Annotated in this window: 188 protein-coding genes, 7 tRNA genes and 3 pseudogenes (2 of these 198 only partly in view); 123 read left to right on the top strand and 75 right to left on the bottom strand. The window is 48.4% G+C overall.

Going from position 1 to position 230,686, the window contains the following annotated elements; translation table 11 throughout:
• The 6 genes from OIM59_RS08515 to OIM59_RS08490 all read left to right on the top strand — a co-directional run.
• Positions 1–1,568, top strand: partial view of a glycoside hydrolase gene (locus OIM59_RS08515; protein WP_303896165.1) — the 3' portion only. The gene continues 10 nt to the left of window position 1, outside the view; only the last 1,568 of its 1,578 coding nucleotides appear in the window; its start codon lies off the left edge, out of view; it ends in the stop codon at positions 1,566–1,568.
• Positions 1,569–1,684: 116 nt separating this feature from the next.
• Entirely contained in the window at positions 1,685–5,050 is a 3,366-nt protein-coding gene (locus OIM59_RS08510) for a DUF5107 domain-containing protein (RefSeq protein WP_303896162.1), read from the top strand.
• Positions 5,051–5,441: 391 nt separating this feature from the next.
• Positions 5,442–8,519, top strand: coding sequence for a TonB-dependent receptor (locus tag OIM59_RS08505; RefSeq protein ID WP_299171688.1), 3,078 nt, complete (start codon positions 5,442–5,444; stop codon positions 8,517–8,519).
• A 3-nt stretch (positions 8,520–8,522) separates the two neighbouring features.
• Positions 8,523–10,265 (top strand): RagB/SusD family nutrient uptake outer membrane protein, encoded by a 1,743-nt coding sequence (locus tag OIM59_RS08500; RefSeq protein WP_299171685.1) that lies wholly within the window; start codon positions 8,523–8,525, stop codon positions 10,263–10,265.
• A gap of 16 nt (positions 10,266–10,281) precedes the next feature.
• Positions 10,282–10,743: a hypothetical protein gene (locus tag OIM59_RS08495; protein WP_303896159.1), complete on the top strand. Its 462-nt coding sequence runs from the start codon at positions 10,282–10,284 to the stop codon at positions 10,741–10,743.
• A 79-nt stretch (positions 10,744–10,822) separates the two neighbouring features.
• A complete protein-coding gene (locus OIM59_RS08490) occupies positions 10,823–13,219 on the top strand; it encodes a glycoside hydrolase family 95 protein (protein ID WP_303896156.1) in 2,397 nt (798 codons plus the stop codon).
• A gap of 21 nt (positions 13,220–13,240) precedes the next feature.
• Here OIM59_RS08490 and OIM59_RS08485 read toward each other — a convergent pair whose 3' ends face one another.
• Positions 13,241–14,122, bottom strand: a complete 882-nt coding sequence (locus tag OIM59_RS08485; RefSeq protein WP_303896154.1) for an AraC family transcriptional regulator — start codon at positions 14,120–14,122, stop codon at positions 13,241–13,243.
• Positions 14,123–14,323: 201 nt separating this feature from the next.
• Between OIM59_RS08485 and OIM59_RS08480 the strand changes: the two genes are divergently transcribed.
• The 4 genes from OIM59_RS08480 (at position 14,324) to OIM59_RS08465 (ending at position 22,519) form a co-directional block, all read left to right on the top strand.
• Complete coding sequence (locus OIM59_RS08480; protein WP_299171677.1) at positions 14,324–17,125, top strand: sugar-binding domain-containing protein; 2,802 nt, start codon at positions 14,324–14,326, stop codon at positions 17,123–17,125.
• An 80-nt stretch (positions 17,126–17,205) separates the two neighbouring features.
• Entirely contained in the window at positions 17,206–18,612 is a 1,407-nt protein-coding gene (locus OIM59_RS08475) for a sialate O-acetylesterase (RefSeq protein WP_299171675.1), read from the top strand.
• Between the two features lie 32 nt (positions 18,613–18,644).
• A complete protein-coding gene (locus OIM59_RS08470; protein WP_299171673.1) occupies positions 18,645–20,723 on the top strand; it encodes a beta-galactosidase in 2,079 nt (692 codons plus the stop codon).
• Positions 20,724–21,013: 290 nt separating this feature from the next.
• Entirely contained in the window at positions 21,014–22,519 is a 1,506-nt protein-coding gene (locus tag OIM59_RS08465; RefSeq protein WP_299171671.1) for a TrkH family potassium uptake protein, read from the top strand.
• Between the two features lie 78 nt (positions 22,520–22,597).
• On the opposite strand, the gene OIM59_RS08460 is transcribed toward OIM59_RS08465, so the two are convergent.
• Genes OIM59_RS08460 through OIM59_RS08450 form a run of 3 tightly spaced genes read right to left on the bottom strand, consistent with a single transcriptional unit; the run spans position 22,598 to position 29,096 of the window.
• The gene (locus OIM59_RS08460) at positions 22,598–23,485 is read right to left on the bottom strand and encodes a carbon-nitrogen hydrolase (protein WP_299171669.1); all 888 of its coding nucleotides are present in this window, start codon (positions 23,483–23,485) and stop codon (positions 22,598–22,600) included.
• Entirely contained in the window at positions 23,482–24,519 is a 1,038-nt protein-coding gene (locus OIM59_RS08455) for an agmatine deiminase family protein (RefSeq protein WP_299171667.1), read from the bottom strand. The genes OIM59_RS08460 and OIM59_RS08455 overlap by 4 nt, the downstream gene beginning before the upstream one ends.
• Before the next feature lie 11 nt (positions 24,520–24,530).
• Positions 24,531–29,096, bottom strand: a complete 4,566-nt coding sequence (locus OIM59_RS08450) for a translocation/assembly module TamB (protein WP_299171664.1) — start codon at positions 29,094–29,096, stop codon at positions 24,531–24,533.
• A 258-nt stretch (positions 29,097–29,354) separates the two neighbouring features.
• On the opposite strand from OIM59_RS08450, the gene OIM59_RS08445 reads away from it, so the two are divergent.
• The 12 genes from OIM59_RS08445 (at position 29,355) to OIM59_RS08390 (ending at position 44,514) form a co-directional block, all read left to right on the top strand.
• Positions 29,355–30,800 (top strand): Na+/H+ antiporter NhaC family protein, encoded by a 1,446-nt coding sequence (locus tag OIM59_RS08445; protein WP_299171661.1) that lies wholly within the window; start codon positions 29,355–29,357, stop codon positions 30,798–30,800.
• A 28-nt stretch (positions 30,801–30,828) separates the two neighbouring features.
• Positions 30,829–32,223, top strand: a complete 1,395-nt coding sequence (locus OIM59_RS08440) for a C1 family peptidase (RefSeq protein ID WP_299171658.1) — start codon at positions 30,829–30,831, stop codon at positions 32,221–32,223.
• Between the two features lie 141 nt (positions 32,224–32,364).
• Positions 32,365–35,112, top strand: a complete 2,748-nt coding sequence (locus OIM59_RS08435; protein ID WP_299171655.1) for a SusC/RagA family TonB-linked outer membrane protein — start codon at positions 32,365–32,367, stop codon at positions 35,110–35,112.
• A gap of 10 nt (positions 35,113–35,122) precedes the next feature.
• Positions 35,123–36,754, top strand: coding sequence for a RagB/SusD family nutrient uptake outer membrane protein (locus OIM59_RS08430; protein WP_303896148.1), 1,632 nt, complete (start codon positions 35,123–35,125; stop codon positions 36,752–36,754).
• Between the two features lie 173 nt (positions 36,755–36,927).
• The gene (locus tag OIM59_RS08425) at positions 36,928–38,280 is read left to right on the top strand and encodes a Na(+)-translocating NADH-quinone reductase subunit A (protein WP_299171650.1); all 1,353 of its coding nucleotides are present in this window, start codon (positions 36,928–36,930) and stop codon (positions 38,278–38,280) included.
• Between the two features lie 25 nt (positions 38,281–38,305).
• Positions 38,306–39,481 carry an NADH:ubiquinone reductase (Na(+)-transporting) subunit B gene (locus OIM59_RS08420; RefSeq protein ID WP_299171647.1) on the top strand — a complete coding sequence of 392 codons (1,176 nt, stop codon included), beginning with the start codon at positions 38,306–38,308 and terminating at the stop codon, positions 39,479–39,481.
• A gap of 14 nt (positions 39,482–39,495) precedes the next feature.
• Positions 39,496–40,176, top strand: a complete 681-nt coding sequence (locus tag OIM59_RS08415; RefSeq protein WP_303896144.1) for a Na(+)-translocating NADH-quinone reductase subunit C — start codon at positions 39,496–39,498, stop codon at positions 40,174–40,176.
• A 14-nt stretch (positions 40,177–40,190) separates the two neighbouring features.
• Positions 40,191–40,829 (top strand): NADH:ubiquinone reductase (Na(+)-transporting) subunit D, encoded by a 639-nt coding sequence (locus tag OIM59_RS08410; protein WP_022354364.1) that lies wholly within the window; start codon positions 40,191–40,193, stop codon positions 40,827–40,829.
• A gap of 36 nt (positions 40,830–40,865) precedes the next feature.
• The gene (gene nqrE / locus OIM59_RS08405; protein WP_022354363.1) at positions 40,866–41,489 is read left to right on the top strand and encodes an NADH:ubiquinone reductase (Na(+)-transporting) subunit E; all 624 of its coding nucleotides are present in this window, start codon (positions 40,866–40,868) and stop codon (positions 41,487–41,489) included.
• An 18-nt stretch (positions 41,490–41,507) separates the two neighbouring features.
• Positions 41,508–42,776 (top strand): NADH:ubiquinone reductase (Na(+)-transporting) subunit F, encoded by a 1,269-nt coding sequence (nqrF, locus tag OIM59_RS08400; RefSeq protein ID WP_299171641.1) that lies wholly within the window; start codon positions 41,508–41,510, stop codon positions 42,774–42,776.
• Between the two features lie 137 nt (positions 42,777–42,913).
• Complete coding sequence (locus tag OIM59_RS08395) at positions 42,914–43,813, top strand: AraC family transcriptional regulator (RefSeq protein WP_303896139.1); 900 nt, start codon at positions 42,914–42,916, stop codon at positions 43,811–43,813.
• Positions 43,814–44,145: 332 nt separating this feature from the next.
• Positions 44,146–44,514: a hypothetical protein gene (locus tag OIM59_RS08390; protein ID WP_299171635.1), complete on the top strand. Its 369-nt coding sequence runs from the start codon at positions 44,146–44,148 to the stop codon at positions 44,512–44,514.
• A 314-nt stretch (positions 44,515–44,828) separates the two neighbouring features.
• Here OIM59_RS08390 and OIM59_RS08385 read toward each other — a convergent pair whose 3' ends face one another.
• Together OIM59_RS08385 and uvrB are read right to left on the bottom strand one after the other, a co-directional pair.
• The gene (locus tag OIM59_RS08385; protein WP_299171632.1) at positions 44,829–46,184 is read right to left on the bottom strand and encodes a sodium:alanine symporter family protein; all 1,356 of its coding nucleotides are present in this window, start codon (positions 46,182–46,184) and stop codon (positions 44,829–44,831) included.
• 82 nt (positions 46,185–46,266) lie between these two features.
• Positions 46,267–48,306, bottom strand: coding sequence for an excinuclease ABC subunit UvrB (gene uvrB, locus OIM59_RS08380; protein WP_299171629.1), 2,040 nt, complete (start codon positions 48,304–48,306; stop codon positions 46,267–46,269).
• A gap of 150 nt (positions 48,307–48,456) precedes the next feature.
• Here uvrB and OIM59_RS08375 point away from each other — a divergent pair, with 150 nt between their 5' ends.
• The 3 genes from OIM59_RS08375 to OIM59_RS08365 all read left to right on the top strand — a co-directional run bounded on the left by OIM59_RS08375 (position 48,457) and on the right by OIM59_RS08365 (position 50,245).
• Entirely contained in the window at positions 48,457–49,296 is an 840-nt protein-coding gene (locus OIM59_RS08375) for an outer membrane protein assembly factor BamD (RefSeq protein ID WP_299171626.1), read from the top strand.
• A 29-nt stretch (positions 49,297–49,325) separates the two neighbouring features.
• Positions 49,326–49,661, top strand: a complete 336-nt coding sequence (locus OIM59_RS08370) for a DNA-directed RNA polymerase subunit omega (RefSeq protein WP_022353325.1) — start codon at positions 49,326–49,328, stop codon at positions 49,659–49,661.
• Between the two features lie 128 nt (positions 49,662–49,789).
• Complete coding sequence (locus tag OIM59_RS08365; RefSeq protein ID WP_177865267.1) at positions 49,790–50,245, top strand: DUF4293 domain-containing protein; 456 nt, start codon at positions 49,790–49,792, stop codon at positions 50,243–50,245.
• A gap of 99 nt (positions 50,246–50,344) precedes the next feature.
• Here OIM59_RS08365 and OIM59_RS08360 read toward each other — a convergent pair whose 3' ends face one another.
• Together OIM59_RS08360 and uxaC are read right to left on the bottom strand one after the other, a co-directional pair.
• Positions 50,345–51,151, bottom strand: a complete 807-nt coding sequence (locus OIM59_RS08360) for an MBL fold metallo-hydrolase (RefSeq protein ID WP_299171622.1) — start codon at positions 51,149–51,151, stop codon at positions 50,345–50,347.
• Between the two features lie 123 nt (positions 51,152–51,274).
• Entirely contained in the window at positions 51,275–52,678 is a 1,404-nt protein-coding gene (gene uxaC / locus OIM59_RS08355; RefSeq protein ID WP_299171620.1) for a glucuronate isomerase, read from the bottom strand.
• A 298-nt stretch (positions 52,679–52,976) separates the two neighbouring features.
• On the opposite strand from uxaC, the gene OIM59_RS08350 reads away from it, so the two are divergent.
• Positions 52,977–54,416, top strand: a complete 1,440-nt coding sequence (locus OIM59_RS08350; protein WP_299171617.1) for a tagaturonate reductase — start codon at positions 52,977–52,979, stop codon at positions 54,414–54,416.
• A 136-nt stretch (positions 54,417–54,552) separates the two neighbouring features.
• Positions 54,553–55,341, top strand: a complete 789-nt coding sequence (locus OIM59_RS08345) for a hypothetical protein (protein ID WP_299171614.1) — start codon at positions 54,553–54,555, stop codon at positions 55,339–55,341.
• Here the strand turns inward: OIM59_RS08345 and OIM59_RS08340 are convergent.
• From OIM59_RS08340 to OIM59_RS08330, 3 genes are all read right to left on the bottom strand, one after another.
• Positions 55,308–55,715: a 2-amino-4-hydroxy-6-hydroxymethyldihydropteridine diphosphokinase gene (locus tag OIM59_RS08340; protein WP_299171611.1), complete on the bottom strand. Its 408-nt coding sequence runs from the start codon at positions 55,713–55,715 to the stop codon at positions 55,308–55,310. The two genes, OIM59_RS08345 and OIM59_RS08340, sit on opposite strands and share 34 nt — an antisense overlap.
• Entirely contained in the window at positions 55,702–56,535 is an 834-nt protein-coding gene (gene lgt, locus OIM59_RS08335) for a prolipoprotein diacylglyceryl transferase (protein ID WP_072542700.1), read from the bottom strand. Before lgt ends, OIM59_RS08340 begins: the two co-directional genes overlap by 14 nt.
• A gap of 67 nt (positions 56,536–56,602) precedes the next feature.
• Entirely contained in the window at positions 56,603–57,556 is a 954-nt protein-coding gene (locus tag OIM59_RS08330; RefSeq protein ID WP_299171607.1) for a DMT family transporter, read from the bottom strand.
• Positions 57,557–57,641: 85 nt separating this feature from the next.
• Between OIM59_RS08330 and OIM59_RS08325 the strand changes: the two genes are divergently transcribed.
• Entirely contained in the window at positions 57,642–58,508 is an 867-nt protein-coding gene (locus OIM59_RS08325; protein ID WP_303896128.1) for an AraC family transcriptional regulator, read from the top strand.
• Here the strand turns inward: OIM59_RS08325 and OIM59_RS08320 are convergent.
• The 5 genes from OIM59_RS08320 to OIM59_RS08300 all read right to left on the bottom strand — a co-directional run bounded on the left by OIM59_RS08320 (position 58,495) and on the right by OIM59_RS08300 (position 63,730).
• Positions 58,495–59,859, bottom strand: a complete 1,365-nt coding sequence (locus OIM59_RS08320; protein ID WP_303896126.1) for a BACON domain-containing protein — start codon at positions 59,857–59,859, stop codon at positions 58,495–58,497. The genes OIM59_RS08325 and OIM59_RS08320 overlap by 14 nt on opposite strands.
• A 268-nt stretch (positions 59,860–60,127) precedes the next feature.
• Positions 60,128–61,780, bottom strand: a complete 1,653-nt coding sequence (locus tag OIM59_RS08315; protein WP_299171596.1) for an AMP-binding protein — start codon at positions 61,778–61,780, stop codon at positions 60,128–60,130.
• Positions 61,781–62,014: 234 nt separating this feature from the next.
• Positions 62,015–62,653, bottom strand: coding sequence for a DedA family protein (locus tag OIM59_RS08310; RefSeq protein ID WP_299171594.1), 639 nt, complete (start codon positions 62,651–62,653; stop codon positions 62,015–62,017).
• On the bottom strand, positions 62,637–63,158 hold the full coding sequence (locus OIM59_RS08305; protein WP_303896121.1) for a hypothetical protein: 522 nt from the start codon (positions 63,156–63,158) through the stop codon (positions 62,637–62,639). The genes OIM59_RS08310 and OIM59_RS08305 overlap by 17 nt, the downstream gene beginning before the upstream one ends.
• Before the next feature lie 152 nt (positions 63,159–63,310).
• Positions 63,311–63,730 carry a hypothetical protein gene (locus OIM59_RS08300; RefSeq protein ID WP_299171588.1) on the bottom strand — a complete coding sequence of 140 codons (420 nt, stop codon included), beginning with the start codon at positions 63,728–63,730 and terminating at the stop codon, positions 63,311–63,313.
• Between the two features lie 236 nt (positions 63,731–63,966).
• On the opposite strand from OIM59_RS08300, the gene OIM59_RS08295 reads away from it, so the two are divergent.
• The 5 genes from OIM59_RS08295 to OIM59_RS08275 are packed head-to-tail and all read left to right on the top strand — an operon-like array spanning position 63,967 to position 69,778.
• Complete coding sequence (locus OIM59_RS08295) at positions 63,967–65,271, top strand: Na+/H+ antiporter NhaC family protein (protein WP_299171585.1); 1,305 nt, start codon at positions 63,967–63,969, stop codon at positions 65,269–65,271.
• Between the two features lie 60 nt (positions 65,272–65,331).
• Positions 65,332–65,637, top strand: coding sequence for a DUF4286 family protein (locus tag OIM59_RS08290; protein ID WP_299171582.1), 306 nt, complete (start codon positions 65,332–65,334; stop codon positions 65,635–65,637).
• Positions 65,634–66,203, top strand: a complete 570-nt coding sequence (ruvC, locus tag OIM59_RS08285) for a crossover junction endodeoxyribonuclease RuvC (protein ID WP_303896116.1) — start codon at positions 65,634–65,636, stop codon at positions 66,201–66,203. The genes OIM59_RS08290 and ruvC overlap by 4 nt, the downstream gene beginning before the upstream one ends.
• A 12-nt stretch (positions 66,204–66,215) precedes the next feature.
• A complete protein-coding gene (pulA, locus tag OIM59_RS08280) occupies positions 66,216–68,285 on the top strand; it encodes a type I pullulanase (RefSeq protein ID WP_303896114.1) in 2,070 nt (689 codons plus the stop codon).
• Between the two features lie 41 nt (positions 68,286–68,326).
• Positions 68,327–69,778 (top strand): ATP-binding cassette domain-containing protein, encoded by a 1,452-nt coding sequence (locus OIM59_RS08275; RefSeq protein ID WP_303896111.1) that lies wholly within the window; start codon positions 68,327–68,329, stop codon positions 69,776–69,778.
• Positions 69,779–70,158: 380 nt separating this feature from the next.
• Here the strand turns inward: OIM59_RS08275 and OIM59_RS08270 are convergent, their stop codons facing one another.
• From OIM59_RS08270 to dnaN, 7 genes are read right to left on the bottom strand one after another with little or no spacing between them, the layout of a single operon-like run.
• Complete coding sequence (locus OIM59_RS08270) at positions 70,159–71,109, bottom strand: nitronate monooxygenase family protein (RefSeq protein WP_303896108.1); 951 nt, start codon at positions 71,107–71,109, stop codon at positions 70,159–70,161.
• 5 nt (positions 71,110–71,114) lie between these two features.
• Positions 71,115–72,824: a tetratricopeptide repeat protein gene (locus OIM59_RS08265; RefSeq protein WP_303896105.1), complete on the bottom strand. Its 1,710-nt coding sequence runs from the start codon at positions 72,822–72,824 to the stop codon at positions 71,115–71,117.
• A 22-nt stretch (positions 72,825–72,846) separates the two neighbouring features.
• Positions 72,847–73,596, bottom strand: a complete 750-nt coding sequence (gene rlmB / locus OIM59_RS08260) for a 23S rRNA (guanosine(2251)-2'-O)-methyltransferase RlmB (protein WP_072542681.1) — start codon at positions 73,594–73,596, stop codon at positions 72,847–72,849.
• A gap of 17 nt (positions 73,597–73,613) precedes the next feature.
• Positions 73,614–75,281 carry a DNA repair protein RecN gene (gene recN / locus OIM59_RS08255; protein ID WP_299171559.1) on the bottom strand — a complete coding sequence of 556 codons (1,668 nt, stop codon included), beginning with the start codon at positions 75,279–75,281 and terminating at the stop codon, positions 73,614–73,616.
• A 6-nt stretch (positions 75,282–75,287) separates the two neighbouring features.
• Positions 75,288–76,493 carry a bifunctional phosphopantothenoylcysteine decarboxylase/phosphopantothenate--cysteine ligase CoaBC gene (coaBC, locus tag OIM59_RS08250; RefSeq protein ID WP_299171556.1) on the bottom strand — a complete coding sequence of 402 codons (1,206 nt, stop codon included), beginning with the start codon at positions 76,491–76,493 and terminating at the stop codon, positions 75,288–75,290.
• A 12-nt stretch (positions 76,494–76,505) separates the two neighbouring features.
• Positions 76,506–77,282: a 3'-5' exonuclease gene (locus OIM59_RS08245; RefSeq protein ID WP_072542678.1), complete on the bottom strand. Its 777-nt coding sequence runs from the start codon at positions 77,280–77,282 to the stop codon at positions 76,506–76,508.
• 27 nt (positions 77,283–77,309) lie between these two features.
• Positions 77,310–78,434, bottom strand: coding sequence for a DNA polymerase III subunit beta (gene dnaN / locus OIM59_RS08240; protein ID WP_299171551.1), 1,125 nt, complete (start codon positions 78,432–78,434; stop codon positions 77,310–77,312).
• A 176-nt stretch (positions 78,435–78,610) separates the two neighbouring features.
• Here dnaN and OIM59_RS08235 point away from each other — a divergent pair, with 176 nt between their 5' ends.
• Positions 78,611–78,982, top strand: coding sequence for a DUF3127 domain-containing protein (locus OIM59_RS08235; RefSeq protein ID WP_299171548.1), 372 nt, complete (start codon positions 78,611–78,613; stop codon positions 78,980–78,982).
• A 77-nt stretch (positions 78,983–79,059) separates the two neighbouring features.
• On the opposite strand, the gene rho is transcribed toward OIM59_RS08235, so the two are convergent.
• Entirely contained in the window at positions 79,060–81,072 is a 2,013-nt protein-coding gene (gene rho / locus OIM59_RS08230; protein ID WP_299171545.1) for a transcription termination factor Rho, read from the bottom strand.
• 307 nt (positions 81,073–81,379) lie between these two features.
• On the opposite strand from rho, the gene OIM59_RS08225 reads away from it, so the two are divergent.
• The 7 genes from OIM59_RS08225 (at position 81,380) to OIM59_RS08195 (ending at position 87,173) form a co-directional block, all read left to right on the top strand.
• Complete coding sequence (locus OIM59_RS08225) at positions 81,380–81,757, top strand: RidA family protein (protein ID WP_072542674.1); 378 nt, start codon at positions 81,380–81,382, stop codon at positions 81,755–81,757.
• Positions 81,758–81,856: 99 nt separating this feature from the next.
• Positions 81,857–83,044, top strand: coding sequence for a hypothetical protein (locus OIM59_RS08220; RefSeq protein WP_299171813.1), 1,188 nt, complete (start codon positions 81,857–81,859; stop codon positions 83,042–83,044).
• 5 nt (positions 83,045–83,049) lie between these two features.
• Positions 83,050–83,775: an MBL fold metallo-hydrolase gene (locus tag OIM59_RS08215; protein WP_299171540.1), complete on the top strand. Its 726-nt coding sequence runs from the start codon at positions 83,050–83,052 to the stop codon at positions 83,773–83,775.
• 31 nt (positions 83,776–83,806) lie between these two features.
• Positions 83,807–84,184: a VOC family protein gene (locus OIM59_RS08210; RefSeq protein WP_299171538.1), complete on the top strand. Its 378-nt coding sequence runs from the start codon at positions 83,807–83,809 to the stop codon at positions 84,182–84,184.
• Positions 84,185–84,223: 39 nt separating this feature from the next.
• Positions 84,224–85,048: a DUF3805 domain-containing protein gene (locus OIM59_RS08205; RefSeq protein ID WP_299171535.1), complete on the top strand. Its 825-nt coding sequence runs from the start codon at positions 84,224–84,226 to the stop codon at positions 85,046–85,048.
• 33 nt (positions 85,049–85,081) lie between these two features.
• A complete protein-coding gene (locus tag OIM59_RS08200) occupies positions 85,082–86,947 on the top strand; it encodes an ABC-F family ATP-binding cassette domain-containing protein (protein ID WP_299171532.1) in 1,866 nt (621 codons plus the stop codon).
• Positions 86,948–86,963: 16 nt separating this feature from the next.
• Positions 86,964–87,173, top strand: a complete 210-nt coding sequence (locus OIM59_RS08195) for a hypothetical protein (RefSeq protein ID WP_299171530.1) — start codon at positions 86,964–86,966, stop codon at positions 87,171–87,173.
• Between the two features lie 201 nt (positions 87,174–87,374).
• On the opposite strand, the gene OIM59_RS08190 is transcribed toward OIM59_RS08195, so the two are convergent.
• The 3 genes from OIM59_RS08190 to rlmD all read right to left on the bottom strand — a co-directional run bounded on the left by OIM59_RS08190 (position 87,375) and on the right by rlmD (position 90,420).
• Positions 87,375–88,010 (bottom strand): HAD family phosphatase, encoded by a 636-nt coding sequence (locus OIM59_RS08190; protein WP_299171527.1) that lies wholly within the window; start codon positions 88,008–88,010, stop codon positions 87,375–87,377.
• 10 nt (positions 88,011–88,020) lie between these two features.
• Positions 88,021–88,932, bottom strand: coding sequence for an RluA family pseudouridine synthase (locus OIM59_RS08185; RefSeq protein ID WP_299171524.1), 912 nt, complete (start codon positions 88,930–88,932; stop codon positions 88,021–88,023).
• 69 nt (positions 88,933–89,001) lie between these two features.
• A complete protein-coding gene (rlmD, locus tag OIM59_RS08180) occupies positions 89,002–90,420 on the bottom strand; it encodes a 23S rRNA (uracil(1939)-C(5))-methyltransferase RlmD (RefSeq protein ID WP_299171522.1) in 1,419 nt (472 codons plus the stop codon).
• A 232-nt stretch (positions 90,421–90,652) separates the two neighbouring features.
• Between rlmD and ppdK the strand changes: the two genes are divergently transcribed.
• The 8 genes from ppdK (at position 90,653) to OIM59_RS08140 (ending at position 99,309) form a co-directional block, all read left to right on the top strand.
• Positions 90,653–93,379, top strand: a complete 2,727-nt coding sequence (ppdK, locus tag OIM59_RS08175) for a pyruvate, phosphate dikinase (protein WP_303896096.1) — start codon at positions 90,653–90,655, stop codon at positions 93,377–93,379.
• A 159-nt stretch (positions 93,380–93,538) separates the two neighbouring features.
• On the top strand, positions 93,539–94,477 hold the full coding sequence (locus tag OIM59_RS08170; RefSeq protein ID WP_299173606.1) for a CsgG/HfaB family protein: 939 nt from the start codon (positions 93,539–93,541) through the stop codon (positions 94,475–94,477).
• A gap of 2 nt (positions 94,478–94,479) precedes the next feature.
• The gene (locus tag OIM59_RS08165) at positions 94,480–94,818 is read left to right on the top strand and encodes a hypothetical protein (protein ID WP_072542427.1); all 339 of its coding nucleotides are present in this window, start codon (positions 94,480–94,482) and stop codon (positions 94,816–94,818) included.
• Positions 94,815–95,162 carry a DUF4810 domain-containing protein gene (locus OIM59_RS08160; RefSeq protein ID WP_299173600.1) on the top strand — a complete coding sequence of 116 codons (348 nt, stop codon included), beginning with the start codon at positions 94,815–94,817 and terminating at the stop codon, positions 95,160–95,162. The genes OIM59_RS08165 and OIM59_RS08160 overlap by 4 nt, the downstream gene beginning before the upstream one ends.
• Positions 95,159–95,830, top strand: coding sequence for a GNA1162 family protein (locus OIM59_RS08155; protein WP_072542428.1), 672 nt, complete (start codon positions 95,159–95,161; stop codon positions 95,828–95,830). The genes OIM59_RS08160 and OIM59_RS08155 overlap by 4 nt, the downstream gene beginning before the upstream one ends.
• Before the next feature lie 256 nt (positions 95,831–96,086).
• The gene (locus OIM59_RS08150) at positions 96,087–96,788 is read left to right on the top strand and encodes a hypothetical protein (protein ID WP_299173597.1); all 702 of its coding nucleotides are present in this window, start codon (positions 96,087–96,089) and stop codon (positions 96,786–96,788) included.
• A gap of 73 nt (positions 96,789–96,861) precedes the next feature.
• Positions 96,862–97,440, top strand: coding sequence for a hypothetical protein (locus OIM59_RS08145; RefSeq protein ID WP_235816655.1), 579 nt, complete (start codon positions 96,862–96,864; stop codon positions 97,438–97,440).
• A 600-nt stretch (positions 97,441–98,040) separates the two neighbouring features.
• The gene (locus OIM59_RS08140) at positions 98,041–99,309 is read left to right on the top strand and encodes a FimB/Mfa2 family fimbrial subunit (protein WP_299173592.1); all 1,269 of its coding nucleotides are present in this window, start codon (positions 98,041–98,043) and stop codon (positions 99,307–99,309) included.
• On the opposite strand, the gene OIM59_RS08135 is transcribed toward OIM59_RS08140, so the two are convergent.
• Positions 99,288–100,085 carry an ADP-ribosylglycohydrolase family protein gene (locus OIM59_RS08135; protein WP_299173590.1) on the bottom strand — a complete coding sequence of 266 codons (798 nt, stop codon included), beginning with the start codon at positions 100,083–100,085 and terminating at the stop codon, positions 99,288–99,290. The two genes, OIM59_RS08140 and OIM59_RS08135, sit on opposite strands and share 22 nt — an antisense overlap.
• 197 nt (positions 100,086–100,282) lie before the next feature.
• Between OIM59_RS08135 and OIM59_RS08130 the strand changes: the two genes are divergently transcribed.
• The 8 genes from OIM59_RS08130 to OIM59_RS08095 are packed head-to-tail and all read left to right on the top strand — an operon-like array spanning position 100,283 to position 109,863.
• A complete protein-coding gene (locus tag OIM59_RS08130; protein WP_299173587.1) occupies positions 100,283–100,861 on the top strand; it encodes a hypothetical protein in 579 nt (192 codons plus the stop codon).
• A 24-nt stretch (positions 100,862–100,885) separates the two neighbouring features.
• Positions 100,886–103,993, top strand: coding sequence for a tubulin-like doman-containing protein (locus tag OIM59_RS08125; protein ID WP_299173584.1), 3,108 nt, complete (start codon positions 100,886–100,888; stop codon positions 103,991–103,993).
• Positions 103,994–104,007: 14 nt separating this feature from the next.
• Entirely contained in the window at positions 104,008–104,613 is a 606-nt protein-coding gene (locus tag OIM59_RS08120) for a hypothetical protein (RefSeq protein ID WP_299173581.1), read from the top strand.
• Positions 104,610–105,737, top strand: a complete 1,128-nt coding sequence (locus OIM59_RS08115) for a hypothetical protein (protein WP_299173578.1) — start codon at positions 104,610–104,612, stop codon at positions 105,735–105,737. The genes OIM59_RS08120 and OIM59_RS08115 overlap by 4 nt, the downstream gene beginning before the upstream one ends.
• Complete coding sequence (locus OIM59_RS08110) at positions 105,734–106,417, top strand: hypothetical protein (protein WP_299173576.1); 684 nt, start codon at positions 105,734–105,736, stop codon at positions 106,415–106,417. Before OIM59_RS08115 ends, OIM59_RS08110 begins: the two co-directional genes overlap by 4 nt.
• 22 nt (positions 106,418–106,439) lie before the next feature.
• A complete protein-coding gene (locus OIM59_RS08105; protein ID WP_299173573.1) occupies positions 106,440–107,459 on the top strand; it encodes a hypothetical protein in 1,020 nt (339 codons plus the stop codon).
• Between the two features lie 24 nt (positions 107,460–107,483).
• Positions 107,484–109,058, top strand: a complete 1,575-nt coding sequence (locus OIM59_RS08100) for a hypothetical protein (RefSeq protein WP_299173570.1) — start codon at positions 107,484–107,486, stop codon at positions 109,056–109,058.
• Between the two features lie 31 nt (positions 109,059–109,089).
• Complete coding sequence (locus OIM59_RS08095; protein ID WP_299173567.1) at positions 109,090–109,863, top strand: hypothetical protein; 774 nt, start codon at positions 109,090–109,092, stop codon at positions 109,861–109,863.
• A 216-nt stretch (positions 109,864–110,079) separates the two neighbouring features.
• On the opposite strand, the gene OIM59_RS08090 is transcribed toward OIM59_RS08095, so the two are convergent.
• Both OIM59_RS08090 and OIM59_RS08085 read right to left on the bottom strand, forming a co-directional pair.
• Positions 110,080–110,571, bottom strand: a complete 492-nt coding sequence (locus tag OIM59_RS08090; protein WP_303896088.1) for an exonuclease domain-containing protein — start codon at positions 110,569–110,571, stop codon at positions 110,080–110,082.
• Positions 110,572–110,579: 8 nt separating this feature from the next.
• Complete coding sequence (locus tag OIM59_RS08085) at positions 110,580–112,136, bottom strand: ATP-binding protein (protein ID WP_303896085.1); 1,557 nt, start codon at positions 112,134–112,136, stop codon at positions 110,580–110,582.
• Between the two features lie 363 nt (positions 112,137–112,499).
• Here OIM59_RS08085 and OIM59_RS08080 point away from each other — a divergent pair, with 363 nt between their 5' ends.
• On the top strand, positions 112,500–113,735 hold the full coding sequence (locus OIM59_RS08080; protein WP_303896083.1) for a DUF4377 domain-containing protein: 1,236 nt from the start codon (positions 112,500–112,502) through the stop codon (positions 113,733–113,735).
• A 277-nt stretch (positions 113,736–114,012) separates the two neighbouring features.
• Positions 114,013–115,377, top strand: coding sequence for a retropepsin-like aspartic protease (locus tag OIM59_RS08075; RefSeq protein ID WP_303896081.1), 1,365 nt, complete (start codon positions 114,013–114,015; stop codon positions 115,375–115,377).
• A gap of 360 nt (positions 115,378–115,737) precedes the next feature.
• Here OIM59_RS08075 and OIM59_RS08070 read toward each other — a convergent pair.
• Positions 115,738–116,139 (bottom strand): annotated as a pseudogene (locus tag OIM59_RS08070) (PD-(D/E)XK nuclease domain-containing protein); the annotation flags it as partial.
• A 525-nt stretch (positions 116,140–116,664) separates the two neighbouring features.
• On the opposite strand from OIM59_RS08070, the gene OIM59_RS08065 reads away from it, so the two are divergent.
• The 9 genes from OIM59_RS08065 to OIM59_RS08025 all read left to right on the top strand — a co-directional run bounded on the left by OIM59_RS08065 (position 116,665) and on the right by OIM59_RS08025 (position 126,935).
• A complete protein-coding gene (locus OIM59_RS08065) occupies positions 116,665–118,362 on the top strand; it encodes a S41 family peptidase (RefSeq protein WP_303896080.1) in 1,698 nt (565 codons plus the stop codon).
• A gap of 17 nt (positions 118,363–118,379) precedes the next feature.
• Positions 118,380–119,072: a DUF6624 domain-containing protein gene (locus tag OIM59_RS08060; RefSeq protein ID WP_303896078.1), complete on the top strand. Its 693-nt coding sequence runs from the start codon at positions 118,380–118,382 to the stop codon at positions 119,070–119,072.
• Between the two features lie 8 nt (positions 119,073–119,080).
• Entirely contained in the window at positions 119,081–119,839 is a 759-nt protein-coding gene (locus tag OIM59_RS08055) for a hypothetical protein (RefSeq protein ID WP_303896077.1), read from the top strand.
• A 93-nt stretch (positions 119,840–119,932) separates the two neighbouring features.
• Positions 119,933–121,291 (top strand): retropepsin-like aspartic protease, encoded by a 1,359-nt coding sequence (locus tag OIM59_RS08050; protein WP_303896075.1) that lies wholly within the window; start codon positions 119,933–119,935, stop codon positions 121,289–121,291.
• Between the two features lie 271 nt (positions 121,292–121,562).
• Entirely contained in the window at positions 121,563–123,875 is a 2,313-nt protein-coding gene (locus OIM59_RS08045) for an outer membrane beta-barrel protein (RefSeq protein ID WP_303896073.1), read from the top strand.
• Positions 123,876–124,140: 265 nt separating this feature from the next.
• Positions 124,141–124,938: a DUF4377 domain-containing protein gene (locus OIM59_RS08040; protein WP_303896071.1), complete on the top strand. Its 798-nt coding sequence runs from the start codon at positions 124,141–124,143 to the stop codon at positions 124,936–124,938.
• Positions 124,939–125,102: 164 nt separating this feature from the next.
• Positions 125,103–125,477, top strand: coding sequence for a hypothetical protein (locus OIM59_RS08035; RefSeq protein ID WP_303896070.1), 375 nt, complete (start codon positions 125,103–125,105; stop codon positions 125,475–125,477).
• 233 nt (positions 125,478–125,710) lie between these two features.
• Positions 125,711–126,187: a hypothetical protein gene (locus OIM59_RS08030; protein WP_303896068.1), complete on the top strand. Its 477-nt coding sequence runs from the start codon at positions 125,711–125,713 to the stop codon at positions 126,185–126,187.
• A 307-nt stretch (positions 126,188–126,494) separates the two neighbouring features.
• On the top strand, positions 126,495–126,935 hold the full coding sequence (locus tag OIM59_RS08025; protein ID WP_303896066.1) for a hypothetical protein: 441 nt from the start codon (positions 126,495–126,497) through the stop codon (positions 126,933–126,935).
• On the opposite strand, the gene OIM59_RS08020 is transcribed toward OIM59_RS08025, so the two are convergent.
• Positions 126,886–128,439 (bottom strand): ATP-binding protein, encoded by a 1,554-nt coding sequence (locus OIM59_RS08020; protein ID WP_303896064.1) that lies wholly within the window; start codon positions 128,437–128,439, stop codon positions 126,886–126,888. The two genes, OIM59_RS08025 and OIM59_RS08020, sit on opposite strands and share 50 nt — an antisense overlap.
• A gap of 282 nt (positions 128,440–128,721) precedes the next feature.
• On the opposite strand from OIM59_RS08020, the gene OIM59_RS08015 reads away from it, so the two are divergent.
• From OIM59_RS08015 to OIM59_RS07995, 5 genes are all read left to right on the top strand, one after another.
• The gene (locus OIM59_RS08015) at positions 128,722–130,803 is read left to right on the top strand and encodes a hypothetical protein (RefSeq protein WP_303896063.1); all 2,082 of its coding nucleotides are present in this window, start codon (positions 128,722–128,724) and stop codon (positions 130,801–130,803) included.
• Positions 130,804–130,825: 22 nt separating this feature from the next.
• Entirely contained in the window at positions 130,826–132,100 is a 1,275-nt protein-coding gene (locus OIM59_RS08010; RefSeq protein ID WP_299172114.1) for a S41 family peptidase, read from the top strand.
• Positions 132,101–132,115: 15 nt separating this feature from the next.
• Complete coding sequence (locus OIM59_RS08005) at positions 132,116–133,213, top strand: DUF4932 domain-containing protein (RefSeq protein WP_299172116.1); 1,098 nt, start codon at positions 132,116–132,118, stop codon at positions 133,211–133,213.
• A 41-nt stretch (positions 133,214–133,254) separates the two neighbouring features.
• Complete coding sequence (locus OIM59_RS08000) at positions 133,255–134,481, top strand: hypothetical protein (protein WP_299172119.1); 1,227 nt, start codon at positions 133,255–133,257, stop codon at positions 134,479–134,481.
• 120 nt (positions 134,482–134,601) lie between these two features.
• The gene (locus OIM59_RS07995) at positions 134,602–135,906 is read left to right on the top strand and encodes a hypothetical protein (RefSeq protein WP_299172121.1); all 1,305 of its coding nucleotides are present in this window, start codon (positions 134,602–134,604) and stop codon (positions 135,904–135,906) included.
• A 118-nt stretch (positions 135,907–136,024) separates the two neighbouring features.
• On the opposite strand, the gene OIM59_RS07990 is transcribed toward OIM59_RS07995, so the two are convergent.
• Together OIM59_RS07990 and OIM59_RS07985 are read right to left on the bottom strand one after the other, a co-directional pair.
• Positions 136,025–137,662, bottom strand: a complete 1,638-nt coding sequence (locus OIM59_RS07990) for a DUF3857 domain-containing protein (protein ID WP_299172124.1) — start codon at positions 137,660–137,662, stop codon at positions 136,025–136,027.
• 36 nt (positions 137,663–137,698) lie between these two features.
• The gene (locus OIM59_RS07985; RefSeq protein WP_299172126.1) at positions 137,699–139,669 is read right to left on the bottom strand and encodes a DUF3857 domain-containing protein; all 1,971 of its coding nucleotides are present in this window, start codon (positions 139,667–139,669) and stop codon (positions 137,699–137,701) included.
• 349 nt (positions 139,670–140,018) lie between these two features.
• On the opposite strand from OIM59_RS07985, the gene OIM59_RS07980 reads away from it, so the two are divergent.
• Positions 140,019–140,528, top strand: coding sequence for a lipocalin family protein (locus OIM59_RS07980; protein WP_299172128.1), 510 nt, complete (start codon positions 140,019–140,021; stop codon positions 140,526–140,528).
• A 120-nt stretch (positions 140,529–140,648) separates the two neighbouring features.
• Here OIM59_RS07980 and OIM59_RS07975 read toward each other — a convergent pair whose 3' ends face one another.
• Positions 140,649–142,583: an AAA family ATPase gene (locus tag OIM59_RS07975; RefSeq protein ID WP_299172130.1), complete on the bottom strand. Its 1,935-nt coding sequence runs from the start codon at positions 142,581–142,583 to the stop codon at positions 140,649–140,651.
• 533 nt (positions 142,584–143,116) lie between these two features.
• Between OIM59_RS07975 and OIM59_RS07970 the strand changes: the two genes are divergently transcribed.
• The 6 genes and pseudogenes from OIM59_RS07970 to OIM59_RS07950 all read left to right on the top strand — a co-directional run bounded on the left by OIM59_RS07970 (position 143,117) and on the right by OIM59_RS07950 (position 148,105).
• Entirely contained in the window at positions 143,117–143,512 is a 396-nt protein-coding gene (locus tag OIM59_RS07970) for a DUF1810 domain-containing protein (protein WP_299172132.1), read from the top strand.
• Between the two features lie 13 nt (positions 143,513–143,525).
• Positions 143,526–143,828, top strand: a complete 303-nt coding sequence (locus tag OIM59_RS07965; RefSeq protein WP_072542471.1) for a TIGR04076 family protein — start codon at positions 143,526–143,528, stop codon at positions 143,826–143,828.
• Positions 143,829–143,839: 11 nt separating this feature from the next.
• Positions 143,840–144,874, top strand: a pseudogene (locus tag OIM59_RS07960) (alcohol dehydrogenase); the annotation flags it as partial.
• A complete protein-coding gene (locus tag OIM59_RS18710; RefSeq protein WP_369695928.1) occupies positions 144,848–145,828 on the top strand; it encodes a hypothetical protein in 981 nt (326 codons plus the stop codon). The pseudogene OIM59_RS07960 and the gene OIM59_RS18710, both read left to right, overlap by 27 nt.
• A gap of 36 nt (positions 145,829–145,864) precedes the next feature.
• Entirely contained in the window at positions 145,865–146,425 is a 561-nt protein-coding gene (locus OIM59_RS07955) for a flavin reductase family protein (RefSeq protein ID WP_299172135.1), read from the top strand.
• Positions 146,426–146,557: 132 nt separating this feature from the next.
• On the top strand, positions 146,558–148,105 hold the full coding sequence (locus tag OIM59_RS07950) for an ATP-binding protein (protein ID WP_299172138.1): 1,548 nt from the start codon (positions 146,558–146,560) through the stop codon (positions 148,103–148,105).
• Between the two features lie 248 nt (positions 148,106–148,353).
• Here the strand turns inward: OIM59_RS07950 and OIM59_RS07945 are convergent, their stop codons facing one another.
• A complete protein-coding gene (locus tag OIM59_RS07945) occupies positions 148,354–148,992 on the bottom strand; it encodes a DUF1847 domain-containing protein (RefSeq protein WP_177866084.1) in 639 nt (212 codons plus the stop codon).
• 153 nt (positions 148,993–149,145) lie between these two features.
• Between OIM59_RS07945 and OIM59_RS07940 the strand changes: the two genes are divergently transcribed.
• The 3 genes from OIM59_RS07940 to OIM59_RS07930 all read left to right on the top strand — a co-directional run bounded on the left by OIM59_RS07940 (position 149,146) and on the right by OIM59_RS07930 (position 151,601).
• Complete coding sequence (locus tag OIM59_RS07940) at positions 149,146–149,754, top strand: hypothetical protein (RefSeq protein WP_299172145.1); 609 nt, start codon at positions 149,146–149,148, stop codon at positions 149,752–149,754.
• 385 nt (positions 149,755–150,139) lie between these two features.
• Positions 150,140–150,712 (top strand): flavodoxin, encoded by a 573-nt coding sequence (locus tag OIM59_RS07935; protein ID WP_299172148.1) that lies wholly within the window; start codon positions 150,140–150,142, stop codon positions 150,710–150,712.
• Between the two features lie 88 nt (positions 150,713–150,800).
• A complete protein-coding gene (locus OIM59_RS07930; protein WP_299172151.1) occupies positions 150,801–151,601 on the top strand; it encodes an RNA methyltransferase in 801 nt (266 codons plus the stop codon).
• Positions 151,602–151,930: 329 nt separating this feature from the next.
• On the opposite strand, the gene OIM59_RS07925 is transcribed toward OIM59_RS07930, so the two are convergent.
• The 4 genes from OIM59_RS07925 to OIM59_RS07910 all read right to left on the bottom strand — a co-directional run bounded on the left by OIM59_RS07925 (position 151,931) and on the right by OIM59_RS07910 (position 159,312).
• Entirely contained in the window at positions 151,931–153,208 is a 1,278-nt protein-coding gene (locus tag OIM59_RS07925; RefSeq protein ID WP_299172153.1) for a DEAD/DEAH box helicase, read from the bottom strand.
• A 21-nt stretch (positions 153,209–153,229) separates the two neighbouring features.
• Positions 153,230–154,462, bottom strand: coding sequence for a phosphoserine phosphatase SerB (serB, locus tag OIM59_RS07920; protein WP_299172156.1), 1,233 nt, complete (start codon positions 154,460–154,462; stop codon positions 153,230–153,232).
• 125 nt (positions 154,463–154,587) lie between these two features.
• Positions 154,588–156,639: a molecular chaperone HtpG gene (gene htpG, locus OIM59_RS07915; protein ID WP_303896055.1), complete on the bottom strand. Its 2,052-nt coding sequence runs from the start codon at positions 156,637–156,639 to the stop codon at positions 154,588–154,590.
• Between the two features lie 123 nt (positions 156,640–156,762).
• On the bottom strand, positions 156,763–159,312 hold the full coding sequence (locus OIM59_RS07910) for an ATP-dependent Clp protease ATP-binding subunit (protein ID WP_303898193.1): 2,550 nt from the start codon (positions 159,310–159,312) through the stop codon (positions 156,763–156,765).
• Positions 159,313–159,556: 244 nt separating this feature from the next.
• Between OIM59_RS07910 and gyrA the strand changes: the two genes are divergently transcribed.
• The 5 genes from gyrA to OIM59_RS07885 all read left to right on the top strand — a co-directional run bounded on the left by gyrA (position 159,557) and on the right by OIM59_RS07885 (position 166,656).
• Positions 159,557–162,121 carry a DNA gyrase subunit A gene (gyrA, locus tag OIM59_RS07905; protein ID WP_299172164.1) on the top strand — a complete coding sequence of 855 codons (2,565 nt, stop codon included), beginning with the start codon at positions 159,557–159,559 and terminating at the stop codon, positions 162,119–162,121.
• 32 nt (positions 162,122–162,153) lie between these two features.
• Positions 162,154–163,371, top strand: a complete 1,218-nt coding sequence (locus OIM59_RS07900) for a tetratricopeptide repeat protein (RefSeq protein ID WP_299172166.1) — start codon at positions 162,154–162,156, stop codon at positions 163,369–163,371.
• Between the two features lie 169 nt (positions 163,372–163,540).
• The gene (locus OIM59_RS07895) at positions 163,541–164,368 is read left to right on the top strand and encodes an AraC family transcriptional regulator (protein WP_299172217.1); all 828 of its coding nucleotides are present in this window, start codon (positions 163,541–163,543) and stop codon (positions 164,366–164,368) included.
• 105 nt (positions 164,369–164,473) lie between these two features.
• A complete protein-coding gene (locus OIM59_RS07890; protein WP_303896052.1) occupies positions 164,474–165,541 on the top strand; it encodes an alpha/beta hydrolase in 1,068 nt (355 codons plus the stop codon).
• Between the two features lie 542 nt (positions 165,542–166,083).
• On the top strand, positions 166,084–166,656 hold the full coding sequence (locus OIM59_RS07885; RefSeq protein ID WP_303896050.1) for a DUF2007 domain-containing protein: 573 nt from the start codon (positions 166,084–166,086) through the stop codon (positions 166,654–166,656).
• Between the two features lie 331 nt (positions 166,657–166,987).
• Here OIM59_RS07885 and OIM59_RS07880 read toward each other — a convergent pair whose 3' ends face one another.
• The 3 genes from OIM59_RS07880 to lon are packed head-to-tail and all read right to left on the bottom strand — an operon-like array spanning position 166,988 to position 171,795.
• The gene (locus OIM59_RS07880; protein WP_299172171.1) at positions 166,988–168,163 is read right to left on the bottom strand and encodes an LptF/LptG family permease; all 1,176 of its coding nucleotides are present in this window, start codon (positions 168,161–168,163) and stop codon (positions 166,988–166,990) included.
• A 12-nt stretch (positions 168,164–168,175) separates the two neighbouring features.
• On the bottom strand, positions 168,176–169,306 hold the full coding sequence (tgt, locus tag OIM59_RS07875; RefSeq protein ID WP_072542664.1) for a tRNA guanosine(34) transglycosylase Tgt: 1,131 nt from the start codon (positions 169,304–169,306) through the stop codon (positions 168,176–168,178).
• Positions 169,303–171,795 carry an endopeptidase La gene (gene lon, locus OIM59_RS07870; RefSeq protein ID WP_303896047.1) on the bottom strand — a complete coding sequence of 831 codons (2,493 nt, stop codon included), beginning with the start codon at positions 171,793–171,795 and terminating at the stop codon, positions 169,303–169,305. Before lon ends, tgt begins: the two co-directional genes overlap by 4 nt.
• Before the next feature lie 185 nt (positions 171,796–171,980).
• Here lon and OIM59_RS07865 point away from each other — a divergent pair, with 185 nt between their 5' ends.
• Positions 171,981–172,697, top strand: coding sequence for a tRNA1(Val) (adenine(37)-N6)-methyltransferase (locus tag OIM59_RS07865; protein WP_303896045.1), 717 nt, complete (start codon positions 171,981–171,983; stop codon positions 172,695–172,697).
• 11 nt (positions 172,698–172,708) lie between these two features.
• Here OIM59_RS07865 and OIM59_RS07860 read toward each other — a convergent pair whose 3' ends face one another.
• Entirely contained in the window at positions 172,709–173,743 is a 1,035-nt protein-coding gene (locus OIM59_RS07860; RefSeq protein ID WP_299172178.1) for a diacylglycerol kinase family protein, read from the bottom strand.
• A gap of 222 nt (positions 173,744–173,965) precedes the next feature.
• On the opposite strand from OIM59_RS07860, the gene OIM59_RS07855 reads away from it, so the two are divergent.
• The 3 genes from OIM59_RS07855 to OIM59_RS07845 all read left to right on the top strand — a co-directional run bounded on the left by OIM59_RS07855 (position 173,966) and on the right by OIM59_RS07845 (position 175,964).
• The gene (locus tag OIM59_RS07855; RefSeq protein WP_303896043.1) at positions 173,966–175,153 is read left to right on the top strand and encodes an aminotransferase class I/II-fold pyridoxal phosphate-dependent enzyme; all 1,188 of its coding nucleotides are present in this window, start codon (positions 173,966–173,968) and stop codon (positions 175,151–175,153) included.
• A 50-nt stretch (positions 175,154–175,203) separates the two neighbouring features.
• Positions 175,204–175,317 carry a hypothetical protein gene (locus tag OIM59_RS07850; protein ID WP_022053955.1) on the top strand — a complete coding sequence of 38 codons (114 nt, stop codon included), beginning with the start codon at positions 175,204–175,206 and terminating at the stop codon, positions 175,315–175,317.
• A gap of 113 nt (positions 175,318–175,430) precedes the next feature.
• On the top strand, positions 175,431–175,964 hold the full coding sequence (locus tag OIM59_RS07845; protein ID WP_148329107.1) for a ferredoxin domain-containing protein: 534 nt from the start codon (positions 175,431–175,433) through the stop codon (positions 175,962–175,964).
• On the opposite strand, the gene OIM59_RS07840 is transcribed toward OIM59_RS07845, so the two are convergent.
• The gene (locus tag OIM59_RS07840) at positions 175,951–176,760 is read right to left on the bottom strand and encodes a Cof-type HAD-IIB family hydrolase (RefSeq protein WP_303896040.1); all 810 of its coding nucleotides are present in this window, start codon (positions 176,758–176,760) and stop codon (positions 175,951–175,953) included. The two genes, OIM59_RS07845 and OIM59_RS07840, sit on opposite strands and share 14 nt — an antisense overlap.
• A 524-nt stretch (positions 176,761–177,284) precedes the next feature.
• Here OIM59_RS07840 and OIM59_RS07835 point away from each other — a divergent pair.
• The 3 genes from OIM59_RS07835 (at position 177,285) to OIM59_RS07825 (ending at position 181,067) form a co-directional block, all read left to right on the top strand.
• A complete protein-coding gene (locus OIM59_RS07835) occupies positions 177,285–178,709 on the top strand; it encodes a toll/interleukin-1 receptor domain-containing protein (protein WP_303896038.1) in 1,425 nt (474 codons plus the stop codon).
• 174 nt (positions 178,710–178,883) lie between these two features.
• Entirely contained in the window at positions 178,884–180,251 is a 1,368-nt protein-coding gene (locus OIM59_RS07830; RefSeq protein WP_303896036.1) for a Fic family protein, read from the top strand.
• A 144-nt stretch (positions 180,252–180,395) separates the two neighbouring features.
• Entirely contained in the window at positions 180,396–181,067 is a 672-nt protein-coding gene (locus OIM59_RS07825; protein ID WP_303896034.1) for an MgtC/SapB family protein, read from the top strand.
• Between the two features lie 64 nt (positions 181,068–181,131).
• Here OIM59_RS07825 and OIM59_RS07820 read toward each other — a convergent pair whose 3' ends face one another.
• Complete coding sequence (locus OIM59_RS07820; protein WP_072543973.1) at positions 181,132–181,350, bottom strand: winged helix-turn-helix domain-containing protein; 219 nt, start codon at positions 181,348–181,350, stop codon at positions 181,132–181,134.
• A gap of 253 nt (positions 181,351–181,603) precedes the next feature.
• Here OIM59_RS07820 and map point away from each other — a divergent pair, with 253 nt between their 5' ends.
• The 22 genes and pseudogenes from map to OIM59_RS07710 form a co-directional block, all read left to right on the top strand.
• Positions 181,604–182,458 (top strand): type I methionyl aminopeptidase, encoded by an 855-nt coding sequence (map, locus tag OIM59_RS07815; protein ID WP_072543972.1) that lies wholly within the window; start codon positions 181,604–181,606, stop codon positions 182,456–182,458.
• 25 nt (positions 182,459–182,483) lie between these two features.
• Positions 182,484–183,506, top strand: a complete 1,023-nt coding sequence (tsaD, locus tag OIM59_RS07810) for a tRNA (adenosine(37)-N6)-threonylcarbamoyltransferase complex transferase subunit TsaD (protein ID WP_072542647.1) — start codon at positions 182,484–182,486, stop codon at positions 183,504–183,506.
• Between the two features lie 20 nt (positions 183,507–183,526).
• Positions 183,527–184,027, top strand: coding sequence for a CinA family protein (locus tag OIM59_RS07805; protein ID WP_299172214.1), 501 nt, complete (start codon positions 183,527–183,529; stop codon positions 184,025–184,027).
• 104 nt (positions 184,028–184,131) lie between these two features.
• Complete coding sequence (gene rpmB, locus OIM59_RS07800) at positions 184,132–184,392, top strand: 50S ribosomal protein L28 (RefSeq protein WP_007558239.1); 261 nt, start codon at positions 184,132–184,134, stop codon at positions 184,390–184,392.
• A gap of 19 nt (positions 184,393–184,411) precedes the next feature.
• Positions 184,412–184,600: a 50S ribosomal protein L33 gene (rpmG, locus tag OIM59_RS07795; RefSeq protein WP_005841291.1), complete on the top strand. Its 189-nt coding sequence runs from the start codon at positions 184,412–184,414 to the stop codon at positions 184,598–184,600.
• A gap of 9 nt (positions 184,601–184,609) precedes the next feature.
• On the top strand, positions 184,610–184,765 hold the full coding sequence (locus OIM59_RS07790) for a DUF4295 domain-containing protein (protein WP_007558249.1): 156 nt from the start codon (positions 184,610–184,612) through the stop codon (positions 184,763–184,765).
• A gap of 126 nt (positions 184,766–184,891) precedes the next feature.
• A complete protein-coding gene (ftsY, locus tag OIM59_RS07785) occupies positions 184,892–185,857 on the top strand; it encodes a signal recognition particle-docking protein FtsY (RefSeq protein WP_299172099.1) in 966 nt (321 codons plus the stop codon).
• Complete coding sequence (gene rimO, locus OIM59_RS07780) at positions 185,854–187,155, top strand: 30S ribosomal protein S12 methylthiotransferase RimO (protein ID WP_072542644.1); 1,302 nt, start codon at positions 185,854–185,856, stop codon at positions 187,153–187,155. Before ftsY ends, rimO begins: the two co-directional genes overlap by 4 nt.
• A 1-nt stretch (position 187,156) precedes the next feature.
• The gene (locus tag OIM59_RS07775) at positions 187,157–187,447 is read left to right on the top strand and encodes an HU family DNA-binding protein (RefSeq protein ID WP_299172094.1); all 291 of its coding nucleotides are present in this window, start codon (positions 187,157–187,159) and stop codon (positions 187,445–187,447) included.
• Positions 187,440–188,777 (top strand): HU family DNA-binding protein, encoded by a 1,338-nt coding sequence (locus tag OIM59_RS07770; RefSeq protein ID WP_303896030.1) that lies wholly within the window; start codon positions 187,440–187,442, stop codon positions 188,775–188,777. Before OIM59_RS07775 ends, OIM59_RS07770 begins: the two co-directional genes overlap by 8 nt.
• Positions 188,778–188,983: 206 nt before the next feature.
• The gene (locus OIM59_RS07765) at positions 188,984–189,979 is read left to right on the top strand and encodes a MoxR family ATPase (RefSeq protein WP_072542641.1); all 996 of its coding nucleotides are present in this window, start codon (positions 188,984–188,986) and stop codon (positions 189,977–189,979) included.
• A gap of 144 nt (positions 189,980–190,123) precedes the next feature.
• Positions 190,124–190,993: a DUF58 domain-containing protein gene (locus OIM59_RS07760; protein ID WP_299172089.1), complete on the top strand. Its 870-nt coding sequence runs from the start codon at positions 190,124–190,126 to the stop codon at positions 190,991–190,993.
• A gap of 38 nt (positions 190,994–191,031) precedes the next feature.
• The gene (locus tag OIM59_RS07755; protein WP_303896029.1) at positions 191,032–192,105 is read left to right on the top strand and encodes a hypothetical protein; all 1,074 of its coding nucleotides are present in this window, start codon (positions 191,032–191,034) and stop codon (positions 192,103–192,105) included.
• 20 nt (positions 192,106–192,125) lie between these two features.
• Positions 192,126–193,124 (top strand): VWA domain-containing protein, encoded by a 999-nt coding sequence (locus tag OIM59_RS07750; RefSeq protein WP_072542639.1) that lies wholly within the window; start codon positions 192,126–192,128, stop codon positions 193,122–193,124.
• A gap of 11 nt (positions 193,125–193,135) precedes the next feature.
• Positions 193,136–194,155 (top strand): VWA domain-containing protein, encoded by a 1,020-nt coding sequence (locus OIM59_RS07745; RefSeq protein ID WP_299172083.1) that lies wholly within the window; start codon positions 193,136–193,138, stop codon positions 194,153–194,155.
• Positions 194,156–194,163: 8 nt separating this feature from the next.
• A complete protein-coding gene (locus OIM59_RS07740; protein ID WP_299172081.1) occupies positions 194,164–194,862 on the top strand; it encodes a tetratricopeptide repeat protein in 699 nt (232 codons plus the stop codon).
• A gap of 46 nt (positions 194,863–194,908) precedes the next feature.
• Positions 194,909–196,732 carry a BatD family protein gene (locus OIM59_RS07735; RefSeq protein ID WP_299172079.1) on the top strand — a complete coding sequence of 608 codons (1,824 nt, stop codon included), beginning with the start codon at positions 194,909–194,911 and terminating at the stop codon, positions 196,730–196,732.
• A gap of 24 nt (positions 196,733–196,756) precedes the next feature.
• Complete coding sequence (locus OIM59_RS07730; RefSeq protein ID WP_072542636.1) at positions 196,757–197,509, top strand: tetratricopeptide repeat protein; 753 nt, start codon at positions 196,757–196,759, stop codon at positions 197,507–197,509.
• Positions 197,510–197,525: 16 nt separating this feature from the next.
• The gene (locus tag OIM59_RS07725; protein WP_299172075.1) at positions 197,526–198,236 is read left to right on the top strand and encodes a phosphatase PAP2 family protein; all 711 of its coding nucleotides are present in this window, start codon (positions 197,526–197,528) and stop codon (positions 198,234–198,236) included.
• A gap of 119 nt (positions 198,237–198,355) precedes the next feature.
• On the top strand, positions 198,356–198,613 hold the full coding sequence (locus OIM59_RS07720) for a DNA-binding protein (RefSeq protein ID WP_072542634.1): 258 nt from the start codon (positions 198,356–198,358) through the stop codon (positions 198,611–198,613).
• 98 nt (positions 198,614–198,711) lie between these two features.
• The gene (locus OIM59_RS07715) at positions 198,712–199,836 is read left to right on the top strand and encodes a universal stress protein (protein WP_299172071.1); all 1,125 of its coding nucleotides are present in this window, start codon (positions 198,712–198,714) and stop codon (positions 199,834–199,836) included.
• A 399-nt stretch (positions 199,837–200,235) separates the two neighbouring features.
• Positions 200,236–200,397, top strand: a pseudogene (locus OIM59_RS07710) (transposase); the annotation flags it as partial.
• Between the two features lie 40 nt (positions 200,398–200,437).
• Here OIM59_RS07710 and OIM59_RS07705 read toward each other — a convergent pair.
• The 7 genes from OIM59_RS07705 to OIM59_RS07675 all read right to left on the bottom strand — a co-directional run bounded on the left by OIM59_RS07705 (position 200,438) and on the right by OIM59_RS07675 (position 203,414).
• A tRNA-Arg gene (locus OIM59_RS07705) sits at positions 200,438–200,511 on the bottom strand.
• Positions 200,512–200,537: 26 nt separating this feature from the next.
• A tRNA-Arg gene (locus OIM59_RS07700) sits at positions 200,538–200,611 on the bottom strand.
• Between the two features lie 25 nt (positions 200,612–200,636).
• A tRNA-Arg gene (locus tag OIM59_RS07695) sits at positions 200,637–200,713 on the bottom strand.
• 31 nt (positions 200,714–200,744) lie between these two features.
• Positions 200,745–200,818 (bottom strand) — tRNA-Arg (locus OIM59_RS07690).
• A 25-nt stretch (positions 200,819–200,843) separates the two neighbouring features.
• Positions 200,844–200,920: transfer RNA gene (locus tag OIM59_RS07685), tRNA-Arg, on the bottom strand.
• 31 nt (positions 200,921–200,951) lie between these two features.
• Positions 200,952–201,025 (bottom strand) — tRNA-Arg (locus OIM59_RS07680).
• Positions 201,026–201,107: 82 nt separating this feature from the next.
• Positions 201,108–203,414 carry a patatin-like phospholipase family protein gene (locus OIM59_RS07675; RefSeq protein ID WP_299168155.1) on the bottom strand — a complete coding sequence of 769 codons (2,307 nt, stop codon included), beginning with the start codon at positions 203,412–203,414 and terminating at the stop codon, positions 201,108–201,110.
• Positions 203,415–203,541: 127 nt separating this feature from the next.
• Between OIM59_RS07675 and OIM59_RS07670 the strand changes: the two genes are divergently transcribed.
• Positions 203,542–204,411: a PepSY-like domain-containing protein gene (locus OIM59_RS07670; RefSeq protein ID WP_299168152.1), complete on the top strand. Its 870-nt coding sequence runs from the start codon at positions 203,542–203,544 to the stop codon at positions 204,409–204,411.
• Between the two features lie 176 nt (positions 204,412–204,587).
• On the top strand, positions 204,588–205,091 hold the full coding sequence (locus OIM59_RS07665) for a thioredoxin family protein (RefSeq protein WP_299168150.1): 504 nt from the start codon (positions 204,588–204,590) through the stop codon (positions 205,089–205,091).
• Between the two features lie 126 nt (positions 205,092–205,217).
• Here OIM59_RS07665 and dapA read toward each other — a convergent pair whose 3' ends face one another.
• Complete coding sequence (gene dapA / locus OIM59_RS07660; protein ID WP_299168147.1) at positions 205,218–206,111, bottom strand: 4-hydroxy-tetrahydrodipicolinate synthase; 894 nt, start codon at positions 206,109–206,111, stop codon at positions 205,218–205,220.
• 116 nt (positions 206,112–206,227) lie between these two features.
• Complete coding sequence (ligA, locus tag OIM59_RS07655) at positions 206,228–208,228, bottom strand: NAD-dependent DNA ligase LigA (protein WP_299168145.1); 2,001 nt, start codon at positions 208,226–208,228, stop codon at positions 206,228–206,230.
• A 74-nt stretch (positions 208,229–208,302) separates the two neighbouring features.
• Here ligA and trmD point away from each other — a divergent pair, with 74 nt between their 5' ends.
• Positions 208,303–208,983, top strand: coding sequence for a tRNA (guanosine(37)-N1)-methyltransferase TrmD (gene trmD / locus OIM59_RS07650; RefSeq protein WP_022353701.1), 681 nt, complete (start codon positions 208,303–208,305; stop codon positions 208,981–208,983).
• A 272-nt stretch (positions 208,984–209,255) separates the two neighbouring features.
• Here the strand turns inward: trmD and OIM59_RS07645 are convergent, their stop codons facing one another.
• The 5 genes from OIM59_RS07645 to OIM59_RS07625 all read right to left on the bottom strand — a co-directional run bounded on the left by OIM59_RS07645 (position 209,256) and on the right by OIM59_RS07625 (position 213,992).
• Positions 209,256–210,167 (bottom strand): dihydroorotate dehydrogenase, encoded by a 912-nt coding sequence (locus OIM59_RS07645; RefSeq protein ID WP_299168142.1) that lies wholly within the window; start codon positions 210,165–210,167, stop codon positions 209,256–209,258.
• Positions 210,155–210,931: a dihydroorotate dehydrogenase electron transfer subunit gene (locus tag OIM59_RS07640; protein WP_148329834.1), complete on the bottom strand. Its 777-nt coding sequence runs from the start codon at positions 210,929–210,931 to the stop codon at positions 210,155–210,157. The genes OIM59_RS07645 and OIM59_RS07640 overlap by 13 nt, the downstream gene beginning before the upstream one ends.
• Positions 210,932–211,025: 94 nt before the next feature.
• Positions 211,026–211,475, bottom strand: coding sequence for a helix-turn-helix transcriptional regulator (locus OIM59_RS07635; protein WP_072542617.1), 450 nt, complete (start codon positions 211,473–211,475; stop codon positions 211,026–211,028).
• 708 nt (positions 211,476–212,183) lie between these two features.
• A complete protein-coding gene (gene holA / locus OIM59_RS07630; protein ID WP_072542616.1) occupies positions 212,184–213,200 on the bottom strand; it encodes a DNA polymerase III subunit delta in 1,017 nt (338 codons plus the stop codon).
• 15 nt (positions 213,201–213,215) lie between these two features.
• Positions 213,216–213,992, bottom strand: coding sequence for an AMP nucleosidase (locus OIM59_RS07625; protein WP_072542615.1), 777 nt, complete (start codon positions 213,990–213,992; stop codon positions 213,216–213,218).
• Positions 213,993–214,198: 206 nt separating this feature from the next.
• On the opposite strand from OIM59_RS07625, the gene OIM59_RS07620 reads away from it, so the two are divergent.
• A complete protein-coding gene (locus tag OIM59_RS07620) occupies positions 214,199–214,648 on the top strand; it encodes a type I restriction enzyme HsdR N-terminal domain-containing protein (RefSeq protein WP_299168135.1) in 450 nt (149 codons plus the stop codon).
• A 157-nt stretch (positions 214,649–214,805) separates the two neighbouring features.
• Here OIM59_RS07620 and OIM59_RS07615 read toward each other — a convergent pair whose 3' ends face one another.
• From OIM59_RS07615 to OIM59_RS07595, 5 genes are all read right to left on the bottom strand, one after another.
• Positions 214,806–216,317, bottom strand: coding sequence for an IS1182 family transposase (locus OIM59_RS07615; protein WP_303896023.1), 1,512 nt, complete (start codon positions 216,315–216,317; stop codon positions 214,806–214,808).
• A gap of 174 nt (positions 216,318–216,491) precedes the next feature.
• Entirely contained in the window at positions 216,492–217,283 is a 792-nt protein-coding gene (locus OIM59_RS07610) for a zinc ribbon domain-containing protein (RefSeq protein ID WP_072542613.1), read from the bottom strand.
• 6 nt (positions 217,284–217,289) lie between these two features.
• Positions 217,290–218,384, bottom strand: coding sequence for a Nif3-like dinuclear metal center hexameric protein (locus OIM59_RS07605; RefSeq protein WP_303896021.1), 1,095 nt, complete (start codon positions 218,382–218,384; stop codon positions 217,290–217,292).
• A 182-nt stretch (positions 218,385–218,566) separates the two neighbouring features.
• Positions 218,567–219,235 carry a bifunctional 4-hydroxy-2-oxoglutarate aldolase/2-dehydro-3-deoxy-phosphogluconate aldolase gene (locus tag OIM59_RS07600; protein ID WP_299173524.1) on the bottom strand — a complete coding sequence of 223 codons (669 nt, stop codon included), beginning with the start codon at positions 219,233–219,235 and terminating at the stop codon, positions 218,567–218,569.
• Between the two features lie 32 nt (positions 219,236–219,267).
• The gene (locus OIM59_RS07595) at positions 219,268–220,290 is read right to left on the bottom strand and encodes a sugar kinase (RefSeq protein ID WP_072542610.1); all 1,023 of its coding nucleotides are present in this window, start codon (positions 220,288–220,290) and stop codon (positions 219,268–219,270) included.
• Positions 220,291–220,511: 221 nt separating this feature from the next.
• Here OIM59_RS07595 and OIM59_RS07590 point away from each other — a divergent pair, with 221 nt between their 5' ends.
• Together OIM59_RS07590 and OIM59_RS07585 are read left to right on the top strand one after the other, a co-directional pair.
• Positions 220,512–221,588, top strand: a complete 1,077-nt coding sequence (locus tag OIM59_RS07590; RefSeq protein WP_303896020.1) for a LacI family DNA-binding transcriptional regulator — start codon at positions 220,512–220,514, stop codon at positions 221,586–221,588.
• 20 nt (positions 221,589–221,608) lie between these two features.
• The gene (locus OIM59_RS07585) at positions 221,609–223,102 is read left to right on the top strand and encodes a UxaA family hydrolase (RefSeq protein WP_303896018.1); all 1,494 of its coding nucleotides are present in this window, start codon (positions 221,609–221,611) and stop codon (positions 223,100–223,102) included.
• 166 nt (positions 223,103–223,268) lie between these two features.
• Here the strand turns inward: OIM59_RS07585 and OIM59_RS07580 are convergent, their stop codons facing one another.
• The 10 genes from OIM59_RS07580 to OIM59_RS07535 form a co-directional block, all read right to left on the bottom strand.
• Positions 223,269–225,155 carry a M56 family metallopeptidase gene (locus OIM59_RS07580; RefSeq protein WP_303896017.1) on the bottom strand — a complete coding sequence of 629 codons (1,887 nt, stop codon included), beginning with the start codon at positions 225,153–225,155 and terminating at the stop codon, positions 223,269–223,271.
• 60 nt (positions 225,156–225,215) lie between these two features.
• On the bottom strand, positions 225,216–225,971 hold the full coding sequence (locus tag OIM59_RS07575; RefSeq protein WP_303896015.1) for a TlpA disulfide reductase family protein: 756 nt from the start codon (positions 225,969–225,971) through the stop codon (positions 225,216–225,218).
• Entirely contained in the window at positions 225,968–226,330 is a 363-nt protein-coding gene (locus tag OIM59_RS07570; RefSeq protein WP_148329847.1) for a BlaI/MecI/CopY family transcriptional regulator, read from the bottom strand. The genes OIM59_RS07575 and OIM59_RS07570 overlap by 4 nt, the downstream gene beginning before the upstream one ends.
• Positions 226,331–226,481: 151 nt before the next feature.
• Positions 226,482–226,679 (bottom strand): hypothetical protein, encoded by a 198-nt coding sequence (locus tag OIM59_RS07565; protein ID WP_288354565.1) that lies wholly within the window; start codon positions 226,677–226,679, stop codon positions 226,482–226,484.
• Positions 226,680–226,949: 270 nt separating this feature from the next.
• Positions 226,950–227,053, bottom strand: a tRNA-Gly gene (locus OIM59_RS07560).
• 1,068 nt (positions 227,054–228,121) lie between these two features.
• Positions 228,122–228,439, bottom strand: coding sequence for a hypothetical protein (locus OIM59_RS07555; protein ID WP_303896012.1), 318 nt, complete (start codon positions 228,437–228,439; stop codon positions 228,122–228,124).
• 22 nt (positions 228,440–228,461) lie between these two features.
• The gene (locus OIM59_RS07550; protein ID WP_118485067.1) at positions 228,462–228,761 is read right to left on the bottom strand and encodes a hypothetical protein; all 300 of its coding nucleotides are present in this window, start codon (positions 228,759–228,761) and stop codon (positions 228,462–228,464) included.
• Between the two features lie 2 nt (positions 228,762–228,763).
• Positions 228,764–229,087 carry a hypothetical protein gene (locus OIM59_RS07545; RefSeq protein WP_303896009.1) on the bottom strand — a complete coding sequence of 108 codons (324 nt, stop codon included), beginning with the start codon at positions 229,085–229,087 and terminating at the stop codon, positions 228,764–228,766.
• Positions 229,088–229,533: 446 nt separating this feature from the next.
• Positions 229,534–230,121, bottom strand: a complete 588-nt coding sequence (locus tag OIM59_RS07540) for a tyrosine-type recombinase/integrase (protein WP_303896007.1) — start codon at positions 230,119–230,121, stop codon at positions 229,534–229,536.
• A 155-nt stretch (positions 230,122–230,276) separates the two neighbouring features.
• Positions 230,277–230,686, bottom strand: partial view of a RadC family protein gene (locus OIM59_RS07535; protein WP_303896005.1) — the 3' portion only. Its footprint extends 37 nt past the window's final position; 410 of the gene's 447 nt are visible here — the last part of the coding sequence; its start codon lies off the right edge, out of view — the gene reads right to left on this strand; it ends in the stop codon at positions 230,277–230,279.

Genomic DNA, 230,686 nt, shown 5'->3' with positions numbered 1-230,686 from the left:
TGGTTTTTTGCTTGGGGTTTTCTTTGTATGCAGCTCTGGGATGTGCTCAGGAGGAACAGAAGTTGGTGTTTGATTTCGCTTCTCCCCGGCAAACTATTCATAGTTTTGGAGCATCTGACTGCTGGCGTGTGCAATACATTGGCAAGAACTGGCCGTTGGAGAAAAGAAATCAGATTGCTGATTTGTTGTTCAGTTCAGAGTTTGATTCGTGGGGAAATCCGAAAGGAATCGGACTTTCGATGTGGCGTTTCAATATTGGTTCGGGAAGTCATGAGGCCGGTGATAATGGAGGAGTAGCTTCTCTATGGCGTCGCACGGAATGTTTCTTGGATAAAGAAGGGAATTGGGATTGGGATAAACAAGAGGGACAACGGTGGATGTTGCAGGCCGCACGTGAACGGGGAGTACGCTATTCCTTAGGCTTCTCCATCACCGCTCCCTATTTTATGACAAAAAACGGTATGGCCCGCGCCAGTGAAAGAACTCCGTATGCGAACATTCGTGAGGACCAGTTTGATGACTATGCTGCTTTCTTGGCAGAAGTCTCTACTCATTTGAAACTGGATTATTTGAGCCCGATTAATGAACCGCAGTGGGAGTGGGTAGGCAGCGGACAGGAAGGTATGCAGGCTACTAACATGGAATGTAGTCGGTTGATTCATCTGTTAGATAAAGAATTGCAGCAGCGCAATTCGGTGACTAAGGTGGTTTTCGGAGAGGCCGCCGACATCCGATATCTTTACCGCTCTGCAACGGATAAACCGGAAAGAGACAATCAGCTGGAAGAGATTTTTTCTAAGGAGGGATCATATTCCATTTATGGTCTATCATCAGTGGCTCCTGTTGTGAGTGGTCATTCATACTGGAGCACATGGCCTGTGGATACACTGGTGCAGACCCGTAAGGAACTGGCTGAAGAATTAAGAAAGCAACTTCCATCTGACTATACTTATTGGCAGACAGAATATTGTCCGATGGAACAGAATCCGGATAATCCGCGAGGTGGTGGAGGGAGAGATTTGAGTATGAATACGGCACTTTATGTGGCACGTGTAATCCATCATGATCTGACGGTAGCTAATGCCTCTTCCTGGCAGTGGTGGACGGCTTTTTCGGAATGGGATTATAAGGACGGTCTTATTTTTATAGACGATGGGACATTGGCCAATGGGGCATCGCGTGGTGACGAGAAAATGATTGAAACCTGTAAGCAGGATGGAGTGTTCCGCACTTCTAAATTATTATGGACTTTAGGTAACTATAGCTTTTTTATACGTCCGGGTATGGTGCGTTTGAGCAGTGTGACAAATACGGATAATGTGGCTGGTGTCATGGCTTCAGCGTATGCAGACAAAGAACGTAAGAAGTTGGTTGTAGTACTGATTAATTATTCAGATAAGGTTGTGCCGCTGGATATATCATTTATGCATCTTCCGAAAGAGTACGTATCAGATAAATTTCAAATCTACGAAACATCTTCTCGTTGTGACCTGATTTATAAAGGGAATACCAGCAGTGATATGCTCCTTCCTGCACGTGTGGTGGTAACGTTGGTTTCAACCCAGTAGGATCAAAGAATAATACATCTTTTTTGCTTTTTATTCTATTTTTTAGGTACACTGTTTTACCGAATTTTGCATCAGAAAAATAATAGAAAAACATTGAAAAAATACTCTAACTTATCATGGAAAAAATAACAGAATATTTGATTCAGAGCACAGTAAATACTTCCGAAGTAAGAGCTTGGGAAGAAATCGTGATGTTGCCTACGTATGGTATTGGCAAAGAGGAGAAAAATCCGATATTTCTTGAAAAACGCGTGTATCAGGGAAGCTCTGGTTCGGTATATCCTTATCCGGTAATTGAAAAAATTGAGGATGAGAAGCATGACCGTCCTTGGAGGGCTTTTTTTCTAGAGAATGAATACATCAAGCTGATGATTCTTCCGGAACTGGGCGGACGTATTCAAATGGCATACGATAAAGTGAAGAAGCGTCATTTCGTATATTATAATCAGGTAATCAAACCGGCATTGGTAGGATTGACCGGACCGTGGATTTCAGGTGGTATCGAGTTCAACTGGCCGCAGCACCATCGCCCCAGTACATATCTTCCGACCGACTGTATGATTGAAGAGTTTCCTGATGGCAGTAAAACCGTTTGGTGCAGTGAAGTGGAACGTATGTTCCGTACCAAAGGTATGGCAGGTTTTACCCTCTATCCGGGAAAGGCTTACATCGAAATCAAGGCAAAGGTGTACAACCGTACTCCGTTCCCGCAGACTTTCTTGTGGTGGGCTAATCCGGCGGTAGTAGTGAACAAAGACTATTATTCAGTGTTCCCGCCTGATGTGAATGCGGTGTTTGACCATGGAAAACGTGCGGTATCCAGCTTCCCTATAGCCACAGGTGAATATTATAAAGTGGATTATTCTGCCGGAGTAGATATTTCACGCTACAAAAACATTCCGGTACCGACTTCTTACATGGCCATCAATTCGAAATTTGATTTTGTGGGAGGGTACGAAGAACATATTGAAGCAGGATTGTTGCATGTGGCCGACCATCATGTAAATGCCGGTAAGAAACAATGGACCTGGGGGAACGGTGATTTCGGACAGGCTTGGGATCGCAACCTGACGGATGAAGACGGACCATACATTGAACTGATGACCGGTATGTACTGCGATAACCAGCCTGACTTTACTTGGTTGCAACCATACGAAGAAAAATCATGGGTGCAGTACTTTATGCCTTATCAGAAAGTAGGCATGGTAAAGAATGCTACTCGTGATGCACTGATCAACTTGCAGCCGTTGGAAGACGGACGTATGAAGGTTATTCTTTATACTACTGCGGCTCATCGTGAAGTACGTGTTATGCTGACCAATACGGTAAATGGAAAGATTTATCTGGATGCGTTGACGGCTGTTTCTCCAGAAAATTCTTATACAGAAACTGTGGCATGCGATACACAGAAGATGGAGGATTTAAAACTGACCGTGCTTGATGAAAAAGGTAAGGTGCTGGTAAGTTACCAGGCTGCCAAACCTGAAATCAGACCGATTCCGGAACCGGCTAAGGCAGCACTCGACCCGAAGAAGATTGCCAGTATGGAGCAGCTTTTCCTGACAGGTCATCACTTGGAACAGTATCGTCATGCTACTTACTTGCCGATGGATTATTATATGGAGGCTCTGAGTCGTGATGAAAGCGATATTCGCTGCAATAATGCGGTGGGATTACTCCTTATGCGCCGCGGGCGTTTTGCCGAAGCTCAGAAATATTTTGACCGTGCCATCAAGACACAGACAGAACGTAATCCGAACCCATACGAAGGAGAACCTTACTATAATTTAGGCTGGAGCAAGAAAATGCAAGGCGACATAGACGGTGCATACGATGCTTTCTTCAAGGCTACCTGGAATGCCGCATGGCAAGATTCTGGCTACATGGGCCTGGCACAGATAGACATGATCCGTGAAGACTATGCAAACGGACTTGACCATATTGACCGTTCGTTGTATCGCAACTGGCTGAATCACAAAGGACGTCAGTTGAAGGTTTCTTTCTTGCGCAAGACTGGTGAACTGGCAAAGGCTGAGGCTCTTATCAATGAGTCTTTGGCTATGGATAAGTTCAATATGGGGTGTCGTTTCGAATCTTATCTGATTCAGACATTGCAGGGAAATACCGAAGCTGCCGCTGCCGCAAAGGCTGAAATGAAATCTTTGATGCGTGGTGCCGTACACAGCTATCTGGAATATGCCATCGACTATGCATCGGCTGGTATGTATGAAGAAGCTACTCAGCTGTTGTCTTTTGTAACGGAAGAAAACGAAGCTACTTATCCGATGGTATATTATGCGTTGGGTTATTTTGCTTCCAAGATGGGTAAGAAAGAAGAGGCTGTGGCTCTTTACAAGAAAGCAGAAACCATGTGTCCGGACTACTGCTTTCCGAACAAGCTGGAAGAAGTGCTGATGCTGAACGATGCGATGTTGCTCAATCCGGAAGGAGCGAAGGCACCTTATTATTTAGGAAACTTTCATTATGCGTCCCGTATCTATGATGAAGCCATTGCTTGTTGGGAAAAGTCGGCATTGATTGATGATACTTATCCCACTGTGTTGCGCAACTTGTCACTGGCTTATTATAATAAGCAGCACAATCCGAAGAAAGCGTTGGCTACACTGGAGAAAGCCTACAATCTGGATACTACCGACGCACGTATCCTGATGGAACTTGATCAGCTTTACAAGAAACTTCGCTATCCGCACCGCCAGCGTCTGGATTTTCTGGAAGCACATGCTGATATAGTAGAACAGCGTGATGACTTGTGTATCGAGCGTATTACACTCTATAACCAGTTGGGTGAATACCAGAAAGCATACGATTTGATTAACTCTCGTAAGTTCCATCCGTGGGAAGGCGGTGAAGGAAAAGTCACCAGTCAGTATTTGCTCTGTCGTGTGGAACTGGCTAAGATTGCCATCCGTGAAGGCCGCTTTGCCGATGCAGTCCGCTTGTTGAAGGAAACTGAAAAATATCCAGATAATTTGGGTGAAGGCAAGCTTTCTATGGCAGAAGAAAATGACATCCACTATTGGATGGGATGTGCCTACGAAGGGCTTGGCGAAGAAGTTCTGGCCAAAGAATACTTTACAAAGGCTACCAAGGGTTCCGCTGAACCTGCCATCGCCTTTTTCTATAACGACCAGCAGCCCGACAAGATTTTCTATCAGGGACTGGCATGGCGTAAGCTGGGTGAAGAAGACAAGGCACGCAGTCGCTTTAACCGCCTGATTAAGCATGGTGAAAAGCATTTGTTTGACAAGGTGAAGATTGACTACTTTGCTGTATCACTTCCCGATTTGCTGATTTGGGATGATGATTTGAATGTGCGCAATTTAATTCACTGTAATTTGGTAATGGGAATGGGATACCTTGGACTGGGCGACAAGGAAAAGGCTCATCAATTCCTTTCCGAGGTAGTTCGTCTGGATATTAACCATCAGGCCGGAAAACAGCTTTTGGAGATGTGTGAGTAAAAATAAATATTTAATTGTTTAACGTCAGCCTATTTGCTTATATGTGATAAACGGATAGACTGACGTTTTTTTATTGTTTTGCTGTGACAAATGTAAGTGCGTTTAATTAGAATGATTTCTTTTGTTCTTAGATGTATTCTTTTTCTTATATGAGGCGTTCCTTCATTATATTTAGGATTATTCTTGGGGAGAAAGAAAAATATACTTTAAACCCTTATACCCCCCCTTTAAAGAATAGATTGAATTTGTCTTATCTTTCCTAAAATATTACATCCTTTTGTAATGAAAGTACATTTTAAATACAGTGTAATTGCTGTTTCTTTGTAATGTAGATAACATGACAATATGCATATTCTTTGTTATAATCAGTAATCTAAAAAAGTAGAAAAACATGTTGAATAAAAGAAAATTGACTACAGTTACAGCATTATTTTCTATTGCCTTTTCACAAACTTGTTTTTTAGAAATTAATGCAAATGAAAGTCCTTTTCCTCTATCTGTTCATCAGCAAATGAGTCAGATAAGAGGGAATGTGGTAGACTCTAATGGGGAGCCTATTATTGGTGCAACTGTTGTAGAGAAAGGGACGACGAATGGAACAGTTACGGACTTGGATGGGAACTTTATATTGAATGTATCTCCGGGTAAAGTTATTCAAATTTCTTATATTGGATTTGCTACACAGGAAGTGAAGGCTTCCAATAATTTAAAGATTGAGTTGAAGGAGGATACGAAAGTCCTTGATGAGGTTGTAGTTGTTGGATACGGGAAATCTTCTGTCAGAAAGATTCTGAATTCCGTAACGAAAGTAAATACGGATAAAATAGAGAATACGTCGGCAACCAACCTAGGCTCTGCTTTGAGTGGTATTGCGCCTGGATTGGTATTGAAACAATATGGTGGCGGTCCGGGTAATGATGTGCCTTCTATTTCTATTCGTGGTGGCGGCGAACCTCTTTATGTGATTGATGGCGTTGTTAGGGATAAATCCGAATTTGCCAGTTTAAGCCCTAATGATATAGGTAATATTTCTATTTTAAAAGATGCGGGTGCTTCTGCTGTATATGGTTCTCGTGCAGCTAATGGTGTCGTATTGGTAGAGACAAAAAAAGCTGAGTCTAACTCAATTTCTTATTCGAACTTGTTTGGTTTCTCAACTTTTACGTTAGATTACGATAGAATGTCATCCGCAGAATATGCAGAGTTTAACAACTCTATTGCTCATATGTATGGGGTTCAAGAACCTTGGACGGTTGAAGAAGTTCAAAAATTTAAAGATGGTTCTGATTCTCAATATCGGAGTACTGATTGGTTCAAGGAAACTTTTAGAATGGCTCCTATGCAGCGTCATAACTTTTCTGTTTCGGGAGTGGAAAAATCTATCGATTATTTGTTGTCGGTATCATATCAGAATCAGGGCAGTGCATATAAAGAAACAAACGCATATTCAATGAAGACTTATTCCGTGCTTGCTAAAGTAGGAAAGAAGTTTGAGAAAATAGGCTTGAAATTTGATTTGACCTTAAGAGGTACTTATAAGGATTTGGATAACGTGCCATTTGATGCCTGGACAATATTCGGGTGGTGTCAACAAGCTCTTCCTTATAAATATCCTTATGATGACGAAGGTAATTATATATCCATTAATGGTATATATAATCCATTGTATCAGACGAGTACGGAGAATGGTTACGATCGAACACGTACAAGATTGTTTAGTGGCATTTTTAATGCAACTTGGGATATTCCTAAAGTCAAAGGGTTACAAATAGGTGTAATGGCTAATTATGGAACTGATTTTATACATTGGAAACGCTGGCAGGCATATCAGCCTACTTATACGGAAGCTGGTGATAAAATAGAGAATCAGGCTCCACGCCTTTCGGAATCAAGAAGCTCAAGGGATAACTCTTTGTTGCAAGGATTCATTAGATACAATAATAAATTTGGACAGCATAGTGTAAACGCATCATTATATTATGAACAAGCTACATCATATTACGCTGATTTGTCGGCTTCTCGTCTGGATTATGTATCTACAATTATTGATTATATGTTTGCTGGTCCTCAAAAAGGGTTAACAAATGGTGGATCTGGAGATGAGTCCGCACGTATTGGATATATTGGCAGGTTGGATTATGATTATGCTGATAAATATTTGATATCTGGAACTTTTAGGTATGATGGGTCAGAACGTTTCCAAAAAGGAAATCGTTGGGGATTCTTCCCATCATTAGCTTTAGGATGGCGTATATCTGAAGAGAAGTTTTTCAAGAATAATATACCGGCATCATTTATTAGTAATATGAAGTTGAGAGCTTCTTATGGAGAGACCGGAAATGATGATATTGCCCGTTTTGCTTTTCTTTCCACGTTTAATTCAGTAGATAAACGTTATTATTGGAATGATCAATGGGTAACTGGGTATTCTGATAATGGACTTCCTGCAGGAAACATAACATGGTATAAGCAGAAAAGTTATAATGTGGGATTGGAAACCGATTTCTTGAATGGTCGATTGAAGACTTCTGTAGATGGATTCTATTATCGAACGACAGGTTATCTGGCAAACCCTAAAACAATTTATAGTACTCCGCTTGGAACTGCTTTACCTAAAATTAATTATGGTGCGACAAGAAGAGGAGGATATGAAATAAATGTCACTTGGTCGGATAAAATCGGGGCTGATTTTAGCTATAATATAGGAGCTAACTTAACTCATTATGTGAATTTCTGGGAGTTAAATCCTGATGAGACTGAAGCTAATCTTAAGAATCCATGGGTAAGGACTACTTATGAATATGGATATAGTGCGATAGGTTTTAAGACAGAAGGATTTTATACCTCAACAGAAGATGTTTTAAATCATCCGCATCATGCCGCATACAATGATTTATTGCCAGGAGATAATAAATTGGTGGACTTGAATGGCGATGGTGTAATAGATGACAATGATAAGACAAGAATTGGAAAGAACTCAACGCCGAATTATTATTTTGGTGTCAATTTAGGAGCTTCATATAAAGGATTCTATTTGTCTGCCGTTATTCAAGGTGCTGCTAATTTTGATGTATGGTTAAGTGGGTTGTATAATTATAGTACAGGTGGATCTGATGTACTTACTTTAAAGAATCAGACGGACGTATGGACTCCTGACAATACGGATGCATTATTTCCCCGAATAAATTATACGGGTGTCCGTAGCCAGAATTCGGGCTATACATCGGAAGCATATTATTTGAATGTAAGCTATGTTCGTCTGAAAAGTTTAGAATTCGGATATAACTTTAAAAAGCAATGGATGAAGTATGTAGGAGCTGAGTCGGCACGTGTTTTTGTAGGTGGATCTAATCTTTTGACGGTGGCTCCAGGTACTCATGGACTAGTTGACCCTGAAACGGGATCTGGTGCAAATTATGCATATCCAGTAGAAAAGACATTTACGTTTGGAATGAATATAACATTTTAAGAAATGAAGAAATTTGGTTTATTAATAACGATTCTGGTCCTTTTCTTTTCTTTTTCAAGTTGTGAAGATTTACTAGATAAGAAACCTCTTGATAAAATATCAAGTGCGGACTTGTGGAATAGTGAAGGACTTATTGATGGGTATATGGTAGATTTGTATGCCCGTGTTACGCCGATGTATTCATGGGTGCAGTTTACGGAAGATGATTGGAGTGATGACATTCATTCTGATAATAATAATGCAGTAGCTCAAGAAGCCATAACCAATTCTTATGATGCAGGTTGGAATAAATACGATATAATTCGTTTGTGCAACCAGGCTATAGAACAAGTTGCTGTCTCAGAAGTTCTCTCAGATGAGATGATTGTTCAATATACGGCTGAAGCCAGGACTTTACGTGCTATGGTGTATTTCTGGATGGTTCGATACTTTGGTGGAGTAATGTTGGTTGATAAGGTGTTGGATCCTACTTCTGATATGAAACTGCCAAGAGCTTCAGAATCTGATATGTATGATTTTATTGTGGAAGATTTAAAATATGGAAAAGACAACTTGCCGGAAACGACATACTTAGGTCGTTTGAATAGAGCAAGTGCTCATGCTTTTTTGATTCGAGTTCTTCTGCAAGCTCATAGATATGAAGATGCAGTAATTGAAGGTAAGAGTTTCATTGTGGATCATGCTAATTATGGCTATATAATTGACACTAATTTTCATGGTATTTTCAATGATTTTGAAACGGGTCAGGAATCAACGGAAACTATCTTTCTGCGCTATGGAACCAGTGATGGTATGAATATGCAGTGGACCCCGATGCAGTTCAGATTGCCTCTTTCTACAGGCGAAGGCGATAAATTGGGAGTGATTAATGATTATGATCGTAATCTTTATGGGTGGGCGATGTGTTATCCGACTCAAGAATTGATAGATGATTTTCTGATGATTGATGAAGATGGAGTAGCAAAAAAATGGTCGGATACAAAAATTTGGAAGGATAGTTATGCTTCTGGTGAAAAACTATGTACTCAGGTTATGTATAAAAATCGTGACAAACGTTTTTACAGTTCAATAATTTATGATGGATGTATTTATTTGAATGATACAATTAATATTCGTCCTCCATATTGGAATCACCGTACATCTATGGATAGAAATCTTCATCGAGGCATGACTGGATATAATATTCGTAAAGGAATGTATGATGATGTGTGTGATTGGGCATGGCCACCCCCTGAACAAGATTATCATTGGCCTTTGCTGAGATTGTCTGAAGTATATTTAAATTATGCAGAGGCTCTTATTCGGACTAATAAGGCAGATTTGGCTTTACCTTATATCAATGAGACTCGGACAATACATGGAGGGTTACCTAAAATTACTTCTACAGATGATATATGGGAAGATTATAAAAGAGAACGTCGATGTGAACTGGCATTTGAGAATTTAAGATATTGGGATTTAATTCGTTGGGCTGAATACGACAAAAAGGAAACAGTAGATGAACTTAATCACGATCCGTCTTATATTGATTTCAATTCTGAAGGTACGAAATATGTTATTATGACAGTAAACGGTAAATATGTGAGTGGTGATAAAGCAATGTATGATGCGCTACCTAATAAAGTTTATAATAATGGTAATACATTCCCTGAAAGAATCTTTACAAAAAAGCGTTTTCGCTTTCCAGTTCCGAAGTCTGAAATCTTAGAGAATGAGAATTTGAAACAGAATCCAGGATGGGAATAATAAAGGAGATAGTATTATGAGAAAAAGTTTTTTATATTTGTTCCTTTTGTTAACTTCATTTATTTTAGGAGGTTGCAAAATGGGTTTGGATGATTTGCCTACTTTTGAGGAGGCTGAATTGCTGAATTTTTGGTTTGAACATCGGGAGGTAGTGGAGAAGACAGCTCCTGATGGAAGCAAATATGAGCAAGTGGTTTTCACAGACTTGAAAGAAATATGTTCGTTTAAGCAGTTAGGGGAAAGTGATGGATATGTTCAGTGTGAGGTTGTAGTAAATACGCAAGCTTCGCCGAAGTCTCTTGATATGTCTAATATTGTGGGAAAGGCTACTATATCAACTGCGGCTTACATTCAACCGATTGACGGATCACCTCAATTGGGAGGTCTTGGAAATTTTGCTGCTCCTACAAAATATTTAGTAACTTCAGCTAATCAGAACAATGCAAAGAAATATATTATAAATGTAGTTTTGAAGTAGACTCTATAAATCTAGAATGGTGGTTACATTGTGTATGAAATAGTGAAACCACCATTTTTTAAATTTTAGTAATTTGTATATGAAACCAATAGCTTTTATTCTTCCTTTCTTCTTGCTTTCCTGTTCCACACCTCAGCAGGAAAAATCTTCTTCTCTTAAACTCTGGTATGAATCTCCTGCTGATGCTACGGTGCCAGACAGTCCGAACGGTTGGCAAGACGATGCTGAATGGCTGAAAGGTTTGCCTTTGGGGAATGGTTCACTGGGAGCTGTGGTGTTTGGTGATGTGGCAATGGAGCGAATCCAGCTGAATGAAGAAACCATGTGGTCAGGAAGTCCGCAGGACTGTGATAACCCGGATGCACCTCAGTATCTGGATAGAATCAGACAGTTGCTTTTTGAGGGTAAATATAAGGAAGCTACAGAACTGACCAATCGCACGCAGGTATGTACGGGAAAAGGTTCTGGAGGAGGAAACGGTTCTACGGTGCCTTTCGGTTGTTTTCAGACTATGGGTGACCTTTGGATTGATTTTGCCAATAAGGAGGCTTATTCAGACTACCGCCGGGAACTGAATTTAGAGGATGCGACGGCTACAGTGACTTACACGCAGGGGGATGTACACTTCAAGCGCGAAATATTTATCAGTCATCCCGACCAGGTGATGGTGATTCGCTTGTCGGCGGACAAACAGCAGCAAATATCTTTCACTTGCCGTATGACACGTCCGGAATACTTCTCTACACATACTGAGGGCGGGCAACTGATTATGAGCGGAGCCTTGTCCGACGGAAAAGGAGGAGATGGATTGCAGTATATGGCTCGCCTGAAAGCTGTGACCAAGGGAGGAGAGGTGATTTGTACAGACTCCACTCTGACTGTGAGCGGAGCTGACGAGGCCATGTTGCTTTTGGCGGCTTCTACCGATTATCAGCTGACTTATCCGCATTATAAAGGACGGGATTACCTTTCATTGACTCGCGAGTCTATTGCCAAAGCAGAGAAGAAAACATTCGAGTCTTTGTATCAGGTTCATCAGAAAGAGTATGCGGCTTATTTTGACCGGGCTTCTTTCCAACTGACAGAATTGCCGGATACGCTGGCTACTGATGTGTTGGTGGCTGAGGCAAAGGCTGGTAAGATTAATCCGCACCTGTATGAGCTGATGTTTCAGTATGGCCGTTACTTACTGATTTCTTCTTCTCGTCCGGGCACGATGCCTGCTAACCTGCAGGGCATTTGGGCCAATAAATTGCAGACTCCATGGAACGGTGATTATCATACGGATGTCAACATTGAAATGAATTACTGGCCTGCCGAGGTAACCAATCTTTCAGAGATGCACTTGCCTATGTTCGACTTGATAGCTTCGCTGGTAGCACCGGGCACGAAGACTGCGCAAACCCAATATCAGAAAAAGGGCTGGGTGGTTCATCCTATCACGAATGTGTGGGGGTATACTTCGCCTGGAGAATATGCTTCATGGGGAATGCATACGGGAGCACCTGCATGGATCTGCCAGCACATTGGAGAACATTATCGTTTTACGGGCGACAAGGATTTCCTGAAAAAGATGTATCCGGTACTGAAGGGGGCGGTAGAGTTTTATATGGACTGGTTGGTGAAAGATCCGAAGACAGGTAAGCTGGTGTCTGGTCCGGCAGTTTCTCCAGAGAATACGTTTGTAGCTCCTGATGGAAGTCAATGTCAAATCAGTATGGGGCCGACTCATGACCAGCAGACCATCTGGCAGTTGTTTGATGATTTTGAGATGGCGTCTGAAGCACTTCAGATAAAAGATGTGTTTACGCAGGAAGTCGCAGATGCAAAAGGGAAATTATTGGAAACACGTATCGGTTCCGATGGCCGTATAATGGAATGGGCGCAGGAATTTCCGGAGGCAGAACCGGGGCATCGTCATATTTCTCATTTGTTTGCCGTGCATCCTGGTTCGCAAATCAACTTGTTGCAGACACCAAAACTGGCTGAGGCTGCCAGTAAGTCGATGGATTATCGTATCTCGCATGGTGGAGGACATACCGGCTGGAGCTCTGCGTGGCTGATTAGCCAGTATGCTCGTCTGCATCGGGCAGAAAAAGCCAAGGAAAGTCTGGATAAGGTATTGGAAAAGAGTTTGAATCCGAACCTGTTTACTCAGTGTCCTCCGTTCCAGATTGATGCGAATTTTGGTACAACAGCTGGTATTGCGGAAATGCTGCTGCAAAGTCATGTATATGAGCAGGATGCTTATATCATTCAGTTGCTTCCTTCACTTCCGGATGGATGGAAGAACGGGAAATTTTCTGGCTTGAAAGCACGTGGCGGATTTGAGGTGTCCGTAGAATGGAAAGACGGCGTAATGGTACATGCGGAAATCAAATCTTTGTTAGGTAATCCTTTCAGGGTTTGGTATCAAGGCAAGTATATTGAGACACGCAGCCTGGAAAAAGGGGAGACCTGGAATTGGAATTCTTAAGGAAAAAGGGATGAGTATTTCTCATCCCTTTTTCTTCATACGATATTCTTTAGGCGACATGTGCATGTATTTGGTAAATACTTTTGAAAAATAATACGGATCATTAAAGGCGAGTTCAAAAGCGATTTCTTTTGCTTTCTTGTCGGTAAAGTCCAGGAGCTGGCATGCCTTCTGAATTTTCAACTGATTGAAATAGTTGATGGGAGACATGCCCGATTTTTGTGTAAAGAGTGTACTCAGATAAGTAGGTGAGTAGTTCACGCTTTCGGCCATGTCTTCCAGTGTCAGTTGCTTGTCCAGATTAGCCTTCATGTAGTTGATGACTTTCTGTATGGTATCTTGTGTCTTGGGTTTGTTGATTTCGCGGAACTGAGGAATGTATCGGAAGGAGCCGAGCAGGTACCATAGGCAGAGCGTGATGTACTCCAAATTTTCGATGCTGTATCCCATTTCAAGGTTTACTAAAATCTCATTGAACAACTGGATGCGGTCGTTGAAACGGGCCGTAGGTGAATCATCAATGTAGATGGTACGGTTGAACAGCTCGGAAAACAGGTGGCTTTGTTCACCGGTAAAATGAATCCAGTAAATGCTCCACGGATGGCTGGTAGAAGCGGCGTATACATGCGGTTTACCTGCTTCAATAATGAAAAAATCGTTCTTTTTTACCGTGCATCTTCCTTTTCCGATATTGTACCAGCCTTCTCCTTCGTGGCAGTAAATCAGAATGTGTTGCGGGCTTCCTTCTGTACGCTCTCGGTAGTGACCTTCGGCGTGAGGATAGTAGCCTACATCTGTGGGATGTAGCAGACGCGTCATAGGGTTTTCTTTGATTCTTAAAAGATTCTCCTGAGGAATGACAATGGCTTTCTCATTGGGAAAGCCGTCTTTTTTCTTTTCCATAGCATAATTTATTTGAGGGCAAAAGTAGGTATTTATTTGGATTTCCAGAGAGACTTTCTGAAGAGATTTCTTCTTTTAGTAAGATAATACCTGAAATCGAAAAATATTACATCCTTTTGCGAAAATAGCACATTCGGAGATAATGGTTTATGCGTAATTTTGTCATCTGTAAAATGGTTTGTAAACTCAAAATTTGATAATATGAAAGCAGCAGCATTACTCTCATTTTCTTTGCTTTGTTTTTCTTGTAGTCAGCAGACTGATAAAATTGACTTGTCCGGTTCGTGGACCTTCTCTACGGACAGTATGGACTGGAGTCGGATGATTGAACTGCCGGGCTCAATGGCTTCCAACGGTTATGGAGAAGACATTGCAATCGGGACCGACTGGACAGGTGGTATTGTAGATTCTTCTTTTTTCCTGAAACCTTCGTATGCTAAATACCGTGAGACGGGAAATGTCAAGGTGCCTTTCTGGCTTCAACCGGTAAAATATTACAAAGGTAAGGCGTGGTATCAGAAAGAAGTGGTGATTCCAGCCAGTTGGGAAGGAAAGGATATTTCTCTCTTTCTGGAACGCTGCCACTGGGAGAGCCGTTTTTATGTAGACGGAAAGGAAATCGGTATGCGGAATGCCCTGGGCGCTCCTCACCGTTATGATCTGACAGGCAAGCTTTCAGCAGGGAAGCATGTGCTGATGCTTTGTGTGGACAACCGGGTGAAGAACATCGATCCGGGGGAGAACTCACATAGTATCTCCGACCATACGCAAGGAAACTGGAACGGGGTAGTGGGCGACATGTTCTTAGAGGTAAAGCCGGAAGTGAACGTGTCTTCCGTCAAGATTATGCCGGACCGTCTGGCTAAGAAGGTCAGTGTGTCGGCTTCCTTGATGAACCGTTACGGGAAAGAAACGAATGTGGTGCTCGAAATGACGGTAGGCAATGAAAAAGTACAGCAACAGTCTACCTTGAAGCCGGGCGAGAATCAGGTGGTGATGTCGCTGGCCATGAAGGGAGATATTAAGTGCTGGGATGAGTTTTCTCCATCCTTATATGATTTGAAGCTGAGTGTGAAGGATGCAGAGAGCGGTGAAACGGATGTTTATACGGAACGTTTTGGTTTCCGTGATGTGAAGGTGGTGGACGGTAAACTGACTATTAACGACCGTCGTTTGTTCCTGCGTGGTGCGTTGGATTGTGCCGTATTCCCGAAGACGGGTTTCCCTCCTACGGATGTGGAATCCTGGAAAAAGATTTATACCACCTGTCAGCAGCACGGACTGAACCATGTGCGCTTCCATTCCTGGTGTCCGCCCGAAGCTGCTTTTGCGGCTGCCGATGAGATGGGTATGTATCTGGAAATAGAATGTTCTTCCTGGGCTAACCAGTCGACCACCATTGGTGACGGACACGATTTGGACCGCTTTATCTGGGAAGAAAGTGAACGTATTGTGCGTGAGTTTGGCAACCACCCATCTTTCTGCATGATGATGTACGGCAACGAGCCTGCGGGAGTGGGAAGCCATGCTTATCTGACTAATTTCGTCGCTACCTGGAAAGAACGTGATGCCCGCCGTCTGTACTGCTCAGGTGCCGGATGGCCTAATTTGCCGGTTAATGATTTCTTGAGTGATTCCAGCCCTCGCATTCAGGCGTGGGGACAAGGAGTGAAGAGTATCATCAATGCACAGGCTCCACGTACGGATTATGACTGGTCGGAATATGTCGGACGCTTCCAGCAACCGATGGTGAGTCACGAAATCGGACAGTGGTGTGTGTATCCCAACTTTAAGGAAATGGCTAAGTACGATGGGGTGATGCGTCCGCGCAACTTTGAGATATTCCAGGAAACACTGGCCGAAAACGGCATGGCTCATTTGGCAGATAGTTTCCTGTTGGCCTCCGGAAAATTGCAGGCTTTGTGTTATAAGGCCGATATTGAAGCCGCCTTGCGTACAAAAGATTTCGGTGGATTCCAGTTGTTGGGCTTGTCTGATTTTCCGGGGCAGGGTACAGCTCTGGTAGGAGTGCTCGATGCGTTCTGGGAAGAAAAAGGCTACATCCGTCCGGAAGAATACCGTCGTTTCTGTAACAGTACGGTACCATTGCTGCGTTTGCCGAAACTGATTTACACCAACCAGGAAACGGTGAAAGGAAGTCTGGAAGTGGCGCATTTCGGATCCGCTCCGCTGGAGGTGACTTCTACTGCCTGGACCCTGAAAACAAAAGAAGGAAAGACAATCGCTTCGGGCAAGCTGGCACATCGGCCGGTAGGTATCGGCAACTGTATTCCGCTGGGAGAACTGGAGGTTCCATTGGATAAGGTGGACGTTCCTTCATGCCTGACACTGGAAGCTACATTGGGAGATTATGCCAACAGCTGGCACATCTGGGTATATCCTGTCGCGGTGCAGGAAGTTGCCGATGAAACACAGCTGCTGATGACGGATTGTCTGGATGCAAAAGCCTTGCAACGTCTTCAAGAAGGCGGTAACGTATTGCTCTCTTTGCGGAAAGGTTCCTTGCCTGCCGAAGCAGGAGGCGAAGTGGCGATAGGTTTCTCCAGTATCTTTTGGAACACAGCTTGGACGCTGGGACAGGCACCTCACACGTTGGGTATCTTGTGTAATCCGACTCATCCGGCACTTTCAGAGTTTCCTACAGAGTTTTATAGTGATTATCAGTGGTGGGATGCCATGAGTCATTCTGGAGCTATTGAAATCGCGAAGATTGATAAGGATTTGCGACCGATAGTACGAGTTATTGACGACTGGTTTACCAACCGTCCATTGGCTTTGTTATTTGAGGTTAAGATGGGTAAAGGTAAGTTGCTTGTGTCAGGAATTGATTTCTGGCAGGACATGGACAAACGTACAGAGGCCCGTCAGTTGCTCTACAGCTTAAAGAAATACATGTGTAGTGACCAGTTTAATCCTTCTTCTGAAGTTGATGTGAAGGATTTAAGTATTTTGTCTTCCACTGAAAATCAAAAATCACTGTAGAAATATCATTTTTTTCCTGTAAGTATGGGAGAGTTCTTCTACTTTTGTTTGCAGGTATTTTCACATGAATACATAAGACGATGAAAAACACAAATTATTTTGTTCTAGGGTTGTTGGCCCTGACGTTGGGAATAGAAGTTAAGGCACAAATCCAACTTCCATCGGTCTTTTCTGATGGCATGGTATTACAGCAAAACAGTAAGGTAGCCGTGTGGGGATGGGGAAATCCGTCTGAAACCCTGATGATTCTTTCCGAATGGAGTCCGGGAGATACGGTGCGTGCGGTAGTTGATAATCAGGGACGCTGGAAAGCGGAAGTACCGACCGGGTGTGCCGGAGGTCCGTATACGCTTGAAGTAAAGGGATGGAATGACAGTTGGAAAGTGTCGGATGTGATGCTGGGTGAAGTCTGGCTGTGCAGCGGACAGTCGAATATGGAATGGTCGGCTGATATGGGAATCATGAATGGTGAGCAAGAGGTGAAACAGGCTGCTTGTCCTTCTGTGCGTATCTTTCATAATCCAAAGCAGGGAGCCGATACCCCTCAGACAGATTGCCGTACGAAGTGGGAGGTGGCTACTCCTGAAAGTATGCGCAAGACCAGTGCTACTGCCTACTTCTTTGCCCGCTACCTGACTGAACACCTGAAAGTGCCCGTAGGCATTCTAGTCTCTGCCTGGGGAGGAACACCGGCTGAAGTGTGGACACCGGCCGAAATCGTGGAAAAAGACAAGATACTTTCAAAGAATAAATTAAAAGATTATCCCTGGTGGCCTATTAAGCCAGGGGTATTGTACAATCAGATGATTCATCCGCTGGTGCCTTATCAGATTGCCGGATGTATTTGGTATCAGGGAGAAAGCAACCACGAGAACGCACCGTCGTATGCCCGTCTGGTATCCAAGATGGTGGAGTCCTGGCGAAAAGATTTCAGATGGGATTTTCCATTCTATTACGTGCAGATTGCGCCTCATACGTACGGAGCGAAAAACAACACACCGGCTTTGCTGCGTGAACAGCAGGAGCTCATGCTGAGTCTGGTAAAGAGTACTGCCATGATTAATATCTCTGATTTGGTAGAGAATGTGAAGGACATTCATCCGCGTAACAAGCGGGCTATCGGGGAACGTTTGGCTTGTTTGGCTATGGATAAAGTTTATGGACAGTTTACTAATGCTTATGAGAGCCCGCACTTAGCATCTGCTGAACTTCAGAGAGGAAAGGTTGTAGTAAATCTTGAAGGAAATTTTTCTTTTTTGCGGTCGACTGCTCCCAACATTACGGGATTGGTGTTGACGGATGGAAAAGGGGACACACTTACCGTGAAGGCAAAAATTAAAGGGAAACAAATCGTGCTACCTGTAAGAAAGCAGAGTACTCCTCCTTATCAGGTTTCCTATTGCTTTGATGAGGCAACCATCGGCAGCTTACGCACGGAAGCCGGTCTTCCGGTATTGCCATTCTGTACGAAGCCTATCGAAAAATAATGAATACCATCCAAGTGAACAAAAAGATGAAAATGAAATTCAGACGTTTAAGTGTTATATTAGGTCTTTGCTTATTGGCTGGGACATCTGTTCAGGCATCTTGGTTTAAAGAGAGTGATTTGATACAGACCGGAGTATATTATTATCCTGAGCATTGGGATGAATCGCAGTGGGAACGTGATTTCAAGCGTATGCATGAGTTGGGTTTTGAGTTTACTCATTTTGCTGAATTCGCCTGGGCACAATTGGAGCCAGAAGAAGGATGCTTTGATTTTACTTGGCTCGACAAGGCCATTGGGCTGGCTGCACAGTACGATTTGAAAGTCGTATTATGCACTTCCACGGCTACACCTCCAGTGTGGCTCAGCCGGAAATATCCGGAAATTTTGCTTTGTCAGGAAAATGGGACAGTGTTGGATCATGGTGCTCGCCAGCATGCTTCCTTTGCTTCGCCCTTGTATCGGAAATTGGCTTTCCGGATGATTGAGCAGTTAGCCAGACGATATGGACATGATGCACGCGTGGTAGGATGGCAGCTTGACAATGAACCGGCTGTCCAGTTTGATTATAGTCCAACGGCTGAAGAAGGTTTTCGTACTTATCTTCAGAATAAATATAATTCGATTTCTCGACTGAATCAGGCTTGGGGAACTAATTTCTGGAGTCAAGTGTATTCTTCGTTTGATGAGATTACTTTGCCGAAGACAGCTCAAGTTTTTATGAATCATCATCAAATTCTTGATTACCGTCGTTTTGCTGCGAGTCAGACAAACGATTTCTTGAATGAACAGTGTCTACTTATTAAAAAATATGCACGAAATCAGTGGGTAACTACCAATTATATTCCGAATTATGAGGAAGGACACATCGGTGGTAGTCCTGATTTAGATTTCGTAAGTTATACGCGTTACATGGTATATGGTGATAATGAAGGAATCGGACGTCGAGGATACCGGGTAGGCAATCCATTGCGCATTGCATGGGCGAATGATTTTTTCCGTCCGGTAAAAGGCGTATATGGTGTGATGGAGTTGCAGCCGGGGCAGGTAAACTGGGGCGGTATCAATCCTCAGCCGCTTCCTGGTGCAGTACGCTTATGGTTATGGAGTGTTTTTGCAGGTGGAAGTGACTTTGTGTGTACTTATCGTTTCCGTCAGCCGTTGTACGGAACGGAACAGTATCATTATGGCATTGTCGGAACAGACGGAGTGACCGTAACTCCTGGCGGTCGGGAGTACGAGCAGTTTATGCAGGAAATAAAGATGCTTCGTCATTCGGTACAACCTCGCAACAAACAGCCGAAGGAATACGTGGCTCGGAAAACTGCCATTCTTTTCAATCCAGAAAACAGCTGGAGCATCGAACGCCAGAAACAGACTTATTTGTGGAACACACTTGGTCATATCGAGAAATATTACCGCACTCTGAAGTCCTTTGGCGCGCCGGTCGATTTCATTACAGAGAAAGTCAGCCTGTCAGATTATCCGGTGGTGATTGTGCCTGCTTATCAGATGGCCGACAGGATGTTGGTAGATAAATGGATATCGTATGTAGAAAATGGAGGTAATTTAGTGGTGACCTGTCGTACCGCACAGAAAGACCGCTGCGGACGTTTGCCGGAAGCACCTTTTGGCTCTGCATTGACTCCGTTGACGGGTAATGAAATAGAATTCTTCGACCTGCTTCTCCCGGCAGACCCAGGTGTTTTGCAGATGGATGGAAAAGAATACACATGGAATAGCTGGGGCGAAATCTTAAAACCGGATGCAGAGGCACAAGTGTGGTGTACCTATAGTCGTGAGTTTTATGAAGGGAAAGCGGCTGTGACCTTTAAAAAAATGGGAAAAGGAACCATTACGTATGTAGGTGTAGATAGCAAAGACGGACAAATGGAAAAAGAAATTCTGAAAAAGTTATATGCAAGGCTAGGTATTCCGTGTATGGATTTGCCTTATGGAGTGACATTAGAATATCGCAATGGAATGGGTATCGTGTTGAATTATTCAGATTGTCCTTATAGGTTTAAGGTACCGCAAGGTAGTCGCATTCTGGTGGGTAGTGCAGAAATCCCTACGGCAGGTGTATTGGTGTTTTCAATAGGTGACAAATAAAAAGAAACAGTTCTTGTTTGTAATGTTAAGTCTGTGCAGTTGTATGTTTAAACCTGTTTATCTTGATAAAAATGTAAGGATATGCTCAATATCCAGCGAATCTTATAAATACTTCTGTCAAATTTCATATCGTGTTAAACAATATTGACAAGGTAATAAGTGATGAGGGTAAAATAACTTTATATCCTTGCAGTATATTTGATATAAGTCCATTTTGTTTCATTTCTTTCGTTTCACAAGGTTATTCCGGAGATTTTCCGTAAGTTTGCAAGGTAAACACATAGAAATACATGGAAGATTTTATATCGACAGCGGTCAATGTGACGGCCAACAGGGGAAATAGCCTGATAAACAGGAGGATGATTTTCCGCATTTTGGGGGTCTTGCTTTTCATGGAAGCGGTGATGTTTCTGGTTTGTGCGGGGGTATCCCTGTGCTATGGAGAGGCAGATTACATTTATTTTATTTACACGACAATCATCAATGTAGCCGTGGGAAGTCTTTTGTTGCTGCTCGGTAAAGGAGCCGAAAACCGGGTGACACGGCGTGACGGATATTGCATCGTGGCGTTTACTTGGCTGCTTTTCACGGGTTTTGGTATGTTGCCTTTTTACATCAGCGGAAGTATTCCTTCGGTGACGGATGCCTTTTTTGAAACAATGTCTGGTTTTACCACTACAGGGGCGACCATTCTGGACGATATTGAGTCGCTTTCACACGGTATGTTGTTCTGGCGGAGTTTCTCGCAGTGGATTGGGGGCTTGGGAATCGTGTTCTTCACGATTGCAGTCTTGCCCATCTTCGGGGTGGGGAACCAGGTGCTTTTCTCGGCAGAGGCTACGGGTGTGACGCACGACAAGATTCATCCGAAAATCAGTATCATGGCTAAATGGTTGTGGACGGTATACCTGATTCTTACGGTCGTGGAAACGGTGCTGCTGCTGGTGGGGGGGATGGATTTATTTGATGCCGTATGTCATGCGTTCTCTACGACGGCTACCGGAGGGTATTCCACCAAACAAGCTAGTGTGGCGTATTGGAATTCGCCTTTTATAGAATATGTAATCGCTATTTTCATGGTACTTTCGGGTGTGAATTTCTCGCTGTACTTCATGTGCATGACGGGACGCGTCAAACATTTGTTCAAGGACGAGGAGTTCCGGCTGTACCTCATCTCCATTGGGGCGGTGACCCTGCTGATTACGGGGTCGCTCTATTGGCACAACCATTACGGGCTGGAGGAGGCCTTCCGCAAATCGCTCTTCCAGGTGGCGTCCATTCATACCTCGTGCGGATTTGCCACGGATGACTATAGCCTATGGGCACCGTTCACGTGGATGCTGCTGATGTATACCATGGTGGCAGGTGGATGTGCCGGGTCTACGGCCGGAGGTATCAAGATTGTGCGTTTGCTGGTGGTGTTGCGTAACGTGAAGAATGAATTTCACCGGCTGATGCATCCGCGTGCGGTGTTGCCGGTGAAATTGAATCGGGTGGCAGCCTCCCAACGGACCATTGCTACGGTGATGACTTTTGTGCTGTTTTATTTTTTCTGCATCTTCGTTTGCTGGCTATTGCTGATGTGTATGGGTATCGGGTTGGAAGAATCTTTTAGTCTGGCTGTGTCGAGTCTTGGTAATGTGGGACCGGGATTGGGTGCTTTCGGTCCTGCTTTCTCTTGGAGCGCGCTGCCGGATATGGCAAAATGGCTGTTGTCGTTCATGATGCTGATTGGACGTCTGGAGCTGTTCGGGGTACTACTGTTGCTGACTCCAAGTTTCTGGGAAAGACGATAAGAAAGAGAAAATCAAGATAAAAAGAAAAGAGCCACTGCCTTTCTGGTAATGGCTCTTTTATATTATGAAGACTGATTATCAATCGATAAAGCGGCGGGTAAGCTGCTCGAACTCGTCGATGCGACGGTCGCGCAGGAAGGGCCACCAGCGGCGTACGTTCTCGCTGCGGTCCATATCGATTTCTACCACCATATTTTCTTCTTTCAGGTTGCTGGCCTGGGCGATAATCTCACCTTGTGGACCAGCTACGAAACTGTTGCCCCAGAACTGGATGCCGTTGGTCTGTCCGGATGGGTCAGGTTCCAGCCCTACACGGTTCACAGCGATGACGGGCAGTCCGTTGGCTACGGCATGGCCGCGCTGTACGGTGACCCATGCACCGAGCTGGCGCATCTTCTCTTCCTGGGTATCACTGCTTTCCCAACCTATGGCTGTGGGATAAATCAGGAGTTCGGCGCCTTTCAGAGCCATAATGCGGGCTCCTTCGGGATACCACTGGTCCCAGCATACTTGCACGCCCAGTTTGCCGAGAGAGGTCTCGATGGGTTCGAAGCCCAGGTCGCCAGGGGTGAAGTAGAACTTTTCATAATAAGCAGGGTCGTCGGGAATGTGCATTTTGCGGTACCTTCCGGCAATGCTTCCGTCTGCGTCGAATACCACGGCGGTGTTGTGATACAGTCCGGCGGCGCGGCGTTCGAACAGGGAGGTGACCAGTACAATATGGTAGGCGGCAGCTATCTCACTGTAAAAGCCGGTGGAAGGACCGGGGATAGGTTCTGCCAGATCGAACAAGTTGGTGTCTTCTGTCTGGCAGAAATAAGGGGTGTTATGAAGTTCCTGGAGCACTACCAGTTGTGCACCGGCTTGTGCCACGGAGGCAATGTTGCGGTGCAGTTTCTCAAGATTCAGTTTGAGGTCGGGGGTACAGGATTGCTGTACGAGGCCGACACGGATGGTTCGTTTCATGATTCTATGTTGTTTTTTACAGATTCAGGATATTGCATGGTGACACAGTGTAGGGACCCGTGTTGCTTAATGAGGGCACGACAGTCCACGCCTACGATTTCACGTCCGGGAAAGGCTTCAGCCAGTACCTGGGCGGCACGGGAATCGTGTTCCGGCTGGTCGTAGGTAGGATAAAGTATCGCCTCGTTCATAATCAGGAAGTTGGCGTAAGTAGCCGGAAGACGTTCGCCGTTTTCGTCGTAGATGGCCTCGGGCATCGGTAACGGAAGCAGACGGTAAGGGTCTCCGTCGAGGGTACGGAAGCTCTTGAGCTGGTCTTCCATGGAACGGAGGGCGCCGTAGTGCTCGTCATCCTTGTCCAGACACTGCACGTAGGTGATGGTATGGTCGGGACAGAGACGAGCCAAGGTGTCTACGTGGCTGTCGGTGTCGTCACCGGCGAGGTAGCCGTAGTCCAGCCAGAGCACCTGCCGCAGGTTGAAGCGGTCCGTCAGGTAGGCTTCGATGTCCTTTCTTGAGAGTGTGTCGTTGCGGTTGGGGGCCAGCAGACAGGGCGAGGTGGTCAGCAGGGTACCTTCTCCGTCGCTTTCAATGGAACCGCCTTCCAGTACGAAGTTACGGCAGTTGATATAGTCGCCGTTGAGCACGCCGGTTTTGAACAGGCGGCTGTTGATGAGGTTGTCTTTGCAGGCGGCAAATTTCATGCCCCAGCCGTTGAAACAGAAATCGAGCAGCAAGGGGTCGGTATGCCGTTCCAGCAGGGTAATGAACCCGTGGTCGCGGGCCCACGTGTCGTTGGTGGAACACTCTACAAACGTGATGCGGTCACGGTGGGGAAAATCGGCCAGGACCGCCGGAAATTTCGGTGCCACGAGCAGCAGGGGCTGGCGCTTGGCGATTTCGGTCGCCAGGCGGACAAAGCAGGTTTCCACTTCGTCGAGCATATAGGCCCAGTCGGTTTCTGCATGGGGCCAGGTGAGCTGTATGTAGCTCTGTGGGTGCCATTCGGCAGGAAGATAGTACGTCTTTTCCATATTTATTGTAATTATTTTTCGTTGGATATTCTTTTCTTTTGTGCGGCAGGAAGGTCGGCTTTTTTCTGGATGTATTTTTCGTCGTCGTCCTTTTTCTGCTTGCTGTTGCGTGCCTTCCGGCGGCGGAGGAACCAGTCGACCAGTTCTTTCCAGTTCATGAAGTCTTTTTTGTACATGATACCGATGCCCTGTGTGGTCAGTGTCGACTTGGTGAAGTAGCGGTCGTTGGTCTGGTTGTAGCCTCTCAGGCGGAATTCTCCGTTCTTGGTGAGCAACCAGATGGCTTCGAAGTCGCCCACGAAGTTGGTGTTACGCAGGGTATTTTCCCGATAGCCGAAGTTACCGTTGATGATGAGGCGGTTGTTTAGCAGTCGGCCGGACAGGATGGCTTCGGCCTCCACGTCGCTCCAGCCTTTCTCGCCGGTAGTGAGGTTGGTTCCTACATTCCAGTTCTGGTTGTCGATAACCTGCGAGAGCATGTTGTTCAATTGTCCGGACAAGGTGCTGAAGGCTAGCGAGCTGGTGGCATCGGTTTGCCCGGTGTTGTTGGCATAGTCGTAGGTATAGAATTTGCCGACTCCCAGCAGGTAGATGATTTGCGTGTTCATCTGTTCTTCGGTGCTGGTGAGGCTGCGTACCAGTTCGCGGTCTTCCTCGCTCACAGTGGGCAGTTCCAGACCGAAGCTGAGGTTCGGAGAGGTCAGGTTGCCGGTCAGGTTCAGCAGACAGTTCACTCGTACATTTCCCCGGGAGGAAGATGCGTCGGCTATCAGGTCGTTGAGGGAAGCAGAATTGACTGTATAGACGGCTTGTACGTTCAGGTTGGCCGCTCTAGGATCACCGTTGAAGGAAACGACTCCTCCGGGTTGCAGGGTAAAGTCTTTGCGGATGACGTTCTGCATGCTCATTTTATAGATTCCTTCGGTGATGTTGTAATTGCCGAATATTTGGAAATTGCCCTGATTAAAGAAATTGATGCGCAGATTGCCTGTCCCGTAGGCAGATATATAGTCGCCTGCTGTCGGATCCATGATAATTTTCATGTTGGCACGTTCGGCGGGTTCTATCTGTAGGTTGAGATGGATGGCTGTCGGAATGTCGTCTTCTTCTTTCTGATCGGGCTGGTTCAACGGGTGATAGACTTCTGTCTGAATGGTGGTCTGCTGCCGGCGGGGTGTACGGTCTACGAAGGTCACGAAGCTAGAGTTGGTGGCTTCGGCGGCAGTACCCAATACATAGACGAACTCGGTCTGGTTGTCGGCTCTGACTTGACCGTCTACGTTCAGTTGGCCGTCGCCTCCTTGCAGCTGGACATCACCGGTTGCATAGATCTGCCCGTAAAAAGGGAAATCGGGTGTCTCATGATCAGTGTCATATACCAGCATACGGTCGGTCTGGAAACGGAAACGGTAACTCAGGTTTTTCAGCTTGGTATGCCGGAGTTCCCCGTTGACTATCCCAGTATGGCCTTCCAGGTCTTGCAGACGGACATGCTGGAAGCTGAATAAGCCGGAAGAAATATTGACCGAATCGGCTGAGGCAATGAATGAGGTGTTCAGAATGTTGATTTTGGTCTGCATACGTGCTTTGACTTTTCCTTCCAGATCGAGCTGGGAGAAAGGTCCGAAAAGGTGTACGTCGCCATAAGCTTCTCCTTGGACATTTGTGAAAATATCTTCCACAAATGGTTGCAGGAAAGCAAGGGGGGTACCTCCGGCCTTAATCTGAAGGTCGAGTCCTTTCAATTTGGGGGATACATAGCCTGTCACGCCTGTGGTACAGGTACTGTCGCGCCGTATGTCGGCATTCAGGCGTACGCCGCCCAGTTCCTTGTCCCAAGAGGCAAGAATATCGGCACGACCCAGCAGGGCTTGGTTCAGAGAGAAATCTTTCACGTCCAGACGAGCTTCCATCACGGGGTCTTTGAGTACATGCAGCAGACGGGCCTTCCCGCTGATACCCCCATCAAAGCGTACGGCGTGAAATTGAATCATGTCCATGATGTAGAGCAGGTTGATGTTCTTTAAATCCACCAGGCAAGAGTCTGCTTCCGTTTTTCCCAATCTTCCGTTGATTTTCAGATGCTGGTCGCGGTGCTCGAAGAGGAAATTGTGTATCTCTATGCTGTCTTTGGCGATTTCTACGGTAGCCGGATGAATGTGCCAAGTGGTATCGTTCAGGATAATCTGGCTAGGTTGGATATCCACACGTGTGTGGAGTTCGTTACGCAGATTGTCTTGACTGAAGGAGGCTATGGCATCTACCTTTCCGCTGTAAGTCTGGGAAGTGTTGTTGCCCCAATAGAGCGTGGTGTGCAGTTGGTCATGTTGTGCCCGTGTGATAAGTGACAGGTTGAACATAGCACCTTTCTTCATCAGCGTCCCGGCACGGAACTGGCATTGCAGTGCGTCGGGACGGTTCTCACACAGGAGAGTACCTGATTCGTAATATTTACCGTTGTAGGTGAATTGGGGCAGAGAACCACTGACGCGCATCTGTGAGAGGCTGTCATTGAGATAGCCGGACAAGCTGGCCGGCATTTGCAGTTCGAAAGGAATGTGCAGTACTTTCGACAAGAACTCACTGTTTTCCATACGGAACTGGAAACGGAACCGGTTGTTCAGCTCTTGCGATTTTTTCCCTTTGCCATTCTTTCCGGATGGGAACAAGGAGGGGATATGTTTTTGGATAACTTTCTCGATGCTTTTTAATAATGTGTGATAGGCATATTTCCCTTGCACGCTTCCAGTGAGGAACGGGGAGTCGATGCGTATTTCTTTTATTTCGGCATTATAAGTCAATCGGGTGGCATTAATTTGTAAACGAGGCAGAAAATAGTCCAGACTTGCATCTGCCGTATGTACCGAGAGACTGTCGAGGTTGATTTTCCCTTGGATGTCATCGATGGAATGGCCGGAAAAATCAGCGGCCAGGTTTAGGGCTATGTCTGTATCCTCATATTTTTTAGTGAGATGCAGTTTGTGGGGACGGAAGTTGCGTACTTTCATCCGCAGATTGAAGTCGGGAACAGCCTGTTGGGTAACGAAATTACCGTCGATGGTGATTTGCCCATTGTCGTCGTCGAGTGCTAAATGTCCGTTGAAACCTCCCGGCTTGAAATCGCCGTTCAGCATGATGTGCTGGTACTGGTAATGGTTGTATTCCAGCGAGGAAATCACACCTTTTACGTGCGATTCCGGCTGGTGGTTACGATATTGCAATCCGTTCAGCTCAAGGTCGAATGATGTTTTCCCAAGTTCATCTTTGTCCAGCAGTTTGCCTAATTCGAAATCGGTGGTAGACACTTTTCCAGAGTAACTCCTTTGCAGGGTTAGGGTGTCGGTATGCATGGTCATGTTGGCATTGAGCAGACCGGGGCGGCTTTGCAGCGTGCCATGAGCTGTAAGGCGGGAAGGATAGCCTGAGACATCGCCTTGAAATTTAAGAAAGCCCAAGCGTTGAATAAGGTCGGGCAGGGTTGCCGCATTTCCCTTCAGGTTGTGGAACAGCCAAGGGATAGCTTTTTCACTAATATTGGCTTGGGTGATTTTTCCGAAGAAATAGGGAGGTCGGGAAGGAGAGCTGTGGTCGAGCATTCCTTCGGCATGTACAATCAGTTCTTTTTGTGGGCTGGCCAGGTAGAATTTGGTGCATTGAAACAGTTGTCCTTTTCCATGAAAGTTTAGGTCAATATGCAGGGAGTCCTGGAAATGTTGCAAAGAAGGTACAAAATAGGAAATATCGGCTGGGGTAACAGAAGCATGTAGCCGTCCTATGTAAGTGGTCTCCGCCTCAGAAAGGAAGTGAGGGGAAGCTACGTTTCCTTTAGCAGCAAGGGTATCTATTTGCAGACTGCTGGCTGGCAGGTTCAGAGATAATTCATGCAAATAGATTCCTTCCGGATTGGCAGTAACTTTTAGAGTGAATTTTTTCAGACTGAAACCACTTTGCTCGTGGAAGCTCATGCGGCGGATTTGCGCATTGAGGGAATCCTTTTGCAGGGCTTTGAGCGAAATTGTAGCCGAGAGTTCACTGATTCCGATATGTTGAGGATTGAACTGACGGGGGGTATAGGCCTCCGATAGTACGTCGTAGTGTACCTGCCCACGGCGTATCAGCACAGAGTTGATGCGCAGGTCGAGGTTGTTTTCTTTTTTTGTGGTATCTTTTGAAGCAAAAGTGTCAATCAGAAACTGGCAATTGAGCGGTGCTTGTGGACTAGTGCGGGTCAGGTGGGCATCCAGTCCGAATAGCTGTATACTGCTGATACGGATTTTTTTCTGGAAGAGAGAAGGGATATCCAGTTTGACGGAAAAACGTGAAATGCCCAGCATATCTTTTCCTTGCCGGTCTTTTATTTGTACGTTTTGAATGACAACACGGTTGAGCAGTCCCAGGTCGACATTACCGATGCGGACTTCTGCCTGTGTGAGCTTGGAGAGTTCACGGGCAGCATACGTGCTGATGCGGTGTTGGACAGCTGGAAGGCTGATTAGGGCTATCAGACCGAAATAAAGTGTCAGTGCGGAAATGACCGTAATACGTATGAATTGTTTTATGCGCCTGGCTTTGCTCATCCTTGTTCTTATACATTTGCTAAACAAAAGTACAAATAACTGTTGAAGAAAAGGTTCTTAAATACGGGTATTAGCAGTTTTTAAGTTTTAGCGACTCTGGCCTCTTTCTTGTGATTTTAGGATTGATTTTCTATTTTTATGCATTTTATCCCTGGATAGTATAAATAAAAGTGGAATTTATGCGGATATTTGGAAAAATATTCGGAAATTTGTGCCGTTTTTACAGAATAAGAATAAATTTGATTTAGATTGACAAAAATGACACAGAAACTGAAAATTCCTTCTCCACTGGTTTCATTGTTGCCGGTGCTGGCTCTGGTAGTATTACTTTTCTTTACGATTCGTCTACTGGGATCTGACGCATTGGGCGGGGGAAGCCAGATTTGTTTGCTATTGGCCACAGCTTTATGTGCTGCTTTGGGAATGGGGCGGTATGGAGTGAGTTGGAAAGACATTGAACATGCCATTGTGAACAACATTGCCGGGGTAAGTTCAGCTTTGATTATTTTGTTGATTATCGGTTCTTTGTCTGCGGCCTGGATGTTGGGAGGAGTAGTGCCCACACTGATATATTATGGTGTGCAGATTATTCATCCGAAGTTCTTTCTGGTTTCTTGTTGTGCGATTTGTGCCGTGGTGTCGGTTATGACGGGTAGTTCGTGGACTACCATCGCTACTATTGGCATTGCATTGATGGGAATAGGGAAGGCACAGGGGTTTGACGAGGGTTGGATTGCTGGGGCCATCGTGTCGGGTGCCTATTTCGGGGATAAAGTATCTCCGCTTTCGGATACGACTATTCTGGCTTCTTCGGTGACAGATACTCCCTTGTTTACACACATCCGCTACATGATGTACACTACGGTACCTTCGATTATGATTGCACTGGTTATTTTTACGGTGGCCGGATTTTCACATGAGGTGACAGACAGTTCACAGATGTCGGTGTTTACTTCCGGACTGGCTGAACGTTTTCACATTACTTTGTGGGTGCTCCTGGTCCCGGTTGTGACGGGAATATTGATTGCCCGGAAGGTCTCGTCTATCATAACCTTGTTCGTTTCGACTGCACTGGCAGTGATATGTATGCTGGTGTTCCAGACGGATGTCTTGAAAGAAGTGGCTGGCGAAGGGGTAAGCGGTGCCGAGGCTTTGTATAAAGGAGTACTGATGACCTTGTCGAGCAGTACATCGGTGCCGGCTTCTAGTCCGGAACTGACCGAACTGATTGCTACCCGTGGGATGGGAGGTATGATGGATACGGTATGGCTGATTATCTGTGCCATGTGTTTGGGAGGGGCGATGACGGCTTGCGGTATGTTGGGCAGTATCACGCGCATGTTTGTGCATCTGACGCATAAGCTGGCCGGAACGGTGGCGGCTACGGTGGCATCCGGCCTGTTTCTGAACCTGGCTACTGCCGACCAGTATATTTCGATTATTCTCACCGGGAACATGTTCAAGGATATTTATAAGAAGAACGGGTATGAGTCGCGTTTGTTGAGCCGTACGACGGAGGATGCCGTGACAGTAACTAGTCCGCTGATTCCCTGGAACACGTGTGGCATGACGCAGGCTACGATATTGAGTGTGCCTACACTGGTGTATCTGCCATATTGCTTCTTCAACTATCTGAGCCCGCTGATGAGTATTTTTGTGGCGTGCATCGGCTACAAGATTGTGCGTCCGGCGAAAAAAGACTAAGAATCATTTTCATTAAAACCATAAAAGAATGAACCAGAAACACGTAACATTGGCTGCCTGTCTGCTGGCTTTCGGGCTGGCATTGCAGGCGCAAGAAGGGGGGATTTCTCCCGACATGCTGAAGAAAATTCAGAGTAGTTATCAGAATACGGTTGCCGACAAGGCTTTGCGCAATGCCATGGGAGGTACCAGCATCAAGGAATTGGCATTAAACCAGGCAAACCAGCAAGCGGTGAATACGGATTTTTCCATCAAGGTGGAATCAAAGGGAATTACCGACCAGCAGTCATCGGGCCGTTGCTGGCTGTTTACGGGACTGAATGTGATGCGTGCCAAGGCTATTGCCAAATATGATTTGCCTGGATTGGAATTCTCACAGGTGTATTGTTTCTTTTGGGACCAGCTGGAGAAATCGAATCTGTTTCTGCAAGGGGTAATTGAAACGGCTGGAAAACCGATGAGTAACCAGACGGTGGAATGGCTGTTCAAACATCCGTTGAGCGATGGGGGGACCTTTACGGGGGTAGCCGATATTGTATCGAAATATGGATTGGTACCTAAGGAAGCTATGCCGGAAACATACAGCAGTGAGCACACCAGTTACATGTCGTCTTTGATTGGATTGAAATTGAAGGAGTTCGGATTGGAACTGAGAGATTTGTCGGCAAAGGGAGAAAAAACGGCAATCATTGAACAACGGAAAGAAGAGATGTTGGGTACGGTCTACCGGATGCTGGTGCTGACACTGGGTGTACCGCCGACTTCGTTCGATTATGTACGTAAGGACAGCAAAGGCAATGTGGTGGCAACGGAACATCATACACCGATGACTTTTCTGGAAAAATATGGCGACAAGAACTTGCTGACTAATTACGTGATGGTGATGAATGATCCGTCGCGTGAGTATTATAAGTGTTATGAAATAGCGTACGACCGTCATTGTTACGATGGTAAGAACTGGACGTATGTGAATCTGCCGGTGGAGGAAATCAAGGAGATGGCCATCGCTTCCCTGAAAGACAGTACCCGGATGTATTTTTCCAGCGATGTGACCCAGTTGGACAGCAAGCGTGGACTGCTGGATGTGAATAATTATGATTTCGGCTCGTTGATGGGGACGACTTTCGGTATGGACAAGAAACAGCGTATTCAGACTTTTGCCAGTATGTCGGCTCATGCTATGACACTGATGGCTGTTGACTTGGATGAAAATGGAAAGCCGAAAAAATGGATGGTGGAAAACAGCTGGGGAGCTTCTGCCGGTTATCAGGGGCATCTGATTATGACCGATGAGTGGTTCAATGAATACATGTTCCGTTTGGTGCTGGAAACCAAATATGTGCCGAAAAAGGTACTGGATATTTTCAAGCAGAAGCCTATACAGCTTCCAGCTTGGGATCCGATGTTTGCAGAGGAAAAATGACCAAATGCTGAAATAACCAGTCGAAGGACTTGTTTTATCGCGGAAAAAATCTTTTCTTTGTGAAAAGAATGTTGTGGACAAGGCGGGGAGATATTGAAATATCTTCACGCCTTTTTGTTTTTAACCTTAAATGATTTTGCTATGGATGAGATACGACCGGTTTCTCGCGTATTTTGTGGTCTCCTGTTTTGGGGGTGTCTGGGCGGAGTACCTCTTTACGCACAAAACCAGAATGAGAACGAGTTACCTCCTGATTCTGTTTATACCATCGGATATGCTCGTGGAAGTTTAAAGAATATTTCTGGGTCCGTGGAACAGATTACGGAAAAGCAGATGAACAGAGAACTGATTACTAATCCGCTGGAGGCTATTCAGGGGCGTGTGTCGGGACTTACTATCCTGAAGAGCAACAATGGAATGGCGGCCTTGGAATCCGTACGTTTGCGAGGTACGACTTCGTTGACCAGCGGAAACGATCCGCTGATTATTGTGGATGGGGTATTGGGTGATTTGACTATGCTGGCATCGGTGTATCCTGCTGATATAGAGTCTTTCACTATTCTGAAGGATGCCTCAGAAACGGCTCAGTATGGTTCCCGTGGGGCATCCGGTGTAATCAATATTGTGACCAAAAAGGGTCGGGCTGGAAAGACCCGTGTCAATTACAATGGCAGTTTTGGCATCTCACATGCTTATCGTAGATTGGATATGTTGTCGGGGGCAGAATATCGCCGTTTGGCGGCAGAGCGTGGGTGGAGTATTCTCGATAAAGGATATGATACGGATTTTCAGAAGGCTATCGAACGGACGGGTTTACAACAGAATCATAATATTGCGTTTTACGGAGGCGGAGAGGCTTCCAACTATAGGGTGTCCTTAGGTTTCCAAAACCGTGAAGGGGTGATTCAGAATGAGGGAATGAAACTGTTTACGGCCAATATGAATATGTCGCAGAAGATGCTTGACGGGCTGATTGACTGTGAATTGGGATTATTCGGCTCGATGAAGCGGGACCGGACGTTGTTCGATTTGCAGAAAACATTTTATTCGGCAGCCGCATTTAATCCGACCTTTCCGGATTTTCCTGATCCGCTTACCGGAGGATGGGACCAGATTACTACTGCCAGCCAGATTACAAATCCTCTGGCATGGATGGACGTGGACAACCGGGAAGAGACCTCATATTTCAGCTCGCATGCCCGTCTGACTTTCCATTTGTGGAAAGATCTGAAACTGGTGTTGTTCGGTTCTTATACTTATAGCACAACCGAAAATGCACAGTTTCTGCCTACTACGGTGTGGGGAAACGGACAGGCATATCGCGGCACTCGGAAGGCGGAATCTTTATTGGGAAATTTGATGCTAACCTATCAGAAGCGGTTTGGGGCTCATTTCCTGGATGTGCTGGCGCTGGGAGAGGCGGAAAAAGACCGCTTCCAAGGTTTTTATACTACGACGACCAATTTCTCGTCGAATGAGCTGGGCTATCATAGCTTGCAGGGAGGGGCGTTGCGTCCATGGGAGGGAACTGGTTCCTATTATGAGGAACCGCACCTGGTGTCTTTTCTGGGGCGTGTGAATTATACCTATGATGACCGTTATGTGTGGACGGTAAACTTGCGTACGGATGCCTCTTCCAAGTTTGGACGGAAACATAAATGGGGCATTTTTCCGTCAGTTTCTGCGGCTTGGAATGTGACGCAGGAAGAGTTCATGAAACATATCCGGTGGATTGATAATCTGAAGCTAAGAGTAGGGTATGGACTTGCCGGTAATCAGGGAGGAATTGATTCATACACAACCATGGCGCTGGTACGTCCGAATGGAGTAGCTCCGGTAGGTAATTCGCCATTGGTAACGTATGAGAGTTTGAAGAATGTCAATCCGAATCTGAAATGGGAGGTCAAATCCACTTTCAATGCGGGAGTGGATATGGGCTTTTATGGGAATCGTCTTTTGCTTTCGGTGAACTATTACCTCTCTAAAACAAGGGATATGCTATATCAGTATGATGTGAGTGTGCCACCTTTCGCTTACAACAAACTGCTCGCCAATTTGGGTTCCATGCGGAACAGCGGTATGGAGCTTTCCATTGGTCTGACTCCGTTGCGTACCAAGGATATGGAATTGAATATTAATGCGAATGTGACATTCCAGCGCAACAAGCTCCTGTCGCTGAGCGGTATGTATGAAGGAGAATATGTCAGTGCGGCACAATATACAGCATTGGCAAGCTTGAATGGTGCCGGTCTGCACGGTGGGTATAACAATATCGTGTACCAGATTGTGGGACAACCGTTGGGAGTGTTCTATTTGCCACATTGCGAGGGACTCGTTTCGGATGGGAACGGGGGGTATGTTTACCAGATAGCCGACCTGAATGGAGGAGGAGTGAACTTGGAGGATGGAGAAGACCGGTATGTGGCTGGGCAGGCTACTCCCAAGACTTTACTGGGTTCGAATATCAGCTTCCGTTACAAGCGTTTCGATGTGTCACTTCAGATTAACGGGGCATTCGGGCACAAGATTTATAACGGAACGGCTCTGACGTATATGAACATGAACAGTCTGCCGGATTACAATGTGTTGGCGGAGGCTCCGGCACGGGACATACGGGACCTGACGGCCACAGATTACTGGCTGGAAAGCGGGGACTATGTGAATTTTGATTATCTGACTGTAGGGTGGAATATCCCGCTTCGTAAGCAGCGTTTCTTGCATGGCGCAAGGTTGGCTCTCACGGTTAATAATCTGGGTACCATTTCCGGGTATTCAGGGCTGACTCCGCTTATCAATTCCACGCTGGTAGACGGTACTTTCGGAGTGGATGACAAGCGTACATATCCACTTTCCAGAACTTATATTGTTAGTCTAAGTCTTAACTTTTAATCGATTTATTATGAAAGGAATATATAAATTAATTTTTATACCCATCTCTCTACTTATAGGAGCTTCCTGCAGTGCGTATCTGGAAGAGGAACCCAAGGACCGGATGGATGAGGAGGCGGCTTATTCCACCTTATCAGACGTACAGCGTAACGGGGTGCTTTCCCTGTATAATTATGTGGGAGGTTATGCCGACAGTCAGGGGCTGCAAGGTACTGGGCGAGGGGTGTACGACCTGAATACTTTTACCACGGATGAGGCAATGATGCCTACTCGCGGAGGAGACTGGTATGACGGAGGATTCTGGCAAGGGTTATACTTGCATCGTTGGGGAGTAAACAACGAGGCTATTTATGCTACTTGGGAGTATCTTTATCGTACGGTGATATTGTGTAACAGTTCGCTGGAAAAAATTCAGGCTTTTGCAACGTTACATCCGGAGGAAAATGTAACTCCCTTTGTGGCGGAGGTGAGGGCGTTAAGAGCCTTGTTTTATTATTATATCATGGACCTTTTCGGGGAGATTCCTCTGATTGAAAAGAGTACTCCTGCACTTGAAGATATAGTTCAGGAAAAACGGTCTAAAGTGTTTGGATTCATAGTGAAAGAGCTTATGGAATCGGAGCCTTTTTTGAGCGAGGAACGAAGCAATCAGCCGGGCGTTTATTATGGGAGAATCACTCGTCCTGTAGTTTGGTTTCTGTTGGCGAAACTGGCTTTGAATGCGGAAGTATATGCTGACGATGACTGGACTGATGGCCATAGACCGGACGGGAAATCACTTGTCTTCGAGGTGGACGGAAGGCAGCGGAATGTTTGGCAAACTGTGTGTGATTATTGCGATAAAATTACGATGGCCGGATATGAATTGGAAGCAGACTATGCGGCGAACTTTGCAGTATTCAATGAATCCTCTACAGAGAATATATTCGTGATTCCTATGAGCAAGACTTTGTATACGAACCAGTTTGTTTATTTGTTCCGTTCCCGGCACTATAACCATGCCAAGGCTTATGGATTGGGGGGTGAAAATGGTGCATCAGCCACGAAAGAGGTCCTGGAAACTTTCGGTTATGACACGCCACAAATGGATGCTCGTTTTGATGATTGTTATTTTGCAGGGCCGGTAAAAGACTTGGAAGGGCGTCAGATTGTGCTGGATGATGGAGTGACTCCTTTGGTGTATGAGCCTTGGAAAGTGGCCCTGGATGTTTCAGGAAAGCCTTGGGAAAAGACCGCTGGAGCACGGATGAAGAAATATCAAGTGGATCCTACGGCTCTTAAAGATGGGAAACTGCTGGATAATGATATCGTTCTTTTCCGTTATGCAGATGTGTTGCTCATGCAGAGTGAGGCCAAAGTGCGCAATGGGGAAAACGGGGACATGGAATTGAACCGGGTACGTAGCAGGGCAAGGATGGAGGAAAGACCTGCCACACTTGAAAATTTGTTGAAGGAACGTATGATGGAGCTGGCCTGGGAAGGATGGAGACGTCAGGATATGATTCGTTTTGGCGTTTTTACCCGTTCGTACAGCTGTCGCCCTCAACTTCCTGGAGAGGAAAACGGGTATACTACGGTATTCCCTATTCCGGAAAGAGTCATTGACATGAATTCTCAGCTACATCAGCATAAAGGTTATTAGAGCAAATTTTTGCTTTCTCTATATGGCAGAATCGTCATTTTGTCATATCTATTTAATATTTGCCTTTCGATATAAAGAAATATTTCTCTAATTCGATGGGCAAATATTCTTTTTTCACCTCTTTTTTATTTAATTTTGCACGCAAAATAGAAAACCATTTTTTATAACCTAACATGGCAAATTTAATTAAATTGCGTAAAGGCTTAGACATAAACCTGAAAGGCAAGGCTGCTGCAGAGGTGGTGGCTGTGAAAGAGCCGGGATTCTATTCACTGTGTCCCGATGATTTTACAGGCGTAACTCCGAAAGTAGTCGTGAAAGAGCAGGAATATGTCATGGCCGGAGGACCCTTGTTTGTAGACAAGAATCATCCAGAAGTGAAATTTGTTTCGCCGGTAAGTGGCGTAGTAACAAGCGTAGAGCGTGGAGCAAGACGTAAGGTGATGAGCATTACCGTACAGGCTGCTACGGAACAGGATTTCGAAGAATTTGGCAAGAAGAGCGTAGGTGCACTCGATGGGGCTGCTGTAAAGGAAGCGCTGCTGAATGCCGGTTTATTCGCATTTATCCGTCAGCGTCCGTACGATGTGATTGCAGACCCGACGGTCGCACCTCGTGCCATCTTTGTTTCTGCTTTCGATACGAATCCGCTGGCGCCTGAGTTTGAATTCGCCCTCGCAGGGGAAGAGGCAAATTTCCAGACTGGATTGGATGCCTTGGCTAAGATTGCCAAGACTTACTTGAGTATCAGCGTAAAACAGAAATCACCGGCTTTGACACAGGCGAAGAATGTAGAAATCAATGTGTTTGACGGGCCTCATCCTGCTGGTAATGTGGGGGTGCAAATCAACCATATCGCTCCGGTGAATAAAGGTGAAACCGTTTGGACCATTGATCCACAGGCTGTGATTTTTATTGGCCGTCTGTTTAATACAGGTCGTGTGGATTTAACCCGTACGGTAGCTGTAACCGGTTCCGAAGTGTTGAAACCTGCTTATGTGAAACTGAAAGTAGGTGCACTGCTGACCGGTGTATTTGCAAACAATGTAACTACAGGTAAGGCTTTGCGCTATATCAGCGGTAACGTGTTGACCGGCAAGCAGATTACTGCCAACGGTTATCTGGGAGCTTTCCATAGCCAGGTGACAGTGATTCCGGAAGGAAGCGACGTACACGAAATGCTGGGTTGGATTATGCCGCGTCTGAACGACTTCAGTACCAGCCATTCTTATTTCAGCTGGATGATGGGCAAAAAGAAAGAATATGTATTGGATGCACGTGTGAAGGGTGGTGAACGCCACATGATTATGTCGAACGAATACGATCATGTTCTTCCGATGGATATTCTGCCGGAATACCTGATTAAGGCTATCATTGCGGGCGACATCGACCGTATGGAAGCACTTGGTATCTATGAGGTGGCTCCAGAAGATTTTGCCTTGTGTGAATTTGTCTGCTCTTCAAAAATGGAATTGCAGCGTATCGTACGTGACGGACTCGACATGCTCCGCCGTGAAATGTGTTAATGCTAACTAAAACTATTATTAATAAATGAACGCGTTAAGAAATTATCTCGATAAGATAAAGCCTAACTTTGAAGAGGGAGGCAAATTTCATGCTTTTCGTTCTGTGTTCGACGGGTTTGAAACATTCCTGTTTGTTCCGAACACAACTTCGAAGACAGGTACGCACATCCACGATGCGATTGATAGCAAACGTATCATGTCGTTTGTGGTGATTGCCCTGATACCGGCCCTGTTGTTCGGTATGTATAATGTGGGTTACCAGCATTTCCATGCAACCAATGTGGAAGGTAGCTTTATTGAAATGTTCGGTTATGGTTTCCTGGCCGTATTGCCGAAAATCATTGTTTCATACGTAGTCGGTCTGGGAATCGAATTTGTGGTAGCTCAGTGGAAGAAGGAAGAAATTCAGGAAGGTTTCTTGGTTTCTGGTATGTTGATTCCGATGATTGTGCCGGTTGACTGTCCGTTGTGGATGCTGGCTGTAGCAACTGCCTTCTCTGTAATTTTTGCCAAGGAAGTGTTCGGTGGTACAGGTATGAACATTTTCAACCCTGCGTTGATTACCCGTGCTTTCTTGTTCTTTGCTTATCCAACCAAGATGTCTGGTGATACGGTTTGGGTTTCCAGCGACAGCATTTTCGGACTGGGCCATACAGTAGATGGCTTGACAGCTGCTACTGCACTGGGACAGGCTTCTACGGCTACAGACGCCATGGCATATCCTGCTTTTTCTTGGGATATGGTAACAGGTTTGATTCCGGGTTCTATCGGTGAGACCAGTGTCATCGCCATCGCTATCGGTGCGGTTATCCTGTTGTGGTCTGGCGTAGCAAGCTGGAAAACGATGTTGTCTGTATTTGTAGGTGGTGCCATCATGGGCTGGATTTTCAATACCATCGGTCCGGACACAGCCATGGCGAAGATGCCTTGGTACGAACATCTGTGTCTGGGTGGCTTCTGCTTCGGTGCCGTATTTATGGCTACCGACCCTGTGACTTCTTCACGTACGGAAAACGGTAAGTTCCTGTATGGTTTCCTGATTGGTGCCATGGCTATCATTATCCGTGTGCTGAATCCGGGTTATCCAGAAGGTATGATGCTGGCTATCCTGCTGATGAACATCTTTGCTCCGCTGATCGACTATGTAGTGGTTCAGGGCAATATTTCCCGCCGTGCAAAACGTGCTATGTCTAACAAATAAAAACCGAAAATACAATGAATACCAATAGTAACTCTTATACTATCATTTATGCTTCGGTAATGGTTGTTATCGTAGCATTCTTGCTGGCTTTCGTCAACTCTTCTTTGCGCGACTTGCAGGGAAAGAACGTAGAGCTGGATACTAAGAAGCAGATTCTTTCTTCTCTGGGCATCAAAGGGGTGCAGGATGCAGAAGCTGAATTTGCCAAAGTCGTGAAATCGGATATGGTGGTTGCTGAAGACGGCACACTGACTCCGTACGAAGGCGCTTTCGTGACTTCATACGAAAAGGATTTCAAGGAAAACGGTCGTGCCCACATCTTCGTGTGCGAAGTGGACGGACAGACTAAATATGTGATTCCTGTATATGGTGCAGGTCTTTGGGGTGCTATCTGGGGATATGTAGCCCTGAACGAAGACAAGAACACCGTATACGGCACTTACTTCTCTCATGCATCTGAAACTCCGGGTCTGGGAGCTGAAATCGCAGGAGAACATTTCCAGAGTGAATTCAAGGACAAACATGTGATGGACGGCGACAACGTAGGTCTGGGAGTCGTAAAGAACGGAAAGGTAGAAAATCCGGAATTCCAGGTCGACGGTATCTCTGGTGGTACAATCACTTCAGTAGGTGTGGACACGATGCTGAAAGGATGTATGGCACATTACACTAAATTTTTAACATCTAAAGAATAAGGAGGAGAACGATAATGGGAAGTTTATTTTCAGCTAAAAACAAAGAAGTATTTTCTGCTCCGATCAGCATGAACAACCCGGTGACCGTACAGGTGTTGGGTATCTGTTCTGCTTTGGCCGTAACTTCCAAACTGGAACCGGCCATCGTAATGGGTCTTTCTGTAACCATCATTACTGCTTTCTCTAATGTGGTAATCTCCTTGTTGCGTAAGACTGTTCCTAACCGTATCCGTATCATCGTACAGCTGGTGGTAGTGGCTGCCTTGGTAACTATCGTAAGTGAACTGTTGAAGGCTTTTGCCTACGACGTGAGCGTACAGCTGTCTGTTTACGTAGGTTTGATTATTACCAACTGTATCCTGATGGGACGTCTGGAAGCATTCGCCATGTCAAACGGCCCGTGGGAATCTTGCTTGGACGGTATCGGTAACGGTCTGGGTTATGCCAAGATTCTGGTAATCGTTGCATTCTTCCGTGAGCTGCTGGGTTCAGGTACCCTGCTGGGATTCAATATTCTGAACTACGACGCCATCAAGAGTGCCGGTTATGTGAACAACGGTTTGATGTTGATGCCGCCGATGGCTTTGATTATCGTAGCGTGCCTGATTTGGTACCAGCGTGCTAAACACAAAGAACTGCAAGACAAAGAATAATTATTAACCAAAAACGGAAATTAAAAATCCAGAATTATGGAACATTTTTTTAGTTTATTGGTCCGCTCAATCTTTGTGGACAATATGATATTTGCGTTCTTCCTGGGTATGTGTTCATACTTGGCTGTTTCGAAGAACGTGAAGACTGCCCTCGGTCTGGGTATTGCCGTAACTTTCGTGCTGGTGGTTACCTTGCCGGTCAACTACCTGTTGCAGACGAAGGTGCTGGCTGCCGACGGCATTCTGGGAATTGACCTGAGCTTCTTGAGCTTCATCCTCTTCATTGCCGTAATCGCGGCTATCGTTCAGCTGGTGGAAATGGTGGTAGAACGCTTCAGTCCTTCACTGTATGCGTCACTGGGTATCTTCCTGCCGCTGATTGCTGTAAACTGTGCCATCATGGGTGCTTCTCTGTTCATGCAGCAGCGTATCACGCTGAGCCCGTCTGACCCGAAATACATCGGCGACATCTGGGATTCTATCTCATACGCCCTGGGTTCAGGTCTCGGCTGGATGCTGGCGATCGTAGGTCTGGCTGCCATCCGTGAGAAAATGGCTTACTCTGACGTACCTGCTCCGCTGAGAGGACTGGGTATCACTTTCATCACTGTAGGTCTGATGGCAATGGCATTTATGTGTTTCTCTGGTTTGAACATCTAATAGGAAAGGAATAAGACAATGGATATGAATTTTATTTTAGCGAGCATTGGAGTATTCCTGGTGACTATTCTGGTGCTGGTAGTCATCCTGCTGGTAGCAAAGAATTTCCTTGTGGCTTCCGGCAACGTGAAACTGACTATCAACGGCGACAAGGAAATGGAAGTGGAATCCGGCTCTACGTTGCTGAACACACTGGCCGTTAACGGCGTATTCTTGCCGTCGGCTTGTGGTGGTAAGGGTTCTTGCGGACAGTGTAAATGTCAGGTGGTAGAAGGAGGCGGCGAAATCCTGCCTTCTGAAGTGAGTCACTTCAGCCGCAAGCAGCAGAAAGACCACTGGCGTCTGGGCTGCCAGGTGAAGGTGAAAGGTGACTTGTCTATCAAGGTGCCTGAATCTGTAATGGGTGTAAAGGAATACGAATGTACCGTTATCTCCAACAAGAACGTGGCTACTTTCATCAAGGAATTCAAGGTGCAGTTGCCTAAGGGTGCCCACATGGACTTCATCCCGGGTTCTTACGCACAGATCAAGATTCCTAAATATGAAATGGACTACAACAAGGATATCGATAAAGACCTTATCGGTAAGGAATATCTGCCTGCATGGGAAAAGTTCGGTTTGTTCAACCTGAAGTGTAAAAACGAGGAAGAAACCATCCGTGCTTACTCTATGGCCAACTATCCGGCTGAAGGCGACGTATTCATGCTGACGGTACGTATCGCTACTCCGCCGTTCAAACCCGACCGTAGTGGTTTCATGGATGTGATGCCGGGTATCGCTTCTTCTTACATCTTTACCCTGAAACCGGGCGACAAGGTGCTGATGAGTGGTCCTTACGGAGACTTCCATCCGATTTTCGACTCTAAGAAGGAAATGATCTGGGTCGGTGGTGGTGCCGGTATGGCTCCGTTGCGTGCACAGATTATGCACATGACTCGTACGTTGAACACAAGAGACCGCGAACTGCACTACTTCTATGGTGCCCGTGCGCTGAACGAAGTGTTCTATCTGCAAGACTTCCTGCAGTTGGAAAAAGACTTCTCGAACTTCCACTTCCACTTGGCACTCGACCGTCCGGATCCGGCAGCCGATGCAGCGGGCGTGAAGTACACTCCGGGATTCGTTCATCAGGTAATGTACAACACTTACCTGAAAGACCACGAAGCTCCGGAAGACATCGAATACTACATGTGTGGTCCTGGTCCGATGTCGAAAGCTGTGGTTAACATGCTGGATAGCCTGGGCGTTGAAAGCTCTTCTATCATGTATGATAACTTCGGCGGATAATCAAGAAAATTATAAGTCTTGAAATAAAGAAAGCCTCTGCTTGGTGCAGGGGCTTTTCTTTTTTCCGTATTTTCCTCTTTGTTTAAGATATTGTGGATGAAATGTTTTATCTTTGTTTCAGTGTGATTGGAAGGAAGATGAGCAAGATATTGAAAGTAAAGAATGTAAACGATTACAGCAGTTACCTCGGGTGCCCCGGACCTCATCCGTGGGTCTGCGTGATAGACTATGCGGAGGTGTCGCCCATACGCCACAGCCTGAACAACTACAGCGTGTACGGGCTTTTCCTGCGTGACGATGCCAACGTGGAACTGGATTACGGTTGTGGCAGGTATGATTATCATAAAGGTACGTTGCTCTGCGTGGCCCCCGGACAGGTGGGAGGTAAGGAAGACAATGGGGAGAGGGTGGAGATTACCGGTTGGGCGCTTCTTTTTCATCCCGACCTGTTGCACGGCTTTTCGTTGGAGAAGCACATCAAAGATTATTCTTTCTTTGATTATCGTGTCAATGAAGCCTTGCATATGACTGCCGAGGAGCATGACATCCTTGTTTCCCTGATGCGGCAAATGCGTGAAGAACTCGGAAAGAAGCCAGATGAACTTCAAAACGCCATCCTCGTAGGTTACATTGAACTGGCACTCAACTTCTGCCAACGTTTCTACAATCGCCAGTTTATCACTCGAAAGATTGAAAATTCCGATATTCTCGTGCGTTTCGACCGGCTGCTGCACAGCTATTTTGAGGATAAACTCCAACTGCGCTTAGGGCTGCCCACCGTACAGTATTGCGCGGACAAGCTTTGCATGTCGCCCAATTACTTCGGCGATGTCATCAAAAAGACTACTGGTGACACGGCGAGCAACCATATCCGTCGGTTTGTTGTCCGGCTTGCCAAAAACGGGCTTGCTGCCGGAGAAACCGTATCCCAGGTGGCGGAGCGCCTTGGTTTCGAATATTCCCAGCATTTCAGCCGTATGTTCAAAAAGCAGGAGGGTGTCACTCCGTCGGAATACTGTCAGAGGCTGCGGTCCTGACAAACAGGCTTCCGGTATTCTTCCATAGGAACAGTTCGGTGTATCCGGTGGATTCCGCATCGGGAGCAAGAATTCGTCCCAGTTTTTGCAGATTGGCTCGGAATTGGATGATAAATGCAGCTTTATATTACAAAAGTGTGAAGAATTTGTTCATTTTGACACTCCTTTCTTGATATACGTCAATAAATGATAGGGGGTGAGCGATTTTTTCTTTAGTTTGTTTTTGTGTTGTTCAACATGTTCTTATCTTTGCATCGGTAAAAAGAAATAGCTCGAGCTAAACTAGAGAATTATTTAGGTAACAAAGTTTTTAGGTAAAAGATTTTAAAGGTATGAAAAGATTAGGATTAACATTGGTAGCCGCATTGGCATTTTCAGTTTCTATGTTTGCAGAAGGTGTGAACGAAAACAACAACGCACAGAAGTGGAACGGTTCAATCAACAAGTCTAAACTGACTCAGTATCTGAACCTGTCATCTACTCAGCACGAGAAGGTGGCTGATATCTGCGACTACTTTGAACAGGAAATGACTCGCGCCAACGCTTCAAAGACTGACAATAAGGAAAAAGTCCGTAAGGCAGTCTATGGTAACTTGAAGCTGATGAAGCAGACACTGGACGAAAAGCAGTATTCAAACTACGTACGTCTGATGGCCATGACACTGCGCAATAAAGGTATCGACTTGAACGAAGCAAAATAAAATAAAGAAATATTTTGACCTTTTCCGCCCCGGAGACTTGCAGGAGTTCTTCGGGGTTTTTTATTTCCTTGCGTATCCTTCCCCAAAAATGGCTTTTCTAATATGTGTTTTCTAAGCTGTTGTGTTTCTGTTTGTTAGTGCAGGAGTGGGGTAGTGTAGGACAGAGACTGAGAAAAACGCAAGTGCATTTGATTCAAAACGCAAGTACGTTTCAGGTAAAACGTAAGTGCGTTTGAAGTAAAACGTAAGTACGTTTTCAGGGAAGCGCAAGTGCGTTTTTTTTATGGACAATTTCTCTGTTTGGGAGGTCCATCTCATTCCTCGTGATAGTCATTCAAGCGGTCGTTCCAGAGATATTTCCGGGTTTCGCTGACGATAACACCCGAGAGCAGAAGCAGGGAGATGAGGTTTGGGATGGCCATGAGGGCATTGGCTACATCCGCAAAGTTCCACACGAGGGACAGATTGACTACGGAACCTACATACACCATTACAATCCACACCAGCCGGTAGGCCAGCATAATTTTCCGCCCTCCCAAGTATTCCATCGCCTTTTGCGAGTAGTACGTCCAGCCCAGAATGGTGCTGAAAGCGAAAGTCACGATGCCGAATGACAGGATGGGGGTACCGATATAGGGAATTTTCGCGAAGGCCATCTTGGTCAGGGCTGCGTCGCTTGTGTAGTCGATGTCCGGATAGGCCAGGATGCTGCTTACCAGCACCAGTCCGGTCAGGGCGCAGATGATTACCGTATCCCAGAAGGTACCCGTGGAAGAAACCAGCGCTTGGCGCACCGGGTTGCGTGTCTGGGCGGCAGCAGCCACGATAGGAGCAGAGCCCAGTCCCGATTCATTGGAAAAAAGTCCCCGTGCAATGCCGTAGCGGGCTGCCATCATCACCGTGGTGCCCACGAAACCGCTTCCTGCCGCGCGGGCCGAGAAAGCCGATTCCAGAATGAGCCGGACGGAAGCACCCAGATATGCGTGGTTCACTATCAGAATATAAATGCAGCCTGCCACATAGAGGAGGGCCATGAGCGGAACAAGTCCCATGCACACTTTGGCGATACTTTTTACGCCACCAATCACCACAAGCGCAGTCAGGACGCTCATTACTACTCCCGTCAGGTGAGTAGATACTCCGTAGGATTCATGGAGTAGCAAGGAAATGGAATTGGCCTGCACCGTGTTGCCGATACCGAAAGCAGCCAATGCGGTGAAGATACAGAACAGGATGCCCAGCCATTTCATGCCCAGTCCGCGTTCCAACGCGTACATCGGTCCGCCAATCATTTCGCCCGATTTGTTTTTGACCCGGTATTTCACAGCCAGCAATCCTTCGGCATATTTTGTGGACATCCCGAAAACACCTGTGAGCCAGCACCAGAACACGGCGCCTGGTCCGCCCAGCGCCACGGCAGTGGCCACTCCGATGATATTACCCGTACCGATGGTGGCCGCCAGTGAAGTGGCCAGTGCCCCGAACTGGCTGACGTCGCCGCCGGCTTCCCGGTCCTTGCTGACGGAAAGCCGCAGGGCTTTGAGAATGTGCAACTGCGGGAAACGCAACCGGATGGTCAGGTAAAGATGCGTACCCAAAAGCAGGATAATCATGGGCCATCCCCATAAGAACGAACTGATTTCCTGTACAATCTTCGTAATCTGTTCCATTTTCTGTTTGTCTTGATTTTGTTTGCAAAAGTATGAATAATAAATCAAAACACATAAAAATGTGACAGAAATGAATGTAGAGTCAGGATTTTTCTTTCAAAAGTTCCTCCATGCGGAGCAACTCGTCGCGGTATTGTGCCGCTTCGATGAAGTCCAGTTTCTTGGCCGCTTCCTGCATGAGCTTGCGGGTGCGGTCGATGCTTTTCTGCAACTGGTCTTTCGTCATATACTGTACCACGGGGTCGGCTGCTGCATGCAGCTGGGCCTCCGTTTCGGTATAAGCCTTGGGAGCCTTCGGCTTGCTTTCTGTCGCGGAAGAAGACCGTTCGATATCGAGCAGGGCGTTGTTGCGCGAGCGCGTAATCTGTTTCGGCGTGATGCCGTGGGCCTCGTTGTAGGCCAGCTGTTTTTCCCGCCGGCGGTTGGTCTCGTCGATGGTCTGCCGCATGCTGTCCGTGATATGGTCGGCATACATGATGACTTTTCCGTTCACGTTGCGGGCGGCACGTCCGGCCGTCTGGGTGAGCGAGCGGTGCGACCGCAGGAAACCTTCCTTGTCGGCATCCAGAATGGCCACCAGCGACACTTCCGGCAGGTCGAGTCCCTCACGCAGCAGGTTCACACCTACCAGCACGTCGTAGATACCCTGCCGCAGGTCGTCCATGATTTTGATGCGCTCCAGCGTGTCCACGTCGCTGTGGATATAGGCACAGCGGATGCCGTTGTTGAGCAGGTATTCCGTCAGTTCCTCTGCCATGCGCTTGGTCAGGGTGGTGACCAGCACACGTTCCTCCTTTTCGATGCGCTGCTGTATTTCCTCCATCAGGTCGTCTATCTGGTTCAGGCTGGGGCGTACCTCGATGACCGGGTCCAGCAGTCCGGTGGGACGGATTACCTGTTCCACCACGATGCCCTCACTCTGTTGCAGTTCGTACTCTGCCGGGGTCGCACTCACATAAATCACCTGCTTGGCCATCTGCTGGAATTCCTCGAACGTAAGCGGACGGTTGTCCATGGCTGCCGGCAGACGGAATCCGTATTCCACCAGGTTCGTCTTGCGGGCCCGGTCGCCGCCATACATGGCCCGTATCTGTGGCACGCTGACGTGGCTTTCGTCGATGACAATCAGGAAATCCTCCGGAAAGAAGTCGAGCAGGCAGTAAGGGCGGGTGCCCGGTTCGCGTCCGTCAAAGTAGCGTGAGTAGTTCTCGATGCCCGAGCAATGTCCCAGTTCGCGCAGCATCTCCATGTCGTACGTCACCCGTTCATACAGGCGCTTGGCTTCGTAGGGTTTTCCTATTTCCTCAAAGTGGGCCACCTGTTTTGTCAGGTCATCTTCAATCTGGTGGATGGCCCGGAGCGTGCTCTCCTTGGTCGTCATGAAGAGGTTGGCCGGATAAATCTTGTATTCGTCGAACGTGCCGAGGCGATGGCCCGAAATGGGGTCTATCTCCTCGATGCCGTCTATCTCGTCGTCCCAGAACATCACCCGGAGTACACTGTCGGTATAGGCCAGTGAGATGTCCACCGTATCCCCCTTCACCCGGAAGTTTCCGCGGTTCAGTTCGATGTCGTTGCGCACGTACAGACTGTCCACCAGCCGGCGCAGGAACACGTTGCGGTCCAACAGTTTCCCCTTCTTGATGTCAATGACGTTGTTGTAGAAATCTGCCGGGTTTCCCATACCGTAGATGCACGACACGGACGACACCACAATGACATCCTTCCGTCCCGAAAGCAGGGCAGAAGTGGCCGCCAGCCGCAGCTTGTCGATTTCCTCGTTGATGGCCAGATCCTTTTCTATATAGGTGTCGGTCGAAGGGATGTATGCCTCCGGCTGGTAATAATCGTAATAAGACACGTAATATTCCACGGCATTGTGCGGGAAGAAGTTCTTGAACTCGCCGTAGAGCTGTGCCGCCAGCGTCTTGTTGTGGCTCAGAATCAGGGTCGGTTTGTTGACGTTCTTGATGACATTCGCAATGGTGAAGGTCTTTCCAGACCCGGTGACTCCCAGCAGAGTCTGTGCAGGCACGTGCTGTTTGACGCCTTCGGTCAGCTGGGCGATGGCTTCCGGCTGGTCGCCGGTGGGCTGGTAGTCGGATATCAGTTCGAAATTCATGAAAACAGGAATAGCTAATTGAAAACGGATGTAAAATTACATATTATTTTATACATCCCTTTGCCCGTCCTGAAAAATTACATTAAAAAACGCCTTGGAGTTGGATTATTCGCTGGAAAAGAGTAATTTTGCGCAACTATCTTGATAAATATGAAGAAATACATTGCAATGGCCCTCCTTTCTGCCGGAATCTTATCTTCCTGCGGAGAGTATAATAAGGTGCTGAAAAGCACTGACTACGAATACAAATACGAAGCGGCAAAGAGTTATTTTGCCAAGGGACAGAATTCGCGTGCGGCTACCATTCTGGAAGAGCTGATTCCTATCCTGAAAGGTACGTCCAACGGAGAAGAGTCTTTGTATATGCTTGCGATGACTTATTATAATCAGGGGGACTATGTGACGGCTTCACATTATTTTAATACTTACTACACGACTTATCCGCGCGGTACTTATACGGAACTGGCGCGTTTCTTCAGCGGAAAGGCGCTGTATCTTGACACGCCGGAACCTCGTCTGGACCAGAGCAGCACTTACAAGGCTATTCAGGAATTGCAGATGTTTCTGGAGTACTTCCCGACGAGCGACCGGAAGGAACTGGCTCAGAATATGATTTTTGAATTGCAGGATAAGCTGGTAGAGAAGGAATATCTTTCTGCGAAACTGTATTACGATTTGGGTTCTTATTCCGGAAATGCGGTGTACAGCAGTACGGGTAACAACTATCTGGCGGCTATTGTGACGGCGCAGAACGTGTTGAAGGAATATCCTTACACAAAGATGCGGGAAGACCTTTCTATCCTGATTCTCCGTGCCAAATATCACATGGCCAAGGAGAGTGTGCTCGAAAAACGGGAAGACCGTATGCGCGAGACTGTGGACGAATATTATGCGTTCAAGAATGAATTTCCGGAAAGTAAATATATGAAGGAGGTGGAGACTATTTATGCCGATGTCAGCAAGTATGTTTCCACGGATGAAGATGAATAATAAACGTTTATAATTATAAATAAGGAATTATGGATTACAAAAAGACAAACGCTCCTACAACTACCGTTACTCGTAATTTGATGGAACTCTGTGAGGACACAGGCAATATCTATGAAACAGTAGCTATCATCGGCAAACGTGCCAACCAGATTGCTGCAGAGATGAAGAATGACCTCTCCAAGAAATTACAGGAGTTTGCTTCTTACAACGATAATCTGGAAGAGGTGTTTGAAAACAGAGAGCAGATTGAAATCTCTCGCTATTACGAAAAACTCCCGAAACCGACATTGATTGCCACGCAGGAGTACATCGAAGGAAAGGTTTACTATAGAAACCCTGCAAAGGAAAAAGAAAAATTGCAGTAATCCTTATTGGAACGAATTGATTGAATGCGCACGCGCATTTGGGCTTGTCATTCTGAGCGCATCCGGCAGGAACCGTCGCCCTCAGAATGACATTTATTTTTGAGAACCTCTTTTTTGACGATTGAATTATGATACAGAGAATACAGACAGTTTATTTGCTGATAGTAGCCATCCTGATGGTGGTGATGATGTCTGCTTCCGTAGGAAGTTTCTATACAGACAAGAATATTTGTGAAATGACAAACCTTTCCTACATGCTTCCGGACGGCAATGTGAACTATACGCCGTGGGCGTTGTTCGCCGTGCTGACGGTGGTGGCCGTAGTGGCGCTGGTGACGATTTTCTTGTACCGGAAGCGGATGCTGCAAATCCGTCTCACGATTTTCAACACCATCGTATTGGTGGGGTATTATCTGGTGCTGACTTATTTTGTGGTGAATCCGGACAAGGCTTTCGATGACTACAGTTTCATGCCTTCGTGGACGGTCTGCCTGCCGCTGGTGAGCATCATTCTGAACTGGCTGGCCATCCGTGCCATCGGCAAGGACGAGATGCTGGTAAAGGCTTACGAAAGACTGCGCTGATACAGGCGTGGCGATATATTTGAAACGAGATGCGCCCTTCTTCCTGCTTCGGGAAAGAGGGCGCATCTCGTTTTTTCTGTCGGTATCTTTGGAAAACTGCTATTCAAAGACATACATCTCGGAAGGGCTGGTACGTCTCAACGGGATGACTTCCACGTCTTTGCCTACCAGAATATTTTCCTGACGGAAGGCCAGCTCTACGGTCTTGAAGGCCAGCTCCGGATGATTGTTGTCCTTGCTCAGGTGGCAGAGCCACAGGTATTTCAGTCCTTTGGGGAAATGCTTGCTCAGGTAGTCGGCCATTTCGTGGTTGCTCATGTGTCCGTTGGATCCGGCAATGCGTTCCTTCAGGTGCTGGGGGTAAGGCCCCATCTTCAGCATGGTGTCGTCGTAATTGGCTTCCATAATCAGGTAGTTGCTCTGCTGGATGTAGCGTGCCGCCGTGGGGGTGATGTGTCCGATGTCGGTCAGGAAAGAGAAGGTCTTGTCGCCGGCCGTGATGCAGTAGCCCACATTGTCGGTACCGTCGTGGGGCACCTCGAAGCAGGTGATGTGGAAATCGCCCAGTGTGAAGCTTTCTTCTTTCCGGATGAAATGCATGCGTTCCGGACTCAGCCGTTCGGTCATGCAGTAGCTGTGGCGCATGCCCTCATGTATTTCGTGGGTAGTGTAGACCGGAAGTCCGTGCCGTTCTCCCAGGTGGCCGACCGCTTTGATGTGGTCGGCATGGTCGTGGGTGACGAGTACGCCTTGTATGCCTTCCAGGTTTAGCATACGGTCTTTGAACACTTTTTTGATGGTGCGGATGCCAATGCCGGCATCAATCAATATGGCGGTGTGGTCGGTAGCCAGGTAGTAGCAATTGCCGCTGCTTCCGCTTGCCAGACTCATGAACTGTACTTTCATCTCTTTTTCTTTTTTGCTAAAGGAACGCAAAGATACAGAAAAAAAGGCAGAAATCAAATAAGGCCGTCCCGAAAGGAACGGCCTTGAAATGGATTATAGTATGTTTTTTCAGCTTGTGATTGGTCAGAACTGGAAGAAGTTCTTGGCGTTGTAGTAGCTGATGTCTTCCACCATCTGCTGTACGCGCGGCATTTCGCTGACCGGAATTTCACCGTTTTCCACGTCCTTGCCCAGCAGGTTGCAGAGTGTACGGCGGAAATATTCATGACGCGGATAGGAGAGGAATGAACGGGAGTCGGTGAGCATGCCCACAAAGCGGCTCAACAGCCCCAGCAGGGAAAGTGCGTTCATCTGTTTCTCCATGCCGTCTTTCTGATCGAGGAACCACCAGCCCGAACCGAACTGAATCTTGCCCGGTATCGTGCCGTCCTGGAAGTTGCCCAGCATGGTGGCAATCACTTCGTTGGCACAAGGGTTCAGGTTGTAGAGGATGGTCTTGGTAAGTTTGCCTTCCGTGTTCAGGCGGTCGAGGAATTTCGACATGGACTTGGCAGTGTTGAATTCGCCGATGGAGTCGAAACCTGTGTCGGGACCAATCAGCTTGAACATCTTTGTGTTGTTGTTGCGGATGGCTCCGTAGTGGTACTGTTGTGTCCAGCCGGTTTCCCAGTCCATCTCACCGAATACCACCAGCATGGCCGACTTGAACTTCAGGATTTCTTCGTGGGTCAGCGGGGTACCACCATATACCTTGTTAAAGATGGTGCGGATTTCGGCATCCGTATAGTCTTCCGCGTAGAACTCTTCGATACCGTGGTCGGACAGCTTGCAGCCTTGTGCGGCGAAGAAGGCATGACGCTTGCGCAGGGCCTCTACCATGTCATCGAAGCTGGAGATGCTGACGCCGCTCACTTCGCTCAGTTTTTCCACGTAGACACGGAAATCGGCAGGTACTTCCACAGCCATGGCCTTGTCCGGACGCCAAGTGGGCAGCATCTTGATTTCAAAGCCGCTTTCACGGGTAGCGATGTGGTATTCCAGTGAATCCACCGGGTCGTCGGTAGTACATACCGTTTCCACATGGTAACGGCGCATCAGGTTGCGGGCGGAATATTCCGGAGTAGCCAGTTTGGCATTGCATTCGTCAAAGATTTCGCGGGCGGTAGACGGATTCAGAATCTTGTCGATGCCAAAAGCTGTTTTCAGTTCCAGGTGCGTCCAGTGGTACAATGGGTTACGGAGCGTGTAGGGAACGGTCTCTGCCCATTTTTCGAACTTTTCCCAGTCGGAGGCATCGCCGGTGCAATAACGTTCAGCCACACCGTTGCTTCGCATGGCACGCCATTTATAGTGGTCACCTCCCAGCCAGATTTCGGTGATAGACTTGAACTGGTAATCGTCGGCCACCATTTTCGGACTCAGGTGACAGTGGTAGTCGATGATAGGCATCTTAGCCGCATGGTTGTGATATAGTTCCTGCGCGGTTTCAGTCTGCAACAGGAAGTTTTCATCCATAAATTTCTTCATGACGAATGTGTTTTTAATGTTTGTAGGGTTGTATTTAATCGGCAGGTTACAATTTATTTATGTTGGGCAACATAAAATATCGATTGCCCTTCCGTTATCGAACACGAAAGTAGAAATTTTCTTTGGAATAACAAAATATTTATTACCTTTGCAACACTCATTTATGAAATTTAATGTTGCCGAGGAAAATCTAATTAATTGAAAAATAGATGTTTATAGGAATGTCTTTTCCAGCCGTGTACCTACCCCTTTCGTGAATGAGCCAAAAAGAAACAATTTTGTGAATTAAAGATATAGTATGAAAGCATTGAACAAAGAGACCGCCCATAAGACGGTCCGTCCGGAAAGAATCATCCAGTTTGGTGAAGGGAATTTCCTCCGTGCATTTGTGGACTGGATTATTTACAACATGAACGAAAAGGCCGACTTCAACAGCAGCGTGGTAGTGGTACAGCCCATCGAAAAGGGAATGATTGACAAGCTGAACGCTCAGGATTGCCTGTACCATGTCAACCTGCAGGGACTGGAAAAAGGAGAGTCTGTGAACAGCCTGACGATGATTGACGTCATCAGCCGTGCCCTGAATCCTTACCACCAGTTCCAGGATTTCCTGAGACTGGCCGAACAACCCGAGATGCGTTTCGTGATTTCCAATACGACGGAAGCGGGCATTGCCTTCGACCCTTCCTGCAAGCTGGACGATGCGCCGGCTTCATCCTATCCCGGAAAACTGACACAGCTTTTGTATCATCGCTATCAGACCTTCCAGGGCGATATGTCGAAAGGGCTGATTATCTTCCCGTGTGAACTGATTTTCCTGAACGGGCACAAGCTGAAGGAAACCATCTACCAGTACATCGAACTTTGGAATCTTGGCGACGGCTTCAAAAACTGGTTTGAAAAGGCTTGCGGTGTATATGCCACGCTGGTCGACCGTATCGTACCGGGATTCCCGCGCAAGGACATCGATGCCATCAAGGAAAAGTTGCAATATGACGACAACATGGTGGTACAGGCCGAAATCTTCCATTTGTGGGTCATCGAGGCACCGAAGGAAGTTGCCGCCGAATTCCCTGCCGACAAGGCCGGACTGAACGTGCTGTTCGTACCGTCGGAAGCACCGTACCATGAACGGAAGGTGACCTTGCTGAACGGTCCGCATACCGTACTCTCTCCAGTGGCATACCTTTCCGGCATCAATATTGTGCGCGATGCCTGCCAGCATCCGGTGGTCGGCAAGTTCATCCATAAGGTGATGTTCGACGAATTGATGGAAACTTTGAACCTGCCGAAAGAGGAGCTGGAGAAATTTGCACGAGACGTGCTGGAACGCTTTAACAATCCGTTTGTAGACCATCAGGTGACTTCCATCATGCTGAATTCCTTCCCGAAATACCAGACACGTGACCTGCCCGGACTGAAAACGTACTTGCAGCGTAAGGGCAAACTGCCCGAAGGACTGGTACTGGGACTGGCTGCCATCATCACTTACTATAAAGGAGGTGTACGTGCCGATGGGGCTGAAATTGTCCCCAACGACGCACCGGAAATCATGGATTTGCTGAAACAGCTGTGGGCTACGGGCGATACGGCCAAGATTGCGGAAGGTGTACTGGGGGCCACTTCTATCTGGGGCGAAGACCTGAACCTGATTCCGGGGCTGAAGGAAGCCGTGAAGAAAGACCTTGACAGCATTCAGGAGAAAGGCATGCTGGAAACGGTGAAGGCCATTCTTTGACAATTAATTGTTAGAATTCCATATTCATCTTGACGGGAGGAAAGGCAGATAAAGGGCCGTTTCCTCCCGTTTTGTTTGTATAAACTTGCATTTTCGATTCTTTTTTTATATCTTGCCTTCAAAGCAGGAGGCAGGTATGGAAATCACCGCACAAGTACAAAAGGAATTGGAGCTTTTCAATCGTGGACGCACGCGTGACAATGGAGCCTATCTTATCAGCATGGCGACCGAGTATCGCCCGTATTATGCGCTGTGGCGCGAATTTCTTTCTCCTCCGTCCTATCTCTTTGTCCGTACGCTGGGCGTGACGTTGGATGCGGCTTCGGCCCGTGCCTTCTCGATGTTGCAGAACTGTAATGTGAGGTTGGAAACAGCCGAAAATGAACGGTTTGAACCGTATTACGGCCTTCTGGACGATTTGATGCCTTTCGGCAAATACAAGGGAAAACATTTGGCGGAGATATATTATATCGACCCTTCGTATATACTTTGGCTGGCCAACAAGTTTGAGCCTCACAATCCGCGGTATGAACGTACGGTGGAACTGGCCAAACGTTTTGCCGTGGTACACTTTGAACTGACCGTGCGCAAGCCGCGTATCGCCTCCGTCAGCCGGTTTGTGCGGGAGGTGGGCGATACATTGAAAGATTTGCAGGTGACGGTGCTTCACGTGCGGTTGCAGGTAGATACTTATAAACCTGATTTTTTTGTCGACCAGAACGTATTGGCGGCCGACCGCGACGGCAACCGTTTCACGTTTCTTGTCAAGGCCCGTGCCCGTAGCCTGAGTCCCAATGTGCTGAGTTGTCGCAGTCGGGCGATTGAGCCACAACAGTTCCTGCATCTGCTGTCGGCCAAGGTGATGTCGCACTATGAATCACACGGGGTACGCTATACCCGGCTGGGATATGTGAAGCTGGCGTGAAGGAAGGCCCGGCGTACGTATTCTTTTTTCAAGTCCAAGGGTTTGAGCACCTGCTGGTCGTAGGTCAGCAAGTCGATGTCGAGGGGGATGCGTCCTTCCTCCTTGCTTTGGGGAGTCCGGCCGTTGGTCTGTTCGATTTCTTTCAGTAAGTTCCGTACCTCCGTCATGGCCAGTGAGGTATGAAAACGGGCCGCCCGGTTCAGAAACGGTTGCGGGTTGCTCATCCTTTCCGGTTGTGTCTCCACGATTTCCCCCCATTCAATTCCCGGGAAAAGCCGTTGCAGCGACTCTTCCGCATTCTTCAGGTGAAGCCGGGCGTCCAGGTTGGAGCCCATGCAGAGCAGGCAGGTATGAGATACATCAGTTTCGGGCATGACGGGTATGTGCTTTACGGAATACAAAATACAATCCTACGGCAATGAAAGGGAGGCTCAGAATCTGTCCCATGTCTATCGGAAGAGCATTCTCAAAGTCCACTTGTCTTTCCTTCAGGAATTCCACGAAGAAACGGAAGGTGAAAATCAGGGTGATGCACAGACCGAAATAAAATCCTTTCTGCACACGGTCTTTCCGTGTCCGGTAGACGGCCAGCATAATCAGGAAGAAGACGAAATACGCCAATGCCTCGTAGAGCTGGGCCGGATGGCGGGGCTGCATGTCCACACGTTCGAAGACGAAGGCCCAAGGCACATTCGTGGGCATGCCGATGATTTCAGAGTTCATCAGGTTGGCCAGACGGATGAATCCGGCCCCCAAAGGAGCCGCGATACCCATCATGTCGAGGATATCAAGAAAATGAATTTTCGTTTTCCGGCAGAAAAGGACCAAGGCCAGAATCAGTCCCAGAGTACCACCGTGGCTGGCCAGTCCGGCATATCCGGTGAACACCCATCCCCCTTGCGGCAGGAAGTGAACCGGAAGGATGATTTCCAGCGGATGGCTCAGGAAATACTGTGGGTCATAAAAGAGACAGTGCCCCAGTCGTGCTCCGGCAAAGATTCCGATGAAACTGTAAGTGAACAGGGTTTGAAACGTATCCAGCGGAAGCCCTTTCTGTTTGTACAGACGGTAGACCACTTGTGTGCCGCTCAGAATGGCGATAACCCAGCACACGCTGTACCATCGGAGCGTAAACCCTCCAAGGTGAAACAAGGCCGGGTCCGGGTTCCAGTGTATATAAAGTAATTCCCTCATTTTTCCCTTTTTTAGAATCGGAGCAAAGGTAAGGAAAAATGAGGGAATATGCGAATGAAAAAGACGTTTACGAATTTTCTTCTGCAGATTGAGCTTGCTGATAGGCTTCCATTTCCTTCCGGCTGCGGCTGGAAGTAACCAGATAGACCCCACCGAAAATCAGTACCACGGCAATGATTTTCGTCAGGTTGAAGGAATCCATGCCCCAGCATACGGCTACGATGCAGGCTACCAGCGGCTGGATGTAGTTGTACATGCCGGCTACCGTCGGACGTAGGTTCTTCTGGCCCACCACAATCAGCATGTAACTGATGAAGGTGGCCCCTACCACGATGAAGATAAGGCTGCCGATTTCAGTGGCCTGCAGTCCGGTCCAGTCGGCATTCATCAGGTCGCGGGCCGAGAAGGGGAGTGTGCAGATGAAGGAATAGGTGAACATCCACTTCATGATGGTGATGAGCGAATATTTGTTTACGAAGTCCTTGAAGCGCACGATATAGAAGGCATAGCAGAACTGGGCGAACAACACCAGCAAATCTCCCCAGATGGCCGTGTGGCTGGCAGAAGAAGCAGCCGGCTGGTTCTGACTGCTTCCCAGGATAAGCAGCAAGGCACCTCCCGCACCGCAGGCAATACCCAGCACCTTCTTTCCGGTAATCGGTTCTTTCAGGATGAAGGCAGCCAGTACCATGGCCCAGAGCGGCATGCTTGTAGTGATGATGGACGCATCGCCCGGCGAGCTCAGGCTCACGCCGAAAATAAACGAACCCTGATTGAACACGATGGCAAACAGGGAAGCGAAAAACAGCGTAATCAAGTCCTTGTGGTTCACGTGCTCCGGTTTCTGAAACAGGGAGGCAATCCAGAACAATACCATGGCTCCTCCGATACGCAAGTCCGTAACGACCAGCGGTGTGACGGCCCCTCCGGCCATCAGCAGTTTGGACATGGGCGACATCAGTCCCCACATTGTATTGGCTCCCAGCATGGAAGCATGTCCTTTCCAGCTAAATTTTTCCATATAGTCTGTGTCTTAATTATTTTCAAAAAACGCTGCAAAGTTAGGAAGGAGTGAGGGATTAATATTGTATTTTTGTGCTATAATCATGAAGAATACGACTATGTGGAAGGAAAATCTGTATCAGCAGGTGGAGATTCTTTTGAGGGAGCACGATGAATTTCCAATCGGGGAGCACCAGCACTCGTTTTTTGAGATGGCCTATATTCTGGAGGGGAGCGGCACTTTCTGTGCCCATACGGTGGGAAGCGAGCGGGAGTGTCATACCTACGAAGCGGGCGACCTCTTCCTGATTCCGCCCAGCCGGATACACGTGTACACCATCCGCACGCACAGCCGTTATGTGTTTATCCGCTTTACGGAGAATTATGTGTTCGACAGCATCGGCCATTACGTGGGGCGCGCGCTCGAGGTGCAGTCGGGGTTCCGGATGCAGCCGGCTGCGGCCGACCGTGAAGCCATCCGTCGGCTCATGGAACTGCTGGTGGAAGAAGCCTCCGGCAAGCGTGCCTTGTCCGAAATGCTTTTGTCGAACTATGTGAACAGCCTCATCCTGCTGGCTGCCCGTGGACTGGATGCTACGGAGACGGGCGTGGGACCGGAAGGAGACAAGGCCCGGAACCTGCTGCTCTACATCGAACAGCATATCGACCAGCCCGATGAGCTCCGTCTGGAAGCGCTGGCCGCCCGCTTTCAGTTGTCGCCCACCTACATCGGACGTTTCTTCAAGCGGAATTTCGGCGAGGATTTCCGGCTTTATGTTTCCAAGAACCGCCTGAAGCGGGTGGAAGAGTTGCTTACGGGCACCCGCATGAGTGTGAAGGAGATAGCCAGCCGGATGGGATACATCGACTCCTGCTACCTGAGCAAGCTTTTCCGGCAGCACCACGGGATGACTCCCATGGACTACCGGAAAGCGCATGCCCCGAAGCCGGCGGGCATCAGTTGTAAGTAATCTCGAAAGTAAGCGTGTCGTAGGCCTCTTTGGTGGTTTCCTTCACGTTCTTTTCTTCGTATTGATATCCCCTGTCCGGATTTTTGGGGTCAATCAGTTCCGCACCTACCACCACGTCATATTCCCGTGTCACGACCTCGAAGTAGTCTTTGACAAGAATAGACTGCAGGTTCTGTTCGTTGTCGAACGTATAATTAAGGTCGCTAGGTTTTTGAACTTCCCGGATATACTTGGATGACTCATGTACTGTTACATTCGGAGTCGGATAGGCTTTCTGTGTGCCGCTCCACTGATTCATGGTTTGTCCTGCAAAATGTTCAGGCAGGCAGTCTCCCGTATTTCCCATGCGTCCGAGATGGAATGCGAAATTAAAGTCATCGTCTTCTAGCAGATAGCCCATGATGTCGATGGGACCGTGGTTGGGGTACTGGTGGACGAAATCGGTGGCGGCGTCAAAGGTATAAGAATAATTATCACCTGTGTATTTTCCGTTATAATATTCAAAAGAAGCCAGCTTGCCGTCTGCATACGTGAACGTGTATACCGAGGCTTCCTCTCCGGCATTGGCGTCTTTCATCTGTGCCAGCCGTCCGTCGTCAGTATAAGTGAAATTGATATACGGTTTGTAATTGCCCGTTTCCTTGTCATCATGGAGAATGCTTGTGGCATTGCCGGCTTCGTTCAGTTGGATGAGGTAGCGGGTGTCATACGAATATGAACCGTCGATTTCTTTTTCATCCAGCGTGATTTCATTCTCAGCGGTATAGGTAAAGGTACGTTCTACTTTCTTGTTTGCTTGTTGGATAAGAGTACCCGTCATTCGGTTCTGAGCGTCGTAGCTGAATTGCCAGACCGTCACTTCCGAGGTAGGGCTGCTATCTGTCAGGGCATCCCGCTGCCAGTTTGCAGTGCAACGCACTTCCTTTACCAGCTTGGTGGTTGTTACCCCTTCTGAGCTGTCACTGCCGGCCTGTTCCACGGTAATGGTGAGCGACTGGCCTCCACATTCGATGGTAATCACGGCCTTCCGGCTCGTGGTGCCTGTGTTGGGAGAGATGGTCAGCGTGAGGCTCTGCTCACCGGCTGGACCGCTGTAGGCACTGAGCGTGAGCCAGTCCACCTCGCTGCCTCCATTCCGTTGGTCGGTAGCCGCCTTAATCCAGGCCGTCCAGGCGGAAGTGGCGGTAAACTTAATCTGCTCCTGGGTGTCGGCCGATGTTTTCGAGTCGAGCACCAAGGTGGGTGAGGTACCTTCTGTCAGCTGGAGCGTTTTTCCTTTGTCTTCGTTTTCATTGCTGCATGCCCCGCATAATAGGGCTGCAGACAGCATCAGGGGAATCCAAGTTTTCATAAAAGAGAAATTAGTTTTTAAGATTTATGCGGCAAAGGTAGGGTATTGGAAAATACTTTTTTTCACCGGAAACCGTGATTTCCACGGTCTCCTGAAAGTTTTCAAAGCGTAAAAAAGGGCATAAAAAAACGCAAGTGCGTTTGGAATAAAACGCCTTTGCGTTTGACTTAAAACGCAAGTACATTTTACTTGAAACGTACTTGTGTTTTATCTGAAACGTCCTTGCGTTTTTGGAATATTCGCAAGGTCTTCTTTTTCAGGATGTTTCTTACTGGTACAGGAAGCGCTTGATGCTCTTCTTGGCCGTTTTTTCGAACTCTTCCGGGTACAGTTTCACGTGCGTGATCTGCGCATACGCCGGCAGCACCTTGTTCAGTTCGATGCGGTTCTGGTCGAGGGCTACTTCCAGCTGCTGTTTGCTCAGTCCGTGAGAAAGCGCGTCGTCAATGTCCGGATAAATCAGGGCCACCAGTTTGTTGTCTTTCAGGATGACCAGCGATTCGTTCACATACGGCATGTTGTTGAGGCGTGCCTCGATTTCTTCCGGATAAATGTTCTGTCCCGAAGCCGTGAGCAGCATGTTTTTGCAGCGTCCCTTGATGAAGATGTTCCCATCGGCATCCTTGATGGCCATGTCGCCTGTGTGCAGCCAGCCGTCCTTGTCGATGGTCTGTGCGGTGGCAGCCTCATTTTTGTAGTAGCCCAGCATCACGTTCATGCCGCGGCACACCAGTTCCCCGGGCACACGCTCCGGATTGTCGGAGAGCACTTTCGTCTCCATGTTGGCCACTGTCTTTCCGCATGAAGTGTACAGAATCTCATCCCAGCGGCTGTGGCAGATGAGCGGGGCGCATTCCGTCATGCCGTAGGCAATGGTGTAGGGGAAATTGATTTTCCGCAGGAAGGCCTCCACTTCGGCGTTGAACGGGGCACCTCCCACCACAATTTCGATGAAATTCCCGCCGAACACCTCCATGGCCTGCTGACGGATTTGTTCCTTGATTTTGTCGCTGATGATGGGCAGGTTCAGCAGCAGCTTGCCCAGCCGGTTGTCCACCTTCGGCAGAATGTTCTTCTTGAAAATCTTCTCCACGATGAGCGGCACGCAGGCAATGACCCGCGGACGGATGACGGCAAACGATTCGGCAATGATTTTCGGACTCGGCATGCGGGTGAGGAACCACAAGTGTGCGCCCACGGTGATGCCGTAAAGAAAATCGAACACCAGTCCGAAGATATGTCCCAGCGGAAGCATGGACACGATACTGTCGCCCGCCTTCAGTCCCACCTTGTGATGGATGTGTACGATGTTGGAAAGGATGCTCCGGTAGGGCAGCATCACCCCTTTGGAATAGCCCGTAGTGCCCGAGGTGTAGTTGATGACAGCCAGTTCTTCCGGCTCTTCCCGGCGGTAGGACACCTGTTCGGCACGGAAACGGCAGGGATATTTCTTGCCGAATTCCTCGTTCAGGTGCTCACGGGCATACGTGAGCTGTTCCGAGCGTGACACCACCAGGTCGAAATTCTTCAGCTCGATGATTCCCTCCAGGTTCGGCATGGCCGCTTCGTTGAACTCCTCCCACACCTGGTCGCCCACGAAAAGCATGCGGGCTTCCGAATGGTTGACGATGTGGTGCACGTTATCGGCCTTGAATTCATGGAGAATGGGAACGGCTACCGCCCCGTAGGTGACCACTCCTAAGAAAGTGGCTGTCCAGTTGGCACTGTTGCGCCCGCACAGCGCGATTTTGTCTCCCTTCCGGATGCCTGCCCGTTCGAGCAGGATATGCATTTTCTCTATCTTTCTTGCTACGTCCTTGTATTGCAGGGTAGCTCCTTTGTAGTCTGTCAGTGCATCACGGTCCCAGTTGGCGCGGATGCTCTCTTCCACAAGCTGTATGAAACTGTCTTGTATTTCCATTTCAAATTGCACAATGTTTGACACAATGTGCGCAAAAGTAATAAAAGTTGATAGAACTTTACCTATGTGGCTTCCTTTTTTTACGAAATTCCGACTTTTAGGACATTTTTCTTTTCTTTATCATACTGTTTGTATCCCTCTTGGCTGCCAGCAGTCCGCTTGCAGGGGAATGGCCAAAACCTTCATTCTCATTCGTTCGCGAATGATTCCCCTGCGAAGCGTACAGCAGATGTTTTAAGTGCGTTTAAATTTTATGCGTAAGAACTCGATAAGAGCCGGACTGAGCGAAATCAGCACGATACCGTATAACAGCAGGTTGAGGTGCTTCTGTACAAAAGGAAGGTTTCCGAAAAAATAGCCGGAAAGACAGCACAGAAGAACCCAGACGGCTGCTCCTGCCACATTGTAGCCCATGAAGCAGGGGTAGTGCATCCTCCCCATTCCGGCTACGAAGGGGGTGAATGTGCGGACCACAGGCACGAAGCGGGCGATGAGGACGGCCTTTTTGCCATGTTGCTGGAAAAAGGCATGGGTCTTTTCCAGGTGGCTTTGGCGGAACAATCTGGAATCGGGCCGGTTGAATAGCTTTTCCCCGAAACGTTGCCCCAGCAGGTAGTTGCACGAGTCGCCTAGTACGGCTGCCACGAACAGTACTAGAAGCAGCAGGCTGATGTGCAGGGGAGTACCTGGCAGGGAGGCCATGGCCCCGGAGACAAAAAGTAGGGAGTCTCCGGGGAGGAATGGCAGGACTACAAGTCCGGTCTCACAAAAAATAATTAGAAACAAGAGGGCATACGTCCACAGATGGTAGGCTTGCATGAACTCCATCAGGTGCTGGTCGACATGCAGGAGGAAGTCAATCAAAAAGTCCATGGGCGGCATGCAGTTTTTGTAGGAATGTGGAAGCGTCTTTTCCTTTCAGGCAACACAGTTCCGTGACGGGTTCATACAAGAAAGAGGCATACGACAATACCTGGAACGCAGCGTATTGTTGGTCTTTTGAATGTACGAGAACCAGGTACAGGCGGTTCTTCTCCAGCGCGGTTTCAGGCAGCGAACAATAGTCGGCCAGGTGTTCCCGTAAGCGGGAGAGCTGCTCCTTGGGACAGTTGAAATGCCGTTTGTAGATACGGCTGCCTGTTTCCGCGTATGCCAGATAGCGGGTGCGGAAGCCTAGAAAGTAGAGTGAAGCACCAGTCAGCAGGATGCCGAGAATGATTCTCAATGCGTTCATATTAGACTCAGATTGGCTTTTGGGCAAGAAGAACAGGCTGAGTCCGACGGCCAGCATGCCTACGGAGAGAACGATAAGGGACAGATGAGTTTGTTTCCGGATATCCTGAGTCGGATAGGATTTGGATAAGTTGAATATTTCCATAAGTTCGTTTTTTGTGATGGATAATTTTATAAAGTTTTGTTTAAGAAAATGGGACAATACGTTCTTGTCTTGCATTCATGAGGTGAAGCAAGAAGCATTTCGTTCCGATACGTGCTGCACCGGAATGAAAAATAATAAACCTTATAAAACGGCTAAATGAGAATCCTTCTCATGGCAAATATGTAGTATTCGCATGAGGGAATCACACAATGGATAAGATTGGAAGGAAAAAGACATTCCTTGTCCTTCAACAATCCTCCTTCTCGCAGGGAATGATAGTATAGCAATAGACGAAGAGAGAAGTGGATGTTTTGTTCATTGAGGCGTTGGATACGCTTTTCCAGTTCCTTACCAAGCGAATGGTGGTGGGTGAGGGTGCTGAACAAATCATGGGTCTTGTCTAAAGCGGCATGAATGAAATGGAACGTTTCGTCAGTATCTGTGGAAACTGACATTGTGGTTGAAGAAGTTACATGATGGCTGGTATGACGGAATGAGTCGGCCGTTGTCGTCTCTATTTTCATAAAGATGACAGCAAGCAACAGCATTATTTTAAACATTGTCCGTTTCATACCTCTTCTCCTGATGACTACGCAAATATAGGTAATATTCTTATATGCCCAAAACAGGAGTTGTAAATTTCCTTTTTCTTCTGTTTTTTCGTCTTTTAGCACAGCGAATGGATTGAAAACAAAGCGGATGAGAGAGTGTTTGGCGGAAATGTTTTCAGAATGGTGATTCTGCCGGCGGGAAAGTAATGAAAAATGCGTACCTTTGTCGTCAATTAAAAATTAGTAGCGAAAGAAGAATGAATTTTCAGAAACTGACTCCCATTGTGAACAAACCCAATGCGTGGGCCTTGAGTCCGCTGGTGGTGTTTTTATGCCTGTATCTGGTGACCTCCCTGATTATCAACGATTTCTACAAGATTCCTATCACCGTGGCTTTCATGGTATCGTCCATTTATGCCGTGGCCACCACGAAGGGATTGAGCTTGAACGACCGGCTGATTCAGTATTCCACGGGGGCAGCCAACAAGAACATCATGCTGATGATTTGGATTTTCATTCTGGCGGGAGCTTTTGCCCAGTCGGCCCAGGCCATGGGAGCGATTGACGCCACGGTGAATCTGACCTTGCGCCTGCTTCCGGACAACTTGCTGTTGGCGGGCATTTTTCTGGCCGCGTGTTTTATTTCCCTCTCTATCGGTACGTCGGTGGGAACCATCGTGGCACTGGTGCCGGTGGCGGCAGGTATTGCGGCCAAGACGGATGTCAGCGTGGTGTTCATGACGGCCGTGGTGGTGGGTGGTGCCTTCTTTGGCGACAACCTTTCCTTTATATCCGATACCACGATTGCAGCGACCCGTACGCAGGGGTGTGTGATGCGCGACAAGTTCCGGGTGAATTCGCTGATTGCTTTTCCGGCAGCCTTGCTTGTCTTTATCTACTATATCATTTACGGTAGCCATATTGAGGTGGTACAGGATATTCCTCATGTGGAGTGGGTAAAGGTGATTCCTTACCTGATTGTGCTCGGTACGGCAGTGGTCGGCATGAATGTGTTGCTGGTCTTGCTGTTGGGGCTGGTGGCCACGGGCATTGTGGGGATGGTTTACGGTGCCTTCGATGTGTTCGGCTGGTTCGGGGCCATGGGAAAAGGCATGACAGGCATGGGCGAACTGATTATCGTGACCCTGATGGCGGGAGGCATGCTGGAACTGATTCGTTTCAACGGAGGAGTGGATTATGTGCTGCACCGGCTTACCAAGCATGTGAAGGGCAAGCGGGGGGCGGAACTGAGCATTGCGGCCCTGGTGAGTCTGGCCAATGTATGTACAGCCAACAATACGATTGCTATCATTACCGTAGGTCCCTTGGCCAACGATATTGCTGAGCAGTTCCGGGTGGACAAACGGAAGAGTGCCAGTATTCTGGATACGTTCTCGTGTGTGATACAGGGCATCATTCCTTACGGGGCGCAGCTGTTGATTGCCGCGGAGCTTTCCGGCTTGTCGCCTATCAATATCATCGGGTATCTGTATTATCCGATGGCCCTGGGGGCGGTGGCTTTGCTGAGCATCCTGTTCCGTTATCCTCGCAGATATTCCTGAATTGGAGGCTTTTTCAGTGAGATTTTATAACTTTGTCAATTATCTAAAACAGAAAGAGATATGCTGATTTACAATACTACATTTCATGTGGAGATGGGCGATGCCCGTAATTTTATCATCTGGTTGAATGAATGTTATATTCCGGAAGTGGAGAAGTCGGGTGAGCTGAAGAATCCCCGTATCCTGCGCATCCTGAGCCATAAGGAGCAGGACAGTGAATGTTTCTCGCTGCAGTGGGAGGTGGAAGACAGTGCTATGCTGCACCACTGGCATGTGAAACAGGGAGCGGCACTGAATGCCGAGATGATGAAGGTGTTCAAGGATAAGGTCATCGGATTCCCTACATTGATGGAGGTGATAAAGTGATTCAGCCGGTCAAGGAAAAGATTATTCTCGGCATCGACCCAGGTACGAACATCATGGGCTATGGGGTGCTGAAGGTGACGGGGGTGAAACCGCAGGTGATGACCTTGGGGGTTATCGACTTGCGCAAATGCGGTGACCCTTACCTGAAACTGAAGCACATCTACGAGCGGGTGCAGGGCATCATTTCCTCGTACCTGCCTGATGAACTGGCCATCGAGGCGCCGTTTTTCGGAAAGAACGTACAGTCCATGCTGAAACTGGGACGGGCGCAGGGGGTGGCCATCGTGGCGGCTTTGATGCGCGACATTCCGGTGGCGGAGTATGCGCCGCTGAAAATCAAGATGGCCATCACCGGCAACGGGCAGGCCAGCAAGGAGCAGGTGGCCGACATGTTGAAACGGATGTTGCACATTCCCGATTCGGAGATGGGACCTTTTATGGATGCCACCGATGCGTTGGGAGCGGCCTATTGTCATTATTTGCAGATGGGACGTCCGGAAATGCCGAAAACGTATTCCAGTTGGAAGGATTTTATTGCCAAGAATCCGGAACGCATAAAAAAATAGGAGAAAAGAAGTATGAAACTGAAGCATCTTGTCGTAATGTCAATGATGACAGTGGCAGCGGGATGTACATCCTCGCACCAGGATGCACAGACGACGTTTGACAAATATCCGGTGTACAACGGTGAATGGGAGGAAATGGTGTATGCCCCTTCCGTCACGAAGTTTTCGCTTTGGGCCCCTACGGCACAGGAGGTGCGGGTGTTGCTCTATGAGAAAGGGCAGGGAGGCTCGGCCTACCGGATGGTGAAGATGGAGCCGGCATCCGACGGGATGTGGCAGGCCCGGGTGGACGAAGACCTGAAAGGGAAGTTCTATACGTTCAATGTGAAGATTGACGACGTATGGCAGGGAGATACTCCCGGACTGCTGGCCAAGGCGGTGGGGGTGAACGGCGACCGGGCAGCCATCATCGACTGGGGTGCGACGAACCCGAAGGGGTGGAACGAAGACAAGCGTCCGCCGTTGAAGCGTTTTTCGGATATCATCATTTATGAATTGCACCATCGGGATTTCTCCATCGATACGGTGGCGGGTATTCATAACCGGGGGAAGTTCCTGGCACTCACGGAAGAGGGTACAAAGACTTATCTGGGGGAGAAAACGGGACTCGACCATCTGAAGGAACTGGGGGTGACTCACGTACAGCTGTTGCCGTCGTTCGACTTCTCGTCGGTGGACGAGACGAAGCTCGACAAGCCGCAGTACAACTGGGGTTATGACCCGAAAAACTATAACGTGCCGGAAGGTTCGTATGCCACCGACCCTTACAAACCGGACGTACGTATCCGGGAATTCAAGCAGATGGTGATGGCCCTTCATCGGGCGGGTATCCGGGTGGTGATGGACGTGGTGTACAACCATACTGCGATTACGAAGGGAAGTAATTTTGAACGTACGGTGCCCGGGTATTTCTACCGCACGGATGCCAATGGAAAATGGGCCAATGCTTCGGGTTGCGGCAATGAGACGGCCAGCGAGCGTCCGATGATGAGGCGTTTCATGATTGAGTCGGTCTGCTATTGGGCTAAGGAATATCATATCGACGGTTTCCGCTTCGACCTGATGGGGATTCATGATATCAAAACAATGAACGAAATCCGCCAGGCGCTCGACCGGATTGATCCTACAATTTATATTTATGGAGAAGGTTGGGCGGCCGGTCGTCCGCAGCTGCCGGACAGTCTGCTGGCCATGAAGAAGAATGCGCAGCGGCTTCCGCACATCGGCATGTTCTGTGACGAGATGCGCGATGCGTTGCGTGGTCCGTGGGACGATAATGCCAAAGGGGCGTTCGTTATCGGTCGTATGGGGCATGCGGCGGGCGTGAAATTCGGACTGGCAGGGGGAATTGCTCATCCGCAACTGGTGGAGAAGCATGCGACTGCGTCTGTGCAGCCTCCGGTCCCGACTGACAGTCTGATGGAAGATTCATTGGCTACGGTGAAGGCGGAGAAGGAACTTCATTTCTGGGCTGCGCAGCCCGACCAGCTCATCAGTTACGTGAGCTGTCACGATGATCTCTGTCTGGCCGACCGGCTGAAGACGACCTTGCCGGGACTTTCGGAGCAGGAGATGAATGCATTGGCCAAGCTGGCGGCTACGGCAGTATTCACGTCGCAGGGCATTCCGTTCTGGTATGCGGGGGATGAGATTCTGCGCGACAAGCAGGGCGTAGCCAATTCTTACAAGAGTCCGGATGCCGTCAATGCCATTGACTGGCGGAGAAAGACTTCACATCATGATTTCTTTGATTACGTGCGCGGACTGATTGCCATGCGCAAGGCACATCCTTCGTTCCGTATGGGTGATGCTTCGCTGATTGCCAAGCACCTGGAGTTCTTGCCGACACCAGCCAGCAATGTGGTGGCTTTCCGTATCAAGGGAAGTCCTGCGGGTGATTCGTGGCTGAATACGGTGGTGGTGCTCAACGCACGTACGGAACCGGTACAGATTAATGTGCCCGAAGGACGTTATTGGATAGCCTGCCGCGACGGGCGCGTGGACAATGTGCTGGGACTGGGTACGCTGACGGGCAATGTGCTCACGGTGGCTCCCCGCACGGCCATGATTGTGCATCAGTAAGAAACAACGACATAGAAACAATTATAAAACTAAAAAAGACAATGCAGAATGTAATTACAATTGAGAACGGGGTGACACGTCATCCGCTCTATCGGATGAGGGAACCTATCAACCTGCAGATTGCTGCGGGAGAGCATGTGGCCATTGTGGGACCGAATGGGGCGGGAAAGAGCTTGTTGGTGGATACCATCACAGGCCGTTATCCGTTGTTGATGAACGAGGTGAAGTATGATTTCTCTCCTTCAGAATCCAAAATGGCTTGTGACAACATCAAATACATCACCTTCCGCGATTCGTATGGGGATGCCGACGGGAATTATTATTACCAGCAGCGATGGAACTCGCACGACTTGGACGATACGCCCATCGTGGCCGATTTGCTGCCGGAGTGCAAGGACGAGCAGCTCCGGAAGACACTCTATGACTTGTTTGGCATAGAGGAGATGCTCAGCAAGCACATTATCCTGCTTTCCAGTGGAGAACTCCGCAAGTTCCAGCTGACCAAGACGTTGCTGAGCGGTCCGCGGGTGTTGATTATGGACAATCCTTTCATCGGTCTGGATGCCCGGACACGCGGACTGTTGCATACGTTGCTGGGCAAGCTGACGGAGATGACGGATTTGCAGGTGATTCTGGTCTTGTCGAAGACGGACGATATCCCGACGTTCATTACGCACGTGATACCGGTGGAAGACCGTCACTGTGGACCGAAAATCACGTTACAGGAATACCTGGCTCACCGGGAACCGGCTCCGGCACATGTGTTGTCTGATGAGAAGCGGCAGCGGATATTGGATTTGCCGTATGCCGAGAACCTGTATCATACGGAGCATATTGTAGACTTGAATAAGGTAAGCATCCGATACGGGGAACGGGTCATTCTGAAAGACCTCGACTGGACGGTGAAGTGCGGAGAGAAATGGGCGCTCAGTGGAGAGAACGGGGCCGGAAAGTCTACGTTGCTGAGCTTGATTTGTGCCGATAATCCGCAGAGTTATGCATGTGACATTGCGTTGTTCGGACGCAAACGGGGAAGTGGTGAGAGTATTTGGGAAATCAAGAAGCACATCGGTTATGTGAGTCCGGAAATGCACCGTGCTTATTTGAAGAACCTTCCGGCCATTGACATCGTGGCCAGCGGTTTGCACGATTCCATCGGTTTGTATCGTAAGACACAGGCAAAGGATGTGGAGACGTGCGTGTGGTGGATGGACATCTTTGGTATTGCCGACTTGAAAGACCGCAGTTTCCTCCAGCTCTCCAGTGGGGAACAGCGTATGGTGCTGTTGGCTCGTGCGTTTGTCAAAGACCCAGAACTGCTGATTCTGGACGAGCCTTTGCACGGTTTGGATATGCGTAACCGCCGGTTGGTGAAGGATGTTATCGAGGCTTTCTGTGGCCGGAAGGACAAGACCTTGATCATGGTGACGCACTATCAGGAGGAACTTCCGTCTACCATTACCAATTCGTTGTTTCTGAAGCGGAATAAGTAGGAAGTGAAATCCCCCTAGTCACCAGTCGCGAGAAACTCCCAGCATCTCTCCCATAAGGCTTTCTGACGGGGATTAACCGTGAGGAACAACCCCTAGGTGTTTCTCAGGAGGAATGCTCCGGTGATTCATAAGTGAGATAATATAAGAATCCCCTTATTTTTCTACTTTTCTTTTTGTGAGGGAGAAAGAGAAAAATAAGGGGATTCCTTTGTAAATACGTCCTCAAATCCGGAAGTTCTTGACACCTCTTCAAATTTCTGAGGTGTATTTGTTTCCAATATGCTGCGTCTTCAAATACTTGGAGATCTCTTATGACTGAGGCTTGCAGGCGGGGGGCTGAGTGTTTTGGTTGGCCTTGTTTCTATTAGCGCCCTATCTGCTTACCAGCCTTGCTTGTCCTGCAGTTGGCGGAGGGCCTTACGGTAATCTTCTATCAGTTCCGTCATCACTTCATCTACCGTCTGCAACTGGTGAATCTGTGAGGCGGCTTGTCCGATTTCCAGCTCTCCTTCATAGATATCTCCTTCAAAGATACCTTTCTTAGCCCGGCCTTTGCCTAATAAAGCCCTCATTTCATCGGCAGAAGCTCCTTTTTGTTCGGCTTCTTCCACCTGCTTGTAGAAGTCGTTCTTGACCAGACGGGTGGGAGAAAGCTGTTTGAGGGTCAGTTGGGTATCCCCTTCGTTCAGTCGCAGGCACCGGTCCTTGAAGGTGAAGTGGGCTGAACTTTCTTCCGTCAGGGCGAAGCGGGTACCCATTTGTACACCTTCTGCGCCCAAGGCTTCCGCAGCCAGGATACCTTCCCCCGACACGATGCCTCCTGCGGCAATGAGGGGAACGGTGCATACTTTCTTCACTGCCGGAATCAGGCAGAAAGTAGTAGTCTCTTCCCGTCCGTTGTGTCCGCCGGCTTCGAATCCTTCGGCTACAATAGCATCCACTCCGGCTTCTTCACATTTCATGGCGAAACGGCTGGAGGATACTACATGGGCTACCTTGATGCCTGCCTGTTGAAGTTTGGGAGTCCATGTTTTCGGGTTACCGGCAGAGGTAAACACGATTTTCACTTCTTCTTCCTGGATAATGTTCATAAGGGTTTCAATCTCAGGATACATCAGCGGCACATTGACACCGAACGGCTTGTCGGTAGCTGCCTTGCACTTGCGGATGTGTTCGCGCAGGGTTTCCGGATGCATGGAACCAGCTCCAAGTAACCCCAGTCCACCTGCATTGCTGACGGCTGAGGCCAGTCGCCAGCCGCTGCACCACACCATTCCTCCTTGAATGATAGGGTAGCGGATACCGAAAAGGTGACAGACTCTGTTGTTCATAACGATTATTTATTATATTTTTCCAGCAGGCTCTTGGCTACGGTGTCACCCAATTTGACAGCCTTCTCCAAGTTGGCCAACCCTTCTTTCTTTTTGTTCTGCTGTAGCTGGCAGTAGCCGAGCATACGGTAAGCGGCAGAATTCTGCGCATCCAGTTCAATGGCCTTGTTCAGGGCTTCGATGGCTTCATTCAGCTGGTTGACGCGGAGATGGATGCCTCCCTTTTCTACCCAATATTCCGCATTCTTCGGTTCCATTTCGATGGCCTGGTTGATATCATTGATTGCCTGCTGATACATGCGGCATTGCATCTCAGCCTGTTCGCGGATGAAATAGAACTCAGCGGAAACCTGTCCCATCATGGCTTCCTGGAAAAGGTTATAGTCTGTTACCGCTTCACGGAACTGGTTGTCTTCCGCTTTCATGCGTCCACGTTCGTAGAGGTAGGGGGCAGCTTCCTTGCCGTAGGGTGGGTTGTATTTTGCCACGGCACTGTCCATCAAGGCAATGGCTTCTTTCTTGGAAGCACCCTCAATCAGTTCCTTCGTTTTGGCTGCCGCATAGAAGGTAGCAGCCGAAGCCAGCGGAGTGCGGTTTACTTCTTCGTAGCTGGTGAAAGCTTCCGGATATTTCTGCATGGCAAAATAAATGTCTCCCTGCAGCTGGTAATACAATCCTTGCTTGTCGTTCTCAAGGGCCGTATTGATTTCCTTCAGTGCCCGTTCCAGTGTCCAGTCGCCGTAAGGTTTGGCACCCTGTAATCCCAGCACGTAATTATATAATAGTTTGGAGCGGTTGTAGTAGGCATCTCCTTTGTTGTCTGAAGCTTCCACCATGGCTTCCAAATCCTTTTCGGCCAGTGCATAGTGGGAGTCGTCTCCATAGCCGATGTAGCAGGTAGCCCGGCGGGAATAACCTTCGCTGTTTTTCGGAAACTGCTGGATGAATTCGTTCAGCAGGTTCAGGTATTCATCGCGGGTCAGGTTAGATGAAGCCATGTACACATACACCAGCGCCTGAGACTCGTCTTCCGGCAGCCCTTTCCGGATGCCAATGGCATTCAGGGCGAAGTCGTTGGCCGACAGGGCACTGATGGAAAGACTCTTGGCATATCCGATGCCGATGGCATAGCTCGAAGTGCTTTCCTTGTCGCTGTTTTTCTGTATCAATCCTATCACTTCTCCTTCCGCGTTCATCACTGGGCAGCTGACTGTCTTGTCACCCGTTTTCATGTTCAGGGTGTAATAGAAAGAGTTGTTGCTGATGGTATCAATCTTGGCAATGGTGCCGTGCGTACCCGTTGCCGCTTTCTGTGTGGAGTAGGGTAGCACGTACACAGTCTCGTTCACCGTTCCCGGACGTGAGGTCGGTTGCAAGGCTTCTGCCTTTTTGTCGAGAGTCGTCTTGAACTTCACTACGTCGTACATGTCGTTGGCTCCCAGAATGTATTCTACCGGAAGCTCTTTGCCTTCGGCGGTGACTACAACGGCACGTTCGGCTCCTTTAAATAAGGTATAATCTGAAACAGCTGTTCCATTTTCGTCGATAAAGAATCCGTTGCCGGTATTGAGAATCTGGTTGTCTTTGTCATACGTGACAACGGAAAATACCGCTTTCCGGGCTTTGTTTGCCCATTTGGGAAGTTCTTGGGAGAATCCCATCTGGAAAGCCATTCCGCAGCACGTCAGAATAAGAGTAAATTTACTTATTTTCATGGTAGTTGTATGTTTTATTGTTTTATTCTTCTCCGAATCCTCTTTGTTTCACGGCTTCGTAAATCAGGATACCCGCTGCTACGGATACGTTCAGTGATTCGATGTTTCCGAACAAAGGAATTTTAATCCATTCGTCGCAAAGAGCCAAGTGGTCATAAGGCACACCCGTATCTTCCGCCCCCATGATGATGCAGGTCGGACTCTTGTAGTCGGCCTTGGTGTAATCATAATCCCCTTTCTCCGTGGCCGCTACAATCTTGAATCCGCTGTCTTTCAGAAATTTGATGGTATTTGTAATGTTATTTTCTCGACAGACAGGGATTGTGTGCAGGGCACCTGCCGAAGTCTTGATGGCATCCGCATTTACGCTGACACTGTTCTTGGAGGGAATGATGATGGCATCTACTCCGGCACATTCACACGTGCGGGCAATGGCTCCGAAGTTGCGCACATCCGTCAGTCCATCCAACAGGATAAGTAACGGATTCTTCCCCTGTTCGAACAGGAAGGGTACGATGTCCTCCGTGCGCTGGTAAGTGATGGGTGAGATGAAAGCCACTACGCCTTGGTGATTCTTCTTGGTGATGCGGTTGATGCGTTCCACCGGCACCCGTTGTACGGGGATAAAGGTATCTTTCAATACTGCGAAGAGCTCCTTCGACAAATCACTCTGGATATCCTTTTTGATTAATACCTTGTCAATCTCTTTTCCGGCCTGGATAGCCTCGATGACGGCGCGTACGCCGAAAATCATTTCGTTCTTTTCTATCATGGTCTTGTAGTTTCTTGTTATGAGTTAAAGCCTAGCAGGGCACGTGCATTCTGTACGGCAGCTTCTGTAAGCGTACTGCCGCTGAGCATGTGGGCGATTTCCTGCACCCGTTCCTCGTCCGACAACCGTCGGATGTGGCTGTTTGTCCCGGTCTCGGTGTCTTCCTTGTACACCTTGTAGTGCGCGATGCCGCGGGCTGCAATCTGAGGAAGATGCGTGATGCTGATAACCTGCCGGTTCTGTCGTCCCATGTCCTGCATGATGAGGGCCATCTTCTCTGCGATGGAGCCCGAAACACCCGTGTCAATCTCATCGAAGATGATGGTAGGAAGTTTGACAGCTCCCGCAATCATGGCCTTGAGTGAGAGCATCACGCGGGCAATCTCACCGCCCGACGCGATGGAAGCCACATTCTGCAGCGTTCCGTTTTTGTTGGCCGAGAAGAGGAAAGTCACGCTGTCCATCCCCTTGCAGTCTGGTTCCTTTCGGGCCGTCAGTTCCACGGCAAACCGCACGTTGGGCATTCCCAGCGGGATAAGCAGAGATTCCATCTGCGATTCGATGTGGCGGGCCGATTGCGTACGGAGCTCAGTCAGCAAACCGGCTTGCTTCAGTACCTCTGTGTAGAGTTTTTTCTTTTGTCCTTCCAGTTCTGCAATCCGGTCGTCGAAAGAAGTGATGGCATTCAGCTGATGGCGGTAGTTTTCCGTCAGTTCCAGCAGTTCCTCTACCGTTTGTACGTGATGCTTCTGCTGCAAGGAATAAATCAGGTTCAACCGTTCGTTCACGAAATCCAGACGCGAAGGGTTGAATTCCACTTCTTCTTCCGCATTGCCAATCTCGCGGGCAAGGTCTTTCAGTTCGATGTAGCAGCTGTTCAGTCTTTCCATCCATTCCCGTGCCGGGGCATATACCTGAGTCAGTCCCTGAAGCGTCTGCATACATTCCTTGGTGAGCGATACCGTACCTCCTTCCTCACCGTTAATCAGTTGGCTGGCCTTGTAAAGTCCGGCCTTGATGTCTTCGGCATGGCTCAGCGTTTCCGCTTCCTGCTCCAGGTCCGTTTGTTCGTTTTCCTTCAGTCCGGCCTCCTCCAGTTGCTCCAGTTGGAAACGGATATAGTCTTCGTCCTGTCGGCTCTTTTCAGCCTGTGCGATGAAATCCTCCAGTTCCTTCACTACTTTCTTATACGACTGATAGACGGCCTGATAGGTCGAAAGCTGTGCCTCGTCCTGTGCCAGAATGTCCAAGATGTTCAGCTGGAAACCTTCTTTGTTCAGCAACAGGTTCTGGTGCTGGCTGTGTACGTCAATCAGTTTTTCGCCTAGCACCTTCATCTGTGCAAGTGAGGCAGGAGTATCATTGATGAATGCCCGGCTTTTTCCGTTGGCCGACACTTCACGGCGCAGGATACATTCGTCCGGTTCGTATTCGATGTCGTTCTCTTGGAAAAACGGTTCCATGCCATAGTTGGCAATCCGGAAAGTCGCTTCCACAATGCACTTCGAAGCCCCTTTCTTGATGGCTTTCACATCGGCTCGCTGACCCAGCAGAAGTCCGATGGCCCCCAAGATGATGGACTTACCCGCTCCGGTTTCCCCGGTAATGACCGAAAATCCGGAAGTGAAGCTGATGTCCAGTTTGTCAATCAGCGCATAGTTTTGTATGAAAATAGACTGTAACATGGCAATTTAGGAATGAAACAGACTCGAAAGTTTGTCTACAATGTCTTCGGCTACTTCCTTCTTGCTTTTCAGCGGATAAGAAACAGCTTCCGAACGGTCGATAATCGTGATTTTGTTGGTGTCACAGCGGAATCCGGCCCCTTTGTCATTCAACGAATTCAGTACGATGAAATCGAAGTTTTTCCGGGCCAGTTTGTCCTGGGCATGACTTACTTCATCGCAGGTCTCCAAGGCAAATCCCACCAGCACCTGTCCCGGACGTTTCTCTTTTCCGAGCGAGGCGGCGATGTCGCACGTCGGCTTCAACCGCAACACCAGGTCGTCTTTTTCCCGCTTGATTTTCTGTGCGGCTACCTGTTCCGGGGTAAAATCGGCCACGGCGGCACAGAGGATTCCGGCATCGGCCTCCTTGAAAGCTTCGGCTGCGGCCTGATGCATTTCCGTCGCACTTTCCACGTCTATGCGGTGAATGTGCGGATGGACGGTATGCAGGGTAACAGGGCCGCTTACCAATGTGACTTCGGCCCCTCGTGCGGCGCAGGCTTCGGCCAGGGCATATCCCATTTTCCCGGAAGAATAATTGCCGATAAAGCGTACCGGATCAATCTTCTCGTACGTAGGACCCGCCGTGATGACAATCTTCCGTCCGGCCAAGTCCTGCTGTCGGGCGAAAAACTCTTCCAATACTTCCACAATCTTCTCCGGTTCCTCCATGCGTCCTTTTCCTACCAAATGGCTGGCCAGTTCGCCCGAAGCCGGTTCGATGATGTGGTTGCCGTAGCTGCGCAGAATATCCAGATTATGCTGGGTGGAAGGATGGGCAAACATGTCCAGGTCCATGGCCGGAGCCACGAATACCGGTGCTTTCATCGACAGGTAGGTGGTGACCAGCATGTTGTCGGCTATTCCGTGTGCCATCTTGCCGATAGTGGAAGCCGTAGCCGGAGCGATGACCATGGCATCGGCCCATAGTCCCAAGTCCACGTGACTGTGCCACGTGCCGTCGCGCTGTGAGAAAAACTCGCTGATGACCGGCTTGCTGGTCAGAGCCGAGAGGGTGATAGGAGTGATAAATTCCTTTCCTGCGGGGGTGATGACAATCTGCACCTCCGCCCCCTTCTTGATCAGTGCCCGTGTCAGTACCGCTGCCTTGTAAGCCGCAATGCTGCCCGTGATGCCCAGTACGATTTTCTTGCCTTGTAGTGTATTCATGCACAATTCCCTTTACTTGACCAGCCCTGTTTCGCGCAGGCGAATCTTGGTCAGTACGTTCTTCGTATTCAGTGTGAAATCTCCGTTCATAATCCAGCCATAGTAGCCCATGTCTTTCTTGAGCACTTCAGCCACAGGAATTCCTTTGTATTTTCCAAAGTTGAAAATCTCCACTCCCTTGTCGTCATAGATAATTCTTCCGGCAAAGTCCACGTTCTTGCTGTAGCTGGAATAATCCGACAGGAAATTGATGTCGTTTTCCAACACATCCGGATAATGGTCGAGCTGTGCCTTCAGCACTTCATACGTAGCCCGTGTGTCGGCTTCGGCCGTATGTGCATCTTCCAGGTTCTTGCCGCAATAGAACTTATAGGCAGCCGAAAGTGTGCGCTGTTCCAACTTGTGATAGATAACCTGAACGTCGATGAATTTCCGTTTGGTCAGGTCGATGTCGATACCTGCCCGCAGAAATTCTTCCACCAGTACGGGCACATCGAAACGGTTGGAATTGAATCCGGCAATGTCGGCTCCTTCAATGTCTTTGGCGATGTCCTTTGCCACCTCCTTGAAAGTCGGGCAGTCGGCCACGTCCTCGTCGTGAATGCCATGGATGGCAGTCGATGCTTCCGGAATGTGCATCTCCGGATTGATACGGAGCGTTTTGGCCTCCTCATTTCCGTTGGGATATACTTTCAGGTAACAGATTTCAACGATACGGTCTGTATTGATATTGGTGCCCGTGGTCTCCAGGTCGAAGAACACGAGCGGATTTTTCAAGTTCAGTTTCATGAGTAAGTTATGTGTACAAATGAATAATCAGTCATTCAGCATCATCGGCATCAGCAGCATCAGCAGGTCTTCGTTTTCTTCCTGTTCTTCCGGCACGATGACCCCTGCGCGTGACGGGTCGGCCAGTTCGATGATGATATTTTGTGCAGAAATATTGTTCAGGATGTCAATCAGGAACGATGACTTGAAACCGATGCTCATCGGATTGCCGTCATACTGGCATACGATGGTTTCTTCGGCCGAAGTCGAGAAGTCGATGTCCTGTGCGGAAATCTTCATCTGGTTTCCCGACAGACTCAGCTTGATCAAGCTGCTGGACTGCGAAGAGAACACAGACACACGGCGCAGGGCACTGATGAACAGGGTACGGTCGATGATGGCGCGGTGCGGGTTGTTCTGCGGAATTACCGAGTTGTAGTTCGGGTAACGTCCTTCAATCAGGCGGCATACCATCTGATAGTTCTCCAGGGTGAACATTGCGTTGCGGTCGTCGAAACCGATTTGTACGTCGCCCTGCTCTTTCGGCAGCAAGCCTTTCAGCAGGTTGGCCGGTTTTTTCGGCAGGATGAAAGCCGCTTTCTCAGCTCCGTGAGCCGCATACGTCTTGCAACGTACCAATTTGTGTCCGTCGCTGGCTACGAGCGTGATGTCTTCTGTGCTGATGTCGAAATAAATACCGTTCATCACCGGACGAAGTTCATCGTCGGCCGTGGCAAACAGGCTGCGGTTTACCCCGTTCATCAGGACATCAGCCCCCATGGTTACCTGCACGGCATTGCTACCCAGCTCCTGTGCATCCGGGTATTCGTCGGCATTCTGTCCCATCAGGCTGTATTTGCCGTTCTGATATTCGACGGTGATTTCCCTGTTTCTGGTTTCTATGTGAAAACTCAACGGCTGTTCAGGGATTTCTTTCAGTGCTTCCAGCAAAGTCTTGGAAGAAACGGCAAACCGATCGTCGCTGTCCGATTCGTTCACTTCGATGGAGGTCGACAGGGTTGTGTCGTTGTCGGATGCCGTCATGAAGAGCGTACCGTCTCTCAGTTCGAAAAGAAAACAGTCCAGAATCGGTAAGGAATTTCTTGAATTAATCACTCGGCTGATAGCCTGCAGATGGCTGAATAAAGCAGTGCTTGAAACGATAAACTTCATAGTTCTTTTATATTTATTTTTATTTTGTTCTTGTTCTCCGAAAGCATCCTTGGATGCCTTAAACCAATTGCCAAAGTTACGAAAAGATTACATACAGCCCATAAAAAAAGGTCTTAAAAATTAGTTTTCTTCTGTGGAAAGTCGTAATTTCGTCACCGAATTTAAAAATAATATTTATGGAATTAGCAGGAAGAGTGATTGCAGTTTTGGAGCCGAAAGGTGGTACTTCACGCAACGGAAATGAGTGGAAAGTTCAAGAATATGTCATTGAAACACACGATCAGTATCCGCGTCGTATGTGCTTTGATGTCTTTGGAGATGACAAAATCAAACAGTTTAATATTCAGATAGGAGAGGAACTGAATGTGTCTTTCGATATTGATGCCCGTGAGTGGCAGGGGCGCTGGTTCAACAGTATCCGTGCCTGGAAAGTGGAACGGGTAGGTGCAGCTCCTCAGATGCCTCCAACGGAAGCTCCTTTCCCACCGGTGAATGCGGCTCCGGCCGATTTCTCTGCTACAGATGAGAAAGACGACCTGCCGTTTTGAGAAAGGATAAAAGGTAAAAGAAAAGTCCCTTGCACGCATGGTGCAAGGGACTTTTCTTTTTATATAGCTGACTGTCATCAAGAGTTCATGCTCATCAGGAATTCGTCGTTGTCCTTGGTCTTTTCCAGGCGGTCTTTCACGAAATCCATGGCTTCTATCGGATTCATGTCTGCCAGGTATTTGCGGAGAATCCACATGCGGTCGAGTGTGGTCTTGTCCAGCAGCAGGTCGTCGCGGCGGGTACTTGAGGCCACGATGTTGACAGCCGGGAAGATACGCTTGTTGCTCAGGTTGCGGTCCAGCTGCAGTTCCATGTTACCTGTTCCCTTGAATTCCTCGAAAATCACTTCATCCATCTTCGAGCCGGTATCAATCAGGGCGGTAGCCACGATGGTCAGTGAGCCTCCCCCTTCAATGTTACGGGCTGCGCCGAAGAAACGTTTGGGCTTGTGCAATGCGTTGGCATCCACACCACCAGACAGTACCTTGCCCGATGCCGGAGAAACCGTGTTGTAGGCACGGGCCAGGCGGGTGATAGAGTCGAGGAAAATCACTACATCATGTCCGCATTCTACCATACGTTTGGCTTTTTCCAATACGATGCCCGCAATCTTCACGTGGCGTTCAGCCGGTTCGTCGAACGTAGAAGCAATCACTTCGGCCTTTACGCTGCGTGCCATGTCGGTCACTTCTTCCGGACGCTCGTCAATGAGCAACATAATCATATACACTTCCGGATGGTTGGCTGCAATGGCGTTGGCTATGTCTTTCATCAGGATGGTCTTACCGGTCTTCGGTTGTGCCACAATCAGGGCACGCTGTCCTTTACCGATAGGCGCGAACAAATCGACCACGCGGGCCGAGAGGTTGTCGTTGTATCCCTTGCACAATTTGAATTTTTCGTCGGGGAAGAGAGGAGTCAGGTGGTCAAACGGAATACGGTCGCGTACCAGAGCCGGGTCGAGTCCGTTGATTTTAGATACCTTGACCAGCGGAAAATATTTTTCACCTTCTTTTGGCGGACGGATGGTACCTTCTACCACGTCGCCGGTTTTCAGTCCGAGCAGTTTGATTTGTGACTGTGACACGTAGATGTCATCGGGTGAAGAAAGATAATTGTAATCGGAAGAACGAAGGAAGCCGTAGCCGTCGGGCATGATTTCCAGCACGCCGGTTCCCTGCAAGATATCATCGAAGTCGTATGCCTTTTCTACAGGTTTTGGTGCGGGAGCTGTGGCGTTGGCCGGTACTTCCGTAGAGGTGGCAGCCGATTGTCCCGCAGGATTGTTCTGGCCGTTCGGCTGTGTATTATTGTCTTTTCCTTGGTTGTTGTTATTGTTGTTCCGGTTGATCCGGTTGTTCTGGCGAGTCTGGCGCGGCTGGAATTTTTGTTTGCCCTCTTTGGCCGGAACTGGAGCAGGAGCCTCCATTTTGGTTGCTTCAAATTTGCCAAGCAGTTCTGAGGGTATCTCAAATTTTTCTGACGGAAGGTCTTCTATAGGAATAAAGTCATTATTGCTTAAGTCCAACGGCGGCAGCTCCATGTCATCGTCAAGAGGAAGGGGGGCAGCTGTTGCGGTTGTTTCTTCTTTTTGTTTCTTTTCTGCTTCGAGTGCTTCTTTTGCCAAGGTTGATTTATTTTTGGAACCTGGTTTCCGTCCCCGTTTTGCTTTAGGTTTTTCCTCAGCAGCCGGAGCCTCTGCTTGGATGGCTTCCCCTTCGGCAGGTGCCGTTTCTTTCATTGTATTTTCGGTCGGAACAGGTATTTCTTTAAATAAAGGTGTAGGGGCTGGAAGGACAGGGGTGTTGACTTCCAGTTTTTGTGCTTTGTCTTTGGTGGCGGTGTACACCTTGTCCCCTTCTTTCTTTATGCTGATGCGTGAACGCTTGCGTGGCTGTCCTTCTTTGCGTTCTTCATTGTTTTGTTGGGCGGCCACTTTTTTGGTGGCACCGACAATCGCTTGTTCGTCCAGAATGCGGTACACCAATTCTTCTTTTCGCAGCGAATCGGTTTTTTTCAGACCCAACTCTTTGGCAATCTGCTGCAATTCCGACAAATCCTTGTCGTTTAATTGAATGATATTGTACATAAAATGGTTAATAATGATATAATTAATATTGGTCGTGTGAAACATGACAAACCTTCAAGAGGCCTTCTCCCTCTTTCACACGTATTTGAATTTCGAATGATTTTGATTGTTTGTTGTTTTGAACCGGGGAACAGGAGACGGAGTACGTTTCCAGATACCCTTTTGCTTCATTGCGAGGACAAAAGTAAGTGTTTTTTGTGATAATCACGAATAAATGGTGACTTTTTTTCGTATTTCTCTCTCCCGATTGAAAGAAATGTGCTAATTTAGCCGTTGAAAATACAATTTAAATGATTGATTAACTCTTATGAAAAAAGTAATTTTTACAGAAAAGGCTCCTGCTGCCATTGGCCCATACAGCCAGGCTGTGGAAGTGAACGGTATGGTATTCTTGTCTGGACAGATTCCGGTAGATCCGGCTACAGGCGAGGTAGTGGAAGGTGGAATCAAGGAACAGACCACACGGGTGTTTGAAAACATCAAGAACGTGCTGGCTGAAGCCGGACTGACTACTGCCAATGTAGTGAAAACTACGGTATTCCTGTCTGATATGGCCTTGTTTGGCGACATGAATGCCGTGTATGCCCAGTATTTCGAGGGCGATTTCCCGGCTCGTTCGGCTGTGGCCGTAAAGGCTTTGCCGAAAGGAGTGCTGGTAGAAATAGAAAGTATTGCGGTGAGATAACCGCAGGCCGGAGCAGGCACGGGGGAAGTTTTTTATCCGGGTCTGCTCCGGTGTTTTTTAACGGGTAATTTTGTGATGATGTTACTGGAAAAGTTTAAAATCAGGAAAGAGAATAAATGGAAAGTGGCCACTTGCGTGCTGGCCGTTCTGACGGCCATTGCCGCGACTTTATATATTTATAGGTATGAACCTTTTTCATCCGGATTGGAAATTACTGACGAACTGGGTGGAAACATTTTCCCGGTCACGATTCTTTCCACCGCCACAACCGATGCCCGGTTGATTGTGCCGGGTGACAGTACCTATCTGGGCAATCCCAAATCGTGTATCGCCATCAAGATACGCAGTCCTCATGCCAACAGTAAACTTCACATCGAACTGGCCGAAACTCCGTTCTTTGCACATTCGATTTCAGAATTTATTTTGCCTGAGTCGGGAAAGGAATACCTGATTTTTCCCGATGTGATATGGAATTACCAGGCGTTGCTGGAGAATACGCAGGCCATGCCGGTCACCGTGTCCGTGCAGGCGAAGCTGAACAACGGGCGGGTGTATTCGGCAGTGCATACCTATTCCGTGCGCAGCATCAACGAGTGTCTGTTGGGGTATATCGACAGCAATATGAAGTTTCACGATACGGGTGAGTTCTTTGCCGCGTATGTGAACGAGGATAACCCGAACATCAGCCAGGTGTTGCGCGAGGCCCTCGATTCGCGCATCGTCAACCGTTTCTGGGGGTATCAGAGCAAGGATACGACGGTGGTCGACAAGCAGGTGTATGCCTTGTGGTATGTGTTGCAGAAAAGAGGCTTCAAGTATAGTTCTATCAGCAACAGCAGCCTTTCTTCGAACGTGGTGTTCACCCAGCGGGTGCGGACGTTCGACGATGCCCTGAAATCGGCCCAGATTAATTGTGTGGACGGAAGTGTGCTGTTTGCCTCTTTGCTGAAAGCCGTCAATATCAACCCGATTCTGGTGCGGGTGCCGGGCCACATGTTCGTGGGTTATTACACGGACCGTCTGCACCGGAACATTCATTTCCTGGAAACGTCCATGATTGGCGACGTGAATCTGGACGACTTCTTCCCGGAAGAGAAACTGGATTCTACCATGGCGGGCAAGTCGCAGGAGAGTGTGTCGAAGTTCATGTTCGAAAAATCCAAGGAATATGCCACCCGCATCTACAACGAACATAAAGACCTGATTCATTCGGGAAAGGTGAACTACATGTTCCTTGAAATAGACAAGGCCACGCGGGCATACGTACAACCCATAGCTGGAAAATAAACCTCATGAAACTGGTGTATCTGTATCATAGCGGCTTTGCCCTGTTGGGCGAAGGCTATACCATCGTATTTGATTATTTTGAAGATTCCCGGTCGGACGATAAGGGAATTTTGCACAAAGAAATTCTTTCACGGGAAGGACGGCTGTATGTGCTGGCCAGCCATTCCCATTACGACCATTTCAACCGGGAAGTGTTGTCGTGGAGTGCGTTTCGGCCGGACATCGTATATGTGTTTTCGCGCGACATTATGCTTTCTGCCGAGGAAGAACAGGAACGGAAAGTAATTCGGATGCGGAAAGGCGATGTGTTTCAGGATGATTGTCTGGAAATCCATGCCTTTGGTTCGACCGACATCGGTGTTTCGTTCTTGGTGAAGATAGAGGGAAAAACGGTGTTTCACGCCGGCGACCTGAACAACTGGCACTGGATGGACGAGAGTCCGGAAGCGGAATGGAAGCGTGATGAAGGTTTCTTTCTCCGGGAATTGGAAGACATTGCTGCTTATACCGACCGGATGGATGTGGTACTGTTTCCGGTCGATCCCCGGCTGGGACGGGAATACATGCGGGGCCCTTTGCAGTTTGTGAAACGGATAAAAACTGCTATCTTTGTACCGATGCATTTCGACGAATCTTACCGAAAGGCAAGGGCTTTCGTCCCGTTAGCCGCACAGGAGGGCACACGTGTGTGGGTACCTGCTCGTAGGGGCCAGCAGACAGACTTGGATTGATATATTGTAGAAAACTAAAATAGAAAAAGACATGGAAATAAAAGGAAGATTTGACCATTTCAATATCAACGTGACCAACCTCGAAAAAAGTATCCAGTTTTATGAGAAGGCGCTGGGCCTGCACGAGTCTCACCGCAAGGAAGCGGCCGACGGTTCGTTCATCCTGGTGTACCTCACCGACGGTAGTTCGGATTTCCTGTTGGAACTGACCTGGCTGCGTGACCATACCGAAGCGTATGAGCTGGGTGAGAATGAAAGTCATCTCTGTCTGCGGGTGGCAGGCGACTACGACGAGGCCCGCAAGTTTCACAAGGAAATGGGATGCGTCTGCTTCGAAAATGAGCAGATGGGACTGTATTTCATCAACGACCCGGATGATTATTGGATTGAGATTCTTCCGCTGAAGTAAATCAGTCCGATGGGCATACGAACATAAAACAAACGTGTTATGAAAAAATATATCTCTCCGGGGGCGTGGTTTTCACTGGAGTACCCCGACAACTGGTGTGAATTTGAGGATACGGAAGACAGCTTCCTGTTTTATAATCCGGACAAGTGGAACGGCAATTTCCGCATTTCTGCCTATCGGGGCGAAGGGGCGGATTATGCCGAAGCGTGCATGGAGGATGAGGTGCGCGAAGTGCGCGGAGCCAAGAAAGTAAAGCTGGGAAACTGGGACTGCGTCTATTCGGCCGAGAGCTTTCAGGAAAACAATGTGTGGTACACTACGCACATCTGGGTGACCGGACGGGGCGAGATTTCGGTGGAATGTTCGTTTACCGTGGTCAAGGGAGACAGCCCGAAAGCCGGAGAAGCGATTGTGGCTTCGTTGAAGGTGCGCGGGGCTTCCGACAAGCCGGTGAAAGCCGTCATCCCGGTGCGGGTGTTGGAAATCAACCAGATAAACGAAGACTACGACTGGGCCGTTTCCACGGTCAAGAAGCAGCTGACCAAGGACTTCACGGGTACGGAAGCCGATTTGGCAAACCTGCAGAAGGTGATGGACAGCGGGCGCTTCAACCCCAAGCAGCGTCAGGCGTGGGAAGGATTCGGCATGGCTTTCGGTGTGATACTGGTCAATGAGATGGACGGCATGGAATGGGTGACGGTCATCGACGGACCGAAAGAATATCCGGCCTTGCAGTTCGGCGGCTCGAAGGTGAGGGTGAATCCGGTAGCCCTGATTTGGGACAAGGTGCGCAACGGACAACCGTGCAACCTGAAAGCGGAATTCGAACGGATTAAGAACGAGGTGGAAGCGGCCATGGATTGAGCCTTCTGCCGGTGACTTTAGAAGCAATCAATTATGACTCCTTATTTACAAGTAGAAAACCTGACCAAGTCGTTCGGCGACTTGGTGCTTTTTAATGAAATATCTTTTGGCATTGCGGAAGGACAGCGCATCGGACTGATTGCCAAGAACGGTTCGGGCAAGACCACCTTGCTGAATATCCTGGCGGGAAAGGAAGGTTATGACGAAGGGAAAATCACTTTCCGTCGTGACCTGCGCGTGGGGTATCTGGAACAGAGCCCGAAATATCCCGAAGAACTGACCGTGCTCGAGGCATGTTTCTATCATGGCAATTCCACGGTGGAACTGATCAAGGAATACGAACGGTGCATGGAAACACCCGGCAATCCCGGATTGGATGACCTGCTGGCACGAATGGAGCACGAGAAGGCGTGGGATTACGAACGCCGGGCCAAGCAGATTCTCTCGCAGCTGAAAATCCGCGACTTTTCCCAGAAAATCGGACACTTGTCCGGTGGACAGCTGAAGCGGGTGGCACTGGCTAATGTGCTGATTACGGAACCGGACCTGCTGATTCTGGACGAGCCGACCAACCATCTCGACCTGGACATGACCGAGTGGCTGGAGGAATACCTGAACCGTGGAAGCCTGAGCCTGCTCATGGTGACGCACGACCGTTATTTTCTGGACCGGGTATGCTCGGAAATCATAGAGATAGACAACCGCCAGCTGTATTCTTATAAAGGAAATTACAGTTATTACCTGGAAAAACGTCAGGAGCGCATCGAGGCGACCAATGCGGAAATTGCCCGTGCCAACAATCTGTATCGCACGGAGTTGGAGTGGATGCGGCGGATGCCGCAGGCCCGCGGCCACAAGGCCCGCTATCGGGAAGAAGCGTTCTATGAACTGGAGAAGGTGGCCAAGCAGCGGAGCTATGACTCGAACGTGAAATTGGATGTCAAGGCGTCGTACATCGGTTCGAAAATTTTCGAGGCCGACCATCTCTGCAAGCGTTTCGGCGACCTGGTGATACTGGATGATTTTTCGTACGTCTTCGCCCGTTATGAGAAGATGGGTATCGTGGGCAACAACGGTACCGGCAAGTCGACGTTTATCAAGATTCTGATGGGACTGGAGAAGGCAGACAGCGGAACACTGGACATCGGTGAGACCGTCCGTTTCGGTTATTACTCGCAGGAGGGACTGAAGTTCAACGAGCAGATGAAGGTGATTGACGTGATTACCGACATTGCCGAGGTGATTGAATTGGGCAACGGCAAGCGGCTTACGGCCTCGCAGTTCCTGCAGCATTTCCTGTTCACTCCCGAAACACAGCACAGTTATGTGTATAAGTTGAGCGGGGGAGAACGCCGCCGTCTGTATCTCTGTACGGTGCTGATGCGGAACCCGAACTTCCTGGTACTCGATGAGCCGACCAACGACCTGGACATCGTGACTTTGCAGGTGCTGGAGGAGTATTTGCAGAACTTCAAGGGATGCGTCATCGTGGTGAGCCACGACCGTTATTTCATGGACAAGGTGGTCGACCATCTGCTGGTGTTCAAAGGTCAGGGTGACATCCGAGATTTCCCGGGCAATTATTCCGACTACCGCGACTGGAAGCTGGCCAAAGCGGAACACGATAAGGAGGCCGCCAAACCGAAGGAGGACAAGACCCAGCGTGTCCGGTTGAACGAAAAACGCCGTCTGACGTTCAAGGAGCGGAAAGAGCTGGAACAGCTGGAAAAAGACATTGCTACCCTGGAGGAGGAAAAGAAGCTGTTGGAAGCCGACTTGTGCAGTGGCACGTTGAGCGTAGACGAATTGACGGAGAAATCGAAACGTCTGCCAGCCCTGAATGACGAGCTCGACGAGAAGACCATGCGCTGGCTGGAATTGAGTGAAATTGAGGGCTGAAAAAACGCCTTTACGTTTGGACTTAAACGCAAGTGCGTTTCATTCCAAACGCAAGTACGTTTTAGGTAAAACGCAAGTACGTTTAAAAGCAAACGCACTTGCGTTTTTTATGGTTGATAATACAGATGGATTTTCTATTACATTTAAGGCAGAAAACAAGTTGGAGAATCAAGATATAGCCGTTGATGATGAAGAATTTATGGCCTATATTCTGGCAAATCTATAAAGAAGTACTTATTACAATGGGGATGGGAGTAATAAAATACATTACAAGTTAGATATCCCAATCTATGTTTTTGCTTTGACGAGATATTCTAAATAGCTAATAATCGTGACCCTGTTCTTGTTAAATTCTCTTTGTCCTGATTGTGGCCTTTTGTTGGCAAAGTAATAGAAAAGAGTGGCTGGTTTTACAATGATGTGTACCTTAGCGGATGTTTATGGATTTTTGAAGCAACGCTGCCAGTGCATCGCGCCAGTCTTCTCCATTGCGCGGGCAGTAAGTCTGGAAGCCCAGCGCGCGTGCCGCCTGTACGTTGCCCGGTCCGTCATCCACGAAGAGCGACTCTGCCGGGTCGATGCCGGCATCGGCTATCAGGAAGTCGAAAATCCGCCGGTCGGGTTTGGTCACGCCAATCTGATAAGACAGGTAGAGCTTGTCGAAATACTCCGTCAGCGGTTTTCCCTTCGAGGAGAATTCCGGACTGCACGCCCAGTCCATCACGTAAGGGTTGGTGTTGCTTAGCACGAACAGTTTGTAGCGTTTGCGCAGTTCCTTGAGGCAGTCGAGCAAGCGTTCGTCCAGTCCCGTGAAGTAACCCATCCATGCCTGGCGGGTCTCGTTCCAGTCGGGTGTATGTCCGCAGAGCTCGCCCAGCTTCTGCTGGAATTCGTCGGGAGAAATCTTTCCTTCCTCCAGTTCCTGGAAGATGCCCGTCTGGTGATACTTGTCCAGACGCTGGTCGGCATCGGCCAGTCCCAGGCGTTCGAAAGCCTCGACCGCCTTTTCGCGGCTGATGGGGGCGATGACCCCTCCGAAATCGAAAATCAGGTTCGTTATCATAATGTCGTTTTTATTTTCTCAGCATCAGGTTCTTGAACGGGCCGGGGTAAGGCGTTTCAAATTCCATGCGTTCGCCCGTGAGCGGATGGTAGAAGCAGAGCTTGAAGGCATGAAGCGCCAGGCGTCCGAGCGGGTCGGATTCACAGCCGTAGCGTGCGTCGCCCACAATCGGATGTCCGAGCGTCTGCATGTGAACGCGGATCTGGTTCTTGCGGCCCGTTTCCAGCTGCAGTTCCACGAGCGAGTAGCCATTGGCCCGCTTGATGGTGCGGTAGTGCGTGATGGAAAGCTTTCCTCCGTCGTCTACCGGCGAGGAGCTGACATACAGCTTGCGGTCGGTGAGCCAGGAGCGCACCATACCCTGGTCTTTCTCCATGTCGCCCATGACGATGGCCACGTAGCGGCGGTCGTACACAATGTCGTGCCAGTTGTCGCGGAGCGTGTGCTGCGTCTTTTCGTCCTTGGCATACATCATGATGCCCGACGTTTCACGGTCGAGGCGATGCACCACGAAGATGCGGTTGTTGCGGTGTTCCCGTTTCACATATTCGTTGAGGATATGCTGTGCGGTACGTTCCTTCTGGTGGTCGGTAGCCACGGAGAGCAGTCCCTCTTTCTTCTCCACCACGATGAGGTACGCATCTTCGTAGAGAATCTTCAGCATCGGATGGCGGAACTCGTGGTTATGCTTTTCCCGGCTCACCTGCACCTTCATGCCCGGTTTGAGGGGATAGTTGTACTGTGTCTGGATGTTGTTGTCCACCATTACTACGCGGTTGGACAGGAGAGCCTTCACGCGCGTGCGGCTGATGCCCGCCATCTTCTTCATGAGGAACTCCATCAGTTCCGCCGGCTCGGTGACCGGATAGACCGTATATTTGGCGGCAGCCCGCGGGAAGGGGCGCCGTCCGTTACCGTTCATATTTTTTCTTGCCACTTTGTGTATCGTAATCTTTGGTTAGTTATCGGTTCGGGAATAAAGTGCGTGCGTTCAGCGTCTGTCCAGGCGGACCACATTCTCCACGTGGTGCGTGTGGGGGAACATGTCGACCGGCTGTACGGCAGTCACCTTGTACTTGCCGTCGAGCAGCTGGAGGTCGCGTGCCTGTGTGGCCGGGTTGCAGCTCACGTAGACGATACGCTTCGGCTCGGCGGCCAGAATCACGTCGATTACGTCGTTGTGCATGCCCGCGCGGGGAGGGTCGGTGATGATGACATCCGGGCGTCCGTGCTCCGCGATGAAGTCGTTGGTGAGGATGTCCTTCATGTCGCCCGCATAGAACAGCGTGTTGTCGATGCCGTTCAGGGCCGAGTTCACCTTGGCATCCTCGATGGCTTCGGGCACATACTCGATGCCCACCACCTTGCGTGCCTGCCGTGCCACGAAGTTGGCGATGGTGCCCGTACCTGTGTAAAGGTCGTACACCAGCTCGTTGCCCGTGAGTCCGGCAAACTCGCGTGCCACCTTATATAAATTATAAGCCTGTTCGGAATTGGTCTGGTAAAACGATTTCGGTCCCACCTTGAAGCGCAGTCCTTCCATCTCCTCGAAGATGTGGTCGTTGCCTTTGAACACCTCCACGTCGAGGTCGCCGATGGTATCGTTGCACTTGTTGTTGATGACATACATCAGCGAGGTAATCTGCGGGAATTTGTCGGCCATGAACTGCAGGATTTCCTCCATCTTGCGGCGGTCGTCATCGCCCGTCACCTTGCACTGCAGCACCACCATCAGTTCGCCCGTAGACGAGGTGCGGATCATGATGTTACGCAGCAAGCCTTCCTGCGAGCGCAGGTCGAAGAACGGGAAATTGTGCGCATAGGCATAGTCGCGCACCGCGTTGCGAATCTGGTTGGAGATGTCGTCCTGCAACCAGCATTTGTCGATGGCCAGCACCTTGTCGAACGCTCCCGGGATGTGGAATCCCACCGCGTTCATCTGGTCGTACTTCACGTCCTGCTTCACCTCCTCTTCAGTGAGCCAGCGCTTGTTGGAGAACGTAAACTCCAGCTTGTTGCGGTAGAAGCGGGTCTTTTCCGAACCCAGGATGGGACGGAATTCCGGCAGTTCCACCTTCCCGATGCGGGTGAGGTTGTCGAACACCTGTTTCTGCTTGTACCTGAGCTGCTCTTCGTACGACAGACACTGCCATTTGCATCCTCCGCACACGCCGAAATGGCTGCAGAACGGCTCCACACGCAGGGGAGATTTCTCGTAGAACTTCACGGCCACCGCTTCGGCGTAATGGTTCTTCTTGCGTTTCACCTGCAAATCAACTACATCGCCCGGCACTACATACGGGACAAACACTACCAGTTCATTCACTTTAGCCACGGCCTTGCCTTCTGCGGCTACATCTGTTATCGTTACCTTCTCCAATAAGGGAAGTTCTTTTTTCTTTCTTGCCACGTTTTTTTTAATAAAACCAATTTGGGAGCAAATTTATATATTTTTCCTGACATTCTGCTATGTTTTGGAAAGAAGTTGATTTTGTAAAGTCTATGTTGCAAAATATGTCGAAAAATATCTTTGTAAAATTTGGAATGTAATAAAATATGTATAGATTTGCGCCGTTGACCAACGAAAAACACACTCGTTAACCAACGGAAAAAAATTATTCAACCTTATCAAATAAGAAAACATGGAAAAGAAAAGAGTCTACACCTTCGGGAACGGACATGCCGAAGGAAAAGCTGACATGAGAAACTTGCTGGGTGGAAAGGGGGCAAACCTGGCCGAAATGAATCTGATTGGTGTACCTGTACCTCCGGGATTTACCATCACTACGGAGGTCTGCAACGAATATTTTGAGAAAGGAAAAGACGATGTGGTTGCCTTGCTGAAAGACGACGTGGAGAAATCCATCAAGGGCGTGGAGAGCCTGATGAAGTCGAAATTCGGCGACGTGGAAAATCCGCTGCTCGTTTCCGTACGTTCGGGTGCCAGAGCATCCATGCCGGGAATGATGGACACCATCCTGAACCTGGGACTGAACGACGAGGTGGTAGAGGGACTGGCCCGCAAGACCGGCAACCCGCGCTTCGCCTGGGATTCTTACCGCCGCTTCGTGCAGATGTACGGCGACGTGGTGCTGGGCATGAAACCCGTGAACAAGGAAGACATCGACCCGTTTGAAGCCATCATCGAGGACGTGAAGAAGGCCAAGGGCGTGCGTCTGGACAACGAACTCGACGTGGACGACCTGAAGACGCTGGTGGTCCGCTTCAAGGAAGCCGTGAAGAAACAGACCGGACAGGAATTCCCGTCATGCGCCTACGAACAGCTGTGGGGCGCCATCTGTGCCGTATTCGATTCGTGGATGAACGAGCGCGCCATCCTCTACCGCAAGATGGAAGGCATCCCGGCAGAGTGGGGAACAGCCGTGAACGTGCAGGCCATGGTCTTCGGTAACATGGGCGAGACATCGGCCACAGGTGTCTGCTTCTCACGCGACGCCGCTACCGGAGAAGACCTGTTCAACGGTGAATACCTGATCAATGCCCAGGGTGAGGACGTGGTGGCCGGAATCCGCACGCCGCAGCAGATTACGAAAATCGGCTCTCAGCGCTGGGCCGAACTGCAGGGCATCTCGGAAGAGGAACGTGTGGCCAAGTATCCTTCCATGGAAGAAGCCATGCCCGCCATCTACAAGGAACTCGACGAACTCCAGACCAAGCTGGAAAACCATTACCACGACATGCAGGACATGGAGTTCACCGTACAGGAAGGCAAGCTCTGGTTCCTCCAGACCCGTAACGGAAAGCGCACGGGTGCCGCTATGGTACGCATCGCCATGGAAATGCTGCACCAGGGCATGATTGACGAAAAGACGGCCCTGATGCGTTGCGAGCCGAACAAGCTCGACGAACTGCTGCATCCGGTGTTCGACAAGGAAGCGCTGGGACGTGCCCGCGTCTTGACCCGCGGTCTGCCGGCCTCTCCGGGAGCTGCCTGCGGACGTATCGTCTTCTTTGCCGAAGATGCGGCCGAATGGCATGACGGCGGTCATCGCGTGGTGCTGGTACGTATCGAGACTTCACCGGAAGACCTGGCCGGTATGCAGGCTGCAGAAGGTATCCTGACCGCCCGCGGAGGTATGACCTCGCATGCAGCCGTCGTAGCCCGCGGTATGGGTAAGTGCTGCGTATCCGGTGCCGGAGCCATCAACGTGAACTACAAGAACCGTACGGTGGAAATCGACGGGGTGGTGCTGAAGGAAGGCGACTACATCTCCATCAACGGAACCAACGGTTATGTGTATGCCGGAGAAATCCCGACCCAGCCGGCCAAGCTGTCGGGCAACTTTGCCGAACTGATGGAACTCTGCGACAAGTACGCCCGTCTGAAAGTGCGTACCAATGCCGACACGCCGCGCAACGCACAGGATGCCCGCGGTTTCGGTGCCGTGGGTATCGGACTCTGCCGTACGGAACACATGTTCTTCGACGACGAAAAGATTATCGCCATGCGCGAAATGATTCTGGCCGAGGATGTGGAAGGCCGCAAGAAAGCCCTCGACAAGCTGTTGCCTTACCAGAAAGCCGACTTCAAGGAAATTTTCAAGACCATGGACGGACTGCCGGTCAACGTGCGTCTGCTCGACCCGCCGTTGCATGAGTTCGTGCCGCACGACCTGAAGGGTCAGGAAGAGATGGCCGAGGCCATGGGAGTGACCGTGGAATACATCCGTCAGCGTGTGGACAACCTCTGCGAGCACAACCCGATGCTGGGTCACCGCGGCTGCCGTCTGGGAAATACCTATCCGGAAATCACCGAAATGCAGACCCGCGCCATCCTGGGTGCCGCCTGCGAGCTGAAGAAGGAAGGCTACGACCCGCATCCGGAAATCATGGTGCCGCTCATCGGTATCCTGTATGAGTTCGAGGCACAGGAAAAGGTGATCCGTGAAACGGCTGCCCGTCTGTTCAAGGAAGAAGGTGTGGAAATCCCGTTCAAGGTGGGTACCATGATTGAGGTGCCGCGTGCCGCCCTGACCGCCGACCGCATCGCTTCACACGCCGAATATTTCTCTTTCGGTACGAACGACCTGACACAGATGACCTTCGGTTATTCGCGCGACGACATCGCTTCCTTCTTGCCGGTGTACCTGGAGAAGAAGATTTTGAAGGTAGACCCGTTCCAGGTGCTCGACCAGAACGGAGTGGGACAGCTCATCGAGATGGCCGTAGCCAAAGGCCGTTCGGTACGTCCCGACCTGAAATGCGGTATCTGCGGCGAGCATGGCGGTGAACCGACTTCCGTGAAGTTCTGCCACAAGGTAGGTTTGGATTACGTGAGCTGCTCTCCGTTCCGCGTGCCTATCGCCAGACTGGCTGCGGCGCAGGCTGCTATTGAAGAGATGAAGTAATATTTTATTGAATTTATGGAAAAGCTTTGGGGATAATTGTCGAAAGAAATCCCTGAAGCTTTTTTTTCTTCATTTGTTTTTACAGTTTGACATGTCCCTTGAATAAGGATGTCTAAACTTACCTCAGGATATTGATTATAGATTAAAAAAGTATGAAGTATGATGAAAAGAATTTGTTTGTTTGCTGTGTGTGCATGCTTGTTGGTCGACATGAGTTACGCTCAAAGAAAAGTTGAGGTAGTAGAAACCCCGCAAGAAACACAAGCAGCTACTAGCGGGAAAGTAATTAAGCGTAAAGTGGCAATTGGACGGTTCTCAAATGAAACGCAATATGCGAAGGGCATATTCTATGATAAAGAGAATGATCCGATGGGCAAACAAGCGCTGGATATTCTTTCAGCTAAGCTGGCTGCTTCCGGAAAATTCCTGCTGTTGGAGCGAAGCGATTTGTCCACTTTGCTTGAAGAAGCCCAAAAGGGCGAGAACGGTTTGGCCACGGTCGGAGCTGATTATATGATTATTGGTTCCATTACGGAATTTGGCCGGAAGAATACCGGGAAATCGGGTGTCTTTACTACCACAAAAACACAGACCGTGGAGGCGGCGGTAGCTATTCGTCTGGTAGATGTGTCTACAGGCCTGATTATTTATTCGGATGAGGCAAAAGGTTCTGCCGATTTGACCACTAAGACAACTATGGGTATAGGTGGACGTGCTGATTTTGATGCCACACTGAGTGACAAGGCCATTTCTGAAGCCATTGGACAGCTGGTGGAGAATATCATTAATAAATGTACAGACAAACCATGGAGAACTTATTTCCTTTCTTATGATACGGATGCGGTGTTGATTGCAGGTGGAAAAAGTCAAGGCATAGAAGAAGGGGATGTATTCTGCGTGAAGTCAAAAGGTAAGAAAGTGAAAAATCCTCAGACGGGTTTGATGATTGAATTGCCAGGAAAGAAAATAGGTACGGTCAAGGTGATATCTACAGGGGGCGATACTCCGGAAACTGAATATTCTTTTGTGGAGGTATCAGCCACAGCTCCGATTGATGCAACGAAACTAAGTGAATATTATATTGAAGAATCCAAGTAATTATGAAAACAAGATTATGGATGATTGTTGGGCTGGTTGCATTGCTGTGCGGATGCAAGGCTCATTATCCTGTGGCTCAGGAAAGTGGAAAAGAAGACATGGCTTATTTGCTCTTCACTAGTCCGGGTGAATATGCAGGAAAGGAAGTGACCGTTATGCTGGATGGCAAAAAGCCTTTTGAGGCGAAGGTCGTCAAGGCTAAAAATGCCAATCGCAAGGGAACATCGTATGCGGTTTCTACCGGGCGGAAGAAGATTGACGTGATTTACAATGGAAAATCGATTTATAGTAAGGAAATATTTGTGTCTACTCAGGAAACTAAAATAATCACATTGCCATGATGAGAAAAATTCTATTTATGGGTACTTGTATGCTGGCTTTTGCTTCTTGTACTACCGTGAAGCCATTGTATTCGTGGTATAATTATGAAGACGTGACTTATCAGTACAGTAAGAAAAGCACGGAAGAACTTCAAGTGAAAGTGCTGGAACAGTATCAAAAGATGATTGACAAGCAAAAGGGTTCCAGAGGGGTCGTTCCTCCGGGATTGTATGCGGAATACGGCTATATGTTATATCGGACCGGAAAGAAAGAGGAAGGCCTTTCTTTCTTGAAGGAAGAAATAAAGGTTTATCCGGAGTCGGAAAAATATATCTCAAGAATCATTAAACAGCTTGAAAAATGAAAAACTATTTAATTGTTACATTAGCTATTATACTACTGTCTTCATGTGCGGAAACGATTACACGCGGAAAGCAGTATGCTAAGTTATACGAGGAGAAACCTGTTTCCATAGTTATCATGCCTCCCATCAATCAGACGAATTCCGTAGAAGCAAAAGATTTCTTTTATACTACGATGTATATGCCGCTTTGTGAGAAAGGCTATTATGTGTATTCACCTTATCTGACAATGGAGATGTTTCAGACAGAAAGTGCATACGACAGCGAGATGTTTCTGGAAAATGACATAAATATCTTCAAGAAAGTGTTGGGAGCAGATGCGGCGATGTTTACGGTTATAAAATCCTGGAGCCGGAAAACGATGACTGGAAAACTGACTGTGGACATAGAATATATTTTGCGTTCCACTTCTACAGGAGAAACTCTTTACCACAGGGAAGGCTTGATGAATGTAGACACAAGTGTCAATGCAGGAGGCGGATTACTGGGAACTGTCGTAAGTATGGCTGCCACGGCTTTAAGTACTGCCATGACAGATAAAGTGGTGGCAGGAAGAAAATGCAATGCTTTTGTGTTGAGTGATATGCCTGTGGGGAAATACAGCCCCAATTATGGCAAAGACCAGAACCTGGAGGCTGGTAAAAGTTATATTAAAGCGACTGTGAAATAATTCTCCGAAAATTATAAGGTCGTGTGAGGCGCACTGCGTCACGCATCGTTTTTCTATAGAAAAACCATTTTTTTCAAGGGCTGTTCCCGACGGGAACACGCCCTTTTTTGTTGCCTTGACGTAAGTTTGGCATAAGGGATAATGTAGTACTTTGACGGTTGGAAATATTCGGATAAAATCACTAAATTTATCGTGTTCAATGATAACTTTGTCTCAGTGAACAGAAGCATGAATGTGGAATTAAATCAAGAAAAAGATGGAAACAAAAGAGCTTATGACTACGGATTTCGACCGTAAGTTGGATGTGCTGATGGAAGGAAATCGTGCGGGACGGCTGGAAAGGTATCCGTGGGTAGGGGCACGTTATGCCGGACAGGCTCCTAAGGTGCTTGTTCTGGGTGACAGTCATTATGCCACAGACGGGAACGAGTTTTCGCAGGAGGCCTTGGAGGAACTGTTGGAGAAAGATGCCACCAGAGCCGTAGTGGACTGTGCGATAACTTCCGATGCTCCTTGGAGGATGTTTGCCGGATTGTACAGTCTGTTCGGGAAAGACAGTCTGGAGAGCCGGAATGATTTCTGGTCCAAAATAGCATTCTACAATTTCATCCAGCGCGTGATGCGGGCAAGAGATGAACGGCCGGCGTACGAGGATTTTATGAACGCATGGAAATGCTTGTCCGGCCTGTCTGACGTGCTTCTGCCGGATTTTTGCTTGTTTATCGGAACCCGAAGCGAGACCGGCATCGAAGGGGTGGGAGAAGGGAACTATGCAATCAGGCAGGATGATTCCGTTTACATCAACGGCTTTCCGCGGGAGGGATGGTTCTTGAGTGCCGGTGGACGGCGGGTGCCTTTCATAGCTATACATCACACCAGCATGGGCTTTTCTCCTTCCCACTGGCAGGCGTATTTGGAAGATAAAATCCCTTCTGTCATGCGGCAACTGAGGAAATGACCCGCAAAAATCCGCCCGCAAGGTGTAAAATGTCTCATATAACACTTATCTTTGGCGGAAAATTCAGAAAAACATGATTGATACGGAATATTTGAAGCATTTTGAAGAGAGATTGCAGCAGAACCTGCTGCATTTGTGTACCCACGAAGGGGTGCTCGACGGCACGCTGCTGGCCACCGAGGATTTGGACAAGCGCTGGCACGACCTGGCACCGGAATACATGGCCGATGCCGTGGAGCAGATTCCCGACTATCCTACGGTGTCGGTGGCTTGGGCGGCTTACCTGGGGTTGGGTGTGGCCTGCCACTGGGACGAGGACTGGGAGGCTTGCATGCAGGCCACTTACCAGTCGTACTACGGGGAGCAGGGTTTTGACGACATGGACGAGCACATCGTGCACGACCTGCTCGGACTGCCGCTCGACGGGGCGGAGGCCGCTCGTCTGGAGAAAGTGATTCGCCGCTGTGCGCAGTATGCGGTAGATGCCATCCGCCACGAACAGATTGAGCCGCAGAGTCCGCGGGCCTTCCACGTGTTTGCCCGTGCCTGCCGGACGATGTTCCGCATAGGGGCGGCCATCGAGCTGAAACGCCTGGGCTACAAGTTCGAGAAAGTACAACTCAGCCAGGTGCCGGGCGGTTTCCCGGCTTGAGAGACGGATTCTGCAAGCGCCTGTGAATCAGCGGGTCTCATAGGATGAAAAAACGTCCTTACGTTTTCCTTTAAACGCACTTGTGTTTTGGGTAAAACGTAAGGACGTTTTGGTGTAAACGCACTTGCGTTTTCTGGGGAAGCGTAAAGGCACTTTGGGAGGGAAAAAGATTCCTTAATTTCTGTGGAAAACTTCACATATTTTCAGACTGCAAACGGACCGGATGAGAAGCCGGAACCGGTTGATTCCAGACAGTTCCTTCTGTGGCGACAAAAGGACGGCAGAATTACGGTAGATTGGTACATGGATAAATGAAATCTGTCCGAAAACGGAATCTTATATTCTTAAAAAGTGTAAAAAATCGTGCGGATGTAAAGAAAATAATCGGATAATCCTACAAATCGCCAAAAAAATGTAATCTAGAGAAAGAATGCATTATTTTGTTTGCTATCAGTGACTTTTCATTGGCTGCGACACTCGGAAAGTCAGGAAACCCCACTTCAGGCCGAAAAATTGACAGTGAAAATCCCATGAACAACATGCGGAGAAAATGAGTTTTTATAGGCGAGAGTGTTTGATTTTAATTTTTAAATTTAACTTATGAAGAAAAATGTATTCAAAATGTCTGCTTTTGCGCTGATGTTGGCATGGGCAGGGTGTAGTAACGAAGAAATTGCCACAACTGCGCAAGGCGGAGATGACACATTATCTCCAGGAGAAGCAATGATTGAAATTAGTCTGACAAACGCCAATTCGCGCGCGGCGCGTCCGGTGGGAAGTTCGGCAGCCGCCAACAATGTGGACCATTACAAGCTTTTCGTATTGAAAGACGGTGCTGTGGCCGAAGGAGTCACTGTGACGCAGATTGACGGTGCGGCGGTGAGCAGCAATGACCCGATGGATGAGGCGGGTGCCGCATGGAACAGTGCGGTTTCCACTGAAGGTGCAGGGGAGGCAAGCCGTGAGAACGGTCTCAAGAAAATCAAGCTGGCAGGCCTGAAGGCCGGGGAGTACACGATTATTTCTTATGCCTATAACGGAGATACGGACCCCTATGCGGCTACGTTGTCGGGCAACACTTTTACGACTGTCAATAAACTGACAGGCTTTGACGTGGAGGAACTGTTTGCCGGTTCGGTTACGGTATCTGCCACGGAGGAAGGTAAGTTTACCACCCAGCCCAAGGTGACGATGGAGCGTCAGGTGGCTGGTATGCTGGCCTACTTCAAGAATGTACCCGCCTACGTCAATAACGAGAAGGTGGAGAAGGTGGTGGTGAGAGCCAACCGTGAAGCCAGCGGGTTTACTTTCCCTTCTACAGCTGATTTGAATGGTAAGTGGGATAGTGGAAATTCAGGAACAGCTGATTTGCTGACGTTTACCATGAGTGCGGCAAGCAACTATTCGGTAGCAAAATTGGGTGAGACCTATACCTTCAACGCAGAAGGGGGAGATGGCAAGAAATACCAGCTGGCAGACGGAATGCCTGAAAACCAATCCCTGAAATGTGTGGACCACTCACTTTTCGGTGGCCGCTTCGTCTTGCCTTACGAGGAGCATGTGGCCAGCCAGACGTTGAGCATCCACATCTTGGGCAGCGGCAACAAGGAGCTGAAAGTGCTGAATGTCACTGTGGCACAGGCTCCGAGCGATGGAACGAAATACCAGTATGACATCCGCCGCAATAATTTCTACTCCATCGGTAAGAAACTGTTTACGGACAATACGGAAGGAAAAGACTCAGCCACTTTGGAGGCAGAGCCGGGTGCCGACGAAAAGGATGCGCCCATCGACCTCTCGAAGTCGGATGAGCTGCTGGTCACCTTGAACGACGCATGGGGAGTGCTTCACGATACTGCCGTAGAATGATATAACGCCTCAAACTGCGTCACAATCTGCTGGAAGAGTGGCGGCAAATAATGCATCGTCTGTGCGTGCAGGGCAAGGGGAATGCCGTAGAACGCTTCAGCGATGCTGCCCGTGATACAGGCCAGCGTGTCGCTGTCGCCGCCCAGTGAGACGGCGTTGCGGATGCAGTCTTCAAAATCCGTCCCGTCCAGAAAAGCACGGATGGCCTGGGGCACGGTGCCTTGGCAGGTAGCGTCCCACTTATATGAGTCACGGATACCGTCGCAAGTGAAATTCAGGTTGTAGCCGAATTTTGCTTCGACGGTATTTTTTATGTTCTCCTTCCGTTTCCCGCATCGGGCCAGGAAGATACAGAGGGCCGTGGCCTGCGCTCCCTTGATGCCCTCGGGATGGTTGTGCGTGCAGGCGGCGGAGACGCGGGCCGCTTCCAGGGTCTCTTCTTCGGTGCGGAATGCCCATCCTACGGGTCCTACGCGCATGGCCGAGCCGTTGCCGCAGCTGCCGTAGGGGAGGAGCTGTCCCGTCTGCTGTCCTTGCCGGAGCCATTCGCGGAAACGTCCGCCGAAGCCGCCCAGCGGACACGGGTAGCAGGTGGCATAGCGGAAATAATACGTCGCACAGTCCCCGCCGTGCAGCAGCCAGTCGGCCGTGGCGAGGGTCAGGATGCTGTCGTCGGTATATCCCTTCTGCGGGGTGAAAAGGGGGAATCGCTTGGTCTTGATGTTATGGAACTCGTAGACGCTGCCTACGATGTCGCCGAGAATGCTTCCAATCATGGGATAGTTTTTTGTTTGTGGGTGTAAAGATAGTGCAAAAATGAATGAATAAGGGGGAGGATGATATGGATTGACAAAAAAGAGCAAAAAAAATGTCTGATGACTTTGATTTATTAACAAGAAATGTATGCTTTGTGAAAAATTTTATATATTTGTGGTGATTGACTTTGTTGTATTATCTAAAAGCTAGGAAAAACATGGGGGTTTTATTTCATATTATCAGATATTCTATCGGTAATCTGTTTTTGGGAGTTCTTCTCACGGTAGCAGGGATATTGTTGATGTTTGTCTTGATTCGGTCATGGCGCCGTGACAGCACTTTTACGCCGGTAAGTTACATTGTGGGCGTTATCCTATTTTTCTTCCTTTCAGTCCAGGCCGTTTTGCTTTGTGGAGCGGTAACCATTAAATCTTATTGCAATGAGGTGGAATATGCCATCAATGACTGGGTAAGGGGCGCTCCTGTCGGAACCGTATATAATCAAGCGGAAAGCCAGATAATATTGGAACAAATCATGGACCAGTGGCCATTGGTAGGTTACTTTGTGAACCTGGCTGATTTTTCAGGCCATACACCAGAAACGATTGCACCGGCAATGGCGGGGGAACTGCGCTCGGTGATGAATCATTTCATACTTCGCCGCATAGGCTGGAGTCTGTTTTTTGTGGTAATCGGTGCTTTCATCGTAATCAAATCGATGGAACGGGTGACACGCAGAAGTTATTCTCACAGATATTCTGGAGCGGGGCGCAGAAGAAGACGTTATGATGATTAAATATAAATTAAAAAATTAATTACTATGGCAAATCATTTAGTTATTGGATTAGGAGGAACGGGAGGCTCTGTCTTGCGTGCCTTGCGTAAGCGTATTTATGAAGAGTTTCGTTCAAATGATCCAGCAGGCAGTGCTAATATAGAATATTTGTACGTGGATTCAAGTCTGGCCGATTTGAACAATGAAGAAGACTGGCAGACATTAGGTGTGTCTGTTCAGCTTTCTCCGGCTCAGCGCTTGTCAATCAACGGAATCGGTTCAGGGGTGTTGAGTAACCTCGACCAATATCCGGGCATCAATGCTTTCATCAACCGCAAGGATGAGGCAATGCTGAAGGAAGGCATCGGGGCCATTATTAGTGAAGGCATTGGAGGCCAGCGCCGTCGTTTCGGGCGAATGTTGATTGCCAATAACATGTGTGGTCTGCCCCAGAATACATTTGTAGGACAGGTACATGCGCGTGTCCGTGCGTTGAAAGAGAAAGAAGATGTGGACGATGTGACCTTCCATATTTGTGCCGGACTCGGTGGTGGAACAGGTTCAGGTTCCATTGTGGATGCGGTGGCTCAGATTCGTAATGAATTTCAGCGTACGGGAGACGACCGTTCGAAGTTTAAGATACAGCTTTATCTCTATGTACCGGAGAAAATCATTCAGATTCCGGGAGGCGAAGACAGCAACCGCTATTACCAGCCGAACGGTTATGCTGCTTTGCTGGAACTCAATGCGATGTCGGTAAAACGTTATTTTCCTACGGATGTGAAAGGAAATACAGACGAATATGGCAATGTGCGTCGTTTGTTGATGGGACAGGATGCGTTTGATATGGCCTATTTGTATACCAATGTGAATGAAGCTGGTAAGGAAGTGAATATACATAAGGTGCTGCCGGGAATCGTGGGTGATTTCCTGTTCCAGAAGATTGTGGCTTCTTCCATGCAGAATGGAGGGAAGATGGCTCGTCTGGAGACCAATGAGAACAACGGTCTTCTACCGGAAAACAATGAGACAGGTGAAGCTGTCCGTAGCCGTCGGTTTATGACTTTTGGAGTGAAGCGGATTGAATATCCCGAAACGGAGGTTGTTGAGTATGGAGCCTACAATTTTGCACGGCAGGCTTCCATGCAGATGTTGTATGGATTATGGGATGAGGCACGCGGCTACATCGAGTGTACGGAAGACATGGTAGGAAAGACTTTCATCCACGATGTGGAGAAAGACGCTGAAAAGGAAGCGAACTTGCTGTCTGACGATTATCTCACATTAAGCAAGCCGTTGCCTTCCATTGAAAAGCACGTGACCAACTGGAAACCTATTGTGCAAGGATGGGAGTTCTATGTAGACCGTTACAAGCAAGATGTGCAGGCTGAATGTCAGAAGAAAGAATGGTATGAAGAATTCAACCAGCTTTGTGAGAAGTTCTATGATTCGATGTACCGTGGATGTGGCGTCAAGAAATTCTATTTTGATTATGAAACTCAGATTCCGGGTTTTGCCGAGGAAATATGCCGGCGCATAGAGAATAATCTGTTTGCAAAATGGAAGAATGGGGAGATGTCCATCATCGAGGTGCATAAATATATTGCAGTTTTGATAAGCAAATGTACGGAACGTATAGAGGGCTTCAAATCGAAGATTACCAAGCGTACTACCTATTTGAATGAAGATTTGGCAGAGCAGCTCGAAGAAATCCGTGCCGACTGGAACAATATCGGTTGGCTGAAAGATGCGATTACGAATGCATCGGCCAAGACGTTCGGGCGCTTTGCCGATGCGAAACGCGAACAGCTGACGGTGGCCACTTCCATTGCAGCTTATAGTTACGCCGTGAAACTGATGTCGGAAGTCATCAATATGCTGACGCTGTTGAATAATAACAGTGTGGAACCGTTCATGAGGGTGTTGTCTGAATTTGCAGACAGCATGAAAAAACAGGCTGAAGAAAAGTGCAAGCTGAGCGATGCAGAGACCAGCAGCATGAACAGTGAGGTGGTAAAGGAATACGATCCGAAGCTGGTTCGTGACACGGTGCGTGGATTCCTCAAGAATCAGGCCAATCAGAAGGCGTATGCCAGCAGCCTGCGTGCAAGCATCGTGGAATCTTTGGGTACGACCAATGTGGGATTTGCCAGTCTGGGAAAGAAAATCAATGTTTCGGCTTTGCAGGAAATCACGCTGAAGAGTTGCATTGAAAGTGCCCGGAAGGAGATGGACGATTATTCGCTGAAGAATATAAACCAACGCTTGGTCAATGTGAATATTCTGGACAAATTGAGAAATACGGATTGCAGCACTCCCGACAAGCGCAAACGTTTTATCAAGGAGATTTACAATGCCGCACAAAGCTTCTTGCCGTTCAACGGCTCGGAAGAAGGAAAGGGAAGTCCTGAAACCGCTGCAAACCATCAGAAGATTATCCAGCTTTCTTTGCCTCTGTACGAAGACGACGACACTTTCCGCAACGATTTTATCAAGGACTTTGGGGAAAGTGGAACAATTCCTTTCAACAAAGACAATGATGTCTCTGTGAATTTCAAGAGCAATCAGATTGTAGTGATTACGGCGCACAGCGGTTTCCCGTTGCGCTATGTGGACAATGTGCGTGTGCTGAAAGAAAAATACGACGTACTGGTACGCAGCGAGGTGAACCGCATGGTGGTACATACAGAATCCTTCTCCAAGGCTTTGCCGGGATTGTTTGCATTGGATGCAAGCGATTTGAAGAAACGTCTGCGTCCGGTTGTGCTGCTGGCTTATGCCCTGGATGGCCTTCTGGTAGAACGTGAAGACGTGGAAACGGGTGTGAAAACCATGTGTTTTGCCGGTGAGAAAAACCGCATGGGACGTGTCAGCCGTTGGATTCCGGTTGGAAACGACATGATTGAGACGCTGAATGAACTGTGTAAGATGAGTCGTGCGATGGATGCGGAAGCCCTGAAGAAAGCTGTGCAGACCGAACTGGATACAAACTATAAGCATGTAGAAAAGAAGAACCAGTTGATGCTGAAGATGGGTGAGACCCTCGATAATGTATTGTTGCCACTCTTGGGTGGAAATGATAATAATCCGGAATTTGTAGCCTTTAACAAGGCGGCAGAAGATTTATGTGACAATGATTTGAAGTTTGACTAAAAAAACGAAAGACTATGGCAAAGAAAAAAGGAGTTTGCGTGAACATTGATTGCGAAAACTATAAGAAAGAAATAGAAGTTGAACCCGGAAGTGAATTTGAATGTCCGTTGTGTCATCAACCTTTGAAGGAGAAGACTACAGGTCCTGGTCCTACTGGCCCTGGCGGTGGTAAAATGGCAATAATTATTGGTGCCGTGGTTCTGGTATTGGCTTTAGGGGGTGGTGCTTATTATTATATGACCAGTGACAAGTCGGCTGAGCCTCAGGTACCTGCGGGGGTAGATACAACCGTGGTGACGCCAGTTCCGCAAGATACGCTGAAGACAGATTCAGTGAAACAGGAGGAAGAGGTGCCTGCTGAGCCAAAGGAAAAGAAATCTGTACCAATTACTGGAAAAGGCACGGTGGACTTGGGATATGCCATTTATACCGGTGATTTGAAGAATGGAAAGCCTCACGGATATGGCACATTGACTTATAAGAGAAGTCAGAAGATTGTGTCTTCAAAAGACTTTGTGGCCAATCCCGGGGATACGTTTGAAGGAGAATTCCGGGACGGGAAAATCAGTGGAATCGGTTATTGGAAACACGATGGTAATGAAACGGCTGTGAAACCATGAGACAGTCTTTCCATATAGCGACATTGATGGTGGCGGCGGCATTCGCTTTGGAGGCGAATGCGGCCCCACCATTCTATACCCGTTGTCTGGAAAGACTGTCGTGTGCGCTGAAGCTGAACTTGCCTGATTCCTTGGGTGAGAATGTGGATAATGATTCTACATGGCAGTTTCGGGGAAAGGCTTTGCGCATACGGACGAATGTATATGGGGATGTTTCGCATATCGGTTATAAGCTGTTCGATACCCAGTGGGCTGCGGATTATGTGGCTCGTCCGCTGCTTGATTTTTTAGAGCGTTATGCGCTGGAGCAGGATGTGCCACGGAAAGACGTAGACAAGGAAGAGGAAGCGGTCCGGAAACGGTTGACCTTCATTGAAGGCGATGCATCGATGATTGCTCAACGGACTCCCGAGATGGGTTGCGTGATTGATGAAGTGGAGCGTAGAAGATATACTGTCAGCTGGGAGAAGGGCAATCAAAAGATATGTATGGTAATTCCGGCCGATTATCAGCTTTTCTTGGGAGCGAATGCGGTGGAACTGGAGCATATTTTCGAGCGGGATGTGAAGCGTATGTCCTCTGAAGCAGTGGAAGACAAATGGCGGGAGATGTGGAAGAATGGAACCCGGTCGCGGGCAGACAGTGTGTGGATAATCAGCAATGGTTGTTATTTGAGCGATCAGATACGTTCGGATTTATATTTGCAGGGAAGTGAAGCCGACATGAAACTTCTATTGGATTCCTCTAAACCTTTGCGCAGTGTCAGCAATGTTCTACTTACAGGATGTTTTCATAAAAGTATTCCTATGCAGCTGACGATTGACAAGTATGGTTACTTGAAGTCTGATATTGAAGTCACTCTACAGCAGCTTCTCGCCTATTTCCATTCCGAAAATTGCATGCTCTATTTAGGCGTCAAAAGTCGTACGAAAGAGAGTGCATCCCTCACGCTTTTTGCCGTGAATTTTAAAATGGCATATAATCATACAATCAGCGTGGAATTTCCTTTCAATATTTTGGAGGGAGGAGAAGACAAGGTGAAAGGAAGGATTTATGTCTATACTCCTTTACAGAATATTACAGAGAAGTTTTTTATTGATAACCTTAAACAGAATGAGCCGTGAAAAAGAATATTCTATTTGCTGTTATATTAGCGTGGTTACCTCTATTTTCTTTGTTTGCCGACCAGACCGATGAGGTGAAAAAGCAGATTAATAAGATAAAAAAGAGTAGCCAGTACATTTATGCTGAATCTACCGCTCCTACGGAAGCGGATGCACGCAGTTACGCGGAAAGTAGGCTGTATGAGGAGGTAAATGCCTGGGTCGCTACGCAGCGGAAACTGAAAAAAAGTACAAATCTGGTAGTGAATAACCGGAAAGAATTATGGACGATGCTGTCAATGCCCCGTGGCAGTAACATGTACCGTTCATTTATCTACGTAAAGAAGAGTGATATATTGCCTACGGAGAATGCCGTAGTTATACCGAATCAGTCACTCCCTCCGGTCGAAGAATCCATCAAGGAGACTTTGCCGGAAATTGTGACGCAAATTGCGGCCTGTTCCCAATATGGAGATATGGCTGCGATGGTCAAACAGGCGAAGAATGATGGTAAAATAAAAAATTATGGCCGTTATGCTTCATTGGCCAATCCGGATAAATGCTACTTGATAATTTACAATCGGGAGGGAAAAGTGGTCGCAACTCTTACCCCGGAGCCCGGCAGGAAAAATATAAAGACGAATAAGCCGGACAGTGTGAAAAACTATAGTGGTTGTGGAGCGATTGGATTTGAATTATAGAAACACAAATTTATTAATTGATATGAGAAGAAGATTGATATGTGCATTTGTTGCGTTTGTATCCATGTGTATGTGGAGTATAGGCCAGATGAAGGCGGTGACCGTAACACTGACAGTAGATGAAGGAGTTGGCCGGCCAGCTGCCTTGAGCAGGGCTGAACAAAATTTGAGTATGGTGCTGACAGAGATAAATCGAGCCCAACAAGCAAAGACCATATTGACTACGAGAGGATTTCCCATGGACGATTTTTCCTTGAGGTCGTTGCTGCGATTATGGGCTGTTACACCTTTCTATTGTGACGATGAAGAAGTGGTAGAACGGTGCTGGATATTCAAGGACGGTACGATGATGGTAAGCCATATTCCTTTGATTATCACTCCTGAGGGTGAGAATTTTGGAGTCGGCACGTATCAGGAGGCTGTCATTGAATTTGACTCTAACGGCGGAATTACCGATTTCCGCCTGGCACTTGATGCGCATGTGGCAGAAAGCATGGAAAGATGCGGCAGCGTGGTGGAAAAAGAAAAGCAAATGATTATTATGCAGTACATTGAACGTTTCCGTACGGCTTACAACCAGCGTGATTCTGATTATATTGAAAAAATATTCAGTGATGACGCACTGATTATTACGGGAAAGGTAATTACGGTACGCAGGAATAATGACTTTGGAGGGTTGAGCCAAAAGGTGGAATACACCAAACAGACGAAGGAGCAATATATCCGCAACTTGAAAAAGGCTTTCAAACGCAATAAATGGATTAATGTGAAGTTCAGTGAAATTGGTGAAAACGGTGAAAGCGGAGGATGTGCGGGCATTACTCGTTCCACGGTCGATCCCACCAAATATGGTGTGCGTCTGCGTCAGGAATGGAATTCCAGCAATTACAGTGACGAAGGATATCTGTTCCTGCTATGGGAGTTTCCGGAAGATGGCAGAGACCCGATTATTCATGTACGTACCTGGCAGCCAGAATGGGTGGGCGGCAAACGGCAGCAGCCGGATGATGACATCTCTACTTTAGGCGCCTTCGACTTATAAAAAATAATAAATTGTAGATTGACTATGAATTTGTTTAGATATATCTTAGCTGCGTGGATGATTCTGTGTGTGTGTGCATTGCAGGCGCAAACACAGTATATCTCACACAGCCGATGCGTAGAGGAAGACCGCTTTGAAGATTTGGCTGGCGATGGAGGGGTAATCCTGTTGTCCAAGCATAAAGATTTAGTGATAGCTCTTCCGAATGTCAAGAATAAGTCCATACGGCTGGTAGGCGAACGGCCGGATGGGTATTATGAATATTGTGTGATAATTAAAGCGGGAGAAACACTTACGCCAAAATTAGAGATAAGCCGGCGAGGAAGTGTCTATAAAACGGAATTGGTGCAAAAAGTGAAGCCGGATTTCCTGATAGCATATCGAGTGGAGGAAGTGCAGAATCCGATATGGAAAGATGAGCAGACCCAGTCGAACGATGCGTATTTGGATGCCAACTTTGCGGTACTTGAATTGTCGACCACCATAAAGGACTTGAAGGTGGAATGTCATCCGGACCTGAATGCGGTGGTTGAGAGCAAGGTCAGTACAGCCGATCCGAATATCTCGATAGTGACAGTCAAAATCCCAATCATTTCTTTGACTGGGGCAAGAGAACTTATTGAAAAGACAGAAAGGGAATATACAGCCCAGAAGAACAAGCTGGATAATATGGCAGAAGCTCCAGATGCAGAGTGGGATTTGCTGGATAAGCTTGAACTGGCAAAAGATAGTCTGGCCAATAGTTTCAAGCAGATGACAAACATCGGGATACATGCGGCGGGGACAAACTGGCTGACGGTTGAAGTGGGAGACTTGGGTCCCCGTGCCAAAAAATGCTATGCGGTGCTCCCCATTGTGGTAGAGAAAAATGTATATGTGACTCAGTGTAGTGCGTTTATGAATGAAGGCGGAAAGCTGTTTGGCATGCGAAAGTACAAAGAAGCCCGTTTGGCTTATGAAGACGCCTGGAATTCGGAAGATGTGATTGCTACTTTGCGTCCTGCTATTCGGGAATCGATAGCACAATGTGATTCATGTATGCTGTATGAGAGCCTGGCTGCAGGTGCAATCAAAAAAATAGCCGAGTTAAAGAAAAATGGAGGTGCTACACAGGAGGAAGTGGCCCGTTATGCTTCGGCTGCAGTGGAATTCATGGAGATGGTAAATGCATATAATCCAGATGATTTTTATCGGACACGTATTGAACGGATGAAGAATCTGCTTTCAGGGATGCCGCTGAAAATAAGATTCACTGTTGTAGAATGGAAAACATTGCAGGAAGGGAATAAAATCCCAGGAGTGGAAGTGTGGGCTTATAAAGGATTGTCACCTGTTTCTTCCAACACTTTCTCTTCGGATAAAAGATTTGAAAAACTATTGGAGAGAAATGGTGTTGATTACACTCAAATCGGGGTTTCCGACGAGAATGGTTTGGTTGAAGTTGATTTGGACAGGACAGAACTTCCACAAGGAATCTTGTTCCGTCCGTCAAAAGATAGTAAGATTAAAATTAAATATATGACCATAGCTGAGCTGATGCAGCAGGCTCAGGGAACGTATATGGAAAAGCAGTTTCGTTTGAAGATGTATGTAAAATAATAATCTGTTATCAATTTAAAAATGTATTATTATGAAAAAATTTTTACTTAAAGGGGTAATTTTGATGTCTTTGGCATTTTTCTGTTCAGTAAATGCCTCAGCGCAAGGATTTTTTAAGAAATTAAAGAGTGCAGCAGAAAAGGTGGAGTCTGTCACCAAAACGATTAATGGTGACACGGGTAAAGAATCGACGGAACAGCAATCTGAGAACGATAGCATCTCTACAAAAGATTTTCTGGAGAATGCCCCTTATTATTCTGTAAAGAAAGTAATAGAGACCGACTCATTAGGCAATGCCATCATCAATGAAGACGGTACTACACGTTATAAGTACCTGTTGATTGATAAAAATGGGAATGTTTGTGCGGCTAATACTGCAAAGAAGCATTTGAATTCTGCGCTCAAGTCAGGAGCCTTCATCTTATTAAAGGTCGGTGGTGGGGCTACTGCAGGAGGATTATTAGGCAAAAAGATAGGTGGGTCGAAAAAAGGTGCCTGGATAGGAGCCGGTGTAGGTGCTGCTGCGGGAATGTTAGCTTCTATGAACGATATCAAGGCGGTAAAGAAACAGGTAAAATTAATGAAGGAGTGCAAGAAGGTATTAAGCGCTTATCAGAATACCTTTACGGAAGAAGGTTTCCCATTGGATGCTGCGGTAGATTTGTCAAATGTAGATGGGATAAATTTCACGGAGTGTGAAGAAATCACGAAAAGTGCGGCTGATGTAAGAGCTGAACTTCTTGCATCTAAAACAGAAGGTGAATCTCTTGAAGATGTAGATTTTCCTGACGATATAGATGTGTAATTCTTTAATTTGATTTATTGGATTAAAGTTGGGTTGAAACGATAAGCAACAAGAAACCTGTTGATAGGAGGGGTCCGCCATTGTAAAGTCGACAGAATGGCGGGCTTTTTTCGTTCTGTTCCTTTGGATTGGGTTTTGTCTGTCAGACTCATGTCGTTGGGAGAACATGTGTCTTTTCCTGATTCTCAGCAGCCGATTAGAACTCCGTGTGGAAGGTTACAAAATTTCCCTGGCAATCCATGCACAGGCTTCTGCATCGGCCAGGGCGTGATGATGTTGTTTCAGGTCGTATCCGCAGAGGGAGGCTACGGTGTGCAGCTGGTGGTTTTCCGCCCACGGGAAAGCGCGGCGGGAGGGACCCAGCGTGTCATAGAAATCATAGTCGGGATAGTCCATCTGATAGACCCGGAAGACAGCTTTCAGGCAGCTCTCGTCGAATGCTTTGTTGTGGGCCACGAGGGGGAGTCCCTCAATCAGTGGGGCCACCTGTGCCCATACTTGACTGAACACGGGCGCACAGTCGGTATCCTTGCGGGTGAGTCCGTGCACCTGCGTGCAGAAACGGCTGTAGTAGTTGGGTTCCGGCTGAATGAGCGAGTAGAACGTGTCGGTAATTTCCCCGTGGCGCACCACCACCACGCCCACGCTGCATACCGAGCTGCGGGCCCCGTTGGCGGTCTCAAAATCGATGGCGGCAAAGTTTTCCATGGTATATGTTATTTTCCCTTTTCCACCTTCACCTCCTGAATGTTCCGCAGCTCGTCACTGAAGTTCACGCCAATCCGATAGACCGTGCGGCTGTCCTTGGCAAAAGGAGCGGCATAACCTTTCTCCCGAATCTGTGCCAGCGCCTCGTCCGCGCTGCCGTTCAGCTTGAATTCCATGACGTACACGTAGTCCTGCGTCTGAAGCACCAGGTCAATCCGTCCGCGGCTCGTGTGGTATTCCACCTGCACGTAGAAGCCCATCAGCTTGAAAATGATGTACAGGATGTTCTGGTAATGTACCTCGCGGTCGCGGGCCAGCTCGTAAGGGATGTCGGCGAACATCGTCTTCAGGCGGTCGAAGAAATCGTCCACCTTGCCCGCCATCACTTCCTCCACGAAGCACTGAATCTGGTAGGGCGACTTGCTCACGCTCACCGACGCGTAGTTGGGCAGCAGGAACTTGAAGAAGCCCTGTTCCACTTCCCGGTTGGGGAATCCCAGCGTGTAGTTCTCGAACATCTTGTTGTAGCCCTTGATGGTGAGGTAGCCGCTCTGGTAGATGACCGGAATCGGGTCGGTGGAGGCCGTGTCGATACTGTCCAGCACCGGCTGGCTGGTGACGATGTGTTCCAGGTCCTCTATCGGATAATGATGGAGCTTGAGCAACTCGACGAGGTAGGTCGGCGTGCCTGTCTCAAACCAGTAGCTGCCGAACTTTTTCTTCGCAAAGGTGTTCAGCAGGCTGAACGGGTTGTACATGCCCACGGCATTTTCCGTAAAGTGATAGCCGTCGTAATTGGCTTTCAGTTCCGCACACGCTTTCTCGTAAGTCATCCCTGTAGCTGTGGCCAGGGCGTGAATATCTTCTTCAAAATACGCATGGATTTCCTTCTCGCTGATGCCGCAGATTTCCACATAGCGGTCGTCCATGGAGATGTCCATCAGGTTGTTCAAATCGCTGAATACGCTGACCTTTCCGAACTTGGTCACTCCCGTCAGCAGGGCGAAGCGGATGCATCCGTCCATGGACTTCAACGCCCCGTAGAACGCCTTCAGGGTGCTGCGGTACTCGTTCTGCAAAGCTTCGTTGCCAATGGCCTGCAGCATGGGCTTGTTGTATTCATCGATGAGAATCACCACCCGGCGGCCTGTCTGCTCGCATGCACGGCGAATCACTCCCTCAAAACGGGTCGCCACGGAATACTCGTCCGGGTTATAACCATATTCCGCCTCCCATTGTTTCAGGGTCAGTTCCAGCTTGTTTTCCAGACTTGCTTCCGTATCATACTTTTCTGTGTTCAAATCCATGTGCAGCACCGGATACACTGTCCAGTCCCGCTCCAGTTTTTCCAGCGCCAGTCCTTTGAAAAGTTCCTTCTTCCCCTTCGCGTAGGCTTCGAGAGTAGACAGCAGCAGACTCTTGCCGAAACGTCGCGGACGGCTCAGGAAATAGTAACTCCCTGTGTTAAACAACTCATAAATCAAGGCGGTTTTATCGACATATTCGTAACCGCCCAAAATCACTTTCTCAAAGTTCTGCACTCCTACCGAATATAGCTTGCTCATAACCACTGGATTTTGATTCTACTGCGAATGTAGTAATTTTAGACGAACATTCAAACAACCAGCTTCTTTTCAAGGGAATCTTATTGGATGGTTTTCTGCTTACGCTAAAAAAACAGAAAATAAGTCGGAAAACGGGTCATTATCTTTTTTATTGCCTATATTTGTAAAACCATAAAATCTAATCGACATGAAAACTCTGAACTAGCTTTTACTGAACTCTTTTTCCTCATTTTTCCTTCAAATAACTTTTATGAGATTTCAATCTTTTAATACGAAAGGATAGGGGTATTTTGACCTTTTCGCATTCTTAATAAAAAGATGAAAGTCCCAAAACGTCACTAGACATAACTAAAAATAACAAGTATGAAAGCAAAAAAATTATCTGGAATCTTTGTGGTGTTCCTATGTACACTTAGCCTTATCGGCTGCCATGAAAAAGACGAGTTTAAAGATCAGGTGGAAATCATCCGCATGTATGTGTCTGCCGAAACAAGTACGTATGTTCCTTTGGGAAGCGACCGACCGGTTGAATGTATGCTTGCCAAAGAAGAAGGGAGACCGGAATATTCTACGCTTTCCTTCGAAGGAATCACCGGATTTACGTACGAACAGGGACATGAATATGTCTTAAAGGTGGAAAAACGGACATCGGTCGCCCCGCTGGCTGACGGTACCCGTATCAGATACAAGCTGCTTGAGATTATGCAGGATACTTCCATCACCCCGTCATCTCCGCAATGGACTTTTCTTATTGATGACCGCAGGGAATCCGATATAGACATCAGTACTTCTTATCTGGGCATACAAATATGGCCAGCATTTGCCCATCGTCCAAACATTTATGTGGGAGCAGTCTATCCGAAAAGCGCGTTTGCCACTTCCTTCGAAAGGGAGGTTACTGATGAAAAGAGACCTGTAGACCTGACATTCAGTTTTTCCAAGCCCTATCTTACTACCATGGAGAAGGTCAGACATATTGAGTACTTGAAAAAAGTCAAGGAAGAGATACACTCGGAGGAATATGCAAGTTATATGGCTCCCGGCCGTCCTTATACCGCACAGCTGGCCGAACTGAAAAGTTTGGAAAGCCTGAGTGGCTGCTTCATGGAAAACCAAACATTTAGCCGCACACTGGAAGATATCTGCCGACAGAAGTTCGATATGAAAAAGGTGAAAAGCCTGACAGTCGGTAAGGTTGTTTTCAAAGGTTTCACGGTATCAATGGATATGCCGGCCGACGGACTGTTCGTGAATGTGCCGTCCAATCTGGACGACCTGGTGTGTGTATGTGGACTGACTTACGGGACGAGCGCTTATTTTGTAATAGCCAGCGAGTCTCCTTATGGGGATGTGTTATCGGCTTTTAAAGGTGCATTTGTGCGTGAATACAGCCAGCCTCACGGCACATTACATACAGCCCAAATCGTTTTGCTGACGGTTTCGGAGGTGGACCAGAATGCCATAGTCAATGATTCGTTTGAAGCTTTGGCAGATTATTTAAAGAGTCCTTTCCGGGATGGAAAAACCTACGGGTATCCCATCTTTTGCAGAGGGCAGTATGTAAAAGACAACAGTTTGTTTGTAAAAAGAAAAGAATAATGCCTGGCAGGCATAAAAAATCTATAGGTGATTTTATTATCTATATCTTATTCCGTATTTTTAGGCTTCAGAATAAAAGTCGGCACTCAAAAGTAGATGATGAAAAGATGGAACCATTCGAGCTACGAACCTGAAGTAAATCGGAAATTCATCGGTAGCGTTTGTTTCTGTCTATATGCTTTGTTCATTAGCATGAAAGTGGTAATTTTATGGTTAGATTACATGCAATGTCCTTATTATCGAAGAAAAAACGGATAAAAATAAGATATAAGCAGTCATGAAAAAGGTTAGAAAAATATGTACTATTTTCTGCTTGCTCGTTTCTCTGAGCATGCAGGCACAGAATGCCGATATACGAATCGGGCAACTTGTCAATGAAAGCAATTGGTTTGAACTGGAACAAGCCTTGAAAGAAACTCCTGCCGGTTCCGTATCGCCTTTTTTGCGGCAGCTGGCTGCATCCATGACGCATCATTATTTTAATCGGCCGGACTCGGCATGTGCCGTACTCTATGATTTGTTGAGCAATCATCAGCAAGAGTTGGGAGACTACACTATGAATATGGTTCTCTTGTATAGTGTCGATCTGGCGAGAACCGGTCATTACAATGATGCAGCCGATCTTCTTCAGAATCTCTATAACCAACTGGCTGCCATGGGTATGGACAGCATCCAGATTGCTCCCTACCGGAGTCAGGCACAGCAGTATCTTGCCCTTTCCGCCTGCGGTCCTTTCTATCGTCCACTTCATAAACCGGGTGAATACCACATTCCGATGGTGATTGAAAACAAAGGTGGGCAACACTCCATTGAAATGGACGGGAGTATCAATGGAAAAGAAGGGCGTTTCCTGTTCGATACAGGAGCCGGAGGAAACCTGATAACTCCTAAACTGGCAAAGGAATATGGATTGCGTTTTTTGGATACAGACATTACCGTGGCAGGCATTGGAGGCCTGAAACAGGGGGGATATGCTATCGCAGATACATTACGTATAGGCGGAATGACCTGGGTCAATGTGCCTTTTGCTGTAATTGATACCCATACCGGACATGAAGAGGCTGATAAGTTTAATGAAAAATACCAGCTTCCTCCTGTCATCGGACTTCCTGTCATGCTTTGTATGCAGGAAATCCAGTTGGACTTTGCCCGCCGAGAACTTGTTATCCCGGCCATACCTACTCCGAATCCGCTGGGTAGGAGTAACCTCATACGTACAGATACGGAAGGGTTGCAATTGAAAACGGCCGATGAAAGCGGACATCCTGTGTATCTTCATTTTGACACAGGTTCTTATTACACCTATATGGAGCCAATCTGGTACAACCGACACCGTCAAGAGGTGGATGCAGCAGGGGTGTCCGATTCACTTCGCATCGCTGGAATCGGAGGAGTATCAATAACCCGCACCTACAAGTTGCCTCAAATGAAATTCCAGATAGGAAACGGAACCGTGACGATTGACTCTGTCAATGTGAATACGGGCATTGATTTGCATACAGGGCAGAGGAGAAACACCGATGTTTCTAAGGGAACGGAAGATGGGGTACTTGGCTTGAATGCGTTGGAAAAGTTCTCTAAGGTGATTCTCAACTTAAAGGGTATGTATATGGAGGCTGTTCCATTTGCAGAGGAACAGTAAACGCATTGTATTTCAATAGGATTGGACTATCAGATTACAGGAATATTAAGTACTGTAACCATACCGGAACACATATTGGAGTGATAATAGTGTAGTTAAGGTAAATCTCGTCCTGAAAGATACGAAAAAGGAACGGTTTTTCAAAGCTGTGGAAGAAATTGACCAGCTCCCCCCTTGTTTTCTTGGGAACATCCGTCTGATGTGTACGTTTTCCTTCCCGGAGACGTATGTTTTCCGAAGTCGAAACGTACGTTTTCCGGCAGAGAAACATACGTTTTCCTTGTGGAAAACATAGAAAACGCCTTGAAGAATTTCTCACTTCTTCAAGGCGTTTTCAACTTATCTATGCAGTCATACAAATTATTTTCCCACTTCTACTTTCACCTCCTGAATGTTCCGCAGCTCGTCACTGAAGTTGACGCCAATCCGGTAGACCGTGCGGCTGTCTTTGGTAAAAGGAGCGTCATAGCCTTTCTCTCGAATCTGTGCCAGCGCCTCGTCCGCACTGCCGTTCAGCTTGAATTCCATGACGTACATGTAGTCCTGCGTCTGGAGCACCAGGTCAATCCGTCCGCGGCTCGTGTGGTATTCCACCTGCACGTAGAAGCCCATCAGCTTGAAGATGATGTACAGGATGTTCTGGTAGTGCACCTCGCGGTCGCGGGCCAGCTCGTAAGGGATGTCGGCGAACATCGTCTTCAGGCGGTCGAAGAAATCGTCCACCTTGCCCGCCATCACTTCCTCCACGAAGCACTGAATCTCCCTGTGTTAAACAACTCGTAAATCAAGGCAGTTTTATCGACATATTCGTAACCGTTCCAAAATCACTTTCTCAAAGTTCTGCACTCCTACCGGATATAGCTCGCTCATAACCACTGGATTTTGATTCTACTGCGAATGTAGTAATTTTAGACGAACATTCAAACAAACGGAATACAGGAAACAGAAAGTCCGATTGGGAATGAGGAAAATTGTGTGTTTAATTTCAAAATCGGCAATATCTTAAAGACTGTGTGTGGGGGGCTGATGTGAAAAAATAGTATATTTGCATAGACAGAATAGCAGATTGTGGCTTGTTTTAGAAGAGAATCGTTTTTATGGGAAAAATATACTGGAAAGGTGTAAAAAGGAAGTTCGATAAATTCATAGAAAGAATTCTTGACTGTATCATATTCTTTACAGATTGGTTAGGCTGATTTATGTCAATAAAATAGCGATTCAGCCTTTGTTTATTACTGATATAGCTTATATAAACCATTATTGTGATACTTATAATTAAAAATATAGATGAAACGGAATTGCATTTTATTTCAAGTCATTCTCATTATTGCAGGCCTGACTTTTTATAGTTGTAGTGTAGAAACAAAGTCACTTTCAACAGAGCAGGCTTATGCCGAACTTAAACTGCCGGAAGAACCCGACAGTTTGCAAATCCATGCGATTGTCCAGGCCTCACGGATTTGGGGGTTTGCCAAGTATCACCATCCAGCTTTTGCTTCCCGTTCTATCAATGCGGATGCTGAATATTTCTGTTTATTAAATGATGTCCTTCAGGCACCGGATTCCATGAAAAATGACATTTGTTTAAAATGGATATCAGGATTGGGCCCTTATGCAATACGTGATGAAGAAGACGACGAAAACATAGAGACTTTTAATGATTTCAACTGGATTTCAGATTCTTTTTCTTTGGGTAAATCGTTGAGTGATAGTCTTGTGAGGCTCAGAGATGCTGACCCGGGAAATAACCAATACGTAAAACAGACACCTGTCAACGTTTCGTATATTGAGGCACAATATTCAGACATACCGCAAGATGATATGGCATACCGTCTTCTCGGTGTTGCCAAATTCTGGAATGCAGTGGACAGCTATTCGCCTAACCGTAATCTCACAGACCGTCCGTGGGATGATGTATTTGCAGAATATATTGCATTGGCGTTTGACCGTTCTGTCAGCTTCTCCGCTTTGTATTCCAGAATGGCTTCCGAATTGTGTGACACACACGTCAATTCGTGGTACGTCCCGATTTTCGGAGGGCACTTTGTCCCTTTGATGTGTCAATTTGCAGAAGACCGATTGTTCGTAACCGATACATGTTCTCTTGTACCCAATAATTTTGAAATCGGTGATGAAATCATTCTCATTGATTCTGTCAGTCCTATCAAGCGTCTGGATGAACTTGCTCCATACATACCTCATTCCAACCGGAGCTCACTTCTGAGAGACGGTTCCTATGCCACTCTGTTGACTGCGAAAAATGAAGCTTGTGTCGAGTATGTACGCGGAGGTAAAACTTATACTATCAGGATTTCGTCTGTTGACGGAAGCAAGTTTGTCAACAGGAGGTTTTCATCACAAAATACTTCAACTAAGCCTGAATTTAAAGAAGTGGCGGGCGGTATAGGTTATATAAATATCAGCAATCTTACTTGCAAAGATGAACAGGATTTGGAGAATTTCTTGGCATCTTGTGATAAACTAATTATCGATTTACGTGCATATCCGGCAGAATACGATGTGCTCCACAAGCTATTGCCCACTTTCTTCTTTTCTCAGGCTAGAGAAGCAGCAGAAGTTTTATTGCCACAAGCTCATCGGCCAGGTGGTTTCATCCGAACTACGGTATCGACGAGAAAAACATCTGAACCGGATAAACTCTATAAAGGAAAAGTCGTTTTATTGGTGAATGCGCATTCGCAATCTATGTCTGAATACTTTACAATGTTTCTGCAAACTATACCGGGTTCTGTGACTATCGGAAGCCAGACAGCAGGTGCTGATGGTGATGTGACAAGAATCCAGCTCCCTTATGCTTCATTCAACATTACAGGTGCCGGAATATGCTATCCTGACGGAACAAATGCCCAGCGTAATGGAGTGAAAATAGATAAGGTTGTGGAACCCTCGGCCGAAGGAATGATACGTGGGGTGGATGAACAGCTGCAGGCGGCAATTGACTATCTGCAAGGAGGACACATCTGATTTCAAAAACGGTTTTTATGAAACACATATTTATATCCATTCTGCTTGTACTAAGCACATCCCTGAAGGCACAAAGTATTCAGAAAATAGATTCCCTGTTGTTGGGAGCCTATGAAAGTGACCAGAAAATCAGAACGGAGTCCATGACTCTGATGAGCAAGTTGAACAGTGCCGGAGCTAATGACGTTCCGGTCTCTGTAATAGATTCTCTTATGCTATTTCAGGGGCAGATGCAGGTGATTGACAAGGAAAATCAGATTCTTGTTGCTTCAATATTGAAGAAAGGATTGCCGGAAGGTTTGTCATCGCAATCCTATAAAGCTATATGGTTGATTGTAGATCATGCCGATCTGAAATTCCAGAAAAAACATCTCCCGATAATGGAAGAAGCTGTACGAAAAGAGTTGATAAGTGCCGGCGATTATGCCGTTTTGACAGATAGAATCAGAATGAGAGAAGGTAAGCCGCAGAAATATGGAACACAATCTTATACCGTCACTGTAGACGGCCGGCAGGTTATCTATATCTGGCCCGTAGAAGATGCCAAAAGGTTGAATGAACTTCGCAGTGAAATTGGTGCCGGTGATATTGAAACCTATATCCAGGTCCTTAAGGCTACGGCTGGATGTGATGTAATTTACAATCCGGAACTGACGGTTCATCAAATGAAAAAGATGGGATTACTGAAAAATATGAACACAAGCAAATAGAAAATCTTATGAACCAGCCACTATCCTATATCGGATTTATTTTATGTCTTGTCCTGATTGCAGTCTGCTTCATTGCTATTCTTTATTTGTCATATAAAAAGAGTGGCAGATTGCGTGACATGGCACGTTTTGTAATTTCCCCAAGAGATGTTCTGGTCTCGGATTTCAAAATCGTCAGTATCTTAAAAACTGTACTGTGGTTCTTTATTATCCATATATCTTTTACTTTTGTATATCATTTTGCTGACCTTGTGTTTTATTCGGAAAGCGTAGAAACAAGTATCGGAAATTCTGTACAGACCTTGCCACTATGGGTTATCCTTTTACTGCCGCCTATACTGGAAGAAACAGCCTTCCGTCTGCCTCTCAAACGCAAGAGGCTGTACATTACATTGTCAAGTGCAGCGATAATGTTCTTTTTATCGGCCATCATATTTTCCACCAAGGTTTACCATGTTACATGGGTAAGACTTTTTTCATGTGCAATTTTAGCATTGATCACGTGGCTTTGGGGATATAAATGGGTTTCAAAGGTCAATTTCAAAATCTGGTTATGGATTCTGGTACTTTCCTTTTCCATACTACATATTATAAATTATGACCTCAGTGCAATGGATATAGGCGAATGGATTCGGATTGTCTTAAAAGAAGGTGTTAAGATACCGAGTGCTTTGATGTTTAGCTATGTGAGAATCAAGCATGGTTTCGGCACTTCAGTATCCTTGCATTTTATTATCAATCTTTCTGCCTGTATGCTTGGTTCATAAGCATGAAAATGGTATTTTTACGGTTAGATTACATAAAATGTTCTTATTACTACAGAAAAATACGAATAAAAGTAAAATATAAATATCATGATTATGTTCAAAAAAATTTGTACTATTTTCTGCTTGCTCGTTTCTCTGGGCATACAAGCGCAGAATGTCGATGTACGAGTCGGACAACTTATCAATGAAAGTAATTGGTTTGAGCTGGAACAGGCATTGAAAACAACTCCTGCCGATTCCATATCACCATTTTTACGCCAGTTGGCTACTGCCATGACGCATCATTATTTTAACCGACCGGATTCGGCATGTACCGTACTTGCTGATTTGCTGAACAATCATCAACAAGAGTTAGGGGATCAAACCATGAGCATGGTTATTCTGTTAAGTACTAATCTGGCAAGAATCGGGCATTACAATGATGCAGCCGATCTTCTTCAGAATCTCTATGACCAACTGACCGCAATGGGAACTGATAGCACCCTAACCGAACCATATAAAGCTCAGGCACAGCAGTATCGTGCGTTGGCTGCTTGCGGTCCTTTCTATCGGCCGCTTCATAAATCGGGTGAATACCGTATTCCGATGGTGCTTGCAAACAAAGGTGGGCAACACTCCATTGAAATGGACGGAAGCATCAATGGAAAAGAAGGGCGTTTCCTGTTCGATACAGGAGCCGGAAGAAACCTGATAACTCCCAAATTGGCAAAGGAATATGGATTGCGTTCTTTGGATACCGACATTACCGTGGCAGGTGTTGGAGGTTTGAAAGAGGGGGGATATGCTATCGCAGATACATTACGTATCGGCGGAATGACCTGGGTAAATGTTCCTTTTGCTGTAATTGATACTCATACCGGACATGAAGAGGCCGATAAGTTTAATGAAAAATACCAGCTTCCCCCTGTCATCGGACTTCCTGTCATGTTTTGTATGCAGGAAATTCAGTTAGACTTTGCCCACCGAGAACTTATTATTCCTGCCACACCGACTCCAAATCCGCTGGGCAAAAGCAACCTCATAGGTACAGATAATGAATTGTTGCAATTAAAAACAGTGGATGAAACCGGACATCCTCTCTATTTTCTTTTTGACACAGGTTTTTATTACACTAATATGGAGCCTACCTGGTATAACCGTCACCGTCAAGAGGTGGATGCCGCAGGGGTGCCCGATTCACTGCGCGTTGCTGGAATAGGGGGCGTGGCAATTACCCGCACCTACAAGTTACCGCAAATGAAAATTCAGATAGGAAACGGCACCGCAACGATTGACTCTATCAAGGTGAATACGGGCATTGATTTGCATACTGGACAACTAAAGACAACTGCCTTTTCTAATGGTACAGAAGACGGTGTGCTTGGTTTGAACGCCCTGGAACAGTTCTCAAAAGTGATTATCAACTTAAAGGATATGTACATGGAGGCCATCCCATTTGCAGAGAAACAGTAAGCACATTGTGTTTCAATAGAATTTAAGGGAGAATCCGCCGGCAATACGCCGAAAGATTCTCCCTTTTTTATTATTTAATCTATGATTCTGAGGAACAAAAATAGTAATGTAACACTGTGAATGTGTGGATTGTTATCTATTTGTAGATAGCATTAAATTAAGATATAAAGCCTATAATAGATTGTCAGGCTGATGTCAGTAAAATGTCAGCCTTTTTATAGCTGCTTTTTCTTGCTGAACCTTACTTTTGTACAAAAAACAGCTATCCGTCATGAGAAGATTGAAACTTATTTTTTTGCTGCTTTGCAGTATCATGTGTACAATACCGGCATGGGCCCAACATACTGTCAAGGGTGTGGTGAAAGATTCCAAGGAACAGCCTATAACTGGGGCCTCTGTAGTAATCAGATCTAAATCGGATTCTCTTTATTACAAAGGAGGAACCACGGACGGTGAAGGTCAATTTGCCATAGAAGGACTGAAGTCCGGGAATTATGGTGTTGAAATCTCATTCTTGGGCTACTCGAATTATCATCAAGATCTGAAACTGGACAAGACTACTGATTTGGGAATAATCCGCCTGCAGGAAAGTTCCATGAATCTGGAAGAGGTCGTCGTAACTGCAAGCATGGTGAAAAGATTTGCCGACAAGAAAGAATATAAATTGACCAATGCTGAAAAGGGACAATACAGCAGTGCATTGTCCGCATTGGAATTTTTGCCCAAGATACAGGTTCTTGACCAGAGTGTCTCATCAATTGACGGCAAGGCAGTAAAGATCCTGATTAACGGGGTTCCGTCAACTCCTGCTGACCTCTCTGTCATATCGCCCGAGAACATTGCAAAAATAGACTATTACACACAACCGCCCATCCAATACTCCAATATGGGATTGGGAGCGGTCATAAATGTTGTGACCAAAGAAAAGCAGGACGGAGGTTCTGTCGGCATCAATACCCAGAATGCTGTGACCACAGGCTTCGGCAACAATGTGGTCAACTTCAAATACAACTGGGGAAATTCACAGATAGGCGTAACATACAATATCAATTACAGGAACTATAACAAAAGGGTATTGGATGAAGAAATGGCATATTCTGTCGGGGAAACAGATTACCAAAAGACAAAAAGCGGACGCAACAGCCCGTATGCCTATGAACAGCAGATGGCTGAAATCAGCTTCAACAATTCGAAAACGGACAACTATCTCTTCAGTGCAAAACTGTCACTCAACTCATTGAACCGCAGACGTTCCTCAATGCAGGACATCACGTCAAGAATAAATGACGTGGAATCCATTAAAACCGGTGAAAGTTCAGACAGAGACAAATACATCAGTCCGGTTATGGATATGTATTTCAGTAAATCATTCGGTTCCAAACATGAGCTGATAATGAATCTTGTCGGTACTTACTATAAGTCAGACTATGACTATGAATACGAGGAACTGTTGGATGAAAAAACGGATTTTGAGACGGCAACGGTCATAAATACGGATAAATACTCCGTTATCGGCGAGGCTCTTTATAACTATAAAATGAAGAAGACGAACCTGTATGTGGGAGCCAGATATATGTACAATAACAGCGTTCAGAACAACCTGCCTTCAAACAACAAAATAACAACCAATGAAATTTATTCCTATTTAGGAATAACGGGAATGTTGGGAGAAAGATTCAATTACAGTATAAGCGCCGGTGTAAACAACAATATATTTACCACCATTGAAAACAAGGCCTACAACTTTACCTATTTCCGCCCGCAGGTGAAATTGGGATATTTCATAGACCAGAGTTCGGATTTGATGTTCAATTATGAGGTGAACACTGAAAACCCGTCAGTGTCTTCACTCACTTACAATCCTTATTTCAAGGATCCCAATTATTTATTCGCGGGAAATCCGAATTTGACCCCGAGCAACAATCACAATCTGTTGCTGTCATACTTCAAAGGCTTCAAGAAATTTATAATCAATGCTGAGGTGGGATATTCATATACAAAAGATGCCATCGCACCGATTTTCCAATCGGATGATACAAACATCATTGAGACATTTGGTAACCTGGACAACGCTCAGAACATGAAAGCCAGCCTGTTTCTGCAATGGTACCCGTTTTCAAACAATATACTCAGGTTGAGACTGTACTCTGAAGTGTTCCATCAGATAAACAGACTGGGCGATTCACGGTGGAATCATACGGGCTATTCGATTATTCCGTCAATATATCTTGCTTACAATAAATGGGGCTTGCAGCTGTTTTTCCAGACTCAGAAAAAATCCCTTATCGGACAGACGACGAAAAACATACCAAGTATGGCATCGGCAGAACTGTTTTACAAGCCAGTCAAGAACCTGACCATTACCGGAGGCATAAGATACCCGTTCTATGATTCATGGAAACAGGTTACATCCGTATCAGGAACATTGCTTCTGCAACGTACAGAAACCGAGAGAATCATCAACAATGCCAATATGGTATATATAAATCTTGCTTACAATTTTTCATTCGGAAAGTCCAAGTCAGGCGTGAAACTGAAGATGCAGAATAAAGATAAAGATTCAGGAATACTGAACAGAAATTGATAGCTTCAAGAATTAAAATGGGAGAATCCGCCGGCAATACGCTGAAAGATTCTCCCTTTTTGCTATCTCAGTCCTGTATATTCCTGAATATACGTAATGCAGAACGCAATCATATAACTACATGTTTTACTATTAATATATTCTTCATATTTCATTGATTATAAATTTATTTCATATATTTGTGAAATAAGCAAAAATCAAATTTCTAATATACTTAGAGACGATGATTTGCAAGGTAAGGAAAATATAGAAACGAGTAATGAGTATGAACAGAATTGTAATCTCTTGTCTTTTATTTGCAGCTCTTTTCATTGTAGGGTGTAGCAAAGATGAGCCTCATGACATTGTAAATGAAATCAAGATGTCCGTTTCTGCCGAAACAGGTACGTACATACCATGGGGAAGTGATACTCCAGTAGAGTGTATGCTTGTTATGTCTGAAGACAATCCCGGTGTATGGGAACCGCTTGCCTTCGGAAGAATTGAAGGATTTACATACGAAGGAGGACATGAATATTACCTTTCGGTAAAACGGACCATCCTTGCAAATCCTCCAACAGATGGTTCAGACCGCACATATTCACTTATTAGAGTTCTTGAAGACCGATTGATGACCGAATCGGAAGAACCGGAAGAAGATAAAGAAATCAAAACGGAAGAAGACATTGTATATTACGATAAATGTCCTTTCAATAAGTATGCAATGGAAAAAGAGCTGCTGGTTGACAGCGAAGGAAATATAAGATATAATAACGGAGACCGTTTGCCGCCTTATGACATGGCCCGGCTCTGGATAGAAGACGTACTACCTAAAGATGATCCGAATTGGATTGAATTCCAAAAAGTACCTTATATGGCCATCTATTCATTCGTCTTGTCACCTTTTACGGATGAACTCCGACTGGTGAGAAACGATCCTATGTTCAAGGAAGCCATACCGGAAAGTGAATTTAATGACATTCTATCCATGAAATCCGGTGAAAAAGTCCATTATGCGCTCATTCTTGTCAATGTGTATATGGACGGACTTCAGAAATTAGAATTTACAATAACGAAACAATAAATATTTAAGGGAGAACCTGACAGTGCAACACCGAATGGTTCTCCCTTTTTCTTTTACATTTTAAGATAAATCTCGTTCGGAAAGATATGAAAAAGGAACGGTTTTTCAAAGTTGCGTAAGAAATTGGCCAGACGCTTCTTCGTTTTCCCGAGAACGTCCGTCTGATGTGTACGTCTCCCTTTCCGGCTTATCCGTTCCATGGAGAGAAACCCTTTAATAACCGAAAGGAACACAAAAAGGACTCATGGACAAAAGTCTGTGTACAAAAAACAATACTTGCAAGAAAACAACTTTCTAACTTCAACTCATTTTATAAATATGATTTGACAGGTACAAGTGAAAATACTTTTTTTGCTTTAAAGATCCTATTAGGATGGAATGGGCGAGAGCAGATTGAAAACATGAAGACAAGGGAAGTCTCTCCTGCCACCATGAATGCTAAAGACATGGAAACAGGAGTTCAGTATTATTTTGTTGTCGGTAATCATGATATGCCAGAGAATGTTTTAGTTTCTCTATATCATAATTGGGGAGTCTAATACCTCTGTATCAGAAATACAGGGGGCAAACATCCCTCACGCAAGCATGTATATGTAAAATCACATACTCATTCCAAAACCATTGACGGGACAAGCAATACACCACTACCTTAATGAAGTCATTCTCGTGAAGTGAGAAAAACGATTGATGGTAGCTTATTTAATTCATCTCTATAATTGCAAATCAATTATAAAAACTATATTTGTATGTTTCTGAAGCAAATTGATAAAGTATGAAAACATCGTTAGCAATAGTAATTTCCAGAGAGCTTTCAAGTTTTAGCTTCTATAAAGATGCACTCTATGCATTTGAGAGCGTACTATCAAAAGGGTTACTTGGATTTAACTCTGATTTAGTGGAAGAAATATGTATAAGGCTTAAATGTGAGTCACCGGTGTTCGCTCAATTTTCTCAAGCACAACGCCCTAAATACTATGAGGATAAAACTTTTAAATATAGAGGTTCTGTAACTCCTGAGGTAAGATTGTATAAATGTCTCACGGCAGATTTTGTGGTGGATTTTGAAAGTTATTTTAAGTTGACTACGAAAGAAGAATGTCTCAAATATCTGGCCCTTTCATTCATAGATTTTTTAAAGAACTTAAAATATCCGGGCAAATTGAAGAAATTCGAAAAAGAGAAACTGCTTCAGGCTGTCAAAAACATCTTTATAGAGAACTCCATCATATCAGAGCAGGATGGCGTATAGTTCACCTGAATTGAATCTATGCAATCATTTGACAACTCGTGTCACCTCAAATGTAGAAAAACCCATCAGCAAGTAGTACATCACTAACCTCGATGATGTAATTTTTGTAAAGTGAAAAAGATAAGGTGCTGATAATGATTGGATTATTTTATAAGTATAGCGAAAATTGTTACAGGATAGTCACGCGTTATACCACTTTCTGAAAAAGCTCTAATTTTACAATAAAAAGACAGGCATTGGAGCATTTTTCCGCCTATTTTTTATATTTGTCATTATACAACAAATGATATTTCTCACTTCACACAAGATGGAAAATTTCAGACTTAAAAACAGATGGATGTATGGAGGCTACATCATCCTGTGGTGGGTCCTCGGAGGACTGATATTCTATTGCCTCCTGAACCTAATCACCCAATCCTCTAAGGAGGAAGCAGACTTCCTGTACCCTTATTCATCCTATATGCTGAGCGGAATTCTCATCAGCTGGATGCACAGCCGCACTTATTACGTCGTAGGGAAGGAGATACTGCAAATACGTACCCCTTACGTCCTTCTGAAGACGCTGGTCTTACACGATATCGTACAAGCAGTGCATTATGACTCCACCCGGTTCAATGCGCGCCATGGGTGGTACAACGTATGCCTGACCCTCCAGAAAGGAAAGAAGGTCTATCTGTATGCGAAAGATGGGGAAAAACTCATCGCGCTTCTACTTTCACTTCCTGAATGTTCCGCAGCTCGTCACTGAAGTTGACACCAATCCGATAGACCGTGCGGCTGTCCTTGGCAAAAGGAGCGGCATAACCTTTCTCCCGAATCTGTGCCAGCGCCTCGTCCGCACTGCCGTTCAGCTTGAATTCCATGACGTACACGTAGTCCTGCGTCTGGAGCACCAGGTCAATCCGTCCGCGGCTCGTGTGGTATTCCACCTGCACGTAGAAGCCCATCAGCTTGAAGATGATGTACAGGATGTTCTGGTAGTGCACCTCGCGGTCGCGGGCCAGCTCGTAAGGGATGTAGGCGAACATCGTCTTCAGGCGGTCGAAGAAATCGTCCACCTTGCCCGCCATCACTTCCTCCACGAAGCACTGAATCTGGTAGGGCGACTTGCTCACGCTCACCGACGCGTAGTTGGGCAGCAGGAACTTGAAGAAGCCCTGTTCCACTTCCCGGTTGGGGAATCCCAGCGTGTAGTTCTCGAACATCTTGTTGTAGCCCTTGATGGTGAGGTAGCCGCTCTGGTAGATGACCGGAATCGGGTCGGTGGAGGCTGTGTCGATGCTGTCCAGCACCGGCTGGCTGGTGACGATATGTTCCAGGTCCTCTATCGGATAATGGTGGAGCTTGAGCAGCTCGACGAGGTAGGTGGGCGTACCCGTTTCAAACCAGTAGCTGCCAAACTTTTTCTTTGCAAAAGTATTCAGCAGGCTGAACGGATTGTACATGCCCACGGCATTTTCCGTGAAATGATAGCCGTCGTAATTGGCTTTCAGTTCCGCACACGCTTTCTCGTAAGTCATCCCTGTAGCTGTGGCCAGGGCGTGAATATCTTCTTCAAAATACGCATGGATTTCCTTCTCGCTGATGCCGCAGATTTCCACATAGCGGTCGTCCATGGAGATGTCCATCAGGTTGTTCAAATCGCTGAATACGCTGACCTTTCCGAACTTGGTTACTCCCGTCAGCAGGGCGAAGCGGATGCAGCCGTCCATGGACTTCAACGCCCCGTAGAACGCCTTCAGGGTGCTGCGGTACTCGTTCTGCAAAGCTTCGTTGCCAATGGCCTGCAGCATGGGCTTGTCGTATTCATCGATGAGAATCACCACCCGGCGGCCTGTCTGCTCGCATGCACGGCGGATGAGGCCTTGGAAACGCCGGGCCATCCCAATCTCGGCAGAGGAAGCTCCATAGAGCGCTTCCCAGTTTCGTACGTTCTCTTCCAACACATTGGTCAGCGACTCTGGTGAATCGTATTTCTGTGTATTCAAATCCAGGTGCAGCACCGGATACACTGTCCAGCCCTTCTCCAGTTTTTCCAGCGCCAGTCCCTTGAAAAGCTCCTTCTTTCCCTGTGCGTAGGCTTCGAGGGTGGACAACAGCAGACTCTTGCCGAAACGTCGCGGACGGCTCAGGAAATAGTATTTGTTTGTATTAAACAATTCATAGATTTGTGCGGTTTTGTCCACATACACATAGCCGTCATGTATCAGGCCTTCAAAGTTCTGCACTCCTACCGGATATAGCTTGCTCATAACCACTGGATTTTGATTCTACTGCGAATGTAGTCATTTTAGACGAACATTCAAACAAACGGGAAACGGGAAATGGAAAATCTGGCCGGGAATTCTTCTTTTTTGAGGGTTTGTGTTTCTCAATGATTCGTTTTTGATAAACGGATGGAACACTGTTCATTTGAAAATAGGAGGGCGACCGTCAGATGGGGGAGGTTTTTTAAAGGGGAAAGAGGGTTTTATTCTGAATATTCTATACATTTGTAGAAAAAGAATAATCATTTTCTTATCACGGGATGCGCCATGAAGAAACAGATACAACCCATGAGTATAGGTAAATATGCGATGAAGGCAATAGGGAGCAGTCTTTTCCTGCTGTTTCCGCTTGGCATGACTGCCCAGACCTCGTCCAATGATTCCATCAGCCGGACGGTCGCCTTGGACGAAGTGACCATTGTGGCATCGAATGTCACTCGTGTGGACAATCATCTTGTGATATATCCCAACACCCAGCAGAAAAAATCGTCCAACAGCGGATATGGGGTTTTGAAACGGTTGATGATACCGGGCATGATTGTCGATACGCAGTCGAACAAGGCCGAGGCAATGGGGATGCCCGTGTCGTTCTATATCAACGGGCAACCGGCCGATGAGAGGGATGTCCGGATGCTCCGTCCGAAAGACATTGCAAAGATTGAATATCATGACAATCCGACCGGGAAATATGCGAAAGACCAGATTGTCGTCAATTTCATACTGAAGGAATACAAGGCGGGAGGTTACGTGCAGTGGGATGGCTTGCAGACAATTGGATATACGCATGGCGATTACAATCTTGCCACGAGCCTCAACCGGAAACATACGACCTGTTCCGTATTTGCCGGAGCCAATTATTTTGATGTCGGCAGTAACTGGACCGGGATGGCTGAACATTATGCCTTGTCCGGCCAGCCGGTCGACCGGACAAGCGGTTCCGATGAAGCCTATTCCAGGCACAGCGAGTATGTGCAGTTCCGCTTGCAGCACCAGAAGGCAGGACGGTATATCGTGGGGAAACTGTCGCTGATAAACAATGCTTCTCCCCGCAGCGAAGTGGCCGGAACCGTCCGCACGGGTGAAGAGGTGTCCGCATTCACCACTTCCACCGACCAGAAGAGCCTGTCGCCCAAGCTGGACCTCACGGGTACTCTTCCTCTTTCCCAAACGCAAAGTTTTACTTTCGGTCTGCACGGTACCTATTCCCGTAACCTGTACAACCGGACTTACAGGGAGCCGGACTTTGAATCGGGTTCCTATGAGTCGGAAAATGCCGGAGGTTTCCAACTGTCTGCCCTCTACAACTACTCCAAGGAGAAACATTCTTTTTCGGTCGAACTGTTCGATTTCCATCATGTGTGGAAGGCGCAATACGCAGGCAGCCATCCGCTGGACCAGTCACTCTGGAAGAACGAGTCGCTGGTTTTCCTTTCCTACAATTATGCCTTTACCCCGAAGCTGTCGCTACGGTCAAGAGTGGGGGTGGACTGGCTCCAGTATCGGCTTCACGGCAGTGAAAAACTCAGTAAGCTGTCGCCGCGTGTCGTTCTCAACTTCCAGTATCAGCTGAAAAGTGGGATGCTGTTATGGTCCTCGTCCTATAACAATTACAACTACGGGATGGACCTCATTAACCAGGCCCGCATCGGACTCAATCCTTACCTGGTGCAGACGGGCAATCCTTATCTGAAAGTGGGACGCTCATTCAATTCATACCTGTATTATTCCGGCAAGATAAAGAAAACGGGGCTTTCGGCCATCCTCCAGTACAAGCTGGAGCATAATCCGGTGGTCCACGACTATTATGCAGAGGATACCTATCTCGTCAAGTCGTTTACCAACCGCGGGAACATCCACTATTATGGGGCGATACTGGCGGCCTCGCACACGTTCAACCGGACGTTCAGTCTGTCGGGCGATATAAGATACAACTATACGTCTGTCCACTCCGTGTGCGATTTCGGCAGCCGTAACCTGACGGGTAACCTTAATGCCAATGTCTATCTGGGGGATTTCAGCCTTTCTCCCTATATCAATTTCAGAAACAAAATCGTCAATACTACTTCGCTGGGTATAGAAGAGACTCCCGTCAATTACGAACTGGAATGTACGTATAGCAAAGGGAATTTCTTTGCGGAGGTCAATCTTGTGTCTCCTTTCACCGACCGGAAGTTCAGAAAGACGTTCCAGCATGCACTCTACGCGTACTATTCGGACGAAGATTTCAAGACAAACAGCCGGTACTGTCACATCAAACTGGCCTACACCCTCGACTTCGGCCGCCAGACGAAGAAGGTGAGACAGGAGGTGGACAGGACGATAAACAGTTCGTTGCTGAAGTCTTTTTAGTCATAGGATAAACATATTAGAAATGAGAATGAAGAATATAATAAGCAGTCTTATCGTTTTTTATACGGTGGCAATAATTCCCACATTCGGACAACAATTAAGTCCTGCCCAGCAAATGGCTGATTTTGACACTTTATGTGCAAAATTGGAATATGTGCATCCGGAACTTTATCTCTATCAGTCAAGAGAAGAGTATGAAAACAATAAAGCAATGATTAAGGCATCCCTGACTGATTCTATCAGCATATCCGACTTTTATCTGAAAATAGCTCCTTTTGTGGCTAAGATAAAGGATGGGCATAGCATGATGCTGCCTCCTATTACCAATGACCTCATTGCACATGCAAAGAAAGATGGCAATACCATGCCATTACGAATGAAAGCGACTGGAGATGTCTTTATTGTAGATTATCCAGTGATTGATAATTCCGGAATAAGCGAAGGTGATACGATTCTCAGCATCAACGGTATCAGGTCAAAAGATATACTTGAGGGGATGTATGGCCTTTGGGGTTCGGAGAAGGATAATGGAGTAAAAGAAGGCAGTGTTAACGCCTATTGGTCTCCGTTGTTATGGTACATGTACAAATGGAGCGAATCGTATGTATTTGTGGTAAAGCATGGTGATAAAATTAAAGAGATACGTTTGGAAGGAGTGCCGCAAAGCGTGGCTTTGAAGGTCATCAAGGAAAGGCAGTCTCAGGTCCAGTCCGAAAGTTTCACCTGCAAGTTTTCTTCCGATGATACAAAAGCAATTCTTACTATTCGTAATGTGTATCAGGAAACGAAGTTGAAGGAGTTCTGTGATTCTGTTTTTAAGGAAATAAATCGCAGAAAAATACCGGAGATAGTCATTGACATGCGTAATAATACAGGCGGTTCAAGTAAGTGCGTGGAAAGACTCGTTTCTTATTTCCCGCATCCTGGCTATACAATGTATTCTAAAAGCCAGTTAAAGGTCAGTGCATATTCTAAAGCCTATAATAAAGACAGACATCCGGAGATATTCCGTCAGATTTGCCATTTGCCAGATGGAGAACTTTTTGAAATAAAAGGTACTCCAGTCAATAGTAATTTGGAAGAAACAAATCTATATCACGGAAAGATAACCATTCTGGTAAACAACAAGACTTATTCCGGCGCTTCTACTTTTGCGCACACAATGAGGAATTTGGGCATTGCACGCGTGGAGGGTGAAACTGGTTGTCCTGCCGTCTATTTCGGTAATTATCTGCCTTTCACTTTGCCCAATTCAAAGATAGATTATTATATCAGTATTTCTAAATTTTACGAATAATAAACCGTTTACGATATGAAAAAATGTATGATTCTTTTTGCCTTGCTCATGGGCTGTCTTTGGGCAAAGGCGCAGTCAGTCGTTCCGCAGGTCAATGAAAACGTGGAACTGATGAGTATCTTGTCCCGTATGGCAGGATTTCAGGAATATCACATGGATATGGCAGGGCAGTATATAAAAGACATGGACAGCTATTTTAAAGATAATACTGCGCATCCGGCAGTCCGGTACATGAAAGAGCTCAGAAACAGATATGGCATCTCTTTCGATGCGGTCATGTCCATGGCTATACATCTGGACAACCGGAACGGTACTCTTTCATTGATAGAAGAAGACATCCCCACCTTGGACAAAAGATGGAAGAATGTGGATAAGGATGAGTTCTTGTCTCATCTCAACAGCTTTTATAAGGATACAAACTTCAATGCGTTTTTCAAAGCCCATAAAAGCCTTTATGAAAAGGGAATCAAGTCTTATCAAGACAATGTCATCAACCATTTTGATATAGACTGGTATCCTCGTTTCTATGGCAATGAACCCCAGGAAGTTTTTTCGGTGATCATCGGTTTTTGCAACGGTGGAGGAAACTATGGAGTAGACCGGCAGGTAAAAGGGAAAAAGAAGGAAGTTTTTGCGGTGGTAGGCTATTACGTGGATAAGGAAGATACGCCTATGTATAGCAAGGAATACCTGCCGACACTGATTCATGAATTTAACCATTCCTTCATCAATCATTATCTGGATGAAAACCAATATCCTGCATACGTAAAAGAACTTGAGCCTGCTGCCGTAGATTTGTTCAAGTCTTCACAATGGAGTATGTCGAGACAGGCATACAATAACTGGAAAACCATGGTCAACGAGTCACTTGTTCGCGCAGCTGTAATCTGTTATATGCTGGATAAGGCATACAAACCGGAAGAAATAAGGAATGAACTGTTGGAACAGATGCAACGAAACTTCAGGTGGATGCCGGAATTGGTGAGCCTGCTGAGAAAATACGAGAAAGAACAGGCAAAATATGGTAACTTTGAGAATTTCTATCCGAGTGTGACAGACTTTTTCAAGGAATATGCTCAAAAGGAAAATGAAAGATTCGATGCGATAAAATAATGAAGCTGCTATTATTTTAAATTGCTTAAGGAGAGACTTATATGAATAGATTTTTTTCGCTTTTATCAGTCGTGTTACTTTATTGCGGTACAATTTCTGCGCAATTAATAAACATTGATTATAATAACCCGTTATGGTCCTTTGATTATATGCGTGAGGCATGGAAAAACAATATGGATTTTTTGGAAGCAGAACATAGAATCCAAATTGACAGCACTCATGTAAATCAAAAATTCCGCGATTACTATGGGCAGGCATTGATGACAGTCCAGACTTTCAATGGCAGAATCTTAGAGAAGGACAGAACGGGTTTGCTTTTTAGAAATCCCATACAAAAGCTGAAGCAAAGCGAAGAACTGAGAGAAACAATTACCCCATCAGATGCGAAAGATTTTATCTTGAAGAATTTTTTGGATGAAAAGATAATCATGTTCAATGAAGCGCATTTATATCCGCAGCATCGCGCTTTTATCAATTCCTTATTAAAGGATTTATATGGCAATGGTTACAAGCATCTGTTGATGGAAGCTTTATCTGCCGAATATGAGGGGGTGGCTTATCCAGAAAGAGAAATGGGAATATATACAAATGAACCGAATATGGCAAATCTTGTCAGGAATGCCATACAAACCGGATTCAAACTGCATGCTTATGACGGTTACGAATATAAAAACAGAGATTCTGTTTCGGCAGAAAATATACTGAAAGTCATCAAAAACAATCCTCAGGATAAGTTCGTAATTATATGCGGATTTGCCCATAATAATGAGAAACTTTCCCGTTCACTTGCATCTTATCTGAACCAAATAGCCCAAATAAATCCTTTGACAATAGATCTTACCGTTTATTCGGAACCCGAATCAAGCAGCTATTATAATGAACTTTTGGATTATTATCACATCGAAGTTCCGTCTGTTTTGACCGGGCCTGACAATAAGCAGGTGGGCATGAAAAACTCATCCGGAAGAGACCTTTATGTGGTTTTTCCACATACGAAGTATGTTTACGGCTATCCACAATGGATGATAAACCCAAAAGAAAACAAATTTGACTCTTTGAAATCCTCAGATTATGATGTGGCAAGAGTATATATAAAAGAAGAACTTACACATATCAAATCTCCGGTTCCATATTCCTTTAAATATAGAAACAGTGATAACATGATACTTGTTCCTCTAAAGGATTACATTATTAACTTTTACAGGATAAAAGATGGAAAACTGGATTTGGTTGAAAGTTATGATAGCAGTAATACCAGCCCAGATTGAGATAATCGTACAGGTGTGATGCCTTAAAGGCTTCCTCTTAAAGATTCTCGATATCTTATTTGGTCATTTTTAGGTCTTGAATTACAGAATGGAGTTGAACATGTGCAAACATACGGTTGTATGAGAAAGATAATTTTCATCCTCACTTTAATTTTGATGATATGCCATACGGCAATGGCAGAAGAAATCTCGAATTATAAGCTTCTCATCTGCAAAGATAATCAGGAAGCAGCCAACCTTCATGTGTCTTGTTCGTTCTACTTGGATTTCCAATGTGCAGACAGTGTCTCAATGAACTTGGGTGGAGGTCAGGAATTTTCGATTGAGAATCTGACGGTAAAGGGAGATGCATTTGAATATGAATATAATGGGGAAGCCAAGAATATCGTATTCCATAAAAAGACAAAACATTCGGTTCACGTCGACATGGAGTATAGCTACACCAATCTGTCCGCTTTTTTCATCTATGGAGAAGGGGATGCGGAATTGTGGGAGACCAGTTTCGGTGAATACTTTTATCCTTATGTGCCGAATACCTACATGGATATGGACCTGGATGTGGAGACCCCTGACTCACTTTCTTTGATTTGTTCATACCCGTTGAAACTGGAAAATGCCACGAAATACAGTGGTAAGTTGCATCATATCCTGTCGCAGTCGTTGACGCTGGCCTTCATACGGAGTGAGACTTATCAGCGGACGGAAGAATATATCCCCGGTAGATTGTCCATTTACCAGATTATGGACATGCAATGCGGTAAGGAACGTTATGACGAACTGCTTGAACTGACGAAAGCCAGTATCGCTTTCTTTGGAAGAGTCTATGGGGAAGATTATATTTCTGAAGGACGGAATGTAACTACTCTGCCTGTTTATCTGTTTCACGACGGAAAGGGGTTCAGCAACAGGTATAACATCGGCTTCATCTCCGCTTCGCAGGAGAAGTTTTCCACTTATCCCGATATCTATCCGTTGGTTCATGAGATAGGACATCGCTGGCTGGGTGAATGGACGCTGCTCATTGATGACGGACAGCCGGGTGCTTATTTCATCAAAGAATCGCTGAATGAGTTTATGACTCTCATGTTTATCCGTCAATTCTATGGTGTCCGAACTTATGAAGCTCAGCTTGACAAGTGCAGGGCGGAGTATGAGAAAATCAAGGGTACGCCTCAGGATGAGCCACTTGTGGATGTAGTGCTGAATAACAACAATACCGTTGTTTACAGAAAAGGACCTCTGGTGTTGGATTGTATTGCGAAGCAAATAGGGTATGACGAACTGATGGGTCTCATCGCCAGATTCTATCGGAAATACGCAGGAAAGTATCCGTTGAGATATACGGACTTCATCGATATGCTCCACGAAAGCAAAGCAGGGGTAGGTGAAATTTGCATGGAGGTCGCATGTGTGTCAGATAAATAGTTGCAAAAGAAAGATAGACAAGCTGATTTTGTCCTGACGTATGATGAGGTATCACAAAAAGGGAGAACCCGGCGCAAAACCGAAGGTCCTCCCTTTTTTATGAAGATTCTTTCTCAGGTCATTCTGCCACCTTCTTGACCACCAGTGTGTGGTTGTTGGCATCCCGCCATTCTGCCAGCAGGGCATACAGCTCCTTGTAGTTGGACGGAGTCTGCAGCTGTCGGCTTATCCGGAGACTGCGGGTCACTTTCACGCCGTCTTTCGTCGGCTGGTAGCTGAAGGCGACTTTTCCGCAGGCGTTGCTGACTTCCTTGTCGGCACGCGGGGTGACTTTTATTCCTTCCGGCAGACGGACAATGGTCTCCAGTGTACAGTTCATTGTTCTAGGCAGAAGGATACTTTCAGGAATGGTCGTGTTGGCCGCATACGCATAAAGGGTACGTACGGGTGTCGGGTCGGGCAGGACGACGATTCCCCAGCCTTCGGCGGGCTGTTGCAATTGGGCTTTGTCTACTTGCAGGGTGTCGGTTTGCTGCATATCCTTGGCACTCAGATAGGCTTCCATTGTCAGGGGGTTGCCTTCCAGGTTGGTCACTGTCAGGAAGGGTTGCAGGCAGGCTTCTTCCGTACCGGTCAGGGCGACCTTTTCGGGCATCAGCTTGCTCTGGGCTACCACCGATACGAGGCTGGACAGTCCCTGATTGTCTTTCGTGGACGGACGCAGGGCGCAGACGGCCACTTCCGCTTCCAGTCCGGCAGCCTGTTGCAAGGTGACATCCAGGTTCACCAGTTCCGCCTGGGTACCGTAGGCTGAGCGAATGACTTCCGAAGCCGGACGCAGGCGGTAGCCAGCTTCTTGCAGGGATACCCCGCAACGTCCCAGCTGATACAGGCCGGCCATGTAGTCGGCAATGGCATTGCGGATGGCCTGCGGGTTGCCTTCAATTCCTCGGGTCAGTTCGGCCACTTTGGCTTCAATGACGGAACGGCTGCCGGGCTGGAACTGATCTTTCAGGCTTTTCAGGGCTTCGTCGTAACGCGGCCAGGTGGAGGCTATGAAGACGGGCATCATGCCGCTGCTCACTGCCTGTACCTGTCCCATGGCTCCTCTGGCAGAGGGATAAGCGTACGGATGGGGTTTCACATCTTTCAGTGTCCAGGTAAAAGTTTTCATGCCGCTTCCTTGGGTAATGGCCGGTTTGGCGGAAGCGTTCAGCAGTTCATAGTGTACCGCTTTTCCGGCCGGAACGTTCAGACGGAAGGTATATTCCTTGATGGGGGAAAGTTCTTTCACCGGGCAGCAGACATCCAGTTCCGGCAGGTAACCGGCCTTGCTCACGATGGAATAGTCCAGTACGATGGTGGCCCCCAGTTCGAGTCCGGTGTGCACCACGACCATCTCTTTCAGGCGGTTGTAGGCCGGGGCATTGGCGGCTGCCGAGGGGAGTACCTCTACCAGGGCGTTGGCCGGAGTCTGGATGACGGTACCATCTTTCTGACGGGTGTAGGATTCGTGGATTTCCAACTTCTGGAAGTTCGGGTCGTACACGATAAAGGTTTCTCCATACAAGCTGTTCATGGCGGCATGTGTGAACAGGGTCAGTTCCTTTTGTACCCGTACCTCCTGGCTGCCGTCGGCCCGCAGGGTATAGGTCTTCGAAAGTTTGCGGAACTCCGCTTCCGATGCGGCTTTGGCCGGCAGGACAGCCAGCAAAAGCATTCCTATGATTCCTATGTAAATCGATAATGTTTTCATTGCTTTTCGTTTCATGTTAAGCCCTCGCATAAGGGATTACTTTTTGATTACCATATATTCTCCATATCCTTTGGCGGTGTTCACTGCCTTGCGGAAGCTGTCCCAGTCGGCTGCTTCATAGACACGCTTCTTCAACCGCAGGGAGGTTTTCAACTGCAGCTGGTTACCGCTCTGTTTCAGGCTTCCGGTGAATCCGGCACCCGTACCGTCCATCTGGTCCTGTTTTTCCTTTCCTTGCCATTTGTATCCGGCCGGAAGTTTCAGGTTTTCTTCCATTTTAACCAGACGGGAGCAGCCGTCCTTGAAGCCGTAGGCCCGTTTCTCCAGGCTGGTATCAATCCGCAGGTAGGAGAGGACCTGGGTATAGAGGTTGTTCAGCACGAAGGGCTTGAAGATGAGTTCGCCTTCCTCGCCTTTCAGGGCATACCCTGGAATGGTATAGCGGAACGTAATCCGGATGGGAGCTTTCTGATAGTCTTTCGGTGCACGACCATAGTCCACACTTTCCAGCCGGGCTTTCGGGGAGACGTTCAACAGCTGGCGTTCCATGGAGTGTTTCCATTCGCTCTGGAAGCCGGTGGTGAAGATGCGTCGGATGTTGCTGTCGCTCTGTCCTTCGGCTTCGATGGTGAAGGAGCCTTTCAGTGCGCCCTTCTCGTCGAGGGTGTTCTGGGCCTTGATGCGCACGTAATGGTTTTCCGGGTCGGAAATCGGAGTCAGGCACAGGTCGGTGCCTTCCGGGGTGCCCGGCAGGTAGTTCTGCTGCTGTTCGGCACTGCTCCACAGTTCCCGGCAGAAAGGTACCCAGGTCGGGTCGAGGGGCATCAGTGTACCGTCACTGAGCTTTACCACGGCCACACAGTGATTGAAATGGTCGGCAGGGATGGTCTCCACGCGGCTGCCCGCCATGGTCATGGCCGGGAAGGCTTCGAATCCTGCCATCCGCAAGAAGGAAATCAGGGTACCGGCAATGTCCTTGCACACGCCGCAGCGGTCGGTGTAATCCATCTTCAGATTGTGCAGGGTGAATCCTTCACCTTTCCCCATGGAGATTCCCGCATAACGGATGTTGTCGGCCACCCAGTGGGTCAGCACGGCGATTTTCTCCATCTCGGTCTTCTTGCCGCGAATCAGTTCGTCTACCTTTTTCTGGGCTTCCGGAATGGCAGTAAAGCTGCCGTAGTCTTCATTGACGCCATAGAACCAGCGCGACTTCTCTTTCCAGTCGGCAGTGGTAGACATCATCAGTTTCGGTGCGGCGTCATAGAAATCCACCATGTTCGGTTCGCGGCGGAAGGGCATGATTTCGTTTTTGGCGAAGGTGTAGACTTTCCGTCCGTCCTCGTAGCGCATGGAGGAGGCACAGTCGCCCTGGTAGAACTGGAACTGGATTTCTTTTTCGGCCGGAAGGCTGACGCGGTACACTTTCCGCAGGGTCGGCTCGGTGGCCCAGAAGGGTACGATGTCGTAGAACTGCCCGCGCATCGGGGGAATGAAACGTGAGTCGTCTCCTTCCTGCGGCAGGTCGGCCAACAGGGCGTAGGTGAATCCTTTCTTGTCGATTTCATAGTCGACGATATCGCCCGGTTTCAGGGCACCCAACTCCAGCATAATCTGGCGGGCTCCCCAGTAAATGGCTCTGGCCGGAGCGGCATAATCGCAGGTCTTGCTGACGTCGACCATCGTATATGTTCCGTCGGTATGATAGATGGTCACCCGCTTGAAGGTGGCGGCGGCTGTCAGCGGGTCGTAATCGTATTTCAATACCCGTTGCTGCAAGGCTCCGGCAGGTGTCTGTACCCGCACGGCCCGGCAGACCGCAAACGAACCTTGTCCGGTGGGTTCTACCGTTACACTCGTACTGTCCAATAAGTTCACACAAGGATAGCTGGCATACTGTTTATCCAGCGCAATGTTCCCGCCGTTTTTCCACGACTGGGCATGTACCACCGTTCCTCCCAGCATCAGGATGAAGGTGCCTACAAAAAATAGTTTTGTCTTTCTCATATTCCTTTTAAATAGGTTTCCTGATTATAAAAACGGCATAAATTTATACATTCTTTGTGTGATGGCCTAATGCTTGTGTGCTTTTATTTTTAAATGAGTCGAATCTGTGTCAGAATGACAACTGCTCGGGCTCTCTGGAAGAAGGACGATTCGCTTCGGGAAAGACGGTGTGCTTTCGGGATTGTTTGTTTCAGGGACAGATGAAGGCTGGCATTGACTGGTTGGAAACTGGGGCTATGGAAAGCGGGTTTGGTCATTCGTCGGGAATCGTATTATTTTTCTTGGATTCCTTCAGAATTAAGTTAGTTTTCCTATATTTGTAGAAGATGAACCTTAAAATATATGCGTGATGAAACAGATTCTGATTCTTTTGTGTGTCCTGCTGGGATTGGGCAGCTGCCAGGGCGGGAATTCCACCCAGATAGACAACCGGACGGTGGCGCAGTTCGACGTGTCCCGCTTCATGGGAAAATGGTATGAGATAGCCCGCTACGACCATCGTTTTGAAAAAGGAATGAGCCGTGTGACGGCCACTTACACCTTGCTTCCGAATGGGCGTATCGAGGTGCTGAACGCGGGATACAAGGACGGGAAATACAAGGAAATCACCGGTAAGGCGAAACAGCCCGACCCGAATGACCCCGGCAAACTGAAGGTATCATTCTTCCTGTGGTTCTATGCCGATTATTACGTGCTCGACATCGACCCGGACTACCGCTATGTGCTGATTGGCAGCAGCAGCGACAAGTATCTGTGGATTATGAGCCGGGAAGAGAAACTGCCCGACGGCGTGCTTCAGCAACTTCTTGATGAGCTGCGGAAACGCGGATATGACACAGATAGGTTGGTGTTTAATTAATGGAAGGAGCTCAATTGCGGAAAGCGTTTTTAATACAAAAAAATCTCCTGCTTTGCCTTGATGAATAGGGCGAAAGCAGGAGATTTTTTGTGGATTCCAATTGATAAGATGATGGCTGTCTCAGGCCCGGAAACCGATGCGGCGTGTGGGCTGCGGTTCCAGTTTCAGCATTCGGTTGCCGCGAAGGTGACGGCTGGCAGCCTGTACGTCTTCCACCTCGATGGTGCGGAACAGGAGGGTGTCGTCGGGCAGGGTAGGCAGCGACATGATGCGCCGGGCCATGCTCTTGATGAGACCCTGTTCTATCAGGTTGTGCACCCAGCGCCCGTTGCCGAAATGGGCGTCTCGGTGGTCGGTGGCTTCCACGATGAGGCGGTACAGGGCCTCGTCTGCGGCAGGCGCCAGCTGGAAGCTCCGTTTCTCCAGGTAGCGGTGCGCCATTTCCCGCAGCTCGTCCGCCGTGTAGTCGTCAAAGTGGAACTGGAGCGGGAAGCGGTCCTGCAAGCCCGGGTTGGTGCGCATCAGCAACTGCATCTTGTCCTCGTAGCCGGCCAGGATGACAATCAGGTCGGGATTGGGTTCCGAGAGCACGGAGAGTAGGGCATGGATGACTTCCTTGCCGAAATCCCTCGTTTCCTCCCGGGTGGTCACCAGCGTGTAGGCCTCGTCGATGAAGAGCACGCCGCCCCGTGCCTCCTGGATGGCTTCTCTGGTCTTCTTTTCCGTCTCTCCGATGAATTCGCCCACGAGGTTCGTGCGGCAGGTCTCCACGGTATGCCCCACGGAAAGCAGTCCCATCTGATGATACATTTGTCCGATGAGCTTGGCCACCGTAGTCTTTCCCGTACCCGGATTACCGAGGAACAGCATGTGGTGACGGTTTTCCGGCGACGTATCAAGTCCCAGTTCCTGCCGTTTCTTCGTGAAGCGGGCCAGCAGTCGTGCTTCTTCCAGGTCCTCTTTCAGGCGCGTCAGTCCCACCATCTCCTGCAAGGCCTGTTCGGCATCCGGTTCCTTGTCGGCAGTATCCTTCGCTGGCATGTCGTCGGTTCCTCCCAAGTCGAGATCATCGGTTCCTTTTGGTGCGAGACTGTCGGTTCCCAGAAGCATGTCTTCCTCGTCAAACGGCAGGGCAAGCAAGTCGGCCGGAGTCTCTTCATCCGGGTCGGTATCGGCGGGACGGTCGGGAGTATAAATCGTGTTCTGCTCGATGAAGAGCCGTTCCATTGCCTCACTGTAGGTCCGCAGCTGGCAGGTGGCTCCCAGTGCCCCATAGAAGATGAAGCGAGGACCGGAGGTACCGGTCTGCTCCAGCCACTGTCCCAGCAGGTCGACCAGGAGAGTATCCTGGTCGGAGTAAGTCAGGTAGGGCACTTCTACCACTACCACCTTCTTCTGGCTGATTTTCTGCTGAAGCTGTGGCCATTTCAGAGAACCGTTCAGCAGTTCCCGCAAAGAGAAATGGTAGCAGAACGACGGCCGCTTCTCACAGAAATGGAAGGCCAGCAGACGGATGGCACAGGCACGAGCCTGGTCGCCCGTCACGAGCAAGTGGGGCACGGGAAGCTGACGGCTGTCGAGGGCATGGAACAGCTCGATGAACTGCCGGATGAAGTTGCCGTCGTTTCCTTCCCGTAGCAGTCGGTCGAACAAGGGCAGGAAACAGAATTTCTCGGCGAAGTATCTTTCTTCCGGGCGGGTTTGGAAATCCTCCACCTCGGCCTTGTCCCAGCGTTCGTAGCCGGCATAGAGTTCCAGGAGGACCCATCCCATCGGACGCCCGTTGCGGTAGATATAGATGCGGTAGAGACCGACACCCCATACCTCATCAGAACAGATATCGAAGCGGACTTTGCGGAGATTTTTTCTCGGCAGTTCGCGGGCATCGCAACCTAAGAAACGGTATTCGTCGGAGTATACGCGGATGGAAAGTTCCTGCGCATCGGTAAAGCCGTCGGGATGAGAGAGTTCCACAGCGAGGTGGTTCTGAGCATATTCGGGAGCATAAAGTTCTTCGGAAAAAGTGCGGGAAGCACGTAACATAAGATTTTTCATATACAACAAATGGGTTTTAAAGTGAAAAAATAAATGGATAAAGCTGAAACCTGCAGGCACGAACGGTCTGCGGGAGTAGAAAAGTCCCTCTCGTTTCCCCATTGAAAGAGAGGTACGCGCTAGTACGTCAAAGAGCACAACCATCCCGGCCTCCTTGTCGGAAGCAATGATTCATTCGATTCCTAAGCTGAGAAAAATCCGGTCAGGACCTCAGCGGAACGTAACGAAAACTCGGTGTGACATCTTTAACGATCATTTGTTGTATATAAAATCAAAGTGCGATGAAATCTCCTTTAAGCGGAGGTTCGGAACAAAGATAAGCATAACTCTTGAATTAAAGAAGAATAAATGAATAATTAATAATGAATAATGAATAACGGAGTGGAGTGCACACAAAAAAATATGTCCTTTTGTTCTTCTGTCCGAAAAAAGAAAACATCCACGGATATAACGGGAAAAAGAATGCAGAAAAAGCGCTTGTGGGATTGGAAGATTATCTCTAATTTTGAGTGACGATAAAAACGAGGAAATATATGGGTCATACGAATTTTAATCTGCAACGGTTTCTGGATGCTCAGGAAGACATGTATCCCGTAGCATTGAAGGAAATCCGGAAGGGTGGCAAGCAGAGCCATTGGATTTGGTATATTTTCCCTCAGGAGAAGGGACTGGGATACAGTTACAATTCACAATTCTACGGATTGGATGGCGAGGAGGAGGCCCGGGCCTATCTGGCGCATCCGGTATTGGGGACGCGTCTGCGGGAAATCACCCGTGCCTTGCTGGCGCATCGCGGACATCGTACAGTACGGCAACTGATGGGTTCGGAGGTGGATGTACTGAAACTGCATAGTTCAATGCAGCTGTTCGACAAGGTCTCCCCGGACGATGTGTTTACCGAGGTGCTGAAAGCGTATTTCTCTAAATAAGAAGGAGGAAGCCATGAAAGATATCCGAATAACCGTGATGCGCAAGGCGTGCTACCACGACCTGATGGCGCAGTACGAGAATCCCCTCGAACATCCCTGCGATATGGAAGAAGGGCAGGTGTTCATCGCCCACGGCTGGGAGAAGCCCGAGGGACTGTGTGAGAGTGCGTGGCAGAGCATGTCGCCTTTCGTGATGGCACTGGCGCACGGGGGAAGCAATTTCTACGACGGCTGGATGAAGAACGAGCGCTCGGCCATGATTTCGTGCAACGACGGTTTCCGTCCGGTAAGTTTCCTGATTGAAGTAATCGATTAATACCGAAGGATATGTTAGCTTATACTTATATGAAACAGGGGCAGTTCGCCTTGCTGGAGAAGCCGATGCCCATGCTGAAAGACCCGAAGGATGCCTTGGTGCGCGTCACCTTGGGAAGTATCTGCACCAGCGATTTGCACATCAAGCACGGCAGTGTGCCGCGGGCCGTACCGGGCATCACGGTGGGCCATGAGATGGTGGGTATCGTGGAGCAGGTGGGAGCGGAAGTCACGAACGTGAAACCGGGCGACCGGGTGACGGTCAATGTGGAGACTTTCTGCGGAGAGTGTTTCTTCTGCCGCCACGGATATGTGAACAACTGCGAGGACCCCGACGGAGGTTGGGCACTGGGTTGCCGTATCGACGGCGGTCAGGCGGAATACGTGCGGGTGCCGCATGCCGACCAGGGACTGAACCGTATTCCCGACGGGGTGACGGATGAGCAGGCGCTTTTCGTGGGCGACATCCTGGCCACTGGCTTCTGGGCCGCGCGCATCTCGGAAATCACGCCCGACGATACGGTGCTGCTGATTGGGGCCGGACCCACGGGAATCTGCACGCTGCTCTGTGCCCGGCTGAAGCATCCGCGCCGCCTCATTGTGTGTGAGAAGTCGGAAGAGCGTATCCGTTTCGTGCAGACGCATTATCCCGAGGTACTGGTCACTACCCCGGAGCAGTGTCAGGCATTCGTGAAAGCCCACAGTGCGCACGGAGGAGCCGACGTGGTCATCGAGGTGGCTGGAGCCGATGACACCTTCCGTCTGGCTTGGGAATGTGCTCGTCCGAATGCCATCGTGACCGTCGTCGCCTTGTACGACCGTCCGCAGGTGCTTCCCTTGCCCGACATGTACGGCAAGAACCTCACCTTCAAGACGGGAGGGGTAGACGGCTGCGATTGTGCCGAAATCCTCCGGCTGATTGCGGAAGGTAAGATTGACACCACACCGCTCATCACGCACCGCTTCCCCCTCAACGAGATAGAAGAGGCCTACCGCATCTTCGAAAACCGTCTGGACGGGGTGATTAAGGTGGCGGTAACTGAAAAAGTCGAGCCTTATGCAGGAGATACGGAGTGGCAGCGTATTGCCCGGACCAAACAATCTGATTTCCGTCGGAACTGTTTGCGGGTGGGATGTGAGGCCAATTCATTGAATCGGCAGGATGGTACGAAGAATTATTATGGAAATGTGTTTCAGGAAAAGGATGCCCGGAAAGGATTGAATTTCTACGAAGGTTTCCGGAAAGAAATCTTGTCTGCCATAGGGGCGTACAGACAGCCGTTATGGGCCAACCTGCTCCGTAGTGAACATATTCCATGGAACCTGTTTTTTCCGATGGGACTTACTTCCCGCGCAAAAGAAGCTTGTGGTGGACTCTTGCGGGAGTTGACGGGACTGGATGTGAAGGAGGTGACCTGTATCCGGATTGAGTATGCTCCTTTTCCAAGAGATACGGCCGATGGTTGGCGCTATTTGAATGACGGTACCTCGTTTGACTGTTACATTGGGTACAAGGATAATTCGGATGCTTTCTGTGGAATCGGCATAGAAGTGAAATACACGGAGATGGCCTATAAGTTGCAGCCGGGTTCATCTGAATATAGGCATACCCGGGAGAAACTGAGTGAAGAGTATCTGCATGTCACCCTTCAGAGTGGATGCTATCACACGCTTTCTGCTACCACAGACGAGGAAGCCTTTCCAAAAGTTCTGATAGAAGATGATTACCGTCAGTTGTGGCGCAATCATATACTTGGAATGTCGATGGTACAGCATCATGATATCCGCCGTTTCTTGTCGGTTCATTTATATCCTTCTGGGAACAGGCACTATGAGAAGGTGCTTCCTGAATATGAGTGCCTGTTGACAGAGAAAGGCCGGAGCACCTTCCTTCCTCTTACTTATGAGCAGTTGTTTGAAGCAATGGGGCATTATGTGTTTTTCTCTTGCGAGGAAGACAGAAAATGGAAAGAATATTTGCAGGACAGGTATTTGTATTGAGAATCTGAAAGATGTTGTTTTTAAAATATACAGACTATGCGAAAAAATTTTGGAGTAAACACATGGTTGTACCCGATGCCCGTCTTTATCGTGGCTGCGTACGATGAGAATGGAAAACCCAACGCCATGAATGCCGCGTGGGGAGGAGTTTATACGGACAACATGGTGGGCATCTGCCTGGCTGAAGGCCATAAGACGACCCAGAACATTCTGGCTACGAAGGCTTTCACCGTGAGCATGGCGACAGCCGGTCAGGTAGTGGCCTGCGACTATGTAGGTCTTGTTTCCGGGAAGAGAGAGCCGGACAAGTTTGCCAAGGCGGGCTTCCATGCCTTGAAGTCGGAGTTCGTGAATGCCCCGATTATCGAGGAATTGCCGATGACCTTGGAATGTGAACTGGTTTCGTACGACAAGGAGAGCAACCACCTGGTAGGCCGTATTGTCAATGTGTCGGCCGCAGAAGAGATTCTGGACGAGAACGGAAAGATTGACCCTGCCCGTCTGAAACCGATTACCTTTGATCCGATTCATCACCAGTATCTGGTCGTCGGTGAGAAAGTGGGCAATGCCTTCTCCGACGGGAAAGCATTGAAGTAGAATCAGTGAGGTAAAAAAAGCCGCTATGTGTCTTCAGCAGGATGCGTGGCGGTTTTTTCATTCTGCCAGATTAGGAATTGCGGCAGATAAATCTTACCTTTGTGTGTACGAAAGGATTAAAACGAAACGGCCATGAACAGACTTTATCCGGTAGGCATACAGAATTTCGAAGATCTCCGCAGCAGGGGGTATATTTATGTAGACAAGACCTCTCTTTTATATAACCTGGTACAGACTGGGAAGTATTATTTCCTGAGCCGTCCCCGTCGGTTCGGGAAGAGCCTGATGATTTCCACGCTGGAGGCTTATTTTCAGGGGAAGAAGGAACTTTTCAAGGGCCTTGCCATGGAACGTCTGGAGAAAGACTGGACGGTACATCCCGTACTGCACATGGATTTGAATACCCGCAACTATTACGATGATGCATCTTTGCTGGGTATTCTGAATCAGAATCTGGAGGGATGGGAGAAACTGTATGGCGATGAGAAAAAAGACCGTGTGCCGGAAGAACGTTTCATGTATGTCATTCAGCGGGCGTACGAGCAGACGGGGCAGAAGGTGGTGATTCTGATTGATGAGTATGACAAGCCGATGCTTCAGACCATTACAAACCCGGATTTGCAGACTCGTTTCCGCAACACGCTCAAGGCGTTTTACGGGGCACTCAAGTCGTGCGACGGTTCCATTTATTTTGCGATGCTGACGGGCGTGACGAAGTTCAGTAAGGTGAGCGTGTTCAGCGACTTGAACAATCTGATGGACATATCGATGGACAACCGCTATGCGGAGCTCTGCGGTATCAGCGATGCGGAACTTCATGCGTATTTTGAGGAGGACATTCACGCGCTGGCGGACAATCTAGGCGTGGATTCCGCAAAAGCCTGCGCTTTGTTGCAGGAAAACTACGACGGCTATCATTTCTGTTACAAGTCGGTGGGGATGTACAATCCTTTCAGTCTGTTGAATACCTTTGCCAAGAAGCAGATAGGCAGCTACTGGTTCGAGACGGGCACGCCGACTTACCTGGTGGAACTGATGAAACTTCACCATTACCGGGTGGATGAAATCGAGCACATCGTGACTAGCGGTCCGGTGCTGGACTCCATCGATGCGGCTTCCACGGACCCGGTGCCTGTCATCTACCAGAGCGGGTACCTGACCATAAAGGATTACAATTCGGAGTTTGAGAACTATACGCTGGGTTTCCCGAACCGGGAGGTGGAGCAGGGCTTTTTTCGCTTTCTGCTGCCCAACTATGCGTCGGTGAGCACCAGCAAGTCGCCCTACGAGATTCAGTGCTTTGTGGGCGAGGTGCGTAAGGGGGATGTGGACGGTTTCCTGAGCCGGCTGCAGACGTTCTTCGACGATACGCCCTACGAGTTGGCCCGCGACCGGGAGGTGCATTACCAGAATATCCTCTACATCGTGTTCAAGCTGATGGGTTTCCACACGGAAGTGGAATACCGGACTTCGCGCGGTCGGGTGGACCTGGTGTTGAAGACTGCCGACTATATTTATGTGATGGAGTTCAAGTTGAACGGCACCGCCGAGGAGGCCCTGCAGCAGATACAGGAGAAAGGTTATGCTTCGGCTTTTGCAGCGGACGGTCGGAAAGTGGTCAAGGTGGGAGTGAACTTCAGTGACGCGACCCGGAGCATCGAGCGGTGGATTGTGGCGTGAAAATTACGTTTCAATTTTGAAAATATAGGATGAATAAGGCCTGATTCCATTCAATGGGATTAGGCCTTATTGTTTTGTGAAATCTATGATTCATCCAATTTGTTTAGTAGAAACAATGGGTTTTCAGTAAAGCCCTGTGTGGATGAAATAGGGAATCCGTTGCTTTGATTTTTGTATGAGGGTCTTGGAAGATAAGGAATGTACACTGTGTCTGAAAGCACGCAAGGGATTCCATCCTCTAGACTTATCTATTTCCCTCCAAAAAACTTCTTCTTGTAATACGATTCGGCGGTATAGAGTGCCGCTGCCGGATTGTTGCCCGTCACACGGTCCTTGGTGACGAGGGTGGTGACATACGCATCCGAGTATTTGTAGAACAGACTGTCGTGCCCCACGCAGAGACCGATGACCACATTCAGGTCGGTGTGTGCCTCGTTCAGCAGGCGGGCTTGCAGAATCGGGTTGCACATGGCGGCCCCGATGCTCTCACACTGGGCAGGGATGCCTACTGACGTCTTGGGCTGTCCGGCCACCTTGCAGATGACGGAATATGCCTCGAAACCGTTGGCGCGGAGGATGCGGGCGAAGATACGTGCCTCGCGGATGAGGCCGATGCAATTGGCAATGCCGATGCGGTGCGCACCGATTTTCCGGGCAAACTCCATGATTTCCTGTACGCGGGTCCACTGGCAATAGCCTTCGTATTCCACTTCCGCACTGGCCACCATGATGTCGTGGTTGCGGTCCTCTTCGTAACGCTCCAGTGCCCATTGGCGGTCTTCCTCCTTCAGGTGGGTCGTCAGGCAGAAATCAGGATAAGTGCGGTCTTTGAATTTGCAGTTCTGTGTGCCGCAGTCCACACAGGTAGGTGTCGTTTCTTTTTCCATGTGATGGGTGTGATTGGTTTAACTGGGGGCAAATATACGAGATTTATTTCCAATTGGTAGACAGAAATCCGCATTTGGTGGATTCTATTTTCAGAAATGGGAACAGATGCCTACATTCGCTTCCGATTAGTTTTCATTAAAATTGTGTGTAAGATGAAGAAAATGATGTGGATAGCTTGTGGACTGGCTCTGCTGTGTGCTCCGATGGGCGCAAATGCCACCACCCGCCTTGACACGCCGCAGGAGAAGGTGCAAAAGAAAGAGGTGCCTAATCCGGAAAAGGCGGCGCAGCGGCGGACCGACGAGATGGACAAGATGCTGGACCTCACGGAGAAGCAGTACAAGAAGATTTACAAGCTCTTCCTGAAGGAAGAGAAGGAAAAAGTGGAAGCCCTGATGGAGCGTCATCCCGGAGGAATGAACGGACAGCCTCCCATGGGAGGAAGACCGCCGAGAGGGGGAGGACGTCCGCCCATGGGAGGAGGTATGCCCCCGCAAGGGGGAGGATTCCCTGGCATGGGAGGAGATGCGGATGATATGACGCCGGAAGAACGGATGAAGGCGCATGCCGAGGAGATGCAGAAGGAGCAGGAAAAGCGGGAGAAGAAAATCCGCAAGATTCTCACCGACGAACAGTATGAAATCTGGCAGACTCGGAAACCGCAGGTTCTGCCGCCGATGCCGAAGGGCGACCGGCCGGGACCGGGCCCTCGCGAACGGGAAGAAAACGAGACTCCGTTGCAGGAGGCTCGTGCGGTCTGAACTGTTTTTCACGTTTCAGATCATTTTATTGGACGGGAGGGCAAAAGGGGAATTGTCTCTCCCGTCTGTTTTTGTAAGAAATGATAATAGAGTAGACTATGAAAGGACTGAAGGGGCTTGATTTTTCGAACGTGTTCTTGGCAAGTTAGTTCATTGACGACCGCCAGTGTGTGCATCCCGAGTGCGGGCATACGTTGATTTCTCTCTGTGTGCGCGAGCCGGGACTTACCGTTCGGTGGTGCTGAAGTTCTCGCGGAGCTGTAGAAGCAGGGAGAATCCTGAGTCGGAAACCGTAAACGGGGTAGTTCCCGCAGGAAAACGGGTTGCGGGGATGTGAGGAAAACAGACTATCTTTGCCCCATCACCAATGAAACGAGGAGGAACTATGAAACAGATTTTTATGGCACTGGCCTTACTTTGCGGCGTGACCCTGACGGCCTGTGCACAGAAACAAAAGACTCAGCCTATGACACATGATGTGAAAATCCTGGTGGCGTATTTTTCGGCCACAGGCACTACTGCCGAGGCAGCAGCGAAACTGGCCCGCGTGACGGGCGGGGAATTGTTTGCCGTGACTCCCCGACAGGCTTACACGGCAGCCGACCTGGACTGGCACGACAAGCAGTCGCGGAGTTCGGTAGAGATGAACGACGAGAAGGCGCGTCCGGCCTTGAAGACGAAGAAGACGGATATGGCGGCCTACGACGTGGTGTTCATCGGTTATCCCATCTGGTGGGGCGTGGCACCGAGAATCATCAATACCTTTATCGAAAGTCACGACCTGAAGGGTAAGACGCTCGTGCCTTTTGCCACTTCGGGCGGCAGCGGTATCGGTCCGAGCGTGAAGGCGCTCAAGGTGGCGTATCCGTCCCTGCAATGGACGGAAGGGCGCTTGCTCAACCGGGCCAGCGAGAGTGACATCCGCACGTGGGTGGAGAAACTCGGCTGCCTCCGCTGACAGGCGGCGCGTGATTTTCCAGCGGGGAAATTCGCGGAATGTGCGGCAGATGTCGTAACTTTGCCGCATATTGAAAACAGATTGTGTTATGCCCGTTATCGAAATCACCTCGCTGGCGCATCCCGGAGTGGACGTGTTCAGCACCCTGACCGAAGCCCAGCTGCGCAACCGTCTTGACCCGCAGCGGGGCATCTTTATTGCCGAGAGTCCGAAAGTCATCCGGGTGGCCCTGGAGGCCGGATATGAACCTGTGTCGCTGCTCTGCGAGCGGAAGCACCTTACGGGCGATGCGGAGGACCTTGTGCGGCGGATGGCCGACCTGCCTGTCTATACGGGCGACCGGGACTTGCTGGCCCGGCTTACGGGCTATACGCTGACGCGGGGCGTGCTGTGTGCCATGCGGCGTCCGGCTTTTCGCCCGGTGGAAGAGGTCTGCCGCGGGGCCCGCAGGGTGGTGGTTATCCACGGGGTGGTCGATACCACCAACATCGGGGCCATTTTCCGTTCGGCAGCCGCACTGGGCATCGATGCCGTGCTGCTCACACCCGATTCGTGCGACCCGCTGAACCGCCGGGCGGTGCGGGTGTCGATGGGTTCGGTGTTTCTGGTGCCCTGGACGTGGGTCGACCGTCCGCTGGAGCGGTTGAAGGAACTGGGTTTCCGCACGGCTGCCATGGCATTGACCGACCGTTCCGTGCCGCTGGACTATCCGCCGTTGAAAGAGGAGCCGCGCCTGGCTCTGGTGATGGGTACCGAGGGCGACGGACTGCCGGAAGCGGCCATCGAGGGGGCCGACTACGTGGTGCGTATTCCCATGGCGCACGGGGTGGATTCGCTTAATGTGGCGGCGGCTTCGGCCGTGGCCTTTTGGGAACTGAGGGTTTTGTAAATTAGTTGAAAAACAAATAGTTATAAGTCTGACAAAAACGCTTAGGCGTTTGGACTAGAACGTCCTTGCGTTTGACTCGAAACGCAAGGACGTTTTGTTTGAAATGCACTTGCGTTTTGCTTTAAACGCAAAGGCGTTTTGAGAAAGGAATATTACAGATTGAGAAACGGATTTCTCGTTTGGTCAAGGAATGGAATAACAAGGAAATCTGTAGTCTTGAAAAGTTTGTATTTACACGTTTTGTTATGGATGCCGTTTCTTGCCCGATTCAGAAATCTAATAACCGGTAGGAACTCTGGCTTCTTGTAGAAGCCCACGAACGGATGGATTTAATTTTTCACCGTCCGTTCGCCTTGTTTTCTCGGCTGGTTGCCTCCCTTTTTCTTCCATCCGCTTTTTTTGTTGCGGGAGAAATTCTTGACCTGCTTGTTGCCTCCGCCTTTCTTGGAAGTACGGGGAGCATAAGCCGGGCCTTCGCCCACTTCTTCGGGTAAGGGAAGCTTGTATATGTCTTTTCCCAGGAAATTCTCAATCTGTTTGAAGCGGGTCTGTTCCGTTTCGCTCACAAACGTGATGGCACATCCGTCGTTGTTGGCACGGGCCGTACGTCCGATGCGGTGTACATAGTCCTCGCTATCATGGGGTACATCGTAATTGATGACCAGGCGGATGTCGTCGATGTCGATACCGCGGGCCACGATGTCGGTAGCTACCAGGATGTCAATGCGGCGGTTGCGGAACTCGTGCATGATTTCTTCCCGCTGGCTCTGTTCCAGGTCGGAGTGCATTTCGCCCACGTTCAGCTTCATCCGCTTCAGAGCCTTGGTCACTTCCTTCACCTTCAGCTTGGAAGAAGCAAAGATAATCACCCGTTCCGGCTCCTGCGACTGGAAGAGTGACTGGATGATGCCCAACTTCTGTGCCTCGTAGCAGATGTAGGCCGCCTGGATAATCTTGTCCGCCGGTTTGGATACCGCCAGTTTCACTTCCACCGGGTCGTGAAGGATGGTCTTGGCCAGTTGCTGGATTTTGGCCGGCATGGTAGCCGAGAACATGATGGTCTGCCGTTCCTTGGGGAGGTATTTCACAATCTGCATGATATCTTCCGCAAATCCCATGTCGAGCATTCGGTCGGCTTCGTCGAGGATGAAGAACGATACCTTCGACAAGTCCACGTATCCCAGACTCAGGTGACTGATGAGTCGTCCGGGAGTGGCGATGACCACATCGGCCCCCAGGGTCAGTCCCTTCTTTTCCTGTTCAAAACGGATGCCGTCGTTCCCGCCGTACACTGCCACGCTTGAAACGGGCATGAAATACGAGAAACCCTCCATCTGCTGGTCAATTTGCATGGCCAGTTCGCGGGTAGGCGACATGATGATGCAATTGATGGCATCCTCCGGATAGCCTCCCTTGCTCAACTGGTTCAACACCGGGAGCAGATAAGCTGCTGTTTTCCCCGTACCTGTCTGGGCCACGCCAATCAGGTCTTTTCCTTCCAGGATGACCGGAATGGTGTGCTCCTGCACGGGCGTACATTCCTGGAAATTCATGGCGTCCAATGCATCGAGGACGCTATCTTCTAAGTTCAGTTCTGAAAACTTCATATCTTGGTTTTATGCTTGTCGTTATAGTTTTCCCCGTTCGTCGAGGTAAGAATCCTTGAATCCCAGGAAGTAGAGTACCCCGTCGATTCCGATGGTGTTGATGGACTGCTGGGCGTTGGCCACTACTTTCGGCTTGGCGTGGAAGGCGATTCCCAGTCCCGCCACGGAGAGCATCGGCAGGTCGTTGGCTCCGTCGCCCACGGCAATGGTCTGTGCGATGTCCACCTTCTCCACCTGTGCCAGCAATTGCAGGAGTTCAGCCTTCCGCTTCCCGTCCACAATGTCGCCCAAGTAGCGTCCGGTCAGTTTCCCGTCCACGATTTCCAGCTGGTTGGCGTACACGTAGTCGATGCCGAACTTGTCTTTCAGGTAGTTGCCGAAGTAGGTGAATCCTCCCGAGAGGATGGCTATCTTGTAGCCGTAGCGTTTGAGCACGAACATCAGGCGTTCCACACCTTCGGTAATGGGCAGATGTTCGGCGATGTCGCGCATCACACTTTCATCCAAGCCTTTGAGCAGGGCCACCCTTTCCTTGAAACTTTCGCAGAAGTCGATTTCTCCCCGCATGGCCCTTTCCGTGATAGCCTTTACCTGGTCGCCCACACCGGCACGCATGGCCAGTTCGTCGATGACTTCCGTTTCAATCAGGGTAGAATCCATATCGAAGCAAATAAGTCGGCGCATGCGGCGGTACATGTTGTCCTGCTGGAAGGAGAAGTCCATTCCCAGCGACGCACTCAGCTGCATCAGCTGGCTCTGCAGGGCCTCGCGGTCTTTCGGAGTGCCTCTGACCGAGAATTCGATACAGGCCCGCACGTTGGCTTTTTTCTCGTCGAGCGGGATACGTCCCGTCAGACGGCGGATGCCGTCGATGTTCAGTTGTTGTTCCGCCAGAATCCGGGTGGCACCGGCAATCTGTTCAGCGGTCAGCTTCCGGCCCAGCAAGGTCAGGATATAACGGTTCTTGCCTTGCAGGCCGACCCATGTTTCATATTCCTCCGCGCTGATGGGGTAGAAACGGATGTTGATACCCAAGTCTGATGCCTTGAAAAGCAGCTCCTTCATGATATTTCCGGAATCTTTGTCGGAGCATTTGAAAAGAATGCCCAGCGACAGGGTGCTGTGGATGTCGGCCTGTCCGATGTCCATAATGTCTACCTGGTATTTCGATAAGATTGCGGTCACCGATGCGGTCAGCCCCGGCCTGTCCACTCCGCTGATACGGATTAATATCAATTCAGTTTTGTTTTCCATGGTTGTTTGTTTGCGTGATATCTTTGCAAATGTACAAATTATCTTCTATCCGATGGCATAAAAGGCACAAAAAAAGCCATCCCTGCGGGCTTGCAGGAATGGCTTTCCCTATTTTGAGGGGTAAATTAAATCATTTCCACGCTTCGTTTCACGAAGTTGGTCAGGGCTTCTCCTTTCAACATGTTGTTCTGCAACAGAGCCAGGTCGATGAGCTGGTGAACCACTTTGTTGTCGGCGGCATAGCCGTTGAGGATGTTTTCCTTTTCAGCCTTCTGGGCGTCGATTTTCTTTTCTACATCCTTCAGTTCGTCTTTCTCCGTAGTCGGAATTTCCTCGTCCTTCTTGCCTTCCTGAGCCTTGTGCAACTCGTTGCGGCGCAAAGTCAGCATGGCGATTTCAGATTCCACCGGTACCAGTTTCTCGGCACAAGCGCTTTCTGCTTCGCTCAATACCTGCTTAATCAGACGATGGTCAGTGTTCAGTACCAGGTTGAACATGTCCGGCATTTCGCCATAGAAGCTCATGCCCGGCTGGATGCTGGCCATATCCTTCATACGGCGCATGTATTCGGCCTGTGTGATGACAATCGGAGCGGCGCTTTCGCCCAAGGCGTGTGCTTCTACGTGGAATTCGGTCTTCTTCACTTTCGGCATCTGGCCTTTGAACAAGGTGCTGAGCACTTCCTGCTTGTCGGCTGGCAATTCTTCGCCCTTCTGTTCTTCCTTCACAATCAGGCGGTCGATGATGTCACTATCCACACGGGTGAAGTGGCTCTTCTCGAACTTCTGTTCCAGCATGTTAATCATCGGCACATCCAGCTGGCCGTCGAGCAACAGCACGTTGTAGCCTTTGTTCTTGGCCGCGTCAATGTAAGTGTACTGCTCGTCGGCGTTGTTGGCATACAGATAAATCAGGTTGCCGTCCTTGTCGGTCTGGCTGTCCTTGATTAGGGTCTGGTACTCTTCGAACGTATAGTATTTGTTGTCTGTATCCTTGAACAGGGCAAACTTGGAAGCCTTTTCGTAGAAGTCTTCCTGCGTCAGCATACCGTAGTTGATGAAGATTTTCAGGTCGTCCCATTTCTCTTCAAACTCTTTCCGGTCGTTCTTGAAGATAGATTGCAGACGGTCGGCCACCTTCTTGGTGATGTAAGTCGAAATCTTCTTCACGTTCGAATCGCTCTGCAGGTAAGAACGGGAAACGTTCAACGGAATATCCGGTGAGTCGATGACACCGTGAAGCAGGGTCAGGAAGTCCGGCACGATGCCTTCTACGGAGTCGGTCACATAGACCTGATTGCAATACAACTGAATCTTATTACGTTGCAGGTCGATGTTGCTCTTGATTTTCGGGAAGTAGAGCACACCCGTCAGGTTGAACGGATAGTCCACATTCAGGTGAATCCAGAACAACGGTTCGTCGGCCATCGGATACAAGTCGCGATAGAACTTCTTGTAGTCCTCTTCCTTCAGTTCCGACGGTTTCTTGGTCCAGATAGGACAAGTGTCGTTAATCAGGTTGTCTTCTTCCGTTTCTACCTGCTTGCCGTCTTTCCATTCTTTCTTCTTTCCGAAAGCTACCGGTACCGGAAGGAAGTGGCAATATTTGGTGAGCAAGCCCTGCAGACGAGAGTCTTCCAGGAATTCCTTGCAATCGTCGTCCACATACAGGATGATGTCGGTACCCCGGTCGTTACGCTCTGTTTCTTCGAGAGTAAATTCCGGACTACCGTCGCAACTCCATTTCATGGCTTTGGCGTCGTCCTTGTAAGAACGGGTGATAATTTCCACCTTCTTGGCTACCATGAAGGCAGAGTAGAATCCCAGACCGAAGTGACCGATGATGGCGTTGGCGTCGTCCTTGTATTTCTCCAGGAAGTCGTTGGCGCCGGAGAAGGCAATCTGGTTGATGTATTTGTCGATTTCCTCGGCCGTCATACCCAGACCACGGTCGCTGATGGTGATGGTACCGTTGTCCTTGTCGGCTTTTACGCGGACGGTCAAATCGCCCAGTTCGCCTTTGAATTCACCGGTAGAAGCCAGTGTCTTCAACTTTTGAGTGGCATCCACGGCATTTGAAACCAGCTCGCGGAGGAATATTTCATGATCACTGTACAAAAACTTCTTGATGATGGGGAAGATGTTCTCTGTTGTAACCCCGATATTACCTTTTTGCATATCTCTTTATTTTTTATGATTGTCGAATAAAAATTTTTCTCCGGTCTTTTCACAAAAAAAATGCCAGATACATTCGTACCTGACATTTTGTCTGTATTCCGAAATTCTGACAGAGAATTCCGTTTATTCCTTCGTGGCTTTTTCCACTTTCATCTCCAGTCCGTCGCCCTGTGTATTGAGCGATACGTGCAAGGTGTCGCCCGGTTCCGGTTCCTCGTTGAGGATGAGTTCCGCCAAACCGTCTTCCAGGTGATTCTGGATGGCACGCTTCAAGGGGCGGGCACCGAATTGTACGTCGTAGCCCTTTTCGGCCACAAAGCGTTTGGCTTCCGGGTCGAGCAGGAGCCGATAGCCGCAACCTTCGATGCGGTCGTAGAGTCCCTTCAGCTCGATGTCGATAATCTTCTCCAGCGAATCGATGTCCAGCTGGTCGAACATCACGATTTCATCCAGACGGTTGATGAATTCCGGCGCGAACGACTTGTTCAATGCCTTGCGAATCACGCTATTGGCATGTTCCTTCTCGTTCTCGGCGGTTTGTGCCGTGAAGCCGATGCCCTTGCCGAATTCCTTCAGCTGACGGGTACCGATGTTGGAGGTCATGATGATGACCGTATTCTTGAAGTCGACGGTACGTCCCAGACTATCCGTCAACCGGCCTTCGTCCATCACTTGCAGGAGCATGTTGAACACGTCGGGATGTGCCTTCTCGATTTCATCCAGCAAGACGATGGAGTAGGGGCGGCGGCGTACCTTTTCGGTCAGCTGGCCGCCTTCTTCGTAACCCACGTATCCCGGAGGAGCTCCCACCAGGCGTGACACGGTAAACTTTTCCATGTACTCGCTCATATCGATACGGATAATGGCCTCTGTGGAGCCAAACATGTTCTTGGCCAGTTCTTTGGCCAAATGCGTCTTGCCCACACCCGTCGGTCCCAGAAAGAGGAAGGTACCAATCGGCTTGTTCGGGTCTTTCAGTCCCACACGGCTCCGCTGGATGCTTCTCACCAAGGTGTCAATCGCCTTGTCCTGTCCGATGACCTTGGATAGCAAGGCTTGCCGCATCCCTTTCAACCGAACCCCTTCCGACTGGGCCATGCGTTGTACGGGCACACCGGAAATCATGGACACCACTTCCTCAATCTGGGGAGCGTCTACGGTTTCGCGGTTGTCCTTCAACTTCTCCTGCCATTCATTTTTCAGGCGGTCGAGTTGCGCGGTGTACTGGTTTTCCCGGTCGCGGAAGCTGGCCGCCAGTTCGAAGTTCTGAAGGCGGATAGCCTCGTTCTTATGTTGCTGGGCTTCCTCAATCAGCCGTTCCTGTTCTTCAATTTCCTTGGGTACGGAAATGTGGGTCAGGTGGATGCGTGAACCGGCTTCGTCCAGTGCGTCGATGGCCTTGTCCGGGAAATACCGGTCGGTCACATACCGGTCGGTCAGGCGTACGCACGCCTCCAGTGCTTCGTCGGTATAGACCACGTTGTGGTGCTCTTCGTATTTGTCCTTGATGTTCCGGAGAATCTGGAGTGTCTCTTCGGGAGTGGTAGGTTCTACCAGCACCTTCTGGAAACGGCGTTCCAAGGCTCCATCCTTTTCGATGTTCTTCCGGTACTCGTCGAGCGTGGTGGCGCCGATGCATTGGATTTCGCCACGGGCCAGTGCCGGCTTCAGCATGTTGGCGGCGTCCATGGAACCGGCGGCTGAGCCTGCTCCCACGATGGTATGGATTTCATCGATGAACAGGATGACGTCCGGATGTTTCTTGACTTCTGACAAAATGGCACGAATACGCTCTTCAAATTCACCGCGGTATTTGGTGCCGGCCACTACCGCCGTCATGTCGAGCGATACAATCCGTTTCCCGAACAAGGTGCGTGATACGTTTTTCTTGATGATGCGGAGCGCCAAGCCTTCGGCGATGGCAGATTTTCCCACTCCCGGCTCTCCGATGAGAATCGGGTTGTTCTTCTTGCGCCGGCTCAGAATCTGGGCGATACGCTCGATTTCCTTTTCACGGCCTACCACCGGGTCGAGCTTGCCTTCTTCTGCTGCCTTTGTCAGGTCAAGACCATACTTGTTCAGATTGGGTGTGTCTCCGTCCGAGTGTTTGGGAGGAGCGGTCTGCGTCGTCTGGCGGTCGTTGGAAGCGCCTGAGGCTCCGTCGTTTCTGTCCGGAGTGTTCCGGCGTCCGATGCCTTCTTCTTCCTCGTCGTCATTGAAGTCCAGACCGTCGGTAATCGCCTCTTCCGGCTTCAGACGGTCGGCGATTTTGGCGTAAGTCACGTCATTTTTTTCCAATATCTTGGATGCGTTATTTTGATTGTCTCTCATAATGGCTAATAAAATATGGGGGGTATCCACCTTTTCCTCATTCATCAGTTTGGCTTCCAGCAGGCTCAGCGTCAGGATTTTTGACGCCTCCGGGCTGAAAGAAATGTCCTGAGAATAATTTTCGAGGATGGATTGTTCACGTAATTGGGTCTCTAATTCGCTCTTGATGGCTTTCAGATCCAGATAGAACGATTTCAGAATCTCTGCCGCTTTACACTCACCGTCGCGTATGATGCCCAGTAGCAGATGTTCTGGCTCGATATGGGCGTTCTGGAGGCGGTTGGCCTCTTCCTTGCCATATACGACAATATCAGACACTTGTTGTGTAAATTCGTTGCTCATCAAATTCATATATGTCCTCAAAATTAAGTCAAAAACAGATTGCAAATATACATTATAATAAAGATTTCAAGCGAAGTCTTTTTCTCTATTTAACAAAATGTGTGCCACACGGGCTGTATGCCCTCCCAAAAGAGGTGCCACGCGTATTTTTTAGGGGAAAAGTTTTTGTATATCGGCTAAAAGTCGTACTTTAGCATGGTTTTTCACAAGCCTTGAAAAGGAAGTATAATTAATAATGTGTTAAATGCAAGAACAAGACAGAATTATAAAAATCAACATCGAAGAGGAAATGAAGTCGTCGTACATCGACTACTCTATGTCGGTAATCGTGGCACGCGCCCTCCCGGATGTAAGAGACGGATTCAAACCGGTACACCGCCGTATCTTGTACGGAATGATGGAACTGGGAAATACCTCCGACAAACCGTATAAAAAAGCCGCGAGAATCGTGGGTGAAGTGTTGGGTAAATACCATCCCCATGGTGACTCGTCTGTATATGGAGCCCTCGTCAGAATGGCTCAAGACTGGTCGATGCGTTATCCGCTGGTCGACGGTCAGGGTAACTTCGGTTCTATTGACGGTGATAGTGCGGCCGCCATGCGATACACCGAAGCCCGCCTGAAGAAAATCGGCGAGGAAATGATGCAGGACCTTTACAAGGAAACCGTAGACTTCACCAACAACTTCGATGACACGTTGCAGGAACCGACGGTCATGCCGACCCGTATTCCGAACCTGCTGGTGAACGGAGCATCGGGTATCGCCGTAGGTATGGCTACCAACATGCCGACCCACAACTTGCGCGAAGTGATTGATGCCTGTGTGGCTTACATTGACAACAACGATATTGATGTGGACGGCCTGATGCAATACATCAAGGCGCCCGACTTCCCGACGGGAGGATATATATATGGTATAAGCGGGGTGCGCGATGCCTACGAGACCGGACGCGGACGTATCGTGATGCGGGCAAAGGCCGAAATCGAATCGCATCCTACGCATGACAAGATTGTGGTGACGGAAATCCCGTACGGCGTGAACAAGGCCGAACTCATCAAGAGCATCGCCGACTTGTCGAACGAAAAGAAGATTGAGGGCATTTCGAACGTGAACGATGAAACCGACCGCGAAGGTATGCGTATCGTCATCGACATCAAGCGGGATGCCAATGCCAGCGTGGTGCTCAACAAGCTCTATAAGATGACCATGCTTCAGACTTCATTCGGGGTGAACAACGTGGCGCTGGTTCATGGCCGTCCGCGTCTGCTCAACCTGAAGGACCTGATTAAATATTTCGTGGAACACCGTCACGAGGTGGTAATCCGCCGTACACGTTACGACTTGCGCAAGGCCAAGGAACGTGCCCACATCCTCGAAGGTCTGATTATCGCTTCCGACAATATCGACGAGGTAATCCGCATCATCCGTGCGGCCAAGACACCGAACGAGGCGATTACCAACCTGATGGCCCGCTTCAACCTGAGCGAGGTGCAGGCCCGCGCCATCGTGGAAATGCGTTTGCGCCAGCTCACGGGTCTGATGCAGGATCAGCTTCATGCAGAGTATGAGGATTTGATGAAGCAGATTGCTTACTTCGAAGAAATCTTGAGCAACGAGGAACTTTGCAAGAAGGTCATCAAGGATGAACTGATTGAAGTGAAAGAAAAATACGGTGACGACCGCCGTTCGGAAATCGTGTATGCTTCGGAAGAATTCAATCCGGAAGACTTCTATGCCGACGATGAAATGGTCATCACCATCTCGCACATGGGATACATCAAGCGTACACCGCTTTCTGAGTTCCATGCACAGAACCGTGGCGGGGTAGGCTCAAAGGGTAGCGAAACCCGTAACGAAGACTTTATCGAACATATTTATCCGGCTACGATGCACAACACCCTTCTGTTCTTCACACAGAAAGGAAAGTGCTACTGGCTGAAAGTATATGAAATCCCGGAAGGCAACAAGACTTCGAAGGGACGTGCCATCCAGAACCTGTTGAACATTGAGGCCGATGATGTGGTGACGGCTTATCTGCGTGTGAAGAACCTGAACGACACGGCCTTCATCAATAGCCACTATGTGCTTTTCTGTACGAAGAACGGTGTAATTAAGAAGACCTTGCTGGAACAGTACTCACGTCCGCGCCAGAACGGTGTGAATGCCATTACGATTCGTGAGGATGACCGCGTGATTGAAGTGCGCATGACCAACGGCAACAATGAAATCGTGATTGCCAACCGAAACGGCCGTGCCATCCGCTTCCACGAAAGTGCTGTCCGCGAAATGGGACGTACGGCTACGGGTGTACGTGGTATCACGCTCGATGAGGATGGAACTGATGAAGTAATCGGAATGATTTGCATCAAGGATCCGGAAACGGAAACCATCATGGTGGTATCTGAAAACGGTTACGGAAAACGTTCGGACATTGAGGACTACCGCAAGACCAACCGTGGCGGAAAGGGTGTGAAGACCCTGAACATCACGGAAAAGACCGGACACCTGGTAGCCATCAAGTCGGTAACCGACGAAAACGACCTGATGATTATCAACAAGTCGGGCATCACCATCCGTCTGAAAGTGGCCGACGTGCGCATCATGGGACGTGCCACACAAGGCGTGCGTCTGATTGACCTGGAGAAGCGGAACGACCAGATTGGCTCTGTGTGCAAGGTAGCTTCCGAAACGGAAGAGGAAGAAGCGGAAGGCACGGAAACCATCCAGCCGTCGGACATCCAGCCGGTTGACGGGGAAACCATCCAGCCGGCGGAAGGAGAAGGTGAAGAAAATTCCGACAAAAACTAACTTGAATATTTGTATTACTAAATTCAAACCTTATGAAAAAAGTTTTATTTACAGCCGCTTTATTCTTCACGGCATGCGCTGTTTCCGCTCAGGAAAGCGTAGTGAAGGAAGCAAAATCTGCCAAGAGCGATCCCGCAAAGGCAGCACAAATCATCGAACCGGCGCTGACGGACCCTTCAACCGCCAATGACCCTGAAACATGGAAACTGGCCGGAGATTTCCAGAAGTCTATCTACGACGATGAAAACATGAAATTGTATTTGCCGGGTGGTCAGGCTGATACCGCCAAATTGTACAACAGCCTGGCGAAGATGTTCGAATACTACACCAAGTGTGATGAAGTAGAACAGGCTAAGGTGAAGAGCGGTGAACTCAAGAAACCGAAACTGAGAAAGAAACTGGCCAAGACACTGGCTACCGTTCGTCCTCAGCTGACCAACGCCGGTTCTGACGCTTACAACTCTGGCAACTATGCCAACGCCTTGAAGTTCTTCGGCCTGTTTGTAGACGCTCCGCAGAACCCGATGTTCGAAAGCGAAGAAGCCGTAAAGAACGATACGCTGGTTCCGTTGATTGCCAACTATGCAGCTCTTGCCGCCAACTCTTTGAAAGACAATGCAGCCGTAATCAAATATGCCACTATCGGTAAGGAACACAAGGAAGAAGGTTACCGTTCACTGATGTGCCTGGCTGAAGCTTACGGAAAGGGTGAAACTCCCGATTCAACCAAATGGCTGGCTACCATCCAGGAAGGTGTGGACAAATTCCCGGCTCAGGAATACTTCATCGGTAACCTGATGGACTACTACATCCAGAAAGGCAAGATTGACGAAGGTCTGACTCAGATGGATGCCGTACTGGCCAAGAACCCTACTCCGTATTTCATGTATGTAAAGGGTGTGCTTCAGTATGAAAAGAAAGATTACGATGGAGCCATCGCTACTTTCAACCAGATTATCTCGGAAGGAAAAGATTTCGTAGGTGAAGCCTATTCAAAGATTGGCGACTGCTACTTCTTCCCGGCTCAGGAACTCGTGGAAGAAAACTCCAAGCTTTCTATGGACGACCCGAAATATGCCACCAATGAAGGCAAAATCAAGGAAATGTACGAAAAGGCTCAGCCTTTCTATGAAAAAGCCAAGGAAGTGAAGCCGGACAACCGCCAGTTGTGGGGTCAGTACCTGCTGAACATCTACTGGAAGCTGGACAAGGAAAAATACAACGCCCTTGAAAAAGAATTGGGTTACTAATAAATAAAGGTGTGCGGACCGCTCTTCCGGGCGGTTCGTCCCTCTTTCGGAAAACTCCTTTGTGTGGAAACCACGCGCAAAGGAGTTTTTTTGTATCTTCACCCCGTCATACACTAAAAAAACGTTATCCGCCATGAATTCAGACACCCAACCGCTCTCTCACGCCCCCATGAAAATCATCTTCAACTACCAGAACGTGTTTTTCAGCTTCTTCTATGACGATGCCGACGCCTGCGTGCACCGTTCGCGCGAATATGCCATGAACTACGTGCTTTCGGGCGAGATGGTGCTCGACGACGGAAGCCGCCAGGTGCACGTGGGGAAAGGAGAGTGTGTGTTCATTCCGCGCGACCACCGGGTGACGATGTACAAGAAGGCCTGCCACGGGGAGCAGTATTGCGGCATCTACCTGTGTTTCACCCGTCCGTTCCTGCGCGAGATGTACGGCAAATACGCCCTCCAGGAAGACCGCCCCGCAAAGACGGAGAGATTCGTTCCCGGCGTGAGAAAGCTGCCCCCTTCGGCCGAGATTGAGAGCCTTTTCGCCTCGATGACCCCTTACTTCAACCCCGAGGTGAAGCCGAAGGACGACCTGATGCGCCTGAAGCTGGAAGAAGGATTGCTGGCCTTGCTCCACACGGACCGCCGCTTCATGACCCTGTTGTTCGATTTCAGTACCCCGTGGAAGATGGACATCCTCGACTTCATGAACCGGAACTACATGTACGAGTTCTCGCTCGAGGAACTGGCGCACTACACGGGGCGCAGCCTGGCCACCTTCAAGCGCGATTTCAAGAAGGTGAGCGACCTGACCCCCGAGAAATGGCTCATCCGCAAGCGGCTGGAAGTGGCCTACCGCCTGATAAAGGAGGAACACCGGAAAGTGGTGGAGGTCTATGCCGAAGTGGGCTTCAAGAACCCCTCGCATTTCTCCACGGCCTTCAAGAAGCAATACGGCATCCCGCCCACGGCACTGGTGCCTTCGTTCCCGGTCTGAGCCTTTCGGAAATGAAATTTGAGCCTCACAGAAATGCCTCTGTGGGACTTTTGTGTTATTTTTGCCTCCGTAGAATCATAGAAATTTGTAGAAATGGATAATAAAATGTGGAAGACGTTGTGTGCGGCATCGGCGGCCTGGTTTCTGGCTACGGGCAGCCTTTCCGCCGCAACGCCGGATGTAAAAACGGAGGTGAAAATGGAAAGACAGAGTTTGAATCTTACGCAGGAATGGGACAAGGTGTTCCCCTTGAGCCCGAAGGTGAGCCACCGCAAGGTGACCTTTACGAACCGCTACGGCATCACCCTGGCGGCGGATATGTATGTGCCCAAAGAGGCCGAAGGCAAGCTGCCGGCCATCGCCGTGAGCGGGCCGTTCGGGGCCGTGAAGGAACAGTCGTCCGGGCTGTATGCCATGACGCTGGCCGAACGGGGCTTCCTCACCATCGCCTTCGACCCCTCGTACACGGGTGAGAGCGGAGGCGAACCGCGCTACGTGGCCTCGCCCGACATCAATACGGAGGACTTCTGTGCGGCGGTCGACTTCCTGTCCACTTGCGACCAGGTGGATGCCGCCCGCATCGGTATCCTGGGCATCTGCGGATGGGGAGGCATGGCCCTCAACGCGGCGGCCATCGATACCCGCATCAAGGCCACGGTGACTTCCACGATGTACGACATGAGCCGCGTCACGGCCAACGGCTATTTCGATGCCATGGATGCCGACGCCCGCTATGAGCAGCGCAAGCAGCTCAACGCCCAGCGCACGGAGGACTACCGTCGCGGCACGTACGCCCGGGCCGGAGGAGTGGTGGACCCGCTGCCCGCCGATGCGCCCCAGTTCGTGAAGGATTATCATGCGTATTACAAGACTCCGCGCGGCTACCACAAGCGCTCGCTCAACTCCAACGACGGATGGAACAAGACCTCGGCCCTTTCGTTCATGAACATGCCCCTGCTGAGTTATAGCCATGAGATACGAAGTGCCGTGCTGATGATTCACGGCGAGAAGGCCCATTCGCGCTACTTCAGCGAGGATGCCTTCAAGAAGCTCAAGGGCGGCAACAAGGAACTGCTCATCATCCCCGGTGCCAATCATGTGGACCTGTACGACCGGATGGACGTGATTCCTTTCGACAAAATCGAACGGTCCTTCCGCACGTACCTGAAATGAAGTTCCGTTTCCCAGTTAGCCTCGACTATATCGGGTAAATAAACTAGAATAAAAGTAATAAGAAGTCTCAAAATTGGGAAAAAGTAAGATTTACCGATAATTTATAGGTCGCCACGTATGAATCTCCTGCTTTTAGCGTTATATAATTCGGGCAAACGAAGGCTAAAAGCAGGAGATTTTTTTCCGACCGGATTCTGTGACACCGGCATCTTAACGGGTAGCTCTTGCAGTTCCGTGCCCTGTACCTTGAGATGGTCTGTACGAAACGGTTGTCCGTCGTCCGCTTTACATCGGAGAGTCTTTTTATCCTCTGTCCCATCGGACCGGTTCCCTCCCTCATTATAATAAAAGTTGGATTCTGATATGTGACCGGAACGAAATCACGAAGTTCCTGCTTGGTGACCAGATCTGAGTATCAAGTGCCTTATAATATCTTCATTGAGAAACTAAAATGCCAATCAAAAACAATCGGAATAAAAATAGAGGTAAATCTTGTTTTTTTATATAAATATCAGTATATTAGGACAAAAGTAAGTTCTAATATGAAAGAACCATTGTATATGTCTAAGGATAATTTACAGGATGCTGCAAAGTCATGCAATGGCTGTAATGGTAATATGAAGGAAAGGCTTCTTATAAAATGTGATACTACTATTTATGCAGACGAGATTACAAATCTGCTTATTGAAAATAACATTGTTTCTCGCCAGCATGATGAGGGGCAAGATCAAAGGCCAGGTGCTTATGGTGCTATTACTGGTATTGCGATATATGTTTTTGAGAAAGATTATGAAAAGGCTGTTGAGATAACAAATCCTATTGTTGGTAGTAGAAATAAATCTCAAATCTGGTGCCCTAAATGTGGAAGTTACAATGTATCGGCTATCTGCGTAAGTAATAAATACGGAACTGCGATAGCATTATTGTGCATCTTTCTTGTTCTTATTCCTGGGCTTTACCTTGCTTGGGCAAATGATTTGGGCATCAAATCAACTATTGCTGATTATATAGCATTGTCTATGCTTATTTCGTTTCTTGTAATTGCATTTTTCGGAAAGATTTCTAATGCCAATTATATATGTAAGGATTGTAACAAAAAATTCCGTCATAAATGATTTTCCGTAAAGTTACTCGGACTGCGGTGCTCACAAGTCCCTGAAAGTCGTTGGCCGATACCTGCAAGTGGATGGTGCGGTTGATGCCGTGCTGCGGAAGAAGCAACAGGAGGAATTCAATCAGCCCAGGAAGAGAAGCCGGGGTTTTTGCAGACACAAAAAAGATCCTCTCATTTTGAAACAGCCTCAGCCTTATTCTTGCGGTAAGCCTGATATGAAAAGGTAAAGTCCTTCAAAATAAAAAATGCATCCTGAAAGTGATACATGACTTTTGGGATGCATTTTTTTATGATGTAATTATTCCTTCCGTGGGGTGTATGTACAACGCACCTTATTTCGGCGCCTTGCGGTAGAGGTAAATCGCAATGAACAGATAGAGGATGTTCGGAATCCATACCGCGAGGTTGGGCGACGCGTTTCCGTTGATGGCGAAGGTCGACGAAATGGTCTGGAACAGGATATAGGAGAAACTCAGGGCGATACCGATACCCAGGTGAAGTCCCATACCTCCTTTCCGCTTCTGCGACGAGAGCGAGAGCCCGATGACCGTCAGGATGAAAGCCGCGAACGAAGTGGCGATGCGTCGGTAGTATTCCACCTCAAACACCTTGATGTTGGCGAATCCTCGTTGCTTCTGCTTGTCGATGTATTCCCGTAGCTGGGGGCTGGTCATTGTTTCCTGTTGCCCGCGGGTAATCAGGAAGTCCTGCGGCTCCATGTTGATGATGGAGTCCATACGGTCGCCGTGGGTGATGGTCTCGCGCATGCCCTTCATCTCTCGAATCATGTAGTCCTTGATAATCCACCGGTGTACGGCGGTCGTGTCGTAGGTGATGCGGCGGGCCGTGAGGTGCGACACCAGCTTGTGGTCTTCAAACTTGTCGAGCGAGAAGCGGTAGGCCGTCTTGTTGTAGTCCTCGTAGCGTTCCATGTAGGCTATCACCCCCGTGTCCACCTCCAGCTGGATGTTGCGCACGTAATCCGTCTTCTTCTTGTTCTTGTACACCTGTTCGAACTTCAGTCGCGTCACACTTCCCGTGGGGATGACCTCCGTGCTCAGCACGTAGGTGACCAGGGCGATGATGGCCGCCGAAATCATGTAAGGCACCATGAGCCGCTTGAAACTCATGCCCGTGGAGAACATGGCGATGATTTCGGAGTTCTCCGCCAGCTTCGACGTGAAGAAAATCACGGCGATGAACACGAACAACGGGCTGAACAGGTTGGTGTAGTAAGGGATGAAGTTCAGGTAATAGTCGAAGATGATGGCACTGATGGGCGCCTTGTTGTTGATGAAGTCGTCAATGTTTTCATTGATGTCGAACACCACGGCAATGGAGATAATCAGTGCGATGGCAAAGAAATAGGTGCCCAGGAACTTCACGATGATGTACCTGTCGAGCCGTTTCAGCCATTTCTTCTTGAACGGGTTTCCTTTTAATTTTTTCAGCTGTTCCCTTCCTGCTTTCAGGTAGAAACGGAACAGCTGGGCCACATTGTGCTTCATATCAAACTACAATTACAATCGGGTAGATAAACGTTTCACCATCATCGGCTTCCAGGTAGAGAAGTCGCCGGCGATGATGTGCTTGCGGGCCTCGCCCACGAGCCAGAGGTAGAAGGCCAGGTTGTGGATGGAGGCAATCTGGAGGGCAAGCAGCTCCTGGGCATGGAACAGGTGGCGCAGGTAGGCGCGGCTGTACATCGTGTCCACGTAGGAAGCGCCGTCGGCTTCGATGGGGGAGTAATCGTTCTCCCATTTCTTGTTGCGCATGTTCATGATGCCGTCCTTGGTGAAGAGCATGCCGTTTCGGCCGTTGCGGGTCGGCATTACGCAATCGAACATGTCCACTCCCCGTTCGATTCCTTCCAGAATATTGACCGGAGTTCCCACGCCCATCAGGTAGCGGGGCTTGTCGGTAGGCAATATTTCGTTGACCACCTCAATCATCTCATACATCTTCTCCGTTGGTTCGCCCACGGCCAGTCCGCCGATGGCGTTTCCGTCGGCATTCTTCGAGGCGATGTATTCTGCCGAGCGCCGGCGCAGGTCGGGATACACACATCCCTGCACGATGGGGAAGAGTGACTGGCTGTAGCCGTACTTGGGCTCCGTCTCGTTGAAACGGGCGCAGCAACGGTCGAGCCAGCGATGCGTCAGCTCCATCGACTTCTTGGCATAGTCATAGTCGGAGGTGCCGGGCGCACATTCATCGAAAGCCATGATGATGTCGGCTCCGATGGTGCGTTCGATGTCCATCACCCGTTCCGGAGTGAACAGGTGCTTCGACCCGTCGATGTGCGAGCGGAACTCCACGCCTTCTTCGCGCAATTTCCGGATGCCGGAAAGGGAGAACACCTGGAAGCCCCCGCTATCGGTCAGCATCGGGCGGTCGAACCCGTTGAACTTGTGCAGTCCTCCGGCCCCCTCAATGATGTCGAGTCCCGGGCGCAGATAGAGGTGATACGTGTTTCCCAGGATAATCTGGGCCTTGATGTCGTTCTTCAGTTCGTGAAGATGCACCCCCTTTACCGTACCGAGTGTGCCGACCGGCATAAAGATAGGGGTCTCAATCTGCCCGTGGTCGGTCGTAATCAGACCGGCGCGGGCATTCGATTTGGGATCCGTATGTTGTAACTCAAACTTCATTGTGCTGGGTTTTCTTGGTTTTTGTCTTTGTCTTCTTTCACGGTGAAATCAATGGCATCGGCCACCTTCTCGTCGGTCAGGGCCAGGCGGAGCACCTCCTTGATGTCCTTCACGTAGTGGAAGGTCATGCCCGTGAGGTACATCGGCTGGATTTCGTTGATGTCCTTGCGGTTTTCCTCACACAAGATGATGTCCTTGATGCCGGCCCGTTTGGCGGCCAGAATCTTTTCGCGGATACCGCCTACCGGCAACACTTTTCCGCGCAGGGTGATTTCGCCCGTCATGGCCAGGTTGGCCTTTACTTTCCGCTGGGTCAGGGCAGACGCCAGTGAGGTGACCATCGTGATACCGGCAGAAGGACCGTCTTTCGGAATGGCTCCTTCCGGCACGTGGATATGGATGTTCCAGTTGTCGAAGATGCCTTCCGGCAAGTCCAGCAAGTGGCTGTGCGCTTTCAGGTACTCCAGTGCCAGCATGGCCGATTCCTTCATCACGGAACCCAGGTTTCCGGTCAGGGTCAACTGCCCCTTTCCGCGGCTCAGGCTGGTTTCCACGAACAGGATTTCGCCGCCTACCGCCGTCCAGGCCAGTCCGGTCACCACGCCGGCATATTCGTTGCCCTGGTACTTGTCGCGGGAGTATTCCTGCGGGCCGAGGAATTTCTCGATGTCCTTCGGTTTCAGTTCGTGCGTTTCGGTAAATTCACCGCTGGCGATTTCCAGGGCGATTTTCCGCATCACCTTACTGATTTTCTTCTCCAGCTCGCGCACACCGCTTTCACGGGTATAGTTCTCGATGATGTATTCGATGGCCGGTTTGGTGAACTTCACGTGTTCCTTCTTCAAGCCGTTCTTTTCCATTTCCTTCGGAATCAGGTGGCGGCGGGCAATCTCGATTTTCTCCTCGGTGATGTAGCCGCTCACCTCAATCAGTTCCATACGGTCGAGCAACGGAGTAGGGATGGTGCCCAGGTTGTTGGCCGTGGCAATGAACATGACGTTCGACAAGTCGTAGTCGATGTCCACATAGTTGTCGTGGAACGTGTTGTTCTGTTCCGGGTCGAGCACTTCCAGCATGGCCGAACTCGGGTCGCCGTGGTTGTCGTTGCTCAGCTTGTCAATCTCGTCCAGGATGATGACCGGGTTGGAGGTCTCCGCTTTGATCAGGCTCTTGATGATACGTCCCGGCATGGCACCGATATACGTCTTGCGGTGTCCGCGGATTTCCGCCTCGTCGTGTACGCCACCCAGTGACATGCGGACATATTTCCGCTTCAGGGCCGTGGCGATGGAGCGTCCCAGTGAGGTCTTGCCGACTCCCGGAGGACCGTAGAGGCAGATAATCGGCGATTTCAGGTCGCCTTTCAGCTTCAGCACGGCCAGATATTCCAGAATACGTTCTTTCACCTTCTCCAGTCCGTAGTGCTCCTTGTCCAGAATCTTCTTGGCATTCGGAATGTCAATCACGTCCTTGGTGTACACACCCCACGGCAGAGAAAGCAACGTCTGCAGGTACGTCAGTTGCACGTTATAATCCGGCGATTGCGGGTTGATGCGTTCCAGCTTCGCCAGTTCGCGGTCGAAAATCTCCTTCACCTCCGGCTTCCAGAGCTTTTTCTCGCCCTTCTTCTGGAGTTCGTCGATTTCATCGTCCTGTCCGTTGCCCAGCTCGTCCTGAATGTTCTTGATTTGTTGTTGCAGGAAGTATTCCCGTTGCTGGCGGTCCAGTTCCTCGCGCGTACGCATCTGGATGTTCTGTTTCAGCGTGGCCAGCTGGATGGTCTTGTTCAATAACTGAATCAGGCGGTACAGTCTGGATTTCAGGTCGTTGATTTGCAACAGCTCATATTTCTCATTGATAGGGAAGGGGAAGTTGCCCGAAATGAAATTCACCAGCACCTCGTTGTTGTCCAGGTTCTTCAAGGCAAAAGCCGTATCGGGAGAAATCTCGTCCGAGAGTTCGATTACCTTTGCACTCAGCTCCTTGCACGTGTCAATCAGCGTCTTGAACTCGTCCGACTTTTCATCCTGCATGTCTTCCTCAATCACGGAAACCTTTCCCCGCAGGAACGGGCGGGTGGAAGTGATTTCCTCCAGCTTCACCTTCGGACCCGTGGCCTGAAGGATGGCCGTAATGGTCCCTCCCGGCATTTCGAACACGCGCAGCACCTTACCGATGACGGCGATGGGGAACAGGTCTTTTTGCTTGGGTGACTCCGTTTCGCCCACCTTTTGCGTGGTGATGACGATGGGTTCCTTGCTTTGGAGAGCCTGGTTCACCAGCTTCAGTGTAGGCTGGCGTCCCACGTTAATCGGCATGACGATAGAAGGGAATATCATTAGGTTGCGCAGGGGCATGACGGGCAATTCCCCGGTCAAATCTTCTTCCTTGGTATCTTCCGTGGCAATCGTTTCGATTTCGGCCATCATAGGGATATCCTTGCCTTCCGCACTAACCAGAATCTCGTTGTTTTTTGTCTTTTTTACCATATTTTTTTCGCTTCTGAATTAAGAAGGTTTTTTTATTGTTCAAAACGGCACAAAGGTAATCATTCCGCGCCTAATTTGGAAACTATTTACTTCAAATACCTGTTTATTATTTAAAAATAATATGAGGTAAGGGCACTTTCTGGGAGGATTTCCGTAATTTTGGCGCAAAATTTGAGTAAGAAGCTATGCCGAATCCCTTTTTTCAATTCAAGCAATTTGTAGTTTTTCACGATAAATGTGCCATGAAAGTGGGCACGGACGGAGTGTTGGCGGGTGCCTGGGCGCAGGTGGAAGGAGCCGCCCGCATCTTGGACATCGGTACCGGGAGCGGACTGATTGCCCTGATGCTGGCCCAGCGGAACCCACAGGCTTTCGTGACGGCGGTCGACATTGACGGAGCCGCCGTGGAGCAGGCGCGGGAGAACGTGGCCCGTTCGTCTTGGGCCGACCGGATGGAGGTGACTCAGCTGGACATCCGGCAGGCACCGGAAGACTGGAAGGGCCGTTTCGATGCGATTGTGTCGAACCCGCCCTATTTCGTGGAAGCGGTGAAATGCCCTCATGCCCAGCGGAATACGGCACGGCATACCGATGCGCTGGATTTTGAAGCGCTTCTGGAAAAGGCGGCTTTTTTGCTCTCAGGCGAAGGATGTTTCTCGGTGATACTTCCCGCTACCGCCGCTCCTGATTTTGTGGCGCTGGCTTTGAAACAAGGCCTGTCTCTTTCGCGTCAGACATGGGTACATCCCCGTGCCGGACTTCCTCCCAAGCGGGTGCTGATGGCCTTTGTCAAGTCGGCTTGCGTGCAGACCGAAACCTGCCATCTGGCCATTGAAATGGAGCGTCACGTCTATACGCCGGAGTTTGAAACACTGGCCAAGCCGTTCTATCTGGCCTTGTAGGGCCGGGAGAGTTATTTCTTGGAGAGCCTTCTCAGAATATGCTGGTTCAGCATCAGGAGCTGGCGGTGCTTCTGGGCGATGGTCTCGGTAAACGGACGCCGGCCGATGAAATCAGTGAAATGTTGCAGGATGTTCAGAGGGGGCGACGGCATACGCTTCGGCCGGATGGGAGCGATGACATGCAGTCCCTGATGGATGATTTCCACCTTCAGGTCTTTTCCTCCCATTGCCGGGTCACCGTCGAAATGGAACACCCCTTCCTTTTCCCGGTGGATGATGATGCTTTTGTCTTTCATCGTCTTGATACGGCTGTTCTGGTCGAGCGTCCGGGTAAACAGCTGGATGGAAAGCGAAGGCACATCCAGTACCGTGAAAGGCTCCAGGATGGTGATGTCCATCATCCCGTCGGTCAGGGAAGCCTGCGGGGCGATGTAGGCATTGTTCCCGTATTGTGATGCGTTGGCGCAGGCAATCAGGAAAGCCTTGTAGCGGACGGTGCCCGTTGAATTCTCTATCTCATACGTCTCCGGCTGGTACGTAAGACTCTCGTGCAAGGTGTTTTCCAGATAGGTGAGCAAGCCCCTTTTCCCGGAATCCGCAAATTTCAGGCTCACGAAAGCGTCGAATCCCACTCCGCACGTACAGAAGAAGGGATGGTTGTCGATAATTCCATAGTCGATGGTCTTGACCCGTCCGGCGTTCAGCACGTTGATGGCCCCCTTGGGCTCCATGGGGATGTGCAGATGGCGCGCCAGTCCGTTTCCCGAACCGCAGGGAATGATTCCCATGGCCGTATCCGTATGGATGAGCGCCCGTCCTATTTCGTTGATGGTTCCGTCTCCGCCGATAGCCACCACGATATCTGCCCCTTCCGCGGCAGCCTGTGCGGCTATCTCGGAAGCATGTCCGGCATATTCGGTCTTTCGGATGGAATATTCATATTTCGACCTGTCCAGTTCCCGCTCGATGAGCTTCAGTATGAATTCCTTTCCGTGGGTTCCGGATATAGGATTTACCACAAAGATGATTCGCTTTTTCGTATCCATAAGCCAGATTTAGAATTTGGGAGCACAAAAATAATATTATCTTTCATATTTGAGGGATGTTTTTGGGGATAATTAAACACAAAACCATTTTTTTTAGGGGATTTGTATCTGATTTTGGAGTTTTTTGTATCTTTGCACGTTCTTAGTAAAAACGATGTGACGATACGGTTGCAAAGTGATAAAGTTTAACGTAAGCCGGGGTGCTTACCAGATACTTAAAATATGGGATTATTACAAGAAAAATTTAGTAAATTCAGATTGCCTCAGATGTATATGGAAAGAGGCGTTTACCCTTATTTCCGTGAGATTGACAGCGCACAGGACACAGAGGTGATGATGGACGGAAAAAAGGTGCTGATGTTTGGTTCAAACTCTTACATGGGCTTGACTCACGACCAAAGAATTATTGACGCGGCCATTGCAGCGACTCGCAAATACGGTACGGGATGTGCCGGTTCCCGTCTGTTGAACGGAACACTTGATATCCACGTACAGCTGGAAAAAGAGTTGGCCGAATTCGTAGGAAAAGATGAAGCACTCTGCTTCTCCACAGGTTTTACCGTAAATGAAGGCGTGATTCCTCAGTTGGCCGGACGTGGCGACTATATCATTTGCGACGACCGCGACCACGCATCTATCGTAGACGGACGCCGTCTTTCTTTTGCCACTCAGCTGAAATACAAGCATAATGACATGGAGGCTTTGGAGAAAGAACTCCAGAAATGCGAACCGGATGCCGTGAAGCTGATTGTGGTGGACAGTGTGTTCTCTATGGAAGGCGACCTGGCCAACCTGCCGGAAATTGTCCGCCTGAAGAAAAAATACAATGCCAGCATCTATGTGGACGAAGCACACGGACTGGGTGTCTTCGGTCGGGAAGGCCGCGGCGTATGCGACCACTTCGGCGTAACGGAAGACATCGACCTGATTATGGGTACGTTCAGCAAGTCACTGGCATCCATCGGTGGTTTCGTAGCCGGTGACAAGGACGTCATCAACTGGTTGCGCCACAATGCCCGTTCTTATATCTTCCAGGCCAGCAACACTCCGGCCGCTACTGCTGCCGCCAGAGAGGCCATCCATATTTTCAAGACCGAACCGGAACGTCAGAAGAACCTGTGGGAGATTACCAATTATGCCTTGAAGAGCTTCCGTGAGGCTGGCTTTGAAATCGGCGATACGGAAAGCCCGATTATCCCGTTGTACGTGCGCGATACGGACAAGACTTTCGAAGTGACCAAGCTGGCCTTCGATGAAGGGGTATTCATCAACCCGGTAATCCCGCCGGCCTGTGCGCCTCAGGACACGCTGGTGCGCTTTGCACTGATGGCTACTCATACCAAGGAACAGGTGGATTTCGCCATCGAAAAATTGATCAAGTGCTTCAAACAACTGGATTTATTGAAATAATAAATTATATCGTTTGACTTTTTAAAGGACTTTGAAAGGAGGTTTTTACTATGGGAGCTGCAGGTAATAAAAAACCGAAAGGCATGCATAAAAAACATGCGCCGGCTTATCAAGTAGAAGAGGCCATTCATGAAAATGACCTGAAAAAAGGAAAAAAGAAATAAATCCTTTGGTGATTTATTTTGAAAAGGGTTATATTTAGAGTATCCGAAGCTCAGGCAGAGGAACTTGGATATAACCCTTTTTTTTATTGTATATGTTTTAACTTGAAGGAGATATGATACTGAATGAAAGAGACAGCCGCCATGAACAAGTGTTGCAGGTGGCACAGCAGATGATGACGGCCGCCCGCACAGCCCCCAAGGGGAAGGGCGTGGACATCATAGAGGTGGCCATGGTGACGGAAAGCAACATCCGCATCTTGTCGGACACGATGAAGCAGATGTATGAAGACAATGGGTTTAAATTCTTCCTGCGGGACGCCGACAACATCCTGCAGGCGGAGTGCATTGTGCTGATAGGCACTCATTCACATCCGCAGGGGTTGGATTGCGGACATTGCGGGTATGAGACCTGTGCCAGCCGCAAGGAAGGAGTGCCTTGCGCCATCAATAGTGTGGATGTAGGCATCGCCATCGGGTCGGCCTGCTCCGTAGCCGCCGACCATCGGGTGGATACGCGGGTCATGTTTTCGGCCGGACTGGCAGCCCAGCAACTCGACTGGCTGGACGGATGCACCCAGGTGTATGCCATCCCCGTGAGCGCATCCTCCAAGAATCCGTTCTTCGACCGGAAGCCTAAGACAGAATGAATTTTTCTGCCGCATACGCCACGCCGTCTTCCTCATTCGACAGAGTGATGAAGTCGGCGTTTTCTTTTACCACGTCCTGCGCGTTGGCCATGGCAATCCCCAGTCCGGCGTATTTAATCATGGACAGGTCATTGAATCCGTCGCCGATGGCAATCATTTCTTCGCGCGACACCCCAATCTTTTCCAGCATACCCGCCAGCGACAGGGCCTTGTCGATGCCCTTCGGCACCAGTTCCAGGAAATAAGGCTCGGAGCGGAACACGCCCATGCGGTCTTTCAGGTGGTCGTACATCTCTTTCTCCAGTACCGCCAGGCGGGTAGGGTCGCCCACAATCAGGCATTTGGCAATGGGATGCTTCACGGCCTCCAGAAAGTTGTCCACCTTCTTGATTTTCATTACGTTGAGCAGCGCCTCTTTCAGCACGTATTCATCGTCAGGCTTTTCGGTCAGCACATATTCCCCGTCGTAGGTCACGATGGCGAAATCGTTCTTCTTGGCACATTCATACAGGTAGGGAAGCACCTCCGGGTCGAGAAGGTTCTTGCATATCACTTCCTTGGTTTTCCAGTCGGTGATTTCCCCGCCGTTGTAGGCCAGGATATATCCTTCGTATTTCTGAAGCTCCAGCTGCTCGGCCAGGGGCACGATGCCGTAGGTGGGCCGTCCGGAAGCCAGTATGATTTTTACTCCTTTTTCCTGTGCTTTAAGAAGCGTTTCCCGGGTGCGAGGGGTGATTACTTTTTTCGAGTTGGTAAGCGTACCGTCGAGGTCTAATGCTAATAGTTTGTATTTCATAAAATAGTACTGTGAATCGGGTGCAAAAATACGGAAAAAAGTGTAATTGCGAAAATGCGGGAGCGGAAACGTGGCGCAGAAGGTGAGGTAGAGGGGCGCTGGGTGGAAATGAGGCTTTGTGGTCTTGAAAAGACAAGGGCACAGACGGAAAAACGCTTCTTGTTTTTCTATGTTTCGCGGGGCGGAAACGTAGGTTTTCCAGTCGGGAACCGTATGTTTCCGCGGGCAGAAACGTACAGTTCCCGGACGCGGGATGTAGAAAAGGAGAGAGCGGATGGGGGTATGGATAGGGAATTTTACAGAAATAAAAGTTGTAAGTGCTATTTTGTGGAACTTGGCAGGTAAAAATACGATAAGGGTAATTTATTATTAATAGAGATTGGCAGCTAACTGATTGTATCTTTTTAAGAGCAAAAAGAAATGCTAGTAGTAATGTGATATAGAAACCAAAAACATTTAAGTAGAAATATATTGTTTCATATTTAATCACTACATTTGTACTATATACTAATAATGTGCCCTATATGTTTGATGTACAAATCGTAAAAAATGAGATTGCTAGGTTAAAACAGCTAAGAGCTGATTATGATAAATTAAATATAAGTCCTTGTGTTCATGAGGCAATGGAAGCATACCGTAGATGGTATGAAGAATCAGTTGTGGTCTTTGGCCATTATTTTGACGATAATAATAAAGAATTTGTTGACTTTAAAAATATAGATAATAATGTTGATAACGGTCATGTTTTAAAAGCTAACTATCAGAATATCCGAAAGGATTTTTGTGTGCTATTAGATAAACTGGAACGTGGAGATATTGGGGGAAATTCAAAAGTTTCTGCTGAAAAACTGCCAACAAAACAATTAATATCTGGAAAAAGAATTTTTATCAGTCATGCGTCAAAGGATAGAGAGTTGGTTAGTAAATTTGTAGATTCAATTATCCTTTTGGGGATGGGACTTGAATCTAAAATTATCGCTTATACATCTCGTGATGATACAGGGGTAATTCCAGGGGAAAGTATCCCTCAATTTATTCAAAACAATATGGCTTGTGCAGATATCGTATTATTAATGATATCCGATAATTACAAAAAGAGTGAAGTGTGTTTAAATGAAATGGGTGCAGCATGGGCATTAAACAGGCATATTATCCAAATTTTGCTACCTAATACTTCTTTTGATAAACTGGGATGGCTGGAGTCATTAAACAAGGCTATAAAAATTGATTGCAATGAGTCTATAGATACTCTTTGCGAGGTGTTCTCAGATAAATTAGGCTTTGTAATAAAACCTTCAGTGTGGAATAGAAATAAAGACGCATTTATATCATATTGCAGATCGTTATCATCAACCCTTTTACCATCTGTTATGGTATCCGATATAAAGGAGCTTGAGGATAATGAAATAGAGGAATTGGGATTCTTAGATTATAGAGAACAAGTGGATATTAATGTTCAAACTATATCTGAAATATGCTGTAGATTGACAGATGCTATGCATAAACACACTGAAAGTCTGAAAACTAATACTAGACGTTTGCAGAATATAAATTCTTCTCATCCTAATATATCGCAAGCAAGAGGAGTTATGCAGTCTGCAGCGAAAGGGATGGATGATTTGTCAAAGGAAATTGAAGATGATGCAATGGATTTAAGAGATTCATTTTTTCGTATGATTGATAATGCTACAAAAATGAAAGCTCTCATTGCATCAGAAAATAAAGAAAGTATGAATGAGGAATATGCTGCAATTAATCAATTGTTCATATCTATATCAAATGCAAAATCTGGTATTGTGAGTTTTAAAAAATCTATAGACATTTTACCGAAGGCAGAACGGGTGATAAATAAGTCTAAAAGACGTTTATCTAATAATTTAAGTAGCCTAATTATGATATTAGACGAATGTATATCCAAAAGCCAGGAGCTATTAAAAAGTATCTTGTAAATGAATAGAATGGATTAAAGCGAAGGGCAGTCATGGTGAGTCATAGAGTGTGTGTAACATGAATTAATTTACCATATATCCAAGTGATGAGGGTTAGTATAGGTTAATGTTTATATCAATTGATATCACTTATACAATATGTATGAATTAGAAAATGAATTTGTTTAAAAATATATGACAGAAACTAATCGCATAGAATATAAAAGAGAATTAACTCCTGAGCTTGATTTCGAGAAGGAGGTAGTGTCATTTCTTAATTATAAGGAAGGCGGATACATATATATCGGCATTGATAAGGATGGCTCTACGGTGGGTGTAAGTGATGTGGATGACTGTATGCTGAGATTGAAAGATCGTATTAAACATAATATTTCTCCTTCTGCGATGGGTTTATTTGATATTGCCGAGGAGCAAAAGGATGGGTGTAGTATTGTTAAGGTTACAGTGGCAAGCGGAATAGAGAAGCCGTATTTTAAGACAAAATATGGTATGACTCCGCGAGGTGTTTATATGCGTGTGGGAACATCGGCAGAACCTATGCCTCAAGAGCAGATTGATCGTTTGTTTGCTATGCGAACGCGCAATTCTATTGGACGTATTGTGTCCAATCGGCAGGATTTGAGTTTTGAACAGCTGCGTATTTATTATGATGAACGTGGTAAGAGGCTCAGCGAGAATTTCAAACGGACATTGGAGTTGCTTACTGAAAATGGAAAGTTTAATTATGTAGCTTATCTTTTAGCAGATGAGAATGGTAATTCGATTAAAGTGGCAAAGTATTCAAGTCTTGACCGTTGTGATTTGATAGAGAATAATGAGTACGGATATTGTTCGCTTATTAAAGCGACCAAAAGTGTGTTAGCAAAATTAGATATTGAGAATAAAATTGCCGCTACTATAACGCCTATGGAGCGCATTGAAACCCCACTGTGGAATAAGGTCGCTCTGCGTGAAGCCGTTATCAATGCAATAGTACATAATGATTATTCATTTGAGGTACCACCTAAATTTGAGATATTTCCTGACAGGCTTGAGATAACTTCGGCGGGTCGTTTGCCGGAGTCTCTTTCCAAAGAGGAGTTTTTCAATGGCATATCAATTCCTCGTAATAAGGAGTTGATGAGAATTTATCGTGATTTGGAGTTGGTGGAGTCGTTAGGATCTGGTATTCCTCGTATTCTGAGGGCATACAGTGAAGATTGTTTTAAGTTTACTGATAATTTTATCCGTATAACTTTTCCTATAAGTGACCATGCAAGTGACCATGCAAGTGACCATGCAAGTGACCATGCAAGTGACCATGCAAGTGTACAAGTTAAAAAACTCATTTCTGTACTAGTCGGAGAGAAAGGGCGTTCGGAATTGCAGGAATTGCTGTCAATAAAGAATAGAGATTATTTTAGAACGGATTATTTGCTTCCGGCTATTAAGAATGATTATATAGAGTTGACTATACCAGAAAGACCTAATAGTCAGAACCAAAAATATCGTCTTACTGAAAAAGGTTTAGCATTGAAAAAATCGTTAAAGTGTAACGAGTAAGAATGATTGTTTGAAGAAGTTAGTGTATAAATGAGTAAATAATCGCGTAGTCAGTCTTTCACCTATTCATAGATTATGCTTCCCTTTGGAAAACTATCAAAATTTTTGTATCTTTCGCAAGAAAGTTGATAACGGAAAGTATATATGAATATTTATGTGGATTTTTCTTTAAGGTTGTTCGTGGCAGGTCTGATGGGAGTACTCATCGGTCTGGAGCGGGAATACCGGGCAAAGGAAGCCGGCTACCGGACCCATTTCCTGGTAGCCTTGGGAAGTGCGTTGATGATGATTGTGTCGCAATATGGTTTCATGGATGTGCTGGAGAAAGATTTGGTGCGGTTGGACCCGAGCCGGTTGGCGGCCCAGGTGGTCAGCGGCATCGGCTTTATCGGGGCCGGAACCATCATTCTCTTGCAGAAGCAGGTGATCCGCGGGCTGACTACGGCGGCAGGGGTGTGGGCCACCGCAGGCATCGGACTGGCCATCGGAGCGGGTATGTATCTGATTGGTATTCTGGCCACACTGCTGGCGCTGGCCGGATTGGAGGTACTCAGTTATTGCTTCAAGAGTGTGGGTATGCGGAACATGATTATTGAATTTACGGCGGGAAATCCTGGTGTGCTGAAAGACGTGTCGGCCCGGTTCAGTTCAGGCGGCTTCCAGATTGCTTCGTATGAGATGAACAAGGTGTATGAAGACGGACGGGAAATGTACCGCATCTCGATGGTGATACGGGCCAAACGGGCGAATGAAGAAGGGCTGCTTCTGATGATGCTGCATGATTTTCCTGATATCACGGTGAACCGGATTGTGTGACGTGGAGAAAAGGGGCAGAAAAGGCCATTGAATGTGCGTTCAGTCATATTCAATGGCCTTTTTTTCAGCCAATATAGACGTTGACATGCAGGAATAAGCGGTCTTCTTTTTCGTCGATGTCGAAATCTATTTTGTCTTCGCGTGCCAGCCATCCGATTGCGGCATTCAAATCTCTATCGGACAATCCGGATTCTTTTTTCAGTTTTTCGTATTCCCAATGTGCGTTGTCGGAAAGGAGTTTCCAGACAATCCCGGCGTTTGTTCCAATTTGAGTCTTGTCCATCATAGTTTTTGAATTTAAATTATTTTATTTGTTTACTGTCAGGGCGAAGATATAAATATTTTGTTGTTGAAGCAAGTTTCCGGCTGTCAAATTTATGTACTGTGTGGTATTTTGCGAACATTTTTGGGGCTTTTAGAACAGTGTTACAGAAATATGACAAACCTTTCTGTAGCGGGAAGGCATTTTTATTCTTCATACCGTATCCTATTCCATTTTTTTCTTATAACTTTGCGTCTAAGTAAAAATGAGAATTATGAGAAGACATAAAATAAACTGGAAGGTTCCTAAAGGAGCGGAGTTGACCGAACTGGACAAGAAGGTGCTGTATTATCAGGACAGAGGCCATCTGGTTCCGACTCGCCAGTTAATCAAGACTCCGGAACAGATTGAAGGCATCCGTCGCAGTGGGGTTATCAATACAGGGGTGCTTGACTTGGTGGAAAAAGAAATCCATGCCGGAATGAGTACGGCGGAAATAGACAAGCTGGTGTATGAATACACAAAGGACCACGGGGCTATCCCGGCGTGTCTGGGCTATGAAGGTTTTCCGAAAAGCTGTTGCACGTCAATCAATGAAGTGGTGTGCCACGGTATTCCGAACGAAGAAGAAATCCTGGAAGAAGGCGATATCATCAATGTGGACTGTACGACGATTCTGGACGGGTATTATGCAGATGCTTCCCGTATGTTCATCATTGGGAAAACCACACCTCAGAAAGAGAAACTGGTCCGTGTGGCTAAAGAGTGTCTGGAAATCGGAATGGAGGCGGCCAAACCGTTCAGCTTCGTGGGCGACATCGGCCACGCCATCGAAAAACATGCCAAGAAGAACGGTTTTTCGGTGGTGCGCGACTTGTGCGGTCACGGGGTGGGACTGGAGTTCCACGAGGAGCCGGATGTGGAGCATTTCGGAAAGAAGGGTACGGGCATGCTGCTCGTGCCGGGCATGGTGTTTACCATCGAGCCGATGATCAACATGGGAACCTGGGAAGTGTTTATTGATGAAGAAGACGGCTGGACCGTAGTGACGGAGGATGAACTTCCTTCTGCACAGTGGGAGCATACATTCGTGATGACGGAACAGGGTCTTGAAATATTGACGCATTAATATATTTAAGGTATAAAGACATTTTATGAGTACGATAATATTAGGAATAGAATCTTCTTGTGACGATACTTCGGCTGCGGTAATCAAGGACGGGGTACTGCTTTCCAGCGTGATTGCCAGTCAGGCAGTGCATGAAGCGTATGGAGGCGTGGTTCCTGAACTGGCCTCGCGGGCGCATCAGCAGAACATTGTGCCGGTGGTGCACGAGGCATTGAAACGGGCCGGGGTGACAAAGGAAGAATTGAGCGCGGTGGCTTTTACCCGCGGACCGGGACTGATGGGTTCTTTGCTGGTAGGAGTATCGTTTGCGAAGGGGTTTGCCCGTGCGCTGGGTATCCCGATGGTGGAGGTGAACCATCTGCAGGGACATGTGATGGCGCATTTTATCAAGGAACCGGACGGCGAGAATGTACAGCCGAGCCTGCCTTTCATCTGTCTGCTGGTATCGGGCGGGAATTCACAGATTATCCGTGTGAATGCCTACAACGACATGGAGGTGCTGGGGCAGACCATCGACGATGCGGCAGGAGAAGCCATTGACAAATGTTCCAAGGTGATGGGATTGGGCTATCCCGGCGGACCGATTATTGACAAGCTGGCACGTCAGGGCAATCCGAATGCCTATACTTTCAGCAAACCGCATATCCCGGGCTACAACTACAGCTTCAGCGGCTTGAAGACTTCTTTCCTGTATTCGCTCAAGGAATGGGTAAAGGAAGATCCGGATTTTGTAGAGCATCACAAAACCGACCTGGCTGCTTCGTTGGAGAAGACCATTGTGGACATTCTGATGGACAAGCTGCGTAAGGTGGTGAAGGATACGGGCATCAAGGAAGTGGCCGTGGCAGGTGGTGTTTCGGCCAACAACGGACTCCGCAACGCTTTCCGCGAACATGCCAAGAAGTATGGCTGGAACATCTTCATCCCGAAGTTCGGCTATACCACCGACAATGCGGCCATGATTGCCATTACGGGATACTATAAATTTTTGGACAAGGATTTTTGCACAATAGACAAGCCCGCTTATTCACGGGTAACCATTAAGTAACAATTTAGAAAAAAGAGATTATGTCAGTAGAAACCAAAACACTAAGTAAGGAGATAAGTGAAATCTTCTGGAGAGAAGGTTTTACATTGGCTACCGCTGAAAGCTGTACGGCTGGTAACGTGGCTGCCATTATAACTGCTATCCCAGGTAGTTCTCGTTTCTATAAAGGTGGAATTATCGCCTATTCAAATGAGGTGAAGGTGAATCACCTGCATGTGAATGCAGAAACATTGGAAAAATATGGGGCTGTAAGTGAGGAAACCGTGGTAGAAATGGTGAAAGGTGCCATTGAAGCTTTGGATACGGATTATGCCGTAGCCACATCGGGCATTGCCGGACCTGCGGGAGGCACTCCGGAAAAGCCGGTCGGTACCATCTGGGTGGCTGCCGGTTCGAAAGAAAAGGTGCTCACGGCTATGTTGAGTGAAGACGAAGGTCGCGAGAAAAATATCCAGGCAGCAACGGCCAAAACCCTGCAATTATTGCTGGAATTGTGTCAAAATCAAGAAAATGAGGGGTGAAAGTGCAATTTCTTGGTGAAAGATTTGTTTATGTAAAATAAAATCACTTACTTTGCACTCCGTTTGAGAGAACCATGGAATAAAACTATAAAAACTAGATAGAAATGTCGAAAATTTGTCAAATTACCGGAAAGAAAGCCTTGATAGGCAACAACGTTTCACACTCTAAGAGAAGAACAAAAAGAACTTTTGATGTGAACTTGTTTACTAAGAAATTCTACTATGTAGAACAGGATTGCTGGATTAGCCTGAATATCTGTGCTAACGGCTTGCGAGTTATTAACAAAAAAGGCCTCGATGCAGCGCTGAATGAAGCAGTGGCAAAAGGCTATTGTGATTGGAAAACTATCAAAATTATTGGTTAATTAAAAGGAGAGAAAGACTATGGCTAAGAAAGCTAAAGGAAACAGAGTACAGGTAATCCTTGAATGCACAGAAATGAAGGATAGTGGTATGCCGGGAACTTCTCGTTATATTACAACAAAGAACAGAAAAAATACCACTGAAAGATTGGAACTGAAGAAGTACAATCCTATTTTGAAAAGAGTAACAGTTCATAAAGAAATTAAATAATAACAGACCATGGCAAAGAAAACAGTCGCAACCCTTCAGACAGGTAAAGAAGGCCGTTCTTATACTAAGGTTATCAAAATGGTTAAGTCTCCGAAAACAGGTGCTTACGTTTTTGACGAACAGATGGTTCCTAACGAAAAAGTTCAGGACTTCTTCAAGAAATAATTTAGCGAGTCAAATATAAAATGCTAAATAAAAGTTCCTTTCATTCAAAAGATGGAAGGAACTTTTTTTGTGTGTGAACGAGAATAGTTTTATCTTTGTGTCAGAAACTGATAAATGTGAAGTTGTATGGGATTTTTTAGTTTTTTCTCAAAGGAAAAAAAAGAGACGTTAGACAAAGGATTGTCTAAAACCAAAGAAAGTGTATTCAGCAAGATTGCGCGTGCAGTGGCTGGAAAATCGAAGGTAGACGACGAGGTGTTGGACAATCTGGAGGAAGTGCTCATTACGTCTGATGTAGGAGTGGAAACTACGCTGAATATTATCAAGCGCATAGAAGCCAGGGTATCGAAAGACAAGTATGTGAATACGCAGGAGCTGAATAATATTCTTCGCGAAGAAATCGCCGCATTGCTGATGGAGAACAATTCGGTGGATACGGCAGATTTTGACGTTCCCCAAGGCAAGACACCCTATGTGATTATGGTGGTGGGCGTGAACGGAGTAGGAAAGACTACGACCATCGGAAAGCTGGCTTATCAGTTCAAGAAGGCAGGAAAGAAAGTCTATCTGGGTGCAGCCGATACGTTCCGTGCAGCCGCCGTGGAGCAGCTGGATATCTGGGGCGAACGAGTGGGTGTACCTGTCATCAAACAGAAAATGGGTGCCGATCCAGCTTCAGTGGCTTTCGACACGCTGAGTTCGGCTACGGCCAACCATGCGGATGTTGTAATCATCGATACGGCGGGCCGTCTGCATAATAAAATCGGCTTGATGAACGAGCTGACCAAAATCAAGAATGTGATGAAGAAGGTGGTTCCCGATGCGCCGCATGAGGTGTTGCTGGTGCTCGACGGCTCTACCGGACAGAATGCGTTTGAACAAGCCAAACAGTTTACGCTGGCTACGGAGGTGACGGCGATGGCCATTACCAAACTTGACGGTACCGCCAAGGGAGGCGTGGTAATCGGCATTTCCGACCAGTTCAAGATTCCGGTGAAATACATCGGGCTGGGAGAAGGAATGGAGGACCTGCAGGTATTCCGTCGCCGGGAGTTTGTGGATTCATTGTTTGGCCCAACCACAGAGAAATGAGAAAGAATACAATTGATATTATTACATTAGGGTGCTCAAAGAATCTGGTGGACTCTGAAAAGCTGATGAAGCAGCTGGAGGCCAACGGATATAAAGTGACGCACGACAGTGCCCACCCTCAGGGAGAAATAGCCGTTATCAATACGTGCGGTTTTATTGGCGATGCCAAGGAAGAGTCTATCAACATGATATTGGAGTTCTGTCAGGCCAAGGAAGAAGGCCGGCTGAAGAAACTCTATGTCATGGGCTGTCTTTCGGAACGTTACCTGAAGGACTTGCAGATGGAGATTCCGCAGGTGGACAAGTTTTATGGAAAGTTCAACTGGAACGAACTGCTGGCCGATTTGGGCAAGGCGTATCATTCGGAGTTTTCCATCGAGCGTCATCTGACGACTCCCAAGCATTATGCTTATCTGAAGATTTCGGAAGGCTGCGACCGCAAATGTGCATATTGTGCCATCCCTATCATTACCGGAAAGCATGTGTCTCGTCCGATGGAAGAGATTCTGGACGAGGTACGTCTGCTGGTGTCGGAAGGGGTGAAAGAATTTCAGGTCATTGCGCAGGAACTGACGTATTACGGGGTGGACTTGTACAAGAAACAGATGCTGCCGGAACTGATTGAGCAGATGGCACATATCCCGGGCGTGGAATGGATTCGTTTGCATTATGCTTATCCGGCTCACTTCCCGGAAGATTTGTTCCGTGTGATGCGAGAGAATGACAATGTGTGCAAATACATGGATATTGCCTTGCAGCACATCAGCGACAATATGTTGGAGAAAATGCGCCGTCATGTGACCAAGGAAGAAACGTACCGGCTGATTGAGAAGTTCCGCCAGGAGGTGCCGGGCATTCACTTGCGTACCACGTTGATGGTGGGGCATCCCGGAGAAACGGAACAGGACTTTGAAGAACTGAAGGAGTTCGTGCGCAAGGCCCGCTTTGAACGCATGGGTGCATTTGCTTATTCGGAAGAAGAAGGCACTTATTCGGCCAAGCATTACAAGGATGAGATTCCGCACGAGGTGAAGCAGCAGCGTCTGGACGAGCTGATGGCCTTGCAGCAGGAAATTTCGGCTGAATTGGCGCACCAGAAAATCGGACAGGAATTCAAGGTCATCATCGACCGGAAAGAAGGAGACTATTATATCGGTCGTACGCAGTTTGACTCACCGGAGGTGGATCCGGAGGTCTTGATTGAAGCGGGTGAACACCGCCTGAAGACCGGGACTTTCCATCGGGTGAAAGTGTATGATGCGGACGATTTTGATTTGTATGCAAGAATTGTGAAATAGGATGACAAACAAGGAATTCATAGAGGAACTTTCCCTCCGCCTGAACAGGCCGGGGAAGGAGACGGCTTCTTTGGTCGCTTCGCTTACCGAATGTCTGTCGCAGGCTTTGCAGGATGACAAGACGGTCAGCCTGCAAGGTTTCGGTGTGTTTGAGGTAAAGAAAAAGATGGAGCGTATCTCTGTGAATCCTGTCACCCGGCAGCGTTTTCTGGTACCTCCCAAACTGACGCTGTCTTTCAAACCGAGTACGGTACTAAAGGAGAAGTTTAAAAACGTTTCGCCCGATGAATGAGAAAATAACCTTACAAGAACTTGTGGAATTGTTTGCCCGCAAATGCCAGTGGAATGAGGCAGATGCGGAGGTGTTTGTGAAGGAGTTCCTCGCCTTGATTGAGGAAGCCTTGGCACGCGACAAGTATGTAAAGGTGAAAGGGTTGGGTACGTTTAAACTCATCAATATCGAGGCTCGGAAAAGCGTGGATGTCAACACGGGGGAGGCCATTGAGATCAAGGGGCATACCCGTGTGTCGTTTATTCCGGAAGCGGGATTGCGTGACCAGATTAACAAGCCTTTTGCGCATTTCCAGTCGGTTTTACTCAAGGATGAAGTGCATTTTACGGATCTCCCGGAAGAAGGCGGATTGCCGGATGGAACGGAAGAGGAAGTGGATTCTGATGTGGCGGAGGAAACGGTGGAAACCGTACCGGGTGGTGAAATAACAACCATTGGGCTGGAGTTTCCCCAGGAGGCTATGCAAGAGGAGGGGCCTTTGCCGACGGAGACAGTGTCACACTTGCAGGTGGAGTCCGAGGCTGAGATGGTTTCTTCTTCTCCAGAGCAGAAAGCGGAGGAGTCGTGTCCGGAAATGGTGGCAGATTTGTCGGAGGAAGGGAAAGAAGAGCCGGCGGATGCAGAAACGGTTGTGCAGGAAGGGAAGGCTTCAGGAACCGATGTGACTACCTCGGAAAAGAAAAGCGAGGAGCTGAAGGAAGAAACAACAGCCGAAACAAATCCAGAGACGGACGAAGCTCCGGAAAAATCTGTGACTGAACAGGCTGTGGAGATCGTAGAACCGGTGAAAAGGGAGGATAAGGAACGGCATTTCCCATGGTGCATGATTGCTTCGGTGTTGTTGGTCGGAATCTTTATCGGGGGGCTGATTACCTGGGCGTTGACCTCCGGACGACGGTATGTGCCGGAAGAGTTGGTGGAATATCTGATGCAGCAGAAGTCTGTGCTTGTTGTACCGGATTCGGTACAGATGGTAGATACCTTGACGGGTAAAATGGATTCTTCTCAAATGCGGGTGCAGCATTCGGATACGGTGAGCAAAGAAAAAGTAATGTCCGAGAAACCTGAAAAGGTGGAGAAAACGGAAAAGACGGTTGCACCGGCCAAGCGGGAAACTCTGGCCGACACGGTGGAATACCAGATTACAGGTACACAAGCTTCTTACACGCTCCGTCCGGGAGAAAGCCTGGTGCGGGTGGCCCAAAAGTTCTATGGCAACAAGAAACTGTGGCCCTATCTGGTGAAGCATAACAAATCCATTATCAAGAATCCGGACAACGTGCCGGTGGGGACGACTATTCAGATTCCACAGCTGACTCCTAAAAAATAAAGGAAGGCCTTGTACGTATGCAAACAGGGCCTTTTTAATTTTCTTTAGTTCAATAAGCCTTAAAAGGGGAAAGCCGTCTATATTTTTTTATCAAAATTTATTGTGCCTGTTAATGGAATGCCTTAATTTTGGGGTGTCCTTTTAGGCATAGGTAGAGAAAGGGCTTTTTTTAATGAAAAAAATAGGAACTAAAATAGAAGAAAATTATGGCTGAAGCTATTGACATTCGTGAATTAAACGAACGTATCGAACGCCAGAGCGCATTCGTAACCAACCTGATGGAAGGAATGAATCAGGTAATCGTAGGTCAAAAACACCTCATTGAATCTTTGTTGATCGGGTTGCTTTCCGACGGACATATCCTGCTGGAAGGTGTGCCGGGTTTGGCAAAAACATTGGCCATCAAGACCCTGGCTTCATTGATCGACTCCAAATACAGTCGTGTGCAGTTTACTCCTGATTTGCTGCCGGCCGATATCATCGGTACCATGATTTACAGTCAGAAGGATGAACAGTTCATCGCCAACAAGGGACCTATCTTCGCCAATTTCGTATTGGCCGATGAAATCAACCGTGCTCCGGCGAAAGTACAGAGTGCCTTGCTCGAGGCCATGCAGGAACGTCAGGTGACACTGGGCAAACAGACTTTCGCTTTGCCGAAACCTTTCCTGGTAATGGCTACGCAGAACCCGATTGAACAGGAAGGTACCTATCCGTTGCCGGAAGCTCAGGTGGACCGTTTCATGCTGAAGGTTATCATTGACTACCCGAAGCTGGAAGAGGAAAAGAAAATTGTCCGCCAGAATATTTCGGGCGAACGTGTGGAAGTCCGTCCGATTTTGAAGGCGGAAGATATCATTGCGGCGCGTGAGGTAGTGCGTCAGGTTTACCTGGACGAAAAGATTGAACAATATATTGCCGACATCGTGTTCGCTACCCGTTATCCGGAAAAATACGATTTGAAGGACCTGAAGAGCCTGATTGGCTTTGGCGGTTCTCCGCGTGCGTCTATCAACCTGGCACTGGCTGCCCGCAGCTATGCTTTCATCAAACGCCGTGGGTATGTGATTCCGGAAGATGTGCGTGCCGTGGCACACGACGTGCTCCGTCACCGTATCGGACTGACTTACGAGGCGGAAGCGACCAACGTGACTTCCGACGAAATCGTCAGCAAGATTCTGAACAAGGTGGAAGTGCCCTGATAAGCGGGCGTCTGAAACCGTGGCAGACGGGGAGGAGAGTGTTCCCGTCCGCTTTTATCCGCAGCGGAAAAGCTGCATAGATTATAAACGATTCAACCGTGTTCCTCGGCCGATTCCGCAGGGGCACGGTCAAATACTAAAGGAATGGAGACAAGTGAACTTTTAAAGCGTGTCCGTCAGATTGAAATCAAGACGAGGGGACTTTCGAGCAATATTTTTGCCGGCCAGTATCATTCGGCCTTCAAGGGTCGGGGTATGGCGTTCTCCGAAGTCCGTGAATATCAGTTTGGGGACGACGTGCGCGATATAGACTGGAATGTGACCGCTCGCTTCGACAAACCATTCGTGAAAGTCTTTGAGGAGGAACGTGAACTGACGGTCATGTTGCTGGTGGACGTGTCCAACAGTCTGGATTTCGGTACCATCAAGCAGCTGAAGAAGGATATGGTGACGGAGATTGCCGCCACGCTTGCTTTTTCTGCCATCCAGAACAACGATAAGATTGGCGTGATTTTCTTTTCCGACCGGATTGAGAAATTCATCCCTCCCAAGAAAGGACGCAAGCACATCTTGTATATTATCCGCGAGCTGCTTGATTTCAAGCCCGAAAGCCAGCGGACCAATCTGCAGTGTGCCATCGAGTACCTGACGAATGTGTTGAAGAAACGCTGTACAGCGTTCATCCTCAGCGATTTTATCGACGACCGGGACTTCCAGAATGCGTTGACCATTGCCAACCGGAAGCACGATGTGGTGGCGGTACAGGTGTACGACCGCCGGCTGGAAGAGCTTCCCGATGTGGGCCTGATGCTGGTACGCGATGCGGAAACGGGTCATGAACAGTGGATTGACACTTCTTCCAAGGCGCTGCGGAATGCACACCACGCCTGGTGGAAGGAAAGGCAGCAGAAGCTGAACGAAACCTTCACCCACAGCAATGTGGACTCTGTGTCTGTCCGTACGGACCAGGATTATGTGAAGGTGTTGTTGAATTTATTTGCTAAACGAAACTGACAGTTGACATGAGACATTTCATATTATATTACACGAAAATGATAAAGGCATGTTGCTGCGCGGTACTGATTTTGTGCGGAGTGTCCGGACTGAAAGCCCAGTCGGTAACAGTGGAAGCGACTATCGACTCTCTTCAATTGCTGATTGGCGAGCAGGCCAAAATCAAGTTGCAGGTCAGCATGGATGCCAACCAGAAACTGAGGTTGCCGCAGCTTCGTGACACGCTGGTCAGGGGAGTGGAGATTCTGGATGTGGCCAAACCGGATACCCAGCTGCTTAACGACAACAAGCGCTGGCTGATTTCACAGGAGTATACGGTGACTTCTTTCGACTCGGCACTGTATTACCTGCCGCCGTTCGAAGTGCTGGTCAATGACAAGGCCTACCGTTCCAAGGCGCTGGCCCTGAAGGTGTATTCCATTCCGGTGGATACGTTGCATCCCGACCAGTTCTTTGGTCCGAAAACCATTCAGGAGGTACCTCTCACATGGGACGATCTGGCCCCGTTGGTGTATTCCATCCTGTTGTTCATCGCATTGGGAGTGGTGACCGTCTTCTTTGTCATACGCTATCGCGACAACAAGCCGATTATCAAGATTATCAAGATAGAACCGAAGTTGCCTCCTCATCTGGCTGCCATGAAGAAGATTGAGACCATCAAGGCCGACAAGGCTGCCAAACGGGAGGACCCGAAAGCATATTACACGGAACTGACCGATGTGATTCGTGTATATATAAAGGAGCGTTTCGGCTTCAATGCCATGGAGATGACTTCTTCGGAAATCATTGAACGCTTGCTGGAGGAAAAGGACAAGGATTCTATCCGCGACCTGAAGGCGATGTTTGAAACGGCCGACCTGGTGAAGTTTGCCAAATATGCGCCGCTGATGAACGAGAACGACATGAACCTGGTGAATGCCGTGGATTTCATCAACCAGACCAAGATAGAGGAAGATCCGAACGCCAAGAAGGAGCCTACGGAAATCAAGGTGGAGGAAAAACGTTCCAAACAGGGACGGATTGTACTGCTCTGCAGCATTGCCATCACGGGTGTTGCCGCACTGATTGCCTTGTATCTGTCTGTGAGTCACCTCATCGACCTCTTTTTTTAATTTTAAAATGAGTTGAGACTATGATTTTTGCGAATATAGAATATCTGTTCCTGCTGTTGCTGCTGATTCCGTATATCGTGTGGTACGTGATGCGCCGCAAGAAAACGGAACCGACCATGCAGGTATCTACCACACGGATGTACATGCAGGCTCCGCGCAGTTGGAAGGTGTATTTGCTGCATGCACCGTTCGTGCTCCGTATCTTGACGTTTGTGATGATTGTGCTGGTGCTGGCACGCCCGCAGACTACGGATAACTGGCAGAACACGGAAATTGAAGGTATCGATATCATGCTGGCGGTCGACGTATCGACCAGTATGCTGGCAGAGGACTTGAAGCCGAACCGTATCGAGGCGGCCAAGCAGGTGGCGGCAGAGTTCATCAACGGACGTCCGAACGACAACATCGGTCTGACTGTCTTTGCGGGAGAGGCTTTCACGCAGTGTCCGCTGACGGTCGACCACGGGGTGTTGCTGAACTTGTTCCAGAGTGTGGGCTGCGACATGGTGCAGCGCGGAATGATTGAAGACGGTACGGCACTGGGTATGGGACTGGCCAACGCGGTGAGCCGTCTGAAAGACAGCAAGGCCAAGTCGAAGGTGATTATCCTGCTGACGGATGGCGTGAACAACCGGGGAGACATCTCTCCGCTGACGGCGGCCGAGATTGCCAAGCAGTTTGGTATCCGCGTGTACACCATCGGTGTAGGAACCAATGGAACGGCACCTTATCCGATGCAGACATACGCGGGTGTGCAGTATGTGCAGATGCCGGTGGAAATCGACGAACAGACCATGAGTCAGATTGCGGGTACTACCAACGGAAACTATTTCCGGGCTACCAGCAATACCAAGCTGAAAGAAGTATACCGCGAGATTGACAAACTGGAGAAGACGAAACTGAACGTGAAGGAATTCAGCAAGCGCGAAGAGGCTTATCAGGTGTTTGCCCTGATTGCGTTCCTGAGCATCCTGCTTGAAATCCTGTTGCGGAATACAGTATTAAAGAAAATACCTTAAAAGAAGAAGCCATGTTTCGATTTGGAGAACCTCAATATTTATATTTACTGATTGTGCTGCCCTTGCTGGCTGTGTTCTATTTTTATACGAACTACCGCCGCCGCAAGCGCTTGCGCGAATACGGTAGTCCGGAACTGCTGGCACACTTGATGCCGGATGTGTCCAAATACCGTCCCGATGTCAAGTTCTGGCTGACTTTTGCCGCGCTGGCCATGGTGATTTTCATGCTGGCCCGTCCGCAGTTCGGTTCCAAGATGGAGACAGTGAAACGGCAAGGTGTGGAAACCGTGGTGGCGCTGGATATTTCCAACTCCATGTTGGCACAGGATGTCACTCCCAGCCGTCTGGAGAAGTCGAAGAAACTGATTTCCCGCCTGGTGGAAACGTTCAACAACGACAAGGTGGCCATGATTGTGTTTGCAGGTCAGGCCTTTACACAGCTTCCGATTACGAGCGACTATGTATCGGCCAAGATGTTCCTGGAAACCATCTCTCCGTCGTTGATTACCACGCAGGGTACGGATATCGGCGGGGCTATCGACCTGGCCATGAAAAGTTTCACGCCGAATGAAGGCGTAGGAAGAGCCATCGTGCTGATTACGGATGGAGAAAACCACGAAGGGGGAGCGATAGAAGCCGCACAGGCAGCCGCCAAGAAAGGGATACGGGTGTTTGTGCTGGGGGTCGGTTCGCCCGACGGTTCACCCATTCCGATGGAAGGTAGCAACGAGTTCCGCCGCGACAAGGACGGCAATGTGATTGTGACCCGTCTGAACGAACAGATGTGTCAGGAAATTGCCAAGGCGGGAAACGGCATTTATGTGCGGGTGGACAACACCAACAATGCGGAGAGAGCCTTGAACGCGGAAATCAACAAACTGGCAAAGGCGGACGTGGAGACGCAGGTCTTTACGGAATTCGACGAGCAGTTCCAGGTACTGGCCTGGCTGGCCATCTTGTTGCTGGCTGCCGACCTGATGATTCTGAACCGCAAGAATCCGCTTTTCAGGAATGTGAAACTCTTTAAATGAAATTGGAGATGAAAGTGAAAGGATATATGCTGTGTATGTGCCTGGCCATGACTGCTGTGGCGGGTTACGCACAGAAAACAGACCGTGATTATCTGCGGAGCGGCAACAAACTCTACAAGGACAGTTTGTTTGTCAAGGCAGAAGTGGACTACCGGAAGGCACTGGAACTGAATCCCAAGTCGGCCGATGCCATGTACAACCTGGGTAATGCGTTGCTGATGCAGCAGAAGGGGAAGGAGGCCATGGAACAGTTTACCGCTGCTTCAAAGATTGAAAAGGACAAGATGAAGCTGGCGCAGATTTACCATAACATGGGCGTTATCCTGCAGTCGTCCAAACAGTTGCCGCAGTGTATCGAAGCCTATAAGGAATCCCTGCGCAATAATCCGAAGGACAATGAAACCCGCTACAATCTGGCACTGGCGCAGAAGCAGCTGAAAGACCAGCAGCAGAACCAGCAGAATCAGGACCAGAAACAGAACAAGCAGGACCAGAAGCAGGACGACAAACAGCAGAACAAGGACCAGCAGGAACAGAACAAGAAGGACCAGCAGAATCCGCAGCAACCGCAGCAGAATCAGAACCAGATGTCGAAAGAGAATGCCGAACAGTTGCTTAACGCTGCCATGCAGGACGAAAAGAACGTGCAGGACAAGGTGAAGAAGCAGATTCAGGTGCAGGGCCGTAAACTGGAAAAGGACTGGTAAACCAGCAAAGATGAAGAACAAACGAATAATTATAAATCAAAGAATAATGCGAAAGATAATATTCTTACTTTTTATGATACTTGCCGTAGGACAGGTGAAGGCCGACAACGTACGGTTTGTGGCGGAAGCTGCCGACGTGGTGGTCAGTGGTGACCAGGTGCGTCTCGTCTTCACGGTCAATTCGCAAGATATCAAGGACTTCCGGGCACCTTCCATCAAGGGCTTCGATGTGCTGATGGGACCGAGCCGTTCTCAGCAGAGCAGCATCCAGATTATCAACGGAAAGCGTACGTCGAGCAGTTCGACGGCTTTTACGTATATCCTGTTGGCGGGTAATCCGGGTACTTACACCATTCCCGCAGCCAGTGTGGAAGTGGATGGAAAGAAAGTGTTTTCGAATGCCATTTCCATCAAGGTGCTTCCGCAGGATCAGGCATCGAAGAGCGGAGGAAACGGTGGGGGAAGCAGTTCTTCCTCCCGGAGTCAGGTGGCAGGCAGCCGGATTACGTCTAATGATTTGTTTATCACGGCTACGGCCAGCAAGACGACCGTACATGAACAGGAAGCCATTCTGTTGACTTACAAAGTGTATACCGTGGTGAATCTGCGCCAACTTCGTGGGGATATGCCCGATTTGAAAGGCTTCCATACGCAGGAAGTGGAATTGCCGCAGCAGAAGACTTTCACGCTGGAGCATTATAAGGGACGGAATTACAATACGACGGTGTGGAGCCAGTATGTACTGTTCCCGCAGCAGACCGGCAAACTGGAGATTCCTTCCATCACGTTCGATGGGGTGATTGCCCAGCAGACAGCTTCCGAAGATCCGTTTGACGCGTTCTTCAATGGCGGGGGATACGTGGAGGTGAAAAAGAAAATCACTACTCCCAAGCTGGTCATCAACGTACAGCCGCTTCCGGCCAAACCTGCCGGATTCTCGGGTGCGGTGGGTGACTTCAAGCTGGCTTCGTCTATCAACGCTACCGACGTGAAGACCAACGATGCCGTAACCATCAAGCTGACCCTGACGGGTACGGGTAACATGAAACTGATCAGTACGCCCGATATCAAGTTCCCGCAGGATTTTGAGGTGTACGATCCGAAAGTGACCGACAACTACAAGCTGACAAGCAGCGGACTGACAGGTACAAAGACCTTTGAATATCTGGCTATTCCGCGCCATGCTGGTAACTTTACCGTTCCGGCAGTGGAATTCACGTATTTCGACCTGAAGAGCAACAGTTACAAGACGCTCAAGACAGAGGCTTATAACTTGAAAGTGGCAAAGGGACAGGGCAATGCTGATCAGGTGATTGCGGATTTCACCAACAAGGAGAACGTGAAGATGCTGGGCAAGGATGTCCGCTTCATCAAGCTGGGCAATACGACCCTCCGTCCGAAAGGTGAATTCTTCTTCGGCAGCGTAGGCTATTACTTGTGCTATCTGATTCCATTGCTGCTGTTCATCGTCTTTGCGGTGATTTATCGGCAGAAGGCTCTTGATAATGCCAACGTGGCCAAGATGAAGACCAAGAAGGCCAACAAGGTGGCTACCCGCCGTATGAAACTGGCCGGCAAGCTGTTGGCCGAAAACAAGAAGAACGAGTTCTACGATGAGGTGCTGAAGGCCTTGTGGGGATACATCAGCGACAAGCTCAGTATTCCGGTGTCACAGCTTTCAAAGGACAACATCGAAGCCGAACTGACCAACTACGGCGTAGAGGAGGCCCTGATTGCCGAGTTCATTGGGGTGCTCAACGAATGTGAATACGCACGTTATGCGCCGGGCGATGAGAACGAGGCCATGGACAAGGTTTATTCCGCTTCCGTGGAAGTGATCAGTAAAATGGAAAACAGTATCAAACATTAAAAACGGATAGGAGAGCAACTAGATATGAAGAAATTGTCTTTACTATTGATTGGGCTGATTGGGTGCATCCAGTTTGCGATGGCGGCCCCCACCAAGGCGGAGGCTGACGAAGCATACCAGAAGAACCAGTTCAGTGAGGCGGCTGCCATGTACGAGCAAATCTTGCAAACGCAGGGTGAGTCGGCCGATATCTATTATAATCTGGGTAATGCCTACTTCAAGATGAAGAACACGCCCAAGGCAGTGCTCAACTATGAACGGGCACTTTTGCTGAGCCCGGGAGATGCCGATATCCGCTTCAACCTGGATATGGCCCGGAGCAAGACCGTGGACAACATCACGCCGACAGCCGAGGTGTTTATCGTCACTTGGTATAAGTCGCTGGTCAACCTGATGAGCGAGAAAAGCTGGGGATATGTAGGAATTTTCTCCTTCATTCTTTTGCTGATTGGGGTTTCTTTCTATATCTTCGGCAATCGCCTTTGGATTAAGAAGACGGGATTCATCGGAGCCGTAGTATTTCTGGTGGTGACGGTATGTGCCAATCTTTTTGCCAGCGAACAGAAGTCAGAACTTGTAGACCGTACGGGTGCCATCGTGATGGAACCGACCATTAACGTCAAGAGTACGCCGAACGAAAGCGGTACCGACCTGTTCGTGCTTCACGAAGGAACGAAAGTCTTCATTGAAGACAATTCCATGAAGGGCTGGAAAGAAATCCGCCTGGAAGACGGCAACAAAGGTTGGGTGAAGACAGAAGCTATAGAACTCATTTAAATTCAAGCATTGAAAAATGGCAGGCATACAGCAACTCATCGAGGCCGACAAGGCATTGCTGCTTTCGTTGAACGGAAGTGATTCCTTGTTTTGGGACGGATTCATGTGGACGGTGACCGACACCCGTACATGGATTGCGGCCATGGTGGTGTTGCTGTATGTCATTTTCAAGAACAACCGCATTTCGCAGGGCATTGTCATCACGCTGATGGTGGGACTCTGTGTGCTGCTGGCCGACCAGCTCGCCTCCGGACTCTGTAAGCCGTATTTCGCACGTTTCCGCCCTACGCAAGACCCGGAACTGATGTACATGGTGCAGACGGTCAACGGTTACCGGGGGGGCTTGTACGGCTTTATTTCCAGCCATGCGGCCAATACCTTTGCTGTAGCCATGTTCGTGTCGCTGCTGGTACGTTACCTGCCTTTCACGTGCATGATGTTCCTTTGGGCCTTGATTCCGTCTTATTCGCGTGTCTATCTGGGAGTGCATTATCCCGGCGACATCCTGTGCGGGGCCATAGTCGGGCTGGCCGTGGGAGGACTGGTATATTGGCTCTATACGTACCTCTGCCGACGCTTTTTCGACAGTCCGCAATACATCTCCACCCAATACACCTGCAGCGGATATACCCGTGAAGACATATCCATCTTGCATGCCACGCTGATTCTGACCTATCTTTATGCGATTATCAAGGGGATGCTGGTCGCAAAAAGTCTGCATTTCTGATATAAAAGGGAGATATTCTCAAAAAAGTGGGGCAGAAAATTTGTGCTGTCGTAATCTTTTGCTATATTTAACTCGGTATTTAAAAATAACAGTTTGTCTAACACTTAATTTTGACTACTATGAACAGAACAATAACTTTTAACGAACTCCGTAAAATCAAAGACTCATTGCCCTCGGGCAGCATGCATCGTATAGCCGACGAGCTGAACCTCAGTGTGGAAACGGTGCGTAATTTTTTTGGCGGACATAATTTCAAGGACGGAAAAAGCGTGGGTATCCACTTGGAGCCGGGCCCCGACGGCGGACTGGTGATGCTGGACGATACTACGGTGCTCGACAAGGCGATAGCCATTCTGAAAGAAGAGCAACGCGCTTAAATAAGAAATAAGAAAAGGGCTGTAACAGGGAGTGGGAGAGTGTCCGTTCCGGTTGCAGCCCTTGTTTGTTCAGATATTAACCCTAAAATGCAGAAGCCATGGAAGAAAAACTTGTAACACTGGCCATTCTTACTTACTCTAAAGCCCAGATTCTTAAGAATGTGCTTGAAAATGAAGGAATTGAGGCATGCATCCACAATGTCAACCTGATTCAGCCCGTCATTTCTTCGGGGGTGAGAATCCGTATCCGCGAAAGCGACTTGCCGAGGGCATTGAAAATCATTGAAAGTTCTGCATGGCTGGCCGATGATGTGGTCAACGAGGAAAAGACGGAAAAGAAACACAGCAAGCAGATACTGGTACCGGTGGATTTCTCCGATTATTCAATGGCTGCCTGTGAGTTCGGATTCAACTTCGCGGCCAAAATCCAGGCCGAGGTGGTACTGATGCATGTGTATTTCAGTCCGGTGTATATGCCGAGCCTGCAGTATGCCACAGAAAGCTACGGACTGCCTATGGAGCATGAACTGGGTATCAAGAGCATGCTCGACAACATCCATGAACAGTTGAACAAGCTCACCGGCGACATCAAGGAGCGTATCACGAAAGGTGAGCTGCCCGACGTGAAATACACCTGCGTGCTGAAGGAAGGGGTGCCCGAAGAGGAAATCCTGCATTATGCGCGCGAGGAACAGCCGCTCCTTATCATCATGGGAACCCGTGGTAAGGGAGAAAAGGAAATGGATTTGATAGGCAGCGTGACAGCCGAGATTATTGACCGCAGTCCGGTGTTTGTGTATGCCATCCCGAAAAATGCCACAAAGAAAAATTTCGACGACATTCATAAGATTGCGTTCTTTACGAGCTTTGACCAGCGCGACCTGATTGCCTTTGATTCCTTGGTGACCACTTTCAAGGATTATCATTTTGAGGTATCGTTCATTCACCTGAGCGACAATGCCCAGAAACGTACGTGGAACGAGATTAAGCTGGTGGGTATTCAGGAATATTTCAAAAAGCAGTATCCGCAGCTGACAATCGACTACGATATGCTAGGTGGAGAAAGTCTGCTTAATAATCTCGATGACTACGTGAAGGAAAAAGGCATCGATGTGTTGTGCCTGTCCAATTATAAGCGGAATATCTTTGCCCGGCTGTTCAATCCGAGCATTGCCCGCCGGATGATTTTCCATTCCAACACACCCATCTTGGTGATAAAGTAATTCTCTAAATGTTTTTTTATTTGCAGGGCCGGATTCTTCTTTCAAAATCCGGTCCTGTTTCGTTTTATTGGTATATGTGTAGGCCGTCTATATGTAGCGTAATTTGGGCTTAAAAAAGGCCTTCTTGGGATTTTTATGAAGGCTGCGTAAAACGCACTGGAGCTTCAGTCAAAACGCACTTACGTTTAAAGTAAAACGTAAGTACATTTTAAGTAAAACGCAAGTGCGTTTTGGATAAAACGTAGTTACGTTTTCGTATAAACGAAAAGTGAATATAATCAGTATTATGTTTAATTATAAAAATAAGTCTATCTCCCATTGTGAAGTTTGGTTGGAGAAAGAATTGATTGTTGTTTGAGGGAGTTTGACTTTCTTTATTTGGATACATAAGGACACCTATTGACAATGCTTGCCAGATGGTATGACGAGGTGGACAGATTGGGATTTCTTGCCTTTGGAAGAGTGGCAAGGTCCATACAGACACATTATCTGGAAATCATTAACTTCTTTGAGAAGCGTTCCACAAACGCTGCATCTGAATCCTTCAATGCAAAAATAAAAAAATGAAAAAAGCACCTTCTTATTGGCAGGTGCTTTTTCGTGACCGCGACAGGATTCAAACCTGTAACCGGCTGATCCGTAGTCAGCTACTCTATTCAGTTGAGCTACGCGGCCAATCATTGAAAACCGGACTAGAAAAGTGACCACGACAGGATTCAAACCTGTAACCGGCTGATCCGTAGTCAGCTACTCTATTCAGTTGAGCTACGTGGCCAAATATCTATGTCTTTGTGGTAAAATGGTGACCGCGACAGGATTCAAACCTGTAACCGGCTGATCCGTAGTCAGCTACTCTATTCAGTTGAGCTACGCGGCCAATCATTTACAATTCAAACCTAACAGACAAGTGACCGCGACAGGATTCAAACCTGTAACCGGCTGATCCGTAGTCAGCTACTCTATTCAGTTGAGCTACGTGGCCAAATATCTATGTCTTTGTGGTAAAATGGTGACCGCGACAGGATTCAAACCTGTAACCGGCTGATCCGTAGTCAGCTACTCTATTCAGTTGAGCTACGCGGCCAATCATTTACAATTCAAACCTAACAGACAAGTGACCGCGACAGGATTCAAACCTGTAACCGGCTGATCCGTAGTCAGCTACTCTATTCAGTTGAGCTACGCGGCCATGTCCTTTTTGTTTGACGGGTGCAAAGGTATGGAGTTTGTATGAAATATCCAAATCTTTCACCTACTTTTTTTCAATAAATTTATTCCATAAACCGGCTTCCAAATATCTGCCAGCCCAGTGTGATGCCCAGATTCCAGTTGTTACTCGGTGAACTGTAATGGTTTAGGTAGGCACAGATGGAGCCGAATGGAAGACGGGCTACGACTTCCAATTCACCTAGATATTCGAACTGAGAGAAGACTTTTCCGTAGTATGCCTTGTTGCCGTCCTGGCGAATGGGAAAAATCGGCGCGAATCCGTACATGCTCAGGCGAATCTGAAAAATGTTGGCAAACTGGTAAATCGGACTTACCCCTATCCCGACAAACTGATTGGCTCGGAAAGCCTCGTTATAGGTAATCCGGCTGTGAGCTGTCGGTGCAAATTCGCCCGCCTGCATCATGGTGGCCCGGTAATTGTGGCTGAAGTTGCGTGAGGAGTAATACGCTTTCAGGTATGTACCCAGCGAGAAATGGGTGTTCAGAGTATGATACTTTTCCAGTTCATAGGCAATTTGCAGCCACGACTGGATGTATTTGTAGTCTTCTGTATAGGCAGGATCCTCCATGCCGGGATAATAGCGCTCCACGCCCGTGTAGATATGGGCTGCGAGTCTTTCCCTGCGTCCGGCTGTAGCAAACTGTTTACTGTTTAAGGTATTCCCGTCCAGCGCCACGGAACCTCCGAAAATGGTGTATTTGCTGGCATCCCGTACATCAGACGTGAAGTCGATGACGTTGGTCTGGAAATACTGGTCTTCCAGATGCCCGAGCCCGATGCCGAATTCCGCCTTCTGTCGGCTCAGAAAAGGCATGGATACGAACAGCTTGACATATTCCTCCTTCTGTTTGTTGAATATGGGCGTATTGCCCTTGCTCAGCAGCTTTTCTTGCTTCAGATAGTCGAATGTCGACAAGGAAGCCACCAGACGGTAGGAAGTCGGCAGCCGCGTCGGCAGGTCGATACGTCCGGAGATTTGCAGGTTATTGTAGATTTGTCCCAGTTGTCCGTCCAGCGAGAATTCTTTCGAATAGTTGTTCAGGTTGTGGTAAGTAGCCCCCACGTACACCTGATTGGCCCCGTTCGAACCCACGTTGCCACCTACCCGAATAGAAAGATCGTCCTTCATCTTGACCTGCAGGTCGAGGGTAAAATCATTTTCGTAGGGATTGTACACCGCATGTGGCAGGATTTCCGAAATCATGTTGTCCGACGACATCAGTCGGAAATACCCTTTACGGAGCTCCTCCAGCGAGAACGTGCCGTCGTTGTCGGAATGAAACTCCTTACGGATGTACTTCTTCTGCTGGTCGTTGGCTCCGTGGATCACGATGTTGCGGAAGCGCAGTTCCGGCATTTTCTTCTTGAAAGCGATACGTTCTTTCTCCAGCAGACGATAGTCCATACGCCGGGAAATGCGGTTCTTGATGGAATCCATCAGCTGGATGGTACGGTTGTAGCCGATATCGTGCAGCTCGTCAAAGCGGTCGAAATCCATCAGGCTCACGTCGTCGTACTTGAAGGTCATGAGGATGCCCATGGAATCTGGCACAGAATAGTCCGTTTTCTGCATAATCATGCTCTCCAGCTGTCCGATGATGTCGCCCTCCTGCGGTTTTCCGGGGTTGGAGCTGACCACACTGCCGATGATGATGTCGGGATGGAAATCCTCCATCATGATGTTTACCGGAAAATTGTTGTAGATACCCCCGTCGTAGGCCAGTACGGAATCGATTTCGATGGGTTTGAACATGCCCGGAAAACTCATGGAAGCCCGCACCGCATCGCCCAGGTCGCCGTCTTTGAAGATGATGGGACGCTTGTTGTACACGTCGGAGGCCACGCAGCGGAACGGAACGAACAGCTTGTCGAAGTTTCCCCGGCAGAGTGCGGTGGCCTGCCCGAACAGTTCCACGAAAGCCAGGTTCATCTGTAGCGGGTCGACCACGCTCGATGGCAGGAACTGCGTCTTCACCTTGTGCAGTGGATTTTTCAGTGACACGCGGATGTTGATGAATTCCGGCGTGGGTGGGTTCCGCTTGAAATAATAGATGTATTTTTCCTGAATGCCCCCTGAATACCACCGCTTGAAGTCGTCCGACTTGATGAGCTTTTCCATGTCGTCCGGCGAGTAGCCCATGGCATAGAGCGAGCCGATGATGGCCCCCATGGATGTGCCCGTGATATAATCAATAGGTATGTGGTTTTCTTCCAGTGCGCGGATAATTCCGATATGGGTCAGTCCTTTCGCCCCACCCCCGCTGAGCACCAGTCCCACCTTTTGGGCGGATGCCGCAGCGCATAACAGACAGAAAAGAAAGGTCAGGATGCTGTATATTTTTTTCATGTAGTGAATGTTCCAAGTTGTGTACCTCAAATATAGGCATATTTTTTCATCTGCGGGGAAAATTTCAAATTCTTTTCAGAATCAGGTGCAATCTTTGCCACAGATAAATGAAAAAAGGACATAGGTTATGAAGAAATTTGTATTCTGGGCCATGATGACACTGGGTGTGGTCGGCCTGACAAGCTGTGATAAAGACGACGATCATGTACAGGTATCAGCCGATTTGCAGGCGGCATTCGACAGCAGATACCCCAATGCCTCCCGTGTGGACTGGGAGCGGAACGGCGAATTCTATGAAGCCGAATTCATGGGCAACGGTTATGAGAACAAGGCCTGGTTCACTCCCGACGGCGTATGGGTGATGACGGAATATGACCTGCCGTTCAGGCAGCTTCCGCAAGCCGTATTGGAGGCTTTTGCGGCCAGCGCATACGCCTCCTGGCGGATGGACGATGTGGACATGATTGAAAAGAGCGGTATGGACGTGATTTACGTGATTGAAGTGGAATCGGGCGAACGGGAGTATGAGCTTACCTATCTGGAAGACGGTACGCTGCTCCGTGAGAATACGGAATGGGGCGACCGCCTGCCCGTGGCTCCCGGACAGACAGCAGAAGTGAAAGACCTGGTGATGGAGCGATATCCGCAGGCTGTGATTCTGGATATCGAGGAAGACCGGAAAGGCATTGAAGTGGAAATCCGCGATGGAGGCCGCCAGAAAGAGGTATTCTATCAGCAGGATGCCGGCGGAGTTCTCTCTTGGGTGCACACCACCTATGAAATCGGCCGCTACGAAATGGATACCCTTCCCGAAGAAGTGTGTCAGGCGCTGGCCGAACTCACCGGCAGCGGCATGCGGGTGGACGACGTGGATTATTTTGAGACTACCGACGGCAATTATTACCGTATAGAAGTGGAAGACAGGGATGTAGACAAATACGTATATGTGGCCGAAAATGGAGAAATGCTACAGATGAAACTTAAAAATTATGCTTAAAAACATAAAATAACAGACTTCTTTGAATCTTTTCGGGAAATAAACCGTATATTTGCACCGGATTTCCCAGATTCACGTGGCGGAAGGGACCTCCGTTCCGCCGCAGAAGTAATGTTCCGGGCAGGAAATCACTGTAAGGACACAGTACCGGATAGTATTAACTAAAATCAAATTACATGCTCAAAAATGTAAAGTGGTTTTTTGTTGTATTAGTATTCAGTTCCTTGATTTCTCTGTCATTCGACAAGAGAAATACTCCCACCGAGAAACTTCCCGTCGGGGCGCAGGCTCCGGAGTTAGTGCTCGGAAACGAAAAGCAGCCGCTCAGCCTGCAAGCCCCCAAAGGCAATTACATTCTGCTGAGCTTCTGGGCCAGTTACGATGCCACGTCGCGTACCCGCAATGCCAGATTGCACCATGTGGTTTCGGATGATGCCCGTGTTGAGATGATTTCCATTTCGTTCGACCGCTATCCGTCGGTTTTCCGGACGGCAGTCGCACAAGACGGTATCGGCGATAACGTCTATCAGGAAATGGAGGGTGAGAATTCAGAGATTTTCAAGTCGTACGACCTGAAGCACGGTTTCATCAACTGCCTTGTAGATGACCGCGGGGTGATTGTCGCAAAGAACGTGAGCCCCTCTGAACTGGCATCGCTGCTGCACACAGCCAAAGGCTGATGCCCGCCCCTTACAGAAGATGACATGGATACAACAAAAAGCAAAGAGATTTCAAATCCCTCCTCGGTTTTTGAAATCTCTTTTTTATTGCCTTGTAGGCATGAGAAGATGCAAGGAGTATTCTCCTTAGCATCTTACTTTCAGTTCGTCCAGAATGCGGCGCATCTGCTCGTAGGTGGTGATGCGCGTGGGTACCAGCGGCAGACGCAGGCGGTTCTCAATCATGCCCATCATACTGAGCATGGCCTTCACACCGGCCGGGTTACCGTCGACAAAGAGCAGCTTGAACAGCTCCGTAAACTTGTGGTGGATGGTCAGCGCACTGCTGTAGTCGCCTGCCAGTGCCAGACGGGTCATGCGGCTGAACTCTCGCGGGAAAGCGTTTCCGATGACCGAGATGACTCCCACGGCACCCAGCGTAATCAGCGGGAAGGTGATGCCGTCGTCGCCCGAAATCACGTCGAAATTCTCTGGCTTGTTCTTGATGATGTCGTCCATCTGCGAGATGTTGCCCGAAGCTTCCTTGATGGCCACGATGTTCTTGAAGTCGCGCGCCAGCCGCAGAGTCGTTTCGGCCGTCATGTTCACGCCCGTACGTCCAGGCACATTATAGAGCACTACTGGAAGTTTGGTCGCTTCGGCGATGGCCTTGTAATGCTGGTAAATGCCTTCCTGCGAAGGTTTATTGTAATAAGGAACGGCCACCAGTACGGCATCCACTCCCGTGAAGTCTTCGTTTTTCAGGGTGTTGAGCACAGTCTGCGTACAGTTGCTGCTGATACCCAGCAGGATGGGCACACGGCCGTTGACGCGTTCTATCACCACCTTCTTGATTTGCCTTTTTTCTTCTTCTGTCAGTGTCGGTGTCTCTGCGGTGGTTCCCAGCACACAAAGGAAATCCACCCCGTTTTGTACCTGATATTCAACGAGTCTCAACAACGCTTCATAGTCCACGCTGCCGTCGTTCTTGAAGGGAGTAATCAGAGCCACCCCCATTCCTTTCAGTCTTCTTGCTATCATAAATGAAATATAAACGCTTTAACGAGTGTACAAAAGTACGAATATTTTCAACTTAACCTATATATTTAATCGTTTTTTTGCCTTTTATAAATAAATTGTAAAGGAATGGAAGTCCCTCACTCGCCAATCATCCCGAGAAACTCGTCCTCGTTGACGATGCGGATGCCAAGTTTCTGGGCCTTTTCCAGCTTGCTGGGACCCATGTTTTCCCCGGCCAGAATGAAGCTCGTCTTCTTGGAGATGCTGCCCACGTTCTTTCCACCGTGCTTTTCGATGAGCGCCTTGTACTCGTCGCGTGAATGGCGGGCAAACACTCCGCTGATGACGATGGACTGGCCTTGCAGCCTGTCGGTCTGTCCGGCCGTCTCTTCTTCGCTCACCGCCATCTGCAGTCCGGCTTCGCGCAGGCGTTCGATGAGCTCCAGGTTCTTCTCGCTATGGAAATAACGCAGGATGCTCTGCGCAATCTTCTCGCCGATTTCGTCCACGTGAATCAGGTCGTCCAGTGTGGCCGCCTTCAGCTGGTCGATGGATGGGAACGCCCGCGCCACCTTCTTGGCCACGGTCTCGCCCACAAAGCGGATGCCCAAGGCAAAGAGTACCCGTTCGTAGGGCACGGTCTTCGACTTCTCCACTCCCTGGATGATGTTCTCGGCCGATTTCTCGCCCATACGGTTCAGACGGCAGATGTCGGCTGCCTGCAACGTATAGAGGTCGGCCACGTCGTGAATCAGTCCCTCCTGATAGAACTGGTCGACCGTCTCCGGACCCAGTCCCTCGATGTTCATCGCGCGGCGGCTGATGAAATGCTCGATGCGTCCCTTGATTTGCGTGGGACAGCCGTCCTCGTTCGTGCAGTAGTGGGCCGCCTCGTCTTCGTAGCGCACCAGCTTGCTGCCGCACTCCGGACAGTGCGTGATGAAAGTCACCTTCTCGCTGCCTGCCGGACGTGCGTCCTTGTCCACCCCCGTAATCTTCGGGATGATTTCGCCTCCCTTTTCCACGTACACCATGTCGCCCAGGTGCAGGTCGAGCGCCTCGATGATGTCGGCATTGTGGAGCGAGGCCCGCTTCACCACCGTTCCCGAAAGCTGTACCGGCTCCAGGTTGGCCACGGGAGTGACGGCCCCCGTACGTCCCACCTGATACGTCACCTTCAGCAGCTTGGTGCATGCCTGCTCTGCCTGGAACTTGTAGGCGATGGCCCAGCGCGGCGACTTGGCTGTATAGCCCAGGTTGCGCTGCTGGCGCAGGGAGTTTACCTTCAGCACGATGCCGTCGGTAGCCACCGGCAGGTTCTTGCGCTCCAGGTCCCAGTAGTTGATGAAGTCGAACACCTCCTGCAGTGTGCGCACCTTGCGCATGTGCGAGGAAATCTTGAAGCCCCAGCGTGCGGCCTCCTGCAAGTTCTCATAGTGCCCGTCGTGCGGCAACTCTTCCCCTAATAAATAATATAGGTATGCGTCGAGCTTGCGCGAAGCCACCACCGCCGAGTTCTGCGACTTGAGCGTGCCCGATGCCGCATTGCGCGGGTTGGCAAACAGCGGTTCCTCGCGTTCCTCCCGTTCGCGGTTCAATTCCTCGAACACCGTCCACGGCATCAGAATCTCGCCACGGATTTCAAACTGGCGGGGATAGCCTTCGCCCGACAGGCGCAACGGGATGGAACGGATGGTCTTCACGTTGTCCGTCACATCGTCGCCCCGCACGCCGTCGCCGCGGGTCACCGCCTGCACCAGCTGCCCGTCTTCGTAGGTCAGCGAGATGGACGTCCCGTCGAACTTCAGTTCACAGCAGATTTCGAAATCCTCGTTCAGTGCCTTCCGCACCCGTTCGTAGAACTCCCGGACTTCCGCCTCGGAATACGTGTTGCCCAGCGAGAGCATGGGATACTTGTGTTCCACCTGGCGGAACTCCTTGTTCAGGTCGCTGCCCACGCGCACGCTCGGCGAGTTCGGGTCGTAGTGTTCGGGATGTTTCGCCTCCAGGTCCTGCAGTTCGCGCATCAGGCGGTCGAACTCCTGGTCGCTGATGGTGGGGGCATTGAGAATGTAGTAGTTATGGTTGTGCGTGTGCAATTCTTCACGCAGTTGGTCGATTCTTTCTATTTCTGTCATGACATTAAAGAGGAATGTTTTCATGCAAAAGTAGCAAAAATATTCGTACTTTTGCAAAAAACAATCGCAGACAAATGAGAATAGACATTATAACCGTATTGCCTGAAATGATTGAAGGGTTCTTCAATTACTCCATCATGAGCCGGGCACAGAAGAAAGGAATTGCCGAGATTCACATCCACAATTTGCGCGACTACGCGTACGACCGCTACCGCAAGGTGGACGACTATCCGTTCGGGGGATGTGCGGGCATGGTGATGAAGATTGAGCCGATTGACCGTTGTATCTCCGCGCTGAAGGCGGAACGGGACTACGACGAGGTGATTTTCACGACGCCCGACGGGGAGCAGTTCAACCAGAAGATGGCGAACACGCTGTCGTTGTCGCAGAACCTGATTATCCTGTGCGGGCATTTCAAGGGCATCGACTACCGTATCCGCGAGCATTTCATCACGAAGGAAATCAGTATCGGCGACTATGTGCTGACGGGCGGTGAGCTGGCGGCGGCGGTGATTGCCGACTCCATTGTCCGCATCATCCCGGGAGTGATTTCCGATGAGCAGTCGGCCTTGTCCGATTCGTTCCAGGACAACCTGCTGGCTCCTCCGGTGTACACCCGTCCGGCAGACTACAAGGGCTGGAAGGTGCCCGACATCCTGCTGTCGGGGCATGAAGCGAAGATTCGTGAATGGGAGTTCCAGCAGTCGCTCGAACGGACGAAGCGTTTGCGTCCGGATTTGCTGGAAGAGAAATAAATGAGACTCGTCTTTTGGCGGACTTTTTCGGAAGTGGAATGACAGCGGGTGATTTCATTTCCGGAATCAATTATTCTCGTCATATTCTGACGAGAATAGTGTGTGTAATCCAATCATTTCAGGGCATTTCAAAACGCAAGTGCGTTTCATTTAAAACGCCTTTACGTTTTAGGTAAAACGCACTTGCGTTTAAAAGAAAACGTCCTTGCGTTTTGTGACGAACGCAAGGACATTTTTCTATGCCTGTTTTTCGGGCCCTGAAAAGTCGGTTTTCAGACTTCCAGTGCTCCGATGATGTCGCGTACGGAACTGTATCCGTGACGGTCCAGATATTCGTTGATGCCTTCGGCCACTTTCACGGTGATGGCCGGGTCGATGAAGTTGGCCGTACCGATCTGGATGGCAGTGGCACCGGCCAGCAGGAATTCCACGGCGTCCTTCCAGTTCATGATACCGCCCAGACCTACTACCGGAATCTTCACGGCCTTGGCCACCTGCCATACCATGCGCAGGGCGATGGGTTTCACGGCCGCACCGCTCATACCGCCGGTCACGGTAGACAGTACCGGACGGCGCTTCTCCGCGTCGATGGCCATACCCAGCAGGGTGTTGATGAGCGACACGCTGTCGGCTCCGGCACCTTCTGCCGCGCGGGCAATCTCGGTGATGTCGGTCACGTTGGGCGACAGCTTCACAATCAAAGTCTTCTTGTAGACCTTGCGCACGGCGCTTACCACTTCGGCCGCTCCGTGGGCCGTCACACCGAAAGCCATACCTCCCTGCTTCACGTTCGGGCAGGAGATGTTCAGCTCGATGGCCGGGATGTTCTCCAGTTCGTTGATGATGGAAGCCGTTTCGGCATAGTCTTCCACCTGTGAGCCGGACACGTTCACAATCATGTTCGTACGGATGTCCTTAATCTGCGGATAGATGTGGTCTACGAAATAATGCACGCCCTTGTTCTGCAGTCCCACGGCATTGAGCATACCCATGGGTGTTTCGGCCATACGCGGATAAGGGTTTCCTTCCCGATGGTGGAGCGTGGTACCCTTCACGATGATGCCTCCGATTTTCTCCAGGTCGACGAAATCCTGGAACTCCAGTCCATATCCGAATGTACCCGATGCAGTCATGACCGGGTTCGACATGTTCAATTTACCGATGTTTACGCTTAAATCTGCCATAATAGTTTCTTTATATTAAATACCGGACCTTCTTTACATACGCACACATGTCCCTCGTCGGTCTTTTCCACGCAGCAGAGGCAGGCGCCGACGCCGCAGGCCATGGTGTTTTCCAGTGACACTTCACATTCGATGCCTTCTGCCTTGGCATACTTGGCCACTGCCACCATCATGGGTTTCGGGCCGCAAGTGCAAATCAGGTCGAATCGTTTTTCTTTCAGTACGCTGTGCATGGTGACGTATCCTTTTTCGCCCATGCTGCCGTCTTCGGTGGTGGTGTACACATCGCCGAGGGCTTTGAACTCTTCCAGCTGGAGCAGGTCGTTCTGCGAGCGAGCACCCAGCAGGAAGGTCGGCTTGCATCCTCGTTTCAGGAGGGCTTCACCCAGGTAGAGCATGGGAGCCGTACCTACGCCGCCGCCCACGAGCAGTACCTTGGTGTCGGGAGAATCCGGTATCGTGAATCCGTTGCCCAGCGGGAGCACCACATTCACCGTGTCGCCTTTCTCTACGGTAGCCAGTTTACGGGTACCGTCGCCCACGAGCTGGACGAGGAACCACACTTCGTTTTTCTCTCTATCTACATAGTTGATGGAAATGGGGCGACGCAGGAAAGTGGTCGGCGAGCCGTCCACCCGGATTTCGGCGAACTGTCCCGGAAGCATTTCGGGCAAGGGAGCCTCTTGCGTCAGCTTGATGAGAACGTAGTTCGCATGCAGGCGAAGGTTCTCGGTGACTGTCAAATCTAAGATGTATTTCTTCATATAAAAAAGGTAAATTCGTTTCTGTCACGCAAAGATACGAATTTACCTTTTATATGCCTAGCTCCCGGGGGGATGCTTTTTCCTGTGCGGGGCGTTATTTTTCGGGTTTGAAGACCTCGTAGGTGCCGTTGTCGAAGAAAATGCGTATTTCGGTAATCTTCGGATGTGGCTTCTCGATGTACTTAACTTCCTCTCTGATAATCTCTTTGGGGGGATAAACCACCTTGGGAACCTCGTTCTCCTTGCAAAAATCGGGAGAATCCGGTTCGTCGGACGTGTTTTTCGGATTCTCAAGCGGTTGGGTGAACAGGTCCATGCCTGTCACGGCGGGAGCGCTTTCTTCCATTTCGCCTTCTCCGTAGAGCAGCCAGTTGATGTTGACATACGGACAGGCTTTGTGGATGCGCATCACGACTTCCAGGCTCGGTTTGTTTCGCCCGCTGAAGATGTGCGACAGTGACGAGGTGGAAATCCCAATCTTCTCGGCGAATTCGGCGTTCGTCAATCCCTCTTTTTGCATGATTTTTAGAATCCGGTCCTTCATATACAAATGGAAATGGCTTTGTTTCTTGATTACAAAAGTAATTCTTTAAATTTAGAAATGCAAATTTATAAATCTAAATTTATATCGTTACAGATGTAAAACTGTGTATTCCATTTGTACAATATTGCTTCTATACAAGTGTAAATACAATTGTAATTTACTTTATATTATATTGTTATATTACTGGTTTTATGTTATTTATGATTTGATACATGTGTATATTGGGCCGAATTTGAAGTTTATTCGTCTTATTCCCTCTTTTTCTTGAATGTATTTGTGGAAATTCGCCTTGTAATAACTGGTAATCAGTCTGTTATGTATGGTTAAAGTGAAGGTTATATTTATTCGTTTACATTTAGAGATGTAACGGTTTATTCTTGTAAAACGCTTTGTATCAGTGTAATCACTCCCCTACTCGATTCGGAATATTTACATTTGTAGTGTATAAAAGTAGCAAATACAAATGTAAACCATACAAATCTACACGAAAGCAGGTTTACTTTTGTATTTTTCTTCTTCCAATTCTACTTGTAATTGACCGTTTGTAGGGAAACCTCGTGAGAATTTAAAATTTGACGTCCATTTGTATTTCGCCCCGGAATTTTCAATTCTCGCGAAAACGAAAAAAGCGGCATACATCCGGCGATTTTCCGAATGTATGCCGTTTTTTTGAGGGCTTATGTAACTTCTCCGCTTCGGAGAGAAAATTTAGTGCAGGATAAAGTAAATCAGGTCGCGCAGCAGTTCCCCGTCGGGCGTGGACGGATTGCCGATGCCTTTCGACCGGGCGTCACATTCGCGGATGGCATGGATAATCTGCATCACCTTCACGCCCGAATAACGGCGCATGGCCAGCATGTAATCCTTCGCCTGCCACGGACTTTTCAGGCCCAGCTGGGCGGCAACTCCCTGGTCGGATTTTTCAGGAGCGTAATAAGCCAGCATCAGGTTGGAGAAGAAATTGAACAGGATGGCCAGCGTCATCTGCAACGGATTGTTCTTGGGATTTTCCTCGAAATACTTGATGATTTTGTTGGCCTTCAGCACGTCTTTCTCTACCAGCGCGCTCCGTAGCTCGAAGTTGTTATAGTCTTTGCTGATGCCGATGTTGCGCTCTATCTGTTCCGGTGTGATTCTGCGCATGCCTGCCGGAAGCGTCAGGATGAGTTTCTCCAGTTCGCCCGCCATGCGGTTCAGGTCGGCTCCCACGAACTCGGCCATCATCTCCGAAGCCTTGGGCTCGATTTCCACCTTCCGGCGCTTCAGGTACGACGAGATGAAACCGGGCAGCTGACTGTCCTTGAGCTTGCGCGATTCGAAGAGCACGCCGTTCTTTTCGATTTCGGCGGCCAGTTTCTTCCGGCGGTCGATACTGCCGTGCTTGTAGCACATCACCAGGATGGTCGATTTCTGGGGCTTCTGCAGGTAGAAGGCCAGCTCGTCGAGGCGTTTCAGGCTCTGTGCCTCCTTGACTACCACCACCTGATATTCCGACATCATCGGGTAGCGCTTGGCCGCATTGATGACGTTGGCCACGTCGGTATCCGCCCCGTAGGCCACGGTCAGGTTGAATTCCTTTTCCGTCTCGTTCAGCACGGTGTCGATGATGTAGTCGGCAATCCGGTCGATGTAGTAATCCTCTTCGCCCATCAGGAAATAGACAGGCGCGTAGACCCGGTTCTTCAGGTTGCGTACAATCTCTTCGTATGTGACTTCCTTTGCCATTGTTTTCCGCCTCGTTTACCAGTCGAATTTCAGGTGTTTTACGGTTTTCTTTTCGTCGATGATCATGCGCAGGGCATCGATGCCGATTTCCACATGCTCATGGACGAAGTTCTTGGTCACCATCGAGTCGCTCTGTTCGGTCTTCACGCCTTCCGGAATCATGGGCTGGTCGGACACGAGCAGTAGGGCACCCGTCGGGATGTGGTTGGCAAATCCGGTGGTGAACAAGGTGGCCGTCTCCATATCCACCGCCATGGCACGGGTTTTCAGCAGGTACTTCTTGAACTCCTCGTCGTGCTCCCAAATGCGGCGGTTGGTGGTGTAGATTGTTCCCGTCCAGTAGTCGCGTGAGTGGTCACGGATGGCCGACGATACGGCACGCTGGAGCATGAAGGCCGGAAGCGCCGGTACCTCGGGCGGATAATAGTCGTTCGACGTTCCTTCGCCGCGGATGGCGGCAATGGGGAGAATCAGGTCGCCTATCTGGTTCTTCTTGTCGATACCCCCGCACTTGCCCAGAAAGAGGCACGCCTTGGGGTGCACGGCACTCAGCAGATCCATGATGATGGCGGCATTGGGGCTTCCCATCCCGAAGTTGATGATGGTGATTCCCTCCGCATGGGCCGAAATCATGTTGGCGTCGCGTCCCAGGATGGGCACGTTGAACCGTTCGGCAAAGATTTCGACGTATTTGTTGAAGTTCGTCAACAGGATGTATTCACCGAAGTCTTCCAGCTTCCGCTTGGTGTAGCGCGGCAGCCAGTTTGCTACTATTTCTTCTTTCGTTTTCATTGGATTTCAGAATTTGTGTTGCCAATAAGGTTTTCTCAGAAACGTGGAATCACGTTCCATTTACGCAAATGTACAATAATAATGCAAACAGGAAAAAGAATTCGGGATTTTCTCGCACCGGAGACCCGCAGATTTTGGAAAATAATTCAGCTTTTATGTGGTTTTAGGAAAATAGCGTATCTTTGCCCCGTAATAGAAGGACGCTTATGGATGCATTGAACTTACCTGCTTTTGACGCCAAGATTGCGCAGCGCGACGGAAAGCACGTGATATTCGACGTAATCCGCCGCCGTTATGTGGCTTTGACTCCGGAAGAATGGGTGCGCCAGCATTTCACGCATTTCCTGCTGGAAGTAAAGGGTTATCCGCAAGGGCTGCTGGCCAATGAGATACAGATCAGCCTGAACGGGACGAAGAAACGCTGCGACACGGTGCTCTATCGCCGCGACCTGACCCCGCAGATGATTGTGGAGTACAAGGCTCCTACGGTGGAGATTACGCAGGCGGTCTTCGACCAGATTACGCGCTACAACATGGTGTTGAAGGTGGACTATCTGGTGGTGAGCAACGGGCTCCGTCACTACTGCTGCCGCATCGACTATGCGCGCAACACGTATTATTTTCTTCCCGACATCCCCCGCTATGCCGATTTGTAAGGCATAAAAAAAGAGGCCGTCTCAAAATAAACCTTGAGATGGCCTCTGTCGTTTCATATCAGATTGAAGTCGTTTGGATTTTTCCTCAAAAAGGAATTTACAAGTTTCCTTCTACAGATTTCACGTTTTACACCGTTTTTCCCTCGTCAGAAGCCTCCTAAGAGGCTACTTTTGCAAGATTATGCGCTATGGCCAGCAGGCCAAACTCAATTTCCACCTTTTTCAGCCCACGAAGATGGAACCTCTTGAAGTGCTTGTTGTTCTTGAGGTTTCCAAATACGGCTTCCACATCCTGCGGCCGCTGGCTCCGGTATTTAAGACCTTCCTCGGAGAGGAGTTTCTCACGTTCCCTTTCCTTGATTTTTCTCAGCCGATGATTCACTTGCACAATCCTTTCCGACCGGCTTCTGTGACACCGGCATCTTAACGGGCAGCCCTTGCAGTTCCGTGCCCTGTACCTTGAGACGGTCTGTACAAAACCGTTGTCTGTCGTCCGCTTTACATCGGAGAGTCTTTCCATCCTCTGTCCCATCGGACAGTACATCCCGTCGGTTTCTTCATTATAGTAGAAGTTGGCGGACAGGAACGGGTCATTCCTGAAGCTCCTTTTCTGTTCCTTATGGAAATAGTTGTACTTTATGAAGGTTTCAATGCCATGCCTGAAGGCGTACAGGTAGTTCTCCTCGCTTCCGTACCCGGCGTCACAGACGGACACGTCAGGATATCTGCCGTACAGGGAATGGAAGTCTTCCATGTGCAGGGGATAGGTGGAGGTGTCACCGGCACACTGGTGGAGGGTATAGTTCAGGATGAACTGTCTGTTGGTACTGACCTGCGGGTTGTATCCGGGCTTGAGCTGCCCGTTCCTCATGTGGTCCTCCTTCATCCGCATGAACGTGGCGTCGGGGTCTGTCTTGGAGTAGCTGTTGCGCCCGTCGAGAATCTTTCCCTGGGATTCGTATTTCTTCAGCTGTTCGGGCCATGCCTTCCTCACGCGCCGGACCTTGGCCTTCACTTTCCGGTCCGCATCCGTTCCCTCCAGAGCTTCATGTATCTGTTCCAGCGCCCTTTCCACCTTCTCGGGGGTGATGTCCTGGTAAGTGACGGGAGCGGAGTCGCGCAGCTCCTGCTTGGTGACGGACTCGGCGTACCGCCATATCTCCTCAAGCTGTTCCGCAATTCTGGAGATGCGGGTGTGGATGGACTTGCCCCAGACGAACGTATAACGGTTGGCGTTCGCCTCCATCTTCGTCCCGTCGGTGCAGGCTACGTCCAGACTTACAAAGCCCTCCGCCACGAGGAACTTCACGATGGTGGCGAAGACGGTCTTGAGCACATCCTTCAGCCGGCTGCTGCGAAAACGGTTGATGGTGTTGTGGTCAGGCACCCTGGTACCGGTCAGCCACATGAAGCGGATGTCATTGCGGCAGAACTCCTCAATGCGGCGGCTGGAATAGATATTGCGCAGATAGGCATATACCAGAATCTGCAGCATCATGCGGGGATGGTAGGCCGGACAGCCTTTGACGGAGTACTTGCGGTAAAGTTCTTCCAGGCTGATCTGTTCAATGATGCGGTGAACAACCCGGACCGGATCGTTCTGGGGAATAAAATCGCCTAAACACGGAGGTAAAAGCAGATTATCGTTGGAGGTATAGTTTTTAAACATTATCTTTGGGATATATTGCTTGATTCCCTAAGATACGAAAAATTAGGGAGACGGGCAAGTCCTGACTGAGCGAAGTTTGGGCTTGCCCGATTTTTTTTGCAGACACAAAAAAGGCCATCTCAAATTATATTTCATTTTGAGACGGCCTCTTTCCAGTCACCGGTTTTCCGGCACTTATTTCATTTTTGTTTCCAGATGCTTTTCCGGTTCCACACCCGCCAGTTCCGGGTCAATCATGATACGTCCGCAGTATTCGCAAACGATGATTTTCTTGCGCATGCGGATGTCGAGCTGTTTCTGAGGCGGAATCTTGTTGAAGCAACCGCCACAAGCGTCACGCTGCACGTAAGTGATACCCAAACCGTTGCGTGAGTTCTTACGGATACGCTTGAAAGCCTGAAGCAGACGCGGTTCGATGGTAGCTTCCAGGTTCTTTGCTTTTTCTCTCAGCTTTTCTTCTTCCTGTTTGGTTTCGGCCACGATTTCGTCCAGCTCGTTCTTCTTCACTTCCAGGTCTTTCTTTCTTTCCTCGAGCAGCTGTTCACTCTTCACGATTTCCTCTTCCTTGGCCTTGATGCCGGCGGTGTATTCCTTGATACGTTTTTCGCAGAGTTCCACTTCGAGGCTCTGGAATTCGATTTCCTTGGTCAGCACGTCGTATTCGCGGTTGTTGCGCACATTGTCCTGCTGGCTCTTATACTTGTCGATGGAAGTCTTGGCCGTTTCGATTTCGATTTTCTTGCTGGCCACATTCGACTTCAACTCTTCAATCTCACCCTTGATCTTTTCGATACGTGTGCTCAGACCGGTCACTTCGTCTTCCAGGTCCTGCACTTCCAGCGGAAGCTCCCCTCTCAGTGTCTTGATTTTATCAATCTCCGACAACATGGTTTGCAACTGATAGAGTGCTTTCAGCTTTTCTTCTACACTCAATTCATTCGGATCTTTTTTTGCTTCTTTAGCCATAGTTTTCTACAAGTATTTTATGGGATTGGTATTGACACGCGTCAGCTGTACATCGAGTGTCGGAAACTTCTCCCGTATGATTGAATATAATAAGTCTTTGGTATATTGTTCGCTTTCGTAGTGCCCTATTTCCGCTATCAGTATGTCGTTCTCGTAGCTGAAATAGTCGTGGTATTTCACTTCGCCTGTCAGGAAGACGTCGGCGTGCGCGCCTACCGCCTTGGGCAGCAGAAAGGCTCCGGCTCCTCCGCAGAGGGCTACCTTCTGGATGAGGCGTCCCGTCATGCGCGAGTGTTTCACGCAGCCCACTTCGAACAGTTTCTTCACGCGGCGCAGGAAGTCGGTCTCCGTTTCCGGTTCTTCCAGTTCGCCCACGAGTCCCGAACCGGCTTGTGCCCATTCGTTCTGCAAGGGATAGAAGTCGTAGGCCGGTTCCTCGTAAGGATGAGCCTCGATAAGGGCCTTCTGCACCTTCCCTTTCAGGTAGGCCGGAAGCACCGTCTCCACTCGCACCTCCTGTTCCTCATGCAGCTGGCCGATTTCTCCGCAGAAAGGATGCGTGCCCGGCTGTGCGCGGAAAGTGCCCTTTCCTTCCAGGTTGTAGCTGCAGGAGTCGTAGTTGCCGATGCATCCGCATCCGGCGGCGAACAAGGCCTGGCGCACCCCTTCGGCCTGGGCTGTGGGGACGAAGGTGACCAGTTTCAGCAGCTGGTTCTCTTTCGGCTCCAGGATGCGCAGGTTTTTCAGTCCGATAATTTCGGCAATCTTGAAGTTCACTCCCTGCGGGGCATTGTCCAGGTTGGTGTGCATCGAGAAAATCACGATGTCGTTCTTGATGGCTTTCAGGATGCAACGCTCCACGTAGTCGCGTCCGGTAATCGACTTGTAGCCCTTGAAGATGAGCGGATGGTGGGACACAATCAGGTTATATCCCAGCGTGATGGCTTCATCTACCACGGCTTCCGTGACGTCCAGACACAACAAAGCCCCTGTAGCTTCCGCGTCTGTCAATCCGATTTGCAGTCCGGCATTGTCGAATCCGTCCTGTAAAGGCAGAGGCGCGAATATCTCAAGGGCATTCACAATTTCCTTAATTTTCATATTTCGCGAAAAATTTCATGCAAAGATAGGATTTTCCGTCCACATATCCATGCGGAGGGCGTCGTTTTTGGATTTTTTCATGAATATTCTTCCGCTTGCGGGCATAAAAAAGCCCCGCAATGTGTGTGAAGGACATTGCGAGGCTTTCTACTTATACACCTTTAAACAAAATGAATTTTGTCTTATTTGCGGGCGTCGGCGATGTAGCCCAAGGCTTCCTTGCACTTGTCGGTCACGTATGCCCAGTCTTCAGCGGCTACCTTGTCTTTCGGGAAGAGCTTGGAACCCATGCCTACGCAGAATACGCCGGCTTTGACCCAGGCTGTCAGGTTTTCCTGTGTCGGTTCCACTCCGCCGGTCACCATCAGTTTGGACCACGGCATCGGAGCCAGCAGGCCTTTCACCAGTTTCGGGCCCAGCACATCGCCCGGGAAAATCTTGCACAGGTCGCATCCCAGTTCCTGGGCGAAACCTACTTCAGACACGCTTCCGCATCCAGGAGTGTAAGGCACCAGACGGCGGTTGCACACCTTGGCGATTTCAGGGTTGAACAGCGGACCTACCACGAAGTTGGCACCCAGCTGGATGTAAAGGGCTGCCGTGGCAGGATCTACTACAGACCCCACTCCCATTGCCATTTCCGGACATTCCTTGGCAGCGAATTTCACTACTTCGGCAAACACTTCGTGGGCGAAGTCGCCACGGTTGGTGAATTCAAAAGCACGTACACCCCCGTCGTAGCAAGCCTTTACCACTTTCTTTGCAATTTCCACGTCCTTGTGATAGAACACAGGCACCATACCCGTTGAACCGATTTTGTCCAACACCGCAATTTTATCGAATTTAGCCATTTCTTGTAAGGTTGATTGGTTGTGTTTGAAAATTATCTTTGTACGCGTCCGCTGGCATCTCCGCCTGCCAGTGCTTCCACCTCTTCGGCAGAAACCATGTTGAAGTCGCCGTTGATGGTGTGTTTCAGTGCCGAAGCAGCCACGGCGAATTCCAGTGCCTCACCCTGCGTAGACTTGGTGAGCAGGCCGTGGATGATACCGCCGGAGAAAGAGTCGCCTCCACCTACGCGGTCGATAATCGGGTCGATGTCGTAGTGTTTGGATACATAGAATTCCTTGCCGTTGTAAATCATGGCCTTCCAGCCGTTGTGGGTGGCAGAGTAAGATTCACGCAGTGTCGACACCACATACTTGAAGCCGAATTCCTTGGCCATGGCCGTAAAGATGCCTTTGTAGCCTTCCGCATCGGTCTTTCCGCCTTCCACGTCGGCCTCCGGTTTGAAGCCCAGGCAAAGTTCCGCATCTTCTTCGTTACCGATGCAAACGTCTACATATTGCATCAATGGGCGCATGATAGACTGTGCCTTTTCCTTGGTCCACAGCTTCTTGCGGAAGTTCAAGTCGCAGGAAACCGTTACTCCGTGGCGTTTGGCTGCTTCGCATGCCAGACGGGTCAGTTCGGCCGCCTTGTCCGAGATGGCCGGAGTGATGCCCGACCAGTGGAACCAGTCGGCTCCTTCCATGATGGCATCGAAGTCGAAGTCGCAGGGATCTGCTTCCGCAATGGCAGAATGTGCGCGGTCGTAAATCACCTTGCTGGGACGCATGGAAGCTCCCGTTTCCAGATAGTAGATACCTACACGGTCGCCGCCGCGGGCAATGTAGTCCGTTTTCACACCGTATCTGCGCAAGGCATTGACAGCCGACTGTCCGATTTCGTGTTTCGGCAGCTTGGTTACGAAATATGCCTCATGGCCGTAGTTGGCACAGCTTACTGCCACGTTGGCTTCGCCCCCGCCGTACACCACGTCGAAGCTGTCTGATTGAACAAAGCGAGTATTGCCCGGTGTAGACAATCTCAGCATGATTTCGCCTAAAGTAACAATTTTTCCCATGGCTAGATAATCTTTTTATACTTATATGGTTGATAATGTAGTTTTCCGTTCGCCTCGCAGAAGGATAGCCGGCACCTGCCATTCTTGAAAATATCCTCTCTGTGTGCGCACACAAAGGTACAGTTTATTTTTTAAAAACCAAAATAAGTTATATATTTGTATCGAAAAAAGTGGTATTTTACTGCAGGATGAGTTTTTACAATATATAATAAGGTGAAAGCATGGAAAAACAGCAAGAGAGAATCCGTATCAAGGACATCGCTCAGATAGCCGGTGTGTCGGTAGGAACGGTAGACCGTGTACTTCATTCGCGGAGCGGGGTGTCTGCTTCCAGCCGTATGAAGGTGGAGGAAATATTACAGAAGTTGAATTATCAGCCCAACATGTATGCCAGCGCGCTGGCTTCGAACAAGAAATACAGGTTTGTCTATCTGCTCCCGTCGCACAACGAGGGAGATTACTGGACAGACGTGGAACACGGCATGCAACAGGCGGTGGCCCGTTTTTCCGATTTCAACGTCTCGCTGTCGGCTTTCTATTACGACCAGTACGAGTCGGGGGCTTTCACCGAAGCGGGAATGCACATCCTCGACGAGCAGCCCGACGGGGTTATCCTCTCGCCTGCCATCGAAGAAGAAACCGAACGCTTTGTCGGCCGTTTGCAGGAAGCAGGCATCCCTTACGTGTTCATCGACTCGAACATTCCCCGGCTTTCCCCGCTGGCTTTCTACGGACAGCATGCCCGGCGGAGCGGCTATTTTGCGGCACGCATGTTGCGTCTGCTGTCTCAGGGACAGACGGAAATCGTCATCTTCCGCCAGATTAACGAAGGACACCTGGGGTCCAACCAGCAGCTATACCGCGAGGAAGGTTTCTATGAGTACATGAAGGAGCACTGCCCGGAGCTGAAGATGTGGGAGCTCAACCTCTATGCCAAGCAGCCGGGCGAAGATGCGTCGCGCCTCGACGAGTTCTTTGCCGCTCATCCCGACGTGAAGTGTGGCATCACCTTCAACTCGAAGGCGTATATCATCGGGGAATACATGCAGCGTCACGGGCGTACGGATTTCCACCTGATGGGATACGACCTGCTCCGCCGCAACGTGGCTTGTCTGAAGGCGGGAAGCATCGACTTCATCATCGCACAGCAGCCCACGGTGCAGGGATACAACAGCATTGAATGTCTGTGCAACCACCTGATTCTGCGCAAGAAGGTGAAAAACTGCAACTACATGCCCATCAACCTGATTACGACGGAGAATCTCGACTTTTATTTCGATACACACGTCAACGAATAACCTGATCATACTGCAATTATATGAAAACAACTTATCTGCGAATCAATCCGGCCGACAATGTGGCGGTGGCCATCGTTCCCCTTCGTGCGGGAGAGACCATCGAGGCAGACGGACGGACTATTACGCTGCGCACGGACGTGCCCGCCGGACACAAGGTGACACTGAAGGATTTCCGTGCCGGAGAAAATGTCATTAAATACGGCTACCCCATCGGTCACGTGATGAAGGACGTGCCCGAAGGTACCTGGGTGAGCGAAAAAGATATCAAGACCAATCTGGCAGGGCTGCTGGACTATACCTACACGCCGGTGGAGGTGCATACGGATATCGCCGTGGAGCATCGCACGTTCAAGGGCTACCGCCGCCGTAACGGCGATGTGGGGGTGCGTAACGAGATTTGGATTATCCCGACCGTGGGCTGCGTGAACGGTGTCGTGAACCAGCTGGCCGAAGGTCTCCGCCGCGAGACGGACGGTGGCAAGGGGGTGGATGCCATCGTGGCTTTCCCCCACAACTACGGCTGTTCGCAGCTGGGCGAAGACCATGAGAACACGAAGAAGATTCTGCGCGACATGGTGCTGCATCCCAACGCCGGAGCCGTGCTGGTGGTAGGTCTGGGATGCGAGAACAACCAGCCCGACGTGTTCCGGGAGTTCATCGGTCCGTACGATGAAGACCGCATCCGTTTCCTGGTGGCGCAGAAGGTGGACGATGAATACGAGGAAGGCATGCGCATCTTGCGCGAACTGTATGCCAAGTGCTGTCAGGACGAACGTACGGAGGTACCCCTCTCCGAGTTGCGCGTGGGACTGAAGTGCGGCGGGTCTGACGGTTTTTCCGGTATCACGGCCAATCCGCTGCTGGGCATGTTCTCTGACTATCTGATTGCACAGGGAGGCACCTCGGTGCTGACCGAAGTACCCGAAATGTTCGGGGCGGAGACCATCCTGATGAACCGCTGCCGCACGCCGGAACTCTTCCGGCAGACCGTGAACCTGATCAACGATTTTAAGGAATATTTCCTTTCCCACGGGGAGCCTGTGGGTGAGAATCCTTCGCCAGGCAACAAAGCGGGCGGCATCTCCACGCTCGAAGAGAAAGCCTTGGGCTGCACGCAGAAGTGCGGCAAGAGCTACGTGTCGGGCGTGATGGCCTACGGTGACCGTTTGCAGACCAAGGGACTCAACCTGCTTTCGGCTCCGGGCAATGACCTCGTGGCGGCTACGGCTCTCGCCGCTTCGGGCTGCCATATCGTGCTCTTCACCACGGGGCGCGGTACCCCCTTTGGTACCTTCGTGCCTACGATGAAGATTTCCACCAACTCTCATCTGGCGGTACAGAAGCCCGGATGGATTGATTTCAATGCGGGCGTCATTGTGGAAAACGAACCGATGGAGACTACCTGCCGTCGTTTCACCGACTATGTGATTCGGGTGGCCAGCGGGGAGTTTGTGAACAACGAGAAGAAGAACTACCGTGAAATCGCCATTTTCAAGAATGGAGTAACTCTTTGATAAACAATCGTTTATAAAAACCGCTGAAATTCATAAAAAAACGCAAGGACGTTTGTGGTAAAGCGTCCTTGCGTTTGGTCTGAAACGCCTTTACGTTTTACTTCAAACGCAAAGGCGTTTTCCTTTAAACGTACTTGCGTTTCAGTAAGAGCGCAAGTGCGTTTTTTTACTTCTTTTTGGTGGTGATGAGAATCACGCCGTTCTTCCCTTTTTTGCCGTATTTGGCCGTAGCCGACACATCTTTCAATACGGTAATGGATTCAATCTGCTGCGGGTCGAGCTTGTTCATCGTTTCGGTAGAGACTTCCGTTTCGTCTATCAGCACCAGTGGCGATGCTCCCTCTTTTCCCAGGTCGTCCTTGCTGTTCTGATGCATCCGGACGGTCGGCACATCGGCCGGAGCATCCGAATCCGTACCGTATGCCACTACGACTACATCATTCTTTCCTGCCTGCGGCTTATTCTTGGAACCCTCCAACATGAAAGTCACCGGGAGAGTAAATTTCACGGCAACCGCCTGACCGTGCTGCATGCCCGGTTTCCATTTCGGCATGGTGCCAATCACCCGGATGGCTTCCGCATCCAGCCACGGGTCGACCGGGCGGAGTACGTGAAGGTCGCTCAGCGAACCGTCCTTCTGCACGATGAACTGTACGATGACTCGTCCCTGCTTACCGGCTTCCTGTGCTTTGGTGGGGTATTTCACGTTGCGGGCCAGGAAGTTCAGACATTCCTTCATGCCGCCCGGAAATTCCGGCATTTGTTCCACCACGTCAAAGGTCCGGTCGTCCGAAGTCACGGCTTGCGGAACAGGTGCTACTACTTTCACATCTTTCTTTGTGTCACCTTCAGGCAGTACAATCGTCTGGTCGGCCTTCTTCAGGCAGTCCTTGACTGTCATCGTGACCGTACCCATACCAATGTAGGACACCTGGATGCTTTGGTCGGTAGCGGTTTCAAGCGTGAAGTTGCCGTTTTCGTCGGTAATGGTACCGTTGGTCGTATTCACCACGAGTATGGTTGCCGCGATGATGGGTCCTCCCTTTTCATCCACCACCTTCATCCTCAGGGTGACCTTTTCGGCAGGGTTCGACACATTTTTATCGGCATACGTTTCCAGAACTGCCGATAAATCATTAACTTTGACACTTGAAATCTCGTCCAGCGGTTGGGAGATTTCGGGACGGGCAAAGGCGGCCACGGTAACGGCTGCCAGCGGAAGTACATAGAGGTACTTGGCACGTGCCCACGGATTGGATTTTTTTCGAATCATCATAGTGATACGTTTTTTAAGTGAACTGTGATTAAAGCTGTTGGCAATAGAGTAGAGCCTTGCGCCAACGGCTTTTTTTATTAATAACATTTGATATTCTTTCGCATTGATGCCCTGACGGAGCACTTCCTCGTCGGCCTCGTATTCGTGGATGTTTTGCAATTCCTGCTTGAGCAGCCAGATGGCCGGGTTGAACCATTGCACCCAGGCGCAGAGCTCGGTCAGCAGTAAATCCCACGAATGGTGGTGACGGATGTGGGCCAGTTCATGTACCAGGATGTAGTGTCCTCCTTCCTTCAGGTCGGTTTCCGAAATCACGATGTAGAGCATCCAGCTGAAAGGGGCGATGTGGCGTTGGTGTATCACCAGCCGGACGCCGTAGTCCAGCTTCTCGCACCGGCTGTGGCGGATGAGGAAGAGCATGCGTCCCAACGACCAGAGGTGGCGGACAATGACGAACAGCAGTCCCGCGAAGTAGACCAGTACCAGTATTTCCTGCCAGCGGAGCGAGTGGCCCCCCTCTTCTACTACCGTCGCTCCTTGGTTCCACTGGTACATCAGCAGCAAGTCCTCCATCGACATCACTTGCATGTTTACCGGAGAAGCCTCCTTGACCGTGACCTGTATCAGAGGCAGCAGGCACGAGAGTACCATCACCCCCAGCAGGGCTATCCGGTTGAAGCGGTGGAAAGTCTCCTTGCTGAGCAGCAGGCGGTAGAACAGGTAGAACACCGCCAGGCAGACGGCCGATTTGAGTATGTAGACTAAAAAGGTTCCCATGACTTTATGTGTGTTTACAATTATTATTCTGTACCGGCTAAGGTCTTTTCTAATTTCTGTTTATTTCTCGGCCGATAATTGTCGGATAGTTTTCAGTAGTTCGTCACGTTTCTGCTGGTTGGTACCTATGGTGAGCTTTCGCACTACCCCCTGCTTATCAATCACTACCGTGGTGGGTGTCTGCTGTACGCCGAACATCTTCCACAACGCAGAATCGTTTGCTACCTGATGAAAGCGGAATCCCTGACGTTCCACAATCGTCTGTATCTGTTCGGGAGTGTTCCAGGTGACGGCCAGGTAATTCACATCAGGGCAGGCATCTAGCCATTTGCTCAGTTCGGGCATCTCGCGGATGCAAGGACCGCACCCCGTGTACCAGAAGTTGAGCACCAGCGGACGTCCCAGGGTATTGCGGTCAGTCCAGCGGGTACTATCGGTAGCCTGTACGCTGAAAGGCTTAATGTGCTCCCCTTCCTTCAGGGCCAGTTTAGAAGTGTGAGTAATCATTGACATAAACTTTACGTTTTCCTTCGCTTTCTCCAGCCAATAATCTGCATCCTTCACTTCAGACAGAGGAACGGCGTACGTCTTTGAATTCTCGCTAAGTTTGACGCCTGTTACCAGTATCATCATCCGTCCGTCTTCGCTCTTCAGAACTGCCATCTTGAGTTTTGCCCCATCCAGTTCGGAGGGCGTTTCCATGAAGAAACAGCCGTCTATCAGCAGTTTCGGTTCCTTTTTACTTTCCGTCTGTCCCCAGAAAGGCAGCATCAGGCTATATAGCAGCCACGTTGTCAGCAATATACGTTTTCTCATAGCCTTCCTTCTTCTACTTTCTGTATCAGTTCCTTGAGTTCCTCCACCGAAATGTCTTCTTCTTTCACCAGCGAGGAGACAGCCCCTAAGAAAGAGTTGTTGAAATATTTGGAGATGACCCCACGCAAGGTTTTCCGCCGGAATTCCTCTTCCGACACTACGGCATGATACTGGTAGGTATTACCAAACGCTGTATGCGACAGGTAACCCTTCTCTTCCAGCCCCCGTACAATAGTAGACAGGGTATTGAAATGCGGCCGGGGTTCATCGTAGAGTTCCACCAGCTGCTTGACGAACATGGGGCCTTTCTCCCAGAAAAATCCCATGATTTCTTCTTCTTTGGCGGTAAGTGTTTTCATATCCGTTTCATTTGGTTACCGCAAAGAACTAAAACTTTTAGTTTATAAACTAATTTTCATAGTTAAATAACTAAAAAGAGTAGTTATTTCCTTTTTTCCCCCCTCCGGACACTTCCGCTGAAGGCTGGTCCGAAGGGTGAATTTCTATTTCTCAGACTTGCGGAGGAAGCGGCTTGCGGTGTCCCGGAGCATCGAACTTGGCCGCTTTCTTGCCGTGTTTCTTCTTGGCATGTCCGGGAGGAACTTCTTTCTTGTGGGGAGGTCTCTTGGCGTGTCGCGGTGTCACGCACGAGGTAGTGCCCAGGCTGAGCAGCAAGCCGAACAGGGCAATCAGTAACTTTGCTTTCATAAAGATTTCGGTTTAGGGTTTTTGCGAAGTTACGAAAAAAGAATTATTTCTCACACTATCTGAATATATTGGAAGAATAATGGTTTGATTATGGATTATTGGGAATACAAAGGTTGCAAGGGCTCCGGGGAATACAGCAAAGAAGATGACCACCTTTACGGTAAGGTGTAAGGAATGGGCAACAAGGCCTTGATTCTTTATGAAGGGAGTATATCAAAATAAAAAAATCAGAAGCTTACATTATATAAGCCTCTGATTATCAACGGGAGCGGCAAGCGGGACTCGAACCCGTGACCCTCAGCTTGGGAAGCTGATGCTCTTCTTCGGCTCCCAAAAGCTTCGCTTTCGGTAGCTACCAACTGAGCTACAGCCTTTTATCCACTCTTTCTGATAATTTATTATTCAGGTTTTACAAGACTGGTTTAACTCTTGGTTTAACTCAGCAAGTAAACAAGAAGTATTCAACAATAAATTAATAATCTCTTACGGCTGAAACCGCACTACAAATTTAGCGATTATAACCTGTACAGGCAATCAATTCGATATATTTATAATGAAAAGGACAATCCCTTTATGAAGAAAGGTTATTTCAATATTCTTGCCCAATAAAAGCAACATAGAAATGCTGTCTCATTTAAAACAATAAACGAAGGAAATCCAAGGAATCACCAAAGCTATTAGCATGAGTAGCAAACAGTAATTCTTTACTCTTTTCTTCTTGATGTTGTAAACAAGGCTTGGTATAAGTATTGATATGCTAACTATTAACAGCCAGTTCTCAATGGTATTAATGTATTCCAGTCTTTCCTTGTAGATTGAATTATATAAACGACTATATCTTTCTTCTTCTGTTATCAAACTATGTATAAATGCTCTGACTGCACAAATGCCCATTGACAGACAAACAGGTATTTTTATATCTTCCAAGAATCTCATATTCCCAATAGCTGAAAAATAAATGAACTGACATTATTATCAACCATTACCAATAGTTTAGGAACTATAAACAGTAGCAACAAAAGTAGGCTTTGTATCCAGTTCTTTTGAGTAATATGATATATAGCCACGCCTGTTATAAATGCTCCAATAACCCACCATGAAATCTCATATTGCTTTAGTAGATATTCATCATGGTAAGGTAATGGTTTACTTATAAAGATAAACCCCAATATCCATATAATATAGATAGCTTTCCAGTCTGTACAGTATGTTAATAGTTTCACTTTTCCTAATTTTACAATGGCTTTAAAACTACTTTATCTGGACTTCCATTAGTTTTATGGCTTGTCCAGATAAAGCATTTAGTTCTGATAGTTTATCTTTTTAAGATAGAAGTAAATTTTGTTTGTAACTTTTAGTGTTTTGATAAAATGCTATTCCTATTATAAATAAAAAGTACCCAATTATGTGCTTTCATTAGATTACGAGAATTATTGTGCTTTTTATAGGTTTGTCTTTGCAGCTAATAATAAAGATGCTCCAGCCGTTAAATCCATGCTATCAAAATTCTTTATAATTGGAATCATGTTATTTCTTATATATGAATCAGAAATTGGCTGTTTGCATCCTTGGGCATATTCTTTAAAAAAGTAATATAAACAATTGTCGCTTTCTTGTTCTGAAAGATTTTCTTGTACTTTGAGTAAGTAATGAATAGCTTTAAGTTCCTTTGCCATCTTAAATTGGTCATTAAGATGTCCACTTACCATCATTATTCCAAAAATGGAAGACATAATTTTTTTCTGTTGAATTTCATTCATATCAGTATGTATTAAGGTTGTATTATAATAATTCTTCTGCTTGCTGGACTAAAGATGCAGCTATTCCATGCAAATCCATTATTGTCATTTTTTTACCTTTAAAATAATAAGGTGCAAGAAAGACGCTTCGCCCTGAACTTTGTACAATATCTGCTATTTCACTCATAAGTACACTTACAGTTCCACATTCAACTCTAAGTCTTTCTTTGTTAGCAGAATAAGGATATTGTAACTCACTTGCTATATAATCAAGTTTTGGTTCAAGCTGTTTAATTAAAGCATTGATGCGTCCAATAGCATTGTAGTTTGAAAAGAATCCCATAATTATATTTGTTTGTCAATCATTCCACATTCTGTTAATATTTCATTTAAAATAAAAGCCATTTGTGGGTCATTCATTTTACCACCATTTAAATATGAATTTAGTAGGTGTTGTTGTGCAGTCTTTTTATCTTCTCTATTCATATTTCTAAGAACTCTATAAATTTCTTCTTTGGTACTATTTTGAATAGCAGACATGGCATCTTTAACGTCTCTTATTCCTAATTTAATTAACTCATTATTTATGCAGCTTAATCCTGCTGGTTTTGTAAAGTCAATAAAAAATAAAGCAAGTCCTGCTGTGTAAAGCTTTTCAGTAGTAGTCATTTTATATTAAAATAATGCTTATCTGTTCCCTTGGATAAGCTATTAATAAAAAACATTGGAGAACTTATAATCAAACTACTGTCTGATTATCAATGCTTATAATTTTCTTGCAAATATATTAATATATTCTTTATCAAATAAACATAAAAGGAATGAAAGTGTATGAATCCTTGATTTTTAACAATCTGGAAAGGATTTGGAACATATATACTCTTTATACGGCTATATCTTTGGCTATTTACAAACAGCTATCTCCAGTATGGTTTATAAGAGTTGAAATAGTTCTAAAGTTTAAAAACTTATGGATTTGACCTGTTACTATAAGGCTGAAATGCCAAACACAAATAATCAGACTTTAGGTATAGCTGGAGTTTAAAATTTGGGTAGGACAAACTTTGATTGGGGTATATAATCTAACCTTGCTCTTGATTTGTCCTACCTGTAGTTTAGAAATTCAAAGATTCATAAGTCTGCAATATTTCTTCCTGCCTCAATCCCAAGTATCTTTTAGTAATGGCTACAGAACTATGATTGAAAAGTTCCATCAGTTTTACTAATGCCAGCTCTGAATTTTCACTATTCATATTGTAGACCTGTCTACCAAAAGTCTTTCTAAGTGAATGGCAGGAAAAGTTCTTAATCTTTAGCCTGTACTTCTTCTTAATCTCTTTAAGAATGATATTTATTCTCTGGACTGAAAAGACTGTGCCTTTCTGACTTACTAAGATTGGTGCATTTATTCCAATTGGGTTTATATGCTCGTAACATTCTCTTATATGTTCCTGTAACTGCGGATTCAGTCTTATGGTTCTTTGCTTTCCTGTCTTTTTCTCAATTACAGAAAACTCGTCAGTACCTAATATCTGCTTCCATCTTAAAGCCAGAATATCAGAAATTCTCAGTCCTGTAAAACAACCTAAAGCTATAAGAAGTGATATTTTATAATTATCATCTTTAGCCAGTTTCCTGATAAGATTCATTGCATCTGACCAAACAAGATAGTCTGCTGTTGTGCTTGAATATTTAAGTGACATAATGTTCTGTTTTATAAGTTAATGAATAAAAGTGAATATTATTTTTGAGTTGGATTTACTAACTCATTGATTTATAAGGAAACATTCACTAATTATCAAAGTGAATATTATAAAGTAAGGACACCCAACTAAAATATTGAGTGCCCTTATTTATGTTACAGTATTCCTTCATCTGCAAAACTGTAGTATTCTGTATCTGAAATGATGATATGGTCTAAGATTTTTATTCGCATGAAATTTGATGCTTCCCTTATCTGTTTTGTAAGCCTTATATCCTCTGGGCTTGGCTTTAAATTTCCACTTGGATGATTATGTGCCAGAATTAAAGCTACGGAATTTGTAAGTAGTGCAGCTTGAAAAATAAGTCTTATATCTGCAATCGTTTCTGTCAGTCCTCCCTCTGAAATTAGAGTATATCCTAAAATCTGGTTGGCTTGATTTAGGAACAGGACTTTGAAATATTCCTTGTAGCATATCGTTCCTTTCTTATATGTGGAAAACATATATTTATAAGCATCCTCTGAGCAGGTTACTTTTTGCTGATTTTTGAATTTGGGTTTGTAGG

This window comes from Bacteroides mediterraneensis (assembly GCF_025993685.1).
In the GTDB taxonomy this organism is placed as follows: Bacteria; Bacteroidota; Bacteroidia; order Bacteroidales; family Bacteroidaceae; genus Phocaeicola; species Phocaeicola mediterraneensis_A.
This window is presented reverse-complemented; position numbering and strand designations above follow the sequence as displayed.

What these genes read in the sequence shown, in the direction of transcription:
- OIM59_RS08510 (WP_303896162.1), top strand. Translation starts at nt 1,685, where the DNA reads ATGGAAAAAATAACAGAATATTTGATTCAGAGCACAGTAAATACTTCC.
- OIM59_RS08505 (WP_299171688.1), top strand. Translation starts at nt 5,442, where the DNA reads ATGTTGAATAAAAGAAAATTGACTACAGTTACAGCATTATTTTCTATT.
- OIM59_RS08500 (WP_299171685.1), top strand. Translation starts at nt 8,523, where the DNA reads ATGAAGAAATTTGGTTTATTAATAACGATTCTGGTCCTTTTCTTTTCT.
- OIM59_RS08495 (WP_303896159.1), top strand. Translation starts at nt 10,282, where the DNA reads ATGAGAAAAAGTTTTTTATATTTGTTCCTTTTGTTAACTTCATTTATT.
- OIM59_RS08490 (WP_303896156.1), top strand. Translation starts at nt 10,823, where the DNA reads ATGAAACCAATAGCTTTTATTCTTCCTTTCTTCTTGCTTTCCTGTTCC.
- OIM59_RS08485 (WP_303896154.1), bottom strand. Translation starts at nt 14,122, where the DNA reads ATGGAAAAGAAAAAAGACGGCTTTCCCAATGAGAAAGCCATTGTCATT.
- OIM59_RS08480 (WP_299171677.1), top strand. Translation starts at nt 14,324, where the DNA reads ATGAAAGCAGCAGCATTACTCTCATTTTCTTTGCTTTGTTTTTCTTGT.
- OIM59_RS08475 (WP_299171675.1), top strand. Translation starts at nt 17,206, where the DNA reads ATGAAAAACACAAATTATTTTGTTCTAGGGTTGTTGGCCCTGACGTTG.
- OIM59_RS08470 (WP_299171673.1), top strand. Translation starts at nt 18,645, where the DNA reads ATGAAATTCAGACGTTTAAGTGTTATATTAGGTCTTTGCTTATTGGCT.
- OIM59_RS08465 (WP_299171671.1), top strand. Translation starts at nt 21,014, where the DNA reads ATGGAAGATTTTATATCGACAGCGGTCAATGTGACGGCCAACAGGGGA.
- OIM59_RS08460 (WP_299171669.1), bottom strand. Translation starts at nt 23,485, where the DNA reads ATGAAACGAACCATCCGTGTCGGCCTCGTACAGCAATCCTGTACCCCC.
- OIM59_RS08455 (WP_299171667.1), bottom strand. Translation starts at nt 24,519, where the DNA reads ATGGAAAAGACGTACTATCTTCCTGCCGAATGGCACCCACAGAGCTAC.
- OIM59_RS08450 (WP_299171664.1), bottom strand. Translation starts at nt 29,096, where the DNA reads ATGAGCAAAGCCAGGCGCATAAAACAATTCATACGTATTACGGTCATT.
- OIM59_RS08445 (WP_299171661.1), top strand. Translation starts at nt 29,355, where the DNA reads ATGACACAGAAACTGAAAATTCCTTCTCCACTGGTTTCATTGTTGCCG.
- OIM59_RS08440 (WP_299171658.1), top strand. Translation starts at nt 30,829, where the DNA reads ATGAACCAGAAACACGTAACATTGGCTGCCTGTCTGCTGGCTTTCGGG.
- OIM59_RS08435 (WP_299171655.1), top strand. Translation starts at nt 32,365, where the DNA reads ATGGATGAGATACGACCGGTTTCTCGCGTATTTTGTGGTCTCCTGTTT.
- OIM59_RS08430 (WP_303896148.1), top strand. Translation starts at nt 35,123, where the DNA reads ATGAAAGGAATATATAAATTAATTTTTATACCCATCTCTCTACTTATA.
- OIM59_RS08425 (WP_299171650.1), top strand. Translation starts at nt 36,928, where the DNA reads ATGGCAAATTTAATTAAATTGCGTAAAGGCTTAGACATAAACCTGAAA.
- OIM59_RS08420 (WP_299171647.1), top strand. Translation starts at nt 38,306, where the DNA reads ATGAACGCGTTAAGAAATTATCTCGATAAGATAAAGCCTAACTTTGAA.
- OIM59_RS08415 (WP_303896144.1), top strand. Translation starts at nt 39,496, where the DNA reads ATGAATACCAATAGTAACTCTTATACTATCATTTATGCTTCGGTAATG.
- OIM59_RS08410 (WP_022354364.1), top strand. Translation starts at nt 40,191, where the DNA reads ATGGGAAGTTTATTTTCAGCTAAAAACAAAGAAGTATTTTCTGCTCCG.
- nqrE (WP_022354363.1), top strand. Translation starts at nt 40,866, where the DNA reads ATGGAACATTTTTTTAGTTTATTGGTCCGCTCAATCTTTGTGGACAAT.
- nqrF (WP_299171641.1), top strand. Translation starts at nt 41,508, where the DNA reads ATGGATATGAATTTTATTTTAGCGAGCATTGGAGTATTCCTGGTGACT.
- OIM59_RS08395 (WP_303896139.1), top strand. Translation starts at nt 42,914, where the DNA reads ATGAGCAAGATATTGAAAGTAAAGAATGTAAACGATTACAGCAGTTAC.
- OIM59_RS08390 (WP_299171635.1), top strand. Translation starts at nt 44,146, where the DNA reads ATGAAAAGATTAGGATTAACATTGGTAGCCGCATTGGCATTTTCAGTT.
- OIM59_RS08385 (WP_299171632.1), bottom strand. Translation starts at nt 46,184, where the DNA reads ATGGAACAGATTACGAAGATTGTACAGGAAATCAGTTCGTTCTTATGG.
- uvrB (WP_299171629.1), bottom strand. Translation starts at nt 48,306, where the DNA reads ATGAATTTCGAACTGATATCCGACTACCAGCCCACCGGCGACCAGCCG.
- OIM59_RS08375 (WP_299171626.1), top strand. Translation starts at nt 48,457, where the DNA reads ATGAAGAAATACATTGCAATGGCCCTCCTTTCTGCCGGAATCTTATCT.
- OIM59_RS08370 (WP_022353325.1), top strand. Translation starts at nt 49,326, where the DNA reads ATGGATTACAAAAAGACAAACGCTCCTACAACTACCGTTACTCGTAAT.
- OIM59_RS08365 (WP_177865267.1), top strand. Translation starts at nt 49,790, where the DNA reads ATGATACAGAGAATACAGACAGTTTATTTGCTGATAGTAGCCATCCTG.
- OIM59_RS08360 (WP_299171622.1), bottom strand. Translation starts at nt 51,151, where the DNA reads ATGAAAGTACAGTTCATGAGTCTGGCAAGCGGAAGCAGCGGCAATTGC.
- uxaC (WP_299171620.1), bottom strand. Translation starts at nt 52,678, where the DNA reads ATGAAGAAATTTATGGATGAAAACTTCCTGTTGCAGACTGAAACCGCG.
- OIM59_RS08350 (WP_299171617.1), top strand. Translation starts at nt 52,977, where the DNA reads ATGAAAGCATTGAACAAAGAGACCGCCCATAAGACGGTCCGTCCGGAA.
- OIM59_RS08345 (WP_299171614.1), top strand. Translation starts at nt 54,553, where the DNA reads ATGGAAATCACCGCACAAGTACAAAAGGAATTGGAGCTTTTCAATCGT.
- OIM59_RS08340 (WP_299171611.1), bottom strand. Translation starts at nt 55,715, where the DNA reads ATGCCCGAAACTGATGTATCTCATACCTGCCTGCTCTGCATGGGCTCC.
- lgt (WP_072542700.1), bottom strand. Translation starts at nt 56,535, where the DNA reads ATGAGGGAATTACTTTATATACACTGGAACCCGGACCCGGCCTTGTTT.
- OIM59_RS08330 (WP_299171607.1), bottom strand. Translation starts at nt 57,556, where the DNA reads ATGGAAAAATTTAGCTGGAAAGGACATGCTTCCATGCTGGGAGCCAAT.
- OIM59_RS08325 (WP_303896128.1), top strand. Translation starts at nt 57,642, where the DNA reads ATGAAGAATACGACTATGTGGAAGGAAAATCTGTATCAGCAGGTGGAG.
- OIM59_RS08320 (WP_303896126.1), bottom strand. Translation starts at nt 59,859, where the DNA reads ATGAAAACTTGGATTCCCCTGATGCTGTCTGCAGCCCTATTATGCGGG.
- OIM59_RS08315 (WP_299171596.1), bottom strand. Translation starts at nt 61,780, where the DNA reads ATGGAAATACAAGACAGTTTCATACAGCTTGTGGAAGAGAGCATCCGC.
- OIM59_RS08310 (WP_299171594.1), bottom strand. Translation starts at nt 62,653, where the DNA reads ATGGACTTTTTGATTGACTTCCTCCTGCATGTCGACCAGCACCTGATG.
- OIM59_RS08305 (WP_303896121.1), bottom strand. Translation starts at nt 63,158, where the DNA reads ATGGAAATATTCAACTTATCCAAATCCTATCCGACTCAGGATATCCGG.
- OIM59_RS08300 (WP_299171588.1), bottom strand. Translation starts at nt 63,730, where the DNA reads ATGAAACGGACAATGTTTAAAATAATGCTGTTGCTTGCTGTCATCTTT.
- OIM59_RS08295 (WP_299171585.1), top strand. Translation starts at nt 63,967, where the DNA reads ATGAATTTTCAGAAACTGACTCCCATTGTGAACAAACCCAATGCGTGG.
- OIM59_RS08290 (WP_299171582.1), top strand. Translation starts at nt 65,332, where the DNA reads ATGCTGATTTACAATACTACATTTCATGTGGAGATGGGCGATGCCCGT.
- pulA (WP_303896114.1), top strand. Translation starts at nt 66,216, where the DNA reads ATGAAACTGAAGCATCTTGTCGTAATGTCAATGATGACAGTGGCAGCG.
- OIM59_RS08275 (WP_303896111.1), top strand. Translation starts at nt 68,327, where the DNA reads ATGCAGAATGTAATTACAATTGAGAACGGGGTGACACGTCATCCGCTC.
- OIM59_RS08270 (WP_303896108.1), bottom strand. Translation starts at nt 71,109, where the DNA reads ATGAACAACAGAGTCTGTCACCTTTTCGGTATCCGCTACCCTATCATT.
- OIM59_RS08265 (WP_303896105.1), bottom strand. Translation starts at nt 72,824, where the DNA reads ATGAAAATAAGTAAATTTACTCTTATTCTGACGTGCTGCGGAATGGCT.
- rlmB (WP_072542681.1), bottom strand. Translation starts at nt 73,596, where the DNA reads ATGATAGAAAAGAACGAAATGATTTTCGGCGTACGCGCCGTCATCGAG.
- recN (WP_299171559.1), bottom strand. Translation starts at nt 75,281, where the DNA reads ATGTTACAGTCTATTTTCATACAAAACTATGCGCTGATTGACAAACTG.
- coaBC (WP_299171556.1), bottom strand. Translation starts at nt 76,493, where the DNA reads ATGAATACACTACAAGGCAAGAAAATCGTACTGGGCATCACGGGCAGC.
- OIM59_RS08245 (WP_072542678.1), bottom strand. Translation starts at nt 77,282, where the DNA reads ATGAAACTGAACTTGAAAAATCCGCTCGTGTTCTTCGACCTGGAGACC.
- dnaN (WP_299171551.1), bottom strand. Translation starts at nt 78,434, where the DNA reads ATGAAGTTTATCGTTTCAAGCACTGCTTTATTCAGCCATCTGCAGGCT.
- OIM59_RS08235 (WP_299171548.1), top strand. Translation starts at nt 78,611, where the DNA reads ATGGAATTAGCAGGAAGAGTGATTGCAGTTTTGGAGCCGAAAGGTGGT.
- rho (WP_299171545.1), bottom strand. Translation starts at nt 81,072, where the DNA reads ATGTACAATATCATTCAATTAAACGACAAGGATTTGTCGGAATTGCAG.
- OIM59_RS08225 (WP_072542674.1), top strand. Translation starts at nt 81,380, where the DNA reads ATGAAAAAAGTAATTTTTACAGAAAAGGCTCCTGCTGCCATTGGCCCA.
- OIM59_RS08215 (WP_299171540.1), top strand. Translation starts at nt 83,050, where the DNA reads ATGAAACTGGTGTATCTGTATCATAGCGGCTTTGCCCTGTTGGGCGAA.
- OIM59_RS08210 (WP_299171538.1), top strand. Translation starts at nt 83,807, where the DNA reads ATGGAAATAAAAGGAAGATTTGACCATTTCAATATCAACGTGACCAAC.
- OIM59_RS08205 (WP_299171535.1), top strand. Translation starts at nt 84,224, where the DNA reads ATGAAAAAATATATCTCTCCGGGGGCGTGGTTTTCACTGGAGTACCCC.
- OIM59_RS08200 (WP_299171532.1), top strand. Translation starts at nt 85,082, where the DNA reads ATGACTCCTTATTTACAAGTAGAAAACCTGACCAAGTCGTTCGGCGAC.
- OIM59_RS08190 (WP_299171527.1), bottom strand. Translation starts at nt 88,010, where the DNA reads ATGATAACGAACCTGATTTTCGATTTCGGAGGGGTCATCGCCCCCATC.
- OIM59_RS08185 (WP_299171524.1), bottom strand. Translation starts at nt 88,932, where the DNA reads ATGAACGGTAACGGACGGCGCCCCTTCCCGCGGGCTGCCGCCAAATAT.
- ppdK (WP_303896096.1), top strand. Translation starts at nt 90,653, where the DNA reads ATGGAAAAGAAAAGAGTCTACACCTTCGGGAACGGACATGCCGAAGGA.
- OIM59_RS08170 (WP_299173606.1), top strand. Translation starts at nt 93,539, where the DNA reads ATGATGAAAAGAATTTGTTTGTTTGCTGTGTGTGCATGCTTGTTGGTC.
- OIM59_RS08165 (WP_072542427.1), top strand. Translation starts at nt 94,480, where the DNA reads ATGAAAACAAGATTATGGATGATTGTTGGGCTGGTTGCATTGCTGTGC.
- OIM59_RS08160 (WP_299173600.1), top strand. Translation starts at nt 94,815, where the DNA reads ATGATGAGAAAAATTCTATTTATGGGTACTTGTATGCTGGCTTTTGCT.
- OIM59_RS08155 (WP_072542428.1), top strand. Translation starts at nt 95,159, where the DNA reads ATGAAAAACTATTTAATTGTTACATTAGCTATTATACTACTGTCTTCA.
- OIM59_RS08150 (WP_299173597.1), top strand. Translation starts at nt 96,087, where the DNA reads ATGGAAACAAAAGAGCTTATGACTACGGATTTCGACCGTAAGTTGGAT.
- OIM59_RS08145 (WP_235816655.1), top strand. Translation starts at nt 96,862, where the DNA reads ATGATTGATACGGAATATTTGAAGCATTTTGAAGAGAGATTGCAGCAG.
- OIM59_RS08140 (WP_299173592.1), top strand. Translation starts at nt 98,041, where the DNA reads ATGAAGAAAAATGTATTCAAAATGTCTGCTTTTGCGCTGATGTTGGCA.
- OIM59_RS08135 (WP_299173590.1), bottom strand. Translation starts at nt 100,085, where the DNA reads ATGATTGGAAGCATTCTCGGCGACATCGTAGGCAGCGTCTACGAGTTC.
- OIM59_RS08130 (WP_299173587.1), top strand. Translation starts at nt 100,283, where the DNA reads ATGGGGGTTTTATTTCATATTATCAGATATTCTATCGGTAATCTGTTT.
- OIM59_RS08125 (WP_299173584.1), top strand. Translation starts at nt 100,886, where the DNA reads ATGGCAAATCATTTAGTTATTGGATTAGGAGGAACGGGAGGCTCTGTC.
- OIM59_RS08120 (WP_299173581.1), top strand. Translation starts at nt 104,008, where the DNA reads ATGGCAAAGAAAAAAGGAGTTTGCGTGAACATTGATTGCGAAAACTAT.
- OIM59_RS08115 (WP_299173578.1), top strand. Translation starts at nt 104,610, where the DNA reads ATGAGACAGTCTTTCCATATAGCGACATTGATGGTGGCGGCGGCATTC.
- OIM59_RS08105 (WP_299173573.1), top strand. Translation starts at nt 106,440, where the DNA reads ATGAGAAGAAGATTGATATGTGCATTTGTTGCGTTTGTATCCATGTGT.
- OIM59_RS08100 (WP_299173570.1), top strand. Translation starts at nt 107,484, where the DNA reads ATGAATTTGTTTAGATATATCTTAGCTGCGTGGATGATTCTGTGTGTG.
- OIM59_RS08095 (WP_299173567.1), top strand. Translation starts at nt 109,090, where the DNA reads ATGAAAAAATTTTTACTTAAAGGGGTAATTTTGATGTCTTTGGCATTT.
- OIM59_RS08090 (WP_303896088.1), bottom strand. Translation starts at nt 110,571, where the DNA reads ATGGAAAACTTTGCCGCCATCGATTTTGAGACCGCCAACGGGGCCCGC.
- OIM59_RS08085 (WP_303896085.1), bottom strand. Translation starts at nt 112,136, where the DNA reads ATGAGCAAGCTATATTCGGTAGGAGTGCAGAACTTTGAGAAAGTGATT.
- OIM59_RS08080 (WP_303896083.1), top strand. Translation starts at nt 112,500, where the DNA reads ATGAAAGCAAAAAAATTATCTGGAATCTTTGTGGTGTTCCTATGTACA.
- OIM59_RS08075 (WP_303896081.1), top strand. Translation starts at nt 114,013, where the DNA reads ATGAAAAAGGTTAGAAAAATATGTACTATTTTCTGCTTGCTCGTTTCT.
- OIM59_RS08065 (WP_303896080.1), top strand. Translation starts at nt 116,665, where the DNA reads ATGAAACGGAATTGCATTTTATTTCAAGTCATTCTCATTATTGCAGGC.
- OIM59_RS08060 (WP_303896078.1), top strand. Translation starts at nt 118,380, where the DNA reads ATGAAACACATATTTATATCCATTCTGCTTGTACTAAGCACATCCCTG.
- OIM59_RS08055 (WP_303896077.1), top strand. Translation starts at nt 119,081, where the DNA reads ATGAACCAGCCACTATCCTATATCGGATTTATTTTATGTCTTGTCCTG.
- OIM59_RS08050 (WP_303896075.1), top strand. Translation starts at nt 119,933, where the DNA reads ATGTTCAAAAAAATTTGTACTATTTTCTGCTTGCTCGTTTCTCTGGGC.
- OIM59_RS08045 (WP_303896073.1), top strand. Translation starts at nt 121,563, where the DNA reads ATGAGAAGATTGAAACTTATTTTTTTGCTGCTTTGCAGTATCATGTGT.
- OIM59_RS08040 (WP_303896071.1), top strand. Translation starts at nt 124,141, where the DNA reads ATGAACAGAATTGTAATCTCTTGTCTTTTATTTGCAGCTCTTTTCATT.
- OIM59_RS08035 (WP_303896070.1), top strand. Translation starts at nt 125,103, where the DNA reads ATGTGTACGTCTCCCTTTCCGGCTTATCCGTTCCATGGAGAGAAACCC.
- OIM59_RS08030 (WP_303896068.1), top strand. Translation starts at nt 125,711, where the DNA reads ATGAAAACATCGTTAGCAATAGTAATTTCCAGAGAGCTTTCAAGTTTT.
- OIM59_RS08025 (WP_303896066.1), top strand. Translation starts at nt 126,495, where the DNA reads ATGGAAAATTTCAGACTTAAAAACAGATGGATGTATGGAGGCTACATC.
- OIM59_RS08020 (WP_303896064.1), bottom strand. Translation starts at nt 128,439, where the DNA reads ATGAGCAAGCTATATCCGGTAGGAGTGCAGAACTTTGAAGGCCTGATA.
- OIM59_RS08015 (WP_303896063.1), top strand. Translation starts at nt 128,722, where the DNA reads ATGAAGAAACAGATACAACCCATGAGTATAGGTAAATATGCGATGAAG.
- OIM59_RS08010 (WP_299172114.1), top strand. Translation starts at nt 130,826, where the DNA reads ATGAGAATGAAGAATATAATAAGCAGTCTTATCGTTTTTTATACGGTG.
- OIM59_RS08005 (WP_299172116.1), top strand. Translation starts at nt 132,116, where the DNA reads ATGAAAAAATGTATGATTCTTTTTGCCTTGCTCATGGGCTGTCTTTGG.
- OIM59_RS08000 (WP_299172119.1), top strand. Translation starts at nt 133,255, where the DNA reads ATGAATAGATTTTTTTCGCTTTTATCAGTCGTGTTACTTTATTGCGGT.
- OIM59_RS07995 (WP_299172121.1), top strand. Translation starts at nt 134,602, where the DNA reads ATGAGAAAGATAATTTTCATCCTCACTTTAATTTTGATGATATGCCAT.
- OIM59_RS07990 (WP_299172124.1), bottom strand. Translation starts at nt 137,662, where the DNA reads ATGAAAACATTATCGATTTACATAGGAATCATAGGAATGCTTTTGCTG.
- OIM59_RS07985 (WP_299172126.1), bottom strand. Translation starts at nt 139,669, where the DNA reads ATGAGAAAGACAAAACTATTTTTTGTAGGCACCTTCATCCTGATGCTG.
- OIM59_RS07980 (WP_299172128.1), top strand. Translation starts at nt 140,019, where the DNA reads ATGAAACAGATTCTGATTCTTTTGTGTGTCCTGCTGGGATTGGGCAGC.
- OIM59_RS07975 (WP_299172130.1), bottom strand. Translation starts at nt 142,583, where the DNA reads ATGAAAAATCTTATGTTACGTGCTTCCCGCACTTTTTCCGAAGAACTT.
- OIM59_RS07970 (WP_299172132.1), top strand. Translation starts at nt 143,117, where the DNA reads ATGGGTCATACGAATTTTAATCTGCAACGGTTTCTGGATGCTCAGGAA.
- OIM59_RS07965 (WP_072542471.1), top strand. Translation starts at nt 143,526, where the DNA reads ATGAAAGATATCCGAATAACCGTGATGCGCAAGGCGTGCTACCACGAC.
- OIM59_RS07955 (WP_299172135.1), top strand. Translation starts at nt 145,865, where the DNA reads ATGCGAAAAAATTTTGGAGTAAACACATGGTTGTACCCGATGCCCGTC.
- OIM59_RS07950 (WP_299172138.1), top strand. Translation starts at nt 146,558, where the DNA reads ATGAACAGACTTTATCCGGTAGGCATACAGAATTTCGAAGATCTCCGC.
- OIM59_RS07945 (WP_177866084.1), bottom strand. Translation starts at nt 148,992, where the DNA reads ATGGAAAAAGAAACGACACCTACCTGTGTGGACTGCGGCACACAGAAC.
- OIM59_RS07940 (WP_299172145.1), top strand. Translation starts at nt 149,146, where the DNA reads ATGAAGAAAATGATGTGGATAGCTTGTGGACTGGCTCTGCTGTGTGCT.
- OIM59_RS07935 (WP_299172148.1), top strand. Translation starts at nt 150,140, where the DNA reads ATGAAACAGATTTTTATGGCACTGGCCTTACTTTGCGGCGTGACCCTG.
- OIM59_RS07930 (WP_299172151.1), top strand. Translation starts at nt 150,801, where the DNA reads ATGCCCGTTATCGAAATCACCTCGCTGGCGCATCCCGGAGTGGACGTG.
- OIM59_RS07925 (WP_299172153.1), bottom strand. Translation starts at nt 153,208, where the DNA reads ATGAAGTTTTCAGAACTGAACTTAGAAGATAGCGTCCTCGATGCATTG.
- serB (WP_299172156.1), bottom strand. Translation starts at nt 154,462, where the DNA reads ATGGAAAACAAAACTGAATTGATATTAATCCGTATCAGCGGAGTGGAC.
- htpG (WP_303896055.1), bottom strand. Translation starts at nt 156,639, where the DNA reads ATGCAAAAAGGTAATATCGGGGTTACAACAGAGAACATCTTCCCCATC.
- OIM59_RS07910 (WP_303898193.1), bottom strand. Translation starts at nt 159,312, where the DNA reads ATGAGCAACGAATTTACACAACAAGTGTCTGATATTGTCGTATATGGC.
- gyrA (WP_299172164.1), top strand. Translation starts at nt 159,557, where the DNA reads ATGCAAGAACAAGACAGAATTATAAAAATCAACATCGAAGAGGAAATG.
- OIM59_RS07900 (WP_299172166.1), top strand. Translation starts at nt 162,154, where the DNA reads ATGAAAAAAGTTTTATTTACAGCCGCTTTATTCTTCACGGCATGCGCT.
- OIM59_RS07895 (WP_299172217.1), top strand. Translation starts at nt 163,541, where the DNA reads ATGAAAATCATCTTCAACTACCAGAACGTGTTTTTCAGCTTCTTCTAT.
- OIM59_RS07890 (WP_303896052.1), top strand. Translation starts at nt 164,474, where the DNA reads ATGTGGAAGACGTTGTGTGCGGCATCGGCGGCCTGGTTTCTGGCTACG.
- OIM59_RS07885 (WP_303896050.1), top strand. Translation starts at nt 166,084, where the DNA reads ATGAAAGAACCATTGTATATGTCTAAGGATAATTTACAGGATGCTGCA.
- OIM59_RS07880 (WP_299172171.1), bottom strand. Translation starts at nt 168,163, where the DNA reads ATGAAGCACAATGTGGCCCAGCTGTTCCGTTTCTACCTGAAAGCAGGA.
- tgt (WP_072542664.1), bottom strand. Translation starts at nt 169,306, where the DNA reads ATGAAGTTTGAGTTACAACATACGGATCCCAAATCGAATGCCCGCGCC.
- lon (WP_303896047.1), bottom strand. Translation starts at nt 171,795, where the DNA reads ATGGTAAAAAAGACAAAAAACAACGAGATTCTGGTTAGTGCGGAAGGC.
- OIM59_RS07865 (WP_303896045.1), top strand. Translation starts at nt 171,981, where the DNA reads ATGCCGAATCCCTTTTTTCAATTCAAGCAATTTGTAGTTTTTCACGAT.
- OIM59_RS07860 (WP_299172178.1), bottom strand. Translation starts at nt 173,743, where the DNA reads ATGGATACGAAAAAGCGAATCATCTTTGTGGTAAATCCTATATCCGGA.
- OIM59_RS07855 (WP_303896043.1), top strand. Translation starts at nt 173,966, where the DNA reads ATGGGATTATTACAAGAAAAATTTAGTAAATTCAGATTGCCTCAGATG.
- OIM59_RS07850 (WP_022053955.1), top strand. Translation starts at nt 175,204, where the DNA reads ATGGGAGCTGCAGGTAATAAAAAACCGAAAGGCATGCATAAAAAACAT.
- OIM59_RS07845 (WP_148329107.1), top strand. Translation starts at nt 175,431, where the DNA reads ATGATACTGAATGAAAGAGACAGCCGCCATGAACAAGTGTTGCAGGTG.
- OIM59_RS07840 (WP_303896040.1), bottom strand. Translation starts at nt 176,760, where the DNA reads ATGAAATACAAACTATTAGCATTAGACCTCGACGGTACGCTTACCAAC.
- OIM59_RS07835 (WP_303896038.1), top strand. Translation starts at nt 177,285, where the DNA reads ATGTTTGATGTACAAATCGTAAAAAATGAGATTGCTAGGTTAAAACAG.
- OIM59_RS07830 (WP_303896036.1), top strand. Translation starts at nt 178,884, where the DNA reads ATGACAGAAACTAATCGCATAGAATATAAAAGAGAATTAACTCCTGAG.
- OIM59_RS07825 (WP_303896034.1), top strand. Translation starts at nt 180,396, where the DNA reads ATGAATATTTATGTGGATTTTTCTTTAAGGTTGTTCGTGGCAGGTCTG.
- OIM59_RS07820 (WP_072543973.1), bottom strand. Translation starts at nt 181,350, where the DNA reads ATGGACAAGACTCAAATTGGAACAAACGCCGGGATTGTCTGGAAACTC.
- map (WP_072543972.1), top strand. Translation starts at nt 181,604, where the DNA reads ATGAGAAGACATAAAATAAACTGGAAGGTTCCTAAAGGAGCGGAGTTG.
- tsaD (WP_072542647.1), top strand. Translation starts at nt 182,484, where the DNA reads ATGAGTACGATAATATTAGGAATAGAATCTTCTTGTGACGATACTTCG.
- OIM59_RS07805 (WP_299172214.1), top strand. Translation starts at nt 183,527, where the DNA reads ATGTCAGTAGAAACCAAAACACTAAGTAAGGAGATAAGTGAAATCTTC.
- rpmB (WP_007558239.1), top strand. Translation starts at nt 184,132, where the DNA reads ATGTCGAAAATTTGTCAAATTACCGGAAAGAAAGCCTTGATAGGCAAC.
- rpmG (WP_005841291.1), top strand. Translation starts at nt 184,412, where the DNA reads ATGGCTAAGAAAGCTAAAGGAAACAGAGTACAGGTAATCCTTGAATGC.
- OIM59_RS07790 (WP_007558249.1), top strand. Translation starts at nt 184,610, where the DNA reads ATGGCAAAGAAAACAGTCGCAACCCTTCAGACAGGTAAAGAAGGCCGT.
- ftsY (WP_299172099.1), top strand. Translation starts at nt 184,892, where the DNA reads ATGGGATTTTTTAGTTTTTTCTCAAAGGAAAAAAAAGAGACGTTAGAC.
- rimO (WP_072542644.1), top strand. Translation starts at nt 185,854, where the DNA reads ATGAGAAAGAATACAATTGATATTATTACATTAGGGTGCTCAAAGAAT.
- OIM59_RS07775 (WP_299172094.1), top strand. Translation starts at nt 187,157, where the DNA reads ATGACAAACAAGGAATTCATAGAGGAACTTTCCCTCCGCCTGAACAGG.
- OIM59_RS07770 (WP_303896030.1), top strand. Translation starts at nt 187,440, where the DNA reads ATGAATGAGAAAATAACCTTACAAGAACTTGTGGAATTGTTTGCCCGC.
- OIM59_RS07765 (WP_072542641.1), top strand. Translation starts at nt 188,984, where the DNA reads ATGGCTGAAGCTATTGACATTCGTGAATTAAACGAACGTATCGAACGC.
- OIM59_RS07760 (WP_299172089.1), top strand. Translation starts at nt 190,124, where the DNA reads ATGGAGACAAGTGAACTTTTAAAGCGTGTCCGTCAGATTGAAATCAAG.
- OIM59_RS07755 (WP_303896029.1), top strand. Translation starts at nt 191,032, where the DNA reads ATGATAAAGGCATGTTGCTGCGCGGTACTGATTTTGTGCGGAGTGTCC.
- OIM59_RS07750 (WP_072542639.1), top strand. Translation starts at nt 192,126, where the DNA reads ATGATTTTTGCGAATATAGAATATCTGTTCCTGCTGTTGCTGCTGATT.
- OIM59_RS07745 (WP_299172083.1), top strand. Translation starts at nt 193,136, where the DNA reads ATGTTTCGATTTGGAGAACCTCAATATTTATATTTACTGATTGTGCTG.
- OIM59_RS07740 (WP_299172081.1), top strand. Translation starts at nt 194,164, where the DNA reads ATGAAAGTGAAAGGATATATGCTGTGTATGTGCCTGGCCATGACTGCT.
- OIM59_RS07735 (WP_299172079.1), top strand. Translation starts at nt 194,909, where the DNA reads ATGCGAAAGATAATATTCTTACTTTTTATGATACTTGCCGTAGGACAG.
- OIM59_RS07730 (WP_072542636.1), top strand. Translation starts at nt 196,757, where the DNA reads ATGAAGAAATTGTCTTTACTATTGATTGGGCTGATTGGGTGCATCCAG.
- OIM59_RS07725 (WP_299172075.1), top strand. Translation starts at nt 197,526, where the DNA reads ATGGCAGGCATACAGCAACTCATCGAGGCCGACAAGGCATTGCTGCTT.
- OIM59_RS07720 (WP_072542634.1), top strand. Translation starts at nt 198,356, where the DNA reads ATGAACAGAACAATAACTTTTAACGAACTCCGTAAAATCAAAGACTCA.
- OIM59_RS07715 (WP_299172071.1), top strand. Translation starts at nt 198,712, where the DNA reads ATGGAAGAAAAACTTGTAACACTGGCCATTCTTACTTACTCTAAAGCC.
- OIM59_RS07675 (WP_299168155.1), bottom strand. Translation starts at nt 203,414, where the DNA reads ATGAAAAAAATATACAGCATCCTGACCTTTCTTTTCTGTCTGTTATGC.
- OIM59_RS07670 (WP_299168152.1), top strand. Translation starts at nt 203,542, where the DNA reads ATGAAGAAATTTGTATTCTGGGCCATGATGACACTGGGTGTGGTCGGC.
- OIM59_RS07665 (WP_299168150.1), top strand. Translation starts at nt 204,588, where the DNA reads ATGCTCAAAAATGTAAAGTGGTTTTTTGTTGTATTAGTATTCAGTTCC.
- dapA (WP_299168147.1), bottom strand. Translation starts at nt 206,111, where the DNA reads ATGATAGCAAGAAGACTGAAAGGAATGGGGGTGGCTCTGATTACTCCC.
- ligA (WP_299168145.1), bottom strand. Translation starts at nt 208,228, where the DNA reads ATGACAGAAATAGAAAGAATCGACCAACTGCGTGAAGAATTGCACACG.
- trmD (WP_022353701.1), top strand. Translation starts at nt 208,303, where the DNA reads ATGAGAATAGACATTATAACCGTATTGCCTGAAATGATTGAAGGGTTC.
- OIM59_RS07645 (WP_299168142.1), bottom strand. Translation starts at nt 210,167, where the DNA reads ATGGCAGATTTAAGCGTAAACATCGGTAAATTGAACATGTCGAACCCG.
- OIM59_RS07640 (WP_148329834.1), bottom strand. Translation starts at nt 210,931, where the DNA reads ATGAAGAAATACATCTTAGATTTGACAGTCACCGAGAACCTTCGCCTG.
- OIM59_RS07635 (WP_072542617.1), bottom strand. Translation starts at nt 211,475, where the DNA reads ATGAAGGACCGGATTCTAAAAATCATGCAAAAAGAGGGATTGACGAAC.
- holA (WP_072542616.1), bottom strand. Translation starts at nt 213,200, where the DNA reads ATGGCAAAGGAAGTCACATACGAAGAGATTGTACGCAACCTGAAGAAC.
- OIM59_RS07625 (WP_072542615.1), bottom strand. Translation starts at nt 213,992, where the DNA reads ATGAAAACGAAAGAAGAAATAGTAGCAAACTGGCTGCCGCGCTACACC.
- OIM59_RS07620 (WP_299168135.1), top strand. Translation starts at nt 214,199, where the DNA reads ATGGATGCATTGAACTTACCTGCTTTTGACGCCAAGATTGCGCAGCGC.
- OIM59_RS07615 (WP_303896023.1), bottom strand. Translation starts at nt 216,317, where the DNA reads ATGTTTAAAAACTATACCTCCAACGATAATCTGCTTTTACCTCCGTGT.
- OIM59_RS07610 (WP_072542613.1), bottom strand. Translation starts at nt 217,283, where the DNA reads ATGGCTAAAGAAGCAAAAAAAGATCCGAATGAATTGAGTGTAGAAGAA.
- OIM59_RS07605 (WP_303896021.1), bottom strand. Translation starts at nt 218,384, where the DNA reads ATGAAAATTAAGGAAATTGTGAATGCCCTTGAGATATTCGCGCCTCTG.
- OIM59_RS07600 (WP_299173524.1), bottom strand. Translation starts at nt 219,235, where the DNA reads ATGGCTAAATTCGATAAAATTGCGGTGTTGGACAAAATCGGTTCAACG.
- OIM59_RS07595 (WP_072542610.1), bottom strand. Translation starts at nt 220,290, where the DNA reads ATGGGAAAAATTGTTACTTTAGGCGAAATCATGCTGAGATTGTCTACA.
- OIM59_RS07590 (WP_303896020.1), top strand. Translation starts at nt 220,512, where the DNA reads ATGGAAAAACAGCAAGAGAGAATCCGTATCAAGGACATCGCTCAGATA.
- OIM59_RS07585 (WP_303896018.1), top strand. Translation starts at nt 221,609, where the DNA reads ATGAAAACAACTTATCTGCGAATCAATCCGGCCGACAATGTGGCGGTG.
- OIM59_RS07580 (WP_303896017.1), bottom strand. Translation starts at nt 225,155, where the DNA reads ATGGGAACCTTTTTAGTCTACATACTCAAATCGGCCGTCTGCCTGGCG.
- OIM59_RS07575 (WP_303896015.1), bottom strand. Translation starts at nt 225,971, where the DNA reads ATGAGAAAACGTATATTGCTGACAACGTGGCTGCTATATAGCCTGATG.
- OIM59_RS07570 (WP_148329847.1), bottom strand. Translation starts at nt 226,330, where the DNA reads ATGAAAACACTTACCGCCAAAGAAGAAGAAATCATGGGATTTTTCTGG.
- OIM59_RS07565 (WP_288354565.1), bottom strand. Translation starts at nt 226,679, where the DNA reads ATGAAAGCAAAGTTACTGATTGCCCTGTTCGGCTTGCTGCTCAGCCTG.
- OIM59_RS07555 (WP_303896012.1), bottom strand. Translation starts at nt 228,439, where the DNA reads ATGAATGAAATTCAACAGAAAAAAATTATGTCTTCCATTTTTGGAATA.
- OIM59_RS07550 (WP_118485067.1), bottom strand. Translation starts at nt 228,761, where the DNA reads ATGGGATTCTTTTCAAACTACAATGCTATTGGACGCATCAATGCTTTA.
- OIM59_RS07545 (WP_303896009.1), bottom strand. Translation starts at nt 229,087, where the DNA reads ATGACTACTACTGAAAAGCTTTACACAGCAGGACTTGCTTTATTTTTT.
- OIM59_RS07540 (WP_303896007.1), bottom strand. Translation starts at nt 230,121, where the DNA reads ATGTCACTTAAATATTCAAGCACAACAGCAGACTATCTTGTTTGGTCA.